This is a genomic window from Algoriphagus boseongensis (genome assembly GCF_004362805.1).
Lineage (GTDB): Bacteria > Bacteroidota > Bacteroidia > Cytophagales > Cyclobacteriaceae > Algoriphagus > Algoriphagus boseongensis.
In genome coordinates this window covers 1,198,688-1,429,373 of the sequence record NZ_SNYF01000005.1, presented here as the reverse complement: position 1 = coordinate 1,429,373, position 230,686 = coordinate 1,198,688, and the positions used below count along the sequence as shown (strand labels likewise).

Below are 230,686 nucleotides of genomic sequence, written 5' to 3'. Positions count from 1 at the left end.
GTACATCCCTGGAAGTTTCAGAATATTCCTGATTTGAGTTGTCAGTCGTGACAAAATCTCTAAATCGGGTCACAATCCCGACATTTTCCCGATTGGAAAAGGTATAGCTTCCGGAGACTTTCATTTTTTCTCCCCAAAGATCAGTATAGTTTAGTCCGAGGATATTGGTAGTCACAATTCCCTCTTGAGGACGCCCATCCGCTTGGGCATTGGCGTCACTTGAATAATTCAATAGGTTAACATTGTTGGCCAAGCCTGTGAAAGTAATTCGCTGATCTTCATCAAAGGCATTGATGCTTGCCCCCACAAGATATCGATCATCCGTACCATATCCCACTGTAGTTTTTCCAAATTCTCCTTTTCTTCGATTGGGTTTGGTGATGATATTGATGGTTTTTAATCGCTCCCCATCATCAAAACCACTGAGTTGGGCTTTTTCGCTTTTTTGATCAAATATCTCGATGCTTTGAATGACCTCTGCAGGAAGATTTTGCAAGGCAGCTCGTACGTCAGTTCCGAAAAATGGCTTGCCGTCCACTAAGATTTGGGCGATATTTTCCCCTTGAGCCTGAAGAATTCCATTTTCTGAGACCACACCGGGCAATTTTTCAATCAATACCTGAGCACTTGCATCTTTCATGGTTTTGAAAGCATCCGCATTGTACATGGTAGTATCACTTCGTTGATTTCCTGTGGATCTTCTCGCAGCAACGACTACCTCATTCAAAGCTGTAGCTTCCTCTCTGAGACTAATTGTCCCTAAATCCAAATTGGAATTCACCCTGAGAAGCCTGAAGTAATTTTGGTAACCCAGGTATTGGATTTTGAAAAGGTAATCCCCGTCTCGAACTCCTGTCAGTTCAAATTCACCATCCAAATCAGAGATAGTGCCGGCTACCTGAGAGGAGTCGGTGACGGCCAGCAAAAGAATATTAGCATAAGGAATAGCGTCCTGTTTTCCATATTCATGAACATTTCCTTTTACGGTATAAGTTTGGGAAAATGCCAGATTAACGCTTCCAAAAAGAAAAAGAATAGGTAGAAAATATTTCATTGGTTTGGTAGATACGCTATGTATTTCTTGTTTTCCCTTGATCGAATACAAGGGCAATACACTTATAAATACAAAATAACCCAGCTTGGGTTTACTTTTTTGGCTAGAATTGGCTGAGCGGTCAATAGAGCAAATGAACAGCAACCTTTCGTGGAAAAAAGCCAGAACTATCATGTAGTGTCCTGAAAAATAGTCATTTACCACTTGAAAATATTTTTTGACAATACTCGTCAGAATAAAATGTTTATTTTTGTGTCAAATAGATGTTTATAAAAGTAACATTTATAACTTAGTGTCCGTAAGGATAAGCAGTTATGGAAACACAAGACAAAATCAGCATCACCACAAAAACTTTAGCGTCGGGTAATTGCCAAGTGAAGTTTTTTATTGAAGATGAGACCAGACCTCAATACGGATATCTTTTGGTGACCGAGCCAAAACCAGTTGGAGAAATTATCGATGAGATTAAAAATCGATTGGAGAGAAGAAAAGAGGAATTGATGAATCTCAATCCATTTTTTCCTTTACCACCAGCGGAAGAAGATCATAAATTTTACCTGTTTTCAGCATGAGTTACTTGGCTTCAAACCTCCGTTTTTTGCGAAAGCAAAAGGGAATTACTCAAAATGATTTGGCAGATCAATTGGACGTGCAGCGCACCATGATCTCTGCCTATGAAGATGGAAGATCTGAGCCCAAGTTGGCTACACTTCAAAAAATTTGTGACTTGCTGGAGGTTGGTATTGAAGAGTTGATCGAGCATGACATCGAAATGAAGGGTAGGAGAGTTCTTCAAAAGCGGGGCATGCAGATTCTTACCATAGCTGCAGATGCTAATGATAAGGAAAATATAACTCTGGTGGCACAAAAAGCCTCGGCTGGATATCTCAATGGATTTGCTGATCCTGAGTTTATGGAGTCATTGCCTCAGTTTCATCTCCCAAATTTATCCAGGCAAGCAACTTACCGAGCCTTCGAACTGGCAGGTGATTCCATGCTTCCCTTGGTTCCGGGAACTATCGTAGTTGGAGCTTATGTGGATCAATTGAAGCAAATCAAAAGTGGTCAAACCTATGTTTTGGTTACTCAAACCGAAGGGGTGGTTTACAAGCGGGTGTTTAACTATTTGGCTGAAAACGGGAAATTGTTCCTGGTTTCCGATAATGATCAATACAAGCCCTATGAGGTGAGAGGGGAAGATGTACTAGAAATCTGGGAGGCAAAAGCTTTTATCAGTACTGATTTTCCTAACCCTGGGGACAAAAAGAAACCCCTAAGCCTGGAAGACCTAGGGGATATGATTCGGGATATCCAATCGGACTTGAGAAGGATTAAAAGTTAATTTCGCGTAAGGGAAATTTGGGTGGAGGCGACTTCAGGAACGATTACTAAGCCTTCCCAACTCGAACCCGAATTGGACGTAGCCATGGATAATTTTCCGCCTATATTAAACATGGTATTGTAATAGTCCGCTGTCCAATTGTTCCCATCGATTACCCCAGATCCTTTTCCAATTTGATTATTTAAAATGTTGTATTCCAAAAACTCAAAAGTATTTCCATTCTGAGTGAAAACTAAAGTGGATTGATTTCCCTCAATATCCTGTAAGACCCATCTTCCGGATAAGTCATGAATAATGGACTTTTGATTTGTGGCTGGAGGATTGTTTTGCTGAGGGTTCCCAGAAATATTGGGATTGCCTGAATTTCCATTTTCAGAGTCTTTTTCATAATCACCCCCAATGACCTCGTCATCAATAGGATAAGTTGTGGGTTCTGTCCCAGCTATACCAATAATAACAAACAAAGCAACCACCCCACCTAGGACCCAGAGGTAGTTTTTAGCTAACCAGCTTTTTGGAGGGGGAGGAGGAATAACTCTTCTGGAAGTAGATCCACTTTCATGGATTGGGTTTGGTTTTCTAGGAACAATTTTCTCTAGGAACTTGATCAATTGCTCAACATCGTAATCCCAGCGCTTAATATTAATCTCCGTGGCTTGTAGTTCGGCCAAAGGTTTTAAATCATCCGGTAGGTCTGAAGCTTTAGGCTCAGAGATATTCTTTAGCAGAATTGGAATTACCCGAGTACCGGGACTTTGAAGTGAAGCGGCTACCTCACGTCTTACCCAGTCATTTTCTTGAAATAGGCGTGGTATACCATTTTCATCTTTAGGACCTTGCCAATCCGGGCCCATCACGACCAACACAACTTTGCTTTGTGCAAGCGTTTTTTCAATTGCCTCGGCAAATTTGATTCCTGGTTCTAAATTCTCGATATCCAGGAAAACGTTTTCTTTTCCAAAATGCTTTTGAAGTTCGCTTTTTAGCGCTCTGCAATCACTTTGCGTATCAGAATGCCTGTGACTGATAAAAATTTTATCTTTTTCCATAAAAAAACTGATTTAACCTTCTCTAAAGTTAATTAAATCAGTCTCTTATATGCAATAGGAGATAATTATTCTCCTAGGAGCTCTTCGAAGCCTTGCTTGATTTTGCCAACAGCATCGAAAGAAGGGTCAATATTGACCACGCCTTTTCCCAACTCATGCCAATACCCATCTCCGCATTCAATGTATTCACCACGTTTTTTACCTGCTTCTTCCTTGGCCAGTTCGTAGTGATAGTCCGGAGTAAAAATCATTTTCATCAGCTGAATGGCATATTCCCAATTCACTGGATTGGACTTTCCATTTTTCTCAAAAATCACTTCCCGGTTTGAAAAATGAACTGTTAAACTGCAATCAATCGTATCCTCCGAGCTGACTTTTCGGTAACTCACCTTGAGAGGAGCTTCTTTTTTGATGGTTTCATAAATCGCCTGGATTAGGTCCTGAGCCATCAATTGCCATTCCTCTTGATTGGAAGGAATTTTTAAGCCAAGGTCTTTTCCTTTTTCAGTTAGCGTAACCGAGATTCCTCCCTCTTCAATGTCCTTATTGGTCCATTTGGTCTTGTCATGCATTTGCTGCAAAGGCTTGATCCAGATGGAGTTTAGCTTTCCTTTATAGCTGAAATCATCCTGAAGCGTGAATCCCTCATCCAGAATTTCTTCCTCACTTAGTTCTTCCCGTTCTGTGTAATGCAAGTCTAATTGCGCTTCCAGATCACCTTTTGACCAGTCCAGGGCTAAGCGAAAAACGTGGCTGTATGGTGGGGGAACAATACCTGAGTCGTATTCCAGGACAAGTCCTGTGTAGTTTATTTTTGAGGAATTCATCTCGAATGCTTTCCGCAAAAGTATGGTTTTTCGCTCAATTAAGTGGTTATTTTGCAGCCCAAAGCCAAATCTATGGAAGAGATACTTGACCGAATTAGTGCTGAAATATATTCCAACTCCTACGTGGTCATTGATGGGTTTATTGAGGAGGAGTTTCGAGTTGCTCTTTTGGAGGAACAGACCAGGTTATTGAATGAGGGGAAATTTCGTCAAGCAGCCGTGGGAACAGGAGACAAAAAGCAGATCCGAACAGAAATCCGGAATGACCAGGTTTTGTGGATGGAAGCTGATCAGTTGACTCCCTTACAGGCCGCTTATTGGGATAAGGTAGATCAGGTCAGAAAAGCGATCAACCAGCGTTGCTTCTTAGGGCTAAAGTCATTCGAAGGGCATTTTGCCAGGTATCCAATTGGTTCTTTTTACATTAGACATTTAGACCAATTTAATCAAGTTCCTCACCGTGTGGTTACCGTGATTTTGTATCTGAATGATTCTTGGAGCCAAGAAGACGAAGGGGCTTTGCGAATGTATTTTCCTCAGGAGGATGGTTCAGAGCGAGTAGAGGATGTTTTGCCAGTGGGAGGCAGATTAGTTGTGTTCCTGAGTGGGGAAATTCCTCATGAAGTTTTGCCTACCAAAAAAGAAAGAATCAGCATCACAGGCTGGCTGAAAGATATCGACTAATGAAGGTTGATAAGAATGGTTTTAGCTTCTTTGGTCAGCTGAAAGGCCACCTTTTCAAAACTTGGAATGCTAAAATAGACCTTCGGATTATTTGAGAATCCAAACTTTTCTGAAGGATATCCCACCGCATTGGTATTTAATTTCCCATTTCCGTCTTCATCATGAATGACTGAAACGGCATATTTACCCTCAGGTAAGTCTTCTACCAGTAATTCTCCTGCTTTGTTTTTTGGTGTGATTGAATAGCTTTTTAGGGCATGCTCAGGTTGATCGGGAAACCCTTTTTCACTTGAAAAAATCAGGATTCGAATTTTCCCCTGATCTGATTTAGTATGATGGATTTGGATCAAAAGTTTGGTGTTGACTTTATCCTGAACCGTGGGATTGCCTAGTTGAAGAAAAAGGGAAAGAATCAAAAAAATCATGGATTTGCGAAAGTTCGTTTGCGATCTATTTTGCCTGTTGGGGTTTCTGCAAATTCTGTTCTTAAATAGATTGCTTTTGGAATTTCATATTTGTTCAAAACATTTTTTAAATCCTCTAGCAAATCAATCGCTGATTTTTGATTTTCCTTTCTTTCGACAAGAAGTACAATTTTTTCTCCCAGCTTTTCATCTGATTCACCAAAAATGAAAAACCTTGAATTGGGAAAATATTTATCGACCAATGGCTCGATTTTTTGCTCTAATTCTTCAGGGAAATGCTTGATTCCACCGGAATTGATCACAAAATCCACTCGTCCTAGCCAATGGAAAGAATTTGGCGAAAAGAGTTCTATGCGGTCATTGGTCTGGATTTTTTCAGGTCCTCCCATTTCAGAAAGTACCCAAAGCGCACCTCGTTCATCTTTCCCAATGATTACACCAGGTAAGGTTTTATACAGCATTTCTCCTGCTTCGATCCTTGCCAAGGCGATATGGGAAACAGTCTCTGTCATCCCATACGTCTGATAAGCTGAAATTTGGGAGGAAATAAGCTTTTGCTTCAATCCAGAGGAAAGCGGTGCACCTCCAATAATCAAGTTTTTGATAGACTTAAGCTTGGCAAGGCTTTCAGGATTGTTGAAAGTCCCTTCAACTTGCAAGGGGACAAATGCTGCCAAATCAAATTCTCCGGAGCAATTTTTTAAAGGGTCAGAATTGGGTTCGACCAAAACCAATTCACAATTCCAAACCATTGCCCGAACCAGCATCATTTTTCCAGCGATATAGGCAGGATTCAAGCAACAAAGTATTCTGGAATTTTCTCCCATTTGGAAAAATTCACCGGTTCCTTTGGCGCTGGCTAAGAATTGGCTTCGAGAGATTCTGATAGTTTTGGGAATACCCGTGGATCCTGAAGTTTGTTGGTTAAACTCAGTTGTTCCATTTAGCCAAAATTTGCAAAAGGAAATAGACTCCTTCGCGAAATCAGGAAGACCTTCAAGATTTTGTTCAAAATCTGAAGTTTTGCTGAATACCTGATTTTCAAAGCGAAGCTGGAACATGAAGAAATGTAAGAAAAGTATGGTCTTGGCCTACTCAACAAATTTCAGACAAGAGGGTTATCTTGCAAAAAAATCGGATTTTTAACCAAAACGAAAACCATGGAGTGGATTACTGCCAAAGAATACGAAGATATAACTTATAAAAAATGCAATGGGGTGGCCCGAATCGCCTTTAATAGGCCTGAAGTAAGAAATGCCTTTAGACCAAAAACCACTGCAGAATTATATGATGCTTTTTATGATGCACAGGAAGATACTTCCATTGGAGTTGTCTTGCTCTCAGGTGAAGGACCTTCCCCGAAAGATGGAGGTTGGGCATTTTGTTCCGGTGGTGACCAAAGGGCCAGAGGACATCAAGGCTATGTTGGGGATGACGGATACCATAGATTAAATATTCTTGAAGTGCAGAGGCTCATCCGTTTTATGCCAAAAGTGGTGATTGCCGTGGTTCCAGGTTGGGCTGTAGGAGGGGGGCATAGTCTCCATGTAGTTTGCGATTTGACTTTGGCGAGTAAGGAACATGCGATATTTAAACAGACAGACGCTGACGTCACCAGTTTCGATGGGGGCTATGGTTCTGCCTATCTTGCAAAAATGGTAGGACAGAAGAAAGCCCGTGAAATCTTTTTTCTGGGTAGAAATTATTCGGCTCAAGAGGCTTACGAGATGGGAATGGTCAATGCAGTAATTCCTCATGCTGAACTTGAATCCACAGCTTATGAATGGGCTCAGGAAATTTTAGCCAAATCTCCAACTTCTATCAAAATGCTGAAATTCGCCATGAACTTGACAGATGATGGCATGGTAGGTCAGCAAGTATTTGCAGGAGAGGCTACCCGACTGGCTTATATGACTGAAGAGGCCAAGGAAGGTAGAAATGCTTTCCTAGAAAAAAGAAAGCCTAACTTTAAGAATATCAAATGGATACCTTAATTTAAGTCTAAAGATACTTCAAGCCTGATTTGATGAAAATCAGGCTTTTTTTATTCAAATATTTTGCGGGCAATGTACTCAACAGTTCTGGCAGCAAGCCTTGCGGTGGCATGGTCTTGATCGTATTTCGGATTCAGTTCTACCACATCCAAGCTGATCAATTTTTTACTGGAGGCAATCAATTCAAAAACCTTGAATGCGATATGCGGATCAAATCCCATGGGAGAAGGAGCCGAAACTCCTGGTGCAAAAGCCGAGGAAAATCCATCCAAATCCACGCTTAAGTAGACCTTATTTACTGAGTCCAAAAACCAAATAATCTGCTCCTCGATATATTCCCAATTGTGCAGTCTAAACTCCTCCATCACAAGGTATTTGGCCTTTACTTTTTGGGCAGTTTCGAAAAGCGATTTAGGATTACCTGCTCTTTGAATCCCCAAAGCGAGGTAATGAAAATCTCCTTTTAGTTCCTCCGCCAATTGAAAAAAAGGTGAACCTGAGTGTCCTTTTCCATTAGCCAAGGGCCTGAGGTCAAAATGTGCATCTAGGTTTATTATTCCGAGTTTCTCTTCCTTTTCCAACACATATTTACTCACTCCTTTGCCATTAGCATATGCAAGATCATGCCCACCACCCAAGAGAATTGGGAAGTGATTTGATTTCAAAAGCTCATAGGAAATTTCTGAAATCGCCTCATGAGAGGCTTCCATATCCCCATCCAGAGTGACAATATCTCCATAGTCCAAAATTGGAACCTGATCAGGAAGATGTAAAGCGGTCGAACCCAAAACTTTTCTGATCGCAGCCGGAGCTTCTTGGGTTCCTAATCTTCCTTGGTTCCGAATGACTCCTTCTTCCCCGGAATAGCCCAGAATTCCTATTTTTTTTCCTGATTGGGTTGAGAAATTTAAACCTGAAACAAGCTGGACAGCCTGATGCCAGTATTCTGTTGAGTCAGATTTTCTTCCATTCCAGTTGGAGGCACTTGGATTTTGATTTAGGTTCATAGGAAATAGGTTTGGGATATATTTAAAGGTAATTGACTTGGGTGAAAAAAAGAAAAGGGCTGTTAATCCAGCCCTTCAAGAATATGATCATCAACCAAGTTTGGAAGTGTTACTTTTAATTTTGGACTTCTATCCATCTCTCGCTGAATAGCTTCCAGAGATCCTGAATTTCTAGCCCAGGCTCTTCTGGCGATCCCGTTATTTACATCATAGAAAAGCATGGATTTCAATTTCCTCTCAGCTTCCTGACTTCCATCCAAAACCAAACCGAAACCTCCATTCACTACTTCTCCCCAGCCAACTCCTCCGCCATTGTGAATTGAGACCCATGTGGCACCTCTAAAGCTATCTCCAATGACATTGTGGATAGCCATATCGGCTGTAAATCGGCTTCCATCGTAAATATTGCTAGTCTCACGGTAAGGGGAATCTGTGCCAGAAACATCGTGATGGTCTCTTCCCAATACTATCGGTGCAGAAATCTCACCTTTGGCAATTGCCAGATTAAAGGCCTCTGCAATCTTTGCCCTACCTTCAGCATCAGCATAGAGAATTCTGGCCTGGGAGCCGACTACAAGTTTGTTTTTCTCAGCTTCCCGAATCCAAGTGATATTGTCCTGCATTTGTTGAGAAATGGAATCTGGAGCTGTGGCCTTGATTTGCTCCAAGATATCACCGGCGATTTGATCGGTTTTTCTAAGGTCTTCAGCTTTCCCTGAGGTACAAACCCATCTAAATGGCCCAAAACCATAATCAAAGCACATTGGTCCTAAAATGTCTTGGACATAGCTTGGGTATTTAAAGTCGATTCCATTTTCTGCCATCACATCTGCTCCAGCTCTAGATGTTTCCAGCAAAAAAGCATTTCCGTAGTCAAAGAAATAGGTTCCTTTTGCCGTATGTCGATTGATGGCGGATGCGTGTCTTCTAAGTGATTCCTGAACTTTTGCTCTGAATTCTTCAGGATTTTCTGCCATCAGTCGATTTGATTCCTCAAAACTTAATCCTGCTGGATAATACCCTCCGGCCCAGGGATTATGAAGGGAAGTTTGGTCTGAGCCAAGTTCCACAAAGATGCTTTCCTCATCAAATCGCTCCCAAACATCTACCACATTACCCAGGAAAGCAATTGAAACTACTTCAAGATTTTCTTTTGACTTTCGGACTCTTATCACCAAGGAATCCAAGTCTTCGATCAATTCATCAACCCATCCTTGTTCATGTCTTTTTTTTGCTGCAGAAGGATTGACTTCTGCGCATACCGTGATACATCCAGCAATATTTCCTGCTTTGGGTTGGGCTCCGCTCATTCCTCCAAGCCCTGCCGTCAAAAAGATTTTTCCTCGGGAAGATTCCCCCGATTGAAGTTTTTTTCGGAAAGCATTCATTACCGTAATGGTCGTTCCATGGACGATTCCTTGTGGGCCAATGTACATGTACGAACCCGCAGTCATTTGTCCATATTGGGTGACTCCCAAGGCATTAAATCGCTCCCAATCGTCTGGTTTGGAGTAATTGGGAATCATCATCCCGTTAGTCACGATCACTCGTGGAGCCTCTGGAGTAGAGGGAAAAAGCCCCATAGGATGACCAGAATAGATGTGTAAGGTTTGCTCATCAGACATTTCTGCCAGATACTTCATGGTCAACAGGTACTGAGCCCAATTTTGAAAAACCGCCCCATTTCCTCCGTAGGTTATAAGTTCCTCAGGATGCTGGGCCACTGCAGGATCCAGGTTGTTTTGGATCATCAGCATGATAGCTGCGGCTTGTTGGCTTTTGGCGGGATAATCCGAAATCGCCCGAGCATGCATGGGGTAATCCGGTATAAACCGATACATATAAATTCTACCGAAATCCTTCAATTCTTGAATGAACTCCTTAGCTAATTCCTCATGCAATTCTTTTGGAAAATACCTCAAAGCATTCCTCAAGGCTAATTTTTTCTCTTCAGGAGAAAGAATATCCTTTCTTTTAGGCGCATGGGAAAGGTTGGGATTTCTTGTTTTTTTCGGAGGAAGGTTGCTTGGAATTCCTTGTAATATCTTTTCTCTAAATGTCATGTCAATTTCAATTTTTGAATTTCTTTACCTGTAGAAATCAATCAGGAAAGCTCTTTCTCAATTCAGGTGATCTTTCCAAAGTTTGGTTATGGAATTTTGATCCCAATTATCATCCGAAGATCAAAGCCCCAGACTTCCAGACTTTTGTTGGTTTTATTTTGCCCTGATGGTAGAGAATTTCCCGATAGTCCGAAGTAGGGAAAGCGACAAAGTCCCCAAGCAACTCAGGGACTATTTTCCCCCGATCGCTTAAGTCCAAAGCGGCGGCTGCTCTAAAAGTGATTCCAGCCCAGACTTCAGCCGAACTCAGCTTTTCAAAAGTTGCCAAAATCGAAGCCTGAGCCAATAGATCACCTATGGGAGCAGAACCCGGATTCCAATCGGAGGCGATTGCTAAAGCACCTCCTTGATCCAAGATTTTTCTTGCTGGTGTAAAATCACATCCTAGACCAATACTTGCCCCAGGCAGAGCAACAGCAATGGTATTGGACTTGGCTAATCTTAAAATTTCTTGATCTCCTGAAGCCTCCAAATGATCTGCTGAGAGTGCTCCGACTTTCACCGCAACTTCGGATCCTCCAGCAGTAAATTGGTCAGCATGGACCGTTAGCTCAAAGCCTAACTCCTTGGCTTTTGAAAAATAGGGGAGTATTTCTTCCGGAGAAAAAGCACTTTGCTCCACAAAAGCATCTATACGATTGCACAAGTTTTCCTTTTTAAGAATTGGAAAAAGAGACTCAGAAATTTCCTCCAAATACTCCGAATTGGAACCTGCAAAATCCTTTGGCCTCATATGAGCTGCTAAACAAGTGGGAACCAAATCAGCTGGAATTTTTGAATTGGCATACTGAATGGCGCGGAGCATTTTAAGTTCTTCCTCCAAAGAAAGCCCATAGCCACTTTTCACTTCAATGGTCGTGACTCCATCGGCTAGATGCCTAGAAGCATTTTGAATGACTCTTTGGGTTAATTCCTCTTGGGTAAGTTTTCTGGTTTGGGTTACTGTATCCCAAATCCCTCCTCCAGCTGCTGCTATTTCCAAATAAGATTTCCCGGCATTCCTCATGGCGAAATCCCTTGCCCGGCTTCCTCCAAAGCAAATATGGGTATGGCAGTCGATCAAGCCAGGAACTGCCACATAATCACCTTTTAATTCCTGAATTTCAGCCTCAGGAAATTCCTTCAAAAGTTTTTCCCAAGCTCCAACTTTCAGGATTTTTTCCCCATTGATCAGAATTCCCGAGTTTTCAAGAATTTCTAATTGCTCGTCCTTCAATGAACCTTTTAAAGGAAGCTTATCTAAAGTGAGAAGTTGGGCAAAAGGGCCGATTAGTTTTAGGTTTTTCATGGTGTTGTATCACAGATTTCTCAGATGTTCACAGATAGATTTTATCTGTGAACATCTGTGTCAGCTGTGAGCTTTTTTAGAATTTAAACAATTTGCTCCACTCGGTTTCAAAAGCTAATCCTTCCTGATCGGCCACAGATTTAGCTAGATTTACCAGTTCACCGCTTTTCACCAAATCGATTGCCGTTTCCATGTCCTCATACATTATTCGATCACTGACCACAGGATCGATTAATTCACGAACCTTTTGATAAATGGCCGTCATAATTTTACCGGACTTTAGCGGAGCATGATAATCCATGGCTTGAGCGGCATAAAACAGCTCGATTCCCAGAATCTTTTCCACGTTTTCAATCACCCGAAGTGCCTTTCTCGCGCCTATACTTCCCATACTTACATGATCTTCCTGTCCAAGTGAGGTAGGAATGGAATCTGCTGAAGCGGGAAAGCAAAGTCCCTTATTTTCGGAAGCCAAGGCAGCAGTGGTATACTGAGGGATCATCAATCCGGAGTTTAAGCCAGTTTCTTTCAAAAGCAATTTTGGGACTCCAGGCGTATCACCTTCAATGGATAAGTAAATCCTACGGTCAGAAATGTTTCCAATTTCCGAGGCCGCCAAAGTCGCATAGTCCAGTGGCAAAGCAATCGGCTGTCCATGAAAATGTCCTCCGGAAATGGTGTGATTTTCATTAAACACCACGGGATTGTCCGTCACTGAATTGATTTCAATCTCCAAAATTTCCTTTACATGCCGAAAAGCATTCCAACTTGCCCCATGCACTTGAGGCATGCAGCGAAGGGAATAAGGATCCTGAACCCGCGCACAATGCAGGTGGGAAGCTACGATTTCTGAATCATGCAAAAGGTTAAGGATGGTTTGTGCCACATGCTGATTTCCGGCATAGGGCCTTAATTGATGTAATTCTGCTGAAAATGGTTTCACAGAACCCATCAGACCTTCAATCATCATCGCTCCAGTAATGCTCGCATGGCTCAAAAGATTATGAAGTCTTTCCACCACTTTAACTCCATGGGCTGCCATAAACTGGGTTCCATTGATCAAAGCCAATCCTTCCTTTGGGCCAAGTTTTAGGGCTTTGATTTTCAGTCTATTAAAAACTTCCGAGGTTTTTTGAATTTCACCTTGGTAATGAATTTTTCCCATTCCGATCAAGGGAAGGAACAAATGGGAAAGGGGAGCCAAGTCCCCTGAAGCGCCTACTGAACCTTGAATTGGAACTACTGGAATAAGGTCGTTTTCCAACATCCAGATAATCCTTTCCAAAGTTTCCAGCCGGATTCCTGAAAATCCCTGAGCCAAAGCATGGGCTTTCAAAACCAGCATTAACCTGGAAATTTCCAGATCTACAGGTTCTCCAACTCCCACGGCATGGCTTTTCAGAAGATTTTCCTGAAGTGTTTGCGTGTCTGAAGCGGAGATTTTACTAGTACAAAGAGGACCAAATCCTGTATTTATCCCATACACTATCCTTTCTCCCTTTGCAATTTTCTCCACTGCTTCTGAGGATGCTTTTACTTTTTCAATGGTTTCAGCGCTTAAAATCCCTTGGATTTCTTTTCGGGCTAACTTTAATGCGATTGAAGCAGTGAGATGATCTTGACCGTATCGAAAGGCGTTCATGTGGGCTTGGGTTTAGATTCTTTTCCAAAATTACTTTCAATTTTTGATGCTTTTTGATACTATTATGATCATATAAAGATAACTATTAGGTATCAATGGAACTTAGGCACTTAAGTTATTTTCAGGCTGTGGCAGAGGAATTAAACTTCCGAAAAGCCGCCGAACGCCTTTTTATTTCCCAACCAGGGTTAAGTCGGCAGATCAGGCAGCTGGAAGAAATTCTGGAAGTCCAGCTTTTTGAACGGGATCAGAAACATGTGGAATTAACCCGAGCCGGAGAGTATCTCAAATCGGAGGTGGATTTTGTCTTGAATCACCTAGATACTACCAGGTTGCAACTGAAGGAAATTGCTTTGGGGAAAGTAGGGGAGCTTAGGATAGGGTTTTTGGGGTCGGCTTCCAATAAGGTCTTGCCTGATTTACTAACTCGCATCAATGCTTCAGAACCTTTGATCACTACCAGTTTGGAGGAATTAAGCAATCAGATGCAGGTAGAAATGATCCAAAAGGATAAGCTTGATTTGGGATTTGTCCGGCTTTCTTCTGTGCCTCAGGATCTGAAAATGAAAGGTGTGTTTCGGGATACTTTTTCTCTGGTTGTTCCTGATAATCATCCAATCGGTGAAAAGGATTTCAAAAGTGTAGGCCAGTTTTCTGAGGAATCCTTTATCCTATTTTCTTCCGATTACTCGAATTTCTACTTTGAGCAAATCATGAGTATTTGCAGGAATTCCGGCTTTTCTCCTAAAATCAAGCACAAATCTGTCCATGCCCTGACCATTTTCAGACTGGTAGAAAATGGCTTGGGAGTGGCAATAGTTCCCAGTTCGCTCAAGGAGGGATATGATTTAAAAGTTAGATTTATGGAAATCCCGGGTATTCCTCAGTTTACAGAGCTTTCAGTGATTTGGAAACCCGAAAACAGGAATCCCGCACTGAATAGGGTTCTATCTTTGATTTTGCCATCTTGATTTGGTTTTTAGGCTTTTCCTTTGAACATTAAAATCCTCTTTAAAGCCTAAAAAACAAATGTCGGGTTAATGTCGGGTTAATTCCGCCCCTTTTTCGCCCTTTGTCCAATTCCAATCCAAGAAATTGCCATGGTTAATTCAAAATCAAAATTCATCATGAAACAACCAGAATTAGGCAAAAAGATCTCTGAATTGAGAAAAGCCAAAGGACTGACGCAGGAAGAACTCGTCGAAAAATGCAATCTGAATGTGCGTACAATCCAGCGAATCGAAGCTGGGGAAGTGATTCCAAGGAGTTACACGGTCAAGGCACTCTTTGAGGCCTTGGATTTTCAATGGGAAGAAGTGAAAAGTAGCTTTAAGGATGAGGAGAGGAAAGTTCCATCCTATCTGTACTTCGCATTCGCGTCGGGCTTACTCTATTTTTTCATTGCTTTTTTTGAGATCGGTTGGGAATATGAATGGATAGAAGATGGTTTTGTATCCAATAAAACAGGCTTTACCGGAGTGAAATTGATCACCTTTTTTAGCTATGTTGGCTTTTTGCTCGGATTGCTGGGATTAGAGCGATTTTATCCAAACAAGTATTTGAAAATTGCCCTGTGGGTTATGATTGGTTTTAATATCCTAATGTATTCAGCGGATATGATTGCACTTCATACTCCTTTGTTCAGTATCGAGGATTATTACTGGATTAAGTTTGAAGCATTTGGCCTGGGCTATGCTTTTCTGGGAGCAAGTTATTTCGGGTATAAAAATCTGAAATTTGGACTAGGGCAGGTAATTGGTGTCTTGGGTTTGATCGCAGGGATTCTGATTTTCTCAGGATTTGGAGTGGTATTCGGACTCGTACCGATGACTTTCTTCGAGATTGGCCAGTTAGGATTGATGATTTACTTCATACAAAAAATCGGGAGAAGCAATTCTCCCGATTTATAATTATTCTTTAGCTTAAAAGCTATTTAAACCTATTATGCTTAGCCTTTTATTGCCTCCTGAATTTTAGATTTAACTTTTTTTAATATCTCGGCATTTTTTGGACTTGAAGTTTCAATTTCAAGAATCTTTGGCTGTAAACTAGGCTGGTAAAAATCTTTTAAGGCGTTTTCTAACTCTTCCTGATTTTTCGCAAAATCATAATGGAATCCAAATTCCTGAGCCAAATGAGAAGCGGTCAGCCTTTGCTTCGTTTCAAAATATTCCTCCAATTCCGGCTGTTTGGCTGGTCCATCAATCAGTCGGAAGATTCCTCCTGCATGATTGTTTAGTATGATAATTCGAAGATTCGGCATGGGATAATTATGCCAGAATGCGTTGCGGTCATAGAAAAAGGCCATATCTCCGGTAATCAAGGTAACCGGTTCTTTGGTGGTGAAAGTGCAGCCAACTGCCGTACTGTTTGAACCATCAATCCCGCTGGTTCCCCGATTGCAAATGATTTCCTGATTCCTTTTTCCAAGGAAATTCACATAGCGAACTGCCATGGAATTGGCTAAATGGAGTTTAGAAAAAGGAGGGATTTTCTTCAGGATCAGATTCAAAGCTGGATACTCACCGAATTCAGACTCGGAAAAAGCGCTTGGTAAAGTTTGAAGCACAGTCTTTTCCAAAGCATGCCATTTTTGAAAATACTCGGAATCCTGAACCTGGAGATTAATTTTCAGCCAATTCAGGAAACCTAAAGGAGAACAAGCTAAGACTCTGGTTAAATGTCGATAGGTATCTTTCGCCTCCCCATTTTCTTGAATATGCCAGTGGGAGCAATTACTCTTTCTCAAAAACTGCTTTAGAGACTTGGAAATAATAGACTTTCCAAAGCTGATCACCAGTTCCGGTTTTAGATCCTCAAAGAGGCTTTCATTCCCCACAAAATGATCATGAAGAGAAACAGAAGACTCACTTTGCAAATTGGAAATGGTATCAGTAATGACGACTACTTCTTTTTCCTTTACCAGTTGATCCAAAACACCTTGCAATTGAGGATTAGGTTTTTGTTGGCCTGGGACAATTACCAATTTCTTGATCTCGGAAAGTCTGTTTTGGATGTGCTTTAGACTTTCCTCACTGAGTTGCTTTTGGCTGGTCAATACCGTGAACTCCCTCGGCGATTCCGGGAATTCATAGGTTTCCTCTGGATCAGGGTAGAAGGGTTCTCGTAAAGGAATATTGATATGAACTGGACCTGCAGGAAACTGCCTGCTCAAATTGATGGCTTCATTGATGATCCGTTCAGCATGCCATTTTTGATCCTTTTGTTCGAAAGAATCTGGAAGTTGAAAACTATTTTTGATATGCTTGCCATACACTTCCTGCTGGTAGATAGTCTGTCCATCCCATTGATCAATCCACTCTGGTGGGCGATCAGCCGTCAGGATTAGTAGGGGGATTTGCTGAAAAAAGGCCTCTGCAATGGCTGGATAATAATTCAAGGCAGCCGAACCTGAGGTGCAAACCAAGGCGACAGGTTGCCCGAGCTGCTGAGCCATTCCCATCGCAATAAAAGCGGCAGAGCGTTCATCAGAAATCGTCCGAGAATGAATATCAGCATGTCTGGCAAAAGCCAAAGTCAAAGGCGCACTTCGAGATCCTGGGGAAAGAATAGCGTTTTCTATCCCTTTTTTGGCACAAATGGCAACTAAATCAAGAATTGGCTGGATAATCAAGCGGATGGATTTTGGATGAACTTGCCTATAATTTCACATTTGAGCTCAGTCTCTTCCCATTCTTTTTCCGGATCGGAATCTTCAGTGACTCCAGCCCCCGCATAAAGAATTGCTTTGTTTTCCTGGATATTAGCCGAGCGAAGATTGACGTAAATGGAGGTTTCTGATTCAATATTCACAGGGCCTAGGAAACCTGCAAAAAAGGATCTGTCAAAGCTTTCATTTTCCTGCAAAAACTCATGGGCTTCCTTTCTTGGCATTCCGCAAACTGCTGAAGTAGGATGCAATAAATCCACCATCACGGAGCCGAGTTGAGGAAAATTGGTGGCCTTCATGTCTACCTTGAAATCAGAGCATAAATGAAGAAGATTTCCCGCCAAAACAGTCTTTGGCCCATGTTCTTCATATTCTCTCAATCTGATTTTTTTGAAGCAATCTACAATGTATCTACTAACCAGGGCCTGTTCCTCAATTTCCTTTTGAGTCCATGCCACGGATTTAAGCGGATTGTCTCCAGTTGCCTGTTGAGTACCGGCAAGGGACATGGTAAAGAAAAAATCTCCTTTGGTCTCAATCAAAACCTCCGGCGATGCCCCAATCCAAGTTCCTACCTGAGGAATATGGAAGAAGTTGACAAAGGAATTGGGGTAGGATTTCAATAAGTTTTGGAAGGTTTTTCCCAAATCGAAGTTTTCTGGTAAAGTCAATGACTTAGTTCGGGCGGGGACAATTTTTTCTAAAGTACCTTCTTCAATGGAACGAATCCCAAGTTCTACCAATTTGATAAAATCCTCTTTTTCTCCGCCTTTTTGGATGTTTCCAGAATTGGAAGTAGTACTTCTTATTAATCTTGAAATTTCTGACTTTCTGAATTCACTGGGTTCACCTAATTTGCTCTGAATCCACTCAGGTAATTTTTCACCTTCAATTTCTTGATTCAATTGAAGTGAAAAATATTGGTTGGCTCGAATAAAAAACGCCTTTTTGTCTTCCTGATCAGCGAAAGGATGAACGATAAAACCTGCTGGCAATTCTTCCAACTCAATCGAAACCCGATCCAAATTAGCACGCTCATCCAAAATGAATTCCAGCTTTTGAGTCCTTGGTTTTTTCCAAATGGCAAAAGAACCTCCGGATTCCAATCCTATTTGGAATAAGGCATCCAAGACCTCCGCTTGACTACTGATATTCAGGACCTGAGTTTGATTCATTTTTTATCCAAAATAGCCATGGTGATTCTGCTGATGCAGCATAGTTTTTCTTCCTCGTTGAAGATTTTGATTTCCCAAACTTGAGTGGTTTTACCTAGGTGAATTGGTTTGGCAACACCTCTGACTTTGCCTTCACGAACAGATTTAAGATGATTGGCATTGATTTCCAGTCCCACACAGATCTGTTTGCTTGTATCAATAGTCAGAGAACAAGCCAAGCTACCCAAAGTTTCTGCCAAGACCACATTTGCTCCACCATGTAACAAGCCGTAGGGCTGTATGGTTCTATGATCTACAGGCATGGTTCCTTCTAAAAAATCATCACCAATTGCTGTGAACTCAATCCCCAAATGATCAATCATGGTTTTTCGACTTGGGGAATTCAGACTTTCTAAGGAAGGTTTGGAAATAAAAGCCATTAAAATATGGGCTAAATGAAGTTTATTTGGGCCTCGGACAAAAATAAAGAAACTTGAATCGAAAAAAAATTTACCTGGTAAGACACGGTCAAACTGATTTTAATTTACAGGGTGTGGTGCAGGGGAGTGGAATTGACGCTCCGATCAATGAAAGGGGAAAAGCTCAGGCCAGAGCCTTCTTTGAAGCGTATAAAGAAGTTCCTTTTGATCAGGTTTATCACACAGCTTTGATCCGTACCAAGCAATCCATCCAAGGTTTTTTGGATTTGGGAATTCCAAGTGAAGCTCTTCCTGAGTTAAATGAAATTTCATGGGGGGATTATGAGGGGACGCCAATGACGCCTGAAGAAGGAGAATATTACAGACATATGCTTCACCAGTGGCAGCAGGGAAATTTGGATTATGCTATTGCTGGGGGAGAAAGCCCGAATCGAGTTGCTGATAGGATGAGAAGAGGTATCTCAAAAATTTTAGAAGGTCCAGGAGAAACCATCTTGGTTTGTATGCATGGAAGAGCCATGCGAATTTTTCTAAGCTTGATGCTCAATTATGACCTGAGATACATGGATCAGTTTGAGCACAATAATCTCTGTCTTTACGTACTTGAACAATTGGAGGATGGGACTTTCGTGGTCAGAAAATTCAATGACCAGGGCCACTTAGAGAAACCGACTGGTGTTTAGTCGTTTTGGCGTCCTTTTTCTTCTTGGCTTGCATATCTTCATACATCGCCAATGATTCTTGGTGAAGCTCTTGATTCGTAGTCAGATCAAAAAGTCTAAATGCAATAGCTTGAAGTTGTTGTTTTTTTCCATTTTCTAAATCCACCAAGAATTCTCCAAGAAAGCATTCATCAAAGTCACAATTAGGAACTTCGATAAATAAGGCCAATTCAGAATTGCCAGAATAGGTTTTGGTCTTAAAAACTGATGAAAACTGGGCTTCAATCTGACGAAGACTGGTTTTCATCTCTTTTAATTCCTTTGCTTTAAATAAAGCCAAAAAAGTTTTTGTCTCAAGACTTTGAGCAAATCCTGAGCTGCAGCAAATCAAAAGAAAAAGAATTAGGGTGAATCTTTTCATTGGCTTCAATATAGCCATATAATTAGCCAGAAGTCAATTTTGTTAGATTAATTCTTTCTTAAAATTCAAAAAGACAAAAAAAATCCCCGAAGTTTTGGCTCCGGGGATTTCAAAGGGCAAAATCAAATTATGCTTTCGCAGTTCTTCTTTTTGCCTTGGTAGTATCTTCTTCGATTTCGTCTTCGACACCTGCAAGGATTCTTCCGCAGTGTTCGCAAACAATCAATTTCTTCTTTTCACGGATATCCGCTTGTCTTTGAGGGGGAACGGTGTTGAAACAACCTCCGCAAGCACCTCTTTTAACCATTACTACAGCCAAACCATTCTTAGCATTAGCTCTGATTTTGTTGTAGGATTTGATCAATCTCTCCTCAACCTTTTTTCCTGCTTTTTCTCTATCAGCCAAAAGTTTGGACTCCTCAGCTTCGCTTTCAGCGATGATGGTGTCCAATTCATTTTTCTTTTGATCAAGATCTTTTTGGCGATCTTTCATCACCAAATCCAAAGCGTCCAAATCGGTCTTTTTCTGCTCGATTTTTACTCCGGCTTCAGCGATCTTTTTCTTAGCAACCTGAATTTCAAGATCTTGAAGTTCGAGCTCCTTGGTGATGGCGTCGTACTCGCGGTTGTTTCGGACGTTCATCTGCTGATCTTGATATTTCTTGATCAACTTTTCAGACTCCTTGATATTTTCTTTATAACGCTTGATGTCTTCTTCGAAGCCAGCAATGTCGTTTTGGAATTTCTCAAGTCTTGTTTCGTAGCCTGCTATCTCATCTTCCAAGTCTTGGACCTCTTCAGGAAGAGCTCCTCGTACTTTCAAAATGGAATCTAGTCTAGAATCTATGAGCTGAAGGTTGTAGATAGCGTCGAGTTTTTGTGCTACTGTACTTTCCATGTACTATCGGTAGGATGTGGGATTAGTAACTACTTTTGTCAAATAGAGTGCAATATTAGGAAAATTTTGTGACAATAGTTCAGCGAGTAAATCTTTTGTAAAAATTTCACTCTCATAATGTCCGATATCGCATAAAATTAATTGCCCTTCTGCGTCAAAAAACTCATGATATTTCACGTCCGAAGTGATGAAAATATCAGCTCCGGCTCTCTTGGCATCATGAAGGAGAAAAATGCCTGCTCCTCCGCATAAAGCCACTTTCTGAATCTTTTTTCCTCTTAAAGAGGTATGCTTCAATACCTTAAGATTCATTTTTTCCTTAAGAAAATCCAGGAATTCTTCCTCAGAAATTGGGCTTTCCAGCCTACCAATCATTCCTGCTCCGACCTCTTGGTTTTCATTCTCCAAAGAAGAAAGGTAATAGGCCACCTCCTCATAGGGGTGGGCCCTTTTTAAAGTATGAATAATTTTATTTTTTAGGTAAGACGGTAAAATAACTTCTATCCGAATTTCTTTTTCGTATTGAGGAATGCCTGGTTGGCCTATATGAGGATTGGCTTTTTCGGAAGGGGTGTAAGTTCCCATTCCTTCGATTTGGAAAGAGCAATCCTTGTATTCTCCGATTTGTCCAGCTCCAGCCTGAAAAACGGCATCCAAAACCTGGTCTTTATCTTTTGGTGGGACGAAGAAGGCAAGCTTGGTTAAAATATCTTTTTTAGGCTGGAGGATTTTGGTGTCTACCAAGCCAAGTCGATCTGCAATTCTTTTATTGACTCCCGTGGACACATGGTCCAAATTGGTGTGTATGGCATAAATTGCTACATCATTTTTGATAGCCTTGAGGACAGTTCTTTCCACATAATTTTTCCCGGTTAGGCTTTTTAAGCCTTTAAAAACGATGGGATGATGAGCCACTATTAAGTTGGCTCCAATAGAAATGGCTTCCTCAACTACGGCTTCAGTACAATCTAAAGTGCAAAGTACTCCCTTGATCTCAGCGTTTCTATCTCCGCATATCAGCGTGGCATTATCATAACTTTCCTGATAAGCCGGAGGAGCGAAAGCCTCTAGAAATGAAATTACATCCTGGATTTGTTGTCCCATATTTTTCTTTTCTTTGGTCAAAAATAACAATTCTCCCCAATGCCTTGGTATGCCATTTTACTTGCTCCCGTTGCACTGATTTTTCGTCTGGTGACGGGAGTCCGTAATTTTTTGTATGACCAAGGACTGCTTAAAAGTCATAAAGGAGAGATCCCAACTTTGGTGGTTGGGAATTTATCAGTTGGGGGAACAGGGAAAACGCCCCATGTGGAATTCCTGATTTCTCAATTTAAAGAAGAGAAAAAAATTGCAAGCCTGAGTCGTGGCTATGGACGAAAAACCAAAGGATTTTTGCAGCTAAGTTTAGCTTCTTTGCCAGAGGAAGTTGGCGATGAACCACTTCAGCTTTTTCAGAAGTTTAAAGGAGAAATCCCCGTTTTTGTAAATGAGGACAGGGTTTTAGGTATCCAAAAGATCAAAAGTCTGATTCCTCAATTAGACTTGGTGATCTTGGACGATGCCTTCCAACATAGAAAATTAAAGGCTGATTTTTACCTTCTGCTTACCCCATATTCCAAACCCTTTTCCAGAGATTTTTTGATGCCCATGGGTCGATTGAGAGAATCCAGAAATGGGGCAAAGAGAGCTGATGCTGTAATTGTAAGCAAGTGTCCGGGCTCTCTTTCTAAGGAAGAAAAGAACCAGTTTAGAAATGAGCTTTTGCCTTATTTAAGTTCTGAGGTTCCTGTTCTTTTTTCATCAATAAAATATGGAAAGCCCTATTCTTTGGGTTCAGAATATGATTTTACCGGCAAAGTGATTTTGATTTCAGGTTTGGCGGATGATAGATTATTTATAGACTATTCTAGGAAAGAGTATCATGTCCTTGAGTCATTTTCATTTCCGGACCATTATTCCTATTCAGAGGACGATTTGGACATCTTTTTGGAGGCTGCACAAATCCATCAAAGCCAAAATCCGGTATTTCTTTGTACTGAGAAAGACGCTGAAAAACTTAAATCTCTGGGTAATGGGGGATTTTTGGGGGATTTTCCGATTTTTGCCCTGCCAATAGAGGTATACTTTGAACCTCAGGATAGAGAAATACTGCTGAACCACATTAGTAAAAAATTAGCCGCCAAGTGATCAAAAATGGTTTTTTCTTCGGAGTAGTTTTTTGCCTGCTTGGAATGCAATTCACTTTTGCGCAAAGACCTGTGCAAACCCAGACTTCAGGACAAACTGCAAGGCAAGGCCGGGTTTTGGCGGAGCCTCAGGAAGGGGATGAGGACACCAGAAAGTCGCTTTTGGATGATAGCACCAGAATGGTGTATGGTCCTAAAACTTCCCTGTTTTTTTATGAAAAAGACATCAAAAGGAATAGCCTAAAATTATTCGAGCAGGACACCCTTCTGACTAACTTCCACAATTATGATCCTGTCGCCAAAAACTCCTGGAAGTATCAAGACCTTGGAAATATAGGAAGTGCTGCCAAGCCGGTTTTTTATCAGGCCCCTGAGCTTATTGGAGCTACCTCTGGATTTCATGCCTATGATCTCTATTTCGTGGACCCAGCTAAAAGACGATTTTTTGATACCAAATCTCCATTTACCGAGATGTCCGCATTTTTTGGTGGGGGAAATAGAAATATGCTGGACATCTATTTCGCAAGAAATATCAATCCCAGATGGAATGTTGGTTTTGATTTTAAAACAGAAAGAATCCGCAAAACCCTAAATCCAAATGGAAGAGATGACCATATGGTAGAGCAAAATGCCTATGGATTTCATACCAACTACCGATCGGAAAATGGACGTTATTGGTTTTTGGGAGCTTTTTCCAGAATGAGGCATTTGGTAAATGAAATCGGTGGGATTATCCCTCCGGAATTGGATGAGACTTCTGTCTATTTCACCTATGAGGATGCAAAAGTTTGGTTGAGGAATTCACAGGCCTCCGATCTTCGTCAGGATTCCCATTTTTATCATGAATACAAATTGGGCAATGGACTCCAGGTCTACCATGTTTTTGATCGTAAAAACCAAAAAATGAGATTCACTGCCAATCTCAATACTTCTGATTCCCTGTTTTTCAATAAAGAGAGATTTAACAATCCTGATACTACCCAAAACCGCAGCTCTTTTTCTGAATGGAGAAATGAGTTTGGGATAAAAGGGACTGTCAAAGGTTTTTATTACAATGCTTTCGCCAAACTCAGAAATGCGAAAATGGAAAGCCCTTTCTTTCCAGAGAAAAAGGAAAACTACAACGAGTTTTACCTTGGAGGAGAATTAATCGGCAAACTATCAGATAAGTGGTCTATTCAGGCTGATGGGGAATATTTGCTTGCTGACGCATTCAAAATCCATGGACTTTTTATTTCACCTTGGTTGGAACTGGAATACACCAAGGCGCTTTATAGGCCCACTTCCATGCAGCAGATTTATTTTGGAAATCATTACCAATGGGAGAATGATTTTTCCAACATAGGAATGGATCAGGTCAAGGGAAGGGTAAAGCTTGATTTTGAAAAATTCAGAATCCGACCTACACTTTCGATTAGCAGGGTTAATAATTATGTCTACTTCGGGGAAGATAAGCAGGTTGCTCAGGCCGAAGGTGAAGCTTTTATGCTGATGCCTGGCATAGAAGGGAGTTTCCAGGTAGGCAAGAAATTCAAATGGGATTTTGAGGTGATCTATACTGAAGTGACTGGAAGTGCTTCTGATAAATTCAGGATTCCTAATCTTTACGCCAATACCCGTTTTTACTTTGATAGCCCTGCATTCAATGAGCATGTATTTGTACAGATGGGGGTAGATATACGGTACAAATCCTCATTTTTTGCAGAGGCTTACAATCCATCCTATCAGCAGTTTTACCTTCAAAATGGCTTTGACGTTTATGCGTATCCAGTGGTCGATGTGTTTTTGGATTTCAGGATAAACCGAACCCGAGTTCTTCTGAAATACAACCATTTGAATGCAGGATTGATGAAAAATGAAGGTTATTTCGTAACCCCAGATTATACCGGATATCGTTCATTCTTGGATTTAGGTATATCTTGGTATCTATTTGATTAATAGAGTAATAAAAATTAATTCTTCACTTCAAATTATGAGCTGGGAAGAAAGTACAAGACAAAAAATGCTGCATCTGAAATTACCTACTGATCCCCGATGGGTAGGAATTGCTGAGATGCAGATTGAGGATATTTTGGTGGATCATGCTTATTGTGAGCAAAAAGCAGCTTCTTCTTGCATCAGCCTAATCGTGCGATTTAATGATTTGGAAGAGCTGGTGGATACCCTGACTCCCTTAGTAGCAGAAGAGTGGGGACACTTTGAAAGAGTCATGGATCAATTGAAAAAGCGTGGGATGAAATTTGGTCGACAAAGAAAGGATGAGTATGTCGCCAAACTAAATGATTTCATTAAAAAGGGAGGAAGCCGCATGCAGCAATTGACGGAATATCTTCTGTTGAATGCACTTATTGAGGCCAGAAGTTGTGAGCGCTTTAAATTGCTCTCACAGCATATTCAGGATGATGAATTGAAAAAGTTTTATTACGAATTGATGATCTCAGAGGCGGGACATTATGTGACTTTTATTGAGCTGGCCAGGAAATACTATGATCCTGAAAAAGTAAATAAACGATGGCAGGAATGGTTGGCTTACGAAGCGGAGGTCTTGAAAAATATGGAGCTAAGAGGTGACCGAATGCATTAAAAATAATCAATTGTCAATAACCAATTCCCAATAACTAAAAGACATAATTACAATCCCTCAACTTACCACTTTCCAACCTTTCGTCTTGCAAATTTTCCAATCTTTCAATCTTCCAATCTTTTAATAAAGAATAAACGTACTTTTGGCAGGGTAAAAGGACTTGCTTATACTTAGTTGATAAATGAGAATTTTTCCTATAAACCTGTTCTAAAACGAACAAAATATGAACTTGATCGAGAATGTCCGCGAAGCCCTTAAATCTGTTAAGGTCAACTTTCTTAGAACTGTTTTGACTGGGGCCATCATAGCAATTGGAATTTCCTCCTTGGTGGGGATGCTAACTGCCATTGATGGGATTAAAGCTCAGATAGCGGAGAGTTTTGCAGGATTGGGGGCGAATTCTTTTGACATTAGAAATAAAGGAGAAAGTGGTGGAAGGGTAGTGCAGGAGGGAAAAACCGAGAAAATCTATCCTAGAATTGATTACCGGGAGGCAAGCCAATTCAAGCAGGAATTTTCAGCAATAGGGATTTCTACGGTTTTCACTTCAGTGACAGGAATTGCTGAGGTAAAAAGAGGATCAAAGAAAACCAACCCAAATACAAGAATTAGAGGAGGGGATGAAAATTACCTTTCTATCAAGGCTATTAAACTGGCAAAAGGAAGAAACTTTAGCCAGATGGATGTGAGGTATGGTAGTGCGGTAGCAATTATCGGAAAAGAAATAGAAGAGACCTTATTCAATGCAGGAGAGGATCCAATCAATGATAAAGTGACTTTTTTGGGCAGATCTTATACCGTTATCGGTGTTTTAGACAAGCAAGGTGGAGTAGGTCAGGACCAAGGTGCAGACCGACAAATATTGATTCCCATCGAAAATGCTTCCAGGTTAGATCTTAGAGGAAGCTTCAATTATAGAATTACCGGAGTAGCTTCTGATCCTGGGAAAATTGACTACGAAATGGGTCAGGCTATCGGAATCATGAGAAAAATCCGTCAGGATAGAGTAGCTCAGGAAGATTCCTTTGAACTTGCAAAAAGTCAGTCAGTTGCTGAAAGTTTGGAGGAAGTCGCAGGATATTTAAGAATAGGTGGTTTCGGAATAGGATTTATTACCCTATTGGGAGCTTCCATTGGTTTGATGAATATTATGCTGGTTTCCGTAACTGAGCGAACTCGGGAAATAGGAATCCGAAAAGCTTTAGGAGCTACACCTTTGAGAATCCGTCAGCAGTTTTTAATTGAGGCGATTGTTATTTGTGTAATAGGTGGAATTTTCGGGATGATGCTGGGAATAGGAATTGGAAATATTATTGCCAATTTCATAGGCCCAGGAGGATTCTTGATTCCTTGGTTATGGATGATAATTTCCTTCATTATATGTATTGCCGTAGGTTTGATTGCAGGGTACATCCCAGCCTTCAAAGCAAGTAAGCTTGACCCTATCGAGTCTTTGAGATACGAGTAAATCTTCATTAGAGTGATGAAATCTCGGTCTGAAAAGAATCTTGTGCATTGTATTTAAAATTTAATCTATTCAGAGTTAAATAGTAAGGAACCTAGGGATTTCTATTTTTAAGCAATGATTTATAAATAATTTCAAAATCAAGTGTTTAGCTTAAATTTCTTTATAGAAGTCCAGAATCTTTCCTATTTGACATCAATTAGGTTTAAAAGAAATGCCTAGGACCCTTCACTGAAAGAAAATGAATTTTTAAAAAATCCCTAAAAATTCATTTCAAATTTGAAGAAATGTCTATTCAATTAGACATTCTTTCCTATGTTTGTCAGGTTTTGATATCGAATTTTAAAAACCTTTATGCTTAAGTATTTAAAAGCAATTGGAATTGTAGGCCTAGCATGGGCAACTTTCTCTTGTGTTTCTAACGAAAAAATCATTTATCTTCAAAATTTGGAGGGAAATCAACCCATATCAGAAGGAGAGTTGATTTCTTACGAGATTCCTGAATATCGTCTTCAGTATAATGACATTCTTGATGTTAATATCCAAACTATTGAGGATATGATAAAGAATGGATTCAGTTTTCAAAATAGGCAGGGTGGGGTGATGGCTCAGGGAGGTTCTGGAGGCGATGTTTATTATTTGACTGGATATAAGATTGACAAGTACGGTAATATCCGTCTTCCGATCGTAGGAGAAGTAAATGTGAAAGAAAAGACTATTGATGAAGCCCGGTTGGAAATTGAAAAAAAGTTGAGAGAATATGTCACATCAGAATTTTATTTGAGTGTGAAGCTTGGGGGTATTCGTTATTCGGCCTTGGGAGAATTCAGACAACCAGGTCAATTTGTCGTCTTGCAGGAGAGGCTAACTATATTTGAGGCTGTAGCTAATGCTGGGGATTTGAGTACGATAGCAAAAAGGAATGAAATTTTGCTAATCCGCCAATATCCTGAAGGAACAAAACTCCACCGTGTCAATCTTAACGACCGACAATTGATTCAGTCTCCCTTTTATTTTATTCAACCTAATGACCAATTGTATGCTGAACCTATGAAGATTCGAGAAATTGGTGCAGGAGAAAGTGGTATACAAAACTTTTTACTACTTTCTTCGGTGTTGACTACTGTTTTTCTGATTGCGAATTTGTTTGTAAACTAATAATGAATCAAATTTCATCCCAAGTAAAGCCTAACTCCAGTGCTCCATTTTTGGTTCTGGCAGATAATGAGATAGATGTTAAGGGAATTTTATTCAATTACCTTAGATATTGGCCCTTTATACTTTTCTTCGTAATTCTTGGATTTGGTTATGGTACTTATTTGAATCGAACATCGACACCTATATACAGGGTCGAATCTAAAGTAATGTTAAAAGAAACTAATTCCTCTCTTGGGACGGATCTTTTTGCTTCTTCAGGTCTTGGTTTTCGCGGGAAAAATAACATCGATAATGAAATAGGAATCCTTAAATCATACGATTTAGCGCATTCTTCACTGAATAAACTGGATTTTAATGTTCAATTTTTTAAGGATGGATGGCCTAGGAAAACTGAAATTTTTGGAAACTCTCCCGTCTTTATTAACGTGGACTGGAAAAGGAAACAAGTAGTTGGAGGTCTTTTCCGTATTGAGATTTTAGATGATGGAGTTTTTTCTTTAACTGTTGAAGATCCCAGTTTTTCGTTATTTAATCCCTTAGACCCTGAGTTTAAAACGGGTGTTAGTAAATTGATTTTGGAAAAAAATGAATTTGGCTTTGGGGAAGTTATAACTAATGATTTTTTTGAATTTACAGTTGAAAAAGCCTCTGGACTGCCAGGGGAGATTATCTATTTCAGATTAGTTGATCCTCATTCTTTAGCTTTGAGTATGTCACAGAGCCTTTCAGTATCTGTTAGCAAACCAAGTTCAATTCTTACCCTTAGTATTCAGACTCCTTTTAGAAAAAAGGGAGTCGAATATCTAAATACCTTGATGGAGACTTATATCCAAAGCGAACTGGATGAAAAGAACCAAACAGCTGAAAATACAATTCAATTTATTGATAATCAGTTGAGTGGTATTACCGATTCTCTTCGTTATTCGGAAGCCCGGTTGGAGCGATACCGTTCTGAAAATCAAGTATTCAACCTGTCTCAAGAAGGTTCTGTGATTTTTCAGAAACTTCAGGAGTTGGAGAAGGAGAAGGGAGTAAATGAAATCAAACTAAAATATTTGCAAACCCTTAATGAGTATCTAAGAAATGGTAAATCAGGAGATTTAATTGCTCCATCAATCGTAGGAACAGCTGATCCTCTCCTAAGTAGTTTGATCCAAAATTTAGCTGATCTTCAGGCAGAACGTCTTCGACTTACTGCCAATTTTTCTGATCAAACTCCACAAGTCCGCGACATTAGTGCTAGGATCCAAAACACGACTAGTGCATTGCAAGAAAACGTCAACTCCTCTATTTCCAATACCCAAAGCCTTCTTAGTAACATTAATAATCAAATTCGGACTGCTGAAAGGGAAATTAATCAACTTCCCGAAACTGAAAGAAAATTGTTAAGCTACACGCGACAGTTCACAATAAATGAAAATATTTATATTTATTTTCTTCAAAAAAAGGCTGAGTCTGAAATAACTAGGGCATCTAATATGCCAAGTAATATGGTTTTGGATTCTGCTAAGGCTGGAAACTATCCAATTTCACCAAATACTAAATCCAATCTAATATTCGGTTTACTTGTAGGGTTTTTGATTCCAATTGGGTTAATCACTTTAAAAAATTATTTAAATTTTAAAATTGAAGATCCTAAATCGCTTGAAAAGCAAATTAAGGTACCGCTAATTGGCTTGATTGGAAGAAATACATCTGTGGATAGCCTTCCGGTGTTGAATAATCCAAGGTCATCAGTGGCAGAGTCCTTTCGTTCGATTAGGGCCGATTTATCGTATTTAAGTCCACAAAAAGATAAAGTGTCTATTCTTTTTACTTCTTCTATTTCTGGGGAAGGAAAGACGTTTGCTTCTGTCAATATGGCCTCAGTGTTTGCTTTGATGGGAAAAAAGACAATCTTATTAGGATTGGATCTTCGAAAGCCAAAAATTGGTGAAGATTTCAATTTAACAAACGATAAAGGATTTAGTACCTGCTTGAGTAGCACCACACCTTGGCAAGAAGTAGTAAAAAACTCAGGTTATCCTAATCTTGATATAATCCTTTCTGGACCGATCCCTCCCAATCCTGCGGAACTACTTCTTCAGGAAAAATTCGGAGAGATAATTGAAGAAATCAAAAGCGTTTATGATGTGGTAGTTTTTGATTGTCCACCAGTAGGTTTAGTATCCGAAACAAAGGAATTGTTTGCTCATGCTGACATTAAATTTTTTGTTTTCAGGCAAGGATATTCCATGAAAGGCAACTCTGAATTACTAAATAATTTAGTTGATAAAGGTGGAGTTACTAAGATTTATGGACTTCTAAATGACGTTAATTTCGATAAGGGATATGGGTACGGATATGGGTATGGATACGGATATGGTTATGGTTATGGATCTAATTCCTATGGTTATTATGAAGAAGAAAAACCATCGTGGTGGAAACAAGCAATTAAGAGGTTTAAATAAGAGATCTAGCCACAAAACAAGGTATACAATACATTTCATTTCAATTTGACAACTATATTTTTTAGGATTGAAAATTGGGCTATCGAAATTAAAGAAAGCTCGATTTTAACTTCTTAAGGTGATTTTTACAATACCATGGAAAAAGAATAAGTCTTTGAATTTATTCTAATTCGGATTTTCTTTCTCATTAAGATATCCTCTTGACTTTTTATATGAGCGTATCAAGAAACAAAGCATCCTAAGATGTTTCTAAAAATAATCTTTGAGAAATTCTTTCTTTGGACTGGTAGGTTGCAAGATTTTGAGAGAACATTAACCAGTTCATTTCCAGATTTTAGTTTGAAAAATGAATCTCTTTAGACGGAGGTCGTTGAATTTTCTATTTTTACCAAGTAGGTCTAAAAACTCGGGAAAAGATTTTCATAAATGGAGTTTTGATTTGAAAATTAAGGAATTCTTTGATATAGGTTATTTGGAAGGAGGAGTATTTCAAGGATTTCTTTCCTCAAAATGATACTTCAAAGATTAAAAATGTATCTGAAAAACATTTTTAATTATTTAAAATTCAAAAACAAATATATTAACTTTGAAGCTCTAGTTGACTCTTTGAATTATTAAGGAAAGAAAAATCTTTTCTAGATATAAATTCAAATTAAGGAGTTGATTCTTTTCTTTTGTATTCTACTAAAGCATTTCGATTTAAGCTTTACCAAACCATAGTCCTTATTTAAGTTCATTAGTTTATGGCCGAAACAATTGTATTAATTTGTTCCGAATAAATCATTGGCTTATAAGAAACACCTTAATTACTTTAATTCCGTATAATCTTTCCAGAGAAATATTCTAAAAATAAATAAGAGTTATGAACGTAAGTTCTAATGATAATAGTGATTATCCTAAAATTCCGGTAGTAATTCAAAAGGAAGAAGATTTTAATTTTAAGGCATTTCTGTCCAAGCTATTTAGTTTTTGGCCTTGGATTTTAATTGGAGGAATTTTAGGATTTAGTGTCTCGTTTACTAAAAATATTTTTGAATCTCCAGTCTATTTAGTTGAAGGGACTCTTGTAATTAAAGACGAAGTTCCGTCGTCTGATTTTTTTACTCCAGGTGGATTTGGATATGGCTATAGTAATATGGATGAAGAATTAGGGATTTTAAAATCTTATTCTTTAGCTGAGCAAACAGTCAAAGAGATGAATTTGAATGTTAGGTACTTTGTAAAAGATCGAGTTAATATTGCGCAGATTTATGGAAATACTCCAATTTTTTTGAATTATAGAAAAGACAAACCTATGCTTGTCGGAGGGATGTTCAAATTAAAGGTTCTTGATTCTAAAAGATTTGAACTTACAGTTATTTCTGAGGGGTTCAGCTTTTATGACCCTAGAAATCCATTAAACTCCCGGAAAATTGACGCAGTCAATCTTCCCAATTCTATTTTTTCTTTCAATGAGCCCATTATTTTATTGGAATTGTTTGAGTTTTCTGTTAGTCAAATATCTTCCATCCCGGGAGATGAAATATTATTCAGTTTTCAGGATAATGCTTCATTAGCTAGAGAAATGAGAGGGAAAATAAATGCTAAGACACAAGAGAAATATTCCTCCATTATCACTTTAAGCATGATAACTCCTCTGCCGAAAATGGGTGAGGATTATATTAATCAGCTTATGAGAACGTATTTGAATAGAGAGCTTCAAGAAAAAAACCTCGCAGTAGAAAACACCATCAAATTCATAACTGATCAGCTTAAAGGAATTTCAGACTCTCTTCAATATTCTGAGAATAGACTTCAACTTTATAGGTCTGAAAACAAAATATTCAACCTTTCCGAAGAAGGTTCAGCTATTTTTGAAAAATTGGAAGATATAGAAAAGCAAAAATCTGAGGCTCAACTGAATCTAAAGTACCTAAATACCTTAAAGACTTATGTAAACAAAAATCAATTGGGTGATTGGTCAGCCCCATCTATGGTTGGAATTTCAGACCCTATACTCATTTCTTTGGTAGAAAACATATCTTCTCTGCGAACGGAGCAGCAGAGGTTGAAAGCAAATTTTTCCGAACAGACACCTGCCGTAAAGGATATCAATTCTAGAATTGAAAATGCTCAAAAAGCCTTGGACGATAACCTAAAATCTGCAATTTTAAGCAATGAAAATATTCTTGCCGAACTGAACAGGAGAATCCTTGAGATTGAATCAGAAATCAGGACCCTACCCGAGACTGAAAGAAATCTCATCGGGATACAAAGGCAGTTTACAATCAATGAAAACATTTATATCTATCTCTTACAGAAAAAAGCAGAGGCAGAAATAACCCTTGCTTCTAATCTTCCTAAAAATGTTATTCTCGACCAAGCACAAACTGTTGGTCAAATAGGTCCCAACAAAAATAAAAATTTATTTTTTGGCTTGGTTTTGGGGTTGTTAATTCCAATCACTTTAATAGCTCTGAAAGAGTATTTAAATAATAAAATCGAAGATCCTAATGAACTGGAAAAATTAATCAAAGTCCCATTAATTGGGATAATAGGAAGAAATACATCCTCTGACAAACTTCCTGTTATTAATAGTCCGAGGTCTCCGATTACTGAGTCTTTTAGGTCTCTGAGAGCCGATTTGGCCTACCTTTCCCCTCACAAAGATAAACTCTGTATTTTGGTTACTTCTCCGATATCCGGAGAAGGAAAGACCTTTTTATCAGTCAATTTAGCATCTGTTTTTTCTCTTATGGGAAAAAAAACCATTCTTTTAGGTTTGGATTTAAGAAAACCAAGAATTGCTCAAGATTTTAATCTTACCAATGATAAAGGAATGAGTACTTGTTTAATTAGTGATATTTCATGGAAGGAAGTAGTCAAATCTAGTGGGCATGAAAATTTAGATATAATCCTATCAGGACCTATTCCCCCAAATCCAGCTGAACTTTTACTTCAAGATAGATTCACTGATATCATAAGTGAAATCAAAGAAAACTATGATATTGTAGTCTTTGATTGCCCTCCGGTTGGTTTAGTGTCAGAAACTAAACAATTATTCGCATTCTCGGATATTAACTTCTTTATTTTCCGTCAGGGCTTCTCCGACAAAGGTAACGTCCAAATATTGAATAATTTGGTGGAAAAAGGTGGGGTTACTAAAATATACGGGATCTTGAATGATGTCCATATGGACAAAGGTTATGGATATGGCTATGCTTATGCGTATGGAAACGGTTATGGATATCATCAAGATAAAAAACTCCCTAGATGGAAACGTTTCTTAAGAATCAAAAATTGAAATTGATTGAAATCAATGAAGGGTTTTTTTGGAATACTTGGTCTTGGAAATACTCCAATTGGAAAAACACAAGAAGTATTTCTTTCAAATTGTCCTGAAATAGGAGATTATCCAAAAATTGATTCCGAAAGAATATTCTTGACTTCTATAAATGATCAATATCCAGTTGACAGTGTTCCGGAATTCATTGAATTGACTTATGCAGGTTGGTCTAGGTTGGATAATTTGCCTGAGCTTAGAGAAAGTTTGGGTTTAGATGAAACTGCTGAAGATCAAGAAGTGATCCTCTATAGTTTCAAAAAATGGGGTTCAAATTGCGTAAAGTATTTTTATGGGGATTTTAGTTTTGCGATTTGGAATCAAAAGAATGAAACTTTATTTCTGGCTAAAGATCAATTAGGAGCCCGGCCACTTTTTTATTTACAAAAAGACGACTTGTTGATATTCGGAACAAGTATTCCTTTGATTAAGAAATCACAAAAAACTAAGCTTCTTTTAAACGAAGTATTCATTGCTAAGGAGCTTAAGTTTTATCCCCAGGATGTAGAGGCCACTTTTTTCCGTGATATCGTCCGCCTAAAACCGGCACATTATATAGACATAAAACCCAATCAAATACTTGTAGAGAAGAGGTATTGGGAACTTTTACCCATTGAGTTGGACCAAAAAAAAACGAATGAAGAGTACTATGACTTGGTAAGAAATCAGATGATAAAAGCTATCCAGGTTCGATTACGAAACATGACGAAAGTTGGGTGTCAGTTAAGTGGTGGGATGGATTCTTCGGCCATAGCTGTTTTACTTTCAAGGCTGATTCCAAAGGAAAATCTGCATACTTATTCTTTTGTCCTAGATGATGAGACAAAAAAATATTCCGAGGCAGGTATAGATGAAAAGGAGACTCAGGAGGAAATAATTAATTATGCAGATTTAAACAGATCAAATCATCATCAGATACATCGTTTCCACTACAGAGATGCTTTCGAAGAGATTAACTCAATTAATGAGATTTTTGGAGGTTCCAGTTATGACTATGGGAACTGGCAGGAAACGATTTTCAGAGATTTCTCCAAAAAATATCTAGGAGAAGTTATGTTTAGTGGTTTTCCCGGTGATGAAGGAATTTCTTCGCCCGCGGGAAGCTACTTCTACGATTATTTAGCAAAAAGGGAGTACCTAGAAATTTTCAAATTTATTTTAGAATTTAGAAGGTGGGGGATTAAGAATATTTTTAAATATTACCGAGATAAGAAATCAGGCACATTTTTTCCTGAATATGCTGCAATTCAAAAAACCAGGGACTTGCTAAATCCTTCATATAAGGTAAATTTTGATTTGAAAGATACTTCCTTCTTATTTTCAAAGAGTTTTAAGTACTACATGAAATCTAGTATCACAGGTGCAGACACATGTATGAGAATGGAGGCTGAGTCTATTTTTGCCAATCACTATGGGATTGACATGGTATTTCCTTTAGCTGATGTTCGTTTGCTAGAGCTCATTTATAGTTTGCCTAGCCATGTTTTCAAACCTAAGCCTAAAGGGCGAGCACTCTTTAGAAATGTTTGTAAGGGTATTTTGCCAGAGAGGGTGCGTCTCCAAAAAAAGCAAAACGGAGCCTTTACTCTTGCTTTTTATGAATATCACACAATCAAAAAATTTGATGATCTAAAGACTTATTCTATTAAAAATCGATTAGTTATGTTTACAAGTGAAAAGAATTTTTTGCACAATGGGATGGAAGATGAATTGGATATCAAGGATAGAATAAATGCGCTCAAACAAATGGATATTTTGATTGAGTTGAATTCCCCTACAAAAGATGAGGTTGAATAAGGCGTTTTTCAAAAATTCAATTTCCATTTATAGTCGTGCGGTAAAAATATTTTGGACTGTTTCTCCAAGTTTATTTTCGACGCAGCTGGTTTTGATTTTTTTCCAATCGATACTCCCTGTTGTGGTATTGATTGTTATTAAAAAGCTTTTTGATATGATATTAGATCAAACAGAATCGTTTGATTCGGTATTAATCTGGTTGGCATTGATGGTATTTTTGCAACTTTTTCAAGTGGGTCTAAGTCAATTTTCATCATACATTTCTAGTATTTATCAAGAAAAATTAGAGGATTCGATAAATGCCTTGATTTTGAAAAAATCAATTTCTATTCCTTATTCGTATTTTGAAGATCCTGAATATTATGATAGCCTTCATTTAGCACAGCAGCAATCGGTTTATAGGATTCCTAGTCTGTTTCAGCAATTCCAAGCAACTTTTAGTAACGGCTTGTCTCTCAGTTTGCTGGTAGGCTACTTCTTTTCTTTAATAAATATTTATGCATGGATAATCTTGCTTATAGCGATACCTCTAGCTCTGGTGAAATGGTACAGTGGTTTTGCTATGAATAGATTGGAAAAGAATGTAGTTTCTAAAGAGCGCGAGTCTGATTATTACCATTATATTCTCACAGGTGATTCATATGCTCAAGAAATCAGAACGCTTAATTTTGGTGAATTACTATTATTTCGATACCGAAAAATCAAGGAATTTATCTTTAATGAAAAGCGTAAGCTTAATAAGAGGCTCTTAGGATATACATTGGTTACTGAGACTGCTGAAGTCACGGTGTTGTTTTTCATATTATTGGACGTTGCTAGGAAAGCCTTCAATAGAAGTTTGGGGATTAGTTTATTGGTTGTTTATATTCAAGGAATTCAGCGAATGCAATCGAATCTGAAAGGCTTTTTGAATTCCTTCGTAGAACTCATCCAGCAGCGCATCTTTTTGAATGACATTTTTAGATTTCTGGATATTGTTGATCATCAAACATCATTTTGCGAGAAAAATAAATTTCCGGAAAATGACTTTTCTATTCAAATTTCGAATTTGAGTTTTTCATATCGGGATAGTGACTCGTTAGCTTTGGAAAATGTGTCAATGAAATTACCAAAAGGAAAAATAATAGGTATCGTGGGCGTGAACGGATCGGGTAAATCTACTTTGGTAAAAATCTTGGCAGGGCTATATTCTGTAGATCCTGGTAAAGTTTTAATTGGTAGTCATTCGATTGAGACCATAGAAAATCGAAGCCTTCGTGAGCGCAGCCTATTTCTTTTTCAAGATTTCCAATATTATTTTTTAACAGTTGAGGAGTTAATCAGCTTGGGAGAAAAACAGAAGTTGGATCATGAGGAGAGAATACTTGAAGCCTTGGAAAAATCTCAAGTAGCCGAAATTATTGCACCCTACAAAGAGGGCATTAAGACCAAAATGGGCAAAATTTTTAAAGATGGGAAAGGATTAAGTGGGGGACAATGGCAAAAATTGGCGATTGCAAGAGCTTTTTATCGAAATCCAAAACTGATGGTTTTGGATGAGCCTACAAGTGCCTTGGATGCGATTTCAGAGAGCTCTATTTTTGAAAGCTTGCTGGAGGGTTCAGAAAATAGAATTACCGTCTTCATCACTCATAGATTATATAATTTGAAGAAAGCAGATTATATCTATGTCTTGGACAAGGGTAAAGTGAAGCAGGAAGGTTTGTTTTCGGATCTTATATCAGAAAAAGGCTTGTTCAAAGAAATGTACCAAAGGCAGAGTTTTGCCGGAAAAGCTGATTATTCAAATGACTAATTTTACAAATACTAAATATAAGTATAAGGCATTTGGTCTCGTTTGCGAATCCGAAATTGAAATTCCTGCTTTTTTAAAAGTAAGCACTAATGCATCTGTACAATTTAAGGTTCAAATTTCTGATGAGCTCCCTGAATTTGAGCGAGATTACGTTTATGAGGAGCCCTATTGCAGACTCAATGAGTCTGAATTTGAATATCAGGTAGAGGGTGTGGCTAATTATTTTGTCAAGAAGGGTGATACCATTTTGATACAGGCATGTTGTGAAGATTGGAATACTATCCTTTTATATTTTTATAGTAATTGTATGGTGGCTTTGCTTTTTCAACGAAATCTCATTCCCTTTCATGTATCAGGTGTAATAGATCCGAAAGGAGGAGTCTGGCTTTTTGCTGCTCCCTCAGGGATAGGTAAATCAACAACTGCTATCAAACTTAAGGAAAAGGGGTACGATTTATTTACTGATGATACAGCCTTAGTTTATTTAATAGGAAGCATATGTGTTGCAGAAGCTTCCTATCCTTTAATAAAGATGTGGAAGGCGACTCTAGAAAATCAGACTACGTATGATACCAGCCAAACATACCAGCTGAGGCCAGACGTAGAGAAATTTGGAGGATTTTTTCATGAAAGTTTTATGGACGAGCCCATGAAGGTGAATGGAATAATCTTTATTGAGGAGGAAGGTGATCAATTTGAGACTAAAAGGTTGAAAGGCATTGAAGGATTTCAACGTCTTCGAAATAATGTCTTTAGAAGTCAGTGGATCAATGGAATGGGTAAAGCAAAGCTTCAGTTTGAACTTTTAAGTGCAATTTCCAAGACCGCTCCATTTTGGTTGGCAAAGCGGCCTGTTGAAACATTGAGCTATGAATTTTTTGCGGAAAGTATTTTGAAAGAAATTATCTGTATTGAAAAAAATGATTGAACTATTTTAATTAGAGATCTTAATGGAAAACAAGTATTTTAAATTAGATGAAAACAGGTTTCTCTTTACAGAGATTGATAATGAGGGGATACTATTTGATGTGGAAACCTATGAATATTTGAATTTGAACTCGACTTTTTGCAGTATTTTCAATCACCTTCGGAATAATTTAGGATTAGTTGAGATCAAAGAAAAGTTAATGCAAGAGTATGAGGTTTCAGACGAGGTGTGTGAAGCCGAGCTTTTGGAAAGTGTAAGGACTTTGCTTGATAAAAAGTTGATGTATGAAAAGTCTGATTCATAGGATAAAAACTTTTTGGAATACGCCCATAAAAAGAAAAGTTTTAGTCCTTAAGGTCATTAGTTTATCTATTTATCGAGGATACTTGGTTTTAATTAAGTCTCCAAATGCATTTTCAGAAAAAATTGTCATCAAAAATTTTTCAACTATTCAACTGTCCCAGCAGCAGTTCGAAGAGTCAAGGGATATAGCATTCGCAGTTCAAACTGCAGCAAAATATATTCCTTGGCCTAATGCTTGTCGACATCAATCCTGGCAAGCCATACAATTGCTTAAGAAGCAAAATATCCCATTCACTTATTTTGTAGGAGTAAAAAAAAATAATCCTGTTGAAGGGCATTCCTGGGTAATAGTTGGGGACAGGTTCATATGCGGATTTTGTGATCTTAAGGAATACCATCAAATCACTTATTAACAATATTCACCAATTTCTTTTCATTTCTGTCAATATTCATCAAACATTAACAGGATCCTATTGTTAAATATTTACAGATTTTTTTGGATTAAGAAAAGAATTCCTACCTTTAGGAAATACAAAAAAATGTATTTGAAACGAGGTTTGTAATGGAGAATAAAAAAAAATGGATGAAGCCTGAAATAAAAAAGGTTTTTGTGGATACAGGAAAAACTTTTTCTAAAAAGGAAAATACTGGGAAAAGTTTAAGCCCTACCCCTATCACCTCTTAATTGGAAAACCAACGTTCCTTTATTTCATCACCGGTAGGTTTATTAAAAAGACATAGCTTAAGCTACTCTCAATTAATTAACCTTGGATTGAATAGTTTTCAAAAAGAAGATGGAGTAGTTGAAAAAATTGAGAGTTTATCCTTCCTCCATAATATTCGAATAACCCTTGATCAGTTAATAGAAACGAAAATTTTCTTTAGCTGTCTTAAGGGTTATTCACTTTCATATCGGTTGTATCAGGACCCTTCCATCCGAAAATCTAAAGACCTTGATATTTTTATTCCTGACCGGGATGATGTTTTGAAACTGAGTCAAATCTTGATTTCCAAAGGTTGGGTATCCCAAGGAGAATGGGTGAATGATGTTCCTCGGAGAAATTGGTTTATGGATCTTAAGCATGAGCTTTCACTTTTTAATCCGGAAACTGGTATTTGGCTTGAAATTCATTGGGAATTAGATGCTCATTTTTTAAAGTTTTCTCAAGCTGAGCGTATTAGGTTTGGCTCAAAGTATGTTGAGAAAATGGAAGTCATGGGAAGAGTAATAAATGTTCTTCGGCCAGATTTTGAGTTAATCTATTTATTGGTGCATGGTGCAAAACATGGGTGGTTTCGATTGAAATGGTTGTTAGATATCCATCACTATCCGTTTCATCTAGTTGATGAAGGACAATTTGAATTGCTAGTCAAAAAATTCCAGGCAGAAATACTTGTAGCACAGGCTAACGAATTGTTGACCAGATATTTTGGAAAGGGGTTCCCTATCACCATGAAAGTGAAGGCTCCTGACTATGTAATCAAATACGCCGGAATGCGAATTGAAGGGAAAATCTGGGACAGTAGACCTAGTTTAAAACAATTTTTTCAAACCTTGCGATATGATTTTCTACTTCAAAAAGAACCTTGGAAGGCATTTAAAAGAGTTTTTTTGAGGTTGGGAATCCGGCCCCAGGATATTACCGAGATCAAATTGAATGCCTTTTGGAAATACTATTTTTATAGGTATTATTCACTTTTAAAAAGAAAAGTATTCTGATAAATTGGTAAGAAATTAAGAATTAAAGGAATTTTGGGAATGGCCAAATTCAGTGCACAGGAGGTATCAACTCAAAAGATTGATCAAGATCATTTAATGGAGTTGCTCAAGGACTTTAGAAAGGATGGCTTTCTTATTCTTGAAAATGCTTTTAAACCAGAATTGATTAAAAATCTCCATAAAAGCTTTCTATCGAATAATGAAAAATACTTTTTTGAAGAAAAGAATGAGGACCGAGTTCATATGGTTGGAGATAAAAGATTTCAAATCACTGTCGAAGTTGAGGGAGTTTTCAATGATCCTAATTTTTTTGCCAACCCTCTAATTTTTCCCATTGTCCAAAACCTTTTGGATGCGGATTTAGTGATTGAAAGTATTACTTGTGTAACATCTCTGCCAGGGGCAAAACCTATGGGAATACATTGTGATGGTACTGTTTTTAATAATGTACCAAAGGCGCTTTTGCCACCTCATGCCGTTGGGCTGTTAATACCTTTAATTCCATTTAATCACCAAAATGGAGTAACTCGTATTTGGCCAGGCTCACATAAAAGAGAACTAGAAGAGGTAAAATTTAGTGACAATAAAGAATTTATAGATCCTGAATTGAATTTAGGCGCATGTATTTTGATGGATTATAGATTGATTCATCAAGGGAATGGAAATAATTCAGATCAATTGAGGCCTTTGCTCTATTGTAACTATTGTGCACCGTGGTATATAGATCAGCCCAATTTTATTGGCAAGACTCATTTGATCCTTAATGACAAAAATTATGAATTAATCTCAGAAGATTTCAGAAGACTGTTCTTGAGAAGAAATTTGAAACTTTCATAACAGGAAGTTTAAAAGAAGAAGTCTATGTTAACCTAATTAGAGCAAGTGATGAATGACGAATTACTAAAAAGGCTTCAAGAACTTAAGGCCGAATTTCCAGAGTTAGGTGATAAGAGAATTGATTTTGAAGGTGAAACTCCCTTCGAGATCATCAAGGAGGAAAAAAGGCTTTGCAACAAGAAAGGTGAGAAAAATTTAGAGGTGATTATGGGTCCTTCTCACAAAATCCAAGTTAGAAGTTCTTCAATCCATGGATATGGAGTATTTGCAAAAGAAACAATTTTATCAGGAGAATTGATTGAAGAAGCCAAAGGGATTCGATTATCAAATCGATCTGCTTATCAGTATGATAAAAATTTGAACGATTACATATTCCGTCATTCTGACTGTAAATGTGAAGAATGTTCAACACATGGGAGCCTTCAGTTTGTAGGCATGGGTTACTCTTCTTTGTATAATCACTCTGAAGAAAGTAATGCGACTTATAAAATTGACTACGAACATGATGTGATTCGAATCACTGCCAAAAAAGATATTAATGAAGGCGAAGAAATTCTGATTGACTATGGAAAAAATTACTGGTTAATGAGAAAGATCTGGGCGGGTTTTATGATGAATGTTTAAGTCCCATAGAATTTTTTGATAAGCATTAAATGCATTTTTTAGTATATGAAATATCCATTAAAAAATAGGATAAAAAATGAGTACAAAAACTACTCAGTTGCTTATCTTTGTTCATGACTTTTTAACAAAAAAGCCTCAAAGAAATCAATTTAGAGCCTTTTGAGGGTTGATAGGTTGTTTTAGAGGTACTTGAAAAATAACTGCTAGGTTCCATCTGAGCTCCAAAAAGTAATTTAGAAAAACGCAAATTTTTCTTCATATTTTTTGTTTAAATGGGACTGAAAGGGCGAAGCTGTATTTTTAGTTAGCAATCAACATTTAACTTTTCCTTCATTTTTGCCAAGTTATATTTCTGAATTTCGAGCATAGAATTTCAACTTATGAAAAAAGCCATCATCGTCTCAGGCTATTTCAATCCCATCCACAAGGGGCATATAGAATACTTCAACAATGCCAAGTCAGTAGGAGATGAATTGATTGTGATTATAAACAGTGATCATCAGCGGGCCTTGAAGGGTTCTAAAGAATTTCAATTGGAGGATGAACGCATGTTCATTGTCTCCAATATCAAAAGTGTGGATAGGGTCTATTTATCTATCGATCAGGATAGAACAGTTTGCGAAACGATCCGAAAAGTTTATCAAGAACTTTCATCTTCTCACCACCTTGCTTTTGCCAATGGAGGTGATCAAAATAATCAATCTATTCCTGAGGTTCCTGTTTGCGAAGAACTAGGTATTGAACTCATAGATGGCTTGGGAGACAAGATTCAGTCCAGTTCTTGGTTGCTTCGCAGTTAAATGTTACAAGTTAAACGTTAAACGTTGAAACTTGAACCAATTAACTCTTAACGTTTAACTCTTAACCTTTTCCAATTAATCTTTGAATCCAAAACTAAACACCCGCATTTACATCGCCGGTCATCGTGGAATGGTAGGATCTGCGATTTGGAGAGCTCTGGAGGCTAAAGGATATTCCAATCTGATCGGAACATCCTCTTCAGAATTAGACCTTCGAAATCAGGCTGCCGTTCATGATTTTTTCACCAATGAAAAACCTGAAGTAGTCATAGATGCAGCGGCAAGGGTAGGAGGGATTTTGGCTAATGCGAGTTTTCCGTATCAGTTTTTGATGGAAAACATGCAGATTCAAAATAACCTGATTGATGAGGCCCTGAAATTGGATGTGCAAAAATTCATTTTTCTGGGATCTTCCTGCATTTATCCTAAGCTGGCGCCTCAGCCACTTAAGGAAGATTATCTGTTGACAGGTCCATTGGAGCCTACCAATGAATGGTATGCAGTAGCAAAAATTACAGGGGTTAAGACCTGTGAAGCCATTAGAAAGCAATTTGGAAAGGACTTTTCTTCCTTGATGCCTACCAATTTATATGGGCCTTTCGACAATTTTGACTTAAATACCTCCCATGTGCTTCCGGCAATGATTCGTAAGTTACATGAGGCCAAACAGTCAACAGTCGACGGTCAACAGTCCACTGTAACTTTGTGGGGGACGGGAAGTCCAATGAGAGAATTTTTATTTGTGGAGGACCTTGCAGAGGCGGTGATTTTTGCTCTGGAAAACAATCTGGGAGATAACCTGTACAATGTCGGAACAGGAGAGGACTTGAGCATTAAAGATTTGGCGCTTTTGATTCAAAAAATTGTGGGACATACCGGAGAAATTATCTGGGATTCGAGTAAGCCGGATGGTACTCCAAGAAAGCTGATGGATGTATCCAAAATGACTCAGGCAGGCTGGAAGGCCAAAACCGGGTTAGAAGAAGGGATTCGAAAGACCTATGCCTGGTTTTTGAAAAATCAGGAAAACTTTAAAGAAGTAAAGATCTAGTTTTTGCCTTGGCAGAAATGAAAATAGCTATTCTTTTAACCTGTTTTAATCGAAAAGCAAAGACTGAAGCCTGTCTAAGTAATTTGTTTGAACAGACTCTGCCAGAAAACGCCAGGCTGCAGGTTTTTATTTGCGATGACAATTCATCAGATGGGACAGGAGAGATGCTTGCCGAGAAATTCCCACATGTCCAAGTGGTTAAAGGAGATGGGAATCAATTCTGGGGAGGAGGAATGCGAATGGCTTGGGAATCCGCCATCAAAACTGAGCAATTTGACTTTTACCTTTGGCTAAATGACGATACCTTTCTTCTGGAGGATGCACTAATTGATTTGGTTGAAAATTATAACGCTATTGGCCTACCAGTCATACTAAGCGCAGCCTGCAAAAGGCCGGGTACCAATGAGTTTTCCTATGGTGGCTTAACCAATGAGGGGATGGTAGTACCCAATGGAAGTCCTCAGAAGGTCACTTATATAAACGGTAACTTGGTTTTAATTCCAAAGGAAATTGTCGGCCGAATTGGAATTGTCTCAAGCAAATTCACTCATTATCTCGGTGATTATGATTATGGGCTTAGAGCTCAAAAAGCAGGTTTTTTCTGCTATACCACCGGCAAGTACTTGGCTGAATGTGAAATCAATACCATTCCATATTGGGGAGATCCAAAGCTGACTTTAAAGGAACGCTGGAAAATGGCCCATCATATCAAAGGTTTAGCCCTTTCGGAATATATTGCCTACAAAAGGCAGCACCATGGGAAATGGGTGGGATTTAAAACTTGGGTGGATTCTTATCTTAAAGTCTTATTTCCGCATCGATACATCAAATTGAGAAATTATCTAAAGCGCTAGGCTGTATACCATTCATAATATTCCTTTTTTACCTAAATCAAAACCACCAATTTTCTCAAACCCACTTTGTAAAAAACAAGCATGAAAACCGCCCTAATCACAGGCATCACCGGTCAAGACGGTTCCTACTTAGCCGAATTACTTTTAGAAAAAGGCTACCAAGTTCATGGGATCAAGCGTAGAGCCTCCTCTTTCAATACTCAGAGAATTGACCATCTGTACCAGGATCTGCACGAGTCTCAGGTGAATTTTACCCTTCATTACGGGGATCTGACTGATTCTACCAATATCATCCGCATCATCCAGGAAGTACAGCCGGATGAAATCTATAACCTTGGGGCGATGTCCCATGTGAAGGTTTCCTTTGATTCCCCGGAGTATGTAGCCAATGTGGATGCAGTAGGAGCTCTCAGAATTTTGGAAGCGGTCAGAATTTTAAAGCTTGAAAAGAAGACCAGAATCTACCAAGCCTCTACCTCCGAACTCTATGGAGGTATGCCCGAGAATAAAAATGAAAAGGGATTCTATGATGAGAACTCTCCCTTCTATCCACGCTCTCCCTACGGCGTTGCCAAGATTTACGGATTCTGGATTACAAAAAACTACCGGGAGGCTTACAAAATGTTTGCCTGCAATGGGATTTTATTCAACCACGAATCCCCAAGAAGAGGGGAGACTTTTGTGACCCGAAAGATCACCATGGCAGCGTCAGCCATAGCTTTAGGGAAGCAGGATTGCCTGTATTTAGGTAACCTTGATGCTAAGCGAGACTGGGGGCATGCCAAGGACTATGTCAAAGCCATGTGGCTGATCTTACAACAGGACCAACCCGAAGACTATGTCATCGCCACAGGCAAAACCACCAAAGTCCGTGACTTCGTCCAAATGGCCTTTAATCATGTGGGCTTTTCCATCCGCTGGGAGGGAGAAGGAGTCAATGAAGTCGGAATCCTGGATTCTATCGATGAGGAGAAATACCAATCTGCAACTAATGTCACCCTGAGCGAAGTCGAAGAGGTAGACCTTCCTCAATTAAACAGCACGATAGTGCGTGTTGATCCAAGGTACTTCCGCCCCACCGAAGTTGACCTCCTGATCGGAGACCCAAGCAAATCCAAAACCAAACTAGGCTGGAAACCGGAATATGACCTAGCTGGATTGGTAGAGGATATGATGGTGTCGGATCTTAGGTTGTTTAAAAAAGGTTAAACACCTGCCCCAACTCGTCTCAAACTCGATTCGAAAGAGATTGGAGTGAAACTCCGAACTTTTTAACTACTTAAAGTTTAACTCTGGAACATCTCCATCTCTTAACATCCCCTTTTTTATAAATAATAGATGAATCACCATAACGACTCAGATGAACACTGGGACTTAATTGTCGAACCCAAAACATCCCTTTTCGACCTTAATCTTCGGGAGGTATGGCGCTACCGTGACCTAATGATGCTTTTTGTTCGACGGGATTTTGTGGCCCAATACAAGCAAACCATTTTAGGGCCACTTTGGCACCTTATCCAACCTGTGCTTACCACCCTGATGTTTCTATTGGTTTTTGGACAGATCGCTAACATCCCTACAGATGGCATCCAGCCGGTGCTGTTCTATATGAGTGGAATAACGCTGTGGAATTATTTCAGTGCGTGTTTGACCAGCACTTCCAATACCTTTGTGGCTAATGCTGGGATTTTCGGGAAGGTTTATTTTCCCAGACTTGTCATTCCTTTATCTGTCGTTATGTCTAATTTAGTCCGACTGTGCATCCAATTTGGATTGTTACTTGCAGTAATGGGGTGGTACGCGATTTTTGAAAGTACACCTTTTCATTTTGGATTTAGCTGGTTTCTATTACCTGTTTTGGTTTTGTTGATGGCAGGTTTAGGTTTGGGCTTGGGTATCATAATTTCTTCACTCACTACCAAATACCGCGATTTTACCGTGCTTATAGGATTTGCGGTCCAACTACTAATGTATGCCACCCCTGTAGCTTATCCACTATCTTTTATTAAAGGGAAAAATTTTGCACCAATTATTGAATGGAATCCTATGAGTACAATTGTAGAAGCCTTTCGTTTTGCGTTATTTGGAACTGGAGGATTCGAACTTGGTTCTTTAGTCTATCCTTTTTGCTTTATGCTGGCGATTCTTTTCCTTGGAATAATGATTTTCACTAAGGTGGAAAGGACCTTTATGGACACGGTGTAAGGGAGTAATTAATTAAGGGTCATTAGTTATTAGTTGTAACCTAACACTTAACCTATATCCGTTAATCGTTAAAAGGTAAAACGTTAAACGAACCCATATCTAACCATTTGTGTGTAATACTTGAACGCTTAACGATCGCCCCTCGCCTTAATAGTTAAAAGATTAGTCGATTCAACATAGTACAAACGAATTAACTCAAAACCCTTCAACAGGATCATGGTAAATTCTGAATTCAGCCTCTAGGTTAGTAAAAAATCGAACTTAAAACATCGATCAAAAAAACGCTTAACCCTTAACGTTTAAGAAGTTAACATTTAACGATTAACTCCCTTCCATGAGTACAGTTATCAAAGTAGAAAACCTTTCTAAGCAATACCGCTTGGGTACAGTTGGTACAGGTACGCTTTCTCACGACATCAACCGTTGGTGGCAACTAGCAAGAGGCAAGGAAGACCCATACCTGAAAATTGGTGAAATCAACGACCGTACCCAAAAAGGCAATAGCGATTATGTATGGGCCCTGCGTGATATTAATTTTGAAGTGCAACATGGCGAGGTTCTTGGCATTATTGGCCGCAACGGTGCCGGTAAAAGTACTTTACTTAAAATATTGAGCCGCACCACTGCACCTTCTACAGGATGTGTTAAAATCAAAGGCCGAGTAGCCAGCCTTCTTGAAGTGGGTACGGGCTTTCATCCAGAACTGAGCGGACGGGATAATATTTTTCTGAATGGTGCCATACTTGGGATGACCCGTAATGAGATCAAAAGCAAGTTTGATGAAATTGTGGATTTTGCCGGAGTGGAACGGTATATCGATACACCAGTGAAACGCTATAGCAGCGGTATGTATGTTCGCCTCGCTTTTGCGGTAGCTGCACACCTAGAGCCAGAAATTTTGATAATAGATGAAGTTCTGGCGGTTGGAGATGCTGAGTTCCAGAAAAAATGTCTTGGAAAAATGAGGGATGTAAGTGAGCGGGAGGGACGAACAGTATTATTCGTTAGCCATAATATGGAGGCTATACAGAATTTGTGTAAGCGTTCTGTTTTGATGGCTAGGGGAGGATTGCTTGCCGATGGCAATACTTCGAAAATTGTCAGCACCTATCTTAAAAGGGAATCTTCAGATGATGAAGTTATTACATCAGAAAACGGCGAATTCAATCTATTAAAGAATAAAAGTAAAATTTACTCTTCAAGGTATGGATTGACTAGAGTTCGGTTGTTTAACAATGAAGTACCCACAATCGCTTTTTTTTCAGGCGCACATTGTAAAATATTGATTGATTTTGAGGAAGAAAGACCCATTTCCGATTTAGTAATTGGAATTGTTATCAAAAATGAAAATAATAAGCCAATAATGGCTTTCAATAACAGGCATTATGCAAAAAAGCTTTTTACAGTGCCAATAACGAAAGGATCTTTCTGTATTGAGATAGCTAAGTTTCCTATTTATGGCGAGGGTAAATATTTCTGTGATCTGTATCTTGGCAATGTTCAATATGATTACGACATAATTTATAATGCGTTTTACTTCGAGCTGAATTCCTCTGATCCGTTATTTTCTGGTTGCAAACTTGACCCTGCCTTAAACCAGTTCTATTTCGAAACAATAAATTTTACAGATCAATAGAATGTATATACACGAAACAGTAGTACACAACACCCGAGCAGCGGAACAAGTAGTTCCGGAAATTTTTAAATATGTTAAACCAACTTCTGTGTTGGACGTAGGGTGTGGCATAGGAACATGGTTGCAAGTCGTTAAAAAGTACGGAGTTGAAAAAATTAAAGGTGTTGATGGAGATTATGTAAACAGGGAACAGTTGTTTGAAAATGTTCTTCCTCAGGAATTTGTAGCTTATGATTTAACAAGGCCGTTCGACTTGCAGGAACAGTTTGATTTAGTTATTTGCCTCGAAGTTGCAGAACATCTTCCTCCTGAATCAGCAGAGGATTTTATAAATAGTTTATGCCGGCATTCTGATATGATAATATTTGGAGCAGCGATTCCAGGGCAAGGCGGCCAGAATCATTTAAATGAACAGTGGAGTGAATACTGGATTAAATTATTCGCTGATAATGGATATGTTGTTTATGATGTAATCCGTCCAATTATCTGGGAGAATCAATCTGTTGAATGGTGGTACAGGCAAAACATGTTTTTGTTTACAAAAAAAACCTTTATTCATAACCAAAATTTACCTGCATATGCTTCTGTTATCCATCCGGAACATTTTAAGCAGAAGTTACAATATATCTATAAGCAATCAGAACTACTTCAAAAGCTAAAAAATGAGCTTGAAAAATGGGAGACAGGGAAAATGGGTGTACGTAAGCATTGGAGTACTTTTATTTCATCAATCATAAGTAAATTCTTTGGAAGCTAGTAACATACTATTCTCAATAATCGTCGGTTATCGCAATAGGGAAATCGAAAGGGTAAAACGTTCATTGGATGCTTTGTCCAATCAAACATTTATCGATTTTGAATTGGTGTTTGTTGATTACGGCAGCGATCTGTCCATAGCCCGGGAAGTTGAAACATTGGTGAATGGTTATTCCTTTGCCAAATACATCTATTCAAATACCGATGGTTGGTTCTGGAACAGGGCTCATGCACTGAATATTGGTGTAAGATATGCATCAGGCGCTCTGCTACTTTTTTTTGATATTGATCTTATTATAGAAAGTAACTTTTTGGCAAAAGTTAACTTATTGGACTTTGAAAATAATTTTTACACCTTCAATTGCTGTTATTTACCGCAAGGCATTTTTGGTGATCCGGAAAAATTAATCAGCCAGGTCAATCAGTTTAGACAATCATATGTAGGCTTGTGTGCTGTAAAAAAGGAATATGTTGAAAATATAAAAGGGTTTGATGAATATTATATGGTATGGGGGGTGGAGGATGACGATTTCTATAAAAGACTTTACTCCTCTGGTATTACGCGTATTCAGTTGGGAGCTCCGCATTACTATGTATTTCACCAATGGCACCCGGTACAGGTAAAAGAACCCACTTCATGGCTTTTAACAATGACAAATCGTTTTTTCAATGGTAAGTTATCCGGTAACAGTAATGATAAATGGGGTAGTATAGTTACTCATGAAGAAAGATTGATTCAATCAAGTAACCTGTCACAGATTATAACCGTCGCATCACCAATTTATTTAAATCAAAGAGATACCATTCGCTTTATTGATTTCTGGACAGTCTTTGATAAGTTAAAAAGTGGTGAAGCTGCTTATTTCAGTTTTACAGATGGATTTATATATACCAATAATTCAAAAATTAAACAAAAGATCAGGTATATGCTATTAAAATATTTTTTCAAAGGATTCAATTTTAATATAAATCAAAGTAATCTTTTTAACGCTGTATCTGATTTCATTGAATTTTTTGTAGGTATTCAAAGAACGGCTTTTGCAGATTACTATATATCTAAAACGGGTAATAGCTTAAGACTGGTTTTTATAAAGACATAAGTAGGGCCCATTCTCCATTATTATACTTCTGTTTTTTTCTTTTATTTCATATCCCATAGTTTGATAATATCACTTTAATGCAGATACTGATAACTGGATCCAGCGGATTTATTGGCTTTCACCTTGCAAAACGCTTGCTGGAAGAAGGGTTTAATGTTACAGGTATAGATAACCATAATGATTATTATGATGTTGGTCTTAAAGATGCACGTTTAGCTCATTTATCTTCCTATTCCGGGTATTCTTTTATTAAAGCAGATATCACAGACCGAAATGCATTGGAGTCTTTTTTTAAAGATTTAAAATATAGCTGTGTATTCCATCTTGCCGCCCAGGCAGGAGTTCGATATAGTCTTCAGCATCCTGAGGCCTATGTTCACAGCAATCTTCGTGGCTTTTTTGAAATTCTTGATTTGTGCCGCCAGTACCAGGTACCACGTTTCTATTTTGCATCATCCAGTTCTGTATATGGAAATTCGAATGAAGTGCCTTACCGTGAGGATGCTGTTGTAGATGAGCCGGTAAGCTTTTACGCTGCTACCAAGCGTTCCAATGAGTTGATGGCGTATAGTTATGCGCAGCTTTATCCTATGCATATCCGCGGCTTCCGTTTCTTTACTGTGTACGGCCCTTATGGGCGACCCGATATGGCTTACTTTTCTTTTACAAGGGCTATTGAAGAAGGTAGTATTATCCAGTTGTTTAATAACGGCAACCTGATGCGGGATTTTACCTACATTGATGATGTGGTGGAGGGGTTGGTGGGAATTTTAAAAAGGGATAGTGCGGAAATACGCACTGGGGGCTCTTATGAAATCTTCAATATTGGAAATCACCGGCCTGTGCCGTTGGGACATTTTGTGTTCGTATTAGAAAAATTGCTGAATAAAAAGGCCTGGGTTGAATATGTTCCCATGCAGGCCGGCGATGTTTATGCCACGTATGCCGACCTTACGCGAATTCATGCAATTACTGGTTTTCAACCAAAAATTAGCATTGAGGAGGGTCTTAGCCGGTTTGTGGAGTGGTACCGCTCTTATTACAAACATTTGCCGATAAATGATTGAGCAACTGTAAGTGGGCAAATTTCTCAAATTAATAAAGGGTGTCCAGTTGCTGTTATCGCTGACTGGAGTTGCTCTTTTACTTTTGATCAGGCCCTGGAAACGAAAAAAGGTTCTGCTACTTGCTCAGCATGTGCATATTGGCGGAACAGCTTCTTATTTCAGAGGTCTTTGTACCTATTTTTATGAAAGGGGTTACGAAATACAGCTGCTCTTACGTAAGAGAGAGTTTACTCCGGAGGTAGCTTCTTTTTTGGAGAGCATGCCATGCAGGTGGCAAATAGTGGACCATGAACTGGACCACCTTGAATATTGGTATGACCGCAAACATGTGCTCCGGTTCTATTTTCTGTATGATTTTCTGCAACAGTCGCTTTATGTGGGCAAGATACTGTTGCGTTCGCGTGCAAGCCTGCTCTTTGTTTCCAATGCCTATCCGGGCGATTTGTTCCCGGTTTTTTTGTTGCCGGTACATACCCGGTTTGTCATTCATTCCATGCCTTGGGGTCGTTTAGACAGAGGCAATAGGTATATTTTGGAAAAAATGATTCGTTTTTTTCCCCAGCGTGTACGTTTAGCAACCGTTTCAGCTTTCGCGAAGAATCGAATTTTGCACCATTGGCAGGTGGAAGGGCTGAACAATCAGTTATCGTTTCTGTACAATTATTCGCCTCTTGCAAACATCAGCCCTTCTTATCCCGAACGCAACCATAAAGATATTACCGTTTTAACTGCAGGCAGTGTAATTGGTACCAAGAATCCTGCATTGTGGATTCGAGTAGCAAAAGCGCTTATTAATTGTTATCCAGGAGTGCAATTCGTATGGGCAGGAGAAGGCACTCTTTTGAATGTATGCAGAAATGAGGCACAAAATTGCCCAAACATAAAATTACCCGGTAAAGTGGCCGATATGGCCGGGCTGTACAGCCGGGCCGATATCTATTTTCAGCCCAGTAAGTGGGAAAGTCAAGGGCTTGCTGTTCTGGAAGCGATGAGTTTCGGTCTTCCTTGTGTCGTGACATCCAACGGGGGAACTGCGGAAATGGTGGTGGATGGAATTACCGGTATGTTGGCAGAGCCTGATGATGAGCAAGCCTTTATTTCGCATCTGGAGCAACTTATTAATGATGCTGCAACCCTGCAGGAAATGGGGAAGCAGGCATTTCATCGCTTTCAAACTGAGTTTTCACGTAACCGATGGTATGCCAGGATAGATGAATTTATTGAAAAATGAATACCGGATCTATGAACCTTTGTATAATTAGTGAGTCGAAAAGTGCCGAAAAACCGGAGTCATTTATAAAGGTGCATAAAGACTTTTTAGAGGGAAATGTACATTTTCTGTATGGCGGCACCTTGCCAAAATATTCCGAAAAGTACGGCCCATTGGAAAAATATCCCACGTTTTGGAAAAGAATTACCGCACGATTGGGAGCTAAGCGGTTGGATACTCCCCTTATTGCCGGCCTCAAGCATTATCTGAAAACGGAAAAAATTGATGTGGTGTTAGCGGAATACGGAACTACCGGTGCGCAGGTGTTTCCGGTATGTCAAGAATTAGGTATTCCTCTGGTGGTGCATTTTCACGGGTATGATATATCAAAAAAGGAAGTACTTGCATATCATAATACCCTTTATTCCAAAATGTTTGCATACGCATCCGCCATTATTGCAGTATCTAATGATATGAAGGAGGATTTGGTGGCAGCAGGTGCTTCGTTAGAAAAAGTGGTAGTTAATCCATATGGACCACAAGAAAAATTTTTTCATTTACATCCGGATTTTGCAAGCAATAGTATTCTGGCGGTGGGCCGGATGATTGATAAAAAGGCTCCTTACTATACAATTTTGGCTTTTCAAAAGTTAATTCATGAGTTTCCTGATCTTAAAATGGTGATGGTAGGTAGTGGGTATCTCGAAAATGCGATGCGTAATTTGGTCTTTGGGATGGGGTTAGAGAAAAATATTAGTATCAAAGGATGGATTCAACACTCGGAGCTGGAGGATTATTTCAAGCGTGCCTTTTGTTTTGTTCAGCATTCTGTAGTTGCCGAAGATGGTGATTCGGAAGGGACCCCTGTCGGTATCCTTGAAGCTGCAGCAGCAGGTTTACCGGTAGTTTCAACAAAGCACAAAGGAATTAAAGATGTGGTAATTGATAGTAAAACCGGCTTCCTGGTTGAAGAACATGATGTTGAAGGTATGTACCAGCAATTGAAAAAGATAGTCGTTGATCGAAAATTGGCCACTCAAATGGGTTCCTCCGGAAGAAATTTTATCAAGACTAATTTTGATCTCAATAAACATATATCAATACTTCAAACGCTACTGTATCAAGCGTGCCTGACAAAAAATATATAAAAATTGATAGCTCGTATAAGTGACTATATGCATCCCAAGGTTTCCGTTTTAATGGCCAATTATAATAACGGGAGATTCATTCGTAATGCTATTCAGAGCGTTCTCAGCCAAACATATTCAAACATCGAACTAATCATTGTGGACGATTGCTCAACTGAAAAAACAGAAGAAATTATTTCGGATCTGTTGGAAAATAATAGAAATATTTATTTTCACAGGAATAGTAAAAACAGCGGTTATGGGGCTACTTTAAAAGAATGTGTCAAACATGCGACTGGAGACTATTTTGCTGTATTAGATCCTGATGATTACATTTCCCCCGAAGCTGTTTCAATTCTTTTGGATCAAATACAATCTAATGAAAATATTAGCTTAATATATTCCACGATGTATATGTGCGATCAGGACTTGAAGGTACTTGGGATCAATGAAAATATTGGTCCAATTCCAGAAGGTCTGACCTACCAAATGGTAAAAACTGAGCAACGTGCACATATTATGCATTTCAGGATATTCCCTCGGAAAAAGTATGTTCAAACCGAAGGCTTTAATCCGGGATTTAAAAAAGCAATTGATAAAGATATTATATACAAGCTGGAAGAGGTGGGAGAATTGAAATATATTGATAAACCTTTGTTTTATTACCGGCAGCATTCGGGTAGCATTTCTTTGTTCAAAAACAAATGGACAGCCCGGCTTTGGGAAATTAAGGCAAAGGAGCTGGCTTATAAAAGAAGAAAAAATACTTTTATACCTTCACTTAGTTGGAATGACATTAAGGAACAGTATATTGAAGTGTATAAGCAACTTTGTTTTGAGGCCCTGAATAATAAGGACTATTTAAAGTATTCTAAATTACTTTTTTTGCTATTTCAGAAAAGTATGTCGCTAAATGCAACAATGAAATTTATGTATTACAGTATAAAAAAGGTGAAATATCCCGCGTTGTTTCAATAAGTAATTTTTAAAAGCAATTGATTCAAATGGTATTTCTTTAGTGAAGCTCATCTTAAAAGTATTTTAGTTTGTTACCCAGTAATCCTCTCGTCTCTGTTATCATACCCTGCTACAACCATGGTCAATATGTCATGGAGGCTATTGCCTCCGTACAGGCACAAACCTATACAAATTGGGAAATCATTGTTGTGAATGACGGTTCCACCGAAGAATTAACAAATGAAATACTTTCCAATCTTAATATGACAGGTGTGCAGGTAATCCATACCAGGAACCAGGGATTGCCGGCAGCCCGTAACAATGGGATTGCCCGGGCCACAGGTGAATATGTGTTGCCGTTGGATGCGGATGACAGGATAGCAGCCACCTATGTTGAAAAGGCAATGGATGAATTTAAAAGAAATCAGGAAGTAAAATTGGTTTACTGCAGGGGAAGATATTTTGGAGCCAGAACCGATGCGGTTCCTTTTAATGGAAATCCTTTTTCCCTGAAAGATTTGTTGCTGTATAATTTTATCTTTTGCTCGGCTTTTTTCAGAAGAAATGATTTTAAAGCAGTGGGCGGATATTCGGTTTCAATGAAGGGCGGATGGGAGGATTGGGACTTTTGGATCCGCCTGCTCAAGGATGGAGGCAATGTTTTTCAATTACCCGAGGAGTTGTTCTTTTACCGGGCGAAGCACTCTTCGATGATTGAGGATGTAAAGCAAAATGTAATGCTTCAACAACGTCTGGGCGAGCAATTGTTCAGTAATAACAGGGAGGTATACTTTTCCGTTTTTGGTTCACCCCTGGAGGTATACAGGCAGTGGCAACAGTTAAAACAGGAAAATGATACCGTTGAGGCAGCAAGGCAATCTGTTTACGCTACTGCCAGTTACAGGTTGGGACATATTTTGTTGTATCCCTTAAAGCGTTTGAAAGATTTTCTGAAAAAATGAGCACTTCCGTTCAGGTCATCATTCCCAATTATAATCATGCTTCCTACCTGGCGGAGCGTTTAAAAAGCATTGCCCTGCAAACGTATGGCACATTTCAGGCTGTAGTTTTGGATGATTTTTCTGCAGACACAAGCCGGGATATTATTGATGCTTTTGTGATAACGGACCCAAGATTTAGTAAGTATTATAATACGGTTAACAGCGGCTCCACTTTTGTGCAATGGAATAAAGGGGTTGCTATGGCCAGGAGTGAATATATCTGGATTGCAGAGTCGGATGATTCGGCCGATCCTCTTTTATTGCAAACACTTATTGCCAAACTGGGTGCTGATCCGGAAATAGTATTGGCTTATTGTCAAAGCAACCGCATGAATGCAGAGGGTGAAGTAACCGGCTCTTGGCTGGATTTTACAGCCGATCTGGACCCCGAGGGGTTATTTACTACTGATTTTATAATGGACGGAAAAGAATACATCCAGCGCTTTCTCATTCATCGTAATACTATACCCAATGCCAGCGCCGTATTGTTTCGAAAATCTGTTTTTGAAAAAGTGGGCGGTGCACTGGTGAATCTGAAAACCAACGGCGATTGGTTAACATGGCTAAAGATGCTTTGTTTCGGTAAAGTAGCCTTTGTAGCTGCGTCCTACAATTACTTCAGGTATCATAATAAAAGTGTGATAGCTAAGGCGCATCAAACCGAGCATAAGAATACCTATCGGGAACAATACGACACGGTGATGCGAAGGGAATTCGTTTCTTTTTTGAAACAGCATGCTATTGGCCTTTCACCGAAACTGCTGCAAACCAATCAGTACTACATTTCGTTGGACCTTGGCCATAAGGGACTCTACGAATTAAAATCGGGTCAATTTTTTATGGGTTGGAAGCATGTGCTAATTGCATCCTTCTATCCAAAAATGCAATCGGGTTTTATTAAAAAAGCGCTTGGTTTGTTATGATTACTGTGATCATTTGTTCGGTAAACCCCGATTACCTGGCAGCTGTTACGCAAAATATTGCCAATACTATTGGAGTGCCTTATGAACTCATTACTGTAGATAACCTGGATAGTGGTAGAGGAATTTGTAGCGTGTATAATGAGGCGGCAGCAATAGCGAAGTACGACTTCCTGTGCTTTCTTCATGAAGATGTGTTGTTTCATACCCAACAATGGGGTCATATAATCTGCAAACTACTTTCTGATAGCACCATAGCCCTTGTGGGTGTATCAGGCGCTGTGTATAAATCGGCCTTACCGGGCAGTTGGGTGGATTGTGACAAAAAGCATTACCGTGCCAATACCTGGCAACACCAGCCCGCCACTAATATTGCCGAAAGGGTGCAATTGAATCCGAAACAGGAACTGTTTTCTGAAGTGGCGCTGATAGATGGCGTGTGTATGGCCACCCGGAAAACGGTATGGCAGGAGCATCGTTTTGATGACGTGTTGTTAAAAGGATTTCATGGATATGATTTTGACTTTTCATTGAGTGCCGGTACAGCGGGGAAAGTAGTGGTTACCCATGAAATTTTACTGGAGCATTTTTCTTCCGGCTCCTTTTCATACGGCTGGTTGAAAGACACTCTTTTATTGCACCGCAAGTGGCAGCACGCATTGCCACGCACTGTTGCAGTGCCTAGAGTAAGCGACCCTTATTCCGATTATGTTGCTGCTGTTTCATTGCTTTCGCATTTATTAAGACATAAGGGTTTTAAAAAATCAGTAATTCATTATTACCGTATGTTACTGTTAAAGTACTTCCATCACAACCGTTTTCGTTTTACCAAGACCGTGATGAAGTATTTATTTTTTCATCAAACCATTCAATAATTCAGGTGAAGCATATACTTGTACTGGGTTCCGAGGGCTTTATTGGCAGGCATGTAGTTACAGCAGCCATACAGCAAGGCCATCATGTTTATGGTGTTGACATAGCGGATAAAATGCCTGCTGCATATAACTATGAAAAACTTTCATTGTTAAGTGCAGACATTGATTTGTTTTTATCGGCCCATCCATTTGATATCATTATCAACTGTGCCGGAAGTGGCAATGTGGGTTTTTCGGTGCAGCATCCGCTCACTGATTTTGATTTGAACACTCGTTCTGTGGTTTTTATTCTGGAGGCTGTGAGGAAGCATCAGCCTGCTGCTACCTATGTACATGTTTCCAGTGCTGCAGTTTATGGTAATCCGCACACCTTGCCGGTAACGGAGACAGCACAGTTACAACCCGTCTCTCCTTACGGTTATCATAAATGGATGTCTGAAATGGTGTGCAGGGAGTATGCAGCGTTGTATGGTCTGCGTTCAGCCATTGCAAGGCCTTTTTCGGTATACGGGCCCGGTTTGCAAAAGCAATTGCTTTGGGATCTGTTTCAGAAAGCAAGCCGGCAACAGGAGATTGTATTGTGGGGTACCGGGGAAGAAACACGTGATTTTATTTTTGTGGAAGATGCTGCTAACGCATTACTCAGGATGGGAACACTTGAAACGGGTACATCAACTGTTTATAATCTGGCATATGGTCAACCGGTAACTGTTCGCCACGCAGCCGGGTTGCTGATGGAATCGTTGGGTTGGAACAGAACCATACATTTTAATGGAGAAGTAAAGGAGGGTGACCCCCGGTTTTGGCAGGCCGATATTTCGGCCATAAGGGCCATCGGTTTTGAACCATCTGTTTCCCTTGTTGAAGGCTTCAAGCTAACAGCTGCCTGGTTATTATCACTCAAAGAAAGTCAATGAATGTAGCACATGTAATTGTTAATAATCTAGGGGGCATCACTTCATTGGTGCAAAACCTGGTTTTATACAAAGGGAAAAAAGCCCTGCCGCAGGAACTGGTGGTACTGGATATAAAAAATAATCCCAATCAAAAAGCGCTGCTCGATACCGAAGTGGAAAAGATAACCCGTTATTTTCCACTGAATCCACTGGATAACTGGTATTACACTTATGGCAAACTGGCAAAAATGCTGAGTGAAGGTGAAGGTATATTGGTTTCAAACGATCAGTACGACCTTATTATGCTGCAGGCATTCAACATCCCACGCAAGGTAGTGCAACTGGTACATGATCCTTACAATGTGGAACTCTCTTTAAAATTTCATGATGTAATAGATCATTTTATTACACATAGCTGTTATATCTATGACATACTAAAGGCACAGTTACCGCACCGTGCAACGGATCTGACCTATGTGCCTTATGGCATTCCGCTGCACCCTCCTGTGATGCGGGAACTCCGGCTGGAAAAGTCATTAAAAACGGTGTTCCTTGGCAGGCACGATAAAGCAAAAGGGGTCTATGATCTATACGAAATCGACAGGATATTGAAGGAATGGAATGTACAAGTTGACTGGTTGATTTTAGGAAAAGGCCCCGAAACAGGGGGGCTGCATCAGCAATGGAACGGCCAGCCCCATGTAGTGTTTGAAACACCGGCTACTTATACAGATCTGATGACAGCGCTGGGCAGTGCTGATGTAATGGTGTTTCCCACAAAGTTTGAAGGGTTCCCGGTGGCTTTGCTTGAATGCATGAGCCGGGGTTGTGTACCGGTAGTTACCGACCTGCCCGGGGGAATAAGAGAATTGGTGGAAGATGGAATAACCGGCTTTAAATGCCCTATCAACAGTAATGAAGAATTTGCGGCAGCTGTTGAAAAGCTTCACCACAACAGAGCATTGTTATTGCAAATGCAAAACAATGCTTCCCATATTGTTTTTGAGCTGTATAATGCCGTTCATCAATCGCCCAGCTATCAGCAAGTGTTTCATACGGTTGCTGTAGCCGATTCGGTTCCCAGGCATCATACTGTAAACCGAAAGATCGGATCAAGGTTGGATCAGCCGTTTTTTCCTAATATAATTACGTCTCTTATTCGAAGAATGATTTAAAAGGCACATGTATATATAAGAAAATATGAAATCCAATTTTTGAATATTACTAAATTATGAGTCAACAAATACGATTATGCTTTTCTGATTTCTGGGGTTTGTTTGATTATAATGACAATTATTTTTTTCGGATTCTTAAGCAAAGATTCAATGTCGTAATAGATGAAGAAAATCCGGAATATGTTATTTACAGCACATTTGGTACCAACTTTCTGAAATATAAAAATGCAGTTCGAATACTTTACATAGCAGAAAATGTAAGGCCCAACTATATGGAATGTGATTTTTCAATCGGGTTTGATTATGCTGCATACGGAGGAAAAAATCTGCGGTATCCATTATATGTAATGTATGGATTTACTCCCCAATTGTTGGAGAAAAAAGATCCTCAATTGATTTTGCAAAGCAAACCCCTTTTCTGCAATATGGTGGTTTCTAATGCTTTTTCAAAAAAGCGTATTGAATTTTTTCATTTATTAAATAAACATAAAAAAGTAGATTCAGGCGGTAGGGTATTAAATAATATCGGTGGTCCGGTAGCAAATAAAATGGATTTTATTAAGCAATACCGGTTTACCATGGCTTTTGAAAACTCCTCTTATCCGGGTTACACAACGGAAAAAATATTTGAACCTATGAAAGTAAACAGTATTCCTATTTACTGGGGGAGTGAACGAATTGGTAACGAGTTTAATGAAAAAAGTTTCATTAACGTACATGCATTCGGAAGTTTAAAAGAGGCGGTATCAGCTGTTCTTGAATTGGAACATAATCCCGAAAAACTATCCGATATGCTGGCCGAACCTTGGTTTATTGACAACAAACTTCCGGAGTATTTTGATAATGATCGTTTCTGTAATTTTTTTGAACAAATCGTTTTTGTGAAGAAACATCCTATGACCGCAACAGAGGTTATTAAGCGGCAAGCATTAGCATATGTAAATATTTACAGAAAAAAGTTAAAAGCAAAGATCCTGCGCAAGTATTACTGCCAGGTCAGTTAATTATGAAAGTGCAATCTCCATTAGTAAGCGTTTTAATGACGGCCTATAACCGCGAAAAATACATAGCGGAAGCCATTGAAAGTGTGCTTGCACAAACGTATACAAATTGGGAATTAATTATTGTAGATGATTGCTCTACTGATAATACTGTGGCTATAGCTCAGTCTTATGCAGCAAATGATAGCCGTATAAAGGTATATGTTAATGAAAAAAACCTGGGAGATTATCACAACAGGAATAGGGCTGCCTTTTATGCAACTGGAGAGTTTATAAAATATTTGGATGCTGATGATATGATGTATCCGCATACAATTTCTGCAATGGTAAATGCAATGGAATATTTTCCTGATGCAGCCTATGGTTTTAGTTATTTTGGCCCACAAGATGATACTATTAAGTATCCGCTTTTGTATTCACCCATCGAAGCATATAGAAAGCATTTTTTAGGTGGTGGTTTTTTTTATGCAGGGCCGGGGGGGGCAATAGTCCGCAAAAAATATTTTGATGATGTAAAAGGATTCAGCGGAGCAAGGTATATAGGTGATACCGAACTTTGGTTTAAATTGGCTGCCAATTACAACTCTGTTCTTTTTTGGCCTACATTAATATGGTGGAGATCTCACGAGGATCAGGAAAGCAAATACGAAAGTAAAGATTATCAGGCACAGGTAGAAAGATATAAACTTGTTAAGAAAGTTTTAAATGAAAAAAATCCATTATCTAAAGATGAAATAGCAATAGCCGATAAAAATTTCACAAGAATATATTGTCGCAATATTTTAAGATATTTTTTTAAAGGGAATTTTAAAGGTGCAAATTATTTAAAAAAGCATGGAAAAGTTTCATTGATTGAAGTGCTTTTATCCGTAATTCCTGTTAATAAGCTTAAAAAAATCATGTAAGCTGAAATTAATTTAATTTAAGTTTTAGTGAATTTTATCGATCTATGTTAAGACTAATGTTTCGTATTTTCCGAAAAATAAAATTCATTTTGGGATCAATTAAATTGAACTTAAAAATTATTGAATGGAGAGTTTTGTTTGGCCCAAGATTTTCAGTTGGTGATCAATTTAGTGTTGGACGTTTTTTTTCTTTAGCTTTTGATGCTTCAAATTCAAAAGTTTCAATTGGTATTGATGTTCAATTTCGTGATTATTGCCAAGTGCGGTCGGGCATGAATGGTATTTTGTCAATAGGTAATCATGTATTCTTTAACAATTTCTGTAGTATAAATTGTTTTCATAAAATAGTTATAGGTAACGATTGCCAGTTTGGTGAAGGAGTAAAGTTTTATGATCATAATCATCAATATAAAACATCTAATAAACTTATCAGTGAACAGGGTTATTCCACAGGCAGTATTCGGATAGGCGATAACTGTTGGTTCGGTTCTGATGTAATTGTATTGAAAGATGTAGAAATCGGAGATAATGTTATTGTTGGTGCAGGTTGTATCATTCATAAATCTATTCCTTCCAATACTATTGTTATTAACAAACAGGAACAAGTCTTAAAATCGTATTAAACTGTATCCTTGAAAGTCCTCCAAGTCCTAAATCATTTTCTTCCCTTTCAAACCGCAGGTACCGAAGTGTATACCTGGGCATTGAGCAAACAGTTGCAAAAACTTGGGGTAGAAGTGAAAGTAATAATACCCAATAAGGGAACAAAGGAGGCAGGAGATTATGTCTATGATGGGATAGTGGTACATCAATTTGCTGAACCGTCGCTGGTGGATCGTTCGCTGATTATGGGTTTTCGTGCACCAGAAGGGTTGAAACATTTTGTTGCGTATTTAAAAAGGGAGCAACCTGATCTTGTTCACTTTCATGAACTGGCGGGGAGTAATGGCATCACATTGAAACATGTACTAGCTGCAAAGGAAACAGGAGCTAAAGTGATGATGACCTTTCATTTAGCCGGCTACTCCTGTAAAACAGGTACGCTTGTTTATAAAGGCGAAATGTTGTGTGATGGGGTGATCGATCTTCAGAAATGCAGTACCTGTTATTTGCATACACGGGGCTTTTCAAAAGCCGCACCGTATTTAGTTCGTACTTCCAATGTATTGCATCAGCTTTCCATTGATGCATCGCAATGGAACAATAAGGTTGGAACAGCATTAGGAACGGTCCACCTTCTTGCCAAACTTAAAACCGATCTTCATACGTTGGTTGATGCCTGCGATCGTGTGGTATCCATCACTCACTGGTACCAACAGGTGCTGTTGGCAAACGGGATTGATAGACGGAAAATTAGTTTTATTCCTCAGGGCCTTCCGCAATCAAGAACTGCATTGCGGGTAGAAAATAAAGCAACCCAGCGGCCTCTGCGACTTCTTTTTTTAGGCCGAATTAATCCGTTTAAAGGCCTACATCTTCTGTTGGAAGCTCTGAAGGAGATTGATTCTGGAATGGTAACACTTTCAGTCTATGGCAATTCAGATGATGCCGAATACCAATCCGAACTTCGTGCTAGTACTTCCAACCGAATAAATATTTATTGGAAAGGAAATTTGCAGCAGAAGGAGGTGGTGGAGACAATGCAGGCACATGATGTGTTGTGTTTGTGTTCGACGTTTTCGGAGATGAGTCCACTTGTAATACAAGAGGCTTTCGCTGCCGGAATTCCGGTGATTGCAAGTCATGTGTATGGCAATGCGGAGCAAATCCGTCATGGAGAAAATGGGCTGTTATTTAAATTCAAGGATGTGGAAAGTTTACGGGAGCAAATACAGGCATGCATTGATGACCCCACACTGGTGAATCGTCTGAGTAAAAATATTCAGCCCCCCCTTGATTTTTCAGTAGTGGCAAAAGCCTATTATCAACTCTATCAAAAATTGAAATTTCCTTCATGAAAATACTCCTAGTCATGGATCCGGGTATCCTTGTGCCGCCTAAAGGCTACGGCGGTCATGAGCGCTTGGTCTATATGTTTGCCCAGGAATATGCCCGTTTGGGACATGAGGTACATTTGTTAGTGACCACCGGTTCCGAAGTAGAAGGTTGTACCGTACATTCATTTGGTAAAGAAGGATTCCCTCCTAAAAAATGGGATGCAAGGATGGCCATACCTACTGCCTGGCGTTTTTTGTGGAAGCATCGAAATAAGTTTGATCTTATTCACAATTTTGGGCGATTGGCTTATCTGTTGCCGATCCTTAATGATCCGATCAAAAAGATCATGACTTATGGTCGTGAAATCAGCAGTAGGAACATTCAATTAATAAATAAGTTGCCAAACCGAAATCTGGTGTTTACAGGATGCAGTAAAGATCTTATTAGTAGAGTTGATGCCGGAGGGCGATGGGAGGCTGTTTACAATGCCATTCCTTTTCATAAGTACACCTTAAAGGCAGTGGTTGCTGAAGATGCACCCCTGATGTTTTTGGGCAGAATTGAAAAAATAAAGGGTGCCCACACAGCCATTTCTGTTGCCAAAGCAACGGGGCATCGACTAATTCTTGCCGGTAATATATCGCCGCTGACTGAGGAGCGGGCCTATTTTGAGCAGGAGATTAAACCCCACATCGATGGAAAGCAAATTGAGTATGTGGGGGCATTGAATGATGAACAGAAGAATCATTATCTCGGACAGGCGAAATCATTATTGTTTCCCATTGAATGGAATGAGCCGTTTGGTATGGTTATGACAGAGGCGATGGCATGTGGTACACCGGTGATCGGTTTTGGTAGTGGATCGGTACCGGAGGTGGTTAAAGAGGGCGTTACAGGGATTGTTGTAAAGGATGCAGTCGAAATGATTGCAGCGGTTGAAAAAGTTTCTTCCATTAACCGACAAAAATGCAGGGTAGTTGCCGAAGCACAATTTGATGTACCAGTGGTTGCCGCACATTATTTAAATCTTTTTAAATACTAGTATGCCCAATGTTGATTTTTTGTCAAACCTGAAAAACTTAATGCAACTATTATGAAGCCAAGAGCTCTTTTTTTATCGAATGAAATTTATTTTGATGCTTCCAAAAAGGAAGGAGGAGTTAGGGTGTGTACCGAAGAATATCTGGCTTTGATCGAGAAACTATTTGATGTAGAAGTTTTTAAAGTGTCTTATCATATTTCTTTTACTTACCGTCTTCGGGTGAAGCTTGGGTTAAATATATATAATGATTATCAACCCGAACAATATGCCAAGGAGCTAGAAGATGTGATCCGGACCAAGAAAATTGAATTGGTGTTTTTAAACCTAAGCAATACGGCTCCTTTTGCAGCAATTATTAAAGCAATTTTTGGTAATCAAGTTAAAGTGATCTTGTGTTCGCATGGTAATGAATCAGGTGACTATCTGCATGAAGCTACCCGTTTTCAGAAAAAGAACTCATTCTTCCGTGGTTGGTTTTCGTCTTATGCACTTGGCCATATGCTAAAGAAAGAAGCTGAATTTCGTCAGAAAGGCCTCGACGCTGTGTTAACTGTTTCTCCTGTTGAAGAAGCATTGGAAAACTGGTTAGGTGCCAAACAGGTGCTGATGGTGCCTAGAACTGTAACAACACAATTTTTAACGCGTAATCCTGTTGCGGGCCGTGTTGGGTTTATTGGTGATCTGAGTCATGCGCCAAATTTTTTTGGTATTGATGAAGTGTGTAAAGCCATTGAATTACTTCCTTCATATGAAGGAGTCAATCTGCGATTGGTGGGTGCTCCCGAAGCTGTAGGAGAGCGGCTTGCTGCAAAGTATCCATTTGTCAATTATCTGGGTTATATGGATAATGATTCCTTGCAGCAGGAAGTTAGCAGCTGGACCTATTTCTTAAACCCTGTTTTTTATTATTCACGGGGTGTCAGTACCAAACTTGCGAAAGCGTTTGGCTGGGGTATACCAGTTATAACCACAAAAATTGGTTGCAGAGGTTATATCTGGAGAAATTGCGATCCGGTTATGGTAGATACTCCTGGCACAATGGCTAAAGCGATACAAGAGCTTTCAAATCAATCAGAAAGTTTTGAAATTGAGAGCGAACAGATTCGGACGCTTGTGACCTCCATTCCTGATATGGAAGAAAATTCAAAACAGTTGGCTCTTTTTCTGAAACAACTTTAGTGAAAACTCTCCTAATCATTTATCCCCATTGGGTTCCGGCCAATCTTGCCGGTGTACAACGCCCGAGATTGATCGGGAATTACTTGATGGATTTGGGTTGGAAACCGCTTCTGATTTCGGTGGATTCCCAATACTATGAAGAACCTCTCGATCCCTTGATGGAAAAAACCGTATCTCCGGATATCGAATTGATTTACACTAAAGCCTATCCAGTCACCAAACCAAGAGTAATAGGAGATATTGGCTTGCGGGCCTTTTCTTTTCTTAAGAAAGCAGCCCTACAAATTTGCCGAGAACGTACTATAGATTTTATCTGGATTCCCATTCCATCCTTTTACACCGCTTTGTTGGGCAGGCAGCTTCATGATCTAACAAACATTCCTTATGGGATTGATTATATCGATCCTTGGGTGCATGATCTTACCAATCAAAGCAATCTAAGGGCAAAACTCAGTCAGTTTGTTGCTAGGGTTTTGGAACCCTATGCTGTAAAAAAAGCATCCCTGATTTCCGGGGTTTCCACCGCGTATTATTGGCCGGTTATTCAGCGGAATTTTAAAACTCCTCCTGTGCATGTAGGAATGCCTTATGGCTTTGACCCAAAAGATCATGAAATTGATTTGAAGGATATAAGTTATCCTTGGAATGAGAATCCAGACTGCAAGCCTTGGATCTATGCGGGGGCATTTTTACCCAATTCACATTTGTTTGTTCAAACTTTTTTTCAAACCATAGCCAATTTGCGTAAGGCAGGAAACTGGGATGAGCGAATCAGATTGTATTTTGTAGGAACGGGGCCATATCCTGCGAAGCGGATTACGGCATATGCCAAAGATTTTGGTCTGGAAGATATCGTGAGGGAACATCGTGAGCGCTTTCCTTTTTTAAAGATTCTTAATTTCCTAGCCAAAGCAGATCGGGTGTTGTTAATCGGAAGTACAGAGCAGCACTATACTGCTTCCAAGACCTTTCAGTGCCTGCTCAGTAAGCGTCCTGTATTTGCGATGTTGCATGAGAAAAGTTCTGCTGTGGAAGTGATCCGGCAAACGGGTGCGGATGAATTTTTACTGTCCTATCAAGACGGTGAAGTGGCTGCGGATTTGGTTGAAAAACTTACGCCTTTGTTAATGATATTTCAGAAGGAGGTCGATTGGAAAATTGACCTGAGCCCTCTTGATAATTATACTGCAAGGGCATCAGCAAGGGCATTGGTGAACGCTATGGATGAGGTGCTGTCCAAAGAACAGGTAAAAAACCTTAGGTTATAGGTTTTTCAAAGTTAAACTCAATAAATGAAGGTTTCTTATTTCAGGGAATTAGACGGCGTTAGAGCATTTGCGGCTCTAATGGTGATGTTTTTTCATTTTTTTCAAACGGCTGATGACGGTTCAGCTGTCGTAAATTTTTTATCGAAAATCGCTGTGTTTGGTCAAACCGGTGTTTCGTTATTTTTTGTGTTATCTGGCTTTTTAATTACCCGCATTTTAATAGCAACGAGGGATTCTAAAAACTTTTTTTCCGCCTTTTATCTTCGCCGCATTTTACGGATTTTCCCTCTTTACTATTTGTATCTAATTCTATATTATTTTGTTCTACCTTTTGTTACCCAGTCAGATTTTGCAGATTGGGGTCAACAATTCTGGTATTGGTTTTATTTGCAGGGATTTCCTATGACTTTTAATTGGCCTCATGCTGGGCCGGATCATTTCTGGTCCCTAGCCGTTGAGGAACATTTTTATTTATTCTGGCCTATTCTGCTTTTTTACATTCATCCCAGTCATATATCCCGAATTATTGCTGTTATAATTGCAATTGCTATTTGTCTTCGGTTGTTTTTTGTGTATCAGTCGTATGAGACATTTTATTTTACTTTTACGCGAATGGATGAATTGGCAATGGGCGCACTGATAGCTGTTCTTGAGTTAAAGAACAAACTGTCCACATCATATTTTAACCGTTATTTAGCCAGCTTTCTATTGCTTGCTTTGCCATTGATAGGTCTATGGGTCTGGACCAGTGGGTCTGGAATTTTGGTAATTCAAGTAGTTAAATACAACTTTATTTCAATTTCCTTTTTTTGTATTTTATGCATTATTTTATCCTCAAAATCCGACTCATTTTTAAATCGATTTCTACGAAACAGGGTTTTGTTTTTTTTAGGTAAGGTGAGTTATGGCCTTTATGTATACCATCCTTTTGTTTATTTGTTGTATGCCACTTACACACCGATATCGAATGTTTTTTTAAACTTTGCAGGATCTTTTTTACTTACGGTGGTAATAGCAACTATGAGTTATTACTCTTTTGAAACACCCTTTTTAAAAATGAAAAAGTACTTTACTTATTCGGTTTCAAAAAGAAGTATGAGATCAGAATTAATCAGGTAGTTTTTGGTATGAAAAAGCTGGCCATCATCACCACTCATCCGATTCAATACAATGCTCCTTGGTTTGCCCTTTTGGCTTCAAGAAGAGAAATTGATCTAAAGGTGTTTTATACTTGGTCGCAGTCAAGGGAAAAGGTAAAGGACAAAACCTTTGGAAGGGAAATCCAATGGGACATTCCGCTTTTGGAGGGGTATTCCTTTGAATTTGTTGAAAATGTTTCCAAAAAGCCAGGCTCACATAACTTTTTCGGGATAGATAATCCAAGCTTGATATGGCGAATAAATGCTTTTAATCCAGATGCCATTTTGGTATTTGGCTGGAATTTTAAGAGCCATTTAAAAGTGTTACGATATTTTAAAGGGAAGGTACCTGTTTGGTTTCGCGGAGATTCTACTTTATTGGATGAGAATCCTGGGGTTAAAACCTGGTTAAGAAGGCAGATTTTGCGTTGGGTGTATCAACATGTAGAAAAAGCCTTTTACGTAGGTTTAGCTAATAAGAGTTATTTTTTGAAGCACGGCTTATTGGAATCCCAACTGGTCAACGCACCACATGCTATAGATATTGACCGCTTTTCTGATAATATCGAAAAAAAATATGAAGAAAAGGCGAAGACTTGGCGACAAGAATTGGGCTTTTCATCAGAGGATTTGGTGATTTTATTTGCAGGAAAAATGGAAACTAAAAAACAACCTGATTTCCTGATGGAAGCAGTGATCAAAGTCAATGAAAAGCAATTAAATCCCATAAAATTAATTTTGGTGGGAAATGGACCATTGGAGGCTGGATTAAAAGAGCGAGCGAAGTCATATAATTTTATCACTTTTATACCCTTCCAAAATCAAACCATGATGCCAGTGGTATATCGACTAGGGGATGTGTTTTGCCTTCCCTCCAAAGGACCTGGTGAAACCTGGGGCTTGGCGGTGAATGAAGCGATGGCAAGTGGCCGAGCGGTTATTGTAAGCGATAGGGTTGGTTGTGCTGAGGATTTGGTTTCCAAAAGTGTGGGTTGGATATTGCCGACTGGTGAATTGATTATTTGGCTTAATTTGCTACTAAAGCTAGAATCTAAGCAATTGAGAGAAATGGGTAATTCAGCGATGGAACAAATTCAAGCTTGGTCATTTGAACGAATGGTAAAAGCGATTGAGAGTGAAATTTAGAATTTATGAAACTAGAATTGAATGAGTAATTGGGGGCTACTTGGACTAATAACAGTCTTCTACGTAGGTTATCGATTTATTAGAGAATTAGGTAAGAGTTTGCCAATTCTCGAATTGATGCTTTTGGTAGCTGGTTTACAATGGATCGTAGGCCCTTTAATCGAATACTCTTTCCCAACCTTACATTACAAATATTACATGTATGTGGAGGAGCCTGTTTATATGGGGTATGTAGCTCCTGCATATTTTGTTTTTTCGGCTGTTTTGCTAATTGGTTTAAGGAAAAAATGGAAATATTTTATCCCCCTGGAAGATTTAGGTTTTTATTCCCGGTATGGGATTTTTTTGTTTTTAGTAGGTTTAGGCTATGACTTGCTATCCGGATATCTTGGGTTCTTAGGGTTTCTGGGCTATATCATCTCTAATTTAAAGTTTGTAGGTGCTATAATTTTGTTTTTTTCACCTAAACTAAGCTTAAGAAGGATTTTTTACCTAATGATCCTATTTTTATTTTACCGATCGCTGACTACAGCTTTATTTCATGAGTTTATCCTTTGGTCTGCTTTCTTTTTTATTTTTTGGGCCTATCAATACAAGCCTTCCATTAAAATCATTCTAACCACTTTTTTATTGGCGGGATTTTTCTTATTAACCTTACAAAGTGTAAAAGCCGCTTATCGCTCACAAGTTTGGTCTGGCTATGCAGGAAATAAAGTCGAACTATTTTTTACTTTGTTTTTGGAATCTCTTGTCTCTGAACCAATTGAAAATGAGGACTTAGATACTGAAGTCAGCAACAATGTACGGTTAAATCAGGGTTGGATAATCAGTGCTATTATGTACCATGTGCCTAATGAACAGGAGTTTTTTGAAGGCGAAACAATAATTGATGCCATAAGATCCTCTTTTGTTCCAAGATTTTTGGATCCTAACAAAACCCTTGCGGGGGGCAGGGAAAACTTTTTAAGGTTTACCGGTCTTGACTTAGGAGAAGGTACTTCTATGGGTATCAGTATTGTGGGAGAGGGGTATGGTAATTTTGGAGTAGAAGGAGGAATCTTATTTATGTTTGCTTGGGCACTTTTTCTGTTATGGGTTTGGAAATTCATTTTGAGAAAAGTTTACCATAACGTATTGTTGACAGCATTTATTCCCTTGATTTTCTTTCAGGTGGTAAAAGCTGAAACCGAATTGGTGGTGGTCCTAAATCACTTGGTAAAGACCCTGATTTTTGTGTTGGTATTTATTTACATGACTAGAAAATTTTGGGCATTTAAACTGATATATGCCGATTGAGGTTTTATTCCTATTCAGGAAACCTTCTCCGAGATATCATAGTATCGAAAGTCTTTTTGAGACAATCGAGGATGGAGTATCCAAACATTTTTCCACTGGTAGGCTAAGTTTAAAACATGCTGGAGGCAGCCCTATTTCTCTTTTTTTAAATATTCTATTTTACAAAAAAAGCAATGGAAATAAGCCTGGGTTAATCCATATTACTGGAGATGTCCAATATATGGGAATTGTTACTGGGGAAAGGTCAATATTGACCATTCATGATATCCAATCTGCTTTGAAAGGGAGTTTTCTCAAGCAATTATATATCAAGATGTTTTGGTTTTGGCTGCCAGCCTGGAGAGTTCGCTATATCACTGTAATTTCAGATTTCACTAGAAAAGAGCTAACCCAACTCATTCCTTTTGCTAAAAACAAAATCAAGGTAATTCCAAATCCGGTCAACGAATCTTTTAAATATCATCCCGCTAAAGATTTTAATGAAAAATCTCCTTTGATTTTATGCATGGGCACCAAAGAAAACAAAAATCTGGAGCGAATAGTGGAGGCCATTTCTTATTTATCTTGTCGATTACATATTATCGGTCCCTTGTCTGGCGATCAAAAAAAAGTTTTGAGGAAGTTTGAAATAATGTTTCGAAATAGTGTAAATCTGTCTCATGAGGAAATTGTCCAAGCTTACCAAGAATGTGATATGCTTTGTTTCCCTTCCACTTACGAGGGATTCGGTATGCCCATTATCGAAGCTCAGGCAGTAGGACGGCCAGTGATTACTTCTGATTTGGGTGCCATGAAGGAAGTGGCAGGAGATTCGGCCTGCTTGGTAGATCCCTTTGATGTTTTTTCCATTCGAACTGGAATAAATCGAGTCATTCAGGATCAAGGCTATCGGGAAAATTTGATCCGTAAAGGATTGGAAAATGTAAAACGATTTGATGCAGAAGTGATTTCTAGATCTTATTTGAACTTGTACCAAGAAATATTGGAATCCTGATCTGGTCGAGTGATGAGAGAAATTGTTCCATGAAACGCATTTTTATCTTTTATGAGTATTTTCCTCCCGCCTTTAAAAGCGGTGGGATTACACGTTCTATCTCGAATCTAAGCCAGTTTTTAAGCAATTATTTGGAAGTATACGTGTTTACTGGAAGCAGAGATCTACATTGCGAAGACATACTTCCAGTCAAAACCGATACTTGGCTTAAGATTCAGGATAGGGTGTTTGTATACTATGCGAAAGAAAAACTCAGAAGAAAACACCTAAAGGAGGAGCTGAATAGAATTCAACCTCAGGTAATTTATATTAATGGCCTTTTTACCCCCCGTTTCAGTTTTTTTCCGTTGCTTTTAAAAGATCAGCTTTCCTTTCCTGTCAAATGGGTTATAGCTCCAAGAGGTATGCTTCAAGAGGGAGCCTTGGCCATTAAACCTTTGAAGAAGAGAATTTTCTTAAACTTGATGAAAGTTTTGAATCTTTTTGAGAATATATCTTGGCACGCCACAGAAAATCAGGAAAAAGAAGATATAGCTCGGTTTGGACTTGAGGATCAAACTATTCGAATAGCTTCCAATATTCCCGCGATTACGGATCCTCCATGTTTGGACCTGCCTAAAAAGAGAATGGAAATCCGGCTGGTTTTCCTGGCCCTGATTTCTCCGGTGAAAAATCTGGATACCTTATTGAAAATCTTGGCAGAGGTACCAAAAGGTTATTTGGTCTGTTTGGATATATTTGGTCCTATCAAAGATTCCCAATATTGGGAACAATGTAATTTAGAGATACAAAAATTACCGGAATTTGTTCAGGTTAATTACAAAGGAGAAATCAAGCCAGAAGAAAGTCATGAAGTTTTGGGATCTTATCATGCGATGTCCCTGCTGACCAAAGGGGAAAACTTTGGTCATGCGATATTTGAATCTTTATATGTGGGAACTCCCGTGTTGATTTCAGATAAGACTCCTTGGAGAAAGCTCCCAGAGTCTCAGGCAGGATGGGATATGGACTTGAGTCGGCCTATGGACATCAAAGATAAGATTCTGGAAATTGCGTCTTGGGATAAATCCGAATACCTTTCTTGGAGAAAAGGAGCAAGAGGTTTTGCGGAAAAATTTCTGAAGGAAACTGATTTTGAAAAACAGTATCGCGAATTATTCGAATTCTAAATCCTTGATTTGAAAAAGACAGATTTAAATAAGTTCCAAAACGATTGGTACAACCCGGGTTCCAAAATAAAAATTGGAATTTGGTATTGGGTTAATTTGCTCTTTTTCAAAAACCCATGGAACCCATTTTCCAAGTTAAAAGTACTGTTATTAAGGATATTCGGTGCCAAAATTGGCAAAAAGGTGGTAATCAAACCATCAGTAAATATCAAGTATCCCTGGTTTTTGGAAGTGGGGGATCAGGTTTGGATAGGTGAGGAGGTTTGGATTGATAACCTTGCTAAGGTAAAAATTGAGGCTAATGTCTGCATTTCCCAAGGAGCAATGCTTCTGACAGGAAATCATAATTATAAAAAATCCAGCTTCGACTTGATGGTAGGAGAAATTAAGCTAGAAGAGGGGGTTTGGATAGGGGCAAAGGCAGTAGTGTGCCCTGGAGTGACTTGCCATTCACATTCGGTTTTGGCTGTTGGTTCTGTTGCTACCTATGACCTAGAATCATATACCATATATCAGGGAAATCCTGCCAAACTCATCCGAAGCCGTATTATTTCGGAATCACTTTTAGAAAATTTTCTATAATTATTCATTAATTCTTTTACTCATTTGAAAGTTTCCATAATCACAGTTACCTACAATTCTGCAGCCACTCTACAAGACACAATTGATAGTGTTGAGAAGCTGGATTATCCGGAGATTGAATATATTATTGTTGACGGTGGATCAAATGATGGCACAATTGATTTGATTAAAAGAAATGAGGGTAAAATTACCAAATGGATTTCCGAACCTGATAAGGGACTTTATGATGCCATGAATAAGGGGATCCGAATGGCGACCGGTGATGTGGTAGGTATTCTTAACTCTGATGATTTTTACCATAGGACAGATGCAATTTCCCAGATAGTCAATACTTTTCAGGAATTCGGTACTCAATGTGTTTACGCTGATGTTCGTTTTGTGAGACCGGAGAACCTAGAAAGAACAGTTCGTTATTACTCTTCTAAGCGTTTTAATTTAGGTGCTTTTACTTGGGGGTTTATGCCTGCGCACCCTACTTTTTTTACTTATCGGGAAAATTTTGAAAAATTTGGATATTATAAATTAGATTATCGAATTGCAGCCGATTTTGAGCTTTTGGTTCGCTTTTTTTACAAGTACAAATTGTCACACCACTATTTGGAAATTGATTTATTGAAGATGAGATTGGGGGGAGTTAGTACTGCTTCGATAAAGAGTACATTGATTATTAATCAGGAGGATTTAAGAGCCTGTAGAGAAAATGGTTTGAAAACTAATTATGTTAGGTTGTATTCCCGTTATTTTAGAAAAATTTTAGAATTTACACCAAAGCTGTTTTGATTTGAGAAGAGTATTAGTTTTCATTTTTGCCCTCGTTTTTTGTCAAGCAAATTCGCAGGTGATTCCAGCTGGGTTTCCAATTTTGGAAGAACTTCAGAGGAGAAATCAACTTTTATCCCCTGATTCTTTACCCTATTCCTTTCTCCTTAGGCCCATTTCATCAAATTCAAATTATTATCAAGAAACGGAAACGCTTGAACTTCCTATTGAATCTGTCAAGGGAATTTCAATCGGAGTCCTTCCTTTTGTAAATACGTCACGTGTCCTTACCGGGCGTCAATACGGTTGGGCAGATTATGGACTAATTCCTAATCCTGGATTTCAAACCTATTTATCTGGGGGAATGCAGTCCAGATTCAAGTTTATTAACCTGACTTTCCGGCCTGAAATAGTTTTAGCTCAAAACGCCGGGTTTAATACTGGAATACGAGAGCTTACTAATTCTCAACTAAGCAGAAGGTTTTTATTATGGAATGTAAGTGATTTCCCTGAAAAGTATGGGGAGGGTCTATATTTCCGACCATGGTGGGGACAATCCAAATTGACTTTTCAATATGGTGCTTTTGAAATTGGAGGAAGTACTGAAAATATTTGGTGGGGTCCGGGTCAATTCAATTCATTAACATTTTCAAATAATGCCCAAGGATTTCCACATTTGACAATTAATACTACCAAGCCTGCCAAAACCTTTTTGGGAAATATTGAGATCCAAATGGTAATGGGTAAACTCCAAAATTCTGGACTTGCTCCCTCACAAGATCAAGAATTAAACGATCGTTTTTTTATCCCTTTTACAGGAGATTCACGGTATCTAAATGCAATAACTTTTACCTATAATCCAAAATGGATAAAAGGATTTTATTTTGGATTTTCCAGGACATTTCATCAATACAATGCTAATAGAGGAAATACTTTTTATGACTGGTTTCCAATATTTGAAGGCTTCCAGAAGAAAAACTTTTTCAATAATGGGAATTCTGTGGATTTCGACTCGAATGGTAGAGATCAAACCATTACTTTGTTTGGCCGCTTGGTTGTTCCGAAAACCAAATCTGAATTATATTTTGAATTTGGCAGGAGGGATCATGCTTTTACTTGGAGAGAATATATCCTAAACCCAGAGCATGCAAGAGCATTTATCTTTGGTTTTAACCAATTATTTGAGGTTCCAGATTGGGGAAAAACTCTTCAAATCCGAGCCGAAGCTACACACCAACAAGAATCAGTAAATTACAATCTGAGATATGGGCCAACTCAAGGGATAACTTGGCATACTAATATAACAGCTAGAGGTTTTGTTAATTATGGACAACCATTAGGTGTTGGAATTGGAACTGGATCAAACCTGCAGACTATTGAATTTTCCCTAGTGGAAGGAGTAGAAAAGATGGGTGTTTTGTTTGAGCGACTCGCAAATAATCAGGATTTTTACAACAAAGCATTATTACAATCTACTCAGCGAAAGCCTTGGATAGACCTTTCCATAGGCTTCCTATATGATAAGAAATTTGATAATCTCTTGCTAAGTTCAAAGCTTCAGTTGATCCATGCTAAGAATTATCAATGGCAGTTGGACCCTGAAAGCACCCCTGAGTTTCCTAAAGGGAAGAATTTGACATCGGTGATGGCTCAGGCGAGCTTGATTTACTTTTGGAATAAGAAGTGACGTCATTGCGATCCCCGTCATTGCGAGGGAAGAAAAAAAGACCTAATTCTTTTCCCTTTTATTCCTTCCCGAAGCAATCTTTTTTCTTACTTTCTACAATAGATCGCTTCGNNNNATCCCCGTCATTGCGAGGGAAGAAAAAAAGACCTAATTCTTTTCCCTTTTATTCCTTCCCGAAGCAATCTTTTTTCTTACTTTCTACAATAGATCGCTTCGAAGCAGTAAATTTTCTTAGAATAATCAAGCTATCGAGTTGCTTCTCGCGATGACGCACTAGCCTCGCGCGATGACGGCAGTACGTCATTGCGAGGGAAGAAAAAAAGACCTAATTCTTTTACTTTTCATTCCTACCCGAACCAATCTTTTTCTTTCTTACTATAAAAGATCGCTTCTTCGTGCCTCCTCGCGATGACGTAAAGGCCGAAGCAATCTTTTCTAATAATATGTATCGCTTCGAAGCAGTAAATTTTCTTAGAATAATCAAGCTATCGAGTTGCTTCTCGCGATGACGCACTAGCCTCGCGCGATGACGGCAGTACGTCATTGCGAGAGAAGAAAAAAAGACCTAATTCTTTTACTTTTCATTCCTTCCCGAAGCAATCTTTTTTCTTACTTTCTACAATAGATCGCTTCGTCGTACCTCCTAGCGATGACGTATAAACCAAAGCAATCTTTTCCAATAACATAGATCGCTTCGAAGCAGTAAATTTTCTTAGAATAATCTAGCTATGGATTTGCTTCTCGCGATGACGCACTAGCCTCGCGCGATGACGGCAGTACGTCATTGCGAGAGAAGAAAAAAAGACCTAATTCTTTTACTTTTCATTCCTTCCCGAAGCAATCTTTTCTATCACCTAACATAAAAGATCGCTTCGTCGTACCTCCTCGAGATGACGTATAATCCAAAGCAATCTATTTCTTACTTTTAATAAAAGATCGCTTCGAAGCAGTAAATTTTCTTAGTATAATCTAGCTTTCGATTTGCTTCTCGCGATGACGTACTAGCCTCGCGCGATGACGACAGTACGTCATTGCGCCTGCCCGCAGTGGCGGGAGGGTAGGGTAGAGATTATTTGTTTGACGTTCACATTACCTACTCGAAGCAATCTTTTTCTTTCTTACTATAAAAGATAGCTTCGTCGTACCTCCTAGCGATGACGTATAAACCAAAGCAATCTTTTCCAATAACATAGATCGCTTCGAAGCAGTAAATTTTCTTATAATAATCTAGCTATGGATTTGCTTCTCGCGATGACGTACTAGCCTTTCTCGATGATGTGTTTCCCAAAGCGAGTTTTTTAAATGGAAAAAGGTGGAGCAATTTACATTATGACCAATTTTAAGAACACAGTTCTCTATACTGGAGTTACGAATGATTTAATTCGAAGAGTATTCGAACACAAAAACGGTTTAAATCCCAATTCCTTTTCATTCAAATACAAATTAACTAAGCTAGTTTTCTTTGAATCCTTCCATTCGATCGAGGAGGCAATAGCCAGAGAAAAACAAATTAAAGGGGGGAGTAGAAGTAAAAAAGAAAAGTTAATCAATTCGATTAATCCTGAATGGAAAGATTTATGGGAAGAAATCCAGAGCTTTTAAGCCAATAGGCAAAATAAAAATTGAGCCTAAAAATATTTCGAAGCTTAGATTTAATATTAAGATCATTCAAACTAGCTTATTCAAGCCTAATCTCACTTCAGAAAGGGAAAAGTCATTCTTCCTTTACACCAAAGCCATACTAAAGCCTAGGATAAGCCTATATTCGTTCGACTTTCTTAGGAAGAGCTTTCCGAATTCTTACCGGGTTCTTACTTCTAGCCCTCGGAGAAACCTCGGAAGAACCTCGAAGAAAACTCCTATAAACATTGGCTTATCTACGGATTATCTAAGCTTTTGAATCGCACAAGAAGCCAAGAGTCGTTTGCTTATAATTAATTGTACCCCATAGAAAAAATCTTTGACCTACTCAGAAATGCATTTGATTATCCAGTTCCGACTTTTTGTTGCTACTAATTTGAATTTTGAATTTTCATAAAAAATCTTCTGAAAATTAATTATTTACCAATTTCTAGGCATAAAAATTGATTATTCTTAAATTAGGCTTATTGTTTAGCTTTTTTAAAACCAACCTATTATGAACTTTCTTTTTGCTCTTCTCACATCTTTTTCAGTGGGATTCCTTTTGACTCCTATTGTGATTTCTGTCCTTAGAAAGGCGAAAATCGGAGATGAACCCGGTGGACGTAAAATCCATAAAAAATTCACTCCTTCTATGGGAGGGATTTCTATTGTACTCTCAGCTTATGTAGCTTTGGCTATTTGGGGTTGGCAATATCCTTTACCTGATATCAGGTATTTGCTGGGAGCGATTGCTTTGATGTTTTTCGTTGGATTGAGGGATGATATGGTCGAACTCAGTGCCAAGCAAAAATTATTAGGGCAATTGGTAGCTGTACTCTTAGTGGTGGTTGCTGGGGATATCCGAATTAAAGATTTTCATGGCTTTATGGGTATTGAAGAACTACCCATATGGTTTAGCTATGGATTTTCATCCTTTGTATTATTAGCCTTGACTAATGGTTTCAACCTGATTGATGGATTGGACGGCCTAGCAGGAACAGTTGCCAGCATCTCTTTAATTCTTTTAGGAACGTGGTTCCAAATTCAAGGTTTGGAAAGTCTTGCAGTCCTAAGTTTTACATTGCTTGGAGGAATCCTAGCCTTTATGGCTTTCAACTGGCATCCCGCAAAAATATTTATGGGGGATACAGGTTCCCTGACTCTAGGGTTTGCGCTCGGTAGCTTAGTGATTGCATTTATGGAGTATAATTTTTCCTTACCCGAAGGAGCCCTACTGAAATTTAAGCCTTCTTTTACTACCGGCATTGCGTTAATGATCTATCCTCTCTATGATATGGCTAGAGTGTTTACCAGAAGGATTTCCAAAGGCCAGCACCCTATGACTGCTGATAAAACCCACATTCACCATTTTTTGGTGAGGATGGGCTTCAAGCATAATCAAGTAGCCTTGATTTTGGGTTTTGTCCAGTTAGGTCTTATTCTTTTGGTGTTAGGTTTAGGTGATTTATCAGATAACCTAGTCCTACCAATTCTATCCGCTGTAGTTTTGATTTCAGGGTATTGGTTGGATCGTGTCACGGTGAAAAAGGTGAAAAAGAAAGTAATGAACTCTCCCAAAATTTTGGAAATTAGACCCTTGTCAACGGAGAAAGTTTCTCAGTTTAGAATGGAGAAACAGGAAGTTGATCCTAAAAAATTACACCTGAATTAATTCTTTTCAATTAAAGAAAAAATAATAAGACCCCTTGAGGGTCTTTTTTATTTTCGGTGGTAATTTAATGTTGGTTGGGTTTTTGTAGTTTATTTGGTAAGTTTCAACTTGATTAGCTTTGCACCCTAATGGCTTACCAAATACCTCTTTCATTTCCGGTCTTCGAAGGTAATGAAAGTTTGTATGTACAAGAAGTTATGAGTTCCGGACATCTGGCAACTAATGGGGCTTTTATAAATAAATTCGAAACAAAACTCAATCGGAGACTTAAAACTCATCAGGTTATTGCCTTGAATTCGGGTACTTCGGCACTTCATTTAGCCTTGGTACTGATGGGAATAGGACAAGGTGATGAAGTGATTTGCCAGTCATTTACTTTTTGTGCATCCGCCAATCCTGTGATGTATCTGGGTGCGACCCCGATTTTTGTGGATAGTGAAACTGATACCTGGAATATTTCTCCTGAAATCCTAGAGGATACCATTCTGAGTAGGATTTCCTTAGGTAAAAAACCTAAGGCAATTATTGTAGTGCATCTTTTTGGCATGCCAGCCAAGATGAAGGAAATCATGGAGATTTCCGAGAAATATGGAATACCTGTAGTCGAGGATGCAGCAGAGGCTGTTGGTAGTAGGGTTAATGGTGCTTTTTGTGGAACCCACGGGAAAATTGGTATCTATTCCTTCAATGGGAATAAAATTATAACTAGTGGTGGAGGAGGAGCTTTGATCTCCAAAGAAGGTGCATTAATAGAACGAGGTAAATATCTGGCATCTCAAGCAAGGGAAGATTTGCCCTATTATCAGCACTTGGAAATTGGTTACAACTATAGAATGAACAATCTCGCTGCTGCAGTTGGAGTTGGTCAATTGGAACAGTTGGATGTGATGGTTTCTAAAAGAAGAAAGATCAATTCAAATTATAAGGCCCTTCTTGATGGGTATCCTGGGATAAAGTTTCAAGAGGAAAGCGAAAATTCGGAGTCTAACTATTGGTTGACTGCGATTTTGATTGATGAAAGGAAGACAGGATTTTCCAATGATAAGTTGAGGGTTTTATTGTTGAAAAATGGGATTGAAACCAGATTCTTATGGAAACCCTTACATATGCAGCCTGTCTTTAAGAGAATTCCTTTTTATGGAGGAAGAGTATCTGAGAATCTTTTTCTTCAAGGTTTATGCCTTCCAAGCTCCTCAAATTTAACTCAGGAACAGCAGGAGTATATTGTCAAGCTTATCGAAGAGGAATACAAAAAAGTATCTTGAGGTGATTTACAGGAAGTATGGGAAAAGGGTTTTAGACCTAATTCTTTCATTTTTAATGTTCTTAATACTTTTTCCAATTTTCCTTTTCCTCATTCTTATTCTTTCAATACATTTTAAAGGTTCTCCATTTTTTTTCCAGAAGAGACCCGGGAAATCCAATGTTGTTTTTGACATAATGAAATTTAAAACAATGAAGGATTCGATTGATGAGCAGGGTATTACTCATTCTGATGAGCATAGAATTACTTGGTTGGGTAGTTTGGTTAGGAAAACATCCCTGGATGAAATTCCTCAATTGATTAATGTGCTGAAAGGGGACATGAGTTTGGTAGGTCCCAGGCCTCTTCTCCCGGAATATTTACCTCTTTATTCTAGTGAACAAATAAAAAGGCATTCTGTAAAACCTGGAGTAACAGGTTGGGCCCAGATTAATGGTCGCAATGCAATTTCCTGGAGCAAAAAGTTTGAGTATGATATTTGGTACGCCCAAAACCTATCACTTTCCCTGGATTTAAAAATCCTTTTTGCCACACTTTGGAATGTGGTAAGGGGAAAAGGAGTGAGCCAAAAGGGTCATGTGACTGTAGGAAGATTTACAGGGGGAAATTAAATTGATTAAATCTCTTTTTTTGAAACCGGATTTATTGATTTCAAAATATAATATTTGGCTTTCAAGTAATATGTTTTGAAGTAAGCCTATAAAAAGCTGATTTTTTATAATAATATTTCAAATTTTTCCATAATAATTGAAAATAACGTAGAAATCTGCTTACTTTGTATCCTATTAAAATCAAGTGTAGGTAGTACATATTTTAACCTATTTGATAAAATTTTACTATGAATTTTTTATCCCGGCTTAAAATTCTCCCCAGGTGGATCATTGCCTTATTCGACTCTTTAATTCTATTTTATTGCGCATTATTCGGGTATTTGGTTCGATTTAATTTCGAATTACACCTTATAGAGGAGTACGACGCATTTGCTGGAAGTTTCACCTTTATGATCGGTGGCCTCTTGGTAATGCAAAATACCCGAAGCTACGAGGGTATTGTGAGACATACAGGATTTCGAGACGGATCAAACATCTTTAAAACCGTAATGATTACCTTTATCCTTTTCTTATTCCTTAATTTCTTCCACGGGAATTTCCTAAATGACCGTTTCCTTCTACCAACTTCAGTTTTGATTATCGCCAGCCTTTCAGCGCTTTTTATGCTGATTTTCTACAGACTTCTGGTAAAAGAATTGTTCGTATATGTGAAAAATGGAATTTCAGAGAAGCATTTGAAACATGGAGTAATATTTGGTGCTGGAGAAGCTGGGATTATTGCTCAGGAGGCTATTAAAAGAGATAGCAAAAGCCAATTGAATATTGTTGCTTTTTTAGATGATGACGATAAAAAAGACGGAAAAAATATCGACGGTAAGAGAATTTATAGGGGTATTGGAGATCTTGAGAAATTAGTCAATCAGTTCCATATCACTGAATTGATCATTGCGGTCAGGGATCTTTCTGTAAAGCGAAAAAGCCAGATTATTGATGAATGCCTTCGATTGAATGTTTCCGTGTCTATCGTCCCCCCAGTTGACCAATGGATCAATGGTGGCTTGACTGCAGGTGCGATTCGAGAAGTAAAGATTGAAGACTTGCTGAGCAGGGATCAGATTGTTTTGGACAACCCAAGAATTGAGGAAGATCTTAGCGGCAAAATAGTAATGGTGACCGGAGCAGCTGGTTCTATCGGATCAGAATTATGCCGACAGATTTGCCATTATCATCCAAAGCTCATTATCATGCTAGATATCGCGGAATCACCTTTGTATGATATCGAGCAGGAATTCAAGGAACTTCATCCGGGATGTAGCATTAAGATTATTTTGGGCGACGTCCGGAATAAGAAGAAAATGAAAGAGGTTTTCAGAGAATTCAAACCTCAAGTTGTTTTCCACGCTGCTGCCTACAAGCATGTTCCGATGATGGAAAATTATCCTGAGGAGGCCATTCATGCTAATGTAATCGGTACAAAAGTTCTGGCTGATTTGGCGGTTTTAGCCCAGGTTGAAAAATTCGTTTTTGTCTCTACCGACAAAGCTGTAAACCCGACCAACGTGATGGGGGCCAGCAAAAGAGCTGCAGAAATGTACGTTCAAGCTCTTAATCAGTATTTGGATTCTAATCACAAGAAATTCCATACCAAGTTTATTACGACTCGTTTTGGAAACGTATTAGGTTCCAATGGATCCGTAATTCCATTGTTCAAAAAACAAATCATGAATGGTGGACCGATCACCGTTACCCATCCAGAAATCACCCGTTACTTTATGACCATTCCTGAGGCTTGCCAGTTGGTTTTGGAAGCTGGAGTAATGGGAGAAGGAGGAGAGATTTATGTCTTTGACATGGGTGAGCCGGTTAAGATTTTGGATTTGGCTAAAAAGATGATTCAACTTTCTGGAAAGAAAGTGGATCAGGATATCAAAATTGTATTCAGTGGTTTGAGAGAAGGAGAGAAGTTATACGAGGAACTATTGAATGACTTTGAAACGGTGAAAATTACTCACCATCCTAAAATCAAAATCGCTCAGGTATTGCCATCATCTTACCATAGAATTGATGGTCAGATCGAGCTTTTCCAAGAATTGGTGAATAAAAACAATGAAACCGATCTGGTTAGACACCTGAAATCTTTGGTTCCTGAATATATTTCAAACTCTTCCAGATTTGAGGTATTGGATAGAATGAATTAAAATAGAATCAAATCTTAAAAATTTAAAATCGGCTAGGCCGATTTTTTTTTGCCCAAAAGCTAGCTTCAAAAGGTGGATTGAGGCTTACCTTTGTCCTGATTTAAGGATAAATACCTTACCATGAAAAAGAATCTTACCCTGCAATTAAGCCCAGAAGAGGCTTATGATCCGGAAGTGTTTAAAAACACGGTTTTGAAAAAGTCCGGGCTTTCTCCCGAAACTCCCCATTCATTCGCAAGACAAATACGGAGATCAATAGATGCCAGAGGGAGGAAAGTGATCGTCAACGTTGAGGCTGAACTTTTTCTCAATGAAAATCCCGGATCACTTTTGGATCATTTTCCGGAATATCAGGATGTCCATCATTCCGAACCTATTATCATTATTGGAGCAGGTCCGGCGGGTTTATTTGCTGCGCTTCGCGCTATTGAGTTGGGAGTGAAGCCAATTGTTATCGAAAGGGGAAAAGACGTCAGAGCTCGAAGAAGAGATTTGGCGGCAATCAATAAAGAAGGAATTGTCAATCCAGACTCCAATTATTGTTTTGGAGAAGGAGGAGCAGGTACTTATTCCGATGGAAAACTCTATACCCGATCCAAAAAGCGTGGGGATATCCGAAGAATCATGGAGATTTTGGTTGCTCATGGGGCAACCGAAGAAATTCTGGTAGACGCTCATCCTCATATCGGGACTAATAAATTGCCGATTTTGGTAGCAAAACTTCGAGAATCCATTTTAGAGGCAGGGGGAGAAATTCTTTTTGAAACCAGAGTGGAAGATTTCCTGATCGAAAATGAGGAAATTAAAGGCGTAAAAACCCAAGATGGGGAAACGATAAAAGGCCTTGGGGTTATTTTGGCAACGGGGCATTCCGCAAGGGATATTTTTATGCTTTTGGATGCCAAGAAAGTCTATATAGAAGCCAAGCCTTTTGCATTGGGTGTTCGGATAGAACATTCCCAAAACCTGATTGATAAAATCCAATACCATTGTGAGATTGACAGGGGGCCTTATCTACCTGCTGCGGCCTATTCCCTAGTTCAGCAAACTGAGTACCAAGGTAAGCAAAGGGGAGTTTTTAGCTTTTGCATGTGCCCGGGTGGGTTTATTGTTCCTGCAGCGACTTCTCCCGGAGAATTAGTCGTCAATGGCATGAGCCCGAGTAGGAGGGATTCCAAGTTCGCCAATTCAGGAATGGTTGTTTCTGTGGAATTGGAAGATTTACCTCAATATCAAAAATACGGTGCCTTGAGCGCCATGCATTTTCAGGCTGAGGTGGAGCAAAGGGCTTGGGAAATAGGAGGGAAGAACCAAACTGCTCCTGCGCAGCGCATGGTTGATTTTGTAAATCGAAAAGTGAGTAGTTCTCTTTTGGATACTTCTTACCAACCCGGATTGAACTCGGTGGAAATGAGGGAAGTTTTACCTGATTTTATCAGTGCTCGTATGGCTATGGCTTTCAAAGCGTTTGGACAAAAGATGAAAGGATATTTCACCAATGATGCACAGCTCATCGGAGTGGAAAGTCGGACCTCCTCACCTGTTCGAATTCCCAGAGACCGAGAATCTTTCGAACACCCACAAATCAAACGTCTTTACCCATGCGGTGAGGGTGCAGGATATGCTGGTGGAATTGTTTCTGCTGCAATGGATGGAGAAAGATGTGCTGAGAAGCTTATCGCGGCTTATGTGAAGAAATAGGGGTTTTATTCTTCGATTTTGTAGACTTTCAAGTCAATTCCTGTCTTTGCCACCAATCTCTTTTCTTAAAAGATTACCTTTAAAGAATGGAATTCGCGATTGTGGATATTGAGACAACGGGTGGTTCTCCTGCTGGAGGAGGAATCACTGAGATTGCCGTCTTGATACACAATGGACAGGAAATCACAGATGAATACCAAACCCTGATCAATCCCGGTCATTCAGTTCCGCCTTATATTACTGGCTTAACTGGAATTGATAATTCAATGGTGGCCAATGCGCCTACTTTTGAGGAGATCGCTGATGAACTTTGGGAACTTCTGGACGGGCGGGTTTTTGTCGCTCATCAGGTGAATTTTGATTTCAGTTTTATCCGGGAAGCATTCGCAATACAGGGGAGAAACCTGAATTCATCCAGAATTTGTACAGTTCGCTTGGCTAGAAAAGTATTTCCGGGTTTGGGATCCTACAGTTTGGGAAGACTTTGCGAAAGCCAAAAGATCCCCATTTTGGCCAGACACAGAGCCATGGGAGATGCCAGAGCCACTGCAATTCTCTTTGACCGGATGTATAAATTAAAGGAAGAGACCATTCTTTCGTCCCTGAAAAGAAATGCCGGGGAATCCTTTCTTCCCCCTAATTTTTCTCTTTCCAAGTTTAAAGAAATCCCGGAATTCTGCGGGGTGTATTACATGCTTAATGATAAGGGGAAGGTGATTTATGTGGGTAAGGCCTTAAATATCCGGGAAAGATTCAAAGGACATTTTTCGGGCAAAGTTTTGCCTCATCTCAAGCAGCAGCTTAAGGCTGAAATCACTTCTCTGGAGTGGAAACTCACAGGTTCGGAAATGATGGCTTTGCTTCTGGAAACCTTGGAAATCAAGCGGCTCTGGCCGAAATACAATTCCGCTCTAAAGCTTCCCAAGACACTTTGGGGTTTGTTCGAATATCAGGATAGCTCTGGATATTACCGATTTCAGATTGCCAAAGTCACCCGAAATCTCCGACCACTGGAAACCTTCTTCAGCTCCGAGGAAGCCCAGCAGTTTTTAAAGTCAGGAATTGAGTCTTTTCAGCTTTGTCAAAAGCTTTGTGGATTACGAAAAGTGACTTGCCAGACGATTCAGGATCAAAACTGCAAGGGTGCCTGCCAATCTGGGGAAACTCCAAAGAAATACAATTCCCGTGCTTCGGAGTTTATTTCACTAATCAGGAAAAGCAAAAAGGACCTTCTTTTAACATTACCTGGAAGAAATTCTGGAGAAAAAGCCCTTTGTCAATTTGAAGGAGGAATGCTTAGTCGCTTCGGATTTGTCAAGGAAGAGGAGGAAAGTCTGGAATCCTTGGAGGTAGTTCCCAGGATCCCAGAGACTTTTTATGTGTTGCGGCAGTTTCTGCCCACTTTGGACTTGGAGACCATCAAAATTTTGGATCCAAGTCCCTCGACCACTCCCTCACTTTTCTAGGAAATCAATTGGCCTTTCCTTCCAGCATAAGCAGAAAGGTGTACTCTAAAGCCAACTCTTTCAAGGCATTGAATCGACCCGAGGCTCCACCATGTCCTGCTTCCATATTGGTATGAAGGAGTAGAAGGTTAGTATCGGTTTTGAGTTCCCTCAGTTTGGCTACCCATTTGGTAGGTTCCCAATATTGCACCTGAGAATCATGCAGACCTGAAGTGACTAACATATTGGGATAGTCCTTGGCTTCCACATTGTCATAAGGGGAATAGGAGAGCATATACTCGTAGTACTCCTTATTCTTTGGATTTCCCCATTCCTGAAATTCACCTGTGGTAAGGGGGATACTTTCATCCAACATGGTCGTAACCACGTCTACAAATGGAACATTGGCGATGATTCCATGGAAAAGTTCTGGCTTGAGATTGATGACAGCTCCCATCAATAATCCCCCTGCACTTCCTCCCATCGCATAGAGATGTTGGCTGGAGCTGAATTTTTCTGAGATCAAATGCTCTCCACAAGCGATAAAGTCAGTGAAGGTGTTTTTCTTTTTGAGCATTTTTCCATCCTCATACCAATGCCTTCCCAGATCTTCCCCTCCCCGAATATGGGCTATCGCAAAGACAAAGCCTCTATCCAACAAGCTTAGTCTGGTGCTGGAAAAATATGCATCCATGCTGTAGCCATAGGATCCATAGGCATAAAGAACCAAAGGATTTCCCCCATTTTTTTGGAAAAGGGATTTCTTGTAGACCAGGGAAATGGGAACTTTTACTCCGTCTTTGGCTGTCGCCCAAACTCTCTCAGAATGATATTGCTCGGGGTTATGACCACCTACCACTTCCTGACGCTTGAGGAGCAGTTTTTCCCGAGTTTCCATATGATAATCATAGGTAGTGGAAGGAACGACCAGAGAATTATAGCCAAACCTTAGCATCTCAGTTTCAAATTCCGGATTGATACTGATCCAAGCGGTGTAGGTCTCATCATCAAATTCTAAGGAATGTCCTTCTCCTTCCCAAGGTTTGATTTTGATCTGCGTGAGTCCATTGCTCCTTTCCTGAGTGACCAAATACTTGGAGAAAAGATTAAAATCCTCAAATAGAACTTCTGGTCTGTGTGGGATCACATCTATCCAGTTTTCCTTAGAGGGTGCTGAAATGGGAGCTTTAACCAATTTGAAGTTTTGGGCATTTTCATTGGTTCGGATCCAAAAGTATTCCCCATAATGATCCGCTGCATATTCCAAATGCGGGATTCTTTTCTGAAGCATTTGAAATTCCCCCTCTGGATTTTCAGCCTCCAGGAATCTCATTTCCGAGGAAATGGTGCTTTCAGAATGGATAAAAAGGAATTTCTCGGACTTGGACTTGTGGACTACACAGGAAAACTCCTCGTCTTTTTCTTCAAAGATCAAAATGTCTGATTGAGGATCAGTGCCCAAAATATGCTTGTAAACCTGGAAAGATCGGAGCGTCTCTGGATCTTGTTTGGAATAAAATAGGGTTTGGTTATCCGCTGCCCAAACAAGATTCCCGGTGACATTCGGAATGCTTTCTCCCAAAATTTCACCTGTTTCAAGGTTTTTGAAAAAGATAGTATAGATTCTTCTTCCGACCTCATCTGCCGCAAAGGCTAAAAGTTTTTGATTAGGAGTAGTCACTGTTGCTCCAACTTGAAAATAGGCCTTGCCTTCCGCCAGTTTATTCACGTCCAGAATGATTTCCTCTGGGCTTTCCAAACTCCCGGATTTACGGCAGAAAATCGGATATTCTGCCCCTTGAGTGTAGCGGACATACCAATAATACCCAGATTTAAAATAGGGGACGCTTTGGTCATCTTCCTTGATTCTGCCTTTCATTTCCTTGAAAAGTTGATTCTTAAACTTTTCAAATGGCTTCATGGTATGCTCTAAAAATGAATTTTCAGCTTCCAGATAAGCAATCACTTCAGGGTTTTCCCGCTCATTCATCCAGTAATAATTGTCAACTCGCTGATGACCATGGATTTCTAACAATTTTGGCTTTTTTATAGCTCCAGGTGGGTTCATATCAAAGATTTTGTCTGCAAGGTTAAAGAAAATTCAGGCTTTTTGGTTCAGAAAAATATTTTGAATCAAGTAATTTGACCTATCTTTTTTGCTCTTAGTATTGGTAAAACCTATTATTTTCAGAATATTTATAAAACTAACTATCAACCTTACACTTTATGGGAATGCTTAAAGAATTTAAAGAGTTTGCCGTCAAGGGCAACGTCATCGACTTGGCAGTCGGTGTAATCATCGGTGGAGCTTTCGGAAAGATTGTTTCCTCCTTTGTAAATGATGTGGTCATGCCTCCAATCGGCCTTTTGGTCGGAGGGGTGGATTTCAAGGATCTGAATCTTGTTTTGAAAGAAGCTTCCTTAAATGAAGCAGGTGAGGAGATCGCTGCGGTTACCTTGAATTACGGGATGTTCATTCAAAATGTGGTGGATTTCGTGATCATCGCATTTGTGATATTCTTGGCAATCAAAGGAATCAATAGTATGAACCGTAAAAAAGAGGAGGCACCAGCTCCTCCACCTGCGCCACCAGCACCAACTCCAAGCGAAAAGCTTTTGGAAGAAATCAGAGATTTACTCAAAAAATAAAAGCAAAATGCCTCGGAATATTTCGGGGCATTTTTATTTAGTTTCCTCCTCCTCTTTGCCTTTGGTAAAGTTGCCGGGTGAAGTCCCTTGCGATATTGTTGAGCATGAGGATTTGTTTGGATGTTAGAACTTTGGAAGCTTCGGCTACAAAAGCCCGCTCGTCTTTGATCATTTTTTCTTCCAATTGGAATCTTTGCTGAATTCTGGATTTGGCTTCTTCTTCACTTACTTCATTTGCTCCTCTGCCCAGATTGGCGATTTGGCGCATGGTAGCCTCTTTTTGCTCAGTGAACTGATTGAAAATCGGCCAAAACTTCTCGGCCTGTTCCGGGGTAAGGTCTATTCTGGTAGTGATAAAGGCAATTCTAGCTGCCTGAAGCCGCTCAGGGTCAATTTGCTGCCCAGGAGGTCTCTGTCCATATGCATCACCTGCATGGAAGATCAGAAAGGACAAAAGGAAGATATAGAATAGATTTTTCATAGCTAATTAAAACCAGTCATCTTCTGGCCATTCAGAGTTGATTTGAGATAATTCTTCTTCTAAGATTTGGTCAAGGATAGCGTTGGGATCGTCAGAAAGACTTAAGACATCCTCAGCTGTCCATTGGTTGCTTTCGATATATAGCATCGCTTGATCGTCTATTGAAACCGGGCTCGTGGTAGACTTATTTCCTCCATATTGCCATATTCCAAGGGATAGAACCAAAACAGCTGCTGCAGCATATTTCCAATAAACCTGCTGATTCTTTTTTCTTGCCCGCTGAAGAATGCTGTCCTGAAGACCGTCAAAATAGCCATCTGGAGCATTGAATTCTTTGATTTTGGGTAATTTTTCCATCGTTTGTTAGACCTGATTGATCCGGTAAGGTTTATTCGGCTAGTACAAATTGTTCAATTTTTTTCACAGCGTGGTGATAGCTGGCTTTGAGGGCTCCCACGCTGGTGCCTGTAATTTCAGCCATTTCCTCATAACTCAATTCCTCCTGGTACTTCAAATGAAACACCAACCTTTGCTTTTCCGGTAATTTCAAAAGAGCTTTTTGGAGTTTCAGCTGAATTTCATCTCCACTTAAATTTCCGGGCTGATCCAAATAGGACTCCAGTTTTTCCTGATGATCATCCACTGAAAAGAAGAATCTTTTTTTCTTTTTTTCAAGAAAACTCAGGGTTTCATTGGTAGCTATTCTGTAAATCCAGGTAAAAAGGGAAGAGTTCCCTTCAAACTTTTCCAGATTCCGAATTGCTTTGATAAAGGTGTTTTGAGTAAGGTCGTCCGCATCTTCATGGATCAAAACCATTCTTCTCACCACCTGATAGACCTTTTTCTGATAAGTTTCGATCAAAAGCCTATAGCCCAGTTCACGGGAAAAAGGGCTTTGGATTTTCTCCAGGATTTGCTGATCGATTTCTTTCATTGTTGCCTTGTTAGACAAAGCTGAAAAATTAAGGTTTAATCAAAAAAAGAAATGAGCCGGATTTTCGACTCATTTCTTTTGATTTCAGTTTAGATTTCAAGGATATAATCCAAAATCCCGGCATTTTTTCCTTTGGGCCTTGTGACTAAAAGTGGTAGGCTGTCATTGTATTGGATCAATCGTTCTGCCATACTTCCTATAAAAAGGGCCGTAGCGGCAGTTCTTCCTTTGGCACCGATAATAATTCCATCAGCTCCGATTTCTAGAGCTTTGGAGACAATTTCCTGAACTGGATCATCATCATCGTCCTTGGTGTAAATAGGGGTGATGTTAATCCCTTTAGTGTCAATTTTTCGAATGAATTTCTTGTAATTGATTTCTGCATGCATTCGCATCACTTCGGTAAATTCTTCATAGGTTTTTCCGGTGAAATGATAGCCAGATGGAACGTTGAACACGTTTTGACAGACTATTTCTACTTTTCCTCCGTGCTTTTCAGCGATCATAATGGCTTCTTCTAGAGCATCTTTGGAATATTCCGAAAAGTCACTGGGTACAAGCAGTTTGTTCAATTTTGGCCTAGAGCCTTCAGGTACAATTAAAAGTGAACAACTAGCCCTTCTTGCCAATCGTTGCGAAGCTACACCAGTGCCAGGGAGATCAACCTTTCTTCCTATGATGACCATGTCCGCAGATTTCTCTTCGGCTAGTTTCAGGATCTTTTTGGAAAGGTTACCTTCTTTGACAACATAGCTGATGGTCAATCCTTTTATTTCAGGGAAATGTTGTTTGACCACTTTTTCCATCGCTTCTTTCCTTTCATTGATCATGTTTTCGATCAAATTCGGAAACTCCTCCAAGACTTCTTTCGGGATAGAAAGGTTCTTGATCACATTGGCGAAGTAGATCTTTCGAGTCTGATTTACTTTGGCAATGAAGGCAGCATGTTCGATCAGGGTCTGGTCTATTGGAGTTTGGTCCAGACAAACGATCAATTTTTTAATCAGATACATGGCTACTGAGGTTTTGCACTGCAAATTTAAATTTAGTCTAGTAATCTATTCAGAAAATCGCAAAATATAATTTTGATTTTTATCAGGTAAATCCCTTTTCCTTGGATTTCAATCAGTTCTGGGTTCTCTTCTGTAAAATATAATTTGGAAGGTTTTTTTTGTCTGAAAACCCGGGGCCTGATTTCGGCCTTATTTTATCAGGAATACCCAACTCCTCTCTATCAAAGTCGTATATTTGCATGGTCCGGGCCGTCGACATGTTCAAACTTCACAATTTAAAAACAATTACGAGTGAAGCCCTCTCCAAAAACAGGCCTCACCTCGATACCCTTCGAGGCCTCGCACAAAACGCAGGATAACAGTGGAAGTTTGCGGTTTCAAGGCAGCTCAAATCTTGTCTATACGGAGGTTTGTAACACTCTAAGGCTCGGACTTTTTTAATCTCTTTTTGATAAATTTCCATTCCTCATTTCCCACATTCAATACTTTGGAGAGCAAAATATAAACGCCCAAAACCAAAGTCGATTTGATCAATATGATTAAAAAAGGGATCAACTGAAGTTCTGGTAGAATTCCAATTGCCAAGCAAATGAATCCGATAAAAAGGATTTTTGCTGTATCCCAGCTGAATGGTTCCAGATTTAATTTTGCCTTGAGATAGGCGTATTTCACCAAATTGAAGAGGAGCATAACCAAAGCTGAACCCATAGCAGCGCCTTCAATACCATAGATTGGAATCAGCCAGTAATTAACCAGAATGATCAAGGCACTCATGGCAATGGTCAAAATCAGGTTGAATCGGTAATACTTTGAAAACACCAAAATCTCGCTGTTTACAGAAAAGGCCACATCAAAGATTTTCCCAATTCCGATATAGAAAACCACCCATTTACCTGCCTGATAGATTTCCCGATTTGGTACAAAATGGTAGATCTGGTCAATACTGTTCCAGATCAAGGCAAAAAGGAAAAGGCATATATACAGTTGACGATTGGATATTTGCCGATAGAGACGATTGATTTCAGGGATTTGATTTTTTGCAAAATGATCAGCGATAACGGGCATACTTACCTGAGAAATTGCCCGCCTTGGTAATTCGATTACCAAAGCCATGTAAAAAGCAATCGAATAGATGGCATTTGCCTCCAGACTTACCATGGAGCTCACCATGATGGAATCAATCTTCATGATCAGAGTAGAAGCCGCCGTCGCTAAAAAAGTGATCAAACTAAATCGGAGAAAGGAGCTCCTGAATCCCTTTGGGAAATTAGTCCAAGTGAAATCTAATTTGAGCACTCCGAGCCAAATCAAATAGATCAACACTCCAACCAATGCAATTCCATAAACCAACACCAGTCCTTGCATGACTTGCTCAAAACTGATCCATTTGAGCAGGTAAATTCCGACTAAAATGGAGGTCAATAACCTCAAAAACACTTCCCTAAAAAAGGTGGGGATAGCTACTTTTAAATAAGACCTCGCAAATGCATCTAAAACACTGCTCAAAAGCGAAAAGAGTGTGATCAATAATACTATTCCCAAAAAGTCTACGACTTCTGGAGAGTTGGTAGCAAAGAGTGAAATGATGGGTTCCTTAAAACCAAAAAACAGCAAGCTAACCAAAGCAAAGCCTAAAAGTGAAAATAGCAGGCTATAGCTGAGAAAAGCAGATTGGTTTTTTTCGAGTTGGGGAAAAAATCTAGTGATTCCATGTCCAACTCCCAATTGAGCAAAAGGAACAAATAGTAATCCTAAATCCTGGATTGTCCGGAAAGTTCCTAATTGAGTAGCATCAAGAGAATAGGGATAAAGCCAAAGTACATTGATGTAACCCAAAACTACACCGAGGTAGGAAAAAATAGCGGTTTGTATGCTCTGGCTGGCGATTTTGCCCATGTGCCAAATGTATCAAAAAATCATTAGGGGAGAAAGGCGCCTTTTCAGGGTTTGGCGCATTTATCGCAGCCTGGCTGAGTTTTCGGCTGAAGGAAAAACTTCCTTGTCAGATAGAAAACTGCTCCCAGCACAATAAGTCCAACTAGTATTTCCTGCCACATATTAAGAGAAAATTTGGAAGGTTATAAAGGCCATGACATAAGCCAGAATGCTCATGTAGGCTGTTTGGATTAACGGCCATTTCCAAGATTTAGTTTCCCTTTTGACTACTGCCAAGGTACTCATGCATTGCATTGCAAAAACATAGAATACCATCAAGGAGAATGAGGTAGGGACATCAAAAGTCGGTTTTCCGGTATTGGAATTGATTTGCTGGCTAAGTTTTTCCCGGATGGTTAATTCATCTTCCACATCTCCACCTATACTATAAATGGTCGCGATGGTAGAAATAAATACCTCTCTGGCGGCAAATGAAGTGATCAAGGCGATTCCGATTTTCCAATCATAACCCAAGGGCTTGATTACCGGCTCAATGGCTCTTCCCATGATTCCAATGAAAGAGTTTTCCAAAAGCAGGGAGCTGGTTTCAGCTTCAATGGCAGCTATTTCGGACTCATCGGTAACATTTTCCAATCTTGCTTCACCTTGCAATCTTACCTCTTCCATTCGGGAAGGAGGACCATAGGTTGCCAAAACCCAAAGAATAATCGAGATAGCTAAAATTACCTTTCCAGCTTCGAAAACAAAGGTTTTCGCCTTTTCAAACATGGTAATTCCTACATCTCCCCATCGAGGTAAACGGTAGGGTGGAAGCTCAGTCATCAAGAAGCTGTTTTCTTTGGTCTTCAGGATAAACTTCATGACCAAGGAAGTAAATAGAACACCTAAAACACCTAATAAATACAAACCAAGCAGAGCCAAGGCTTGCATATTGATAAATCCAAAAATCAACTCATCTGGTACAGTCAGACCGATCAGAATGATGTAAACCGGAAGTCTAGCAGAGCAACTCATCAATGGGGTGACCATGATGGTGATCATTTTTTCTTTCCAGTTGGAAATATTTCTAGCGGCCATTACTCCAGGAATCGCGCAGGCAATTCCGGAAACTAGAGGAACTATACTTTTTCCATGCAAGCCAAATGGTCGCATCCATCGATCCATCAAAAAGACAACTCGGGACATATACCCCGTATCTTCCAAAATCGCCAAAAATCCAAAGAGCAGGGCGATTTGGGGAATGAAAATTACCACTCCACCAATTCCTGGGATTACACCTTCAGAAATTAAGCTTGTCAATGGACCAGCTGGAAGAAGGTCATTTATATAACCTGTCAATTCAGCAAACAAGCCATCAATCAAATCCATGGGATAGGAAGCCCAGGTAAAGATAGTCTGGAAAATCACCAATAAAATCCCCGCAAAAATCAGATACCCCCAAAATGGATGAAGCACCACCGAGTCTATGGATGATTTAGGTTTGGCAGCTTCTTTCTTGGTAACTGCCTGGGTTACGATATCTGTGATTTTTTTATAGCGGAGTTTGGTCTCCTCTAGCTGTGCCTCTTCCAAACTGAAGTTCATGGTTTGGAACAATTGCCCTAGCCAAAGCCGGTCTTCCTCAGGCATGGCCACGTCTTTTGCTCCAAAACGGATCATCTGATAGGCTTGATAGGCGTTCTCCAGCTCAAATTTAGCTTTTACCTTTTCAAGGATTTCAACCGGAATAACCTGCTTGATATCTACCGTCTGGCTTCCTTTGGAGAAATTCTTTTCACTGATCAGAGATTTGACCTGGTCCAGTCCTTTTTGGTTTCTGGCGTCTGTGGAAAGGATTGGAACTCCCAAAGCCTTGAAAAGCTCATAGGATTTGATCTCAATTTTCCGCTTTTCAGCCAAATCCGACATGTTCAGGATAATGGCCAGATTCACGCCCAAATCAATCAATTGGGTAGCTAAAAAAAGTCCTCTTGAAAGCTGGGAAGAATCAATTACCATCAGCACATAGTCTGGACGGGCTTCGATTTTGGTATGATTGAGGACTCGGTGAGCAATGATCTCATCCTCTGAATTTGGGAATAGGCTATAAGTACCGGGAAGATCAAGAATCTCGAAATTTTCTCCTTTCAGGTTGATCAGGCCTGTTTTTTTATCCACGGTCACTCCCGGATAATTTCCGATTTTCTGGTTTAACCCAGTCAAATAATTGAAAATCGTCGACTTCCCTACATTGGGATTACCGATGATTGCCACACGACTGGACTGGATTTGCTTGGAAAGGAGGGTTTCAGACATGGATATTAAATCAATTCCACCCGGATTAGTTCTGCCTCTGATTTTCTTAAGGCGAGGAGGGTTTCTTCCATTTGAAAAGCCATAGGCCCTCCAGAGGGAGCTTGGTGATGAAGGGTAATGTATTTTCCGGGTAGGAAGCCTAATTCCATCAAATTGATTTTCAGGGGTGAAGGAAGAATCTCAAGGATTTTTCCGGATCTATTCAAAGGAAGGGCTGCTGCAGTCATTGGGTTTACATTCACCTTTGCGGCAAAGGTAGCAGTATTTGGAATGAATCTAAAGAAAAATAAAGAAGATTTTTGTCAGTTTTTCGGGCCTATTTTCAAGACTTCTTTTGGAATTAGGAATTCCTTTCCTTTTTCCAGTTTCAAAATAAAGTCTAATTCCAAGTCAATATTTTTTCCGGGATCCATCATAAATCCTGTTGTAATAAATTCACCCAAATACAGGAATTGGGGCTCTTTTAAGAATTCTGAAAGACTGATTAATTGGCTTTGGAAAAAGTTTTTGAAGCCAAAAAGCTCAGTAATGTCTTGTCCAGCCTGTAAAGTTGTTCCATCTCCCAATTGAACTTCCTTGGTATTGATTACCTGTAGGTCGATCAGCTTTTCTTTGGAACTAAGTGGGGCAGGACTACAGGCAAGTGCTGTTCCTAATCCCCAATGAAAACCAAGTTCACCGGGTAATTCACTAACTAGGTTAAATTCATTGATCCGAAATGCTTTGACAACCTGATCAAAAGGTTTGGTCTCGGATGGATTTACTTCCTTATTATCAGAGGAAAGAGTTAGGACTTCAAAAGATCTGATTTCCACACTTTTCGGAGGAGTCGTTGGTCCACAGCCACAGGAATCGGTGCAAAATATTTCGCAACCCGGAATAATGGCTAAAAAACCAAAAAGTAAACCGGAAGTAAATGTGTTTCTAAGCCAGCTTTTCATAGAGGATTCTCTTGATTTTAACCCTATTAAAATCAAAAGGTTACCTGAATGAAATAAAAAAGGCTTAGAAACTAGCTTTTAGAGAAAGGGTGAAATTTCTTCCCGGAGCAACGATTCCTGAGCTGTAAGGGCGATACCTTTGGTCGCCTATGTTTTCAAGTCCAGCTGAAATGAAGAAGTAATTGCCAAGCTGGAAGCTGGAATTTAGGTTAACTACTAACCAAGAAGGAGAATAAGGATTTCCATTTTCGTCAGTGGCATAAATGAAGGTTTTGGATTTTTCTTCATTCGGCATTTCTTCAAATGAGCGTTCGGCGCTGTATTGGGCTGAAAAATCAATCTTCAATCGTCCAGTTTGATAGCTGAGTCGGCTAAGGCCAAAAGCCGGAGCAGCATGTCTGGAAGGGCTTTGGCTTTGGTCATCCAATTCTTCGGTTCCTTTTTGCCAATTGTATCTAGTAAGGAAAACCCAGTTATTACTGATTACCCATTCCAATCCTGCTTGGATTCCATACACCTTGGCAAATGCAGCATTCTGAATGGCTAAAACCTTGCTTTCCTCTCCATCATAGATGATTTCTGACTTTCCATCTAGAGTATATGGTCTTCTTACCATGGCATTGTCCAGGAAGGTATAAAAGCCCGTAAGGTCAAGTTTTAACCGGTTTTCAAAATGCTTATTCAGGTTGATTTCAGCATTGTAGGCGTACTCTGGCTTTAGGTCTGGGTTTGGTACAATGACCGCACCTGGCTCAGAGTCAAAGATTTTTCCGATATCATCCACATTTGGAGCTCTAAATCCGGTAGAGATTAGAGGAGAAATGGAAAAGGAAGGTTCAGGTGAATAAATCAATCCCAAATTTCCGGTCAAGGAATGATGCTTGTCTTTGGACTCTGTAAATGGGAGAGGGAAAAAGTCTGCATTGTTGGTGAAATCTGCCGAGATCTCTGTGAAGTTGTATCTCAACGCGGATTGGAATTTCCATTTCTCTGAGAGGTGACGATGGTAACTTCCATAAACAGCCACGGAATTCCAGTTAGAATTCGGATATCTGGAAGATGCGGGTTTTTCGATTGAAGTTTCAATTGCTCGCTGAATTCCTGTGGATTCAACCTGATTAGTTACCCATTCAGCACCATAGCTTAGGTGAGACTCATCATTCAGGTATTTTAAAAAGTCAGCATTGAGCGAATAGGCATTTACTTTTTCTTTTCTATCAAATTCAGAACCTGCTCCTAGTCTTCGGTCTATTCTGCTTTCTTCGAAATATTGCTGCGCAAATATGATTTTAACTTGATCAAACCAATCCGTTTTCTTCCTCAAAGTCCATTTGAGGTTATTCATCATCCAGATTTGTGGTCCATAATCCCATCTTGAGAATCGAAGCTGTCCGTTTCGTTTTTCAATCAAACGGTCATATCTGGGAATATCTGAAGAGGCGGAATAATGGAAACCATAATCCAGTGTGGAGTTTTCTCCTGATTTCCATAAGACTTTTTGCATCAGATTGAGCTGGGAATAGGCACTACCAACCTGCTTCAATGGATCTGGATTTACCTTGACTACATCGGTATCATTTTCTCTTACTACAAAATCCGGCCTCAAATAGGAATCCTGTCCTCCATTTTTACCCATTTTCAAATCCCCATAATCAAAATAGCTAGCGCTGGTGATGAATTTCAATTTGTCACTTCCATAGCTTAAATCCCCATGGAAAGACTTTTCAGCATAGGCAGAAGAAAATCTGGAAATGAAATTTCCAGAAAGTCCTGAGCTTTCCAATTTGCGACTAAGAGTTTCAAAAACCATCACCCCACCAATGGCATCAGAGCCATACATTACCGATCCCGGTCCAAATTGGATTTCTGTGTTTTCAATGGCAAATGGGTCTAGAGAAATGACGTTTTGAAGATTCCCGCTTCTAAAAATCGCGGTGTTCATACGTACTCCATCAATAGAATAGAGCAATCGGTTAGCTGAAAAACCTCGGATCATTGGGCTTCCACCACCCAATTGGCTTTTCTGAATAAATACCTCACCGGAAGATCCCAGCCAGTCTGCGGTGTTGGAAGGATTTCGTAATAAGAGTTTGGATTGGTCAAGCCTTCTGACCTTTTCAGGAATATCCGTTTGGTTTTGCCTCCATCTGCTGGATGAAATCACCGCAGCATCAAGAGTCAAATAGTCAGCTTGAAGGAGAACTTGAAAGTTATTTTGAGCCAATTCTTGCCATGAAGTGCTTACTAAACTGTATCCGAAAAGTTGGAAGTAGAGCTTTGGCTCATTTTGAAATATGCCGATGTCTACTTTTCCATCTTGGTTGGTTAGTTTGATTACCCCTCCTTCAGTTTTATAAATCATAACACCGGATAAGGGAGTCTTAGAATTTGATTCTATAACGCTTACCTCCTGGCAAAAAACGCTGCAAAAAGGCAAACAAATAATAAGTAGGAAAATGGGTAGTGCTTTCATGGGAACCGATGAGCAAATAAAAATAAAAATTAGATGTCTCAGGAAAGAAAAATAGATAGGCGGTATTGGGGAGATTTTGAGTTGCTTTGGATATTTCCAATTTTGAGATTGGATTATCTTTAGGATTTATATAAATGCTTGAAAATTAACTCGTTTTAATTTGTTTTGCTTGGGATTTTTTATGTAGCTTATCTTACTATTTTTCAGATTAGACGGGTAATTTCTATTAATTTTTACGGAGTGATTTCCTGAATTTCCTGAAGGTAGGATTCTTTTTAATCAAAATTTTTACCTATGGAAAAAGACCCAATACAATCCTTATTGGCCCAAATAATGGGGCAATTAGATGCCCAAACCTCAAAGGATGAAAAAGTCCTCAATGAAGGCTTGTTAGAGTTAGCAAAGGCAATTCCCAGTCAGGAAAGGTCATCGATTTTTCCAGAAAAGCTCTCGGTTCAATCCTCTGATTTATTTTACCGAAGCGCGCTGACTTCCAAGGAAGAAAAGAAGCTGGATAAGCTAATTAAAGAAGCAAAGGCGGAGACGACCGTTGCTGATTCAAGGATTTTCGTGAGGGAAACTCCAGTACGATCCTCTCAGATTCCAGGATCTGTACCCAACTGGGCTCAGGGCGCCAAAGTTGAAAAAACCATTGGGCCAATTACCAGAATAGATGGTCGACAGGTCTTTGTGGATGTATATCGGGTAGAAAAGTTAATTGCCCTTAGAAAAAATGGTACGAATGAGCCCTTACTGTATTTCAAAGCTGAGTTTTCTGAATCAAAACTCAAAAAGCTTAATTCCCCACCGGTAGAGGTTACTGATACTTACAAAATTGTCCCAGGAAGTATTTGGATTAAGGCCAATTTACTTGCGGCTGGAGCTCCAAATGATCGATTTGTGGGACTTCAGGTGAAATCTGGTCATATTAAACTTTCTGCCAATCCCAATCTCAGTGGAGAAAACTTGGTATTGACAGCCCTGTGTACCGTCCAAGTTAATCTGCAATTGGAGTCCTCCAGTCCTTTTGTAAATGGAAACAAAAAACATGGTAAGGATGCTGCTCAGGCAGAGCTCAAGACACCAGAGACTTTTTCATTCACCTTTGGAGGTCCATTAGTCCCAAAAATCACTGGGCTAGGACCAAGTAGTTTGAAAGCTTATAAAGAGGTTTGGAGTTTCTCTTTCCAAGCCAATAAAGCCCCTTCTTACTCCACACAATTGAATAGGGTATTGATCCCTTTGATTTCGTCTAATTCCAAATTTTCTCCCCAAAAACAGGTAAGTCCTCTTTTGGAAATGGAGGGAGAGGCCTCTTTGAGCCAAAGTTGGTGGGGAATTCCTGCTGCTGTTTTGGATCTTAATGCACCCTTGCAGGCAGCAGGAGCGGGAGGAATAATACTAGATGTCAAGGAAGGTATTCAAGCCAAATGGAAAGGCTTAGATGGAAATTCCATTAAGCTTGGCTCTATTCAAGTCCTAGCTGATCCCGGAAGAATTGGAATCACAGCATTGGCTGGATCGGCTCAGGACAGTTTTCAGAAATTTTCCCATTGGAAAGACAAGCTCAATCCTCATGGAACAGAGCTTCTGATCAGGATTCCAGAAAATCCTTATTTAATCTTTAATTCTCTTGCCGAAGGGGTAGAACTTATCCTGACCAAATGCCATGCACAGGCCAAGGTGGATAGGCCAAAATTGGTCAATGGCCACGCTGTGGAAGTGAAAACCAAGGATTCCTTGCTGATTTTGGCAGGTAGTGACCAGGCGAATCTACTTTATCTGATTGATGATAATATTTTGTGGGACAATAAAACCCCATTTCAAAAAGTTCCAACTTTTAAAAACCTAGCTTTAGCATTGGAAAATGCCCTGTTTACAGTTTCTCCTGTAAATGGGCTTTTGATTTTTGGGACCTGCGATTCGACTTGGACCAAAATCACTGACTCGGTCACCTTTTTGAATTTTGGACTGGTCAGTTATCTGCCTACGCTTCCAGATCCATATTTGGCAAATTTTGGAATTTTGGGACGTTTGTCTGGAAAAGGGGGGGCTCTTAATCAAATTGTCAGTTGGCTGTTTTGCAGAATAGTCCAAAAATCGGTTCCTGAAAAAGAAGATGAAGTGATTGTAAGTTTCCATTTTGGCAATCAACAAAGTGCTCAGCAAACTTCTCCTTCGGGTACTATCAGCCCTCAACATGTTGACGTGAAATCCCTTCACATGGCGGATAGCGCAGTCCCTGATTCAGTACTAGGGGTTTTGAAAAACTCAAACAGTGTAAAGCAGAAAAAGGATATACCAAACTATGAGGAGGGCTATAAACAGAAGACTGCAATTTTAGAGACTGATTATTTTGCCCTTTTGGACGTAAGCTCCAATGCCAATCAGGTAGGTGTCAGCTATGGAATGAATCCTCAAACGATCAGTAGGAGAAGAGAGACTGTAGGAGTGGCAAGAAGTACAGGTGAAAATGAGGCGACTATTGACGGTACCTCATCAGAGATGATTACGGTAGAAGGAATGCAGGTAAAAGTTCCTGGACATTTTGCACGAATCTTTCTTTTGCCTCAAGTCGCATGGGAGCCCACCATTAACACCTTCGAACCAGTTCAGCCAATGGATCCTCCGGCAGGCTTTAATTATTATCCAAACGATGGGGGCCCCACTCGCTTACTCAATACAAGTACTCAAAACGTAACTTTGGCTCCGATCCCTTTGACTGACTTTTTGATCCAGAATTTCAAAGATAAAAAAGCAGACATCTTAGCCCAGTTTACCCTTCCTTTTGGACTAAAGGCCTTGGCTAGGCTGGATCATAGTCCAGATTACAATGGGAAAAACCCTAAAGTGGAAATGAACAGACCCTCTTTCAAAGATAGATTGTTTGGAGGGATTCAAATCAGAGCTATTGGAGGAGATGCTGGGGCAATTTGGCCTCAGGAGCCCCATTTAAATGACTCCCCCATGTTTGAGGGAAATACTACCCAATTGAATAATATTCTAGACCTATTTGGAAACCCAACTGGAGCCAGTACACTGGGAGATTCTGTAACTGTAATTTTCAATGGGGAATTTGGTATCAATGCTGCACAATCCAAAGGGGTCCCTGTTTCCACGATTGATTTTACAGGCTATGGAGCCAGCACGTTTTCGAATTGGCTAAGTCCAAGCGCGGCAATAGCCCAGACCAGTCAGGCAAGATTTGATGTGATGCTTGGACGAACTTCACACGAGATTATTCAGGTGAAAAGTTTGGTTTACCCATGGGGGATCAGGGTGGTTCGTACAATTACACTATTCCGAACTAGCTCAGGATTTATTTATCGATTAGATAGCGGATGGCAACCAGAAACCGATGGGCTTTTTGATTTTAGGTATAAATTCAAAATAAATGGACAGACCCAGGAGGTAGAGCCTTACCGAATCCATCCTGGTACTATACGAGGACTTTTCAATATCAAAAATATCAGAGAGGACGCTGGTATGGCTGATTTTGAAAGAGCTGACCTTAGAAAAACAGGGGATACATACATAGATCCAGATGGAAATCAACAGACATGGAATAAGCCAAACGAAAATATTCCTGTTTTCTGTAGACCTGTTTGGTTCGATGCTGATGTAGAGCTTGAAAATCTTGTTCAAGGTCACAGCCAAAATAGAACACCTGCCAAGAAAATACTTGGGTACGTACAGCTTGCTCCTTCTGGTGTCCCTTTATCTCCTTCGAGATTTAGGGAATTACTTGATATGCAGGGAGGTTTGATTGGGGGAGACATTGATTGTATCATGGATTTGAACAAGTCAGGTCAGCAGATGAGGATTACCCGATTCGATTTTTCCCATGCTAAAGATCCCTCAAAAGCAGATCCTGTATTTGTGGCATCTGCCCGAGGAAGTGTCATTTTACCAAAGACCGGAAGTTGGAGTATTGTTCAGCATAATGTGGGTACAGGAGAAGTGACACCACTTCCACAGCATGTACCAGTTCCGATTATCAGAGTAGGAGAGTGGACCAAAAATTTTGTCAAGACCCCACTGGATCTGCCCAAAGTTTTGTTGAGGATGGCTTCGCCTTCAGAACTATTAAGAAATCCTGTTCCAGAGACCCTGAATTTTGGAATCTTACAGACGACGTCCACCCAAAAGGCTTTGATTTTGGCTCCTTCTTTTGAAAAAGGCAGGGCCAAGCTTATGAGCAAAATTCCACCGCTATATGCAGATGCCTATAGCCTGATGGCTGGAAATGGAATTTTTCCCAATTCAGGCAACGCTATTAACGAGTTTGGAAAAGCATTCCCTATCCTGACAGGTACTGGTAGTGGTCTAAATGCAGTCAAAGTCTTTGTCGAGCGCGCAGATATTCAGGATGGGACTTCTAATGTGTTTGAATTGCTGGCAATCGAAGCCAAGAAACAAGGGGAGTCCATTGTAGATCAGGGTTTTAAATTATTGGCTGGAAAAGCTAATGAAGGATTGAATAAAGCCTTGGCATTTGATATCCCTCCTTTTGAGACTGATTTGGTGAATATGGAGGGGTTGAGAATCTATATTCAATATGCCACTACTGAGAAAAGAACAGGGCAACCTGATAAATATGTAGACTCCAAACTCAATTTTGACATTGATTCCTTTGCAGCCGATGCGGCGAAAACCTGGAAAAGCAGATTGAATAATCTGGCCATGGTGGTCGATCTGGGTGATTTTGAGGGGCTGATGAAGATCAAAGGGAATTTCGATTCTAAAAAAGGGTCTGAATCAGGTTATAAAGGAGAAAAAGACAGCGATTTCCCAAGTCTTGGCTATCCCACTCCTGATGTGGAATTTCATAAAGACCTCCAACCGGTAATTGATTTACTGCAAGTTTTGGCCTCCTTGAGTGAGGGGGATTATGGTGCAGTGATGAAAAAGGGATTGGAAATAGCCATGAGTAATGCCGGAGAGATCTGGGAATACAAGTTTGAGGCTAAGAAGGAGATTCCTTTAGTCCGATTCCCTCCAGAAGAAAACCTTTACAACTCTCCAACCACACCACTCAAACTAGAGGCAGGTTTGGAGTTGGGAGTATATTTCAATGCTGCGCTTAAAGTAACCTCAGATCCTAAGCAACTCCTTCCGACAGCCGGTGCATACATAGGCTTTAGAGGTGGGCTTCAGGTTCTTTGCGCTTCTGTAGGAGTAGGCTCCATTTTCGCCGTAGGAGAAGTAGCCCTTCAAATCGCCTGCGATACCAAAATTGGCCCAAGCCTGACCATGAAATTTGGTTTTGGGGTATCCATTGCGGTTGGACTTCCGGTTGTAGGCACTGTCTCGGTGACCTATATAGTCGGATGTGAATTGTACGCCACCATGTCTCTATTTAAGGTGACAGCTTATATGCTGTTTAGAGGACATGCAAGTTTGGTGGGTGGATTGGTAAGTGTGACGATTTACATCGAAGCAAGTGGCGCCATAACCCGCCAGAATGGTGTCACTGATTGTACCGCCTCAGTGACTTTTGGTTTGGATATCAGTATCTGCTTTATCATTGATATCAGCTTTGAAGAAACATGGCAAGAATCCCGTCAGATAGCTTAATACAATTTTTATAAAATATTATGGAACCGAATAGACTTTTGACCCTTATGGCTCTTCCTCAGCATTTTGATGGGGAGAATTTACACTTGAATCTGGTACTTATCCCAAGAAACAAGAATCCGGAGAAAATCTGGAATGTTTCTGCCAATATGCAGCAGATACCTGTGCCAGGGTTTTCCAATTTTCAACCTCAATTTTCAATTTCTATAGTTAAAGGAACTGTTGAATTACCCATTGAGGCTCCAGGAAATCCTGCATTTACTCCTATTGAAATTCCTGTATCTGTAGATGAAGCCTTACAAAAGGCGGATTTAATTGAAAAGATTGCCAAGTCCTTTAAAATGGATATTGGTGACGATGCTGAAGTCCTTCCTCCTCCAAAACCTGAATCAAAAACAGTCAGAAAATACCTCCCGGTAAGCTATCGAGAGAGCTTTAATTTTACCCAACCCAGACACCCTAATGCCGTCACCGACGACAGCTATGCCTGTGCTATTCGCGATCAAAAACCTTCAGGTCTGATTGCTCCCAAAACAAGTCTGAGCTGGGGAAAAGTATTTGCACATATAATTAGGCAGCCATTATTGGCTAAGGCTTGTGGGATGATCTATTCGGTAAGTGTCAAAGTAGACAAAGAATGGTTTGAGAAAGGGGGATACATCTACGCCAATATCATCAATGAACCTTATTTGACTGCTCAAAAGAAAACTTTGGAATCTAACCAATCCAACCTAAATGGGCCATTGGTTAAGCGATACGCAGCAAGAATTCCAAAATTGAAAATTGGAGAAACCCGGCCAGTATTTTCTGCATTAACTTTTCCTGTAACCTACAAAAAGGCATCTGATCCGCAGGCGCCTGTTCCTATAGCCCCTTGGGATGAATTGTTTTTGGAATCACGCTCCTATGATGATGGCTTTGCCAAGGTTGTCCATGCAAATCAACCCATCAGTGGTAACATGCTAGAAGAGAAGCCGGATGGATTTGCTCCGCAATCTGAAACTGGAATTCGTTTAGGCTGGGATGATGAGCAGATTTTGGTATGGTACATTCGGCAACTTGCAGAAAATCCTCAAGAAGCTGGAAAGCGGATAGATGCTCCTCTTTGTGTCAACGGCTATAAAATTGATGTCAGGGAGCCAGGGAAAAAATGGGAAAGTCTTAATTCTATAGAATTGGATCAAAATCATCCTCTGGTTAAAATTCTTGCTACCAACAAGACTGAAATACCCTATCAGGTTTATCCTAACAAAATCTCAGGTCCCAATGATGATTTTTTTTGGATGCCTATGTATTATGCCTCTTGGCTAGGAAAAAGTATGGTTGCTGAGGACAAGGATGCCATTAAGCTTTTCAAAACCGACCAGAACTATTCCGAATATGCCAAGGGAAATCCAGGTAAACCAGGGGTTGATCCCAATAAAACCCTAAATCCAATTCCCTTAAATACAGATTTGAGGTATGGCGGCACTTATGAATTTAGAGTAAGACTAGCAGATATCAGTGGAGGAGGTCCAAAAGTGGAGGATTCTCCTTTGAATGATGCAGCCAGCCCTTTGACGACTGTTTCTTTTAGACGTTACATCAACCCTGACTTATTGAGGATAGAAAAACCACTTCATCTTCTAAATCAGACTGCTACTATTTTTAATGCAGGTGACGATGATGAGACTTCCTTTGATGATAATACGGTACTGCATGTGAAGAGACCTATGCTAGAATATCCAGCAGTAATTTTCACAAAGAAATACCCGAATGCGCTTGATTTACTTCGAAATCAGACTTTTCCAGATAAAAATATAAAGCCGGCTCTTGCAGATCCTGATGTTACAAAAGTATATATCAGGGTAGAAGTGAAATCATTGAGGATGGACAATGCATGGAGTCAAAATGGGAAGGATGATTACATCACACTTTACCAAACTCATCGGTTTTTTCCATCTGATTTTGAGCAAACCCTCGATATACCAATTCAATTTATTGACGTTCCAGTCTTGAATTTGGGCAATGAAGCCAATCCTTTTTTAAGAGATGACTTGAAAAGCAGCAACCTTAATGGTATGAATGAATTGGTTCTCCCTACAGGCCGACAAATTCGGGTTACTATGAGAGCCGTAGCTGAAGTAGGGGGGAATTCAGAGGAATATTTTGGGGTAATTGATCCAGATCAGGAATTGGATTCCCGATACGGGAAAAAGACCCAATTGAGTTTTTATAGACCACCTTTTGATGAAAATGAACCCCTGTTGGGTGTCTATGGAAATGTGCCCGAAATCCAGGGAATTTATCTGAGACCAGATGAGGTGCCTACATTGAAAAAAAATCAATTCTCTGCTCTGATTCAGAGAATTAGTGAAAGCAATCAATCCGAGGCAGTAAAAAGACTGGCTGACGCCCTTGGATGTGAATCAAAAGGGATGACTTTGGTAGCTCCAAAGGGGCAACGAATAGCCTTCGGTTGCAGCAATAGAATAAGGCATTCTCTAGCTCCTGATGGGAGTAGCATTACTTTCGCTTCCAATGCTGAATTGCAAAACCATTGGATTGGAGCACTTAGTTACCAGCTTGACAGGGATTGGGCTTGGGATGCCTTACAAAACGATGCTTTTTCAATTTTCAAAACCCATAAATTCCGAAATGACAGGGACCAAGAATGGAGGAAAAAAGTATTGGTGGGAGAGATAGAGCTAAAGCATACTGTTTCCTTCGAGGCTATTCAGGATGACCGTTATGGACAGGTGAATAGGTCTTTCACCAGGATTATATTTTTGGATGCTTTGGAGCCTAAAAATGACCTAAAACACGGGGTATTAAACCAACCTCGTTTTCCGGATGAAATCTGGGCTAATTATGAGATTGAGGCCAATTTCAAATCCCAGCATCCGGGTGTTGAAACCAAAAAAACTCCTTGGCTCGCTCTACCGACTGTTTTGCCGCCAAGTCAGATACCAAAAATTAAAAGCGTTGGCATTGCCTTTTCCCCATACGATAGGGCGGATGATTACAGCTCTACAGAGGCCAGAAGAAGACATTTGTGGGTAGAGTTTGAAGAACCGATTCATAATCCAGATGACCAGTATTTCTGTAGAGTTTTGGCAAATTCTCCAGATCAACTAATTTCCAACAACTCTCCAGAGCAGTTTCTAGCTCCTGAGGAGAGTCCAATAAATTTGGATCCAGAATGGATTCGGGTAATCACCCCGGGACAGAGTAACGATTTGTCAGGCCTAAATGCCATGCAACAAATGGTTCCCTCTACAGATTCTGATAGACATTTTATTCTCCCTTTACCTCCAGGAATGTATTCCGAAAGCCCCGAGATGTTTGGGTTCTTTACCTATGAGTTTCGTGTTGGGCATGGGCATTTTGTGGAGCGTGAAGAGGTTGATAAAGAGTTTAACCTGGATTTTTTGAGTGTAAATGAACTTCCTGCTGTGAGTCAAAATGCCCCAAAAGGGAACCTTTGGTCAACTGCTCAGGGAAGATTTGGCAGACCGCTTCGAGTTACTGGAGTTCAGCATCCTGCTCCAAATTTGCTTTGTACCCTAAATAGAGATGACTTGAGGATGTTTGTTTCTGCTCCTTTTGCCAAGGCGGTTTATAATGGCAAAAATGTCACTTCCAAACCACCTCGAACAAGTCTTTGGGCAGTACTTTATGCTCAGGTTTATCAGGCGGATGGATTAGATTTTAGGAATATTCTCCTCGGTGAAAAAGAGATGAAAATTGGCGTAAAAATCAATCCTAAGAAAGGAGAAAAAGATCAATTTCAGGAATTATTGGCTCAAAGCTACCAAGTAAACAAAGTCCCTGATCTAATTCAGGCGAGTTTAAAATTAGATGTAAAGGTCCAGGTAAAAGGTAATGTTCTTGCCCAGTTGAAGGACAAACATCCAGTTGGAACAGCAATTTTCACTTCAGAAGAAATAGCCCAGAGACTTTCCCTTTTTGGATTGCCTGAGGATAGTCCGCTGAGTGTTTTGGTGGTGGAAGTTTTTGGGAATATTACCAACCTATTTGATCACATGGATGTGATGGACCTGTATAGGCAAAGAATAAATCCAGAATTTGAAAGGATGGCAAGAAGCGCGGAAACCGGGAAAAGACCAGAAACTATTGCTAATGCTGAAATAAGACCATTAAGCAGAGGTTTGGGGCATTTTAGGATTCTTCGAACCTCGCCGCTTACCAAGGTGCCTTTTGTATGTTGTCCTACCTGTGAATAACTTAAAAACCCCGACTTTTATAAGTCGGGGTTTATTTCTGATAAAGCTTATTAAGCTTTTCCTCTCAGCATCAAGTTCCAATACATAAATGGAAGCCCGTATTTTTTGAGTAACCACATGCTGTATTGCTCTTTGGTCGTATCCACAAATTTTGAAATGAGTGGATCGCTATCCTGAATGTTATCGTATTTAAACTCGCAGAGCAACATCTTGCCATAACCGGTCACAATAGGACAGGAAGAATAGCCTTCATAGGTTTTTTGTCCCACTTTGCCTGTCTTAATTAAATTCATTAGGTTTTCTACCAGGACAGGAGCTTGCTTTCTAATGGCAGCACCAGTTTTAGCAGTAGGTAAATTAGCGACGTCACCAATAGAGAAAATATTTGGGAAGCGTTTGTGCTGCATGGTATGGATATCCACGTCAATCCAACCTTTTCCTGGTCCCTCCTGAATTGACACCTTGGATTCTTGGATAAATTTTGGTGCGGCTTGAGGAGGTGCCAAATGAAGCATATCAAAATGAATTTTGATTTCTGTCGCACCAGTCAATTCCTCACCCAAAGGATTGCCTTCCATGATGGTGCAATTGCTTTCTCCTGGTTTGGAGTACTGGAAGTAAATTTCCTGTTTCTCAGCATCAATTCTGACTGGAGCATAAAAGGGTTTGAATATGATGTCCCTGTCGTGAATTATTTTATTTAGAGTTTTTGCAAAGGAAGGAACCCCGAAAATTACGGTACCAGGCGTAGCAAAAAGCACGTTGGTCTTGTCACGGATTCCCTTTTTGCGGAAATAATCCTCTGCCATATACATGATTTTTTGAGGAGCGCCACCGCATTTTATTGGGGTAGTAGGTTGGGTGAAGACCGCATTGCCACCTTTGAAATTTTGTAGAACCTCCCAAGTGTGCTTTGGATCGGTATAGTTAGAGCAAACCACTCCCTTATCCATAGCTTCTTTAAGGCCTGGAATCATTTCAGGAACCATAACTAGTCCTGGAACCGGGATGAGGTAATCGTAAGTGAAAGTTCCAGAAGAAGCAGTTTTCACTTCATTAGTATCCGGATCTATTCCGGTCGCTTTGTCCTTTATCCAATCCACTCCTTTGGGAATATAATCTGCCTCATCTCTCTCAGTATCTTCAAAATCAAAAGTCCCTGCTCCCACCAAAGTCCAAGCTGGTTGGTAATAATGCTTCGCAGAAGGCTCAATTATGGCTATTTGAAGGCTATGATCCTTTCTTTTCAGTTGGGCGGCAATGGTAATTCCTGCTGTGCCACCCCCAATGATTAATATCTGATAATGTTTCATAACGAGGGTTAATTTTATACCTCAATGTAAATTTTCTTCTCCGAACATTAGGTGATATATGTCACCTTAAAGGGTGATTTCTGATTAAAGTCATCTTTGATTCTCTCAACTTTCCCCTTTGTGAGAATTATCACTAACTTAGTTTTACTTCAGATTCATTTTTGTGGTTTAGTAAAGCATATGACACTAGAAAAACTCAAGCAGGCACTACCAAATCTTACCGATCCCAAATTGCTCAATTTGATTTTAGAAAAAGGGCAAGAAATGCATTTAGATCCCGGTAAAGTATTGATGGAACCCGGTCAATTTATTAAAGCTGTTCCTTTGGTCATCGATGGTTCAATCAAAATAATGCGAATGGATGAGGAGGGTAAAGAATTGTTTCTTTATTACCTGGAACCTGGAGAAACCTGTGCTTTATCCTTAACCTGTTGTTCAGCTGCTCGGCCAAGTGAAATCAAAGCAGTGGTGGAGGAGCAGGCTATTTTAATGTTTATTCCTATCCAATACCATGAGCAGTGGATGGATGAGTTCAAGCAATGGAAGGATTTTGTCTCTAGCACCTATCAGCAGAGATTTCATGAAATGCTAATTGCTTTAGATGCTGTTGCTTTTAAGCGTATGGATGAGCGTCTGATGAGATACATCGTTACCAAAATGAAGCAACTCAAAGCCAATGAGCTTCATACAACCCATCAGGAAATTGCAAATGAACTCGGGACTTCCCGAGAGGTGATTTCGAGATTGCTCAAGCAGCTTGAGAAAAAAAGATGGATTGAGTTGGGAAGAAACGTGATTTATATCCGTGATGATTTTGAAGAGTTGATTAGCAAATAATCAATTCATGATCAGCAGGGGAATGTGTGTGTGGTATGCCATTTCTATGGATTGGCTTTTGTGCAAAACCTGATTCCATAGATTTTTGTGCTCGTGACACATGACTAAAATAGTTTCTTCGGCTTCATCCAGATAGGCATTCAATCCTTCAAATGCACTCGAAGCAAAGAACGTGTGAATTTTTACCGGAAGTCCAGGATGTTTTTCTTCAAGAAATGACTCCAGACCTTTTAGGCAAAGCTTATCCTTGAAGCTTGTTTCAGTTTGTACGTGAAGGAATTCCAATCCCAATTCCCATCGTTGGCTGAGTCCAATAATCCAATCGATGAATTTTTCCTCGTGATCGGCAAATTCTAAGGCTAGCGTTATTTTCTTGATTCCCGATACTTTTGCCTGGTTCGGAACTACTAAAACCGGACAGGAAGCTTCACGAATGGTATTTACAGCGGTGGAACCCATTAAGGTTTTTTTCAGTCCACTTATGCCCTGAGTTCCCATGACGATTAGATCTGCTTGCTCTTCTTCAGCCAAGTTTGCCGTGGTTATGGAGGCAGTTCCTTCAATCAGTTTATAGGAGATCTTTACTTTGGAGGATTTATAAGTAGAAATCAATTTTTTGAATGCTCCCTCACTGTCCTTGTACATGGAATCCAAGGCAATGGCAGCTTGGGATGCGAAGTCATAGACTATTTCAATGACATGAACTAGAATAATTTCCCCATCTTTTTTTTCTGCAAGGGTAAAAGCAAAATCCAGAGCTTTGATGGAGTTTTCTGAAAAATCAATCGGGACAATAATCTTCATGGCGGGGATATTTTATAACCTTAATTTAATTCTTATCCCAAGTTTTTTAGCTGATAAGCCTAATTTTATCCAAAAAATAAATTCATCTTATCCTTTAAATACTGCGATTTCTGGACATGTAACATTTGTCACCGCTTTCCACTTAGGGCGTGATCTACTTTTGTGACAGGAATTAAACAAGAAATAAAATGGATGTAATTGTCCTTATTGGATTTGCAGCAGCAATATTGATTGGCGTAAGTTTAGGATTGATTGGGGGAGGAGGATCTATCCTTACCGTTCCTGTCTTAGTGTACATTTTGGATGTTGACCCGGTTTTGGCGACGGCCTATTCACTCTTTGTGGTGGGTAGTACCTCATTAGTGGGAGCAGGTACTTACATGAAAAAAGGTTTGGTTGATTACAAAACAGCAGTAGTCTTTGCCATACCTTCTTTTATCGCAGTATTTCTTACCAGAAAATACTTGGTTCCAGCTTTACCAGATCCTCTTTTTTCACTGGGTGAAACTGCCATTACCAAGAACATCGGTATTATGGTGTTTTTCGCTCTAATCATGTTGGCAGCTTCCTATTCCATGATTAAAAGCAAAAAGGAAGAAGCTTCTGACGAGGATGAGAAAGTGAAATTCAACTTTCCTTTGATTGCGGTGGAAGGCTCAATTGTTGGCGTAATTACAGGAATTGTGGGAGCAGGAGGAGGATTTTTGATTATTCCTGCTTTGGTTCTTTTGGCCAGACTTCCTATGAAGATGGCTGTAGGAACTTCCCTCTTGATAATTGCAGCAAAATCCTTGATTGGATTTTTGGGTGACTTATCTACCCAAACTATTGACTGGAACATGTTGTTAGTCTTTACCGGACTTTCCATTGTTGGGATCTTTATTGGAAGTGCTCTTTCTAAGAAAATCAATGAAAAAGTACTCAAGAAAGGATTCGGATGGTTTGTCTTGATAATGGGTGTTTATATTATCGGAAAAGAATTAATGAAACTCTAATCCATGCTAAAAGAGTATTTTAAGATCTTTATTGATGGCTATTACGGGTATTGGAATTACCTGACTTCTGAAATTTTCTATCCTTCCTGGCACAATTACTTTTGGTGGTTGGTTGGCATTTCGGTGGTCGTTTGGGGAATAGAATTGCTTTTCCCCTGGAGAAAAAATCAAGCTGCGATTAGAGAGGATTTCTGGTTGGACGGGTTTTACATGTTCTTCAACTTCTTCTTATTCTCCCTGATTGTGTACAATTCAGTTTCTAATGTAGCAGTCGAAGCCTTCAATGATTTTCTTGCTCTTTTCGGAATTCAAAACCTGGTAGCAATTCAGGTAGGAACCTGGCCTGCATGGGCTCAATTTCTATTGATGTTTGTAGTTGCGGATTTTATCCAATGGAATGTTCATCGATGGTTGCATAAAAGTCCTTGGTTATGGGAATTTCATAAAGTACACCATTCGGTGGAGCAGATGGGTTTTGCCGCTCATTTGAGATATCACTGGATGGAGACAATAGTCTATAAATCAGTACAGTATATTCCATTGGCTATGATAGGTTTTGGACTGGATGATTTCTTTGTCCTTCATATCGTGACCATCATTATAGGTCATTTGAATCATGCAAATGTCAAGATTACCTATGGCCCTTTGAAATACATTTTGAACAATCCTGTCATGCATCTTTGGCATCATGCCAAACACCTTCCGGAAGGAAGCAATGGTGTGAATTATGGGATATCGCTCAGTCTTTGGGATTACATTTTTGGCACTGCCTATATCCCAAATGAAAATGAAAATGAGCCTTTAGGGTTTGACCATGTGGAGGAATTCCCGAAAACCTTTTGGCAACAAATCACCTATCCATGGAACAGAAGCAAGCAAAAAGCTTAAATCCCATTAACAATTGGGGCACGGTACTTATTTTCTGTGCCACGCTAGGACTAGCACCATTCCTTCCTGAACCGCATATCTGGGGGAAATTACGTTGGATTGCCGGTGGGGCTGTCGGAATGAAGTTGGTCGATTGGGGTGATTTCGCCATGCATGGTTTGCCTTGGGTATTTTTGATCAGATTGATCGTGTTAGAGGTTAAGAAAAGATTTAGGCCAGTTCAAGGCTAACAAGCTCAGGTGACTTTTATTACTGACCTGAAAACAACTTGCATGGTAAATTTGTAATCAAAATACGAAACAACCATGTTCAACTTCTTTAGCACAAAACCAAAAAACTACGAAGACATTCCAGCTGGTCCATTTCACGACCTAAGTCTTCAGAAAGACACAGTAATTCTGGACGTTAGAACTCCAGGAGAATTCGCCGGAGGCAAAATCAGAGGGGCAAGAAATATCGACATCATGTCGGCAAACTTTGTCAATCAAGTAAAGAATCTCCCAAAAGACAAAACCTATTTGGTTTATTGTCGAAGTGGAAACCGAAGCGGTCAAGCTTGTGAGATTATGGCTGATTTGGGATTCGAAAATCTAAAAAATTTAGCAGGTGGCATCATGAGATGGCCATTTGAAACAGTATAAGTTATTTAAATAGGTTTGGGTTAATAAAAATGCCGGGTTCTTAAGAATCCGGCTTTTTTCATATCAATTCAACTAACCTTATTTTCTTTTTGAGATTTTATTCAGGGCAATGGGCTTTTGCATTCTGGATTTGAAAGCAAATTCGTCCATTGGACTTTTTTTGAGATGCTTGGTAGCGCGTCCCTGCACCCGAGCTCTCCACATTTTGAAAGAACTCCGCTTCATGTTTTTTCTCATGAGCTCAATGGTTTCACTTTCAGAGATTCCAAATTGACTCAGGATGGCATCAAAAGGTGTCCGATCTTCCCAAGCCATTTCAATGATTCGGTCGATATCGGCTTCGCTCAGGATAATTTTTTTCTTCATTCAAATCAAAACCTTGAAGAGGTAGAATGGTTTTTTTCTTGTGAAGAAAATTTCTGTGGTTTGGTTGAAGCGAGATCTCCGCTTAAGGGATCATGAGCCCTTGGCTGAAGCTATTCAAAGCGGTTTGACAGTTCTTTTGGTCTATATTTTTGAGCCCTCGCTTATTTCAGCCCCCCAATACGATACTAGACATTGGAGGTTTATTTGGGAGAGTTTGCAGGATATACAGATCGAATTGAAGAAAAAGGGAGCTGAAATTGCCTTTCTGCATGGGGAAGTGGAGGAGGTTTTTACCCAATTGCTTGCTCAATATGAAATAGAAACAGTTTATTCCCATTTGGAAACTGGGATTCAGCTTACTTATCAGCGGGATTTAAGAATCCAGAAGTTTTTTGAGGAAAGAAATATCGCCTGGAAAGAATATCAGCAACATGGGGTAAAAAGAGGGAGGAAAAACCGATCTAATTGGACTCAAGAGTGGTATGGGTTTATGAATACTCCGCTTAAAAACCCTAAACTTGAAAATACCCAATGGGAAGTTTTGAAGGATAAAATTTCGAATTTTCATATTCCTCAGGAATGGATGACTCCAAACCCTTTGATGCAGCCGGGAGGAGAAAGCAAGGGGCAAAAATACCTTCAGTCTTTTCTTCAAGAAAGGGTGAAAGATTACAGTAGAAATATCAGTAAACCAGAATTTAGTAGAAAAAGCTGCAGCAGACTTTCTCCTTATTTGGCTTGGGGATGTTTATCGCTAAGAGAGGTTTACCAAAGGTCACAAATTAGGGTCAAGGAAGGATTTCAAAAAAGGAATTTTACCAATTTTCAATCCCGACTTCGCTGGCATTGCCATTTTATCCAAAAGTTTGAAATGGAGTCCAGAATGGAGTTTGAACCGATCAATAGGGGATTTGTCAAGTTTCCTTTCGAAGACAGGCCAGATTGGATTCAGGCCTGGGAGGAGGGCAGAACTGGTTTTGCTTTGGTCGATGCCTGTATGAGATGCTTGAGAGAAACCGGTTACCTGAATTTTAGAATGAGGGCCATGGTCGTTTCTTTTTTGACCCATACTCTGGGACAAAACTGGAAGTTAGGAGCGGATTTTCTTGCCCGTCAGTTTTTAGATTTTGAGCCGGGGATCCATTATCCGCAATTGCAAATGCAGGCAGGAATGACCGGAATCAATACCATCAGAATCTATAATCCTGTCAAGCAGTCTCAGGATCATGATCCTGAAGGATCCTTTATAAAAAAGTGGGTTCCTGAGCTTTCGTCAATTCCCTCAACTTTTATTCATACTCCTTGGGATTTAAGTCCTTTGGAGCAGCAGGAATATGGAGTTGAGTTGGGCAAAGACTACCCGCATCCATTGGTCAATCTAGAAAAGGCCGCATCCATCGCGAGAGATAAAATCTGGGGGGCTCAAAAAGATCCAGACGTAGTGAAAGATGCCAGTAGAATATTGAAAAAACATACCTTACCCAACCGGATGAGTTGATATGAAAAAAGAGAATTTACCTACCAAGCTTTGTCCAGTTTGCCAAAGACCATTCACCTGGAGGAAGAAATGGGAGAAGAATTGGGATGAGGTCAAATATTGCTCCGAAAGATGCCGAAGAGATTCAAAAAAAGAATCCTAAATCCTAGCGATAAGCGCCGATAAAGAAGGCCAGCCAAATGAAAAGAGGCAGAAAATAAGCGATTAGAACCACTATTGTACTTTCCTGAAAACTTCTTCTGCTGATCATGTGGAATCCATAAACCCATACGATTCCATAGATGATTTCGAAAATATTCAATACAGAAAGGGGATAATGGTACTTTTCATCGACTGAGTCCGGTCCTACAATCCATAAGGCAGAGAGCGGTTCGAAGTTTTGAATTTCCAGGTAGGTGACATTTCCTGAAGGGTTCATATAAACCAAAAGCCTCAGCAATTCTGGAAAAATGAAGACAACTTCCGCTACCAATGCGAACTTCCATAACTCCTTAAAATCAGCTTTATAGCCCACCATCAAGCCTATTGACCAAAACAAAAAAGCAATCACAGTGAACTTCCAAAGTAGAGCGAATGGAGTCCAGAGATAATTAAGGGTATTGAAAATATGGAAAAACATCAAATCCCCTTGGGCATCCAATCGTTCAAACTCTGGGATGGATTCCAGAATCAAAATATCTGTGAAGTACCTGATCAAAAGGAAAATCAGAACCAGAACGAAAAAAAAGATTCTTTTATCGAAATCAATCAGTTCGCTTAAACGTTGTGCTTGAGGTGAAGCGAATTTCGCCATAGGAAAATTCTTAATTGAGGTAAATCTAAGCGATTGTTTACAATTCGCTTTAGTTTTGCGGTGTTAATAGAAAGTAAACAATGAAAAAAAGGTGTGGTGTCGGGTTAATTCTTGCGTTTTGGATGCTAATTCCTTTTTTGGGAATTGCTCAGGCCAGTAGCCCTGTTGTGTTGCCTCCTTCCAATTCTGAATATTTATTGCTGGACAAGGGTCTTCAGTATAGAATTACCAAGGCCATCAACAGCATGTATAACTTCGATTTCCCAACTGCAGAGCGAGATTTTGCGGTGATCATGTATCAATATCCGGAGCATCCATTACCGGATTTTTTGATGGCTTTAGGCTATTGGTGGAGGATAGAAGTGGATGTGACCAATACCAGATATGACAATATCTTTCTGCAGTATTTAGATAGAGCGAATGAAAAAGCCGAAAGGATTTTTGATGAGAATCCAAAAAATAAAGAAGCAGCTTTCTTTTTAGCTGCTGGGTATGGATTTCAGGGAAGATTATATAGCGAAAGAAAGAGTTGGACCAAGGCGACTTTTGCGGGAAAGAATGCTTTGAAATACATGGAATTGAGCCGAGGAGAGGAGGAATTCAACCCAGAACTTCTGCTTGGAGATGCCTTGTTTAATTATTTTTCAGTTTGGATTCCTGAGGAATATCCGCTTTTAAGACCTGTAATGGCTTTGTTTCCGAAGGGAAATAAGCAATTGGGATTGCAACAATTGGAGACTGTAGCTTCCAATGCCTTCTATACTCGGGTGGAGGCGCAATATTTCCTGTTTAGACTGTATGCCTCTATGGAAAATAGGCCATACGATGCTTTGAGGATTTCTGAGTATCTCCATGGGAAATTTCCTAATAATCCATATTTCCATCGTTCCTATGCCAGGCATTTGTATACAGTGGGTAGATGGACTGAATCAGTCCGGCAATCACAGGAGATTTTGGATAGGATAGATGCAAAGCAGACCGGATATGAATCCAACAGCGGTAGATATGCCGCGTTCTATATCGCAGAATATAATTATCGGGTAGGGAATAAGGCTGAGGCTAAAAAATATTACCTAAAAACTGTAGCATATGGGGAGGAATCAGAGTCTCAGGAAAGTGGTTATTATTTGCATTCTCTGATTCAATTAGGCAAAATAGAAACCGAAGCCAAAAACAAAGCTCAGGCTAGGAAATACTTTGATCGGGTAAAAAAATATGCGAAGCGAAAACACCCCGCTCATAAAGAAGCCAGAGATTTTATCAAAAAGAATAAACTTTAAGCGGATTTCTTCCGTTAGTCAAAGACAAACTCAGGAGATAATTTGAATTTTTTCTTGGTATTCAACTGTTTATAGGGGAATCTTCTTCGAAAAGCAGGTAATACTTAAGAAAATTTTGATTTCCGTTTATCAAAAAGAGTTAATTCGATTTAAAACTTTCCTTAATTATATTAATTTTGCGCAGCAGAAAATTTTGTAAAAGCGAAATATCATGGACAATAGCGTAAGAATCAAATTTGATAAAATAGACAGAAGGATTCTGGAAATCCTTCAGGCGAATGCCAAAATCACCAATGCTCAATTGTCCAAGGACATAGGATTATCTCCTGCGCCTACTTTGGAGCGAGTGAAAAAGCTTGAACAGTCTGGAATCATCAAGAGCTACCATGCAAAGCTTGATCCTGAAAAAATCGGATTGGGTGTAAGTACTTTTGTTTTGGTAAGCTTGATCGGACACAACAAAGGCAATATTGATGCTTTCATGAAAGAAATCAACGGTATTCCTGAGGTGATCGAATGTCACCACATCACAGGTACCGGTGACTTTATTTTGAAAATCATCGCTAAGGACATTACCGCTTATCAAAAATTGATGTTGGAGAAAGTTTCTGAAATCAAGGAAGTGGATTCCATGCAGTCAATGGTAATTCTGTCTACCTTTAAGGACTCTAAAGTGTTGCCTATTCCTGCCTAAGAATAAAATTAGTCAAATCTAAGGGTGGCAATTGTCACCCTTTTTTTTTGAAGCTTGTATGACTGAGAATCCCTGGAAAACTAAAGCCATTCAAAAGATTTATGAAAATCCATGGATTACTGTGGAGAATCACGACATTATTAATCCAGCTGGGAAAGATGGGATTTATGGTAAGGTTCATTTTAAGAATCGGGCCATGGCGATTATCCCAATCGATGAGGAAGGTTACACTTGGTTGATAGGGCAGTTTCGCTATACTTTGGATGAGTACTCTTGGGAAATCCCTATGGGTGGAGGGCCAATTGAGCTGGATATGCTGGAGTCTGCCAAGCGGGAGCTTAAGGAAGAAACTGGTCTGACCGCCCAGAAATGGACCGAAATTCTTAAAATTCATACATCAAACTCGGTAACGGACGAGGTGGGCTATGTGTATTTGGCACAAGATCTCAAACAAGGAGAAACCGAATTCGAGGAAACCGAAATCTTACAAATCAAAAAACTTCACTTTTCAGAAGCCTTGGAAATGGTAATGAATGGGGAGATAACTGATTCAATTAGTGTTGCTGGGATTCTAAAGGCAGCAAGAATTTTTGGCTTTTAGCATGACAATAAAAGATCATTTTAAGACCACTTTACTTTTAGCCTATCCTGTTATGCTTAGCCAATTAGGTCAGGTAGCAGTTGGCGTAGCAGATAGCATGATGGTTGGAAGGCTTGGTGCCGTGCCCTTGGCAGCAGCTTCTCTTGCAAACAGTATATTTTTTGTGATCATGATGTTTGGAATTGGGATTTCCATGGGCATCACTCCTTTGGTGTCAATAGCAGATGGAAAAGGTAAGAATAAGCGTATCTCTAGACTTTTTGGACATGGACTATGGATCAATTTGGTGACAAGTTTGCTTTTGATTGGAGTGATTTTTGGACTTTCCCAAGGATTACACTTTTTGAACCAACCAGAGGAAGTGGTAATTCTAGCTGTTCCTTATCTCTTTATTATCACGGCCTCGCTTTTACCGATGATGGTTTTCCAGACGTTCAAGCAATTGGCGGAAGGACTTTCTCAGACCAAGCAGGCCATGTATATCACTGTATTTGCCAATTTGGTCAACGTGTTTTTAAACTGGGTTTTGATTTGGGGAAAATTAGGATTTCCGGAAATGGGCCTTAATGGAGCCGGATTGGCTACTTTAATCTCCAGAATTTTGATGATGGTCTTGATGGGAGGGTATGTCTTGAGTTCACAGAGATATAAGAAATACCATTTCAAGCTCAAGAATCCCAATGCAAGTCTGATGATGATCTCAAGGATTTTGAAAATCGGAATACCTACAGGCTTCCAGTTTATTTTTGAGGTTTCAGCCTTTGGGACTGCGGCGATTATGATGGGATGGATCGGGGTAAATGCCTTGGCAGGGCATCAAATAGCCTTGAATTTAGCATCGATCAGTTACATGCTTGCCACAGGGCTTGCCACCGCAGGTATGATCCGAGTGAGTAATCAAATTGGAAAAGGAAACATCAAGGCGATGCGAGAAGCCGGGATGGTCGTTTTTGGCTTGGTGATTGGGTTTATGTTTCTCTGTGGGGTTCTCTTTTTCAGTTTTAGATTTTTCCTCCCGACCCTTTATATCGATGATCCTGAAGTAATTTCCCTTTCGGCCTCTTTGCTGATTATTGCTGGATTGTTCCAGATTTCAGATGGAGTTCAGGTGGTTGCACTTGGAGTTTTAAGGGGAATGGAGGATGTGAAAGTACCTACCATCGTGACGCTTTTGGCGTATTGGGTTTTGGGGCTTCCCTTGGGTTATCTTTTGGCTTTTGAATTTGGTTATGCCGAAAAAGGAATCTGGTATGGATTGTTAATTGGATTGAGCATTACAGCGGTATTACTTTTCTATAGATTCCATTCCTTGAGTAAAAAGAGGCTTCAAAATATCGCCCAAACAGATAAACTTTCTCCGGTTTCGTAATTCTTGCTTTCTATTTCTGGCTAATGATTTATCTTGAAATCAAAATCAAGATTTATCCCAAAATGCAAGGGATACTTTAAAGTTTATTAGCACATGAAACGACTCTTTGTATTGCTTGGTCTATTCTTGGCCACTTTTCCTGTTTTTTCACAACATCCGGCTGTTTTGTCCCAAAGGGAGCAGGCTGCGGTCATTGATTCCTGGCTAGAGGAGAGGATTCAAGGACTTTTACCGAGTTTGATGACTGAGACTGGGATTGACATGTGGATTGTGATGTCAAGGGAATACAATGAAGATCCAGTGATACGAACCCTTTTGCCTGCAACCTGGCATGCTGCAAGAAGGAGAACCATTTTGGTCATGTATCAGCCTGCTCCTAACCAGCCAGTAGAAACCTATGCCGTTGCAAGATATGATGTGGGTAAATCCTTTAAAAGAGCCTGGAATCCTGAAGAACAACCTGACCAATGGGAGGCTTTGGTGAAGATCATCCAGGATAAAAATCCCAAGAAAATCGGCTTGAATTTCGCCAAAGATTATGGACATGCTGATGGATTGACTCATTTTGATTACGAGGAATTCATGCGAAAACTCCCAGCAAATCAGGCCTCGAAGGTTGTTTCTGCTCAAACTTTAGCGGTGAGATGGCTGGAAACAAGAACCGCTTCCGAAATGGCAACTTATAAGCATATCCAAGAGATTGCTCATCATATTGTACAGGAAGGCCTTTCGAATATGGTAATTACCCCGGGAGTGACCACTACGGATGATGTGGTTTGGTTTTACAGGGAGAGAATTAAGGAATTGAAATTGGATACCTGGTTTCACCCTTCCGTAGATATCCAGCGTCCTGATCCAAACTCCAATGAGGCAAACAGATCATTTGCTGTAAGGCCGGATAATCAGGTTATTCTTCCAGGGGACTTATTACATATTGATTTTGGGATTACTTATCTCAGACTGAATACAGATACCCAGGAGATGGCCTACGTGCTTAAAGCCGGAGAAACTGAAGTGCCAAAGTATTTGCAAGATGCTTTTGCTGTCGGAAATAGGCTTCAGGATATTTTGACTTCCAATTATTTAGAGGGGAAAACAGGTAATGAAATCCTCCGGGCTTCACGAATCCAGATGGAAAAGGAGGGAATCAAAGGAAGTATCTATACGCATCCTTTAGGTTTTTATGGGCATTCAGCTGGCCCGACCATTGGAATGTGGGACAATCAGGGTGATACTCCTGGAGCTGGGGATTTTCCTCTTCATGCAAATACAGGCTATGCTATCGAGCTCAACGCCGTGGTTTTTGTGAAAGAATGGAACAAGGAAGTTCGCATCATGCTGGAAGAAGGGGCGTTTTTTGATGGGAAAAAAGTGACTTACTACAATGGACGTCAAAAATCCATTTTGGCAATTCCTAGAGTAAGCAATTACTTGGGTTATTAAGAAAGCAAGTGGTTTTTATGATCTCTCTTGATGAAAAAGAGAATCAAGAAGGCTAAAAAAGCTACTCCTCCGCTGGATAAGAATACCAAGCGGAAGTTTTCTGGATTATTTGCATAAAGCCATCCTGAAACTAGGGCTCCAACCCCGATTCCGCTTTCCAGAAAAATATACATTGTGGCTAAGGCTCTCCCTCGGAATTTATCCAGGGAGAGGTCTACCACCCAGGCAGTTGTGGTAGGACTGTACATTCCTACAGCCGAGCCAAACAAAACCCCTGAAGCAAGGAGCACTGCTTTACTTTCTGCAAAAGCAACCGAAACCATAGCTAATATCATGGTAACTACCGCTGCTCGCAGCACGACCACCCGACCATATTTATCGGATGTTCTCCCTGCAATCAAACGGATTCCCAAAGAGGAAAGAGTAAATACAGCAAAGAATAGCCCTTTGTTTTTTATCCCAAGATGGCTGGAGAAATCTGGGATAATGGTAAGTACCACTCCAAAAGAAAACACAGATAGAAATAGGATAATTGAGGGAAGAAGAACACGTTTTTCTATGATTTCATCTTTCTTCAAGCGAAACATTTGTAAACTCAAGGGTTCCTTTTCTGTAAGGGTTTCTTTAAGCCTCATTAGAATTAAAATCGAGAAAATAGCTGTAAAGGCAGCGCAGTAGAATAAGGTTTCGATAGGCCAAAAGCTGGCTATCCATCCTCCAATTGCCGGGCCTGCGGCCATTCCTAAGGATCCAAAAAGGGATTGAATTCCCATGGCTTCTCCACGTTTCTGAAAAGGGACAATGTCAGCTACATACGCCGATGCGCCAGTAGGAGTGAATCCAGCCGAAAACCCATGAGCAAATCGCAAAAACAGGAATCCTGAAACAAAACTTAGGATGGGGTAGAGGAGACCGACTACAAAACAAACTGCAGCTCCAACCATCATCACTGGGATACGCCCAATCTTGTCCGCCAATTTTCCGCTAAAGGGTCTGGATAATCCCGCAGAAAGCGTAAATAAGGCTATGATCAGCCCCTTGTAATCTTCTCCACCCAAAGAACTCAGATAAGCTGGAAGCTCTGGGATGATCATGTTAAAGCTGGAGAAAAAAAGGAAGCTGCTCATGCAAAGCAGAAAAAAGTCCAACGTAAAAAAGGAGGGGAGCAGGCGCATGGAATAGGTAAAGTTCAATACAAAAGGCCGGAATTTCATCCGGCCTCTGAGTTAATTTTGATCCTTATTGGCTTCTTCTTCGCTTTGGGCCAGAAGGAAGGCTTTCATGAATTCATTCAAACCTCCGTCCAATACACTTTGAGCGTCTGAAGTCTCATAACCGGTTCGGTTGTCTTTCACCAACTTGTAGGGATGAAGGACATAGTTTCGGATCTGAGAACCGAAATCTACCCGAAGTTTCGAGGATTCAATTTTGGCGATTTCCGCATTTCTTTTTTCCAACTCCATCTGATAGAGTCGGGATTTTAGCATCTGCATGGCTTTCTCCCGGTTGGCTAGCTGAGAACGCTCAACCTGACAAACCACCACGATACCGGTTGGCTTGTGGGTCAGCTGAACTTTGGTTTCCACCTTGTTTACGTTCTGACCTCCGGCACCTCCTGAACGGGAAGTATGCAGTTCCACATCGGCCGGATTGATTTCGATCTCAATCGAGTCGTCCACTTCCGGGTATGCATATACCGAAGCAAAGGACGTATGTCTTCTTCCTCCTGAGTCAAAGGGTGAAATTCTTACCAAGCGGTGAACTCCTGTTTCGGATTTCAAGAAACCGTAGGCCAAAGGTCCTTCAAACTCCAAAGTAGCTGATTTGATACCCGCAACTTCCCCAGGCTGAACGTCTACTTCTCTTACTTTGTAGCCGTTTTTTTCTCCCCACATGATATACATACGCATGAGGATTGAGGCCCAGTCGTTACTTTCTGTACCACCTGCACCTGGATTGATTTCCAAAACCGCATTGAGTTGATCTTCCTCTGCGGAAAGCATTTTCTTTAATTCCAATGCTTCCACGGTATTTTTTGCCTTCAGGTATTCAGCCTTGATTTCCTCTTCGGTCACTTCTTCTATGCTGTAGAAGTCGTACAATACCTCAAGGTCCTGAATAATTTTATCCAGGTTTTCAAAATCACTGGTCCAAGTCTTTCGAGCTTGGATTTGCTTCATGGTTTTTTCTGCCTCTTCTGGGTTATTCCAGAAGTCTGGCTGGGCCGAAACGGCCTCTAGATCTTGGATTTCTAATTTCTTCCGATCGTAGTCAAAGATACCTCCTCAAAGCCGAAGTACGGGCTTTCAAGTCTTTCAGTTGTTCTGAAGTCATCTGTCTAGTTGAAAATTTAGGTTGCAAAAGTCCGAAAAAAAATGCGCTTTTACCAGCTTTCCTCAATTAATCCAAGCGCATCAGAATGATTTGCGCACGGTTTCCATTCCCCTGTTTGAATGTCTTGTATCGAAGCGGAAGCATAGCCAATCCAGTGCCGACTAAAATGCCCGAAACTGTGGCTACGCCTCCATCTATTTGAAATTTTTCGTCTTGGTAAATACTGTTGATTGTTTCTACTCCGATCAGTAATATCCCTGAGCCCAAAAATAAAGACGACAAATTCCTCAGAGTGCGATTTCTGGGATCTTTGTTCCGGATATCAATTTCCACAAGGTCATCGGGGCTTAGAATATTTTCAGTCAAATAGATGAAGTCTTTGTCGAATTCGACAATTCTATCTGTCACAAAATAGTCAAGCTTTTTGCTTTTATAAGTCAGGTCTTCCCCGACATAATAGCGGATTTGGGTTTTCTGATTTCCTCCTCTTTTAAGCAATAAAAAGTCCTTGGATTGAGCCAAGGAAATGGTTGAGGTGAGAAAAAATAGAAAGCAAAGTGCTTGAATCGTTTTTGCCATAGCCTAAATAAAAGAAAAACGGGAAGTTTCCTTCCCGCTTATTCAATTAAATTTTTACGATCCAATGGTGAGGATCTTCAATTTCTCCGTATTTGATGCCATCCAATTCTGCCAAGACCTTGTGGGAGAAAGCTTCTGGGCCTTTTGAAGGCATGGTGTAGTCTTTTCCTTCAATATTGATTTTAGCAATATGGGCGATTGTAGCTGCAGTTCCAGTACCAAAAGCTTCTTTCAAAGTTCCATTTTCAATGGCCTCAACCAGTTCAGAGACGGTCAAAAATCTTTCTTCAACTGGCTTTCCCCAATCTTTTGCCAATTGTAAAACTGAATCTCGGGTGATCCCTTTAAGGATAGTTCCAGTATGAGTAGGTGCAGTAACCAAGGTTCCGTTGATGTCAAACATCACATTCATGGTCCCGCTTTCTTCGATTTTACTGTGAGACTTTCCGTCTGTCCAAAGTAATTGATCGTATCCCGCCTTTTGCGCCTGCAAGGCAGGATAAAGAGAAGCGGCATAATTACCTGCAGTTTTTGCAGCTCCTGTTCCTCCTTCCGTTGCTCTTGTCCACTTGGTTTCAACTTTCACATTGACTGGCTTACTGTAATAGGCACCAACTGGGCAGGTGAAAATGATGAATTTGTAAGTATCAGATGGTTTTACCCCAATGTAGTTGTCCATAGCAAACATGAATGGACGGATGTATAAGCTTGAACCTTTTCCGGTAGGAACCCAATTTCTATCCAAATCCACCAATTGAAGGAGTCCTTCCATAAAGATCTCTTCAGGAATTTCAGGCATGCACATTCTGGCAGCTGATTCATTCATTCTTCTGGCATTGGCATCCCCTCTGAAAATCAAAATTTCACCCTTTTCATTTTTGTAGGCTTTCATTCCTTCAAAAATGGATTGTCCATAATGAAGTGCCGCGTTTGCAGGATCAAGCTGGAGAGAGGCATAAGGTTCGATACGTAAATCGGTCCATTCCCCATTGACGTAATCGGCAACAAACATGTGATCAGAAATCACTTTGCCAAAGGCTAAATTTGAAAAATTGATTTCCGGGAGCTTTGATTTTGCGATCTTTTTAACCGGAATAGCTAATGAAGTTTTCATTTTCTTGGTATCTGAGGCACTGTAGCCGGTAAAGGGAATTATTTTAGGATATTGAGCGGGATTAAAGTCTTGGCTTCCAGGTGACCTCTTCCACATTGAGTTCTTGAGCCATTTTTCGACCCAAGACAAAAAGGTAATCGGAAAGTCTATTTAAATATTGGATGATTAAATCGTTCACAGGTTCATAAGAAGCAAGTTCAACCACGATCCTTTCTGCTCTTCTGCAGACTGTTCTGGCTAAATGAGCGAAAGACACTGACTGATGTCCACCAGGAAGAATAAATGCCTGCAATGCGGGTAATTGTGCATCCATGATGTCCATTTCCTGTTCTAAAACTTCTACATCTTCCGTATGAAGGTCTGGCTTTTTGACTTTGTCTTTACCCGGAACTGTAGCTAATTCTGCTCCAATTGTGAATAGGCGATCCTGAATTTCCTTCAGAAAATCTGCTCTTTTTTCATTTACCTCCTGATCTCTCAAGAGTCCCATGTAGGAATTTAACTCGTCGATCGTTCCGTAAGCATCAATTCTTAAGTCTGATTTAGGAACACGGGTACCTCCCAAAAGTGAAGTGATTCCCTGATCTCCGGTTTTAGTATAGATTTTCATTTCTTCCTCGAGTCAATCTCAAGCAAAAATAAGAATCTATTTTGATAAAAAGGGGATAAAATCAAACGTGAGCAGCTACTCCGCGGGTTGGATTCGGATTTAATTTGTCTGTCTCCACCAAACCATCCCGGAGTCTGACGATTCTATGTGCATAATGTGCAATGTCGTCTTCGTGAGTTACCATGATGATGGTATTGCCTTTGGAATGCAGTTCATGAAAAAGCTCCATGATATCGTGAGAAGTTTTGGAATCCAAGTTACCAGTAGGTTCATCCGCAAGGATGATACTTGGGTCATTTACCAAAGCTCTGGCAATGGCCACTCTTTGTCTTTGACCACCGGAAAGTTCATTAGGTCTGTGCTTAGTTCGATCACCAAGACCGACGTTTTCCAAAGCCTTAAAAGCCATTTCCTCTCGCTCTGCTCTGCTGTATCCAGCATAAACTAGAGGTAAGGCGACATTTTCCAGGCAAGTTGCTCTGGGTAAAAGGTTGAAAGTCTGGAATACGAATCCGATTTCCTTGTTTCTGATTTCAGCCAACTCATTTTCACTCATATCGCTGACGTCTTTTCCTGCAAGGATATAAGTTCCTGAGGTAGGGGAGTCCAAACATCCGATGATATTCATCAGGGTTGATTTTCCGGAACCTGAAGGTCCCATAAAAGCTACATATTCTCCACGGTCCACATTGATACTTACTGATTTCAGGGCTTGGATAATTTCAGAGCCCATTTTGTAGGTTTTGTTGATTTCGTGGGTTTCAATTACTCTGCTCATAGAAAGAGGAGGCTAGGTTAGTGGTTTAGTTTTTCGAAAGTCTAATGTGGAAAAATACGAGGAAATCTCCTAATAGTTCTCCATTTGGAGTTTTTCAATTTCATCCCAAGTCATCCAAGTGCTCATTTCTTGGATGGCTGCAGCGGCATAATTGTCCAATCCAATCCGCTTGGCTGCCTGAACTTTTCTGATCCAAAGCAAAGGGTCTCGGTTGAAATCACTCGCTGCGTTGATGGTTTCATATTGGCCAAGTGGATCGCTGACCCGATCAGCTGCACTCAGAACCAAAGGGGTGAAATACGGATTTGCAGTCAATTCCTCACTTACCCCTAGGAATTTTGTGAATGCCAACAAGGATTCCTTATTGGCCCAATCCGGATTGGAAAGAAATTCTTGAAGCTCGATATCCCGATCTGTCTTACCTTTTAGAATTGCCCCAATTTCCTGAAGCTGGGAACGCGTCAATCCATGAGCTTTTTGGGCCAAAAGTTGAAAAGCCAATTCGGGTTTTATAGGTTCAGAAGCAATGGATTTCCAATTCTCAAATGCTTTTTCTGGAAGAAGTTTGTTGAAATCTTTTAAAATCAGAGAATCAGAAACTGAGATTGGAATTCTTGCTATGTTGAATTTGTCTTTGATTCGATTTGCATCTTCTTCAAATCCTCCCAATTCCAGAATAGAAAGCAAACTTGGATTAAAAGCTTGGAATCCCTTCTGCTCAGCCACAATCAAATCCTTTCCAGCTTTTTCAAAATCAAGGTTTTGTGCTTGAATTTTAGCAGTAAGCTGAAGGTAATAGGCGGCATCTCCTGGATTTCTAAAGGCCAAACCATTTAGGTTCTTCACTGCTTCCATCACTCGGCCGGCACCCAGACTTCTTAAGGATGCAGATTCCTGAAGCTGCATGGTGTAATCCAACATTTCGGGCATCCTAGCCAAAGAATCCAAATTCTTTAAATCCTGAGTAGGATCTTCATTATTCCTTTCAGTGATCAGGTTTCTCCAAGCCGCATTAATCAGCATGGGAGAAGTGGCCTTGTTTACTTGAGCTTTTAAGGATTCGGTAAGGCTTGATTCAGGGGTTTTACCGCTTTTTCGAATGGCCGCCAATTGGTTGATTTGTGAAATGAAATCACTTTCAGATTCTGAAAGATTCACTTCCAAACCAAGTTTGGATTGAAGCGCAATCCAATTTGAACCTGCAACAGGATCTGAGCTAGCCTTACTTTCCAGGATTGATTTTGCCTCGTCAAACTTCTGAGTCAAGGTGTAGAAGAGTGCGAGATTATTACTTAGGTAGGGGTTTTCAGGGAAAAACTTAAGACCCCTTTCTAGGTAATAAATCACCTCAAAGGGTTTATTCTCCCTGTTTAATCGATCACAAAGCAAAAGGATATTGTCCACTTGTGGAGCCTCAGAGAAGCTTTGCTCTAAATGCTCCTTGGCTAGAGTAGGTTGATTAAGTTCGAAAAGAAGTTGTGCAGTCAGGAACTTTGCCTTGGGATTGTAGCGGTATTGATCCCAACTGTTTTCATATAGAATACTCGCTTCTAGCTTTTTACCAGTTTGGTAATAGTAGTCGCCTAGCGTATTGGTAGTGAGTGAGTTAAATTGCGCAGCAATAATGGCCTCCAAATAGATAGTAATCACCAAGGTTCCGATTATTCCTCCGATTCTCAAGTGATAATAGGGTAGAGAATAAGGCTTAAAAAGAATCCGATGAACAGCTTTACCAGTATTCATCACATTCAAAAAATTACTTATTAAGTAGATGAAGAAAAATAAGGAAAACGCCATTTGAGAATAAACCAAAAGGTGTTTGACCATTTCTTTGGCTGGCTGATTTGCTGAGATTTGAATTTTGCCTAAAAGCCAAAGCAAAACAGCGAATCCCAGAATATAGAGAAGCCGGATTTTTGAAGGGCTAGCAGCTAAATTGGGCTCTTGAAGAATCTTTTGATTGGTAGAAAACCAGCCTAAAACTCCTATCGGGATGACCAGGAAGAGAGGGGAAAAGATCGGAAAGGGGATATTGACTTCGCCTTTTAAATCCAAAAGCAATCCAATCAACAATAGGAAATAAATCACTCCTAAAATGGTGATCTGAATCGAGATTTTGGTGCTTAGGTTTTGGTTTGCTTTGGCGAGAAGCACATAAATACCGGATAGAATGGCATGTCCTTGCCAAAATATCCAGGCCAAGGCAAAACCCAAGGCGGGGACAATTGCTTGTTCTGCCAGATAAAGCCCTGGATTTTCTACCGGGCTTAATTTGATTAAGGCCAAAATGGAGCCCAAAAAGGGCAATAGAATGCTAAGCCATCTCACAAAAAAGCGTGCCTGAGTTTTCCAAACATGAAAATAGATCACAGGAATAAGAGATCCCGAAATCAAAATCAGTAAAGGGTAATTGGAACTTGGGCCTCCGATGTTTAATCCATTTACATTGGAAAGAGTCAGTAAAACAATCCATCCTAGTCCAGTGCCTAGAAATGGGAATTTCTGGAAATAGGAAAATGAAGTCAGCGCAGTGACAGCAACCAAGAAAAAAGCGATCCCAAATAGGTAGGATTCGAGAATGGTAAAGGCAGGCGCGATTGCTTTGAATTCCTGAAAAACAATGAAATTGTCCAATTCAATTGGGATAGAAAGATTCCCCAAAGAGACTTCAGTAAATGGCACTGCTACTGTATCCAAAAAAGTAGCGGTGGTGAAGCTGGGGTAGGAATTTGGGTGAAGCCAAAAAGAATAGGCGGCAAAAAGCCCTCCCGTCACTAAGAGCAAGAGGGCTATTCCAAATCCTAAAGAACTGGTAAAAACAGATTTTTGACTCATTATTATTCCAATACCTTTGGCACTCTGAAATAGTCAGAATCTCTCTTTGGAGCGTTTTTAAGCGCTTCATCATGGCTCATATGCGTTCCAACTTTGTCTTCTCGCATGTCATTTACCTCGGAAGACATGGTCGTTAAGGGTTCCACATTGGAGGTATCCACTTCATTGAGCTGCTCCACCCAATCGAGAATTTTGGACATGTCTTTTGACATTTTCTCAGCGGAATTTTCGTCAAATTCCAGCCTTGCCAAATGCGCAATTTTTTTAATTGATTCTTTATCGATTTTCACTGTTCGACAGTTTTTTGAAAAGTATTTTCTTTTAAGCCGTTATCCAGAAGAAGTTGATTTTGAATTACTTCAAAACACTGATTACTCAGCTCCTCTTCCGAACCAAAATCTTTTGGGAATATCGGCTCATGAATGACCATTTTGGCCGCTTTACGATGGAGAAGTAATTTCCCATCGTCGGGTAAAATTAGATAATTATAGGACAAGGTGACCGGAATTATTGGGATTTGTTTCTCAATAGCCAATCGAAAAGCCCCTAATTTAAAAGGAACCATGAACGGAGGGTTTTTGGTGTAGATACCTCCTTCGGGGAAAAGAACAATCCCACTTCCGTTTTCCAGAGCTTCTCCAGCCCGCCGAACGGTTTCAGCTCTGCTTTTTACCCGATCTCTGTCTACGGCTATGTGCAGTTTTTTGAAATAGTAGCCAAAAAGTGGAGCCTTTCTGATGGAAGCTTTACCGACGAAAAGCACGTCTCCAGGAACAAATCCCATCATAGCTACATCCAAATAGCTAAAGTGATTGGCAAGAAAAATATAGGGTTTGCCTTTTTCCAATTTGGCTCGGATATCCATTTTAACAGGTAAAAAAATCAGGTTGAAATAGGTTTTGGCCCAATATCGGTTGATTTTTCTGCCAAATTTTTTCCAGCCAGGCACCCAAATGCAGACTAGAAAAAAGGGAAAAATCACCAGAAAACTCAAGGCGAATAAAACTCCAGAATAAGAGGTGTAGATTTTCTTTCTCATCTTATTCCTGATTGATCATATGGTTAGCCACTTTGATGAAATAGCCCATCATCAATTCCTTTACATTGGGATCTAGATTCAAATTATCCAAAGCAGAAAACATGGAATTAAGCCAATGATCTCGAAGATCCGGATCGATCGCCCATTGCATATGTCTGAGTCTAAGTCTAGGATGGCCCCGTTCTTCTGAATAAGTCTGAGGTCCGCCAAAAACCTGAAGCAGGAACAAAAAAAGCCTTCTTTCCGCTGGTTTGAGGTCTTTTTCGGGGTAGAGTTTTCTCAAGGCCTCGTTCTTTTCCACTTCTTGATAAAAGTGGAAGGTGAGTTGCTGAATTTTCTCCTCACCAATCAGCTCATAGACGGACTGAAATGGGTTCATGCTGCAAACTTATCAAAAACAAGAATTCAGCCTTCCCATTTTTTCACTTTCAGAGATGTCCCTTCTGTGGAAATCACCACAATTTCTTCTCCTTGGTCTAGAAATTCCCCACGGGAATACGCATCGTAGATTTCTCCGTCAATTTCGATTTTACCGCTTGGTCTGAGTCTGGAATGAACCTTTCCTGTTTTTCCTAGAAGATCATCCGAATAAAAACTCGACGTATAGCCTTCTGATCGATTTTGAGTGGTCGCTAAAGTTACCGCTCGAAAAGCTCCCCATTGGTTTACTTTTGGTGTCAACCAGAAAACTAATCCAACTGATGCTAAGGCGGCCAAAATTACCGTAAGCAGGGCAGCAAAAAGTTGGGAAGCAGGAACGAAATCAAAGTTGAAATCCTGATTGGGAAGCATTCCCAAAACCAATCCGGCCAAGATGCATACAATCCCCAAAACCCCGAATATCCCAAATCCCGGAATGACAAATAGCTCCAAGGCAAGCAGAATTATCCCTGCTCCGAAGACGATGATTTCCCAGTTTTCGGCTAATCCATTTAGATAATAAGGTATGAAATAGAGCAGGGTTGCAATGATTGCAGCTAAAAGAGGAAATCCAACTCCGGGAGTTTGAAGCTCAAAATAGATTCCTCCGATGATGATTAGGATCAAAACTCCGCTTATCGCTGGACTTAGGAAAAAGGAGATAATGTTTTCAATCATTCCTTCTTGGTAAGCCAATACCTCAGCTTCTTCGAAGCCTTTAGCTTCCAAAATCGATTCAATGGAGTCAAATTCTCCATCACAAAAACCAAATTTAATGGCCTCCGAAACAGAAAAAGTAATGACGGAACCAGCCTCGGTTACTCCTTCGATTTCAATTTTTTCATCCACCATGGCCTCTGCGATTTTGGGATCTCGACCTTTGGCTTCAGCTGTACTTCGCATCATGGACCGCATATAGGATTGATACTTGTCAGGCGCAGCGGCTCCATCTGTTCCATTTACAACCGTGGCTGCTCCAATGCTGGCTCCTGGAGCCATATAAATGCTGTCACAGGCAATTGAAATCAATGCGCCTGCTGAAGCGGCGTCTTTATTGATGAAAACATAAACTGGAATTTCTGATTCCAAGAGGGCTGTACGGATTTCATCTGCATCCGTGACAATTCCCCCATAGGTATCCATCTCGATGATGATCAAGTCTGCCTCAGCCTGTTTTGCTTCATCCAAAGCCATTTTTACCCTACGGTTCATGGCAGGATCGATGTCTTTGTCAATCTTAAAAGTGAATACCTTTTCTACTTTTTCCTGAGAAAAAACAGGAAAGGAATTGAGAAAAAGCAAAAGTAAAATCAGGGGTTTGATAACTCTCATAATGTCGTAATTCATCGAAAAGATAAGCAGGAGGGAGTCAAATCGCTAATTTCAGTTGGGATTTCCTATTTGCGAAAGCTAGGTTCTGGTTTTATATGCCCCTGAAAATTTTAGCATAATTCTTGCCTTTGAGAGATTGCAAAAAGATTTGCTTGAGTTTAAAATTTTCTAAGCCTATGAATAATCGAATTACCTCATTTTGTTCAGTTTGTTGTTTCTTCCTGTTTATCAGTTTATTCAATGGGAATTTGGCGAAGGCGGAAGAGTTGATTTTGGGAGATTCCATCGGAGTGGAAAAAGTAGGAAACAAAACTTTTATCCTTCACCAGGTCACTCAGGGAGAAACTCTTTTTTCAATCTCCAGACGATACAGCGCATCTGTAGGGGAAATTCAAAGTGCGAATGAAAGCTTAAAGCAAGGCCTGAAAACTGGGCAGACGATCCGGATTCCTTACGTCACTTCTGCTCAAGCTCCAGAAGGAGGTTCAATTCATAAGGTTTCCCCCGGAGAAACTCTTTTCTCTATTTCTAAAAAATATGGAGTAACAGTAGATTCCCTGAAGCAATGGAATAAGCTCATGGGTAATGATTTGAGTGTGGGACAGACTTTGGTGGTCAAAGAAACTGCTCCTGAACCAACTCAAACTGTGGCCGCTCCAGTGACTGTAGCATCAGTTTCCACAGTTTCTTCCACTCCTCAAGAAAAGCCCAAAACTACACCAGAAGTAAAAAAAGAGGAGAAGAAACCTGAACCTAAACCTGAGCCTGAAAAACCAAGACCAACTCCAGTAAAAGAAACAGTACAAGAAAAACCGGTGACCAAATCCGCTCCAATAGTTCCTGGAGAGTGGATTTCTCATACCGTCAAACAAGGCGAAACCCTTTTCTCCATTTCTAACCAATACAACTCTAGCGTCGAAGACCTGATCAAATGGAATGCCTTAAGCTCCAATAATTTAAGATCAGGTCAAGTAATCAAAGTTGGACGGGCTCCAGAAGGTCCGTCCACAGTACCGGTAATCGGAGAGCCAAAAGTTGCGGCTTCTACTGCAGAAATGAACGTGGAGCCAACCATTGAAAACACCTCCGGTGGATTTAAAAACATCAAAGAAAACGGACAGGCAGAAGTAATCGAAGGAACAGGAGGACATAAAAAGTACTTGGTTCTTCATAGATCGGCTCCGGTTGGCAGCATCATCCGAGTAAAAAATGAGGAAAATGACATGACGATATTTGCAAGGGTAGTAGGTACCCTGCCTGAGACCGGGGATAATTCCAAATTGGTGATCAAACTTTCCCAGGCTGCTTATGATCAGCTTCGTGCCGTAAATGCAAGATTCCCTGTGGAGGTTTTGTATTAAAAATGAAAAATCTAATTCTTAGCCCTTGGTGACAAGGGCTATTTTTTTGTCCCGACTTTTCAGATTTGATGATTAAAATCAAGGTCTGGGTTAATTTTTTGCCATTCTTAATCTCTAAGGGTACCTTTGTCCAGAGAAATTTCCTCATGAATAAAGTCCAGCTCTTCTTCCACTACCTTTTCAGATTTATCTGGAATGCGATTTTTATAATTTCTTATCCAATCTTGGCGAGTTTTGGATTGATTTTTATCGGGTTGACCTTTCTCTTTTCGAAAATTTCCCAACTCCTTACCCGTCTAAAGCCTGAAGGAAAAAAAGTAATCCTTAAAGAAAGCGAATGGGAGGTACTTCCTTTTTCCAATGAACTTCTTGAAGCCAAGTTGGTCAAACAAATCATGTTTGGCCCCTCTGGTTTTGCTTTGAGAAGAAAAGATGGTGTTCCTTCTGTTTTGGGTGACTTTGTATTTGGAAAGAAAATCAGAGTCATCGAAGAAGGGTTGATTTTGGAAAAATGGAATACCCTGGAATCTAAGGAAATGCCTGATTTCGACATTTGTTTGTACAACCCCGATGAAGATTCTCTTCGCTCCTTGACTCAGATTCGATCTTTTGATTGGCATGTATCCGAAAAAGTGGAAAATGAACTTTCCTTCAAATGGTTTGATGGAACTCAAGGAGGAGAAGTAAAAGTGGCGCTTTGATCCGATGGAGGATTTGAAGGAGTTTCTGGATTTTAAAGTCAATCAGTACAATCAACCGGGATTTATCCCCAATGATCCTATCAGTATTCCTCATCGTTTTTCGAAAAAGGAAGACATTGAGATTTCGGGCTTTTTTGCTGCCATTTTAGCTTGGGGCCAAAGAATAACCATCATCAATAAGTGCCTTGAATTGTTTGAATTGATGGAGAATGCTCCACATGATTTTTTGGTGAATCATCAGGAAAAAGACTTGATTCGATTTCTAGAATTCAAACACAGAACATTCAATTCTACCGATACCCTTTATTTCATCCATTTTCTTTCTTGGTTTTACAGGAATCATCAAAGTCTGGAAGAAGCTTTTCTAATCGGGCAAACAGGGGATGTAAATGCTATGGAATCCATCTTGACAAAATTCCATGAAAAGTTTTTTAGTCTGCCAGATGCGCCATCAAGAACCAAAAAACACATTGCCACACCAGCCAGAAAAGCCGCCTGCAAGCGGATCAATATGTTTTTGAGATGGATGGTGAGGTCTGACGAAAATGGGGTGGATTTTGGGATTTGGAATCGGATCAGTCCCTCGCAACTCATTTGCCCCTGCGATCTGCATGTAGACCGGGTAGGAAGAAAATTGGGACTAATTACCCGAAAACAAACGGATTGGCTGACAGCTTTGGAATTGACCGAAAAGCTAAGAGAATTGGATCCAGTAGATCCTGTGAAATATGACTTTGCGCTTTTTGGTTTGGGGATAGAGGAGAAATTTTAGGCTATTCCTCTTTTTTGAATCCCATGCTCACGGAATTGATGCAATAACGGATTCCGCCTTGATCTTTGGGTCCGTCAGGAAATCTATGTCCTAAATGCCCTCCACATTTTCCACAAAGAATCTCTTCCCGGATCATGAAATGGCTGTAGTCCATCTGTACATCTATGGCCTCAGGTCTGATGGGTTCTGTGAAACTTGGCCATCCACAACCGCTATCATACTTTTTGGAGGAGTGGAAGATTTCATTTCCGCACCCTTTGCATTCGTAAATTCCAGTATCCTTATTGAGGTAATATTGTCCTGTAAAAGGTCTTTCGGTCCCTTTTTCTCTCAAGACATGATAGGAAGTGGGATCAAGAATTTCTTCCCATTCCTGTTCAGACTTTTGTACCTCGTAATTTTTGGATTCTTTCTTTTTCATAGATGAATTGAAAACCCATTTTTGGACTAGAAAGTTTACTTTGATTTAAATAGTATACCTGATTAATTTTGGCTTAAAGTATTATTCCACTATCTCTGTATTCCCTGAAATAAGCCATTGATTTCAAAGTTTTTAATGGAAGTTCAAAAATTTGTTTCCCTCAAATACTGAATAAATATGTACAAATTAAGTCACTTGGAAAAGTTGCCCGATTTTTAAAGTAAATTGAGTGTCTGTTATGGCTAATTTTTTATAAATTCAAAACTGATTAATTAAGATTTTATGTTTTTTGCGAAATTCCGTAAACCACTAATAGATAGCCATTTTGTTGTTAAAGAGGACTTGATCATGAAGCTTTCGGATATTGAAAAAACGAAAGTATTACTGGTTAATGCTCCAGCTGGATATGGGAAAAGCTCATTTGTAAGTTATTGGTTAGATCGTCAAAACCAACCCTATTCCTGGATTTCAATTGAAAAAAAAGACGATCATTTTAGGGTTTTTTTGGAATATTTTGTCAAATCACTTGACCAAAACGTCCCTGGATTATTTAAAAAAGTTGAGGAAATATTTCAATCTACTAACCTTCCCCAATTAGAGGTAATTTGTCAAGAACTGTTGAATCATCTTGAAATTAATTCTTATCGATTTAATTTAATTTTAGATGATTTTCATTTGATTAAAAATAAGGATATACATGAATTGATTTCATGTTTTATTAAGTATAAACCTGATAATATTCGATTAGTACTAATTAGTAGGGAACTCCCAGAGTTAAATCTAAGCGAATTTTTTCTTAAGGGGGAGTTAGTCCAAATAACTCAAAAAGACCTAGGATTCAACATAGAAAACATTAACTCACTTCTTAAAAAAAATGAATTAACCGGCTGGTCAAACAGTGAAGTAGAAAAATTACATATTCTTTCAGAGGGTTGGATTTTAGGCATCAATTTGATTTTGAAAGGAAAGAAGTCTAATTCGGAAAATCAAAATTTGAAATATTTTTTAGATTCAAATCTGGATTTTTTTAACGAAAATTTTTTAACTGAGCAATTGAAAGGAATCGATGCTAGATTGTTGGAATTTCTTCTTGTTTGTTCCATTCCAGAGCAATTTGATTTTGAGTTGGCTAATAAAATTGGCAAGGAAATACTCAATTTAACTGAAACAGAAACTAATCTGTTTTTCAGTGAACTCAAGCAATTCAATCTTTTTTTCATTGGCTTAGATGGAGAATCAAATCTGGTAAAAATCCATCACCTGTTTAAAAACTATTTTTATAATAAACTTAGAAAGCAATTCGAAAAAGAAAAGGTCAGGAAGGTATATCAGGTAATCTGTGAATGGTATATTGATAATAATGCTGTAGAAGATTCCATTCATTATGCATTGGAAGGGGAGTTGTATGAATATGCTGCACGTTTGATAATTCAAAATAGATTTTTTGAAATCAATGAAAATAGACTTTGGAAATTGGATTCTTGGGTAAAGGCACTACCTGAAGGACTCAGAATTTCAAGGCCCGAACTAATTCTCTCCCAGCTACCGACTTTAATTGAAGAGTTTAAAATCCAAGAAGTTGTCTATTCAATTAATCTTTGTGAAAGATTGCTAGAAGGGCAGGAGGGGACTGAGCTTTTCGCAGAATTAGCAATTTATAAATCGTTTTTATCTACTTGGATTTTTACTGATCCCCAAAAAGCGCTAAAGGAGTTTGAAATTGCAAAAAAGATTTATCTTAAAAATGATGTTTTTCTTGCCCGATACTGTTTTTATAGATCCGTATCTCTTTTTTTTCTAGGGAAAAAAGAGGAAGCAATAAGAGAACTGGAGGAAGAGATTCTTAAATGCAGCTGGAATATGAAGGGGCAATTGCAGAAAATTAGAATATATCTTGAACTATTGGACGCAAAATTCCTGGAAGCTAAATCACTTGCTTTTGAAAAGAACCAAACCTTTGGAAAAAGTGAAGGTCCTTATCAGAAAGGATGGACCAATTACACCTTAGGAAATATACTTTTGCAAATTGGAGATGTTGAAAAATCTATTCAATTCTTTTCTGAATTGCTGGAAAATAAATGGCAAATCTTGCAACGCTTAGTTGTAGACACCTTTAGCGGGTTAGCAATTTCTTATTCACTTAAAGGAGATAATCAAATTGCCCAAAAGTATTTAGATGATTTAAAAGTGTATTTAAGTGAAAATGACCTAAATCATTTTTTTCATTTTCATGAATCAACAGAGGCTAGGATCTGCCTTTACAATAGGGAAAATAGTGTTTTGAATTGGTCAGAAAACTTCAATGCTCCAATTCATCTTGGGGAGTTTCACTTTTTGATTGAATCCCCATTTCTAACATGCCAAAGAGTCAAAATATGTTTGGGTTCTCAAAATCAGGTTTTGGATGGAATAAAGAACCTTAATGTTCTAAAAACGGAATTGTCAAAATTCAATATAAACTATCATGAGCTAGATATATTGCTTCTTTTAGCAATAGGGTATTCGAAAATAGGTGAGCCAAACGAAAGTGAAAATTTTATCAAATTAGCACTGGAAGAAGTCCGGATTTCGAATCAGATGCGTGCATTTTTTGAATTGAGAAAGGAATTAGTTCAAGTGAAGGATTTTTTTACCAAATCTGAATTTGGGAATGAAATTTTTTCAAAAATCAATAGTTTTAAGTTAAATCAAACTCAAGAAACTCTCGCTTACAGTATAAACCACACTCATAGTATTTCAAAAAAAGCGGGAATTATTTTTAGTATCACTGAACGGGAAATGGAAATAATTAATGCCGCAGCAAAAGGATTGCGAAATAAGGAAATAGCTGAACTTTTAAATGTCAGTCCCGAAACAGTAAAATCACATTTGAAAAATATCTTCAAGAAACTTGGCACCAATAACAGAACAGAATTATTGAATTTTGTTCATGAAAGCAGTTTAAACAATTAAACAAAATTATTTTTCCGGCTAAAAAAAGCCGATAGGCGGCAATAAAATCCCCCATTTGGGGGATTCTTTTTTTGATAGGCTGTCTTTAATTTCAACATAAATGTATTTCCTCCTATGAAGAGATGATCAAAATTCTATTCCAGATTGAAAGTTTTTAGAGTTTTTGAAAATTCATTTTTGAGATTTTATCTATAGTAGAGGTAAGGTCAGGTAGTCGGAAATTACAATTTTAAGATTTTGGATATGAAAAACCTGACTGCTCAAAAGTTCCTTGCCTTGCTTATCTGTATGATTTTTAATTCCTATGCTTTTTGCCAAGTACAGGATTCAGTTTCAAGGGATTCTATCAATCTACAGCAAAGAATTATTCCTGCAGGAGATATCAGAGAAGCTTCACCTTTATTAACGGGATATGATTTAGTTAACGATGCCTTCCCTGGGTCTTGGCCAATGTTTGGGACAAATTTACGAATGAAAGTTGGGGGGTATTTTAAGGCTGATTTTATAGGAGATCTTGATGGGACCTTAGATAAAACACAATTTTTAATGTCCACGATTCCAGTAGAAGGGACTCCTGAATTCGGTAATAATGGATATATCCATTTCATGTCTCAAGAAACTCGTTTCAATATCGATGTTCGAAGAACAGATGGGAAAGTTCCACTTAAACTATTTATTGAAGGAGATTTTTTTAGTTCTACCAATCAATTTCGTTTGAGGCATGCCTACCTAGTGGCAGGAGATTTCATTATCGGACAAACATGGACCACGCTTTCTTTTCTAGAGTCATTGCCCTTTATGATCGATTTCGCCGCAGGGGATGCATTATTTGGAGGAAGAACTACCCAGATTCGTTACCAAAAGACTATAAACAGCAACTTAAAAATCTCAGCTGCTTTAGAAATGCTACCCTTCTTAGGGATAGAAAATCCAGATCAACTTCCCGGAAAAGCAACCTTGCAGGCTCCTCTTTTTGCTATCCGATCCGACTACAGTTGGCAAACGGGACTTCTCCTTATGGGGACAAGTATCGCACAGCTTCATTGGGACGGAGGAGATAGCGGTCCATCCGACAGTGATGTGCAATTTGATGTGATCGTTGCTGGTCGTCAATATTTAGGGAAAAACAACTATTTCACTTGGAATGTGACCTATGGAAATGGATCAGGTGAAAATATTATGGCTTTTGCAGGAAGTAATGCAAATGCTGTCCTTAGATCGGATGGTAAACTTGAAACGATGCCTGCATTTGCTTTTGTAGGAGGATATATGCATAAGTGGTCTGAAAAACTTTCCTCGAACCTTGCTTACGCTTATGGTTGGCTCGACCCACCACCATCTCGAGATCCTTATTCTCTAAAAAAGGGAGGAGTGGGCCACGTGAATTTAATATGGCATCCTATTACTCATCTTTCTAGTGGAATTGAATACATGTGGGGTGCCCAAAGAACAACGAATGATGCACTTGGTAAAGCTGGTAGAATTCAAGCGATGGTAAAGTTTGATTTCTAATCAGGTTTTAAGAATTAGTAAAAGATCAGTTATATGAAATTATTAAAATGGAGTCTTATCATGACATACTTTTTGGTTTTAGGAACGCAGATAAAAGCTCAGCAATTTAATTCTGATAATTATCTAACCATGCCACATGGTACTGGAACTTTTATCCTGACATACGGGGAGAGAAACGCTACCATGTATTCTGTTTTTGCTTTGAAGCCCAGATTTGAATTAAATGTTCAAGCCAATCTTTTTTGGGAAAATAAGGACCAACCTACCAATCGATTTACCTCAAATATTTATGGTAAGTATATGTTTTGGGTTAATAAAAAAAATAACGGAGGAGGAGCTGTTTTTTTGGGTATAGGGCAGTCGAGAGGGTATTATTCAGAAAGCACTTACTCTGCGATGCATAAAAATTATTGGACTGCAGTCCCCATTACATTCCCCTTATTTCATGACAATGTTTTTTTGGATTTAATGCCCGGAGGACTAATTGATTTCGATTATGGGAACTCAAAAAAAACAGCCCTAGGATTTACTTATAGTTCCAGATTGGCTATTTATAAAATCATTCCACGCTCAGCAATTGTAGGAGAGGTTTATGGTACAGCCGGTAAGGCTAATTCTCCAGCTGAATATAAGGCAGGTATTCGCTTTGAACCCAATGACTTTGTGGTAGTAGCTGCTACATATGGTGGACGAATCGATGGAAATAAAGCTTCAGGATTTGAACTAGGCCTGATGATTTTTACCCCTCAGTTTCTCAAAAAAGACTTTATAAAAAACAACGACATAAAATATGATTGATTATGGGAAAAGCATCAAGCTTTCCCAACTCCAATTTCAAAAACATCTAGAAATATAAATATATGAGAACCACATTTTTCAAAACAACTGGAATGTTTGCAGTCCTAGTTTTCGGGCTGGCATCATGCAGTGAAAAACCAAAAGAAGCCATGAAAACTACTAAAAGCTCAGGCGTAAAATATGCGCCAGAAGAAAACATCTCATCGACTCGTCCAATAAAGGAAATCCGTGATATTTTTTCTTTTTTTCATACACCGGCAAACATCGTCCAAATACAGGTTGCCAGTGAAAAGACCGAATATGCCTGGCAGAATATTTCTGCGTTCCAATACACCATGCAAATTCATAGAGATGGTCCAATAAGCGAATTGCCTGAAATGATCGATCCAAGTATAGGTGATATCACTTTTACTCGGCCAGGAATGGAGCAAGAAACTGTGGAGCAGCATTTTAATTCGAGTACGATGGATGCATTTATGGTTCTTCACAAGGGCAATATTGTGTATGAGCAATACAAAACAATGCGGCCTTTTGACCAACACCAGTGGTTTTCATGTAGCAAAGTTATACCCGGTACTATGGTGGCATTATTGGCTCAGGAAGGGAAAGTTGATATTAAGAAGCCGGTTTCCGATTATGTTTCAGAATTAAAAGGCTCTGATTGGGATCAAGTAACGGTGGAGGAGACATTGGATATGGCTACAGGCCTGAATTCAACCGAACATGAGGAGCCAAACGATGACGCCCGCGTCAATCCAGAAAGAGGCTGGTACAAATGGGCAGTAAGTATTGGCTTATTTGAAGATAAGGCTAACCTCAACCAATCTCCTTTTGATGTGCTCAGAAGCATGAAAAAGGTGAAGCCTGGCCACTCAGCATTTGAGTATAACTCCATCAACACGTTTGTGCTTGAGTTGATTGTAAATGAAGTATCTGGCAAAATGCTTAATGAATTTTTTGGCGAAAGAGTGTGGCGCAAAATAGGTGCTCAGAATGATGCACTTGTTGGAGTGACGAAATATGGTCTCGGAAACGGATGGGGTTTTGTAAATACCACACTTCGTGATATGGGTCGATTTGCAATGCTTTTTACTCCTAGTTGGAATAAGATCAGTAAGGAACAAGTCATCCCTGACGCACTTCTTCAAACTATTCAGCAAGGTGGATATCCTGACATTTACCTCAACGGCTTTGTAGGAAAAGAAATGCAAGAGTCATTCCCGGAAATCAAGGGTCTGAAAAATCACTACCAATGGGATATTGTCTTTCCGGATGGTGACATTTTTAAAGCAGGTGTAGGTGGTCAAGGTATGTACATCTCGCCTTCAGCTGATGTAGTTGTGGTGTTTTTTAGCACTGGAAAACAACAGGAAGAAATTATGGCCAGGGCCATTGTGAAAAGTTTATCCAAGAAATAATACAATCATTCTTCAATTACAAGCTTATGAAATTTCTGAATTTAATAATTCTATCTCTCTTTTTGAATGCTTCATTAAGCAAGGCCCAAAATAGTGGTCTCTCAAAAGAATTGGCAAATAAAATCACCAGTTCAGTTGATAATGATACTGAGCGTTTAATCACCGTTTTTAAAGACTTACATCAAAATCCTGAATTAGGTTTTGGCGAAACTCGAACTGCCGGAATTGTAGCCAAAGAACTTCAGTCCCTTGGCTATGAGGTTAAAACTGGTATTGGCAAGACTGGAGTAGTGGGCATAATGAAAAACGGAGAGGGCCCTGTTGTGTTGTATCGTGCCGATATGGATGCGCTCAATGTTGACGAAAAAAACGGACTTAATTATGCAAGCAAGGTAAAAGTAAAGATGGAGGATGGCTCTGAAGCACCTGTAATGCATGCGTGCGGACATGATGCACATACGGTTTGGCTACTATCGCTGGCTAAGACTATGGCTGCTTTCAAGGACAGTTGGAGCGGAACCCTAGTTCTTCTTGCCCAACCAGCAGAGGAACTTGCCGCCGGGGCAACAGCAATGGTAGAAGATGGTCTTTACACCAAGTACAATGTGCCCAAACCTGACTATGCACTTGGATTACATACCATGCCCTTTGCTACAGGTACGGTAGTGGGTAGTGGTGGAGTCCTTGAAGCAGGGACAGAACTTCTTGATGTTACCTTTTATGGTGTTGGAGGACATGGTTCATCCCCACAATGGACCAAAGACCCCATTCTTATGGCGGCCTATGCCATCACACAGTATCAAGCTGTCATCGCACGGGCAATGGATCCCAGGGATATGGGGGTAATAACTGTAGGCGCATTCCATGCGGGTATCAACAATAACGTAATTCCGGAAGAAGCAACATTGAAACTAAACTTCCGCTTTTTCAGTGAGGCGGTACACGAGCAACTGTTCAATGGAGTAAAAAATATAAGCGAAGGCATCGCACGAACCTATGGCATGCCTGAAGACAAGATGCCGAAAATTGTTCGAAAAGGGCATACCCCTCCGCTCATCAACGATGTAGAAACCATGAATCGAGTGAACGCTTCATTGAAGTCTTCTGGGGTAGTGAATGAAAAAACACTTGTGGAGAAATTCCCGGCAATTACAGGATCAGAGGATTTTCCATCCCTTTATGAAGGAATGGAGGGAGTGAAAGCAGTCTATAATTTTATTGGAGTGGCAGATCCGGATGTATTTGCAAAGGCCAGGGCTGAGGGAAAGGATCTTCCTTATGCAAATCATCAACCAGGTTTTGTCGTGGATCTCAAGGCGATTCCAGTGGGAGCAAAAGTGGCAAGCGTGATGGCAATGGAATTATTGAGAAAAGTCAACTAAAAAAAATGAAAAAGAACTCAATTTTATTAACCGCATTATTTCTAATTGGCATAACAGGTTGCGCCAATAAAACGGAGGAAGTTCAACAGAAAGAAAACACTTCCGATGCAGGCATCATCTATGCAAATCCTGATGATATATCCAGCAATATTCCTTTAGAAAAAGTTCTAGCCGTCAGCGAATTTTATCAAAACCCGGAAAATATGGTGAAAATCCAGTTTCCTACAGCTGAGTCGAAATTTGCCTGGGTGCACATGGACAAATATTACCACACCGCACAGGTAATGCGGAAGGGTTCGGTAAGTAGTTTTCCTTACAATATTGACCAAGAGATAGGAGCAATAAAGTACAAGAACAAAGATGGAAATATGCTTAGCGTCAATGAGCACTTTGATACGAAACCCATCGACGGGATGGTTGTCGTAAAGAATGGAGTGATCGTCTATGAACGTTATAAAACGATGCGACCCAATGACAAGCACATCTGGTACTCAGTTTCAAAAGTTGTCCCTGCTACCATGTTGGCGTTCCTTGAACAAGAAGGAAAAGTAGACGTCAAGAAACCCGTTAGCGATTACCTTGAGGAACTGAAAGGATCAGTTTGGGAAACTGTTACTGTAGAGGAAACCCTTGACATGGCTACTGGGCTCAACGGAACCGAGCACGATGAAGCAGAACAGAATTCCCGAACAGACCCGGACCAGGTTTGGTATCGCTGGGCTGCTACTGAAGATGTGGGTGTTGTTGCTGACGTGAGGAAAAGGGGTGAATCATGGGCGGATGTGCTGCGGGCAATGGTACGCAAGACTCCTGGTCATGTGAAATTTGAGTACAACTCGATCAATACTTTTGTAGTCGGTCTGATTGCGGAGCGAATTGCCGATAAGCCCCTCTATGAACAGTTCAGCGAGCGGATCTGGAGTAAGGCCGGTATGGAACATGACGCTTACTATTTGGTTAGCTCATCCGGTAATACGTTGAGCTTTATGGGGGTCAACTCTACACTTCGTGACCTCGCCCGCTTTGGCATGGTGTACACACCAAGCAGCCAGAAAATTGCTGGAGAACTACTTATTCCAGATGCAATCATGAAAAAAATAAACGATCACACCTATGTTGACATGTACGACAAGGGCTGGGTCGGCAAGAAAAATACCCAATCCTTTTACGATGATGCAGGCAAGATTGCCAACCGATACCAATGGGATGCGGTGATGTCAGACGGTGATATGTATAAGGCAGGTGTCGGTGGTCAGGGAGTCTATATTTCTCCTGCTAATGACATGGTTGTAGCATGGTTTTGCACTGGTGACGGCAACGATCAGGAAGAAGCAATGGCTAGGGCAATTGTAAAAAGTTTGACTAATAAATAGTTAAAAAAATGGAAAACATTGATCCAATGGATGTGCCGGGAGCGAAAGTAACGCTTCCCATATCCACAGCAAAAAAACCTTTTGATCGCAAATTTATAGCAGACGCCAAAAAATACTGGAGTAATATGCACATGCAGGTAGGTGGGGATCATGCCATGTATTACACCGGGCATTTAAGTGAGTTTTTACCTACAGCCGTTGCTCCGGCATCTGGTAAGGTCAGTGTATTGGAGCGCAACCTGCTAAAAAGCGTTGGAGAAACAACATTCGTACGTGGTGATGGTTCCACTTCCCTTCCGCTTGATGAATATGTGAACAATGGCAAACAGCGGCTTCAGGGAATTATGATTCTTCAGCATGGCAAAGTGGTATATGAAGCATACCCGGGTATGCAACCCGAACAGCCACACTTTTGGGCTTCGACTTCAAAACCAACTGTGGGTACGCTTATCACCATGCTCGAAGCTGATGGTTTGATTGATGTAAATAAACCCATCACTACCTATGCCAAACAATTGGCAGGTACTGAGTGGGACAAAGTTTCATTACTAAATGGATTGAACATGTCATCGGCGCTTGACATTGCAGAAACAGGTGAGGCTCAGATGAACCCGGCTTCCGTTTTTCAGCGATTCCTTGCAGCGGACTTTGGTGTTCCCAACTACAATGGAGTCATCGAAAACACCGTAGATGTATTGCGCGACGCAAAACCCTTGCCTGGTGAAGTTCCGGGGGAATATGCCCGCTACAGTTCACTCATTACAAAAGTCCTGGTTTGGGTAATTGAAGAGGCTACTGGTCACTCTTTCATAGATAACTTTAATGAACGCATTTGGTCCAAAATCGGGGTACGCAATTCATTTATAGTCCCTATGGGAAGCGATGGTTCTGCCGGTGCCTATGGCCTAAATATTTCCCTATTGGAGGATTTAGCACGTTTCTCATTAATATTCACACCAAGCTGGAAAGTAGTTTCAGAATCTCAGGTCATTTCTCCACAGGTTTTGAAAACCATGCAGACCTCTGGTAGCAAAGAAGCCTACCTCAAAGGAGATTTTACCGAACACAACTGGGTGAAAGCATCATTTGCCAAACAAGGGATGCCTGATCGGAATTCACGGCAATGGGATGCAGTTTGGGATGATGGCGCTATGTTTAAACACGGCAACCTGTTCCAGGGCCTTTATGTAGATCCTTCACGGGATGTTACTGCTGCTTATTTCTCAACCTGCCCTGTAAATCTTGATCCCGATATTTTAATGGGTTACATCCGCCAGGTGGCCATGAACCTTCAGGGAGAATAAAATCCAATGAAAATGAAAACGCTACTCGCAATTATTTCTGTGATACTGACCATTACCGGATGTGCCCATACTCCAGGTATTCAGGCAGATGCCATTTATTTCGGGGGCGATATTCTTACTATGGAAGGCGATTCGGCACAGTATGCTGAGGCGCTTGCAGTTAAAGATGGAAAGATCTTATTCGTAGGAGCAAAGGCCGATGCCGAAAAATGGAAGGGCGATTCCACTGTGATGACGGACCTGCAAGGGAAAACATTACTGCCTGGCTTTATCGATGGTCATAGCCATGTTTTTTTGGGTATGTCCATTATTGATATGGCGGATCTAAATTCTCCTCCCGTTGGAAAAATTAATAATATCGGAGACATTATTTCAGCGATGCAGGAGCAGAAAAAGAAACTGAATCTCTCCGATACTGACTGGATAATAGGAACGGGTTACGACCCCGACTTGCTGGAAGAAAAACGGCATCCTACCCTTGCCGACCTGGACGCGGCATTCCCAACCAACCCGGTGCTTGTCTGGCATATTTCAGGGCACATGATTGTTTTGAATTCAGCGGCATTGAAGATAAAAGGAATCGATGCAAAAACTCCGGATCCTGCCGGTGGAACCATTGTGCACAAACCCGGAACAAATGAACCTAATGGACTGCTTCAGGAAAATGCAGTTTATTTGGTGGTTGATATCCTGACCAGAACCGGAACAGCAGAAGAAACCGATGCAAAAGTGAAGCGCGTTTTCGATTACTATACCAGTTGTGGTATAACGACTGCACAGGACGGTTTAACCATGATGGACCAAATGCAAATTGCACAGCGTTTGGCTGATAAAAAGGAAATTCCCATTGATTTAGTTTTACTTCCAAAGTACTATTACCTGGACACATTGATTTCTATGGGAACTACATTCGGTGAATACCACAATCGCCTCAAGTACGGTGGGATGAAGGTGACACTGGATGGTTCACCACAAGGGAAAACAGCATTTCTGAGCCAACCTTATTTAACTCCTGTTCCAGGATGTCCGCACGACTGCAGGGGAATCGCCAGCATCGAACAGGACGAACTGAATCAGTTATTCTACAAGGGTTATAAAAACAAGATTCAGCTTTATGCGCACTGCAACGGGGATGCATCCATTGACATGATGATCAAGGGACATCAATATGCCATACGTCAACTGGGCGACAGCACAGCCGACCACAGGACAGTTATTGTGCACTCGCAGGTAATGCGTCCCGATCAGCTTGATGCGTATAAAGCCTACAACTTGTTTCCTTCCTATTTCACGAACCATACCTTTTTCTGGGGTGATGTACACCTTGCTAATCTTGGTGAAGAACGGGCATCATTTATCAGCCCTTTGAATTCGTCTATTAAAAAGGAAATAAAATTTACAAACCATACCGACTATACGGTTACCCCGATGAACCAGCTATTTACAGTATGGACAGCGGTGAACCGCATAACACGCAGTGGAAAAATTCTTGGTCCAGACGAAAGAGTTCCAGCATACGAAGCACTTAAAGCAATTACCATTAACGGTGCTTACATGTATTTCGAGGAAAATAGCAAGGGTTCATTAAAGGAAGGTAAACTGGCCGACCTGGTTATTCTGGATCAGAATCCGGTTAAAGTGGACCCAATGAAAATAAAAGACATTCAAGTGATGCAAACCATTAAAGAAGGAACGACCGTTTTCAAAAAGAAAAATTAAACTATTCGTTTAACCAAATAAATATTTTTTACAAACAATTTAAAAAAATAAAAAAATGTCAATAAGTAATTTAAATCTGCTGAAAGAAGCCAAAGGTGGCAAGCTTTACGAAGCAAATGGATTTTTAATTCCTGTTCTGAAAGGAACACCACAGGAAATGGGTGAACAGTATGGTCTCCTCATGGTCGATGAAATGCAAAAAACCTTTGACATACTCATCGCGCCCGGTCGTGCAAAAGGCGGAATAACGGATGCCGATGCCAGGGAATGGACCGATCGTGTTTATTCTTCAGGTTCTATGCGGTGCCGTATGTTTTATGATGGAGTTGCAAAAGGGACGGGTTGGCCGCTTGATAAGGTTGGCATGTTGGATAACATTATGGAGTATGGCATTTACCAATCATCGACCTTCAGCTCTTTTGCCGGTTGCTCATCCATTCTATCCTGGGGCAGCCATTCTGCCGACGGTGGAATGTATGTCGGTCGGAACGAAGATTGGAGCGAGACTTTTATAGAATTTCCACAAGTGTTAACCGTTCGCATACCAACCGATGGTTCTTACAAGTATGCTACGATGGGTTGGCCAGGTTTCTTGTTTCCGCTAACAGCGGTAAACGAACACGGAGCCTACATGGATTTACATGATGGTAGCAGTATGGGCAGTTCGATTGTTTGCAAGGAACGTATCCCTTGTACCAATATATTGGCTGACTTAATGGCTGAATCTCCTTCATTAACAGCCATGGTTCATCGCCTCAATACCTACAACATGAGTACGGCCATGATTCTTACCCTTGCTGATGAAAATTCAGGAGCGGCCATGGAATGCACTTCACTGGGCGGTAGCCGGGTGCGTACTCCTGACAAAGGCAGTAATTCGATGGTGGTTACCAATACGTTTATGTGCGACAACTGGGGCATAGGTAAACGTGATTCAATGACTAAATCTTTATCAGGGCGTTTCCCAAACATGACCAACCGGCTTGCCGAAAATGCAGGAAAGGTGGATGCTGAACTCACGCGTAAACTGATGGATTTGAAATTGTATGATACCAACGGTAAAGTTGATCCGAATGGTGGTTGTACAAAGCCCATCAATCAGGATGAAGACATCACCGTTCACCAAGTGGTAACCGATGTGAAAAATCGCAAAATGTGGCTGAAGAGACCTTCTCCAAAGGCTTATGCAGACTGGACTCTTGTCGATTTGAAGGAGTTGTGGGGATAGTTTTAGAGCAATTGACTAATAAAAATTTGATAAGATGAACTTCACAAAAAAATTAATCAAAGTAGAAACTCCGGCATGGATGCTTGATTTATTCAAAGCACTCGACGCATTGGATACAAGTGATAATTCAGGATTCAAAATTTTTGATGAAAACATAACCATGCAATTTGGTGCCAACACGGTACAGGGTCTCGACAATGTCAAGCAGTTTTTTATCAAATTGGATACACCCTTAATTACGAAGCATTTTGTTGCAGAAGTCTTCAAGTGTGATCAGGTCTACCTGATGAATGGAGGTGCTGAAATTTCAAAAAAAGGTGGTAATCCCGATGAAAAAATACAAGCAGCTCCGGTTTTTAACCTATTCTGGTTTAACAAAGAAGGAAAAGTAATCAAATACGTAACGGACGCTCCACCGGAAGCAATGGATCGGGCAAATTAATAATTGATAGTGAAAAAGCTGGACGTGGATTATAGAAACGAAAGCAAGAAATCCTTGTGGATTGATTAAAAAAGAAAAAAATGAGCGATCAAAAAGTCAAAGTTCCATTTAATAGAGCATGTGATTTTGTAATACAATTGGGAGAAGCCGCGCATGGATATGGCTCCTCCTCAGCTCGTTTGGAAGCATTTCTTTCTTCCTTGATGGCCTCTTTTGGTTATTTGGGAACAGTTCTTTCTACGCCCAATGGAATTGTTTTTGGGTTTCAGGAGTCAGAATCCCAGCCTCAGCGCTTTCACTTAATCACCTCTCTCACTACAGGTTTAGATCTTAACAAATTGGCCTTGGTGGGTGATTTAGTAACAGATGTTATAAATGGTGAGACCAATATTGAGGAAGCCGTCCTGAAATTAAGGGAAATTAAAAAGACTTCTGCACCCTGGGGAAAGATGGCTAGTGCTATTTCATTTATGGCTACAGGAGCCGGTATAGCAGGGGTATTAATGGGAAGTTGGTATGATATTGCAGTTGCCGTTCCCTTGAGTTTTTTGGTATATATAATGGTAATCATTTCTTCCGGCTTCAAAACTACAGGAGCGGACTGGTTACCTCTCATAGCTTCTTTTATAATAGGAATTTTAACTGCTTTCACCAAAGTGGTCATCCCTGAATTAAATATTGTACTAGTTGGAGTATCAGCAATCGCTATTCTTTTACCCGGCTTTACAATAAGTACAGGGGCAATGGAGCTAGTGGGTGGAAACGTGGTCTCTGGTATTATCAATCTTGTAAGTGGCCTGGTTTATTTACTGAAGCTAGTTATCGGAGGGTGGGTAGGAGCTAAGTTGGTTATTTCATTGCTAAGCCTAAGCGCTCAAACAGGTACAGCACCTGATATAGCTTGGCAATGGCTTTTTGTTCCAGTCTTCGCAATCGGTTTATGTCTATCCCTTCAAACTTCAACCAGAGACTTTCCGTGGGCCTTAGCGGCCTGTTTGATCGCTTACCTAGGTTCATTTTTAGGCAGTAAGGTTTTTGAATCATCTGTAGGGACTTTGTTAGGAACTGTTATACTGGTTGTTTTTTCAAATAAATGGACTACCAAAACAGGACGCCCAACTTCTATATTGTTGGTTCCCGGTATCCTTATGCTAGTCAGTGGCTTTGCAGGTTTCCAAGGCTTCCTCTCCTTAGCAGAAGGACAAATTCAACAAGGTGAAAACCAAATTCAACATATGTTTTTAGTAGCAATCACAATCGGGGCTGGATTGGTCGTCGGGAATACCGTCAGCAGACCTAAGGTCACTCTTTAAATAAAAAAATATGAAAACTTTAATTTATTCACTTAGCCTTATTTTCCTTCCCACATTTTTGGTAAATGCACAAGGAACAAAACCCCCTACTAAGGTAGAACTAGTCAATGTTCAGGTAGATGCTGATGCCGCAGCAAAACGTCTCTCGGAAGGTATCAAATTCAAGACAATCTCTAATCAGGATCGGACCGATTTTGATGAAAATGCCTTTAAGGAATGGCATGCATTTCTGGAAAAAACCTATCCACTTACACACCAGACCTTGAAAAAGGAGATCCTTGGCGATCCAAGAAAATTCAGTCTGCTATACACTTGGGAGGGTGCCAATAAAGCATTGGCACCAGTAGTATTAATGGGTCATCAGGATGTGGTACCAGTTGTACCTGGGACTGAAAGTCAATGGGAACATGACGCCTATTCCGGAGACATCGCGGATGGCTACATCTGGGGCCGTGGTTCTTTAGATGACAAAGTGATGATCATGGCCATTCTGGAGTCCATTGAAATGCATCTTAAAAAAGGATTAAAGCCCGAGCGCACCATCTATTTGGTTTTTGGCCAGGATGAGGAAGTAATGGGTCCAGAAGGTGTAAGTCAGGTGGTAAAAGAGTTAGAGTCTCGAGGCATTAAGGAAATCGCAATGGTACTTGATGAAGGACTTCCGCTTGCTCCCGGACAATTCCCCGGAATAAAAGCACCTACAGCTTTGATAGGCACGGCAGAAAAAGGATACCTCACCCTCGAATTAAAAGTATCCGGTCCTGGCGGACATTCCGGGATGCCGCCTAAGAATTCCAACATCGGCATTTTAGCATTGGCTATTACAAAACTGGAAGCAAACCCTTTCCCTAATCGGATCACAGATGTAGTGCGGGATCAGTACAAAACTATGGGGCCGTTCTTATCTGAAGAGCAACAAAAATTAATAGCCAAGGACGACACGTTTATCGAATTTATGCTGACTCAGCCAATGACCACGGCCATGATCCATACCACCACAGCTGTAACCATGGTCAACGGTGGCATCAAAGAAAATGTATTGCCTCCATTCGCATCTGCGCTGGTGAATTTTAGAATCCTTCAGGGGGAAACTGTTGCTTCGGTAGTTGAACACGTGAATAAAGTGATAGATGATAAAAGGGTAACAGTTACCGAACTGCCTGCATCCATCGACCCGTCTCCCATCTCCAGCTCAACCGGACCCGAGTTTCAGCTTATTGAAAAAACAATCCGCCAAACCTGGGGAACCCCCGACCTGATTGTAGTACCATACCTTGTAATTGGTGGGGCAGACGCCAAGTATTTTGCAGCTTCACCGATGACTAAGAATGTCTATCGCTTTACTGCACTTAGAGTAGAATCAGCTGCAGATACACAACGCTGGCATGGTGTGAATGAACGGGTTCTGATTACTGAATATGCAAAGTCTATTGGCTTCTTCTATCAGTTTATTGGGAATTTGAAGGAATTGAAATAGGAATGTTGTGATGAAAAATAAAATCAATTAATCGAGACAAAGTCTTCAGTTGAGATTGATCAACCCTTAAAAAAAGCATTATGAAAAAGCTATTAAATGCTATTATCCTACTTTTTGTTTTAACAGCTGTAGGTCAGGCTCAAACTACTGAAAGCAATGTGATCCTCATCACAAACGCCAATGTATTTGATGGTAAAAGTGATCAGCTGGCCAATGGAATGAGTGTGCTGATCGAAGGCAATAAGATCTCAAAAATTGCCAAGTCCATTACGGCTCCCAAAGGAGCGACTATAATTGATGCAGGTGGCCGGACCCTGTCACCTGGTTTTATTGCCTGCCATGAACATCTTGTTGGGCAAATGCCATTTGGAGATATTTTCACAACAGATACCCGATATGCTGGATATGTTGCTACGCAAACTACTCGAAACTATCTCATGAATGGTTTTACAGCAGTTCGAGACGCTTCCGGCAATACATTTTCCCTTAAGAAAGCCATCGATCGCGGATATGTTGTCGGACCCCGTATTTACCCTTCCGGACCAATGATATCCCAAACTTCTGGGCATGCTGACCATAGACATGATTCTGAAGAATCCGATCTTATCGGAGGGGCTTGGGATCCCATGGTTCTCAACGGGGACATGGTTGTAGTAGATGGTGTACCTGAGGTGCTTAAAGCCACAAGAGAAAACCTTCGCCGCATGGCCTCTCAAATCAAAATTGCAGTAGGCGGTGGTACAGGTTCGTTTTCCGACCCTTTGGATGTAGTAGAGTTCACTCCGGAGGAGATTCAAGCTGCCACCCAGGCTGCTTCGGATTTTGGAACCTATGTAATGGCACATGTTTACAATACGGAGGGAATAAGAAGGGCTGTAGATAACGGTGTGAAATCAATTGAACATGCAAATCTTATTGATGAAGAAACACTTCGCTATATGATGGAGAAGAATGTATGGTTATCACCTCAAGTAATCGTCTACACATTTATTCCTAAAGGATATACAGAGGATCAGGCCAACAAGCACCGACAGGCCTATTCCGGCATCGATAGCATGTTCACCATAGCCAAAAAAATTGGTTTTAAGAATATCGCTTTTGGTACTGATATCATAACAGATCCTGAAACTATTAAGCGGATGAATGAAGAATTTGTGTTCCGCACAAAATGGTTTAGTAATGCTGAGGTTTTACAACAGGCAACATCGAAATCAGCGGCATTGCTTGCTATGTCTGGTAAACGAAATCCTTACCCAGACAAATTGGGTGTAATCGAAGAAGGAGCCTATGCCGACATCTTGTTAATTAACGGCGACCCATTAAAAGACATTTCCATCCTGACAAAACCGGAAGAGAACCTAGCCCTGATCATGAAAGATGGGAAGATTTATAAGAATACGATTAAGTAATCAGTATCCATCTTAAAAAAAGATTAATATGAAAAAGCATATTTTAAATTATTTCTTAGCCTTCCTTTTTGTTGCCTTTACTGGCTCATTGAAGGCTCAGGAGACTTCAAAACAAGAAGTAATCCTAATTACAAACGCCAATGTATTCGACGGTAAAAGTGATCAATTATCCACTGGGATGAGTGTGCTGATCGAAGGCAATAAGATCTCAAAAATTGCCAAGTCCATTACAGCTCCCAAAGGAGCGACTGTTATTGATGCCAAAGGAAATACATTGTCTCCAGGCCTGATGGATGTCCATACGCATCTTACTTGGAATTTAGGCCCGTCAGGTATGTTTAACGCACAATCGGACTATTTGGCTGCATTGTCTCTGGTCGAAGCAAAAGCCACATTGATGCGCGGTTTTACTAGTGTTCGAGATGTTTCCGGCGAAGTCTCCGGTATAAGATCGGCAATAGATCAAGGTTTATTTGTAGGGCCAAGAATTTGGACAAGTGGGGCAGGCATAAGTATGACAGGAGGCCATGGAGATATGCGAACTCCAAGCACGTTGCCTCGTCAAATGGGTGGACCTGACATGACCGAAGTTGAGCACATGGGGTTGAGTATTTTTGCCGATGGCGAGACCGAAGTATTAAATGCCGCAAGAATTCAGTTTCGTAATGGGGCCAACTTATTAAAGATGTACGTCGGCGGTGCAGTAAGCGGTGTGTATGACCCCTTGGATATTGTAGAATATTCTTTTGAAGAAATTAATGCTGCAGCATCAGAGGCTAAACGTTGGGGTACTTATCTGGCAGTTCATGCCTATACCGACCAGGCTATACAGCAAGCTTTGGAGGCTGGAGCAATGTCTATTGAACATGCGACGCTTATTACCGAATCGACAGCAAAAATGATATCCGAAAAAGGAGCTTTTTTAAGCACTCAAACTGGAGTTTATCTAGGTGAAGCACCTGATGATTGGAGTGAAGACCAAAAAGCAAAGCAACTGGCTGCAAAAAATGGACTAACCAGCATGTTTGAATTGGCGAAAAAGTATAATCTGAAGATTGCCTTAGGAACAGATCTAGTCGGTAGCCCTGTACTAAAGGATGCACAAAAATTTGAATTAACAAACCGTTTAAAATGGTTTACTCCGGTAGAAATTCTGAAGCAGGCCACTGTAAACAATGGTGAGGTTTTAGCCATGAGTGGCCCTCGTAATCCTTATCCAGGTAAGCTAGGTGTAATTGAAGAAGGAGCTTTGGCCGATATTTTACTTGTCAAAGGAAATCTCCTAGAAGACCTAACACTTCTTAATAACCCAGAAGTGAATCTTTTACTAATTATAAAGGATGGAGAGATTTATAAAAATATAATTAACTAGGTGATTTTTTTATATATTAAATTTTAAAACAAATCATATGATAATGAAATACGCTATTAAAAATTTTCATTATATATATTAAATATTAAAATATATTTTATCACTTAAACCAAACAATCATGAAAAATGTGTCTAATCCTTGGTGGATGATTTTAATAAAAGGAATCATTTTAATAGCCCTGGCTATTGCGATTTTTAATCATCCTCTTGAAACCTTAGTAGGATTCTCTGTTTATATGGGAATTGGCCTACTCTTTACAGGCGTATTATTGATAATAACCGCCTTTACAATTCGAAAAATAGAACCTCAGTGGGGCTGGAAGTTGGCGGAAGGAGTTTTAGATGTTGTTTTCGCTTTTATCCTTCTTTCAAATCCAGCAATAACGGCAGTCGTCTTTCCTTTTGTTATTGGATTCTGGGTTATTACATATGGAATTATGAAGTTTGCTGATTCTTTTTCACAAAAAAAAGAAGGAGATTCTGGTTGGGGGATAAATCTATTGGGAGCTATTGTCACAATTGTATTAGGCTATATCGTTATGACAGATTTTGTTGCTGGGACTGTTGCAATAACCACATGGATAGGCGCAGGTTTGTTTCTTTTAGGTATACTGAATGTGACCATTGCCTTTCAGGTTAAGAAACTGTCCTAAGAAGAAAATAAATTTTTATCGAATACTTATTTAAGTTACACAATTATAATTCAACAAATGTCATGAAGAAATTATTAAAAAACCTTGTATGGATGTATTATCTGATAATACCATCAATTATTTTATTGTATTCCTGTAATCCTAAAACAACCTCTGAAGAAGAGATTGTTCTGGAAGAAGATACTATTGAAGTGGATGAAGATTTATGGGTCGTTGAAGAATTTGAAATTAATGACCTCCCAGTAACTAGCCAGTCTCCAAAAGCTGCAGAAAAACCACTTCCAAAGAGCAATGCTGCTCCAGCTGTGACTCCTTCTCCCCAAGCCAATGCAGCAGAAGTAGATGATGAAGATTATGACATCGCTACCCTTGATTACCTGACCGACCTTGTAGCAGAGCAAGAATATGAGGCAGAGACGACAATGGATGTAACAACTGCAATTGTTCCTCTGGAAGAAACACAGACCCTGGTTTCATTTAACAAGAAAGGAAAAAATGCAAAGGCTTTTCAGGTAGTCAGTGATGGCTCAACAGGGGAAATCGAACAGATAATTTTCACTGACAAAAAGCATACGGATGAATATGATGTGACCACAGGAATGAAGGGATCAGATGTGAAAAAACTCAGAAGAGAGTTAAAGCATATGACTCACAAAGGAAAAGTTTATTTGTACAACGACGATTCAAATGTAATGTATCTGATGGATGCAGAAAACATGGCTGGCGAAGAGGTTACAGCTGCTGATGTTGAAAACATGAACGTTTCTGCAATTATCTGGAAAGATAAAAAGCACCATAAACATAAATAATCTCAATAGTTTTCTTTTCGATAGGAGTATTTAGTAAACCGAAAGCTAATGAAAACTCTTCCCATCGGGGTATAACCAATATGTTGTGGTTAATTAGAAAGCCAAAGAGTGAAAAATAAAAATGTCCTGACTGGTAAAGCGATCTTTACCTTTCAGGAGAAAATAAGGCTTCGATTTTTTTATCGGAGACAATAGAAATATTTTGAAATCAATATCTAAAGAGCAAACCTAAACAAGTAACAATATGAAAAACTATTTAAACTTAATTCGTTGCCTTGCTAGCATTTTATTTGTTTTTGTTTGCATAGCTGTAAAAGCCCAGGATAAATCCATTGAAAAGGATGATAAAGAAGGGGATGATGCACAGCAAGTCTTGGATAAATTAGCCAATCCTGCCGCTGCAATTGGGGCAATGATCAGCCTGGTAGATTTCCAGTTCTATTCCGGAAGTTTAATGAATTCTACTCAGAGTGGAATTAGATATACATTTCAACCTAGCTTGCCTGTTCCGCTAAAAAACGGCGTGAATATGTTTATAAGGCCATTAATCCCAATTAATATTAAACAGCCAGTGTATGATGAGTCTGGGTTTTCTAATGCTGGTTTTGACCTTGGAGACATTTCAATTGATTTAGCTTTTGGAAAAACATTCAATAATAAATGGGTGACAGTAGGGGGTATATTTGCTTCCCTACCAACAGCAACGGATGATCGTATTGGATTGCATCAAGTTTTGCTTGGGCCAGAAGCTGCTTATGGACGATTGGGAAAATGGGGTTCTGCCACTCTCTTGCTCACCTATGGATGGAGCATTACCAATAATGAAGAGAGAGGGAATACTTCAGTGATGGGTGGGCAATATATGTACAATATAAACATAGGTAATGCATGGCAAATTTCAGGGTATCCCACATTTTCATACATTCCTAAAGCTAGCTCTGGGAATAAATTGGCCTTTCCATTAGGAACTGGTGTAAAGAAAGTTGTGGTAGTTGGACAAACTGCTGTAGCATTAGGCATGCAGTATCATTATTATATCGTAAGGCCTGATGCTTTTGCATTGGCGCATCAAATACGAATCCTAATTTCACCAATAGTTGAATTGCCTTGGTAAAGAGTTTTTTTATAATTCTTTCAAATCGGTTTAAATAAATGAATCATTCATAATTTTTTCAATTAAAAACAGGTAAATTATAGGGATAAAACAATAAAATATTACTCATTAAGATGCCAATGGAATGATTTTTTGAACTATAAGCGAATCATGGATCAAATCTTTTATAAAAATAAAAATTCAATTCTTAACTAGGATAAATATGAAAACAAGGTTAACAATAAAGACCACCTTATTTATTGGAATTTTACTTTTTTCCTTTTCTGGCCTTGCACAAAAAACTGCATCGTCAAATACATATGATCTTGTCATCTTAAATGGTAGGGTAATGGATCCTGAAACCATGTATGACAAAATTGCGAATGTGGGTATTCAAGATGGTCATATTGCTATTATTACTACAGAGAAAATCGAAGGTAAGCGGACCATAAATGCTTCCGGGCTTGTGGTTGCACCAGGATTTATCGATACACATCTTCATGCCAATGACCCCTTCGGATCAAAAATGGCATTGCGGGATGGAACAACTACAGGTATCGATATGGAGGCTGGAGCGTACGATGTTGCTGGCTGGTATGATGAAAAAGCAAAAACGGGTTGGCCACTTAACTATGGAGCTACTTCAAGCCTGCTCTTCAACCGATTAAAGATTCACGACCCGGAAGTTGATATGACGAAACCAGCTGATTTTGTTCGTTCTCCCGAATTGGCTGCTGAGGCTGCAAAAGATGGCGTGGCAGGCTGGGCTACGCAACGAAGTTCTCTTGAACAAATGAACCAAGTTATGCGCCAAATTGATGAGGATCTTCGGCAGGGGGCATTGGGTGTTGGAGCTTCACTTGCTTATCAGGCCATTGGCGCTGAATCATACGAAGTTTATGAAGCCCAGCGTACTGCTGCCCGATATGGTCGCGTCACCTCAGTCCATACACGTTACCATATGCAAAGCCAAACGCCTGAAGAGGCCACCATTTCGCTTGACGAAATGCTTGTCAACGCCATGTTGCTGGATGCCCCATTGTTGCTGTCACATGACAACGATTATGGATGGTGGGAAAATGAAGATAAACTTAAGCGGGCAAGGGACAAGGGCTATAATGTATGGGCAGAATACTACCCTTACGACATCGCTTCTACCGTGGTAAGTGCATCATTCCTTCAACCGGATCAATGGGAAACTGTACAAGGCTATAAGTACGAAGAAACTATTTATGATCCTTTAGCAGACAAGTGGTTGGACAAAGCTGCTTTTCTTGACTTGGTAAAAAAAGCTCCTGGACAATCGGTTATTATAAAAATGCCCTATCGCACTCCATGGATGAAATATTGGTTAACCATCCCCCATATGACGGTTGCCACGGACGGTATGCCTGGTGTTGGTATGGATGGAAAATTGCTTCCATGGGATGCAGACTTTTCAGAATATTCTGGACACCCGAGAGTCGCGGGCGGAATGGCGAAAGTACTGCGAATGGGCAGGGAAAATGATGTCCCCTTAATGTTCACTTTGTCTCAACTTAGCTATTGGTCAGCAAAGCATCTAGGAGATGCAGGTTTGCAGGCCATGAAAGATCGTGGTCGCGTGCAGGTTGGCAAGGTGGCAGACCTTACTTTGTTTGATCCTATTACTGTTACGGATAATGCCACCAGCAAGGTGAAAGAGAATGGGCTGCCGTCAACAGGAATTCCTTATGTCATTGTTAATGGTACCGTAGTGGTGGACAACAATGTGGTACTACCAGTAAAACCAGGACAAGCTATTCGATATCCAATTGAAGCAAAGGGGAGGTTTGAACCGATAGAAAAAGAGAAGAGGATTGGAGAATTTAGCATTAATGTGGGAAGAATACCCGTTGATGATACAGGAGCCAGTGCCTTGAAGGCACCTCCTTCCGAGGTGAAGAAGTCAGCAGATAAAAACAACACTAACAACAAATAGGAAGAAATTAATCAAAAAATCAGATGAAAAATTTAATTAAAATTCGCCTCGCATTATTCTTTAGTCTAACACTTTTGAACGTGCCGGGGATAGCTCAAAACAAAAAAGTAGCCGAACCTCAATATGATTTGGTTATTCTAAATGGTCGTGTAATCGATCCCGAAACCAAACTCGATGCAATTAGGAATATTGGGATTTCGGGCGGTATTATTCAGGAAATATCTGAAAATAAGATAACCGGAAAAGAAACTATTGAGGCCAAGGGTCTAGTGGTTTCACCTGGATTTATTGATACGCACTGGCATGGAGTCGATGAATACGGTGTGAAAATTGGATTGCGAGATGGGGTAACAAGCCCACTTGAATTAGAAATGGGTGTATATCCTGTTGACGGTTTTTATAAAGAGAGAGAAGGAAAGTCTCAGGCAAATTATGGGGCATCAGTCAGTCACATGGCTGCACGTATAGCAATTCTTGATAAAATTGATCCTAAAGGATCTCCTCTTTATGGATCTTCTATCAATGAATCATTTAATGATGGTGCTAAATGGAATACAAACCCTTATAGTCCAGAAGAGACCAATTTGGTAGTGAAGGGTATGGAAAAAGAACTTCGACAGGGAGGCTTAGGAATTGGATTTGCCATTGGATATTTTGTGAAAGTGGGTAGCCCTGAAGTAATGGCGATTGCCAATTTAGCAAATAGGTATAAGAGCTATATAACTACACACGTACGTTACTTATCCCAAATTCCTCCGAGTGGTTATCTTGGGTTGGAGGAGATGGTTGCAGTGGCCAAATTAAATAATGTGCCCTTATTGGTTCATCATGTGCCGAGTAATTGCCTAGGATTAACAGAAAATTGCCTTGACCTGATTGATGAGGCAAGGAGTCAGGGGTATAAAATCGCAGGGGAGTTTTATCCTTACAATTTTGCTTCCTCTGGTTTTGCTGCTGACTATTTGAAACCAGGATTCCAAGAAAGGATAGGAATGGAATATTCGGATATCGTTTATGTAAAAACTGGTGAGAAAATGACAGAAGAACTTTTTAATAAATACCTCAAGGAAGATCCAAGCGGAACAGTGATTTTTTATAGTATGAAAGAGAAAGACATGATGGCTGCATTGAAGAGACCAGGAGTATTTGTTGGCTCTGATGCGATGCCTTTGGTAGCAAGCGATGGCAAACCTTTAACTTGGGATTCGCCCTATGGAGATGGAAAAGGCCACCCTAGAGCAGCAGGAACCCACGCACGTTTATTAAAAATGGTTCGTGAACAAAATGCCATTCCACTAATGGAAGCCATTGCTAAACTTTCATTTTATCAGGCACAATTTCTTGAGGATGTGGTTCCGGACATGAAGAAACGAGGCAGGTTACAGCCTGGGGCTATTGCTGATATCACCATTTTTGATTTCAACACGGTGCAAGATAATGCAGACTGGAAAGAGGGGATGAATTCCTTACCATCCACAGGAATACCTTATGTAGTGGTGAATGGTACTATTGTGGTGAAGGATTCTGAGGTATTGAAAGGAGTATATCCAGGCCAGCCTATCCGGAATAAAATCCTGGATTAACTTAAAATTGAGATGGACATATTCAATTTTAAGGGTGTTGTTTTAGCCCTTGTTATTTCTCTCCAATTCATCGGGGGGACTGTTTTAGGACAAAATGGCCCTCCTCCTTTAATTAAATCTGACACTACACTTAACATAGTTCAGGTTGATACCATACCTACAGGAGTTCAGGGATCTATAAATCCTCTAAGAGATAACAAGCCTGTGCTAACCGGGATCGAGTTATTGGATTCAAGTTTTCCTAATTCTCTTCCAATTTTCGGGTCCGAAATCCGCTTGAGTATAGGAGGTTATGTGAAAGCTGATTTTATAAGGGATTTTAACTTTGTAGGCGATCCCTATGAATTTGAACTAGGATCAATAGCAGTTGATGGGTCACCAAATAGAGATTTGGGAGGAACTACCACCTTCCATGGTAAAGAAAGCAGAGTCAATTTTGATTTACGTTCTAAAGCAAAATGGAAAAATGGCAAAGAGTTTCCCATGCAGGTTTTTATTGAATTTGATTGGTTCTTTGACTCTCCCAATATGGCTCTCAATACTCGGTTGCGCCATGCCTATGGAGTAATAGGTAGGGTTTTAGTGGGAAGAACTTGGACCACCTCAGGTGATTTATCTGCCTTGGCAGGTACTATTGATTTCTCTGGTGGAGATGCTTTATATGGAGGTAGAGTCTCTCAAATTAGATGGCAAGATAAGTTGGGTAAAAGATTTCACTATGCCTTGGCAATAGAGGAAACATCAGCCCAAATCGATAATCCTGACAATTTGGAGGGTACATTCAGACCTTTAAGACCCAATTTTGCCGGAATGATAAAATGGAGCTCTGCAAAGGGATCCAGTATTCAACTTGGAGCAGATGTATTTCCCGTTAGCTGGGTAGGTCCATCTACAGTTCCTAATATCAGTAAGTCTGGTTATGCCATCACAGTCATGAGCAGAATCTTAGTATCTGTTACAGAATATACTGATGCTTTTGTCTGGGGCACCGGATTTGGAAATGGTCAAGCACATAAAATAATAGCGCTTTCTTGGGATGGCAAGGCTTCTGGAGTAATTAACCAAAATGGGTTAGATCTTGCTCAGTCTTGGTTTGCCTATGCTGGGTATAATCATTATTGGTCTAAAAAGTTGAATTCAACAATTTCCACCCATTGGGCAGGGACTGAACTATCTCCAATCCAGGCAAACAATGTCATTCAGAAAGCAGGTTCTTTTCACGCCAACTTGATCTGGTTCCCTTATAAACTGGTTTCTACTGGAGTCGAATATATGTGGGGAATGCGTGAAAATCATGATGGAGTAACCGGAGAAGCGAATAGACTTCAGTTCATGGTAAAGTTTAAATTTAATTAAATTGAAAAGTAATAATCTAAGCAAAAAATGGTCAGTATTAGTAGTATTAATGCTGACCATTTATAATTTTTCTTTTGCCCAAAACGAAAATACTGTACTTGAAGACAGTATTCTCCAAGCAGATGATTCAGAAAAATTTGTTTGGGACATGTCGCTTGGTTTTAAAACTATGAATGTTTTTAGAGGACTTCTTCCCTCTAAGGCACCTACAATTTCAACACAGGCTGGATTCAAATATGGGGATTTCATTTTAGGGTTTTATGGAGGAAGTTCATTCAATGGAGGATATACTGAAACAGACCTAATTTTGGTTTATTATAAACCAAAAGTCAATGTACATCTGGAATGGTATTATAATTTTACAGAAGGAATAACCAATATTCCGACTCCTTCTGGATTCTTTGATTTCAATCCTGAAACAACTCGTGGTTTGTTGGATTTGATTCTCAATTATCAAATTTCCCCACACGTCAAGCTTTCTTCCTCAACATTTCTTTTTGGAAGAGATAGGCCTTCTTTACCCGAGGATGATGCTGAGGGCATTTTATTGCGAAGAGGAGAGCAACGCTACACCCAATACTTAAAAGCCGCTTACAATTGGTATTGGGGCACATCCAAGTTAGAAGCACATGTGGCCGGGTCCTTTAGCTGGAATGATTTTTCAGGTCCTACATTTTATGGTAACAAGCCCGGCTTCAACGACATTGGTATTTCCATTTCAAGGAAATTAATCAATTCCAATTCTTTGAGTATCCCAGTTAAAGCCTCTGCATATATAAATACTGTAACGAACAATATTTATTTAGTAGCCACCATTCAGCTTATTGAAATCTCTAAATTAACTCAATAATCAACCTGAGAAATTCTAATTATTTGCAATGAATTCCTTGGTCATCACATGCTAAACTGACTCGAAAAAAAAATCATTCTGTAATTTTAAAAGCCAGACTAAATAATAAAAATGAGTAATTATTAAATTTTATTCTTACCAAGACAGTTTTAAATCATCTATAAATAGTCTGGAATATGTTTCATAAGCGAGTTAAGATTTTAAGAAAAAATTTTAACCTAGACAAAAGGGATGCAATTTCGTTTTTGATTTGTATCCTACTTCTTCAAAGCTCATACTTTTGTTTTGGTCAGGATATAATTCAACAAAAAACCATAATAGGGACTAGCTCTGCTGATACCGTTCGAAGAGATTCAACCAGGATTCAAGAAGCAGCTCCTTTGGATATTGCAGATGATCGAGGATTATATATTAGGACTACAGATGGTAAAATTCAATTAAGGATATTAGGATCAGTAAGATATCTTGTAGTTTTTGATGGGCTTAATTTATCTTCAAAAAATTCATTTAGAACTGATGAAATTCCAACAGGTGCATTAAATAAGGCATTTCCAAATTATTACAATGGATTAGATCAAACCCGTTTGGGGTTTGAGGTTACAAGAAAAACAGATAAAGGAGATGTTTTTATCCGATTGGAGACTGATTTTGCTGGTGACAATGGATTTCGGATAAGGCACTCTTATGGTCAGTTTGATCAATTTTTATTTGGGCAAACGTGGAGTTTGTTTTCTCATGTAAATGCCTTGCCGGCAATGGTAGATTTTTCGGGACCAACAGGATCAATTATAGCTCGTACTCCTCAATTGAGATATTCAGTACCTAAGACCTTTTTTGGAGCAAATGTCGCTGTTGGTTTAGAATACATCATTCCAAATCTAACCGTTCCCGATTCAATTGCTGGACAGACTTTTCAACTCTTCCCAGATATTACGATGAGACTGGATAAGGTGTATCCTTGGGGTTCAGTACAATTATCGGGAATAATACCTATGCTATCTGGTAGGAGCTTTGAAGATCAATTAATCTTAAAGCCAGGCTGGGGGATTTCAGGTTCCACAGTTGTGAATTCTTGGAAAAATGGTAAATGGTATTTGCAAGGTGTAATAGGACAGGCCATCACAAGGTATTTCAATGATCTTAGTGGAATAGGTTCTGATGTTGTAATTGATCCAGATGGGGAAATTAAGTCGCCTTTATCCGTTGGGTTATATGGGACTTATGAGCATAGTTGGAGGCAAAATATTTATTCAAATTTCACAGCTGGCTGGTTGCATCTTCAAACCTATGGGTTCACTGAAGATTTTGCTTACAAAAAAGGATATTCCTTTCGGGTGAATACTTTTTGGGATCTCACTGAAGGAGCAAAAATTGGGGGAGAAGCCATTTGGGGAAATCGTGTCGATAATGACCGCCAAAAAGGAAATGCATTGCGATTAAATATTTTGTTTTACTATGATTTTTAAATCACAATTAAGAATTCGTCAAATAAGATATTTAGCAGGAAGGATTTTAATAAAATTTTTGATTCCAAGTTTGATTAAAGTTTACTTTAATTCAATGACCTATCGGAAAGTTTATTTTTCTCCAGCTCTAAAAACCCACGAGGGAGCCTGATTAATTTTTTGACGGAGTAGTAAATTTAATTGGGCGGCATGATGCTGGACATGCCTTAGGTTGTAAAGGAGAATTTCGAAAATTGAAAAATTCATGGTCTTGGATTCGTTAATCCATCTTTTTTCAGCCTGGACTTCATCTAAATTCAAAATTAAATCTGAGGCTTTTTGTCGGCATTGCTGTAGATATCCCAAAATCTCATTTCTGTCGAAAATTGAGGGGGGAGGAAAATCCTCAAACTCCGAATAGCCGAAAATTTCTGGAGGCTTAAATCCAACCGGATTCAAAGAAAGGTAATAGTCTAAAAAAAATAGGGTATGGAATGCTTGATGGGAGATATCTGCTGATGAATTCCAAACCTCGTCTTCAGCAATTAGGATGGAGTTCTCCAGCATATCGATTGCAGCTCCAAACTGAGCCCATAATTCTACCCTTAGGTTTTGAATCATGTTCATGGTTTTGGAAGAAGAGTAATTTTCCCTTTTGCCTTCTCTTTGATCTCTTGTTCATTCATCAATTGAGACCGATATTTTCCTTTGGTAAAGAGCTCTTTTTGATCCGCATAGTGTTTGCTGAATCTATTGCCGCTATTGCCTGTAGGTAGCACAGAAATAGACTCCTCTACATTCCCGAAATCCAATAAAATCCGCATAGCCGGACCTGAAGTCACCTTGTAAATACCCTCTCCATTTAGGTCAAAAGCAAGTTTATTCACCGCTTCTTCATTGGCTTCTACAGGGTCGGATTTCACATTGAAGATTTTGTCCAAAGGCTTTTGACTTCCCAGTGGATGGGGATGCTCAAATACCACTGCTTTTTTCCATTCCCATTCTTCATAGTTCTTTCCAAACTGACTAGAAAGCTCCTCCAGAGTGATTTTTAAGGCTTCATTAATGATGTCGGCTCTGGATTCAATGGCATCTGTTCCTTTCTTATCCCACCAAGGATTATTTTCAAAAGTGATGAAGTGGGAATTGCTTCTAACCATCATGAAAGTCTCCAAATAAGCTTTGAAGGCATCTTTTCCCAGTTCATCTTCCATTGACAAGCGAAGGGTATGGTATAGCCATTTGTAGAAAATGGTGGGAGATCTCATATTTAATTGATGTTCTCCCGTCCATTTGGTAAGCATTTCAAGCGCCGAATTCCAATCCTGAAAATCATCCCTTCTTACCTCTTCCAAAAGGAACTGAATAAGCTTGGGATAAGTCTCATTGATGGATTCAAGTTGTAGCGATCGGATGTTTTCCGTGTCCCAGTCTTCTTTTGAAGTAATGGTTTTTGAAATTCTATTCCATCGCTCACCGGGATAATAATACCCGGGAAAGAAATGACCATTTCGGGAAGAATCGGGTTGATTATTGGCAGATGCAACAAAGCCGCTCGAAGGATTGATGCTTTGTGGGTTTTCGGTGAAAGGGTACCATCCTTTGGGTTGGGACTCAGGATCAGATCCATCCACAAAGATCTTAGAGTGAACTTTATCGCTGCGAATAGGAAGTTTTGCAGCAGCCCACCAAGCGATATTTCCTTCTGCATCTCCATACATGATGTTCAACCCAGGAGCATGAATCAAGGAAGCTGCATCTGCGATTTCCTGCAGGGACTGGGCGTGATTCATGCGGTAAATGGCTTCCAAAGCTTTGGAAGGTTCCTGAGTGAAAACCCACCAAGATGAAACCGGATTGTTGGTTAAGGCACTGATTTCTTTGGAAACAGGATTCATGATCGGTCCATGCACGGTTTCCCGCACTTCAAACTCGATACTTGCTTGACCTTTTACCTGAATAATTTCTTTTCTACTGGTAATCGGGAAGATAGAATCACCAATTACAATCTCATTTGGGTTAGCTGGATTGAGTTTCTCTTGGAAAAAGTCCTGATCGTCATTTTCAAACATGGTCAAACCCACGCTGTGTCTTCTGGAATGTCCCACCAAACCAAAGGGAACTCCTGCCAGATGATTTCCATAAAAGCTAAAGCCAGGATATTCCAAATGCGCTTCAAACCATACAGAAGGGGCGGCAAAACCAATGTGAGTGTCATTTGCAAAAAGGACTTTTCCCGATTTGGTTCTGCTACCAGAAATCACCCAACTATTTGAGCCCTGCAAAATAGGAGCCGGAAGCTTTTCCAATAATTCGCTCAATTGTGAACTTACCAGAAGATTCTCCTTGAGTAAGGAGTCAGGATAATTTACAGGAATGAAATGATGCTCAGGTAGAGTTTGCACAGAAAGTGCTTTTAAATACTCCGAGCCCAATTCTCTGGCCATTTTTGTCACTAGAGGATCTGTTTTCAAGGCCATGGCAAAAGTAAAGGACATGTATCCGATAATAGAATGCATGTCTTCAACGGTATAAGGTCTAGGTTTTTCGCCCAGAAGGAGATATTCAACTGGAAGTTGATCCTCTAGGATAAAAGCATTGACTCCAGCGATGTAAGAATCCGCGGCCTTTTTCCAGGAAGTTTCCCCCTGATTTACAAAAGCTGCCGCGCTTTCCTTGGCATGTTTAGGAATACCCAGGGTATGAAAAAACTTGTCAATATCCACTAGATCTGGCCCCAAAAATTCAGCTAGAGTTCCCGAACCGACCCTTCTCATCATCTCTAATTGAAAGAGTCTTTCTCGTGCATGGATGTATCCTAAGGCTCTATAAGCGTCATCTTCAGACTGAGCATAAATGTGTGGAATCCCATATTTATCAAAATGAATATCAGCGGGTTGAGATAATCCTTCTAAAGTAATCTCTCCCTGATATTTTGGGCTTTGCCAAAAAACAAATCCCAACAATCCTAGAATCAAAAGGAAAATCAGGATTCCTAAAAAGCTGAGTAATTTTTTCATGGGTGGTGATTTTTTGAAACTATAAGGGAAAGATAGTTAGGAAATAGCTGGATAAAAGGGTTTAAGCTTCCTCCATAGCTCTTAGAATGATTTGGCAGGCTTCCCGGATTTCTTCCTCAGAAATAACCAAAGGAGGTGCGATTCTCATGGAATCATCGCAGAACAAGAACCAATCAGTAATTACCCCCAATTCAATTGCCCGGTCTATGATCTTCTTAAGCATTTCAAAAGACTCAAACTGAACAGCCATCATGAGACCTTTATTTCTGATCTCCATGATTTTGGGATGAATCAAAAGGCTTTTGAACAGGTTTGCCTTGGCTTCTACCTGCTCGATTAATTTTTCTTCTTTAAGCGCATTAATGGTAGCCAAGGAAGCTGCCGCACTTACGGGATGTCCCCCAAAAGTGGTGATATGGCCGAGTAGGGGGTTGTTTTTAAAAACTCCCATGACCTCTTTATTTGCAATGAAGGCTCCAATTGGCATTCCTCCACCCATTCCTTTGGCACAAACCAAAATATCCGGAACTATCCCAAAGTGCTCAAAAGCCCAAAATTTGCCTGTTCGTCCGAATCCAGCCTGTATTTCATCCAGAATTAAAAGGGTGCCGGTTTCGTCACATTTTTTTCTCAGGGCTTGGAAATATTCTTTGCATGCCACCCGTATCCCAGCTTCTCCTTGGATGGTTTCAATTATTATCGCAGCGGTGTTCTCTGTAATTTGAGCTAGGTCAGAATAGCTTCCGTAGACGATATTTTTTATACCAGGTAAGAGAGGTCGATATGCTCTTTTGAAGATTTCATTTCCTCCCACACTCAAAGAACCATGACTGCTCCCATGGTAAGCATTGACGCAGGAGAGGATTTCCCTTCTATTGGTAAATCTTTTGGCAAGTTTCAAGGCTCCTTCAACAGCCTCAGAACCACTGTTGACTAGGTAAACATTATTTAGATGGGAGGGAAGAGTATCCGTCAGAGCTTTAGCCAAAAGAACCTGTGGAGACTGCACATATTCTCCATAAACCATCAAGTGCAGATACTTTTCGAGTTGGTTTTGGATGGCTTCCAAAACCTTGGGATGCCGATGCCCCACATTACTTACTCCAATCCCGGATATGAGGTCCATGTATTTTTCTCCTTTTGGTCCAAAGAGAAAAATTCCTTCCGCCTTTTCCACCTCAATCATCAGAGGAAAATCGGTGGTTTGGGCTAAATGGGAAAGGAAAAGTTGACGATTATTCATGATTTTGGTTTCGGGTCAAAAACTTGAAAATCTGAAGAAAATGCCCAATGGGAGCTTTTTACCTTGTTTTTCCTGAAGATAGAGTTCCCCATGTTCTGCATTTTTTACTTCCCCGAAATTGGATTGGATCAGATTGGCTGCGATAATGGAGGAGAAACTCAATGAATACATATTCAGGATCAGGAAATGATTTTTCGGATCGAGAATCTCCTTACAGGTTTTGAGCATTTCGTTGATTTGCTCTTCCAAAATCCACTTTTCTCCATCTGGTCCCCGTCCATAGGCTGGAGGATCTAGGATAATCCCTTGGTATATATTTCCTCTTCGAGCTTCACGTTTGATGAATTTCATGGCATCATCCACGATCCAGCGAATTCCGTCCAGTCCTGAAGATTCCATGTTGTGTTTGGTCCAGGTAACTACCTGCTTTACTGAGTCCAAATGGGAAACTTCAGCACCTGCTGCTCTAGCCGCTACGCTTGCTGCGCCGGTGTATCCAAACAAGTTTAAAATCTTGGGCTTTGAACCGGGAAAGGCTTTTACTTTCTCAAAAATGTAATCCCAATTCACGGCCTGCTCGGGAAAAAGTCCGATATGCTTGAAGGAAGTTTGGGCAAGATTTAGGGTGATTTTTAAGCCATCCTTATTTTCATAGCCAATTTGCCAATTGTGAGGCATGGATTTCAGCTGCTGCCATTGACCTTTTTCAGGGTTGTTTTTTTCCTTCGCAAAATGCGCATGCGCTAGTTTTCTCCAATCATCCTCAGAAAGGCTTTTGTCCCAGATTGCCTGAGGTTCTGGGCGACTTAGAATATATTTACCGAAGCGCTCAAGCTTTTCAAATCCTCCTGTGTCGATCAGTTCATAATCTTTCCAAGGACCTGGACAAAGTGATAAAATGGTTTCTTTCATTGGGACAAAAATAGGGAATATCAAATTGCTTCTGGTAAATGCAGGAATCAAATGACGCTAAGCTTTCAAATGGATTCAATCTCTGATACTTTAAGATAAAATCCATTTTATTGGTTTTCAGAGAAATGGGTTTTTCCAATTGCCCTGTTTCTTGCTTGGGGCTATTTTTTATTACTTTTGACTAAATCGGTTCTCAATTTTCCCGATTCCCAACCCCCAAAATCACTTATTGGAGTCAATGTCCAAAAAATTTATTGACATAGAAAAAGCCATTAGTTCAAAGAATCCAAGCCTCTTAAAGTGGATGCCTGGGTTTGTGTTGAATTACATCAAGCGGGTGACGCATGAGGAGTGGCTGAATTCCGTGTTAAAAAAGCATTTGGATAAAAAGGGGCTTGATTTTGCCGCTGCCTTAATTGAGGAATTTGAGATTCATATAGTTTTATATGGTGCAGAAAATCTTCCAAAAGAAGGAGGCTTGATTTTGGCTTCAAATCATCCCTTGGGTGGAATGGATGGAATTGCTTTAATCCATGCTGTGGGGAAATATAGACCAGATATTCGCTTTTTGGTCAACGACCTCCTGATGACTTTTGACAATTTTGAACCGATTTTTGTCCCGGTCAATAAGCATGGGAAAAACTCCAAAGAAGCCAATCAGAAAATAGAAGAGGCCTATGCCAATGGACATGCGGTCTTGATTTTTCCGGCAGGATTGGTTTCCAGAAAGCAAAATGGAGTGATTAAAGATTTGGAATGGAAGAAGAGTTTTGTCACCAAGGCCAGAAAATATCAATTGGATATACTGCCATGCCACATCGGAGGAAGGAATTCTGAGTTTTTTTACAATCTTGCTAATTGGAGGAAGAAGTTTGGCCTAAAAGCCAATTTAGAGATGTTTTGGCTGGTGGATGAAATGTACCACCAGAGGAAGAAAAAAATTGAAATTCGAATAGGAAAGCCCATTTCCTATGAGCAATTTGATCAACCTAAAAAAGATGCCCAGTGGGCGGAGAAAATAAAGGAAGAGGTTTACAAACTTGAAAAGTCGCATGCATAAGGAGGTTCCTATCATTCCCCCTATATCCCGAGAGCTACTCAAAGCAGAGTTGACTCCCGAGCGCTTTTTGCGATATACCAATAATGGGAACAATCTGGTTTACTTGGTGAATCACCACAATGCACCCAATGTAGTTCGCGAGATTGGAAGACTTCGGGAGCTGACTTTTAGAAGTGCTGGAGGTGGAACAGGTCAGGAGCTTGATTTAGATGAAAACGATACCTGCGAAAAATGTTACGATCAGCTGATTACTTGGAATGAGGAGGACGAAGAAATCGTCGCCGGATATCGGGTAATCATGTGCAAAAATGCGGTGTTAGAAGATGGAGTTTTGAACCTTTCCACGACGCATTTATTTGATTTTTCTAAAAAATTCATCGAGGAATACATCCCTTATACCTTGGAATTGGGGAGGTCATTTGTTCAACCACAATACCAACCCAGCTTAGATAATCGAAAAGGCTTATTCAGTTTGGATAATCTTTGGGATGGTCTCGGGGCAGTGGTATTGCTCAATCCGGATGTAAAATATTTGTTTGGAAAAGTGACCATGTACCCGCATTACAACCGGGAAGGAAGGGATTTATTGTTACTTTTCATGAATCATTATTTTCCTGATCATGAAGCACTTGTAGAGCCTAAGCCAAATTTACGATTGAGCTATGATACGGATGTTTTATCCCAGCCCAATCCATTTCAGGATTTAGATTACAAAGAAGGGTATAAGCTTTTGAACAGTAGAATTAGAGTCTTGGGAGAAAATATTCCTCCTTTGATCAATACCTACATGAACCTTTCACCAACTATGCGGACTTTTGGAACGGCTTTGAATGATGAGTTTGGGGAAGTGGAGGAAACAGGGATCATGATCACTCTGGCTGACATTTACGAGAGTAAGAAACATAGGCATATGGATACCTTTGAAAGAGATCGGGTCTATGGCAGCCGTTGATACCAAAAACTTCAAAACACTTCTTGTCGGGGCGACTACCAATCCTTCTCGGTATGCCTATTTGGCGGCCAAGATGTTTTCTGATCGAAAAATTGATTTTATCCCCATTGGAATTAAGAAGGGTGAGGTCTTCGGTAAAGAAATCCTTGATTTAAGAAAAAAGCCTCATTTAGAGGGTATTCATACCATTACCTTGTATATCGGTCCCGACCACCAGACTGAATGGATTGATTATTTGATTGGTTTGAATCCCAATCGAATTATTTTTAATCCCGGAGCCGAAAATCCTGATTTTTTTAAGAGAGCTCAAGCTGCTGGGATTGAGGTACTTCCTGCCTGCAATTTGGTTATGCTGAGCACAGGTCAGTATTAATCTGAAAAACCCTTAAAAACCCTCAATTCAGCTTGGAATAAAGCTGTGTTAACTCACTTTTTTTACCTATCTTGCAGCTTGTAAAATTTAAGATAAAATCACCTTTTTAGCCCGCATTTGAGGCTTTTTTCCAAAAAATATGAGTGAAGAAAAACCGAAGAATCCAGCTGAATATGGAGCTGGGAATATCCAGGTATTAGAAGGCCTGGAGGCCGTTAGAAAGCGTCCAGCAATGTATATCGGAGATGTGGGGATCAAAGGACTGCATCACCTAATTTGGGAAGTAGTGGATAACTCAGTGGATGAGGCCTTGGCCGGACATTGTGATACTATCCATGTTTCCGTTCATGAAGACAATTCCATTACAGTCGAAGACAACGGTCGGGGTATTCCTACCGACATGCACCCGAAGGAGAAAAAATCAGCTTTGGAGGTTGTGCTTACTGTACTTCACGCTGGAGGAAAGTTTGATAAAGATACCTACAAGGTTTCCGGTGGTCTTCACGGAGTAGGGGTTTCCTGTGTGAATGCCCTTTCTACCGATTTGAAGGCAACTGTCCATAGAAATGGAGTAATTTTCGAGCAGGAATTCAAGATTGGGGTTCCTCAATATCCTGCTAGACAAGTTGGAACAACTGATAAGCGTGGTACAATTATTCACTTTAAGCCAGACGCTTCAATTTTCACTGTTACTGAATTCAGGTATGAGACCATAGCCAATAGACTTCGGGAAATGGCTTATTTGAACGCTGGAATTAGAATTTACCTAAAAGACTACCGAGAGCTGGAGGAAGATGGAAGTCCGAAATCCGACGAGTTTTTCTCTGAAGGTGGTTTAGTGGAGTTCGTTCAGTATTTGGATGAAACTCGGGATAAAATTATCGAAGAGCCAATCTATATCGAGTCACTTGACCAGGACGTTCCTGTTCAGGTAGCGATGAATTACAATAGTTCTTATTCTGAAAATGTGGTTTCCTATGTGAATACCATCAATACCTACGAGGGTGGAACGCACGTGACGGGTTTCAGAAGAGCTTTGACTCGAACCCTGAAAAACTATGCGGATAAGTCAGGGATGCTCGATAAGCTAAAAATCGAGGTTTCTGGTGATGACTTCCGTGAAGGGCTTACTGCTGTAATTTCTGTAAAAGTTGCAGAACCACAGTTTGAGGGCCAGACCAAGACTAAATTGGGTAATTCCGATGTGGTTGGATTTGTGGATTCAGCAGTTTCTGAAGTTTTGCAGATTTGGTTAGAGGAGCATCCGAGAGAGGCCAAAATTATTGTTGGAAAAGTAATTCTCGCTGCCCAAGCACGACATGCTGCTAGAAAGGCGAGAGAAATGGTTCAGCGGAAAAACGTTCTTGGTGGAGGAGGTCTTCCTGGAAAGCTTGCCGATTGTGCTAACTCTGACCCAACAGTTTGTGAATTGTACCTTGTGGAAGGGGACTCAGCAGGTGGATCTGCCAAGCAAGGAAGAGATCGTGATTTCCAGGCTATTCTTCCTCTGAAAGGTAAAATTCTAAACGTAGAGAAAGCTCATGAGCACAAAATCTACGACAATGAGGAAATCAAGAATATCCTTACTGCCCTTGGAGTTAAGTTTGGAACAGCACATGATGATAAAGAGCTTGACCTTTCCGGTTTGAGATATCACAAAATCATCATCATGACGGATGCTGATATTGACGGTTCGCATATCCGAACCTTGATCCTTACTCTTTTCTTCCGTTACATGAGAGCCTTGATCGAAAGAGGCTACGTCTATATTGCTTTGCCACCGCTTTATCTTCTTAAGAGAGGAAAAGATGAGCGCTATTGCTGGACAGAAGAGGAGCGAAAGCGCCTGACTGCCGAAATGGCCAAAGATGGTAAAGAAGATAGCGTGGGAGTTCAGCGGTATAAGGGTCTTGGAGAAATGAACCCAGAGCAGCTTTGGACTACTACCATGGATCCAAATGTCCGTACTATCAAGCAAGTGACTATTGATTCAGCTGCAGAAGCGGATCACTTATTCAGCATGTTGATGGGGGATGAGGTGGCTCCTAGACGAGAGTTTATCGAGCGAAATGCGAAATACGCCAAAATAGATACCTAATCAAAAAGGGGCTTCTTGCCCCTTTTTTTAAATAATTTATCGGTTCTGGTCATCCTAGAGCCTATTTGCTTTTGATTTGAATAACAAGTGATATGAAACTTGCAGTCGGAGATAAATACGAGGCAATCATTCAAAAAAGTGATCTGGTTAGCCGGGATTTAAGTTGGGTAAAATTCAATGATCGGGTTTTGGATCAATCCAAAAAAGCCCATCGAACCATTTTTGAGAAGCTTAAATTTCTAGCCATTACCGCTTCCAACTTGGATGAATTTTTCATGATCCGAGTGGGCTCGCTTTACAATTATCTGGACTACGATAAGGAGCGGGTGGATTATTCAGGCTTGAGAGAGGATCCTTTTAAGGAAAAGTTGATGAAGGATTGTCAGCGATTTCATTTGGATCAGCATGAGCATTTTACCAAAGTTATTCTTCCTGAACTTCATCAAGAGGGGATTTCTGTAGTCAATGTCTCCAAGCTTATCGCCGAGGAGCAGGATAAGGTCAAGGATTATTTCATGAAGGCCATTTACCCCATGCTTACTCCTATGGTTTATGACGGGTATAGAACCTTCCCGATTTTGATGAATAAACTCTTGGTATTTGGCGTGGTAACTACCAGTCCAGGAGAAAAAAAGGATATGCGCAAAATGAGTTTTGTGCAGATTCCGGCTAATATTCCCAGATTTTTTGAGATCGAAAGAGAAAACTCTTTGACCTTAATCCCGATCGAAGAGGTGATTCGAGAAAATTTGATTTCTCTTTTCCGAAATGTGGAAATTGAATCAGTCAGTCTTTTCCGAATCACCAGAAATGGAGACTTCACTTTGGAAGAAAGTGAGGATATGGATGCCAATTTCCTGGAAGAGGTGAAAAGGAAATTAATGGAGAGAAAGACCGGTCGTGTAGTTCGAATTGAGATTGAAGAAGGCTATTCCAAATGGATGCTCAATTCTCTTTTAGAGCGATGGAATTTGCGACCTGACTCTGTTTTTATGGTGAAAAGAATCAGTATGATCGATTTCACTGGTCTTTGGCAAATTGTTGGAAATAAGCGATTTAGGGATCGGTTGCCACAGGTTCCTGACCCTGTAAAACCCCTTTCCTATCAAGAAGAGGGTAGAGCGGATATTTTCGACATTCTCAAGGAGAAAGATATTTTACTTCATCATCCTTACAATAACATTGATTCCATCTTGGACTTGATAGAAAAGGCTGCTGAAGATCCGGATGTGATGGCGATCAAAATGACCATTTACAGATTGGCGAAAGAGAGCAGGATTACCAGAGCGCTCCTTCGTGCAGCTGAAAATGGAAAACACGTATCGGTTCTTTTTGAGGTGAAGGCGAGATTTGATGAGGAGAACAATATCAGGGAAGCCAAAAAGCTTCAAAAGGCTGGTTGCTTTGTGATTTATGGGATTTCAAACCTGAAAACCCATACCAAACTTCTTCTGATTGTTAAAAAAGATGCTTCTGAAATTACCCGATATGTTCATTTAGGCTCAGGTAATTACAATGAGGATACGGCAAGGCTTTATACTGATATTGGGCTTTTGACGACCAATGAAACCTTAGCGAATGATGTGTCGGAATTTTTCAACGTAATCACAGGACATTCCCTGCCAAGTGATTACCGAAATCTGATTACTGCTCCAAGAGATATGAGGAGACAGTTAATTGAATTCATAGAACAGGAAGCAGACAACGCCAGAAATGGTCTTCCAAGTGGAATTTTCATCAAGGTAAACTCATTGGAGGATTCAGAAATTATCTATGCTTTGTATAGGGCTTCCCAATCCGGAGTAACCATCAAATTGATCGTAAGGGGGATTTGTTGTTTGAGACCTGGTAGACCTGGGTTGAGTGAGAATATTGAGGTGATCTCAATTGTTGGTGACTTCTTGGAGCACAGCAGAATTTATCATTTCCATAATAATGGAAATACCAGAACCTATTCAGGAAGTGCGGACATGATGGTGAGAAGTTTTGATAAAAGACTGGAATCACTGTTCAAGGTTGAGTCACCACTTCTTGAAAGGCAATTGATGAATATCCTTTCTTATAATCTCAGAGATAATGTCAATGCCTATGTGATGCAAGAAGATGGAACTTACCTTACCAAACATCCTTCAGAGCAGGAAGGGGAATTCAATGTTCACAAGGAGTTTTTCAGAGTTCAGGCCGACGAAGTAATGCAAGTTCGATTGGTTGGAAATTAATCCAAATGATCTTTAAAATACAAAACTCCCAAAGGCATCAGTCTTTGGGAGTTTTTTTATTTCTTTTTTCCGAATAAGACCAAAAATACACCAGCTACAGCTACGACTCCTCCCGCATAGGAAGGCCATGCGATGTTATTTTGCTTATCAGCCGAAATTTGAATTGGACCGGCATCAATGACTTTTTCTTTGGTGGTGAAGCTAATTCCAGAAGAAAAGAACATGGCAATACCAATGACGATTAAAATTACTCCTAGGATTCTCATAGTCTAATATTTTAAAAAATAGAAGCATCTATCGGGCCAATCTTAAAAGAGCTTCAAATTTGAAGCTAAATTACAACTGCCCAATTTACATTTTCAAGTAATTTCCTTTTCTAAGCTTTCTTTTTACGCGGATAAAGTTGAAGATTCCCAGAATTAAAAAAGCTACACTCAGTCCAAAAGCGAGGTAACCAAATCCTCTGATATGCGCTAAATTTTTCACCTCAAAAAGCGCTGTTCCCGAAACCAAAAAATAGAGCGATGTTCGAATATAGGAGAGTAAAGTACGCTCATTTGCCAGCGTAGTCCTTTGCCTTGCCAGATAGTCCCGGACAATAAGTTCATCTTCAGGGTTTTTTTCCATATTTCTTTACTTATTTTTGATTAGATCTTGATAAAACTAATGCTTATGAAAAAGTTATTTACAATTTTTCTTTTTATAGTAACAATTGGAATTGCATCTGCCCAGGATGGGACGGAGGAAGTGAAGAAGGATACAACTTATTGGCTGAAGGAAATTGCCGGTGGATTGAATATAAATCAAGCCTCATTCAGTGGAAACTGGACAGGAGGGGGAGTTAATTCCATGGCTTTCAGTGCCTATTTGGCTGGAAGAGCAAATTATGCAAAGGATAAGTGGTCTTGGGATAATACTTTGGATTTGATTTACGGAGTTGTCAAAAACCAAGGTGAGGATGGTAGAAAGTCGAATGACAGGATTTATTTGGATTCAAAGTTGGGTCATAAGATATCCCCAAAATGGAATATTTATTTTGGTGTCAATTTCCTTTCTCAGTTTGCTCCCGGTTATGATTTTGACACCGAACCCAAGTCATTGATTTCTAAATGGGCAAATCCAGCTTACCTAACCACAGGTATAGGGTTCGAATACAAACCGAACGATGAGTTTCTTTTGCGTCTTTCTCCGTTTGCTCCAAGGTTTACTTTTGTTACCGATACAGAATTGTATAAAACAGTACCAGAAAATTATGGTGTAGAAATCGGTAAGACAGTAAGACAAGAATGGTTGGCATTTAACCTGCTTGCTGAATGGAAAAAAGAGGTTTCTGATAGGTTTGGAATTTTGATGAGATATCAGATGTATGCAAATCTTGAAACACTCGCGTTCAATTCTATTGACCATAGATTAGATGTGGGATTTGTTGCCAAAATCACTGAAGCGATCAATGTTTCCTTGACAACACTAACCATATATGATTTGGATCAAGATGAAAAAGTCCAATTTAGCCAAGGTTTGGCGATTGGTTTAGCCTTCAAAAGGGGGAATTTTCCAGAGAAAAAATAATAATTAACAATTTTTTATTTGGGATTTTGATTTAATCATAATTGTATTATTTTTGAATTCATTGTGGTAGTTAAATAATAGTTGGTTTAGTTTTCAAATAAAGGGCAGGGGATTTTCTCCTGCTTTTTTATTTTACAGAAGATAGAAATATAATTATTTCAAGATTTTTTGAACCAAAAATTAGAAAATGACTTTCTTATAGTTCAATCATGAATAGAGATTTTTTCCTTACATGGAAGGCTCAATTATTTAAAAGATTCGTCTTCAGAGGCTTCTTTCATCATTTGTTCAGCTAGCTCCCTACCAAGGTATCGGTCAATCATTCCATGGCCTAAATAAAGAAGAGGCGTTAAAAGAATGGCTACTGAAAACTTGTAAACATAATTGATAAGCCCAACCGCGATGATTTGGCTTAATGACCAATTGCCAAATACATAGAAAGCGATCCCCAAAACCACAAAAGAATCGATAAACTGGGAAACCAAGGTCGATCCGGTAGCCCGAAGCCAAATCATCTTTGCACCTGTGATGGCTCTAAGTTTTTGGAACACAAAAACGTCAATCAATTGACCAAGCAAAAATGCAGTTAGAGAACCGAGTATTATCCCCAACCCCTGTCTGAAGATGGAATTGAAAGCATAATTGATATCAAAGGTGTTTCCTGTTGGAGTTTGAGCATTCACCTCAATCCAAAAGTCAGCAGGAACAAGAACTGTCACAATGCTGATTATGATAAATATATAAGCTATTAGTCCGGCTGTCAGGAAACTGATTTTCCGAACTCCCTTTTTGCCAAAATACTCGTTGATGATGTCAGTTGTGATAAATACAATCGGCCAAATAACTGCGCCTGCAGTCAGGTTGAAATCCAGGATATATTCATCAAAAAAACTCCAGTTAACCGGATCAAAGCCTAAGGTCTTTTCTGCCGAAAAGATTTTTACCCCAATTATCTCCGCCAGAATCGCATTGGTCAGGAAAATACTGCCCAGAATTAAAAAAAGGTTGGTCCGGCGGGAATAGTTTTGATTATTCATTTGGTGGCAAGATGGGATAGGTGATTCCTTCTACACTTAATTCAGAATTTGAAAATACGGTTTTTGCCTCACTTAGCATGGCGTCTAGGTCTTTGTATCTGGAAGAAAAATGACCCAAAAGAAGTTGTTTCGACTTTGTCAAGCTCGCTATTTTCCCTGCCTGTTTTGCAGTGCTGTGATAAGTATCTGCAGCCCGCTGAAGATCTTCCTCCAAAAATGTACTCTCGTGATAAAGCAAGGTTACTCCTGAGATATAATTGGTCAGGGCAGGTTCAAATCTTGTATCAGAACAAAAAGCATAACTTCTCAAAGGGGGAAGTGGATGGCAATAGTCTTTGACCTGATAAGTAATTCCATCTGAATCTGTGAAATCCCTTCCCAGTCTTAGATTATGAATTGCCTCCAAAGGGATTTTTTTCTCTTGAAGTTTTTCTTTGATCAGACTTCGCAATCCTTCTTTTTCCTTAATCAGGAATCCTGTAGTTGGAAGCCTGTGAACTAAGGGAAAGCTAAAAACCTCAAATCTGGGATGATCCAAAAGAAGATTCAATCCATTTGGGTTTGTTTCCACAAAATGCAAGGGGTAGTTGAGATGCATATTACTCCAGCGGAAGTGTGTGGTAAGAATCTCATCCAATCCCTTTGGTCCAAAGAGGGTAATAGGACTTTCTCTTTTTGCCAAATTGTAGCTGGAGAGCAATCCTACCAATCCCAGGTAATGATCTCCGTGAAGGTGGGAAATAAAAATATTGGAAATTTTGGAGGCTTTTATTTTGAATTTCCTCAATTGGATCTGAGTTCCTTCTCCACAGTCTACCAATAAAAACTCCTGCCCAAATCGTACGACTTGGGCAGTGTGATTTCTTCCATGTACAGGAATGGAAGAGGTATTTCCTAAAATGGTGACTTCAAAATCAGGGATCAATCTTCCTCCTCGTCTTCGCCTCCGTCGATTTCATGCATGAAGATCGCTTCACCAGCTTCCTCAAGCGTGTTGACCAAGTTTAATTTTTTGTCAAGCATAGAGATTTTCAAAAGCTTCATCACATGCTCCTGGATTCCAGAAATGACGAAGATTCCACCATTTCTTCCAAACTCTCGGTCACCGACCAAAAGTGCACTCAATCCACTTGAATCCACATATTTTACTTGGCTTAGGTCCAAAACTACATTGCCAAATCCTTCGGCATGGATGGTCAAAAGTTCAGATTTTAGTACAGGAGCTAGGAGAGAATCCAATTTCTCTTCCATTGGGGTGAATACGACGTATTGCTCTTTTTTATCTATGGTATATTTCATACAAGTTGGTTATTTATTGGCCAAATAGGCCTGAATTGCTTTTTCTATTCTTGATTCGATTTGGGTAATTTCGGCTTTGATGAATTTTTCGCCGGTTATTTTTTCAAACAGCTCAATATAGCGATCGGAAATACTTTCTACAATTTCATCAGTCATTTCAGGTACGCTTTGTCCTTCTTTTCCCTGAAATCCATTTGCAATCAACCATTGTCTGACAAATTCCTTTGAAAGCTGCTTCTGAGGAAGCCCTTGCTTTTGGTTTTCCTCATAACCATCGGCATAGAAATATCTGGAAGAATCCGGCGTATGGATTTCGTCAATCAGGAGAATCTGATCTCCAAACTTTCCGAATTCATACTTAGTGTCCACCAGAATCAATCCCATTTCATTAGCCATTTCCTGACCTCTTTGAAACAGGGCTCTTGTGTACTTTTCCAAAACCAAATAGTCGGCCTCACTTACAATTCCCTTTGCCAGAATATCTTCTCTTGATATATCCTCATCATGACCTTCGGATGCTTTGGTTGTAGGAGTGATGATAGGCTCAGGAAAAGCATCATTTTCCTTCATGCCTTCAGGCATTGGAACACCGCAGATCATTCTTTTTCCAGCCTTATATTCTCTGGCCGCATGACCTGAAAGATATCCGCGGATTACCATTTCCACCTTGAATGGTTCGCATCGCTTACCAATCGTAACATTGGGATCTGGAATGGCGGTCACCCAGTTTGGAACGATGTCAGAAGTTGCTTTTAAAAACCCAGCAGCGATCTGGTTCAAAACCTGGCCCTTGAAAGGGATAGGTCTTGGCAATACCACGTCAAAGGCAGAAATTCGATCAGATGCTACTACGACCAGCTCCTGGTCAAAAATATAGACGTCTCTTACTTTTCCTTTGTAAAAACCCACCTGTCCTGGAAATTTGAAATGGGTTTCTTTGATCGCATTGCTCATTTGAAAATCGTTTGGACAAAAATAGAAAAAGCCTCTTCCAATGCCTTAGCTTTTGGGCTTATTTATTGACAATTCTTCCGTTTTCGTAAAATTCACTTTTGGTCAGGTTTCCATTCTCATCATACCATTCTTGAAGTCCATCCAATCTCCCGTTTTTATAGGTTCTGATTTCTTTTGGATTTCCGTTTTCGTAGAGGATTTTCACTTGCCCATTTTCTGCCCCATTTTGAAAAGGAACTACTGAATAGGGTTTACCGCTGGGATAAAAGTTTTCTTCTCGGAGTTTTCTGCCTGAATTATCATAGGAAATTCGTTGCCTTACCTCTCCATTTTCATGGTAAAAAAGGATGGGCTGGGTAGGGGAGCCTTTGGAATAAATGGCCTTCATTTTCGGCTTCCCGTCAGGATAATATTCTAACATTTCACCCTCTGGCAATCCTTTTTTATAAAATGCTTTTCGCTCAATTTTTCCATCCGAAGAGTAAAGCAAGTATTCCCCGTCCAATTCTCCGTTAAGAAATTTTCGCTGGGATTTTACTTTTCCATTTGGGTAATAATATGTTTCTGGACCATTTAAAACTCCTTTGGAATAAGAGGTGCTTGAAATCATGTTCCCTTCTTCATCAAACTCTTCAAGTAATCCATTGTACTGTCCTGAAGAGAAGGAAATCCTGGATTTGACTTGCCCATTTGGGTAGAAAATCTGGGAAATCCCATCCGGCTTATTGCCTTTGAAATTCGTCTGATCGCTGATTTTTCCATCCTCAAAATAGGAAGTGACTAAGCCTTCCAGTTGGTTGTTTTCAAAATAGGATTCCTGGCTAATTTGGCCTCCGGGATAAAAACTTTGAGATTTTCCTTGTCTCAGGTTGTCCCTGAATTGAATGATTCTCAAGGTATCCCCACTATCAGGATCCAAATCATAAAAAGCTCCATTTCTCTTATCATCCTTTAGATTTCCAATCAAAATAAGCTTTCCATTCAAATCAAAAAGTTTGACTTCTCCTTGAGCCTTTCCATTGATTTTGGTTAGGATTTCTTTTACATGAAGCGAATCCTCGTCGTAATAAGTCCTGATTGTGTCTTGAGCAAAAAGGGAGTTGAAACAGGTAAAAGCAAGTAGAAGAAGTCCTGCTGCAGGTAATTTTTTGAATAATCGGGTGGGTGAATTCAGATCAAGAGAATGGAAGGACATTCTGGAAGTAGGGTTTGGAAGTTTCTGGAAAAATAACGCCCAAGGAGTTCATTTTGACTATTTTTGACCAAAATTTATGAAGCTTAACATTTTGCGAAGCTTAATTCTAGTTGAATTTACCATGCATTTTCCTCGACTTATCCTCGTATTGCTTGTTTTTGGACTGTATTCCTGTGCTGAAAAGGAAAAGGAGTACCGAACTTATCAAGGTGAAATTTTCGGGACCTATTACAGAATTCAAGTCAACGAACTCGAGAGAGATTTTCAGCCTGCCTTTGATTCCGTTTTTTCTTTGATCAATCAAGCTTCCAATTCTTATATCCAGGAATCTGAAGTTTCAGATTTTAACAATTCGGGTTCCATCCAGAATCCATCTTTTACTTTCAGGAATATGCTGGATTCCTGCAGAAAGTATCATCGCCTCAGTGAGGGTTTTTTCGAGCCCACTTTGTTTCCTTTGATTAAGGCTTGGGGTTTTTCTTTTGAGGAAAAAGAAAAAATGGACTCTTCGAAAGTGATTGAGCTCATGCCTCTAATAGGTTTTGAAAGTAAAATCATGGCGAGCGATTCTGGGTTTTTCGCTGCTCAAGAGGGAGTGAAGTTGGATATTACGGGATTGGGTGAGGGGTACGCTTTGGATAAGTTGGCCGAAGTTCTGAATGCGGCTGGCGTTTCCGATTATATGGTTGAAATAGGAGGGGAAATGAAAGCTAAAGGGAAAAATTCCCGAGGTGCGATTTGGTCGATCGGGATTGAAGATCCTCAGCAAGTTGAATTGGGTAATACCAATGTTCTTTTGGCTAAAGTAGAGCTGGACAATAAAGCAATAAGCAGTTCAGGGAATTACAGGAAGTTTTATCTGGACGAAAATGGAATACGGAGACCTCATATTCTCAATCCACTGACTGGTTTTCCAGTAAGCCATTCCATGGTTTCCGTTTCTGTTTTGGCAAACTCGGCAACTGAAGCAGATGCTCTTGCTACAGCATTTATGTCCATGGGTCCAGAAAAAGCAAGAGTTTTAGCGGAGAGTATTCCTGGAGTGGAAGCTATGTTTATTATCGGAGGAAAGGATAAACTTGAAATAGAATATACCTCTGGCTTTCCTAAACCTGAGGAGAAAAAGTAACAGTTGTTAAAAAGAAAAAAGCAGGCTTTCGGCCTGCTTTTTATTTTGAGGATAATTAATCCTTACATTTTTTCAATCACCATGGCAGAGGCGCCACCGCCTCCATTACAAATACCTGCTACGCCAATTTGTCCAGCTTTTTGATGCAAGACAGAATTCAAGGTAGTGATGATTCTAGCACCGGATGCTCCTAGTGGGTGTCCCAAAGAAACTGCTCCACCGAAGACATTCAATTTGTCATTATCCAGATTCAATTCCTTTTGATTAGCCAAAGCGACTGCTGAAAAAGCCTCATTGATTTCATAGTATGAAACCTCTTCTGGGCTTATTCCTGCATGTTTTAAGGCTTTTGGAATAGCCAAAGCAGGTGCTGTGGTAAACCACAAAGGATCGGTCGCGGCATCTGCAAATCCTAGGATCTTAGCAACTGGTTTTAAGCCTAATTCTTCTGCTTTTTCCTTGCTAACCAAAATCAAAGCCGAAGCTCCGTCATTCATGGTTGAAGCATTGGCAGCAGTGACAGTTCCGTTTTTATCAAATACCGGCTTTAGGGAAGGGATCTTATCAAAAATCACATTCTTGAATTCCTCATCCTCATCGATCAAAATCGTTTCTCCTTTTCTGCCAATCATCTCCACAGGAACGATTTCGTCTTTGAACATTCCCTTTTCCCAAGCTTCTGCTGATCTCTTGTAAGACTGAATCGCATAGGCATCTTGTTCCTCACGGGAAATGTTCATTTCCTTGGCTGTGTTTTCAGCACAATTGCCCATTGGGAATTTGTAATAGACTTCGAAAAGTCCATCCTTCACCAATCCATCAACCAATTCTGCATTTCCGTACTTGTACCCGAATCTTGCCTTTGGAACATAAAATGGCACATTGGACATGCTTTCCATTCCTCCAGCGACTACTACGTCATTTATACCCAGCATAATGGTTTGTGCTGCAAGCATGACGGCTTTCATCCCTGAAGCGCATACTTTATTGACTGTAGTACATGGAACATTGTAACCTATTCCAGCACCGATTGCAGCTTGTCTAGCCGGTGCCTGACCCAGATTCGCGGAAATCACATTGCCCATAAATACTTCATTCACGGCTTCTGATGCAACTCCGGCTTTAGCCAAAGCTCCTTTTATGGCAATGCTTCCTAATTCGATAGCAGTAAATCCAGAGAGTTTTCCGCCAAAACTTCCGATAGGCGTACGGACAGCGGAAACGATATATACTTCTTTGCTCATATTAATTTGGGTTTAGTCTGAAAATCAAAAGAATTAAAGGATTGAAGGAAATAGATTTTACCAATCCGGCAAACCTCTTTTTGGTCTTTGGGTAGGTGTCTTTTTATTCTGCTGAATGTATCTCAATTCGGCTGCATTTAAGGATTCAAGAATTTGCTGTGCCTGCTCAGGGGTGATATTCATCGCCTTAAGCTTCTCCCGCATTTCTTCCAGTTTCTTTTGCCTGTCTGCTAGATTGGCATCCATTTGATCATTGGCATTTTCTCCTGCTTCTTCACTTTGCTGAGAAGGGTTTTCGCCTTTTTGACCTTCTTTGGCCTTGTCTTCATTGGTTTGTTCCCCGTCTTTTTGCTCAGATTTGGAATCACCTTGTTCACCTTCGCTTTGCTGGCTCTGGTTCTGCTGGTTTTGTTGTTGCTGATCTTGGGGATTTTGCTGTTGTTCCTCCTGCTGTTCTTTTTCCAGCTTTTCTTTCAAAGCCTTCAGCTTGGCATCATTTGGATATTTGCTCAGCCCATCGTTCACCGTTTGAAGCGCCTGATCGGTTTCTGTTTTCACATAGGATCTTGCAGCCCGGTTGAAAAAATCCCCAGCGGACTGAGCCATATTTTCTCCGGAAAAGAAGAAAAAGGCTAAAATCAGAAGTCCAAGTTTATTTCTCATTGATCTCAACAACATCCTTAAGTGTGGTCATAAAATCTTGGTAGGCAGCGACTGTCTCATCTTGAGCCAATGCATCTTCCATAACTTTTAAAGCGTCTGCGAAGCGGAATTGTTCCACAAATCGATCAGCTTCTGCCTTTTTTCTTTTGGCAAATTCCGAAGGTTCTGGCTTGTTTTGTTCCTGTTGCTTGCGCTCCTCGTCTCTTTTCAGCCAGCGAGCCAAAAGCTCATAATTGTATCTGGCTTCTTCATTTAGCGGATTTTTGATTAGGGCAGATTGGAATTTGCTCAGAGCCGCTTCGTATTCCTTTTTGTTTCCCAACAAAATCCCGCCTTGATTGAAGGCAAAAGAAGCCAAAGCCATATCAGTGCTTTGGGTAGCCATATCATAGTATCCTGCAGCTTCCTCAGTTTTTTGGGCGTAATGATGACTTAATCCCAGATCAAAATCCAAAGAAGAAGACCTCATTTCAAACTCATTAACCAAAACAAGGTGATTTTGAATTGATTCCTCGTACTTGGTTTCGGCATAACTTTTTTCTGCAGCTTCAATGGCAGTATTCAGCCTGCTTACCCGAGTCCAAGAGGCAGGAATAATCAGAAAAACACTAAGTATCCACTTGCTCCAGTTCATCAGAGTTTGATCGTTTTAACTGGTAAAATCATATCCATCATTGCGAGGCCAAGAGCCGCTAACAAGAAATAGAAGTATTTATTTGAGCTGGCTTCCACGGTTCTGGTGTTAGCTACTCCGCCCTCCAGGCTTTCCAAAGAAGAAATCAAACTTCCCATTTCCTGAGCTTCATCAGAAATCTCGAAATATTCTCCACCAGTTTGGGAAGCTATATATTGTAAAGGAGCCTTATCCAATTTGGTTAAAGCCGGTTGGCCGGTTTGAGGATCAATTACTACACCATTTCCTCTAGGCATTTGACCTCCTGATTCAGTTCCAATTCCTAGTGAGAAAACTTTTACGCCATTCTCTTCTAATCTTTCCGTGATTTCATCCAAATCATCTCCGAAATGCTCTCCATCTGAAATCAGGATAATTGCCTTGGACTTTACCTCCTGGCTTTCATCTTTTTCAAATTTGTCCAAGGCGAGGCGAAGCGGAGTATTTAAATCAGTTCCCAAGTTCGGGACTAGGCCAATATTAAGTCCGTCAATGTATAAGTTAATTACCGCTTGGTCATAAGTCAAAGGCAACTGCATGAATGCTTCCGTACTGAAAATGATCAAACCAATTCGGTCAGATGGAAAAGATTTAAGGAGTTCTTTCAATTCAAATTGAATTCTCGCCAATCTATTTGGTCCGATATCAGTGGCAATCATGGATTGTGAAAGGTCGACAGCAATGAAAATGTCTTTTCCCTCTTCTTGAATTTCTTTGAAGGAATTACCAATTGATGGCCCAGCGAGTGCGATTAAAAATAAAATGAAATACAAAGTTCTCAAGATCAGCTTGGTGAATAAGCGTTGCTTTTCGACCTTCAATTTTCGATTGATGATCAAAAATCTTGAGATGTAAAATATATAGAGGAGAATAAATGCTCCTCCTAATAGAATAATCAGCCTGATGTCAGGGTATGCCCAAATCATGGCCTGAAATTAGGAAATAAACCTAATTTTGAAAGCTGAGATTTGGTGAAGGGTATTTGCTTCAGCTAATCTTTTGAAAGAATTAACAAACATTAATTTCATTTGGCCGTTGGGCTTTTGAAATAAACTACCACTATTACCTTATGTCCTTTTTTAGGTTTTTGCTATTCCTTTTTGTTTTTGGAATTGTAGGTTTTGCAAATGCTCAAAATCTAGGTAAAGTCCGCGGGCAGGTTTTTGATGTCAATAACTCCCAGCCCTTGATCGGAGCAAATGTCTACTGGGAAGGAAATACGGCAAGTGGGGTAGTGACAGATTTAGATGGGAATTTTGAATTGGTTAATCCGACCTTTCCGGCCAAGCTGATTATTTCCTATGTGGGTTATGAAAAATCGATCCGGATTATCAATGCTAAAGACGCAGAAAAGCCTCTTCGGTTTTTTCTAAAACCTGAAGAACTCTCTTTGGAAGAAATCATCATTCAAGAGCGTAGACCTGACGAGCAAATCAAAAACCTGGAAATGGGAAAGGCCAGCGTGCCTATTGAAACCATAAAAAATATCCCTGCACTTTTTGGAGAAGTAGATTTATTCAGAAGTCTTCAACTACTCCCTGGTGTCCAGACAGCAGGAGAGGGGACTACCGGATTATTTGTCAGGGGGGGATCAGCAGACCAAAATCTTGTTCAGCTGGATGGAGCCCCAGTCTACAATGCTTCCCATTTCTTTGGAATTTTCTCCGTCTTTAATCCAGATGCCTTAAAAAGTGTGGATTTGTACAAAGGGAATATGCCTTCATCTTTTGGTGGTAGGGCTTCTGCCTTGATCGATGTGGGTTTATTGGAAGGGAATAATGAACAGATAAAAGGGAATGGAGGAATTGGAAGTATTTCTTCAAGATTGACCTTGGAAGGGCCTTTGTTTGGGAAAAACTCCACCTTCATTGTTTCAGGAAGAAGGACGTATGCAGACTTGTTTTTGAAACTTTCAAGCGATGAAAACCTGAGAAACAATAAGCTCAATTTCCATGATCTAAGTGGAAAGGTTTCTTTTCTGCTTGGTGACAGGGACAAGATTTCGGTAAGCTCCTACGAGGGGACGGATTTTTTAGGCTTGGATGATCAGTTTGGCTTGGGCTGGACCAATTGGGTGAGCTCAGTGAATTGGAACCGGGTGAATTCAGAAAATTCTTTTTTTGACTTACAAGGCTACCATTCTCGGTATAGCTACAAGGTGGAAATCAATGATCCAGATAATGGATTTGAATGGACAAATCGTCTAAATGAGACAGGAATCAAGGCAATTTGGACTCGAGTTTTGGATACTAAAACAACAGTGAACTGGGGAATCCATAGCCAGTACTATCACTTTTCTCCAGTAGATCTTTCTCCTGATCCTGGAAGTGGTATTCAGTCCATTGCTACCAATCCTAAGAATGGATGGCTGAATAATTTATTTATCGGAGTAGCCCATGAGATATCTCCCAAGCTAAGCACAGAAGCAGGATTGCGTTGGGGTATTTATAATCAGGTGGGAAAAGGAGTTGAATATTTCTATCCTAATGATCAACCTGAACGCGATAAGCAAATTGATTCAGTGGCTTTTTCCACTTTAGAACCCATGGAGTTTTATCAGGGATTGGAGCCAAGGTTGGCTTTTCGCTATTTGATCAATGAACAGTTTTCCATCAAGGCAGCCTACAACAGGAATTTCCAATACGTGCAGATAGCTACGAATAGCTCAGCAGGACTTCCAATAGATCGATGGGTTTTAGCAGATCGGTATACTCAGCCTATTCGAAGTGATCAGGTTTCCTTGGGCTTATTTAAAAACTTTGATAAAAACCGCTGGGAGTTTTCTGTTGAGGGATATTACAAGGACCTCAGAAATGTCATTGACTTGAGAAATGGGGCTCAGGTGCTGTTTACTGATCAGGTCGAAACAGAAATCCTGTCAGGAAAAGGCTGGGCTTATGGAGTGGAAACTTTGCTCCGTAAAAACACCGGGAAAACGACAGGCTGGCTAGCTTATACTTGGTCAAGAGCCTGGAGAAAGATTGAAGGGGTGAGCGAAAATCAGGCTTACAATCCCCGATTTGACCGCCCGCATGATGTGACTTTGGTACTCAACCATGAATTTACTCCCTCTTGGTCGGCAGGTTTGACCTTTGTGTACACCACAGGTCAGGCAGTTTCTTTTCCTGTTGGGAGCTATGTGGTCGATAATCAAAACGTTCCATTGTATTCCAATTTCAGAAATCAGGATAGGTTCCCGGATTATCACAGAATGGATGCCTCAGTCACTTGGAGAAATGCTGACAAAGGAAGGAAATGGAGAGGTAGCTGGAATTTCAGCATTTATAATCTCTATGGAAGGAAAAATCCTTTTGCCTACGAATTCAGGGAGATTTACAATGATGACTTCAGATTTGAACCCTCGGATGGAGAAATCATTTCTGCAAGACCCGGAATCGTGATGACTTACCTTTTTACCATTCTCCCATCTATCACTTATAATTTTCAATTCTGATGAAAAGGATTTGGCTTTGGATACTCCCGATTTTGTTTTCTGCCTGTCAGGAGGAAGTCTTTCTTCCTTTGGGACAAAAAGATGAATTGGTGCCGACAATTGAAGGGATTTGGACAGATAATGGAATATACAATGAGGTGAAAATTTCTCTTTCTAAGGATTATTACGATTCCCTGGATGTGGAAATAATTGATAATGCTGAGGTGGTTATCACCATTCCGGGAACCGAAAAGGTCATCCCATTTAGATATATCAATGGCACCAGAAGCTACAGACCAATAAATCCATTGGAAAAAGCCGTAGTGGGAGAGACCTACAAACTCAATGTCAAGTGGGGTGAAAATATTTACATATCTGAAGGCGTGATGCTAGAAGCACCTACTGTAGATAGCGTTACCTGGAAATTTGAAGAGGAAAGGCTATTCCGTGAAGAAGGATACTACATCAAGGTATATGGAAAAGTGCCTTTCAAAGAGGATAATAATTACCGAATCCGGGTGATTGAAAATGATACTTTGAAGAATCAACGGGATGATTATTTGCTCTTTGATGATACGTTTGGCCTTCAATTTTTTGAACAAGGTTTGGAGCTTGGATATGCTTTTGAAGAAAATGATCGGGTTCGATTGGAGCTTTTTAGGCTAAATAGAGATGCCTACGATTACCTCAATCAATTGGTCAATTTGCTCTTCAGCGATGGGGGCTTATTCAGTCCTCCTCCTCAAAATCCTGAGACTAATATCCGAGTGGTTCAGGGAGATTCTGAGGTCCTGGGCTATTTTATGGTTTCCCCAGTACTGGCTAGGACTGTGGTGATTCAGGCTAAGTATGATTGATTTAAATTCTTGACAAACTCTATAAGGAAATCCAGATATGGCTTTCCTTTTTTTTTGAAAAAAAGTTAGAGATTCTTTTTCGGTTTAAATAATAATCGTAGTATTACGAAAAGTTCGTAATTAAAAAACCAAAAAAACCACCAATCATGGAAGAATTAAATCAACACGAAGAGGAAATAATGGGGCTTTTCTGGAGTCAGGGAGAATTACTTATCCGGGATATTTTGGAGCAGCTTTCTGATCCTAAGCCACCTTATACCACTTTGGCTTCTACTATTCGAAATATTGAGCGAAAAGGGTATTTGAGTCACCGAATGTATGGGACAGTAAACATTTACAAAGCAATTGTCAAAAAAGAAGACTACAGCAAAAAGTCTTTCAATCGCTATGTGAATAACTTCTTTGGGGGTTCCGTTGGGAATTTTCTCTCCTTTATGGTGAAAGAAAAGAACATTTCTGAAAAAGAAATTGAAGAGCTACAGCAGTTAATTGACAAAATGGATGACTCAAAGAAATCATGAACGCGATTTTTACCTATCTACTTGAGGCAAGCATTTGTCTGGCAATTTCTCTGGGTTTGTACAGAGTATTGTTCAGTGGCTTGACTTTTTTCTCTTGGAACAGAACAGTTCTATTGGTGATTTTGGGTCTGTCCTTCTGCATTCCTTTGCTGAGTTTTGAAGGATTTGTGATTCAATCCACTGCAGTTCGGGAATTCACTTTGCCGACTTTTCAAGTAGGAGAAGGAGTCTCTGCTGAATCAAGCACTTGGACATGGACTCAGGTTCTATTCGGGATCTATTTGTTGGGTGCTACCTTCGTTGCTGCCCGATTGATTTTTGGGTTTATGATTTCCCAAAGGCTGATAGGAAAGGCAAAATTAACTCGCTTTGAAACCCACTGGGTGGCAGTTCATCCTGAGTTTATTCCGGCTTCATTTTTTGACTATATCCTGATGCCGGAGTTCGATCCCCAGGATCCCAAACAAAAACAAATCCTCGCTCATGAATCCGTACATGTGCGATTGAAGCATAGCTGGGATTTGCTTTTGGTCAATTTTGCTAAGGTGGTTTTTTGGTTCAACCCCTTGGTTTATCTCTTCGAAAAATGCTTACGTGAAGTGCATGAGTATCAAGCCGATCAGGGAGTGACATCTCAAGTATCGCCTAAAGAATATGCTACGCTTTTATTGCAGCTTATTTCCGCAAAACCAGGCTGGCAGTTTATGAACAACTTTAACCAGTTTCAAACCAAAAAACGTATCCTTATGCTAACTAAAACCAACTCCAGACCACAGCAAAAAGCCCGATTCTTGGCACTGATTCCGGCTATTGCACTCTTAGTATTTGTTTTCTCCTGTGAGATTACGCCAGAACAGGAAATCGAAGGACCTACTCAAGAAGCAAAAGGTCCGAGTTTAGGCCCCAGTGATTTGTCTGCTAGAATTTCCGCTGAGGCCGATGAAGTTTTCGATATTACAGAGGTGATGCCTGAGCCTCCAGGAGGTATGTCGGGCTGGAATAATTATTTGGCCAAAAATCTGAACTATCCAAAACAAGCTCGTGAATTGGGTATTGAAGGAACAGTGATTGTGGTCTTTGTAATCAATCAAGACGGTTCTATCCGCGATGCCGAAATTTTAAGAGGAATCGGTGGAGGAGCTGATGAAGAAGCCATGCGAGTGGTTATGGAATCCCCAAAATGGACTCCTGCATTCCAAAGAGGTAGGGCAGTGGCTAGCCGAATGAGGTTGCCTGTTAGTTTTAAGTTGGCAGGAAGTGAAAATACAGCTTCTGTTCCTGAATTATCTTCGAATGAAAAAGCCATCCCTGAAACTAATGGACCAACGGTAGTTGCACATGGATACCCATTAAAAACTAAAACAAACTAATAAACTGATGAATATGTATTTAAAGAAAATTTTAATGGGATTAATCCTTGGACTGGGAATTAGCCTAATTGCTAATCAAGCAAAAGCCCAAGAAACAGTCCAAAAACAAGTTGAGGAAATGCCTGTTCCTCCCGGAGGAATGGAAGGGTTTACCAAATACATGATTGAAAACCTGAAATATCCAGCTGCTGCAAAGGAAGCCAATATTCAAGGAATGGTCATGGTGACTTTCGTCGTAAGAGCTGATGGGTCAGTTGATACCATTGAAGTACTTAGAGGAATTGGGGGAGGATGCGATGAAGAAGCAGTTCGAGTGGTTGCAGAATCCGGGAAGTGGACTCCAGGGAAAAATGGAGGAAAAGCAGTAGCCACGCAGATGACTTTGCCTATTCAATTTAAAATTTAATCTAAACCAACTTACACCAAAAAGCCGCTGAATGATTTGTTCAGCGGCTTTTTTTCAATTATCAAATCCCAAATATCAAATCTCAAATTCCCTAATCCATATTATCCCCGTGGAAAAGGGCATTCAGGAATAGCTTGTTGGTGCCAAACCAAGTTCCTCGGAAGTTTGGACTATCGAAGAAATGAACGACTCTTCCTTGACCCACAGAGGAAATCACTACGCCGGAACTTTTCTTTAGCTTTTCCAAATTGGTAGAATTGATATATCCACCCAAGTGTGGATTAGCGGTGTATTTGACTGGAGTCAGATATTTATCCGAGCTAGGTTGGATGAAGATATCCGTGTTTCGATATACAGGAAGGGTTTTTCTATGGTACCCGTAGGCGATAGGATGCGTCAAATCCAGCTCTGCGAGATAAATACTTCCCCCAACTTCCTTGGCTCCTTCGAAGTCATTTCTTGAGCTAAATGGTAGAGATTTGGGTTCTTTTTCCTCTTCCAATTTGACTGCTTCCTCTTTGGTAATTCCCTTCTGATTCAGCCAAAGAGATGCGTTTTTCATGGAAATAACAGTGCCTCCTCTGGAAATCCAATCTTTCAAATGATTGACCTGTCCTTCGGAAAGGGAGTTGTAATTGCCTGATGGAAGAATCAGCGTATTGTATTGATGCAAATTAACCCGGCCAATTTGCTCCATATTGACTTTGGTGATTGGCATTCCAAATTGCTGGTCCAACAAATTCCAGATTTCTCCTGCTTCATAAGAATTGATCCCCGTCCCGACCAGCATAATCACCTTGGGTTCCTGAACCGCGGAAACCAGATTTGAGCCCAAATCTATCCCGCTAAGGTTGATTCCAGTTTGAACTGCATACACTTGTTGATGGGTTTGGGCGGCGATTTCTTTGATCTTGGCACTGACTTCTTCTGGTTTTAGCTTTTGAAATCCCATGGGGATCATCAAGGCTCCCGGGCCAAAATCTACCTTTCCTTCCTGAGTTTGGGAGGAGAAAGCTCGGTGTACGGACTCTACATGAATCCCTGCTTTTTGGAGTTCAAAAAGCATTTTTGGCGCATAATAATCAGACCAATCGATCAGGTAAGCATAGGCTTTTCCTTCGGGGAAAGTGAAGTTTGGATTTTGGATTTCAGTAACCTGATTTCCAGATTTTGCAGCTGGAGCAGGGGAGAATGGCATCCCATAAGCAGCTGCCATGGTCCAAGCTGAGGCATCGTAGAATACCGAATCTGCAAACTCCTTTTCGTATTCAAACATAGTCCGAACCATGCGGTATTGAGGCTGGTTAGTCGGAACAATCCAGGATTTTCCTTTTTTGAACGCTTGACCTCCCAGAGTCAAATAGGCTGAATTTTCAAAAACTTTAATTTTGTGATCCAATAGGAACTGGACAAAGAGGCGGTTTCTGCTATCGTCGAATTCATCTCCAAAAACATAATTTTTCGCAGGATCTTTAGCTCCTTCAGCCACAGCAGATTCAAAGAATTCTCTTAAATAATCATGCATGTAAACCCGGTTATCCAAGGTCGCCTCCATAGTGGCTAAAGAGTTGACCACATGGTTTCGTATGGTGAAGGCGAAAGTGATTTCTCCACGCTGACTGTTTTGGACATGACCTCTGGAGCTTGCCGTTTCGAAGACTAGACCTAATCCTCCATGAATATCCGGATAGGTAGATCCATAGCCTGGGTAGCTATTGTCAAAAACCTCTTTGGTCCAATACAGACTTCCGATCGCATCCATGTTTCGAGCAAAGTATTTTGCAAATCTTGGATTGATGTCGTCGTAATTTTTTCTTGGAACCACTGGATTTTCGGATCCATAGGGCTTGGTAGGCTCGAAGAAATAGGTGCTATTGGTTCCCATTTCATGAAAATCTGTGGTCACATTCGGATACCACTGATGATACCAAGCTACTTTTACCTGGGATTCTGGTTGAGCTAAGGGTAACCAGTCTCGATTGAGATCAAACCAATAATGATTGGTACGTCCACCCGGCCAAGCTTCATTATGCTCTCGATCTAAAGGGTCAGCGACAGGAGGAAATCCTTTGTTGGAATTTGCCCACAAGCTATGTCGATCTCGTCCGTCTGGGTTCAGGGTAGGATCAATATGGATGACCGCATTTTCTCGGACATTTTTAGCCAAGTCAGATTGAGCTGCTAAAATCCAATAAGCCGTCAACATGGCTGCCTCGGCAGAAGAAGGTTCGTTTCCATGAACTCCATAGCCCAAATGAATGATGGATGGCATGCTGCTGACATCAGGTTTAGGCTGAGAAGGGTCGGCTAGCTGAATTTGCTTTTGGCGAATCAGTTCCAAACTCCCCATGTTTTGAGATGAGGCAATGGTTAGGATGACTTTTGGCCTATGCTCATGGGTATAGCCAATGGTTTCCAGTTTGGCTAGCTCGCTGATTTGATCGAGTTTTTCGAAGTATTTGACAATCAAATCGTAGCGCGTGTGCCAGTCGCCGATTGGATATCCCAGAAACTTGGAGGGAGAAGGAATGGAAGGATCAAATTTTTCTCCAGGGAAATAGTATTCCTCTTGAGCATGGGCCATTTGACCAAAGAAAAAAGCCAAAAGAATCCCAAATACAGTCTTTTTCATAAGGGTAATTTTTTTCCAAAGTAGAAAAGGAAAGCCTGAATTCCATTAAAAATCCATCAGCGGCTTTCGGATTCACCACAATTTTCCAGTAATTTATCGGAGTTAGTCTTAACCCTAAATAATCTAGTAGATGAAAAAATACCTTTTAACCTTGTCACTTTGTGCTATGGGATTGAGCTTGAATAGTTTGGCACAGACCCAACAGCAAACTCCACCTCCAATTCCGCCTCAGGCTACGGAATTTTACACTCCAGTTCCTCCTAAAATCACTCCAGGAGCACAAAACAATCTTCCTCCTTCTGATGCCATTGTTTTATTCGACGGCTCTAGCCTAAATAATTTTGTTTCCGCGAAAGATGGATCATCTCCAGCAGAATGGAAAATAGAAAATGGTGAATTGGTAGTGGTTCGAGGAAAAGGAGACATTCAATCCAAATTGCCTTTTGGGGATGCTCAATACCATGTAGAATGGTCTGCGCCTACAGAAATTGTCGGTGAAGGTCAGGGTAGGGGGAATTCTGGTTTCTTCCTGATGGGCATGTATGAGGTTCAGATTTTGGATTCTTATGAAAGTAAAACCTACACCAATGGACAAGCTGGATCCATTTACAAGCAATATCCGCCTTTGGTTAATCCTTTGAGAGGTCCAGGAGAATGGAATTATTACGATATCATCTTCAAAGCTCCAAGATTTGATAAGAATGGGGTTTTGACTTCCCCTGCGACAGTTACCGTTTTGATCAATGGGGTTTTGGTACAGAATCATGTGATCCTCCGAGGACCAACTGAGTACATCGGAATTCCGAATTACAAGGCCCATGCTGAGGAGCTTCCGATCAAATTGCAGGATCACGGAAACCCGGTAAGATTTAGAAATATCTGGGTGCGGCCTTTGTGATTTACGATTTACGAATGACGATTTACGACGTCCCTTGATGGTGTTGAACCAAGTTTTGATTTCAACCAATCCTTTCTATAGGAAGAGATAAATCGAGAAAAAAGAGATTGTAGGTATCCACCACCTCGTAAATCATAATTCTAAAATTCCATAAACCATTAACTCTATAAACCACATCAACAATGTCTTCAAGAAGAAAATTTATACAAAATACTATGCTGCTGGGAGCGGGACTCAGCATGCCCAATATCCTGACTGCGGCTGATTTCGGGCGTTTTACCCGCTCGATTGGCCCAAATGATCAAATCAATTATGGCTTGATTGGCTGCAAAGGAATGGGCTGGTCCAATATGAATGCCCACCTGAAAATCCCCAATGTGAATTGTGTTGCTTTAGCTGATATTGATCAATCGGTTTTAGACCAAAGAACCGAGGATGTTTTCAAACTCCGTGGCACTAGACCCAAGCAATACAAGGATTACAGGAAGCTTTTAGAAGACAAAGATATCGATGTGGTAATTATTGGGACTCCAGATCATTGGCATTGCCTGAATATGGTGGATGCAGTTTCTGCCGGAAAGCATGTCTATGTAGAAAAGCCCATTGCCAATACCATTGAAGAATGTCAGATTATGGTGAAAGCCCAAGAGCGGTACGGAAAGGTGGTTCAGGTAGGACAATGGCAGCGTTCGGGTTCCCAATACGATGAAGCGATTCAATATGTGAAATCCGGAAAACTTGGCCAGATCAGACTCGTGAAGTGTTGGGCTTATCAGGGTTGGATGAAGCCAGTTCCGGTTGTTCCGGATGGTCCTGCTCCAGCTGGTGTGGACTACGACATGTGGTTGGGTCCAGCGCCCAAGAGACCGTTCAATGCCAATCGATTCCATTTCAATTTCCGTTGGTTTTGGGATTATGCGGGAGGCTTGATGACGGATTGGGGCGTGCATGAAATAGATATCGCCTTGTACGCCATGGGAGTAAGTGCACCAAAGTCAGTGATGGCCTCCGGAGGTAAATTCGCCTATCCGGATGATGCTTCCGAAACTCCAGATACCTTGCAGACGGTGTATGAATATGAGGGATTCAATATGCTTTGGGAACATGCCACTGGAATCGATGGAGGAAATTACGGAACCACAGAAGGGATTGCCTTTATTGGAAACAACGCCACCTTAGTAGTGAATCGAGGAGGCTGGAAGGTAATTCCAGAAACAGAAACTGTAGACGGACAGCGTAAAAACAAAGTGGAGGAAGTGCCTCATACCCGACCTCAGGGGTCGGCTTTAGATCTTCATGCAGTCAACTTTGTAGAATCCGTAATGGCCAATGATCCCAGCAAATTGAAATGTGCCATTCAAACTGGATCGGTTGCTGCGATCAATGCCCAAATGGGAAATATCGCCTACAAAACAGGAAAGAAAGTGTACTGGGATGCTGGGAAAAATATGTTTACAGACTCCGAAGCCAACCAGTTGATGAAGGCGCATTACCACAATGGCTGGCAAGTGCCGAAGGTCTAAAAATTTGCGATTTTAGATTTACGAATTACGAACCCTCCGGAGAGATTCTGGAGGTTTTTTTATAGGTTTAAATGATGAGCGAAGTAAAATTTCCACTTTTTATAAAGAACCAAAAGAATCGATTAAGTAGGAGTTTTTGGATTTTTTCCCTTTGCTTGGGAAGCCTCTTAATTTTGTGGTTGAATCAAGAATTTTTAAATCTCGAGTTAGTCGAATTCATTTTTTACCCTATTGTTTGGATAGGTTGGTTGTCCTATATTTTCTTTCTTTTTTATTCAATGAATGAAAAAGAAAAGCTGAACGGAAACTTTGTTGGATATCTGATTTTTGATCTAGAAAAAGTAATTGCAGGTGAAAAAGAATTCAGACTAAGCGAAATCCAAAAATTGGAATTCACTTTTTCGGATTTTGACGGGATGAAATGGACAAACCTAAGATCTCCTGAACCCAAAGTATCCAATGGAGTAAATAATAGAGCAACAGTTAAATTTAAAAATGGGACTTATTCAGATTTTTACTTTTATCAAGATTATGAAGATGAATTTGAGATGAAAATGAGAGACCTTTTGATCTCTTTTCATCTTCAGGACAAAATCTCCTTTCTGGCTTTAATTCAATACATCGGGATTTCAGATGACTATGAACGAATTCAGGAATTCAAAAAAGAATTACAAATAATGAAGGATTCGGAAAAAGAAAACTAGCCAAACGTTTTGTAATCAATTCTAAGTTTATCTACTAATTTTCTGGATGGAATCTCTTAAACCTACCTACTTTCTTTTTCTCCTTATCACCTTTTCTGCTTGCAAATCCACCGCCCAATGGGAGGGACAAGGGCCGATTCAAGTGGTAGAAACCAAGGATCAAACCATTTCTTATCAAACCAAACAGACTTGGGATGCAGGAAATGGAGTTTTCTTTTCCAATCAATTGGAAGGGGCAAGGCTCAACGGAGTTCAGCGAATCAATGATACGCTGGTTCAGGTGACCATCCTTCCCGAAAACGAACCCATCAATCCCAGTCCATGGTATGCTTTTAAACTTTGGTCAGGAAATACCCAGGAATTTTGGATTGAGTTTTCTTATGCAGGGAAAGGCTTTCATCGGTATTTTCCAAAACTCAGTTCCGATGGAAAAACATTCTCTAATGCCGATTCCAGCAACTTTTTTCAACCTAAAGACGAAAAGGGAAGGCCTGAAAAGGCCTTCTTAAAAGTGAACGCTTCTGCAGATACCCTTTGGGTTGCCGCTCAGGATAAAATCGGAACCGCACATGTGCAAGAGTGGAAGGAAATGCTTCTTCAAAAAGATTTTGTGGAGGTGATTTCCATCGGAAAAAGCAAAGAGGGAAGGCCATTAGAAATCTTGAAAATAGGGGAAGCTAATGATCAGGAAATGCTGATGGTGATTTCTATGCAGCATCCCCCAGAACTGACTGGTTTTTTGGCCATGCAGGCATTTGTGGAGGAAATCATCAAGGACACCCCGCAAGCCAAAAAATTTCGCAGCAAGTATAATTTATACCTCATGCCTCAGATGAATCCCGACGGGGTAGCCAAGGGACATTGGAGGCATAATGTAGGAGGGATTGATCTGAATAGGGATTGGGTGAATTTCAATCAGCCAGAGACCAAGACTTTGGCTTATTTTATGACAAACAAGATGAAAGAAAGCGGAGGGAAGTTTGTCTTTGCTGCGGATTTTCATTCCACTTGGGAGGATATTTTCTATACCAATAATGAAGAATTGGACGGGAATTTTCCCGGATTAATCCCGAAAGTGATCAAGAAATCTTCCAAAAGGATTCCGGGTTATGTGCCCAATATTCGTCCCAATGAGGGTAAGGAGCGCGGAGTTACCTCAAATTCCTATTTCTTTTTCGTTCACCAAGCCGAATCGATGACTTTTGAAGTTGGAGATAATACTCCAAGGGATATCATAAAAATGAAAGGATCGTATTTAGGACAGGAATTGATGAAGATTTTGAATAAGAAGAAGTGTAAATAAATAAAAGAGGCCGCGCCCAATTAAGAGCGCGGCCTTTCCTATGGTTTTTAAGGATATTATTTAAGTTTAATTCAATCCTACTGCTTTGGCTGCATTCACATAACCAAAACCATAATATTCATCTTTACCAGGCTTACCTAGATCAGTGGCAGAATTAGCTAGTCTTGTTTTCACCAATCCTGGTTGCATATATCCACCGCTGGCTTCCATCATCAAAGCTACAACTCCCGCTACAGCAGGAGCAGCCATGGAAGTTCCCTGAGACCAGGTATAAGAACCATTGCTAGTTCCTCTCTGGCAGCTAAATACCATGTCGAAAGCGTAACAAGGATTGGTAATGGCTCTATAAGTGCCAACAACTCTGCAAGAAGAAGTTACACCGTTTACTACAAAAAGTCCTGCAGTTCCGCCTGGGGCAGCAAAGTCTACCAAGGATTTACCATAGTCTGTGTAATATGCGGGGTTAGAAAAATTTGTTGCACCTCTAGCCCAATCAATTGGTCCCGTAGAACTGATTGAAATAACATGTTGATTTTGAGCAGGAAGTTTGAAGAATTCTCTTTCTACATCATAATTGGATGAACCATTACCTGCTGATACCACTACGGTAACTCCATTTTGGAATGCAAATCTGGTTGCTCGGTCATAGATTTTTTGCAATTCACGGAATGCATCACGGAATTCTTTGTCATTCCAATTGTTGCGGTAATCGATTTCTGCCCCAAGGCTCATATTGATGATGTTAGCTCCAGCGCCACCTTGAGACTGGGGTGTTGCGGCATAGAGCAAACCTTCCAAAATCCACTCAAATGCACCAGAGCCATTATGGAGTGATTTTACCCCAACTATTGTTGCTTTTGGAGCTATTCCAACAATCCCTGAACCTGCTGCTGCTGCGATTCCCGCCACATGTGTACCATGCCAAAAAGTTCCAGCATCCTGATTAAAATTAAAGCCTGGAACAGTTGATTTTGAGCTAGCTACATCCAGGTTAGGTCTGATATCATTATGAAGTGAATGGATTCCTCCATCTATAATAGCAATTCGAACCCCTTGACCGGTGTATCCATTTTCCCAAGCTTTTGGAGCGTCTATTGAACCTGGGGCCCACTGAAAACCATCAAAAACTGCAGATTGATAATTAAAAGGAGTGGCCATTTCAGAAACATCTCCAGAGGAATTGCTGGATTCCATCACGATTTCTTCGCCGAGTACTTCTGGGTCCTTGGTGTATTGAAGGATAAAATCAGGAGTTACAGACTCTACTGATGAAATTTTTCGTGCATCATCCAAGAAAGAGGAAGACCTAGATACTGCCACTAAAACTCCTACTTCTGGGAAGGATTTTACTACCTCACCTCCGGCTTTTTCGACCTGTAAAGCTATTGATTTGTCAAGATTTTGACTCTTGCTAAGAATCAAATATCGTCCGGTGAAGTTTCCTTCTCTCAGATTGGAAAAATCTGTAACTTCAGGTAACAAATTCAAATTGAAGCGACTAGTTTGTAATTCTTGTTCCATTGCCATTTCAACAGCAGAGTCGTCAATGACCATAGAGCTTTCACAACCTGCGAAAAGAATGGTTGTAGATAGTAGTAGATAAAAGGGTTTTAATTTTGGTTTAAACATGCTTTTGTTTTTTGATTGTTAGAATTGAACAAGATTTTAACCCCAGCTTTTCCTCTGGAACTAAAAGTGCCTGAAAATACTAAAAAGGAAAAAAGTTTTAACCTCAGATAAAAAATTTAGATTATTTGTAATAAATGATGATTTTTTATGAATTTAATACGGATTTTATTCATGAAAATTTATCAAAGTATTAAAAAAATAAAGGATTTATTCTTTAGTCGATTTTTTTAATTTTTAGAGTTTTTTTGCAAACGAATAAAAAGAAACATAAAAAACTCGTTGGCAATAAAATCCACGGTAAAATTCCCATTACCCGGGCAATTCTGTTAATTTTGTCACCCGATAAAAAGGGCCTTTTTAGGCTTGAATTAAAGAAAATCAAATTTCCTGCACGACATCCCTTCCATGGAAGCTAAAAAAATCCGGAGTACGTTCATCGAGTTTTTCCAATCCAAACAGCATCATTACGTTCCTTCATCCCCAATTGTGGTCAAGAATGACCCGACTTTGATGTTTACCAACGCCGGGATGAACCAGTTTAAGGACGCATTTCTAGGTAATGAAATCGCCAAATATCCCAGAGTGGCCAATTCTCAAAAGTGCCTTCGGGTAAGTGGGAAACATAATGACTTGGAAGAAGTAGGGGTAGATACGTACCACCATACGATGTTTGAGATGTTGGGCAACTGGTCCTTTGGTGATTATTTCAAGAAGGAAGCTATCGAATGGGCTTGGGAGCTTTTGACGGAAGTTTATAAACTCCCAAAAGACAGGTTATATGTTTCAGTTTTTCAGGGAGATGCAGGAGATAATTTAGCCAAGGATCAGGAAGCATTTGACCTTTGGAAGGCGATTGTCCCGGAAGATAGAATCATCATGGGTTCCAAGAAAGATAATTTCTGGGAAATGGGAGACACAGGACCTTGTGGACCTTGTTCAGAAATTCATATCGACTTGAGAACTGAGAAGGAAAGAGCCGAAGTTCCCGGTAAAGACTTGGTTAACAACGACCATCCTCAGGTGATTGAGATTTGGAATTTGGTGTTCATGCAGTTCAACCGTCTGGCAGATGGAAGTCTGAAAGAACTACCTGCTAAGCACGTGGATACCGGGATGGGATTTGAGCGCTTGGTGAGAGCGATTCAAATGAAATCCTCCAACTACGATACCGATTTGTTTGGGCCTTTTATTCAGGCTTTAGAGAAGAAATCCGGAAAGTCCTACGGGAAAGACGAGCAAACTGACATTGCCTTCCGGGTAATCGTGGATCATATCCGTGCAATCTCTTTCACCATTGCTGATGGACAAATTCCTTCTAACAATAAAGCTGGCTATGTAATTCGTAGAATCCTCAGAAGAGCCGTTCGTTACGGATATACTTTCCTCGGCTTTCAGCAGCCATTTTTGTACGAACTGACTCCATTGATCGCAGAATATTTCGGAGACATTTTCCCAGAAGTAAGAGCACAGCAGGAGTTTATCGCAAGAGTAATTCAGGAGGAAGAAACGTCCTTCCTGAGAACCTTGGATCATGGATTAAAGATGCTTGAGGGTATCAAGGCAGAATTGAATGAAAAAGGAGAAAAGGTAATTGCCGGAAAAACCGCATTTGAGCTTTACGATACTTATGGTTTCCCTTTGGATCTGACTTCCCTGATTGCAAGAGAAAATGGGTTTTCAGTAGATGAGAAGGGGTTTGCGGAGGAAATGGAAAAGCAAAAGACCCGTTCTCGTGCTGCTTCGGAATCTGAAACTGGAGATTGGGTTTTTGTTCATGAAGATACTGGTGTGGAATTCATCGGGTATGATTTCACGGAGACCTATTCTCACATTCTCAAGTATAGAACGATCACTGACAAAAAGGGGGATCGCTACCAATTGGTTTTGGATAAAACACCTTTTTATGCTGAAAGTGGTGGTCAGGTTGGCGACACAGGTTGGTTGATTTCTGATTCTGAGAAAGTCAGAGTGATCGACACCAAGAAGGAAAATGATCTGATCGTTCACTTTGTAGAAAAGCTTCCAGTTAATCCGGAGAAGAGATTTTCTGCAGAAGTTGACAAGGAAAAGAGAACCTTGACCATGAATAATCACTCGGCTACGCATTTGCTCCAGTCTGCCTTGCGTCAGGTTTTGGGCGATCATATTCAGCAAAGAGGTTCCTTGGTAAATGATAACCTGCTTCGTTTTGACTTTTCTCACTTTGGAAAAATGAGCGATTCTGAAATCACTCAGGTGGAGGAAATCGTCAATGCCAAGATTCGAAAAAATATTCCTTTGCTAGAGCAAAGAAATGTGCCGATTGAAGAAGCCAAGAAGATGGGAGCGACAGCACTTTTTGGAGAAAAATACGGAGACTTTGTGCGCGTAATCACATTTGACCAAGACTTTTCAGTTGAACTTTGTGGAGGTACTCACGTTCCTTCAACTGCACAAATTGGCCTTTTCAAGATCACTTCCGAGGGTTCAATTTCTGCTGGAGTGAGAAGAGTTGAAGCAATCACATCCAAGGCTGCTGAGGCCTACTTGCGAGAGCAAGAAGCTTTGGTCAAGGAAATTCAGGATTTGCTGAAAAATCCAAAGGATGTCAAAAAGGCGATTGAATCTTTGATTCAGGAAAGAAACGAACTGAAGAAAGAAATCGAAAATCTCTACTTAGAAAAAGCTTCTGGAGTGAAATTGGAGCTATTAAAGCAATTTGTGGAGAAGGATGGTGTAAATACTTTGGTAGCACAAGTAGAATTGCCAAATGCAGATTCTCTGAAGAAATTGGCCTATGAGCTGAAGAATGAAGTAGAAAATGCCCTCGTGATTCTTGCAGCCAAAATTGAAGATAAGCCTCAGATTGCAGTGATTTTGGATGAAAATTTAATAGCAAGTAAAGGCTTGAACGCAGGCCAAATTGTCCGAGATCTGGCTAAAGAAATCCAAGGTGGAGGAGGAGGACAACCTTTCTTTGCCACTGCGGGAGGAAAAGACCTTTCTGGCTTGCCGAAAGTCGTGGCAAAAGCCAAGGAAATGTTTTTATAAGCTTTGAATAAAGAGCCAATGCTAAGCGAAGAAGTCAAAAATAAATATCAGTTGGTAGTAGGGCTGGAGGTCCATGCCCAACTGTTGACTAAGAGTAAAATTTTTGCCTCAGATTCCACAGAATTTGGAAATCGTCCCAATACCCAGGTTTCGGTAATTACCTTGGGACACCCTGGGACTTTGCCCAAAATCAATAAAAAAGTCTTGGAATACGCGATCAAAATGGGTTTGGCTTGTAATTCAGAGATTACTCGATACAACATTTTTTCCAGAAAGAATTATTTCTACCCGGACCTTCCCAAGGGCTATCAAATCACTCAGGACAAAGGACCGATTTGTGTGGGCGGAGTGGTGCCTATTATTCTTTCAGATGGTACTGAAAAAGAGATTCGACTGAATCGAATCCATATGGAGGAAGATGCAGGAAAATCCATCCACCTCGCCGGTGAACCAGATACTTTGGTTGATTTTAACCGGGCTGGCACTCCTTTGGTGGAAATTGTATCCGAGCCTGATATCCGTACTTCTGAGGAGGCTTATGCATTTTTGGCCGAGATCAAGAAGTTGGTGAAATACTTGGAGATATGCGATGGCAACATGGAAGAAGGCTCACTTCGATGTGATGCCAATGTCTCTATCATGCTAAAAGGTGCCAAAGAGTACGGTAAGAAAGTGGAAGTAAAGAACATGAATTCTTTCCGAAATGTGGCTCGTGCGATTGACCATGAGTTTGAAAGACAAGTGGAATTAGTCGAGCGGGGAGAGGAGATTATTTCTGAAACCAGGACTTTTGATGCGAATACCTGCACTACTGCTAGTATGCGTACCAAAGAAGATTTGAACGATTACCGATACTTTCCTGAACCAGACTTGAGTCCGGTAGTTATTTCAGAAGAGTGGCTTAATTCTGTCAAATCAAAGATGCCGGCCCTTCCCAAGGAATTGTACCATAAGTTTATGGATCAATATGGTCTTCCATCTTATGATGCAGGTGTATTGACCGAGCAAAAAGAAATGGCCCTTTGGTTTGAAGAAATTTGCCAGCATACCCAAAATTTCAAAGCTGCATCCAATTGGATGATGGGACCTGTAAAGTCTTTCTTAAACGAATCAAATCTTAACATTTCTGAGTTTCCTATCCAAGCGGGAACTTTAGCAGAGTTGGTTTTTTTGGTAGATGAGGGAAAAGTTTCTCATACCATGGCTTCCCAGAAGATTTATCCTGAATTGCTGAAAGGAAATTCTGAATCTCCTTTGCAGGTAGCTCACAGGTTGAATTTGATTCAGGAAAGCGATGAAGAATCGCTCAAGCCAATCGTTGAAAATGTATTGGCAGAAAATTCATCCAAAGTGGCCGAATACAAATCCGGCAAGAAAGGGTTGATGGGGATGTTTATGGGTGAAGTAATGAAACAATCTAAAGGAAAAGCAGATCCTAAAGTAGCATCAAAATTATTGTCAGAATTATTGGAAAATTAATCATATGAAGAAAATTATGTTGGGATTATGGAGTTTGGCATTGGCCCTTGTTTTTTCCTGTGGAGGAAATGATTCGGCCGTAGAGGGCAAAGTTCAGATTACCGGAAAAATTGGAAATGCCCCTGAGGGGATGGTCATTCTTTCCCAATTTACGGATAGTAGACCTAAAGTTCTGGATACCCTCGAAGTCAACGGAAAAGGAGAGTTTTCTTACGAATTGGAGGTTAATACCCCAACTTTCTATGAGCTTAATCTTTATGGGCAAAGAATGGTAAGGTTGGCCCTATTGGATGAAGATGTCGCTGTAAGCTACAATTTTAATGAGCCTTCCAGTTTGGTGATCGAAGGATCAAAAGATTCCCAGGAGATGCTAAAGCTGGAAACTTTGATGGAGTCTTACCAACTTGAAGTCAATAGCTTAAATGAGCAGTATTATGAGGCGATGAGTAATAATGATGCTCAGGCTATTAAGAATATTCAACTGGAAGCCATGAACTTGGAGGCAAGGCAGGCTGAAAAAGTAAAAGAGACGATCACCAGCATGGGAGATTCCTTTGCTTCCTTGGCTGCTGTTGGACTTTTAAATCCCAAGAATGATTTTCCTTTCATTGATGAATTGATAGGCAGATTGAATGAAGTTTACCCGGGTACCATTTCAATCCTTCAGATGAAGCAGCAATTGGATGAAATGAGAGCTTTGTCTGTTGGACAAGTTGCTCCTGAAATAGAGCTTCCAAATCCTGACGGGAAAATGGTCAAATTATCAGATTTGAGAGGAAAGTATGTAATGATTGACTTTTGGGCAGCATGGTGCAAGCCTTGTCGTGAGGAAAACCCAAATGTGGTAAGGCTTTACAATCAATATAAGTCCAAAGGATTTGAGGTTTATGGGGTGTCTTTAGACCGAACAAAGGAGGATTGGCTAAAAGCAATCGCTGATGACGGTTTGACCTGGACGCATGTATCAGACTTGAAGTATTTCAATTCGGCAGCTGCAGAGACCTATCAAATTCAAGCTATCCCTGCTACCTATTTAATCGATCCAGACGGAAAAATTATTGCTAAGGATTTGAGAGGTCCAAGCCTTGAAAATAAGCTTATAGAGTTATTTGATTAATTCAAAAATTTCCAAAAAAGAAGCCTCCGAAAAATCGGAGGCTTTTTTTATGAGCAGAAGCTTAATTCAAATAAAAAAAGGAAGGAGGAAAAAATTACCAAACAGTCCTTCCTTTAAAAGTCGTTTCTCTAAAAAAGGAATAGCAAAAGTTGTTTATCACCCGAGACAAATCTAATAAAAAGATTTAAAAGAAAAACAATTCAATTTTTATCGAAAATCATAAAAATTATATTTATCATTTTAATAATTGTATTTTAATAAGAATTAAAAATCACAAAGCTTTCCAATTTTTGATCTGAGCGGGTTGGGACCATTGAAAAAAAGTCCAATAAAAAATTCAAAAAAAAACCGGAAATCTTTGATTCCCGGTTCCATTGGTCTTTTCTAGCCTATTTTTCTATCTTTTCATAGCTGGCAATTACTCCTCGAACCATAGCCGAGCTAAAGCCTTGATGTTCCATTTCATTCAATCCAACTATTGTACATCCTTTCGGAGTAGTCACTTTATCAATGGCAGCCTCGGGATGTATATTTTTTTGAATCATGAGTTCAGCAGCTCCCTTAACAGTTTGGTTTACAATTTTACTGGCTGTTACCGCATCAAAGCCGATTTGGATTCCTCCTTGAATCATTGCACGCATGAATCGTAAAACATAAGCGATTCCACATGCTCCTAACACAGTAGCTGCTTCCATCAGACTTTCATCAATCGTAATAGTAATACCTATTGCATCAAATAATTCCTTTACTACTTCAATCTGAGTAGGAGAGGCTTGTTTTTGGCAGATGCAAGTGATCGATTCCTGAATATCGGCAGCGATATTAGGCATAGCTCTAAAAGTGACTGTAGCCGGGTCAATAACAGTAAACATTTCTTCCAGGGTAATTCCTGTGGCAAGCGATATGATAATTTGCTTCTTAGGGTCTAAAACTGGTTTGATTTCCTTAAGAATAGTAGAGACGTTGTAGGGTTTTACGCCCAAAAGAATCAGGTCAGCATACTTTGCTGCTATTACATTATCGGAATGGACATGAACTCCCTTTGCCTCGAATTCGGATAAACTCTCCGTATTTCTTTTGGTCAGGGAAAGGTTTTTAGGGTCAAAATTGTCCAAAGCCAATAATCCATTGGCTATTGATGTGCCCAGATTTCCGCAACCTATGATTGCAATTTTTACATTAGAAATCATTGAATTTTCAATTTTTTGCTGGATTGATTGACTAAAGGTAAATAAAAGCCGCTTCCTATTGATAAAAATGAAAATTCTTTTCAAGGTTTTACTCTGGATTATTCTACCTAATAAAATTTTTTTGGAAAAATATTTTGACAAAAAGTAAAACAAACTTTACATTTGGTAAAAAATATTTGACCACTATGAAAGAGAAATCCATTTTGAATGTCCCCCTTCTTCCTCCAAGCTGGAAAAAGCTGGGATACGTATTTATTCCATTGCCAGTGTTTCTGGTTATAGGATTGGCTTTTGTAAATCCCCAAATGGATCCCAATGAAGCTTCCCAAATCATTTATGGTTTCTGGGCTATTGGATTTGGGATTTTGAATTTGACTCGAGAAAAAGTCGAGGATGAGATGATCAAGTCTTTTCGTCAGCAAGCTTTCCAGACAGGATTTTATTGGTTAATTCTTGGTCTAGCTACCTTGATGTTGATCAATTACGTGCGGTTTGACCGGTTTACTTCGGAGATTTTTACAGCCTATCTGGTGCTATTTCTCCTAAATGCCTATATCTATGGGGCCTTCCAGTATCAAAAATACCTTTCCTCTAAATCTGAAAATTAACTCACTTAGCCATGTTGTCTAAATTGCTTCTACCACATTACCTCCAGAAAATTGGTTGGTTAATCCTAGTCCCATTTTCTCTGCTCTTATTTTCCAATAACTATTTTGACTTCAATTTCAGTTTTCTGGAATTTGAGGTTCGAGAGGGTGGGCTGTTTGAGGACGCCAAAGAGAATTTCACCAATGAATTGGCCCTGATCGGTGTTTTTGTCTCTTTATTTTTGATTGCTTTTTCCCGAGAAAAGGAAGAAGATGAATACATCCAAAAGCTTAGACTAGACTCCCTTTTGCTGGCATTTTATGCAAATACCTTTATCCTGATCATTGGAACGCTCGTTTTTTATGGATTTGGCTATTTGGAATTTATGGGATACAATATGTTTACGATCCAATTGATTTTTATTCTCCGATTCAGATGGGTTTTGTTTCAGCAAAAGAAATATGTTTTAGCCCTCTGATCTATGAAAAATACGATTAAAGTAGAGCGGGCTAAAAAAGACATGACCCAGCAAGATCTTGCGGAGAAGGTTCAGGTTTCCAGGCAAACAATTAATAGTATTGAAGCAGGTAAGTATGTGCCTTCTACGGTTTTAGCATTGAAAATCTCAAAGGTCTTTGGAGTGGCTTTGGAGGAGATTTTTGAACTCGAAGAGAATGATTAAGCTACCTTCAACCCATTTATTTCAATTTTGATTTCGAGAATAATCCTAAGTTTAATTACACATAAACCTGAATTTTTATCAAAAGCCCTCATATTTTCTGAGGGCTTAACTCGTTAAAATTGTACCTTTGTCCTTGCTGAACCTGTTTTTTTGATGCCCAAACTGATACGAATAACTACTGTCCCGCTTTCCCTGAAACTTTTATTAGCCGGTCAGATGAAATTCATGAAGGAAAAAGGTTGGGAGGTAGTTGCTGTCAGTTCAGATGGCAGGGAAGTGTCTCAAGTAGTCCGAAATGAAGGTGTAAGACATGAGGTGATCCCATTTTCCAGAAAAATCACTCCATTCCATGATTTGATTTGTATTTGGAAACTGATCCAATTGTTTCGTCGAGAAAAACCAGATATCGTTCATACTCATACCCCAAAAGCCGGTCTACTGGGTATGATTGCGGCTAATCTTTCAGGGGTAAAAATTAGAATTCACACCTTGGCCGGTATTCCTGCAATGGCCGCTGAGGGGAAGAAAAAGAGCCTGCTTGAAAGTGCTGAAAAGTGGACCTACTCCAATGCAACAGAGGTTTGGCCAAATTCCCAAGGTCTTTATAAGCACATTTTGAAGGAAGGTTTAACCACCGAAAGTAAACTGAAAATAATGGGAAAAGGATCTTCCAATGGGGTGGATCTAAAGCATTACAACAGGAAATCCCTAAAGGAAAATCATCTTGTGGCAGCAACTATGCGGATCATGCCGGGAGAAGATGATTTTATCATCCTAGCAGTTGGTAGGTTGGTGAAAGATAAAGGAATTGAAGAGTTGGTTTCTGCTTTTTTGGATTCGAAAATAGTTGGAATGTCCAAATTGGTCCTTCTTGGTTCATTTGAGCAAGATTTGGATCCGCTCAATCCTGAAGTGATCAAAACGATTCAAGATCACCCAAGAATAGTTCAGATTGATTGGTCTGATCATGTAGCCCATTATTTGGCTTTAGCAGATGTGTTGGTTCATCCTTCTCATAGAGAAGGCTTTCCCAATGTTTTATTGGAGGCAGGGGCCATGCAGGTTCCGGTAATCTGCTCTGATATTATAGGAAATAGAGACTTGGTAACCCAACAAAAGACAGGGTTAATCTTTCCTGTAAAAGATGCTTCTGTCCTAAAGGAAGCGCTTGAGTTTGCATTTGTCAAACGAGAAAAAATGGCTCAGCTTGCAGAAAACCTTCACCTGGAAGTAATCAATAATTATAGGAGGGAATTTATCCATGAACAGATTTACTTGAATTACCAGCGGCTGTTAAAGGGCCTCGAATCCGCGGAATAGTTTATATTTGAAACCAGAAAACTTACATTACTTTTCTTTATGAAATACCTCGTGACCGGCACAGCCGGATTTATAGGTTTCCATGTTGCACAAAAATTGGTTGAACGCGGGGATGAGGTAGTTGGTCTGGATGTGATCAATGATTATTACGATATCCAACTGAAATTTGCTCGATTGGAATCAGAGGGCATTTCGAAAGAAAAAATCGAAGTAGGCAAACCAGTTCAATCTTCCTCGCATCCGAATTATCGATTTATCCAATTGGATCTTTCTGATAAGGATTCTTTGATGAAGCTGTTCGAAAAGGAAAAGTTTGATGTGGTAATTCATTTAGCGGCTCAGGCTGGAGTAAGATACTCGCTTACGCATCCTGAAGTCTATATTCAAAGTAATATTATAGCCTTTTTGAATATTCTGGAATGCTGTCGCTTTCATCCGGTTAAGCATTTGGTTTATGCCTCATCCAGTTCGGTCTACGGTTCCAACGAAAAGCTACCTTTTTCTACTTCTGACTCGGTAGATCATCCCATTTCCCTTTACGCAGCTTCTAAAAAGTCCAATGAGTTGATGGCTCATACCTATAGTCATCTCTTTGGGATTCCGACGACAGGGCTTCGCTTCTTTACTGTTTATGGACCTTGGGGAAGACCGGATATGGCCTTATTTCTTTTTACTGAGGCAATTTTGAAGGGAAAACCCATCCAAGTTTTCAATCATGGAAAGATGAGGAGGGATTTTACATATATCGATGATATAGTAGAAGGAGTGATAAAAGTAGCTGATCGCCCAGCTCAGCCTAATCCAAATTTTGATCCTCAAAATCCGGATCCAGGAAGTGGAAAAGTCCCTTATAAAGTCTATAATATTGGAAACTCTTCTCCAATTCTTTTGATGGATTATATCCAGGCCATTGAAAAGGCTTTGGGAAAGGATGCTATTATGGAATTCCTTCCGCTTCAGCCTGGGGACGTTCCTGCTTCTCATGCCGACGTTTCCGACCTGATTAGGGATACAGGTTATAAACCCGAAACTTCCATAGAGTTTGGGGTAAAGTCCTTTGTCGATTGGTATTTAGATTATTACAAAAAATAAATTCATGTCAAAATCCATTTTAATCACAGGAGGAGCCGGGTTTATCGGAAGCCATGTGGTTCGTCTTTTTGTAGAGAAATATCCTGAATATAAGATTGTCAATCTTGATGCGTTGACCTATGCGGGTAATTTGGAGAATTTGAGGGAGGTTGAAGGAGCTTCAAATTATAGTTTTGAGAAAGCTGATATTCAGGATGCGGAGACTCTTGATAGCATTTTTTCCAAGCATGGAATTACGGATGTGATTCATCTTGCTGCAGAATCACACGTAGATCGGTCGATTTCAGATCCCTTGGCGTTTGTGAAAACAAATGTTTTTGGAACAGTGAATTTGCTCAATTCTGCTAAAAAAGCTTGGGCAGGGCACTTGGATAAGCATTTGTTTTATCATGTCTCTACTGATGAAGTGTATGGTTCATTGGATCATGGAGGATTCTTTTTAGAAACCACTCCTTATGATCCCCAATCTCCGTATTCCGCATCTAAAGCCTCTTCGGATCATTTTGTGAGGGCCTATGCTAATACCTACAAAATGAAAACCGTGGTGTCCAATTGCTCAAACAATTATGGGCCCAACCATTTTCCGGAAAAGTTAATCCCGCTTTGCATCCATAATATCAAAAACATGAAGCCTCTTCCAGTTTATGGTAAAGGTGAAAATGTTAGAGATTGGCTTTTTGTGAAAGATCATGCTCGTGCCATTGATACTGTTTTTCACAAAGGAAAACCTGGAGAGACCTACAATATTGGTGGATTCAATGAATGGAAGAACATTGATATTGTCCGTTTGCTTTGCAAAAAGATGGATGAAAAGCTTGGCCGCGAGTCAGGTACTTCTGAGAAATTGATCACTTTCGTCCAAGATAGGGCTGGTCACGATTTACGATATGCCATTGATGCCACCAAAATTCAAAGAGAACTAGGATGGGAGCCAAGCTTGCAGTTTGACGAAGGAATAGATATCACGATCGATTGGTACCTCGCCAATCAGGATTGGTTAGACCATGTGACTTCCGGTGCTTATCAGGACTATTACAAAGAGCACTATAATTCTTAGTCTTTAGGGTCAGTTTCTGCTGACCCTATTTTTTTGAATTGTTTTGTTGGTATTCTGCAGGGGTTACTCCGTAGGTTTCCTTAAAACTTTTGATAAAATAGGAGGGAGAGGAAAATCCCACTGCATAGGCAATTTCAGAAATTGTCTCGTCCGTTTTTTCCAATCGCTGAACAGCCATTCGTAATCGTTGGTCTTTCATGTAAGCGGTAGTAGATAGGCCAGTCAATGCGGTAAGCTTTCGATGCAGCTGCATTCGGCTCATTCCCATTTTTTTACTGAACTCATCCACAGAGAAATTACTATCCGAAAGTTCATTATCCACGATTTCCTGTAATTTTTCGAGGAAGCGTTCATCCAAATTGGTAACTGCTATTTCTTTTGGTGAAATGGGATTCTTTCCGGAAAAGCGGATTTGAAGTTGGGTTCGGAGCTCAATCAATTTTTCTATTCGGAGTAGCAATTGATTGGTTTTGAATGGTTTGAGGATGAAGTCGTCCGCTCCAGCCTGAATTCCTTCCATCTGACTTTGCTCATCTGCTTTGGCTGTTAAAAGAATAACCGGAATATGTGAAGTCAGCTCTTCATTTTTGATTTTTCTGCAAAGCTCAAACCCATCCATTTCGGGCATCATCACATCCGATATGATCAGATCCGGAACTTTTTTCAAGGCAACAAAAAGACCTTTCTTTCCATTTTCCGCCTCAATTGTCTGAAAATACGGGTCCAATTCCCTTACCAAAAACTCCCGAACTTTGGTATTGTCTTCCACAATGAGCACCAGCGGTTGTTTGTTTTTTTCCTCTTCATTGAGAACAGGCAATTTAGGGAGTTCAAAGGTATCCGCCTCTTCATCAATCACTTCCTCAGGATGGAAAGCATATTTGTCTACCGGCAAAACTATAGCCACCTCAAACCACTTGGAATCTTTGTAATCAATCTTAAACTCGCCATGATATAAGTGGGTCATCTCCTGAACTAGAGAAAGCCCCAAACCAAAATCCTTTTTATTGCCTTTTCCTAGGTGATACCTGAGAAATAGCTTGCTTAAATCTTCTTTTTTATATTCCTCCAGGCTCTCATTTTTAATTTTCAAATTCAGATTTCCATCATTGATGAAGCTTTCCAATTTCACCTCCGTATTCTCTTTGCTGTATTTGATCGCATTCTGAATCAGGGTTTTGACGATTTTTTCCACTTTATCGGAGTCAAACCAAACTTCGGTCATCAAGGGGATGCTGGCTGATAGGCGGACTCCCTTTTCAGAGGCCTGATAGAAGTAATTAGCTACAATAGACTGAAGTAAAAGTCCAAAGTTCCCTTTGCGGATGGTCAGCTTGTTTTTCCCTGTTTTGATCTTGCTGATTTCCAAAAGTTGATCAACTAAGGTTAGTAGGCGTTGGGAGTTGGTTTTGACTAGATTCAGTTGGGACTTTACAACCGGGCTATCGGTTTGACTCATCAATCGGTCTATGGGACCGGAAATCAAAGTCAGTGGGGTTCGAAACTCATGGGAAATATTTGTGAAAAGCTGAGTTTTAAACTCGTCGATTTCTTTCAGAGTCTGGGTTTCCCGGTCTTTCATTTTCAGAGAAAACTGAATTTGCCATTTCCATTTCAGGTATTGATAAATCCATAAGATGATAATGGCGAGCAATAGCACATAAACCACTTTTGCCAGGTTGCCAAAATACCAAGGAGGTGAAATGCTAAATTCAAAGGCCACGGGCTCTTCGGACCAGACCCCATCATAATTGCTTCCCCGGACTAGAAATCTGTAAGTCCCGGGTGCCAAATTAGTGTACCGGGCTTGGTGATTGTATCCATTGGAGACCCAATTTGCGTCGTGGTTTTCAAGCATGTACTCAAACTGATTTTTTCCTGGTGAGGAAAAGACCAAGCTAGCCATACTGAAGCTAAGGGTATTCTGATTGTGCTTTAGCTTTAGACCTTCCTTCAGGTCAATTTTTTGGTCAAAGGCCGAAAGTTCGGTGATTGCAATTTTTGGAGGTATTTCGTTGAGGAAAATATCCTCGGGATTAAACCAGTAGAACCCATCCAAGCTCCCAAAATAGAGTGTCCCGTCTTCATTCTTAAAATAAGCTCCGGTGTTGAACTCCGTGGCTAATCCGTCATAGTTGGAGTAATTGGTAATCTGAAATGGGTCGGAAGGATCATTGGTCAGGTGTACTTTGGTGATTCCTTTATTGGAACTGAGCCAAAGGTTCTTGTTTTGATCTTCCAGAATTGCGTATATGACATTGTTTGGCAGACCGGTATCCACATTCAGGGTGGTGATTTTTTCGGTTTTCAAATCCATTTGGCTGAGCCCTCCTCCGTTGGTTCCTACCCAAAGTTTATTTCCTTCCAGATGAAGGGATTTGATGCTGTTGCTGCTGATGGAATTCGCGTTTCCAGCCTGATGGGTATACCTTTCAAATGTTTCATTCCCCAGATTTAGCTTGGCAATTCCATGATTTTCTGTTCCAATCCAAAAATCACCTGAAGGGGCTTCCAGCATAGTTCTGATATTGTTGTCCGGTATGCTTTCCGGCCTATTCGGCTGATGGACAAATTGCTTTTGGACGCCTTTTACAGGGTCAAACCAAATTAAACCGTCATTTCTGCTGCAAAGCCAAAACCGGTTTTTACTATCTCTGTATATTTTCCATATCGTGGATCCAGGCTGAGGAATAGTACTTTCGGTGTGGAAATGTTGAAAGCGCTCCGAACTCAGGTCAAATAAGCTCAAGCCTTCGTCCTGATATCCTATCCATAATTTTCCTTTGCCATCTCCCAAGAGACTCATGACCCGATTGCTGGAAAGGCTTTGTTCATTTTCAGGGTCATGGACAAAGGTCTTCCAAGTGTTGGTTTTGGGATTATAGCGTGTCAGTCCTTTGCCTGAAGTGCCTAGCCATACATTTTCAAATTCGTCCACGTAGATGGACCTGACTACGTCGATATTGATGTTTTCGGGTACTTCCTGATTGTGAAAAAAGTTGAATTTTTCCAGATATGAATCATAAAAGCTCAACCCTGCTCCATCAGACCCAAACCAAAGTGTGCCCGTGTAATCTTCAAAAATACTCAGGATATCGTTGTAGTGAATTGACCTTGGATTCTGTTTGGAATAGGAGTATTCGGACAGGGTTTTTCTTTCTAAATTGATCTTTTGAACTCCTCGGCCATAGGTCGCCACCCAGAGTCTTTTTTTGGTATCCAGAAGTAGGTCCAAGATCATTTCCTCAGGATTTACTTTTTGGTTCAGATATTCGTCCGAAGCCACGGCTTCATCTCCAGCTTTTTTGGTCCAAAGCCCCCTGTTTAAGGTCCCAAACCAAAAACGGCCGGTATGATCAAGAATTGAAACTGATAGGATAGTCTCCGGGTAAGGCTTCCAGACAGAGGTATGTGTTCCGGAGCTTTTGTTCCAAAGGATTACTTCGTCCCGCAAAGTCAACAGAAGATGGGCTTCATCATACCTGTTCAAATTCACGATCTCTTTTTCCGGATCGGACCAGATCATTTCGGCCTTTTTCAGCGCTTCATTCCAGGAGTAAAGCTGACCGGAGAGCGTACCAAACCAGATTGTCCCATCCACATCTTCCAAAATGCTGTTGGCAGAAGAAATGCCTTCAATCGGCCTGAATTCCATCTTTTCCCGATCCAGAAGCTCAGGAATGGAACTTTCAGGAATAATCCAAACCCTGTTCCTCCGGTCTGCAAATACTTTTCCGAGCATGAGACGGGTAGATTCGGTGATATCAAGAAACTTCTTTTCGAAAATCAAAAAATTACGGCCATCGTATCGATTGAGTCCTTCTTGGGTGGCTATCCAAAGAAATCCGTCCACGTCTTGGGCAATGGATATCGCGCTGTTTTGGGAAAGTCCATCATTCACAGAAAGCTGCCGGAAAGAGAGGTTTTCCTGGGCGAAGGATGACCTGAATAGAAAAATCAATATAGTGGCACATAAAAAATTGCGGGAAATGAATCGGGCTTTTGCCAATTGATCTGAAAAAGAAGAATAAGTCATAGCTCAATAAATCGAAAAATAGTCTTCCATTTTCTCATGGTACAGAATAGTTCATAACTGGTACATTTTGATTGGATTTTTTAGTAGTATTAAAAATTAAAACTTGAAAAAGATCAATTATTTGTTAGAAAATTTGGATTTTGAGCTGAATATTTAAGATGTATCTCCCTGATGAGATTTTTAGAAGCGATTTTTAACCAATTCAAATTTTGAAATAAGATGATTCGTGTGGCATTGGTTGATGATGAGCCTAAGTCCATTCTTTCTCTAGAGTGGGAAATACAACGCACAGTAAAAGAGGTGGAAATCGTGGGAAAGTTTAGAGAAGCAGAAGAGGCTATCAATAAGCTTCCCGAACTGAGTGTGGATTGCGTTTTTTTGGATATTTCCATGCCGAAAATGGACGGGTTCCGATTTCTGGAATATTTTCCAAACAGGGATTTTGAAGTGGTCTTTGTGACAGCATATGCAGAGCATGCGATACAGGCGATTCGGGAAAGGGCTTTCGATTACCTGCTCAAGCCGGTGGAAAATGCATATTTGGAAAGGGTTTTGGAGAGAATCTTGATGAAAAAAAATCAAAAAGAATCCCGTAAAATCTCCATCAATCGAGACGACCAATTAATCCTGATTGATCCGGAGGAGGTGTTGTATTGCGAAAGCGAGGGGAGCTATTCGCAGGTAACTACCCTCAAGGATGGGAAAATTCTGGTATCCAAACGATTAAAGCTATTGGAGGATGTATTTTCCGGGCTGGCCTTTTTCCGGATTCACCATTCTTTCTTGATTAACCTGAAATGGGTCAAATCTTATGAAAAATCTACGGGCAAAGTGGTGCTGGAAGGCGGCATCAAACTTCCTGTGTCCAGATTGAAGCGAGCAGGTTTTATAGAAGCCCTGAAGTAATTGATCATGGATTTTTTAAAAGGATATTCACTGACCGAACTGCTGGAGCAAAGCAACTTTAACGGACTGGGCTGGGCTGTCACAAGCATTCTGTTTTACCTATCCGTCTATCACTTTGTCCTTTTTGTCAAAAGCAGGGAGAAGTTTTACCTTCTCTACAGTGTGTATGCTTTTATCAATGCGGTCAATCTGATCAAAAGGGTCAAGGGAGTATTTGTAGAGCATATTTATATGGAGTACGCTGATTTTTTCATCCATATCAATTTTCCCATTCAGTTTGCCAGCTACTTGGTTTTTTCCTTTTTCCTGATCGAAATTCTGAACTTTAGAAAGCACTTCCCAAAGTTTACCCGCTTCTTTACGATCTATGCTTTGGTAACCAGTTCGATTTTTGCCGTACTCGTTTTAGGCAGATACTTATGGGATGGATATGATTACATGAGAGGGTATTACATCCTGATTTTCATGCCTTGCACTTTGATTTTTCTGATTTATGGAATCTACCTAACTATCAAAACTGGGGAGGCGGTGCGGTATGTAATTTTGGCAGGATACCTGATTTTGGGTATCAGTTCTTTTATTCTCGCATTTTTGACTTTCGGAAGAGACCTCTCCTTCACCAACAAATACTACTATGTGTATTATTTGGCAGTATTGGCAGAGAACTTTCTCTATACCTATGCCTTGGCTATCAAGCAGCGAGAGGTCTATGAGCAAAAATTTGAAGTTCAGACCCTTTTATTGGAACAGCTCAAGGAAAACGAAAAATTACGAGACCAATTGAATCAAAGTCTTCAGAAGGAAATCCAAGAAAAAGAAAATAAGATATCCTTTTTGGAAGCGGATGCAGAAGAGCAGCGTGTGGCCAAACTCCGGTCGGAATACGAGCAAAAAATCACACAGCTTCATCTTCAATCTCTGAGAAGTCAGATGAATCCCCATTTTATTTTCAATGCGCTGAATTCAATCAAAGTCTTTTTGATTGAGAGTGACAAGGAAAATGCGGTTTTGTATCTGAATCGCTTTGCGAAGCTGATCCGAATGATTTTAGAAAGCTCCCGAGAGTTTAAGATATCGCTTGGGGAGGAATTGGATATTGCCAAATTATACCTCAGCCTGGAGTCCATCCGTTTTGAAGATGGGATTCAGGTACAGCTGGAAGTGGGAAGGGACGTCAATCTCAAAGGAGTAAAGGTACCTCCTTTGGTATTTCAACCTTTCTTGGAGAATGCTGTCTGGCATGGATTGATGTCAAAGAAAGGGCCTAAAACGATCTGGATCAATGTATTCAGAGAAAATGAAGACGTGATTGTTTCTCTCATAGACAACGGGATCGGTAGGGAGGAGTCTTCGAAAATGAAGTCTACTCAAACCATTTCCAAGCAGTCTATAGGGATTTCTCTGTCTGCAGACCGGTTGAAATTTTTTAATCAAAGTGAAAATTTGGACTATCGTTTTGAAATCCGGGATCATCAGAGCCTTCCGGAAGAATCAGGAACTGAAGTGATTTTTTACCTGCGGGGTGTCGCAAAATAGCTTCAAAGTAAAGGGGAAAGGTTACAGGATTGCTATCATTTGATACATACCTGTGACCCTTCCTTTTCAGTATTGGGTATTTTTGAGAGTTATAGTGCTCTAACCGGTTTGGTACTATTGATTGGTTTTTCAAGGCTTTTTGTTCTAAAAAATCTATTCCCCAACTACACAAACCATTCCTCATTACAGGTCCAGATGAATAAGAATCCATTTTTGCTGATTTTGATTTTCCTGTCATTTTCCTGTCAAAAAACAGAAGAATCAAACTCAAAAACTCCGTCACACTCCGGAGAGGGGATGACCTTGACCGAGTTTTTGGATTCCTTCGATCACTACTCAGCCGTCAATCCAGAAACATTGGAAGAGCAAGTGCCTTTGAGCAACGATCAGCTCAAAGACCTGATTCCTCAAAAGGTGGGAAAAATGGAAATGAAAAAGATCATACTTGGACATAAGCAAGCCATGGGAATCAGCGGGGTGATTTCCACCTATCAGGAAGAAGGTGGAAATGAAAGACAAATCTCCATGGAATTATTGGATGGGGCAGGGGTTACCGGAAATGTCCTGGTCAAGGCTACTGAGCAAAAATTGATGCCTGACTATGAGGAAAAAAGTGAAGATGGCTATTCACGGATCTATGAGCATCAAGGGATTCGGGTTTTGGAAAGGCTCAATTTCAAAAGTCAGTCTTCTGAAATAGAATTTGTCTGTGCCGGTAGGTTCCAGGTTACTTTCAAAGGTCACAAGGTTCCCATGAATGAGCTTTGGGCTTTTGTGAATGATGTGAGAAGAAAAAAAAAATAAATCTGACTTTTACTATGGATAAAATGCAAGTGATTGTGGCTGTTTCTTTACTCTTGGGAATATCCAAGGTAAACGCTCAACAGCTCACGGGGGTGATAGAAAATCATCCGAGATCAAAAATGGAGCTGGTTTTGATGCCTTTTGGGATGGATTACCCAATTGTTGCCGGTACAGTGGATCAAAGGGGTCAGTTTGCTGTAAATCTTGATGGATTGGATTTAAAAAATGTACCGAATGAAGTTCAGTCCATGTTTGAGGGGGAATTAGGCTATAGTTTTTTCTTTGGATGTAATGATAGAGAGGAGTTCGGATTAGGTTTTGAAGTGCCTGCCTATCGGGTTGATTACATCCGCATGAATCAAGGAGATCAATGGGCGGGGACTGCTTTTTTGGTTTCAGATGAGAAGCTTAGACCCTGGCTGGAGGACTCTGGCTACAACAATGCCATTCCAGGATCTTTTTTTGAAGTAATCTATGTGGCCGAGGAGGTCTCTATTCATACCGCCTGCAGCGAACAGATTTATGTGTCGGATGAGGAATCAGTGGAGGTGGAGTATGATTTTCAGTTGGAATTGAAAAAGGGTTTTAATTGGGTGGAATATGAGATAGAGGAAGTATTTGAAACCAATCCCGAAATCCGGGCCTCTTTTCCATCCAAGGTGAAAATCAAAAATCCGCAGGACCTATCTGCCATAAAATGGGTAGGGACTTACTATTGAGTTTACTTTATTTTTAAAACTTAACACATGTATTTTTTGCCTGCTCTTCCATAGTGTAGGTTTTTTTAGGTACCCGGATTGGTAAAAAGACCCAAATAGGAAAAGGGATGGATTGGAAGAGGATTTTTCATCAGAAAAGGGAGCTGTTACACCAGTACTATCATTTGATACAAGAGTGATATCCTTAGCGGCTTGGGTTTTGGATTTTTAGAAGTGGTTTTAGGGCTTTCCTTCACCAGTCGATTAAATCCAAAACATTATGGAATCAATTTTACAACTTCGATTTATTAGCAAAGTCCATCAATTACTTTTATTTCTAGGACTTTCTCTTTTTCTGTTTTCCGGTCAAACATTCGCTCAGCAGCTTTCGGGGACTTACTCCATAGGAGCATCAGGAGACTATCCTTCCTTCTCGGGTGCTATTTCGTCCTTGACAACCAACGGGATTTCTGGTCCGGTTACCTTTGAAGTTCAGACTGGAACCTATTCGGAACAGGTCCTTCTAGGTGCTATTTCGGGGGCATCGGAGACTAATACAATTACTTTTCAAAGCCAATCCGGGAATCCGGAGGACGTTGTCATTCAATATTCAGCTATTGGAACAGCGGATAATTTCGTTATTCGGTTTGACGGTGGTAGTCATTACGTTTTGAAAAACATAAAAGTCCTTGCATTGGGAACTACTTATGCTAGGACTCTTCATGCGCAAGGTGATGTTCAAAATATAACGATTGAGCAATGTATGCTGGAATCCCCTGATACAAGTACTGCGAATTTTGAAAGAGGAAATGTCGTTTTACAACCTACTACTTCATCTTCGATTCGGTTTTTTGGAAATACAATTGTAGGAGGGTCAAATGGAATTTATTATCGGGGAGGTACCTCGAGTAGTTTTAGAGGATCAGGGGTAGAAATAATCAATAACACAATTTTAGAGGTTTTTTCTTACGGCATTTACGTGGACAGGTTGACCGCTGCGGTGATTGAAGACAACCGAGTGACGATGCGCTCTACGAGTTGGAGTTCTTCCTACGCTTTGGAGCTGAATGAGGTGGAAGGGGCAACGAGGGTTGTTGGGAACCGTCTTTTCGGTGGTCGTCAGTATGGATTGAACATGCAGTTTTGCAATGCGGTGGACGGATCTCCGGCCTTGGTAGCCAACAACATGATCGGGAGCAGCAGCAGCGGTCAAACGGTATTTTTGTACTACAACACCTATGTAAATTTTTACCACAACTCGGTGCTGAACACCAATACGGGAGAAGCGATCCAATACAACGGGCTGGCATCGGCTGGCAACAGGTTGAAGAACAACATTTTCAGGGCCAATACGGGTCAGGCGGTTTTTGTGAGCAACAGCACGGGTCTGGTGGAGATGGATTACAATGACCTGTTTACCTCGGGGACATATTTGGGAAGATGGGGTAATTCTTACGCATCTGATCTTTCCTCTTGGAAATCTCTTTCTTCCCGAGATGCAAATTCCTTAAATGAAGATCCTTTATTTGTTTCTGACACGGATTTAACTCCGCAAAATCCTGTTCTTACTGAGGCCGGAACTGATTTGACAGACTTTGTTTCTACTGATATTGATGGAAATCCAAGGACTGTTCCGGTAAGTATCGGGGCAGTGGAATTTGCCCAAGCGGGGGAACCTTTGATCGGCGAATATACCATTGATCCAGCCGGTTCTGGAGAGCGGAATTTTATGTCTTTTGCAGCTGCCTCTGAGGCTTTGCGACTGAATGGAGTGGCAGGGAAAGTTGACTTTTTGGTGGCCGATGGTACCTATGAAGAGCAGTTGAATTTCGGTATAGTACCCGGTGCGTCTTCTGACTTTTCTGTGAATTTCAAATCAGCAAGTAATGATCCTTTGGCAGTGGTTATTGTCCACATGGATACTTACACCATGAAGTTGGATAATGCAGAACATTACAGTTTTTCCGAATTGACTTTCAGAACCTTGGGCACAGCTCAGGTGATTCAAGTTAGAAACCGAGCAGTCAATTTACTTTTTGAAAGTAATATCATTGAAAGTCCTTCTACCACCAATACTTCTGAAGTCAGAGGAGGGATAGATGTTTCAGGAACCTTCACGGAAAATATCAGAATTCTCACTAACAAAATCTCAGGAGGTGCCTATGGCATTTATGTAAAAGGGGCCAGCTCTTCTTCCAGGGCAGGTCAGGTGATCATTTCTGAAAATGAGTTGAATGATGTCTATTTTAGGTCTATTTACCTGAATTACACCGATGCTCCTCTGGTGATTGGAAATACTGTCAGGACTACCTCCACGGCGGATCAAATAGCTATTTTACTCGAAAATTCTTCAGCTGGATCTTTGGTAAAAAACAACCGAGTAAGCAGTAAGTCAGGAAATGCACTCCGAATTGTCAATGCATCAGGAAGCTCTTCTCTTCCAAATTTGATTTACAATAATTTCCTTCAGGGCGAGGGAAATAACCGAACTGTGTACTTCTCAAATACCGATTACCTTCAATTCTATCATAATTCTGTCTGGAATCATGCTAATGGGGCAGCTTTAGAATATGCTTCGAGCGGCGAGAATAATGAGTTAGTTAATTCAATTTTCCAAGCCACTAATGGTTATGCATTGCGAATAGGTGCAACGGGAGCATTTGCCCAGATAAACAATAATAATTTATTCACCACAGGTGTCAATCTTGGAAGATGGGGAAACACGGATGCACCTGATCTAAATGCGTGGAAAGCTACATCAGGATTTGATTCCAATTCATTGACTGTCAATTCTCAATTTATTTCAGCTGAAGATCTTACTCCCCAAGAAGAAGCTTTGGCTGTGAATGGTGCAGATTTGACAACCGTAGTGTCGGAGGATATTAATGGAGTCCCTCGTTTTGTTCCTGTAAGTATCGGTGCAGTCCAGTTCTTCTCCGAGAGCGGAAGAGATTTAGCTTTGGTTGAAATTTCGACACCTAATTCTGCCTGCTTGCTGACTGATCAAGAACAAGTGACAGTCAGGATCACAAACGTGGGAAGTTCATTTGCTGGAAATATCTCTCTTTCTTATCAAATCAACGGAGGATCGGTGGTGACAGAGGCTTTGCCAGCATCTGTAGTATTGGCACCCGGTCAATCATACAATTATACTTTTGAGTCCAAAGCGGACCTTAGTGTGAAAGGAGAGTACTCAGTATTAGTCAGTATAGTAGAAGAAGATGAAAACCTGACCAATAATTTATTAGAGAAAAGTTTGACTCATTTCCCTGAACCAATCGTCACACTTACTCCGGATACAGTAATTTGTAAGGGTAGTGGAGTATTACTTTCAGCAACTGGTGGAGTTTCTTATTTCTGGAATAATGGAGTTAATTCTTCGGCACAGTTTGTTTATCCTGAAGTAACTACAACCTACACGGTGTTTATCACTGATGAAAACGGCTGTACCGTAGAGCGTTCAGTAACAGTTACCGTAGAATCTGTTCCGGAAATTCTTGTCGTAGGAAGTGGAGATTACACAAATCGCTTTGTTTCCCCAGAAGTAGGAACTAGCGCTACTGAATTTGTTTTTAGGTTTAAGTATGTGGAAAAATCCGGCTATTTACCTGAGTCCGGTTTCCCTAAACTCACCTTGAGAAGTTTCTTAGAGACTCGAGAGCTGATCATGGAAGAAGAAGATCCTGCTGACCAAGATGTTACGGATGGGAAAATATATAGAATAAGTGCTAATAATCTCACTGAAGATGCAGATTGGGAAAGCGAGATAAGAGTAAAGCACAGCGAAGGCTGTGAGGTATCAAGTGGATTTCTATCCCTGCCGCTGGTTTCAAGCGACTTGTTGGATGTAGCCATTTTTGCTGATGATATTTTATTCAGTGATAATGCACCAGCAATAGGTGAGGAGTTTACTCTTACAGCTAGGGTCAGAAATACGTCTGATTTCCCTGCTGAAAACTTTATTGTATCCCTCTACGATGATGAAGTGTTTATCGATTCAAGAACGATCCAATTTTTGGGAGCGCAGTCAATCACAGAAATAAGTTTTGATTATAGTTTTTCTACCCCAGGATATCATGAGGTCAAAATTGTCCTAGACAATACGAATGTTCTAGATGAGAAAAATGAGCTGAATAATTTTGCCATTCGATTCTATGCCTTGCCTGAAGGTATCAATGTCACAGGAGGCTTAAACAATTCTGTTATTTATCCCGGAGGTTCGATCACTCTCTCAGGAGTGGCAAATTATTTTGGGCTGGATCCATCTGTCACCCCGAAAGTCTCTGGAGCAGCTGTAAGGATTTCCATTAGTGATGGTAGATTTTTCACCATTTCGAGCAATACTGCTGGTGGTTTCAATAGGTCCTTTACTGGTCCATTGGATTTGGGCGTATATACTGTAACCGGAGAAGTAGATGACGGAAGATTTATTCAGCCATTTGGCCCATATGTTTTTGAAGTGGTTGTAGATGATCGTGAAGTAACTCCAAGACCTGATTTAGTAGCTTCAATCATTGTTAATAAAAAGGAAGGAAGAAATCATTTGCTCAGAACTGAAGCCATAACAGGAATTGCAAAAGTCACTAATAATGGGAGTGCCCCGGCAGAGAATTTTGTATTCCGATATACTTCCTGTCAGGGTGTGATCGGCGAGGTGTTTATCCCTATTCTTCAACCTGGAGAATTTATCGAGTACCCATTTGTCACCTCTATTCTAGATGATGACTTATTGAATACCTGTAATAGTAGTATTGATTATTGTTCATTCGGAGCCATTGCAGATCCTTTGAATGTTGTGGCAGAAATATCTAAGGTAAATAATTCGGCTACTCAGAAGTATAAAATCTATCCTGAAAAGCCTGATTTAGTACCTAGTTACTCTGCTGCAAACAGGATTGGTCAGGATCTATACACCTTTAATCTGGAGGATGATTACCCAATATGGATTAATGCTCGAAATATTGGAGGGCTTCCCGTAGAAATACCGTTTACTATAAATGTTTATATAAATGATAATTTGGTAGATTCCAGATTAATCTCGGATCCTATTGCAGTTTGTGGAAATCTGGGGTCATATAAGGTGACTTTTAATTTTGAAACTACCGAAGATAAGATCGTTAGGATTGTTGTAGATGACCCGTTTGGAAGCGGGGTCATCGATGAATACGATGAGACTAATAATGTCACCAATGAATTCACTCTTAAGTATGAACCAAAGAAGCCAAATTTAGTAACTCGGGATTCTTGGTTCCTTGTAGAACCAGCAAGCCCTAAGCCTGGCGAACAGTTTAAAATCAAGACCTTTTATAATAATTATGGGCAAATAGATGTCATTCCTCCCTTCTATAATTCATTTATAAAAAATGAAAATGGTGTTGAGACAGTTTTTGAACGTCAAGTTACAGACACCCTAAAAATTCGAGAATTAAAAGCGGATAGTGTTTTTACCAGTATCTCAGCTTATGGGAATCATTTAATAACCTATCGAACCGATTCAAGATCAGAGGTAAATGAAACATTTGAATTTGATAATGTAGCATCTGCTAAGTTATGTACTGAATTGTACCCAGAAGTCAATTTTAATTCATTTTCTTGGAGAGGTGGTTTTCAGGTGTTTACCGAGCAATTCTTAACAGTAAATGTTAGAAATGAAGGTCTTTTCGAAGGCGAAAACGTTTCAGTAAAATTCTATCTGGATGATGTTTTAATCGGCTCTACTGTGTTGGATAAATTGCCAAAAGGTGGAAAATGGGTTGCGCTCCCTTATATATTTACCGAGGCAGGTACATTTACGCTTAAGGTTATTCTGGATGAGGAAAATACCATCATCGAATGCGATGAAGGCAATAATGAGTATAGAAGACAGATCTCGATTACTACTCCGGGGCCTGATTTAAAAGTTGAGACTCAGTTTATTTCTCCGTCCAAACTTAATCCGGATTTAAATGAGGAAGTGAATTTATTTGTTTCCTATGAAAATATCGGTGTAGTCCCAGCTGGGGCATTTAAGGTCAGGTTATTAGTGGATGGAATCCAATTGGGTGAAGATGTAGAGGTAAGTGGATTGGCGGCTGGTGAAGATGGAACAGTGGCTATGACTACATCTTATTCCTCCGCGATTGGCGGCTTGAAACCCGTGGAAGCTATTGTCGATGTGTTGGAAGAGCAAGCTGACCCGAATAGAAGAAACAACACAGCTATAAGAAATATTTTTGTGGGAGATGCTCCTAATCTTCGATTTGCTGGCTTGTTATTCAGTAATGACTGCCCGGAATCTGGTGAGGAAATGACCGTAACCGCTAAGGTTGTCAATGAAGGTGATGTGGGAACGAATTCTACCCTAAAACTTTATTATAAATCAGGAGAAGCACTTGACTTCATTTCGGAAGAATCTATTTCTGTAGATCCAAGAGATACAATTGAAGTGAGTGTTCCTATAATTTTGCTTAGCAATACTTTTAGTATTTATGCCGAGCTTTCTGGTGCCAATCCAATCGAATACAATGATTTGGACAACACTATTGAGCAATCATTCTGTCAAGAAACAGTCCAATATGCTTTAAATACCAGTGTAATTGGTCAGGGTATTATTCAAAGAGAACCAAATCTTAACCTTTATAATGAAGGTTCAGATTTGACGCTCACTGCAATACCTGCAGAAGGTTGGAGTTTTGCTCAATGGTCAGGAAATATTTCGGGAAATCAAAACCCTTACCTTTTTACGATTAACCAAGAATCTAATGTAGTAGCAGAGTTTACAGAAAACTATCGCATCAGGCTAAAAGTCACCAATGAATCCTGTTTTGAAGCTGCAGATGGGCGTCTTGAAGTGGACATATTTGCCGGATTAGCTCCTTACACTGTAGAATGGTATAAAAACGGCGAGCTTTTGCCTGATTCAGGTACAATCATCAGTAGCCTTTCTGCAGGGTTGTATGAGGTTCGAGTCACTGATTCTAATTCGGTTACTTTGACAGAGCAGGAAGAAATCATTGTGGGTGACTTCCAATACCCAATCGTGGTAATTCCTACAAATGTTTCTGTCTTCTTGGATCAAAACGGTCTAGGTTCCCTTTCAATTGAAGAAATAAATGATGAGTCCTTTGATAACTGTGGAATCAAATCCAAATTTTTTAATGACGGTTTACCAACACTCGATTTCAATTGTACAGATGTAGGACAGACTATTTCGGTTGATTTCAAGGTTGAGGATACTAATGGAAATGTTTCTGCAAAATCATTTAATGTGGTGGTTTTGGATGAGGTGAAACCGGTAATCACGAATGTTCCGGCCAACATCTCGGTGAACAACGATGCGGGAGTCTGCGGGGCTGTGGTGATTTGGATTGAACCGATTGCTTCAGACAACTGTGAAATCGATAGTTTCACTGCTGACAATGCTTCAGGAGATCTTTTCCTTGTTGGAGAAACTACGGTTACTTATACCGCTACCGATATCCACGGCAATTCCGAGACGGTGAGCTTCACGGTGATTGTGAACGATACCGAGAAACCAGTGATCACAAATGTTCCAGCCAACATCACGGTGAACAACGATCCAGGAGTCTGCGGAGCGGTGGTAACCTGGACTGAACCGATTGCTTCGGACAACTGTGAAATCAATAGTTTCACTGCTGACTATGCTTCAGGAGATCTGTTCCCTGTTGGAGAAACAACGGTTACTTATACCGCTACCGATATCCACGGCAATTCCGAGACGGTGAGCTTCACGGTGATGGTGAACGATACCGAGAAACCAGTGATCACAAATGTTCCATCGGATATCATTATTGACAATGATCTGAATACTTGCGGAGCGGTGGTAAGCTGGGCAGAGCCGCAAGCAGCGGACAACTGTGGCATAGAAAGTTTCACTGCTGACTATGCTTCAGGAGATCTGTTCCCTGTTGGAGAAACTACGGTTACTTATACCGCTACTGATACCCATGGCAATACCGAGACAGCGAGCTTCACGGTCACGGTGAATGATACCGAGAAACCGGTAATCGAGGGCATGCCAGAAAACATCGAAATCAGTAATGATGCAGGTCTTTGCGGAGCGGTGGCATCTTGGACGGCACCAAATGCAGCCGACAACTGTGAAATCGCCACCTTCACTTCTGATCACACTTCAGGCGATGAGTTCCCGGTAGGCGAAACATTGGTAACCTATACGGCTACCGATATCCACGGCAATACCGAGACGACGAGCTTCACGGTGACGGTGAATGACACCGAGAAGCCAGTGATCACGAATGTTCCATCGGATATCATTATTGACAATGATCTGAATACTTGCGGAGCAGTGGTAAGCTGGACCGAGCCGCAAGCAGCGGACAACTGCGGAATAGAAAGCTTCTCTTCTGACCAGGTGAACGGATCAACCTATCCGGTAGGCACCACGACGGTCACCTACACGGCTACGGACATCCATGGCAACATT

At 40.1% G+C, this 230,686-nt stretch carries 191 protein-coding genes and 2 pseudogenes (1 of these 193 only partly in view); 132 read left to right on the top strand and 61 right to left on the bottom strand.

From position 1 onward, the window contains the following. Positions 1-1,054 carry the 5' end (the start) of a TonB-dependent receptor gene (locus tag DFQ04_RS06155; protein ID WP_133553721.1) on the bottom strand. 1,703 nt of this gene lie to the left of the window's left edge, so the window shows 1,054 of its 2,757 coding nt (coding positions 1-1,054); the start codon lies at positions 1,052-1,054; the stop codon falls past the left edge of the window. A gap of 314 nt (positions 1,055-1,368) precedes the next feature. Here DFQ04_RS06155 and DFQ04_RS06150 point away from each other — a divergent pair, with 314 nt between their 5' ends. Next, positions 1,369-1,626: a hypothetical protein gene (locus DFQ04_RS06150; RefSeq protein ID WP_133553719.1), complete on the top strand. Its 258-nt coding sequence runs from the start codon at positions 1,369-1,371 to the stop codon at positions 1,624-1,626. Beyond that, on the top strand, positions 1,623-2,396 hold the full coding sequence (locus tag DFQ04_RS06145; protein ID WP_133553717.1) for a LexA family transcriptional regulator: 774 nt from the start codon (positions 1,623-1,625) through the stop codon (positions 2,394-2,396). The genes DFQ04_RS06150 and DFQ04_RS06145 overlap by 4 nt, the downstream gene beginning before the upstream one ends. Here the strand turns inward: DFQ04_RS06145 and DFQ04_RS06140 are convergent. Then, positions 2,393-3,445, bottom strand: coding sequence for a toll/interleukin-1 receptor domain-containing protein (locus DFQ04_RS06140; protein WP_133553715.1), 1,053 nt, complete (start codon positions 3,443-3,445; stop codon positions 2,393-2,395). The two genes, DFQ04_RS06145 and DFQ04_RS06140, sit on opposite strands and share 4 nt — an antisense overlap. A gap of 65 nt (positions 3,446-3,510) precedes the next feature. Then, the gene (locus tag DFQ04_RS06135; RefSeq protein ID WP_133554380.1) at positions 3,511-4,272 is read right to left on the bottom strand and encodes a hypothetical protein; all 762 of its coding nucleotides are present in this window, start codon (positions 4,270-4,272) and stop codon (positions 3,511-3,513) included. A gap of 72 nt (positions 4,273-4,344) precedes the next feature. Here DFQ04_RS06135 and DFQ04_RS06130 point away from each other — a divergent pair, with 72 nt between their 5' ends. Further along, positions 4,345-4,956: a 2OG-Fe(II) oxygenase gene (locus DFQ04_RS06130; RefSeq protein ID WP_133553713.1), complete on the top strand. Its 612-nt coding sequence runs from the start codon at positions 4,345-4,347 to the stop codon at positions 4,954-4,956. Here DFQ04_RS06130 and DFQ04_RS06125 read toward each other — a convergent pair. Then, complete coding sequence (locus tag DFQ04_RS06125; RefSeq protein WP_133553711.1) at positions 4,953-5,381, bottom strand: DUF2141 domain-containing protein; 429 nt, start codon at positions 5,379-5,381, stop codon at positions 4,953-4,955. The genes DFQ04_RS06130 and DFQ04_RS06125 overlap by 4 nt on opposite strands. Beyond that, positions 5,378-6,442, bottom strand: a complete 1,065-nt coding sequence (locus DFQ04_RS06120; protein WP_133553709.1) for an AMP-binding protein — start codon at positions 6,440-6,442, stop codon at positions 5,378-5,380. The genes DFQ04_RS06125 and DFQ04_RS06120 overlap by 4 nt, the downstream gene beginning before the upstream one ends. Before the next feature lie 99 nt (positions 6,443-6,541). Between DFQ04_RS06120 and DFQ04_RS06115 the strand changes: the two genes are divergently transcribed. Then, positions 6,542-7,375 carry a 1,4-dihydroxy-2-naphthoyl-CoA synthase gene (locus DFQ04_RS06115; protein ID WP_133553707.1) on the top strand — a complete coding sequence of 278 codons (834 nt, stop codon included), beginning with the start codon at positions 6,542-6,544 and terminating at the stop codon, positions 7,373-7,375. A gap of 50 nt (positions 7,376-7,425) precedes the next feature. Here DFQ04_RS06115 and hutG read toward each other — a convergent pair whose 3' ends face one another. The 4 genes from hutG to hutH form a co-directional block, all read right to left on the bottom strand. Beyond that, the gene (gene hutG, locus DFQ04_RS06110; RefSeq protein WP_133553705.1) at positions 7,426-8,382 is read right to left on the bottom strand and encodes a formimidoylglutamase; all 957 of its coding nucleotides are present in this window, start codon (positions 8,380-8,382) and stop codon (positions 7,426-7,428) included. Between the two features lie 62 nt (positions 8,383-8,444). Then, the gene (locus DFQ04_RS06105; RefSeq protein WP_133553703.1) at positions 8,445-10,445 is read right to left on the bottom strand and encodes a urocanate hydratase; all 2,001 of its coding nucleotides are present in this window, start codon (positions 10,443-10,445) and stop codon (positions 8,445-8,447) included. A gap of 109 nt (positions 10,446-10,554) precedes the next feature. After that, positions 10,555-11,793 carry an imidazolonepropionase gene (gene hutI / locus DFQ04_RS06100; protein WP_133553700.1) on the bottom strand — a complete coding sequence of 413 codons (1,239 nt, stop codon included), beginning with the start codon at positions 11,791-11,793 and terminating at the stop codon, positions 10,555-10,557. A gap of 76 nt (positions 11,794-11,869) precedes the next feature. After that, positions 11,870-13,435, bottom strand: coding sequence for a histidine ammonia-lyase (hutH, locus tag DFQ04_RS06095; protein ID WP_133553698.1), 1,566 nt, complete (start codon positions 13,433-13,435; stop codon positions 11,870-11,872). Positions 13,436-13,530: 95 nt separating this feature from the next. Here hutH and DFQ04_RS06090 point away from each other — a divergent pair, with 95 nt between their 5' ends. Together DFQ04_RS06090 and DFQ04_RS06085 are read left to right on the top strand one after the other, a co-directional pair. Continuing rightward, positions 13,531-14,406: a LysR family transcriptional regulator gene (locus tag DFQ04_RS06090; RefSeq protein ID WP_133553696.1), complete on the top strand. Its 876-nt coding sequence runs from the start codon at positions 13,531-13,533 to the stop codon at positions 14,404-14,406. 156 nt (positions 14,407-14,562) lie between these two features. Then, positions 14,563-15,345: a helix-turn-helix transcriptional regulator gene (locus tag DFQ04_RS06085; RefSeq protein WP_243739638.1), complete on the top strand. Its 783-nt coding sequence runs from the start codon at positions 14,563-14,565 to the stop codon at positions 15,343-15,345. A 38-nt stretch (positions 15,346-15,383) separates the two neighbouring features. Here the strand turns inward: DFQ04_RS06085 and menD are convergent, their stop codons facing one another. Genes menD through DFQ04_RS06070 form a run of 3 tightly spaced genes read right to left on the bottom strand, consistent with a single transcriptional unit; the run spans position 15,384 to position 18,642 of the window. Further along, positions 15,384-17,069, bottom strand: coding sequence for a 2-succinyl-5-enolpyruvyl-6-hydroxy-3-cyclohexene-1-carboxylic-acid synthase (gene menD, locus DFQ04_RS06080; RefSeq protein WP_133553693.1), 1,686 nt, complete (start codon positions 17,067-17,069; stop codon positions 15,384-15,386). Beyond that, on the bottom strand, positions 17,066-18,280 hold the full coding sequence (locus DFQ04_RS06075; RefSeq protein WP_133553691.1) for a chorismate-binding protein: 1,215 nt from the start codon (positions 18,278-18,280) through the stop codon (positions 17,066-17,068). Before DFQ04_RS06075 ends, menD begins: the two co-directional genes overlap by 4 nt. Continuing rightward, positions 18,277-18,642: a hotdog fold thioesterase gene (locus DFQ04_RS06070; RefSeq protein WP_243739637.1), complete on the bottom strand. Its 366-nt coding sequence runs from the start codon at positions 18,640-18,642 to the stop codon at positions 18,277-18,279. The genes DFQ04_RS06075 and DFQ04_RS06070 overlap by 4 nt, the downstream gene beginning before the upstream one ends. Before the next feature lie 110 nt (positions 18,643-18,752). Here DFQ04_RS06070 and DFQ04_RS06065 point away from each other — a divergent pair, with 110 nt between their 5' ends. Next, a complete protein-coding gene (locus tag DFQ04_RS06065; RefSeq protein ID WP_133553686.1) occupies positions 18,753-19,382 on the top strand; it encodes a histidine phosphatase family protein in 630 nt (209 codons plus the stop codon). Here the strand turns inward: DFQ04_RS06065 and DFQ04_RS06060 are convergent. From DFQ04_RS06060 to DFQ04_RS06050, 3 genes are all read right to left on the bottom strand, one after another. Beyond that, a complete protein-coding gene (locus tag DFQ04_RS06060; RefSeq protein WP_133553684.1) occupies positions 19,342-19,782 on the bottom strand; it encodes a hypothetical protein in 441 nt (146 codons plus the stop codon). The genes DFQ04_RS06065 and DFQ04_RS06060 overlap by 41 nt on opposite strands. Before the next feature lie 127 nt (positions 19,783-19,909). Beyond that, positions 19,910-20,680 (bottom strand): zinc ribbon domain-containing protein, encoded by a 771-nt coding sequence (locus DFQ04_RS06055; protein WP_133553682.1) that lies wholly within the window; start codon positions 20,678-20,680, stop codon positions 19,910-19,912. A 3-nt stretch (positions 20,681-20,683) separates the two neighbouring features. Further along, on the bottom strand, positions 20,684-21,784 hold the full coding sequence (locus DFQ04_RS06050) for a Nif3-like dinuclear metal center hexameric protein (protein WP_133553680.1): 1,101 nt from the start codon (positions 21,782-21,784) through the stop codon (positions 20,684-20,686). A 39-nt stretch (positions 21,785-21,823) separates the two neighbouring features. On the opposite strand from DFQ04_RS06050, the gene lpxK reads away from it, so the two are divergent. The 54 genes from lpxK (at position 21,824) to DFQ04_RS05780 (ending at position 86,062) form a co-directional block, all read left to right on the top strand. Next, positions 21,824-22,870 carry a tetraacyldisaccharide 4'-kinase gene (gene lpxK, locus DFQ04_RS06045; RefSeq protein ID WP_133553678.1) on the top strand — a complete coding sequence of 349 codons (1,047 nt, stop codon included), beginning with the start codon at positions 21,824-21,826 and terminating at the stop codon, positions 22,868-22,870. A gap of 44 nt (positions 22,871-22,914) precedes the next feature. Continuing rightward, positions 22,915-24,807, top strand: a complete 1,893-nt coding sequence (locus tag DFQ04_RS06040; protein WP_133553675.1) for a putative porin — start codon at positions 22,915-22,917, stop codon at positions 24,805-24,807. A gap of 34 nt (positions 24,808-24,841) precedes the next feature. Next, positions 24,842-25,453, top strand: a complete 612-nt coding sequence (gene miaE, locus DFQ04_RS06035; RefSeq protein ID WP_208110503.1) for a tRNA-(ms[2]io[6]A)-hydroxylase — start codon at positions 24,842-24,844, stop codon at positions 25,451-25,453. Between the two features lie 223 nt (positions 25,454-25,676). Then, positions 25,677-26,921, top strand: a complete 1,245-nt coding sequence (locus tag DFQ04_RS06030) for an ABC transporter permease (protein ID WP_133553673.1) — start codon at positions 25,677-25,679, stop codon at positions 26,919-26,921. 351 nt (positions 26,922-27,272) lie between these two features. Continuing rightward, positions 27,273-28,076 (top strand): polysaccharide biosynthesis/export family protein, encoded by an 804-nt coding sequence (locus DFQ04_RS06025; protein ID WP_133553671.1) that lies wholly within the window; start codon positions 27,273-27,275, stop codon positions 28,074-28,076. A gap of 2 nt (positions 28,077-28,078) precedes the next feature. Next, positions 28,079-30,526 carry a GumC family protein gene (locus DFQ04_RS06020; protein ID WP_133553669.1) on the top strand — a complete coding sequence of 816 codons (2,448 nt, stop codon included), beginning with the start codon at positions 28,079-28,081 and terminating at the stop codon, positions 30,524-30,526. An 862-nt stretch (positions 30,527-31,388) separates the two neighbouring features. Then, positions 31,389-33,809, top strand: a complete 2,421-nt coding sequence (locus DFQ04_RS06015) for a GumC family protein (RefSeq protein WP_133553667.1) — start codon at positions 31,389-31,391, stop codon at positions 33,807-33,809. 15 nt (positions 33,810-33,824) lie between these two features. Further along, positions 33,825-35,645, top strand: coding sequence for an asparagine synthetase B family protein (locus DFQ04_RS06010; protein WP_243739649.1), 1,821 nt, complete (start codon positions 33,825-33,827; stop codon positions 35,643-35,645). After that, positions 35,632-37,440 carry an ABC transporter ATP-binding protein gene (locus DFQ04_RS06005; RefSeq protein WP_133553663.1) on the top strand — a complete coding sequence of 603 codons (1,809 nt, stop codon included), beginning with the start codon at positions 35,632-35,634 and terminating at the stop codon, positions 37,438-37,440. The genes DFQ04_RS06010 and DFQ04_RS06005 overlap by 14 nt, the downstream gene beginning before the upstream one ends. Beyond that, entirely contained in the window at positions 37,433-38,368 is a 936-nt protein-coding gene (locus tag DFQ04_RS06000; protein WP_133553661.1) for a hypothetical protein, read from the top strand. The genes DFQ04_RS06005 and DFQ04_RS06000 overlap by 8 nt, the downstream gene beginning before the upstream one ends. Positions 38,369-38,390: 22 nt before the next feature. Then, positions 38,391-38,672 carry a PqqD family protein gene (locus DFQ04_RS05995; RefSeq protein ID WP_133553659.1) on the top strand — a complete coding sequence of 94 codons (282 nt, stop codon included), beginning with the start codon at positions 38,391-38,393 and terminating at the stop codon, positions 38,670-38,672. Beyond that, complete coding sequence (locus tag DFQ04_RS05990) at positions 38,653-39,084, top strand: lasso peptide biosynthesis B2 protein (RefSeq protein WP_133553657.1); 432 nt, start codon at positions 38,653-38,655, stop codon at positions 39,082-39,084. Before DFQ04_RS05995 ends, DFQ04_RS05990 begins: the two co-directional genes overlap by 20 nt. 272 nt (positions 39,085-39,356) lie before the next feature. Then, positions 39,357-40,391 carry a nucleotidyltransferase family protein gene (locus tag DFQ04_RS05985; protein WP_133553655.1) on the top strand — a complete coding sequence of 345 codons (1,035 nt, stop codon included), beginning with the start codon at positions 39,357-39,359 and terminating at the stop codon, positions 40,389-40,391. Between the two features lie 39 nt (positions 40,392-40,430). Beyond that, positions 40,431-41,228 (top strand): phytanoyl-CoA dioxygenase family protein, encoded by a 798-nt coding sequence (locus tag DFQ04_RS05980; protein ID WP_133553653.1) that lies wholly within the window; start codon positions 40,431-40,433, stop codon positions 41,226-41,228. A gap of 48 nt (positions 41,229-41,276) precedes the next feature. Beyond that, positions 41,277-41,852, top strand: coding sequence for an SET domain-containing protein-lysine N-methyltransferase (locus tag DFQ04_RS05975; protein WP_133553651.1), 576 nt, complete (start codon positions 41,277-41,279; stop codon positions 41,850-41,852). Positions 41,853-42,232: 380 nt separating this feature from the next. Further along, the gene (locus DFQ04_RS05970; protein WP_133553649.1) at positions 42,233-42,652 is read left to right on the top strand and encodes an adenylyltransferase/cytidyltransferase family protein; all 420 of its coding nucleotides are present in this window, start codon (positions 42,233-42,235) and stop codon (positions 42,650-42,652) included. Between the two features lie 82 nt (positions 42,653-42,734). Next, a complete protein-coding gene (locus DFQ04_RS05965; RefSeq protein WP_262709430.1) occupies positions 42,735-43,703 on the top strand; it encodes a GDP-L-fucose synthase family protein in 969 nt (322 codons plus the stop codon). A 17-nt stretch (positions 43,704-43,720) separates the two neighbouring features. Beyond that, on the top strand, positions 43,721-44,557 hold the full coding sequence (locus DFQ04_RS05960; RefSeq protein ID WP_133553647.1) for a glycosyltransferase family 2 protein: 837 nt from the start codon (positions 43,721-43,723) through the stop codon (positions 44,555-44,557). Between the two features lie 81 nt (positions 44,558-44,638). Beyond that, positions 44,639-45,766, top strand: coding sequence for a GDP-mannose 4,6-dehydratase (gene gmd / locus DFQ04_RS05955; protein WP_133553645.1), 1,128 nt, complete (start codon positions 44,639-44,641; stop codon positions 45,764-45,766). A gap of 129 nt (positions 45,767-45,895) precedes the next feature. Next, the gene (locus tag DFQ04_RS05950; RefSeq protein WP_133553643.1) at positions 45,896-46,762 is read left to right on the top strand and encodes an ABC transporter permease; all 867 of its coding nucleotides are present in this window, start codon (positions 45,896-45,898) and stop codon (positions 46,760-46,762) included. Between the two features lie 334 nt (positions 46,763-47,096). Continuing rightward, positions 47,097-48,398 carry an ABC transporter ATP-binding protein gene (locus tag DFQ04_RS05945; protein WP_133553641.1) on the top strand — a complete coding sequence of 434 codons (1,302 nt, stop codon included), beginning with the start codon at positions 47,097-47,099 and terminating at the stop codon, positions 48,396-48,398. Between the two features lies 1 nt (position 48,399). Continuing rightward, positions 48,400-49,155 (top strand): class I SAM-dependent methyltransferase, encoded by a 756-nt coding sequence (locus DFQ04_RS05940; RefSeq protein ID WP_133553639.1) that lies wholly within the window; start codon positions 48,400-48,402, stop codon positions 49,153-49,155. Then, positions 49,145-50,254: a glycosyltransferase family 2 protein gene (locus tag DFQ04_RS05935; protein ID WP_133553637.1), complete on the top strand. Its 1,110-nt coding sequence runs from the start codon at positions 49,145-49,147 to the stop codon at positions 50,252-50,254. The genes DFQ04_RS05940 and DFQ04_RS05935 overlap by 11 nt, the downstream gene beginning before the upstream one ends. 77 nt (positions 50,255-50,331) lie before the next feature. Beyond that, positions 50,332-51,321 (top strand): SDR family NAD(P)-dependent oxidoreductase, encoded by a 990-nt coding sequence (locus DFQ04_RS05930; protein WP_133553635.1) that lies wholly within the window; start codon positions 50,332-50,334, stop codon positions 51,319-51,321. A 10-nt stretch (positions 51,322-51,331) separates the two neighbouring features. Further along, the gene (locus DFQ04_RS05925; protein ID WP_133553633.1) at positions 51,332-52,552 is read left to right on the top strand and encodes a glycosyltransferase family 4 protein; all 1,221 of its coding nucleotides are present in this window, start codon (positions 51,332-51,334) and stop codon (positions 52,550-52,552) included. After that, positions 52,549-53,679 (top strand): glycosyltransferase, encoded by a 1,131-nt coding sequence (locus DFQ04_RS05920; RefSeq protein WP_133553631.1) that lies wholly within the window; start codon positions 52,549-52,551, stop codon positions 53,677-53,679. Before DFQ04_RS05925 ends, DFQ04_RS05920 begins: the two co-directional genes overlap by 4 nt. Positions 53,680-53,706: 27 nt before the next feature. Continuing rightward, the gene (locus DFQ04_RS05915) at positions 53,707-54,636 is read left to right on the top strand and encodes a glycosyltransferase family 2 protein (protein ID WP_133553629.1); all 930 of its coding nucleotides are present in this window, start codon (positions 53,707-53,709) and stop codon (positions 54,634-54,636) included. A 68-nt stretch (positions 54,637-54,704) separates the two neighbouring features. Next, the gene (locus tag DFQ04_RS05910) at positions 54,705-55,577 is read left to right on the top strand and encodes a glycosyltransferase family 2 protein (RefSeq protein ID WP_262709428.1); all 873 of its coding nucleotides are present in this window, start codon (positions 54,705-54,707) and stop codon (positions 55,575-55,577) included. Further along, on the top strand, positions 55,574-56,539 hold the full coding sequence (locus DFQ04_RS05905; RefSeq protein ID WP_133553625.1) for a glycosyltransferase family 2 protein: 966 nt from the start codon (positions 55,574-55,576) through the stop codon (positions 56,537-56,539). Before DFQ04_RS05910 ends, DFQ04_RS05905 begins: the two co-directional genes overlap by 4 nt. After that, a complete protein-coding gene (locus DFQ04_RS05900; protein WP_133553623.1) occupies positions 56,536-57,411 on the top strand; it encodes a glycosyltransferase in 876 nt (291 codons plus the stop codon). The genes DFQ04_RS05905 and DFQ04_RS05900 overlap by 4 nt, the downstream gene beginning before the upstream one ends. A 5-nt stretch (positions 57,412-57,416) precedes the next feature. Continuing rightward, positions 57,417-58,328: an NAD-dependent epimerase/dehydratase family protein gene (locus DFQ04_RS05895; RefSeq protein WP_166637264.1), complete on the top strand. Its 912-nt coding sequence runs from the start codon at positions 57,417-57,419 to the stop codon at positions 58,326-58,328. Continuing rightward, a complete protein-coding gene (locus DFQ04_RS05890; RefSeq protein WP_133553619.1) occupies positions 58,325-59,482 on the top strand; it encodes a glycosyltransferase family 4 protein in 1,158 nt (385 codons plus the stop codon). Before DFQ04_RS05895 ends, DFQ04_RS05890 begins: the two co-directional genes overlap by 4 nt. 56 nt (positions 59,483-59,538) lie before the next feature. After that, positions 59,539-60,486 (top strand): glycosyltransferase family 10 domain-containing protein, encoded by a 948-nt coding sequence (locus tag DFQ04_RS05885; RefSeq protein WP_133553617.1) that lies wholly within the window; start codon positions 59,539-59,541, stop codon positions 60,484-60,486. A 2-nt stretch (positions 60,487-60,488) separates the two neighbouring features. Continuing rightward, a complete protein-coding gene (locus DFQ04_RS05880) occupies positions 60,489-61,388 on the top strand; it encodes a glycosyltransferase family 2 protein (RefSeq protein ID WP_133553615.1) in 900 nt (299 codons plus the stop codon). An 89-nt stretch (positions 61,389-61,477) separates the two neighbouring features. Then, positions 61,478-62,011 (top strand): acyltransferase, encoded by a 534-nt coding sequence (locus DFQ04_RS05875; protein ID WP_208110502.1) that lies wholly within the window; start codon positions 61,478-61,480, stop codon positions 62,009-62,011. 9 nt (positions 62,012-62,020) lie between these two features. Then, entirely contained in the window at positions 62,021-63,346 is a 1,326-nt protein-coding gene (locus tag DFQ04_RS05870) for a glycosyltransferase (RefSeq protein ID WP_133553613.1), read from the top strand. Further along, positions 63,343-64,368 (top strand): glycosyltransferase, encoded by a 1,026-nt coding sequence (locus DFQ04_RS05865; protein WP_133553611.1) that lies wholly within the window; start codon positions 63,343-63,345, stop codon positions 64,366-64,368. Before DFQ04_RS05870 ends, DFQ04_RS05865 begins: the two co-directional genes overlap by 4 nt. A gap of 51 nt (positions 64,369-64,419) precedes the next feature. Further along, entirely contained in the window at positions 64,420-65,547 is a 1,128-nt protein-coding gene (locus tag DFQ04_RS05860) for a glycosyltransferase (protein ID WP_133553609.1), read from the top strand. After that, positions 65,547-66,815, top strand: a complete 1,269-nt coding sequence (locus DFQ04_RS05855) for a glycosyltransferase family protein (RefSeq protein WP_133553606.1) — start codon at positions 65,547-65,549, stop codon at positions 66,813-66,815. Before DFQ04_RS05860 ends, DFQ04_RS05855 begins: the two co-directional genes overlap by 1 nt. Before the next feature lie 24 nt (positions 66,816-66,839). After that, positions 66,840-67,934: an acyltransferase family protein gene (locus DFQ04_RS05850; protein WP_133553604.1), complete on the top strand. Its 1,095-nt coding sequence runs from the start codon at positions 66,840-66,842 to the stop codon at positions 67,932-67,934. An 8-nt stretch (positions 67,935-67,942) separates the two neighbouring features. Next, positions 67,943-69,100 carry a glycosyltransferase family 4 protein gene (locus DFQ04_RS05845; protein ID WP_133553602.1) on the top strand — a complete coding sequence of 386 codons (1,158 nt, stop codon included), beginning with the start codon at positions 67,943-67,945 and terminating at the stop codon, positions 69,098-69,100. Positions 69,101-69,121: 21 nt separating this feature from the next. Then, the gene (locus tag DFQ04_RS05840; RefSeq protein ID WP_133553600.1) at positions 69,122-70,396 is read left to right on the top strand and encodes a hypothetical protein; all 1,275 of its coding nucleotides are present in this window, start codon (positions 69,122-69,124) and stop codon (positions 70,394-70,396) included. After that, positions 70,386-71,390, top strand: a complete 1,005-nt coding sequence (locus tag DFQ04_RS05835; RefSeq protein ID WP_133553598.1) for a glycosyltransferase family 4 protein — start codon at positions 70,386-70,388, stop codon at positions 71,388-71,390. Before DFQ04_RS05840 ends, DFQ04_RS05835 begins: the two co-directional genes overlap by 11 nt. A gap of 29 nt (positions 71,391-71,419) precedes the next feature. After that, the gene (locus DFQ04_RS05830; RefSeq protein WP_133553596.1) at positions 71,420-72,559 is read left to right on the top strand and encodes a glycosyltransferase; all 1,140 of its coding nucleotides are present in this window, start codon (positions 71,420-71,422) and stop codon (positions 72,557-72,559) included. Between the two features lie 9 nt (positions 72,560-72,568). Next, complete coding sequence (locus tag DFQ04_RS05825) at positions 72,569-73,141, top strand: WcaF family extracellular polysaccharide biosynthesis acetyltransferase (RefSeq protein ID WP_133553594.1); 573 nt, start codon at positions 72,569-72,571, stop codon at positions 73,139-73,141. Between the two features lie 24 nt (positions 73,142-73,165). Beyond that, positions 73,166-73,921: a glycosyltransferase family 2 protein gene (locus tag DFQ04_RS05820; RefSeq protein ID WP_133553592.1), complete on the top strand. Its 756-nt coding sequence runs from the start codon at positions 73,166-73,168 to the stop codon at positions 73,919-73,921. 1 nt (position 73,922) lies between these two features. Continuing rightward, complete coding sequence (locus tag DFQ04_RS05815; RefSeq protein WP_133553590.1) at positions 73,923-75,587, top strand: capsule assembly Wzi family protein; 1,665 nt, start codon at positions 73,923-73,925, stop codon at positions 75,585-75,587. A 1,302-nt stretch (positions 75,588-76,889) separates the two neighbouring features. After that, positions 76,890-77,189, top strand: coding sequence for a GIY-YIG nuclease family protein (locus DFQ04_RS05810; protein WP_133553588.1), 300 nt, complete (start codon positions 76,890-76,892; stop codon positions 77,187-77,189). Between the two features lie 535 nt (positions 77,190-77,724). Next, a complete protein-coding gene (locus tag DFQ04_RS05805; protein ID WP_133553586.1) occupies positions 77,725-78,882 on the top strand; it encodes a glycosyltransferase family 4 protein in 1,158 nt (385 codons plus the stop codon). 128 nt (positions 78,883-79,010) lie between these two features. Next, positions 79,011-80,147, top strand: a complete 1,137-nt coding sequence (locus DFQ04_RS05800; RefSeq protein ID WP_133553584.1) for a DegT/DnrJ/EryC1/StrS family aminotransferase — start codon at positions 79,011-79,013, stop codon at positions 80,145-80,147. A gap of 1 nt (position 80,148) precedes the next feature. After that, a complete protein-coding gene (locus DFQ04_RS05795; protein WP_317129591.1) occupies positions 80,149-80,757 on the top strand; it encodes a sugar transferase in 609 nt (202 codons plus the stop codon). Positions 80,758-80,984: 227 nt separating this feature from the next. Further along, positions 80,985-82,895: a polysaccharide biosynthesis protein gene (locus tag DFQ04_RS05790; RefSeq protein WP_133553582.1), complete on the top strand. Its 1,911-nt coding sequence runs from the start codon at positions 80,985-80,987 to the stop codon at positions 82,893-82,895. A gap of 120 nt (positions 82,896-83,015) precedes the next feature. Next, the gene (locus DFQ04_RS05785; protein ID WP_133553580.1) at positions 83,016-84,596 is read left to right on the top strand and encodes an NAD(P)/FAD-dependent oxidoreductase; all 1,581 of its coding nucleotides are present in this window, start codon (positions 83,016-83,018) and stop codon (positions 84,594-84,596) included. 86 nt (positions 84,597-84,682) lie between these two features. Beyond that, positions 84,683-86,062 (top strand): exonuclease domain-containing protein, encoded by a 1,380-nt coding sequence (locus DFQ04_RS05780; protein ID WP_133553578.1) that lies wholly within the window; start codon positions 84,683-84,685, stop codon positions 86,060-86,062. A gap of 4 nt (positions 86,063-86,066) precedes the next feature. Here the strand turns inward: DFQ04_RS05780 and DFQ04_RS05775 are convergent, their stop codons facing one another. After that, positions 86,067-88,109, bottom strand: a complete 2,043-nt coding sequence (locus tag DFQ04_RS05775; protein ID WP_133553576.1) for a S9 family peptidase — start codon at positions 88,107-88,109, stop codon at positions 86,067-86,069. Between the two features lie 158 nt (positions 88,110-88,267). On the opposite strand from DFQ04_RS05775, the gene mscL reads away from it, so the two are divergent. Continuing rightward, complete coding sequence (gene mscL / locus DFQ04_RS05770) at positions 88,268-88,690, top strand: large-conductance mechanosensitive channel protein MscL (protein WP_133553574.1); 423 nt, start codon at positions 88,268-88,270, stop codon at positions 88,688-88,690. Positions 88,691-88,727: 37 nt separating this feature from the next. On the opposite strand, the gene DFQ04_RS05765 is transcribed toward mscL, so the two are convergent. From DFQ04_RS05765 to DFQ04_RS05720, 10 genes are all read right to left on the bottom strand, one after another. Further along, the gene (locus DFQ04_RS05765; protein WP_133553572.1) at positions 88,728-89,171 is read right to left on the bottom strand and encodes a hypothetical protein; all 444 of its coding nucleotides are present in this window, start codon (positions 89,169-89,171) and stop codon (positions 88,728-88,730) included. A gap of 6 nt (positions 89,172-89,177) precedes the next feature. After that, complete coding sequence (locus DFQ04_RS05760; protein ID WP_133553570.1) at positions 89,178-89,528, bottom strand: hypothetical protein; 351 nt, start codon at positions 89,526-89,528, stop codon at positions 89,178-89,180. A gap of 31 nt (positions 89,529-89,559) precedes the next feature. Beyond that, positions 89,560-90,105: an RNA polymerase sigma factor gene (locus DFQ04_RS05755; protein WP_133553568.1), complete on the bottom strand. Its 546-nt coding sequence runs from the start codon at positions 90,103-90,105 to the stop codon at positions 89,560-89,562. A gap of 89 nt (positions 90,106-90,194) precedes the next feature. Then, the gene (locus DFQ04_RS05750) at positions 90,195-91,118 is read right to left on the bottom strand and encodes a universal stress protein (RefSeq protein ID WP_133553567.1); all 924 of its coding nucleotides are present in this window, start codon (positions 91,116-91,118) and stop codon (positions 90,195-90,197) included. 420 nt (positions 91,119-91,538) lie between these two features. Further along, positions 91,539-93,014, bottom strand: a complete 1,476-nt coding sequence (locus DFQ04_RS05745) for a lipopolysaccharide biosynthesis protein (RefSeq protein ID WP_133553566.1) — start codon at positions 93,012-93,014, stop codon at positions 91,539-91,541. Positions 93,015-93,058: 44 nt separating this feature from the next. Then, positions 93,059-93,175 (bottom strand): FeoB-associated Cys-rich membrane protein, encoded by a 117-nt coding sequence (locus DFQ04_RS18490; RefSeq protein WP_133553565.1) that lies wholly within the window; start codon positions 93,173-93,175, stop codon positions 93,059-93,061. A gap of 1 nt (position 93,176) precedes the next feature. After that, positions 93,177-95,309: a ferrous iron transport protein B gene (gene feoB / locus DFQ04_RS05735; protein WP_133553563.1), complete on the bottom strand. Its 2,133-nt coding sequence runs from the start codon at positions 95,307-95,309 to the stop codon at positions 93,177-93,179. 5 nt (positions 95,310-95,314) lie between these two features. Beyond that, positions 95,315-95,536, bottom strand: a complete 222-nt coding sequence (locus DFQ04_RS05730; RefSeq protein ID WP_133553561.1) for a FeoA family protein — start codon at positions 95,534-95,536, stop codon at positions 95,315-95,317. Positions 95,537-95,611: 75 nt separating this feature from the next. Then, the gene (locus tag DFQ04_RS05725) at positions 95,612-96,250 is read right to left on the bottom strand and encodes a hypothetical protein (protein ID WP_133553559.1); all 639 of its coding nucleotides are present in this window, start codon (positions 96,248-96,250) and stop codon (positions 95,612-95,614) included. 64 nt (positions 96,251-96,314) lie between these two features. Beyond that, positions 96,315-98,612, bottom strand: coding sequence for a TonB-dependent receptor plug domain-containing protein (locus DFQ04_RS05720; RefSeq protein ID WP_166637263.1), 2,298 nt, complete (start codon positions 98,610-98,612; stop codon positions 96,315-96,317). Between the two features lie 405 nt (positions 98,613-99,017). On the opposite strand from DFQ04_RS05720, the gene DFQ04_RS05715 reads away from it, so the two are divergent. Next, on the top strand, positions 99,018-104,300 hold the full coding sequence (locus DFQ04_RS05715) for a hypothetical protein (protein WP_133553555.1): 5,283 nt from the start codon (positions 99,018-99,020) through the stop codon (positions 104,298-104,300). A gap of 20 nt (positions 104,301-104,320) precedes the next feature. Further along, positions 104,321-108,526 carry a hypothetical protein gene (locus tag DFQ04_RS05710; protein WP_133553552.1) on the top strand — a complete coding sequence of 1,402 codons (4,206 nt, stop codon included), beginning with the start codon at positions 104,321-104,323 and terminating at the stop codon, positions 108,524-108,526. A 50-nt stretch (positions 108,527-108,576) separates the two neighbouring features. On the opposite strand, the gene DFQ04_RS05705 is transcribed toward DFQ04_RS05710, so the two are convergent. After that, positions 108,577-109,839 carry an NAD(P)/FAD-dependent oxidoreductase gene (locus DFQ04_RS05705; protein WP_133553550.1) on the bottom strand — a complete coding sequence of 421 codons (1,263 nt, stop codon included), beginning with the start codon at positions 109,837-109,839 and terminating at the stop codon, positions 108,577-108,579. A gap of 180 nt (positions 109,840-110,019) precedes the next feature. On the opposite strand from DFQ04_RS05705, the gene DFQ04_RS05700 reads away from it, so the two are divergent. Continuing rightward, positions 110,020-110,676, top strand: coding sequence for a Crp/Fnr family transcriptional regulator (locus DFQ04_RS05700; RefSeq protein ID WP_133553548.1), 657 nt, complete (start codon positions 110,020-110,022; stop codon positions 110,674-110,676). Here DFQ04_RS05700 and DFQ04_RS05695 read toward each other — a convergent pair whose 3' ends face one another. Continuing rightward, entirely contained in the window at positions 110,677-111,480 is an 804-nt protein-coding gene (locus DFQ04_RS05695) for a universal stress protein (RefSeq protein WP_133553546.1), read from the bottom strand. It lies immediately after the preceding gene. Between the two features lie 188 nt (positions 111,481-111,668). Here DFQ04_RS05695 and DFQ04_RS05690 point away from each other — a divergent pair, with 188 nt between their 5' ends. The 4 genes from DFQ04_RS05690 (at position 111,669) to DFQ04_RS05675 (ending at position 114,004) form a co-directional block, all read left to right on the top strand. Beyond that, complete coding sequence (locus DFQ04_RS05690; protein ID WP_133553544.1) at positions 111,669-112,475, top strand: sulfite exporter TauE/SafE family protein; 807 nt, start codon at positions 111,669-111,671, stop codon at positions 112,473-112,475. Positions 112,476-112,478: 3 nt separating this feature from the next. Further along, positions 112,479-113,363, top strand: a complete 885-nt coding sequence (locus tag DFQ04_RS05685; RefSeq protein WP_133553542.1) for a sterol desaturase family protein — start codon at positions 112,479-112,481, stop codon at positions 113,361-113,363. Then, positions 113,336-113,593, top strand: a complete 258-nt coding sequence (locus tag DFQ04_RS05680; protein WP_133553540.1) for a hypothetical protein — start codon at positions 113,336-113,338, stop codon at positions 113,591-113,593. Before DFQ04_RS05685 ends, DFQ04_RS05680 begins: the two co-directional genes overlap by 28 nt. A gap of 75 nt (positions 113,594-113,668) precedes the next feature. Further along, positions 113,669-114,004, top strand: a complete 336-nt coding sequence (locus DFQ04_RS05675; RefSeq protein ID WP_133553538.1) for a rhodanese-like domain-containing protein — start codon at positions 113,669-113,671, stop codon at positions 114,002-114,004. Between the two features lie 78 nt (positions 114,005-114,082). Here DFQ04_RS05675 and DFQ04_RS05670 read toward each other — a convergent pair whose 3' ends face one another. Continuing rightward, positions 114,083-114,370, bottom strand: a complete 288-nt coding sequence (locus DFQ04_RS05670) for a TIGR03643 family protein (RefSeq protein ID WP_133553536.1) — start codon at positions 114,368-114,370, stop codon at positions 114,083-114,085. A 40-nt stretch (positions 114,371-114,410) separates the two neighbouring features. Here DFQ04_RS05670 and DFQ04_RS05665 point away from each other — a divergent pair, with 40 nt between their 5' ends. Together DFQ04_RS05665 and DFQ04_RS05660 are read left to right on the top strand one after the other, a co-directional pair. After that, positions 114,411-115,868: an FAD-binding domain-containing protein gene (locus DFQ04_RS05665; RefSeq protein WP_133553534.1), complete on the top strand. Its 1,458-nt coding sequence runs from the start codon at positions 114,411-114,413 to the stop codon at positions 115,866-115,868. Position 115,869: 1 nt separating this feature from the next. Beyond that, positions 115,870-116,010, top strand: coding sequence for a DUF2256 domain-containing protein (locus DFQ04_RS05660; protein ID WP_133553532.1), 141 nt, complete (start codon positions 115,870-115,872; stop codon positions 116,008-116,010). A 3-nt stretch (positions 116,011-116,013) separates the two neighbouring features. Here DFQ04_RS05660 and DFQ04_RS05655 read toward each other — a convergent pair whose 3' ends face one another. After that, entirely contained in the window at positions 116,014-116,661 is a 648-nt protein-coding gene (locus tag DFQ04_RS05655; protein WP_133553530.1) for a sulfate ABC transporter permease, read from the bottom strand. 80 nt (positions 116,662-116,741) lie between these two features. On the opposite strand from DFQ04_RS05655, the gene DFQ04_RS05650 reads away from it, so the two are divergent. From DFQ04_RS05650 to DFQ04_RS05630, 5 genes are all read left to right on the top strand, one after another. Then, the gene (locus DFQ04_RS05650) at positions 116,742-117,941 is read left to right on the top strand and encodes a tetratricopeptide repeat protein (RefSeq protein WP_133553528.1); all 1,200 of its coding nucleotides are present in this window, start codon (positions 116,742-116,744) and stop codon (positions 117,939-117,941) included. A gap of 211 nt (positions 117,942-118,152) precedes the next feature. After that, entirely contained in the window at positions 118,153-118,635 is a 483-nt protein-coding gene (locus DFQ04_RS05645; RefSeq protein ID WP_133553526.1) for an Lrp/AsnC family transcriptional regulator, read from the top strand. Positions 118,636-118,693: 58 nt separating this feature from the next. Then, on the top strand, positions 118,694-119,236 hold the full coding sequence (locus DFQ04_RS05640; protein ID WP_133553524.1) for an NUDIX domain-containing protein: 543 nt from the start codon (positions 118,694-118,696) through the stop codon (positions 119,234-119,236). A gap of 1 nt (position 119,237) precedes the next feature. After that, positions 119,238-120,605, top strand: coding sequence for an MATE family efflux transporter (locus DFQ04_RS05635; protein WP_133553522.1), 1,368 nt, complete (start codon positions 119,238-119,240; stop codon positions 120,603-120,605). A 93-nt stretch (positions 120,606-120,698) separates the two neighbouring features. Further along, complete coding sequence (locus tag DFQ04_RS05630) at positions 120,699-122,048, top strand: M24 family metallopeptidase (RefSeq protein ID WP_133553520.1); 1,350 nt, start codon at positions 120,699-120,701, stop codon at positions 122,046-122,048. Here the strand turns inward: DFQ04_RS05630 and DFQ04_RS05625 are convergent. The 11 genes from DFQ04_RS05625 to DFQ04_RS05575 all read right to left on the bottom strand — a co-directional run bounded on the left by DFQ04_RS05625 (position 122,045) and on the right by DFQ04_RS05575 (position 133,089). Further along, positions 122,045-123,262, bottom strand: a complete 1,218-nt coding sequence (locus tag DFQ04_RS05625; RefSeq protein ID WP_243739635.1) for an MFS transporter — start codon at positions 123,260-123,262, stop codon at positions 122,045-122,047. The genes DFQ04_RS05630 and DFQ04_RS05625 overlap by 4 nt on opposite strands. A 12-nt stretch (positions 123,263-123,274) precedes the next feature. Then, positions 123,275-124,382, bottom strand: a protein-coding gene (gene prfB / locus DFQ04_RS05620; protein ID WP_133553518.1) for a peptide chain release factor 2 whose coding sequence is annotated in 2 segments (ribosomal slippage) — positions 123,275-124,321 and positions 124,323-124,382 — 1,107 coding nt in all. Because the reading frame shifts where the segments join, the coding sequence is not laid out codon by codon here. Positions 124,383-124,448: 66 nt separating this feature from the next. Continuing rightward, a complete protein-coding gene (locus DFQ04_RS05615) occupies positions 124,449-124,961 on the bottom strand; it encodes a hypothetical protein (RefSeq protein WP_133553516.1) in 513 nt (170 codons plus the stop codon). A 46-nt stretch (positions 124,962-125,007) separates the two neighbouring features. Beyond that, positions 125,008-126,075 carry a branched-chain amino acid aminotransferase gene (locus tag DFQ04_RS05610; RefSeq protein WP_133553514.1) on the bottom strand — a complete coding sequence of 356 codons (1,068 nt, stop codon included), beginning with the start codon at positions 126,073-126,075 and terminating at the stop codon, positions 125,008-125,010. A 61-nt stretch (positions 126,076-126,136) separates the two neighbouring features. Continuing rightward, on the bottom strand, positions 126,137-126,685 hold the full coding sequence (locus tag DFQ04_RS05605; RefSeq protein ID WP_133553512.1) for a cob(I)yrinic acid a,c-diamide adenosyltransferase: 549 nt from the start codon (positions 126,683-126,685) through the stop codon (positions 126,137-126,139). Between the two features lie 61 nt (positions 126,686-126,746). Next, positions 126,747-127,463, bottom strand: a complete 717-nt coding sequence (locus DFQ04_RS05600) for an ABC transporter ATP-binding protein (protein WP_133553510.1) — start codon at positions 127,461-127,463, stop codon at positions 126,747-126,749. A gap of 69 nt (positions 127,464-127,532) precedes the next feature. Beyond that, positions 127,533-130,298, bottom strand: a complete 2,766-nt coding sequence (locus tag DFQ04_RS05595) for a tetratricopeptide repeat protein (RefSeq protein ID WP_133553508.1) — start codon at positions 130,296-130,298, stop codon at positions 127,533-127,535. Positions 130,299-130,300: 2 nt separating this feature from the next. Continuing rightward, positions 130,301-130,588, bottom strand: a complete 288-nt coding sequence (gene gatC, locus DFQ04_RS05590) for an Asp-tRNA(Asn)/Glu-tRNA(Gln) amidotransferase subunit GatC (protein ID WP_133553506.1) — start codon at positions 130,586-130,588, stop codon at positions 130,301-130,303. Continuing rightward, positions 130,585-131,337, bottom strand: a complete 753-nt coding sequence (locus tag DFQ04_RS05585; RefSeq protein WP_133553504.1) for a lysophospholipid acyltransferase family protein — start codon at positions 131,335-131,337, stop codon at positions 130,585-130,587. Before DFQ04_RS05585 ends, gatC begins: the two co-directional genes overlap by 4 nt. 1 nt (position 131,338) lies before the next feature. Continuing rightward, positions 131,339-131,716, bottom strand: coding sequence for a globin domain-containing protein (locus DFQ04_RS05580; RefSeq protein WP_133553502.1), 378 nt, complete (start codon positions 131,714-131,716; stop codon positions 131,339-131,341). 26 nt (positions 131,717-131,742) lie between these two features. Continuing rightward, entirely contained in the window at positions 131,743-133,089 is a 1,347-nt protein-coding gene (locus tag DFQ04_RS05575; protein WP_133554368.1) for an NfeD family protein, read from the bottom strand. 176 nt (positions 133,090-133,265) lie between these two features. Between DFQ04_RS05575 and DFQ04_RS05570 the strand changes: the two genes are divergently transcribed. The 3 genes from DFQ04_RS05570 to DFQ04_RS05560 all read left to right on the top strand — a co-directional run bounded on the left by DFQ04_RS05570 (position 133,266) and on the right by DFQ04_RS05560 (position 135,923). After that, positions 133,266-134,450 carry a LysM peptidoglycan-binding domain-containing protein gene (locus tag DFQ04_RS05570; protein WP_133553500.1) on the top strand — a complete coding sequence of 395 codons (1,185 nt, stop codon included), beginning with the start codon at positions 133,266-133,268 and terminating at the stop codon, positions 134,448-134,450. Positions 134,451-134,596: 146 nt separating this feature from the next. Then, a complete protein-coding gene (locus tag DFQ04_RS05565; protein ID WP_133553498.1) occupies positions 134,597-135,151 on the top strand; it encodes a hypothetical protein in 555 nt (184 codons plus the stop codon). A gap of 4 nt (positions 135,152-135,155) precedes the next feature. Next, positions 135,156-135,923 carry a TIGR02757 family protein gene (locus DFQ04_RS05560; protein WP_133553496.1) on the top strand — a complete coding sequence of 256 codons (768 nt, stop codon included), beginning with the start codon at positions 135,156-135,158 and terminating at the stop codon, positions 135,921-135,923. A 1-nt stretch (position 135,924) separates the two neighbouring features. On the opposite strand, the gene msrB is transcribed toward DFQ04_RS05560, so the two are convergent. Next, positions 135,925-136,344 (bottom strand): peptide-methionine (R)-S-oxide reductase MsrB, encoded by a 420-nt coding sequence (gene msrB, locus DFQ04_RS05555; protein WP_133553494.1) that lies wholly within the window; start codon positions 136,342-136,344, stop codon positions 135,925-135,927. 282 nt (positions 136,345-136,626) lie between these two features. Between msrB and DFQ04_RS05550 the strand changes: the two genes are divergently transcribed. The 22 genes from DFQ04_RS05550 to DFQ04_RS05445 all read left to right on the top strand — a co-directional run bounded on the left by DFQ04_RS05550 (position 136,627) and on the right by DFQ04_RS05445 (position 165,813). Beyond that, complete coding sequence (locus DFQ04_RS05550; RefSeq protein ID WP_133553492.1) at positions 136,627-139,296, top strand: LuxR C-terminal-related transcriptional regulator; 2,670 nt, start codon at positions 136,627-136,629, stop codon at positions 139,294-139,296. A 243-nt stretch (positions 139,297-139,539) separates the two neighbouring features. Then, the gene (locus DFQ04_RS05545) at positions 139,540-140,808 is read left to right on the top strand and encodes a DcaP family trimeric outer membrane transporter (RefSeq protein WP_133553490.1); all 1,269 of its coding nucleotides are present in this window, start codon (positions 139,540-139,542) and stop codon (positions 140,806-140,808) included. A gap of 33 nt (positions 140,809-140,841) precedes the next feature. Continuing rightward, entirely contained in the window at positions 140,842-141,606 is a 765-nt protein-coding gene (locus DFQ04_RS05540) for a hypothetical protein (RefSeq protein ID WP_133553488.1), read from the top strand. 62 nt (positions 141,607-141,668) lie between these two features. Next, positions 141,669-143,024 (top strand): serine hydrolase domain-containing protein, encoded by a 1,356-nt coding sequence (locus DFQ04_RS05535; protein ID WP_133553486.1) that lies wholly within the window; start codon positions 141,669-141,671, stop codon positions 143,022-143,024. Between the two features lie 26 nt (positions 143,025-143,050). After that, entirely contained in the window at positions 143,051-144,406 is a 1,356-nt protein-coding gene (locus tag DFQ04_RS05530) for an amidohydrolase (protein ID WP_133553484.1), read from the top strand. 5 nt (positions 144,407-144,411) lie between these two features. After that, positions 144,412-145,779 carry a serine hydrolase domain-containing protein gene (locus tag DFQ04_RS05525; RefSeq protein WP_133553482.1) on the top strand — a complete coding sequence of 456 codons (1,368 nt, stop codon included), beginning with the start codon at positions 144,412-144,414 and terminating at the stop codon, positions 145,777-145,779. A gap of 8 nt (positions 145,780-145,787) precedes the next feature. Then, positions 145,788-147,083 carry a serine hydrolase domain-containing protein gene (locus DFQ04_RS05520; protein ID WP_133553480.1) on the top strand — a complete coding sequence of 432 codons (1,296 nt, stop codon included), beginning with the start codon at positions 145,788-145,790 and terminating at the stop codon, positions 147,081-147,083. A gap of 12 nt (positions 147,084-147,095) precedes the next feature. Next, on the top strand, positions 147,096-148,802 hold the full coding sequence (locus tag DFQ04_RS05515) for an amidohydrolase (RefSeq protein ID WP_166637260.1): 1,707 nt from the start codon (positions 147,096-147,098) through the stop codon (positions 148,800-148,802). Positions 148,803-148,857: 55 nt separating this feature from the next. Then, entirely contained in the window at positions 148,858-150,030 is a 1,173-nt protein-coding gene (locus DFQ04_RS05510; RefSeq protein ID WP_133553476.1) for a C45 family autoproteolytic acyltransferase/hydolase, read from the top strand. 34 nt (positions 150,031-150,064) lie between these two features. Continuing rightward, positions 150,065-150,472, top strand: a complete 408-nt coding sequence (locus DFQ04_RS05505) for a hypothetical protein (RefSeq protein ID WP_133553474.1) — start codon at positions 150,065-150,067, stop codon at positions 150,470-150,472. Positions 150,473-150,552: 80 nt separating this feature from the next. Beyond that, complete coding sequence (locus tag DFQ04_RS05500; RefSeq protein ID WP_133553472.1) at positions 150,553-151,785, top strand: threonine/serine exporter family protein; 1,233 nt, start codon at positions 150,553-150,555, stop codon at positions 151,783-151,785. A gap of 10 nt (positions 151,786-151,795) precedes the next feature. Beyond that, entirely contained in the window at positions 151,796-153,262 is a 1,467-nt protein-coding gene (locus DFQ04_RS05495) for a M20 family peptidase (protein ID WP_133553470.1), read from the top strand. A gap of 80 nt (positions 153,263-153,342) precedes the next feature. Further along, positions 153,343-154,671, top strand: coding sequence for a metal-dependent hydrolase family protein (locus tag DFQ04_RS05490; protein ID WP_133553468.1), 1,329 nt, complete (start codon positions 153,343-153,345; stop codon positions 154,669-154,671). 28 nt (positions 154,672-154,699) lie between these two features. Further along, a complete protein-coding gene (locus tag DFQ04_RS05485; RefSeq protein ID WP_133553466.1) occupies positions 154,700-156,043 on the top strand; it encodes a metal-dependent hydrolase family protein in 1,344 nt (447 codons plus the stop codon). A gap of 119 nt (positions 156,044-156,162) precedes the next feature. After that, complete coding sequence (locus tag DFQ04_RS05480; protein WP_133553464.1) at positions 156,163-156,696, top strand: HdeD family acid-resistance protein; 534 nt, start codon at positions 156,163-156,165, stop codon at positions 156,694-156,696. A gap of 62 nt (positions 156,697-156,758) precedes the next feature. Beyond that, positions 156,759-157,505: a hypothetical protein gene (locus tag DFQ04_RS05475; RefSeq protein WP_166637259.1), complete on the top strand. Its 747-nt coding sequence runs from the start codon at positions 156,759-156,761 to the stop codon at positions 157,503-157,505. Positions 157,506-157,749: 244 nt separating this feature from the next. After that, positions 157,750-158,619 carry a hypothetical protein gene (locus DFQ04_RS05470; protein ID WP_133553460.1) on the top strand — a complete coding sequence of 290 codons (870 nt, stop codon included), beginning with the start codon at positions 157,750-157,752 and terminating at the stop codon, positions 158,617-158,619. 202 nt (positions 158,620-158,821) lie between these two features. Then, positions 158,822-160,558, top strand: coding sequence for an amidohydrolase family protein (locus tag DFQ04_RS05465; RefSeq protein ID WP_133553458.1), 1,737 nt, complete (start codon positions 158,822-158,824; stop codon positions 160,556-160,558). A 23-nt stretch (positions 160,559-160,581) separates the two neighbouring features. Further along, the gene (locus DFQ04_RS05460; protein ID WP_133553456.1) at positions 160,582-162,141 is read left to right on the top strand and encodes an amidohydrolase family protein; all 1,560 of its coding nucleotides are present in this window, start codon (positions 160,582-160,584) and stop codon (positions 162,139-162,141) included. A gap of 12 nt (positions 162,142-162,153) precedes the next feature. Next, positions 162,154-163,497 (top strand): hypothetical protein, encoded by a 1,344-nt coding sequence (locus DFQ04_RS05455; protein ID WP_133553454.1) that lies wholly within the window; start codon positions 162,154-162,156, stop codon positions 163,495-163,497. Position 163,498: 1 nt separating this feature from the next. Next, entirely contained in the window at positions 163,499-164,347 is an 849-nt protein-coding gene (locus DFQ04_RS05450) for a hypothetical protein (RefSeq protein WP_133553452.1), read from the top strand. A 176-nt stretch (positions 164,348-164,523) separates the two neighbouring features. Then, positions 164,524-165,813, top strand: a complete 1,290-nt coding sequence (locus DFQ04_RS05445; protein WP_133553449.1) for a DcaP family trimeric outer membrane transporter — start codon at positions 164,524-164,526, stop codon at positions 165,811-165,813. A 111-nt stretch (positions 165,814-165,924) separates the two neighbouring features. On the opposite strand, the gene DFQ04_RS05440 is transcribed toward DFQ04_RS05445, so the two are convergent. From DFQ04_RS05440 to DFQ04_RS05425, 4 genes are all read right to left on the bottom strand, one after another. Continuing rightward, the gene (locus tag DFQ04_RS05440; RefSeq protein WP_166637258.1) at positions 165,925-166,413 is read right to left on the bottom strand and encodes a DinB family protein; all 489 of its coding nucleotides are present in this window, start codon (positions 166,411-166,413) and stop codon (positions 165,925-165,927) included. A gap of 2 nt (positions 166,414-166,415) precedes the next feature. Beyond that, a complete protein-coding gene (locus DFQ04_RS05435; protein WP_133553445.1) occupies positions 166,416-168,812 on the bottom strand; it encodes a penicillin acylase family protein in 2,397 nt (798 codons plus the stop codon). A gap of 61 nt (positions 168,813-168,873) precedes the next feature. Then, the gene (locus DFQ04_RS05430) at positions 168,874-170,055 is read right to left on the bottom strand and encodes an aspartate aminotransferase family protein (RefSeq protein WP_133553443.1); all 1,182 of its coding nucleotides are present in this window, start codon (positions 170,053-170,055) and stop codon (positions 168,874-168,876) included. A 15-nt stretch (positions 170,056-170,070) separates the two neighbouring features. Beyond that, positions 170,071-170,967, bottom strand: coding sequence for a class I SAM-dependent methyltransferase (locus DFQ04_RS05425; RefSeq protein ID WP_133553441.1), 897 nt, complete (start codon positions 170,965-170,967; stop codon positions 170,071-170,073). Positions 170,968-171,205: 238 nt separating this feature from the next. On the opposite strand from DFQ04_RS05425, the gene DFQ04_RS05420 reads away from it, so the two are divergent. The 5 genes from DFQ04_RS05420 (at position 171,206) to ppk1 (ending at position 177,669) form a co-directional block, all read left to right on the top strand. Then, a complete protein-coding gene (locus tag DFQ04_RS05420) occupies positions 171,206-172,027 on the top strand; it encodes a 1-acyl-sn-glycerol-3-phosphate acyltransferase (RefSeq protein WP_133553439.1) in 822 nt (273 codons plus the stop codon). Next, complete coding sequence (locus tag DFQ04_RS05415; RefSeq protein WP_133553437.1) at positions 172,020-172,979, top strand: GNAT family N-acetyltransferase; 960 nt, start codon at positions 172,020-172,022, stop codon at positions 172,977-172,979. Before DFQ04_RS05420 ends, DFQ04_RS05415 begins: the two co-directional genes overlap by 8 nt. Beyond that, positions 172,966-173,352, top strand: coding sequence for a CoA-binding protein (locus DFQ04_RS05410; RefSeq protein WP_133553435.1), 387 nt, complete (start codon positions 172,966-172,968; stop codon positions 173,350-173,352). Before DFQ04_RS05415 ends, DFQ04_RS05410 begins: the two co-directional genes overlap by 14 nt. Positions 173,353-173,491: 139 nt before the next feature. Next, entirely contained in the window at positions 173,492-175,450 is a 1,959-nt protein-coding gene (gene gyrB / locus DFQ04_RS05405) for a DNA topoisomerase (ATP-hydrolyzing) subunit B (RefSeq protein WP_133553433.1), read from the top strand. 92 nt (positions 175,451-175,542) lie between these two features. Then, positions 175,543-177,669 (top strand): polyphosphate kinase 1, encoded by a 2,127-nt coding sequence (gene ppk1 / locus DFQ04_RS05400; protein ID WP_133553431.1) that lies wholly within the window; start codon positions 175,543-175,545, stop codon positions 177,667-177,669. Positions 177,670-177,725: 56 nt separating this feature from the next. Here the strand turns inward: ppk1 and DFQ04_RS05395 are convergent, their stop codons facing one another. Continuing rightward, the gene (locus DFQ04_RS05395; RefSeq protein ID WP_133553429.1) at positions 177,726-177,935 is read right to left on the bottom strand and encodes a hypothetical protein; all 210 of its coding nucleotides are present in this window, start codon (positions 177,933-177,935) and stop codon (positions 177,726-177,728) included. A gap of 85 nt (positions 177,936-178,020) precedes the next feature. Then, a complete protein-coding gene (locus tag DFQ04_RS05390; protein WP_133553427.1) occupies positions 178,021-178,296 on the bottom strand; it encodes a YidH family protein in 276 nt (91 codons plus the stop codon). Positions 178,297-178,341: 45 nt separating this feature from the next. On the opposite strand from DFQ04_RS05390, the gene DFQ04_RS05385 reads away from it, so the two are divergent. After that, entirely contained in the window at positions 178,342-179,238 is an 897-nt protein-coding gene (locus DFQ04_RS05385) for a DUF3078 domain-containing protein (protein WP_133553425.1), read from the top strand. Positions 179,239-179,483: 245 nt separating this feature from the next. Here DFQ04_RS05385 and DFQ04_RS05380 read toward each other — a convergent pair whose 3' ends face one another. Genes DFQ04_RS05380 through DFQ04_RS05360 form a run of 5 tightly spaced genes read right to left on the bottom strand, consistent with a single transcriptional unit; the run spans position 179,484 to position 183,723 of the window. Continuing rightward, on the bottom strand, positions 179,484-180,275 hold the full coding sequence (locus DFQ04_RS05380; RefSeq protein WP_133553423.1) for a queuosine precursor transporter: 792 nt from the start codon (positions 180,273-180,275) through the stop codon (positions 179,484-179,486). Next, on the bottom strand, positions 180,268-181,200 hold the full coding sequence (locus tag DFQ04_RS05375) for a ribonuclease Z (protein ID WP_133553421.1): 933 nt from the start codon (positions 181,198-181,200) through the stop codon (positions 180,268-180,270). Before DFQ04_RS05375 ends, DFQ04_RS05380 begins: the two co-directional genes overlap by 8 nt. Beyond that, on the bottom strand, positions 181,197-181,574 hold the full coding sequence (locus DFQ04_RS05370) for an STAS domain-containing protein (protein WP_133553419.1): 378 nt from the start codon (positions 181,572-181,574) through the stop codon (positions 181,197-181,199). The genes DFQ04_RS05375 and DFQ04_RS05370 overlap by 4 nt, the downstream gene beginning before the upstream one ends. 9 nt (positions 181,575-181,583) lie before the next feature. Next, the gene (locus DFQ04_RS05365; RefSeq protein ID WP_133553417.1) at positions 181,584-182,528 is read right to left on the bottom strand and encodes a phosphoribosylaminoimidazolesuccinocarboxamide synthase; all 945 of its coding nucleotides are present in this window, start codon (positions 182,526-182,528) and stop codon (positions 181,584-181,586) included. A 58-nt stretch (positions 182,529-182,586) separates the two neighbouring features. Further along, positions 182,587-183,723 (bottom strand): toxin-antitoxin system YwqK family antitoxin, encoded by a 1,137-nt coding sequence (locus DFQ04_RS05360; protein ID WP_133553415.1) that lies wholly within the window; start codon positions 183,721-183,723, stop codon positions 182,587-182,589. 76 nt (positions 183,724-183,799) lie between these two features. On the opposite strand from DFQ04_RS05360, the gene DFQ04_RS05355 reads away from it, so the two are divergent. Then, positions 183,800-184,852, top strand: a complete 1,053-nt coding sequence (locus tag DFQ04_RS05355; protein ID WP_133553413.1) for an FAD:protein FMN transferase — start codon at positions 183,800-183,802, stop codon at positions 184,850-184,852. Between the two features lie 62 nt (positions 184,853-184,914). Here the strand turns inward: DFQ04_RS05355 and DFQ04_RS05350 are convergent, their stop codons facing one another. From DFQ04_RS05350 to DFQ04_RS05330, 4 genes are read right to left on the bottom strand one after another with little or no spacing between them, the layout of a single operon-like run. Further along, the gene (locus DFQ04_RS05350; RefSeq protein ID WP_133553411.1) at positions 184,915-186,096 is read right to left on the bottom strand and encodes an acetyl-CoA C-acyltransferase; all 1,182 of its coding nucleotides are present in this window, start codon (positions 186,094-186,096) and stop codon (positions 184,915-184,917) included. Between the two features lie 57 nt (positions 186,097-186,153). Then, entirely contained in the window at positions 186,154-186,759 is a 606-nt protein-coding gene (locus tag DFQ04_RS18315) for a DUF4175 domain-containing protein (RefSeq protein ID WP_166637257.1), read from the bottom strand. Next, positions 186,749-187,393, bottom strand: a complete 645-nt coding sequence (locus tag DFQ04_RS05335; protein ID WP_133553405.1) for a hypothetical protein — start codon at positions 187,391-187,393, stop codon at positions 186,749-186,751. Before DFQ04_RS05335 ends, DFQ04_RS18315 begins: the two co-directional genes overlap by 11 nt. Then, entirely contained in the window at positions 187,393-188,358 is a 966-nt protein-coding gene (locus tag DFQ04_RS05330; RefSeq protein WP_133553403.1) for a VWA domain-containing protein, read from the bottom strand. The genes DFQ04_RS05335 and DFQ04_RS05330 overlap by 1 nt, the downstream gene beginning before the upstream one ends. Before the next feature lie 143 nt (positions 188,359-188,501). On the opposite strand from DFQ04_RS05330, the gene DFQ04_RS05325 reads away from it, so the two are divergent. The 6 genes and pseudogenes from DFQ04_RS05325 (at position 188,502) to DFQ04_RS05305 (ending at position 194,019) form a co-directional block, all read left to right on the top strand. Beyond that, the gene (locus DFQ04_RS05325) at positions 188,502-190,886 is read left to right on the top strand and encodes a TonB-dependent receptor (protein WP_133553401.1); all 2,385 of its coding nucleotides are present in this window, start codon (positions 188,502-188,504) and stop codon (positions 190,884-190,886) included. Then, positions 190,886-191,722: a DUF4249 family protein gene (locus DFQ04_RS05320; RefSeq protein ID WP_133553399.1), complete on the top strand. Its 837-nt coding sequence runs from the start codon at positions 190,886-190,888 to the stop codon at positions 191,720-191,722. The genes DFQ04_RS05325 and DFQ04_RS05320 overlap by 1 nt, the downstream gene beginning before the upstream one ends. Before the next feature lie 146 nt (positions 191,723-191,868). After that, on the top strand, positions 191,869-192,243 hold the full coding sequence (locus DFQ04_RS05315; RefSeq protein WP_133553397.1) for a BlaI/MecI/CopY family transcriptional regulator: 375 nt from the start codon (positions 191,869-191,871) through the stop codon (positions 192,241-192,243). Continuing rightward, positions 192,240-192,983: pseudogene (locus tag DFQ04_RS18480) on the top strand (M56 family metallopeptidase); the annotation flags it as partial. The gene DFQ04_RS05315 and the pseudogene DFQ04_RS18480, both read left to right, overlap by 4 nt. 192 nt (positions 192,984-193,175) lie before the next feature. Beyond that, positions 193,176-193,493, top strand: a pseudogene (locus tag DFQ04_RS18415) (energy transducer TonB); the annotation flags it as partial. Positions 193,494-193,626: 133 nt separating this feature from the next. Further along, positions 193,627-194,019, top strand: a complete 393-nt coding sequence (locus DFQ04_RS05305) for an energy transducer TonB (RefSeq protein ID WP_243739634.1) — start codon at positions 193,627-193,629, stop codon at positions 194,017-194,019. 91 nt (positions 194,020-194,110) lie between these two features. Here the strand turns inward: DFQ04_RS05305 and DFQ04_RS05300 are convergent, their stop codons facing one another. Beyond that, a complete protein-coding gene (locus DFQ04_RS05300) occupies positions 194,111-196,651 on the bottom strand; it encodes a M14 metallopeptidase family protein (protein WP_133553393.1) in 2,541 nt (846 codons plus the stop codon). Positions 196,652-196,781: 130 nt separating this feature from the next. Here DFQ04_RS05300 and DFQ04_RS05295 point away from each other — a divergent pair, with 130 nt between their 5' ends. The 4 genes from DFQ04_RS05295 (at position 196,782) to DFQ04_RS05280 (ending at position 201,079) form a co-directional block, all read left to right on the top strand. Continuing rightward, positions 196,782-197,549, top strand: coding sequence for a 3-keto-disaccharide hydrolase (locus DFQ04_RS05295; protein ID WP_133553391.1), 768 nt, complete (start codon positions 196,782-196,784; stop codon positions 197,547-197,549). 182 nt (positions 197,550-197,731) lie between these two features. Next, the gene (locus DFQ04_RS05290; RefSeq protein ID WP_133553389.1) at positions 197,732-199,072 is read left to right on the top strand and encodes a Gfo/Idh/MocA family protein; all 1,341 of its coding nucleotides are present in this window, start codon (positions 197,732-197,734) and stop codon (positions 199,070-199,072) included. A 278-nt stretch (positions 199,073-199,350) separates the two neighbouring features. After that, positions 199,351-199,776 (top strand): hypothetical protein, encoded by a 426-nt coding sequence (locus DFQ04_RS05285; RefSeq protein ID WP_133553387.1) that lies wholly within the window; start codon positions 199,351-199,353, stop codon positions 199,774-199,776. A gap of 46 nt (positions 199,777-199,822) precedes the next feature. Beyond that, entirely contained in the window at positions 199,823-201,079 is a 1,257-nt protein-coding gene (locus tag DFQ04_RS05280; RefSeq protein ID WP_133553385.1) for a M14 family metallopeptidase, read from the top strand. A gap of 66 nt (positions 201,080-201,145) precedes the next feature. On the opposite strand, the gene DFQ04_RS05275 is transcribed toward DFQ04_RS05280, so the two are convergent. Continuing rightward, positions 201,146-202,708: a S8 family peptidase gene (locus tag DFQ04_RS05275; protein ID WP_133553383.1), complete on the bottom strand. Its 1,563-nt coding sequence runs from the start codon at positions 202,706-202,708 to the stop codon at positions 201,146-201,148. A 405-nt stretch (positions 202,709-203,113) separates the two neighbouring features. Here DFQ04_RS05275 and alaS point away from each other — a divergent pair, with 405 nt between their 5' ends. Genes alaS through DFQ04_RS05260 form a run of 3 tightly spaced genes read left to right on the top strand, consistent with a single transcriptional unit; the run spans position 203,114 to position 208,334 of the window. Then, positions 203,114-205,738: an alanine--tRNA ligase gene (gene alaS / locus DFQ04_RS05270; RefSeq protein ID WP_133553381.1), complete on the top strand. Its 2,625-nt coding sequence runs from the start codon at positions 203,114-203,116 to the stop codon at positions 205,736-205,738. Positions 205,739-205,756: 18 nt separating this feature from the next. After that, positions 205,757-207,217, top strand: a complete 1,461-nt coding sequence (gatB, locus tag DFQ04_RS05265) for an Asp-tRNA(Asn)/Glu-tRNA(Gln) amidotransferase subunit GatB (protein WP_133554364.1) — start codon at positions 205,757-205,759, stop codon at positions 207,215-207,217. A gap of 4 nt (positions 207,218-207,221) precedes the next feature. Further along, positions 207,222-208,334: a TlpA disulfide reductase family protein gene (locus DFQ04_RS05260; protein ID WP_133553379.1), complete on the top strand. Its 1,113-nt coding sequence runs from the start codon at positions 207,222-207,224 to the stop codon at positions 208,332-208,334. A 389-nt stretch (positions 208,335-208,723) separates the two neighbouring features. Here the strand turns inward: DFQ04_RS05260 and proC are convergent, their stop codons facing one another. Next, complete coding sequence (gene proC, locus DFQ04_RS05255) at positions 208,724-209,524, bottom strand: pyrroline-5-carboxylate reductase (RefSeq protein ID WP_133553377.1); 801 nt, start codon at positions 209,522-209,524, stop codon at positions 208,724-208,726. A 185-nt stretch (positions 209,525-209,709) separates the two neighbouring features. Between proC and DFQ04_RS05250 the strand changes: the two genes are divergently transcribed. The 6 genes from DFQ04_RS05250 to rfbB all read left to right on the top strand — a co-directional run bounded on the left by DFQ04_RS05250 (position 209,710) and on the right by rfbB (position 214,263). Then, positions 209,710-210,132, top strand: coding sequence for a hypothetical protein (locus DFQ04_RS05250; protein ID WP_133553375.1), 423 nt, complete (start codon positions 209,710-209,712; stop codon positions 210,130-210,132). An 11-nt stretch (positions 210,133-210,143) separates the two neighbouring features. After that, a complete protein-coding gene (locus DFQ04_RS05245; protein ID WP_133553374.1) occupies positions 210,144-210,590 on the top strand; it encodes a hypothetical protein in 447 nt (148 codons plus the stop codon). A gap of 3 nt (positions 210,591-210,593) precedes the next feature. Beyond that, positions 210,594-210,794 (top strand): helix-turn-helix transcriptional regulator, encoded by a 201-nt coding sequence (locus DFQ04_RS05240; protein ID WP_133553371.1) that lies wholly within the window; start codon positions 210,594-210,596, stop codon positions 210,792-210,794. A gap of 153 nt (positions 210,795-210,947) precedes the next feature. Next, positions 210,948-212,114, top strand: a complete 1,167-nt coding sequence (locus DFQ04_RS05235; RefSeq protein ID WP_133553369.1) for a glycosyltransferase family 4 protein — start codon at positions 210,948-210,950, stop codon at positions 212,112-212,114. Positions 212,115-212,153: 39 nt separating this feature from the next. Next, the gene (locus tag DFQ04_RS05230; RefSeq protein ID WP_133553367.1) at positions 212,154-213,206 is read left to right on the top strand and encodes an NAD-dependent epimerase; all 1,053 of its coding nucleotides are present in this window, start codon (positions 212,154-212,156) and stop codon (positions 213,204-213,206) included. Positions 213,207-213,210: 4 nt separating this feature from the next. Next, positions 213,211-214,263 (top strand): dTDP-glucose 4,6-dehydratase, encoded by a 1,053-nt coding sequence (gene rfbB / locus DFQ04_RS05225; protein WP_133553365.1) that lies wholly within the window; start codon positions 213,211-213,213, stop codon positions 214,261-214,263. Positions 214,264-214,288: 25 nt separating this feature from the next. Here rfbB and DFQ04_RS05220 read toward each other — a convergent pair whose 3' ends face one another. Beyond that, positions 214,289-218,299, bottom strand: coding sequence for a hybrid sensor histidine kinase/response regulator transcription factor (locus DFQ04_RS05220; protein ID WP_133553363.1), 4,011 nt, complete (start codon positions 218,297-218,299; stop codon positions 214,289-214,291). 219 nt (positions 218,300-218,518) lie between these two features. On the opposite strand from DFQ04_RS05220, the gene DFQ04_RS05215 reads away from it, so the two are divergent. The 5 genes from DFQ04_RS05215 to DFQ04_RS05195 form a co-directional block, all read left to right on the top strand. Further along, a complete protein-coding gene (locus DFQ04_RS05215; protein WP_133553361.1) occupies positions 218,519-219,205 on the top strand; it encodes a LytR/AlgR family response regulator transcription factor in 687 nt (228 codons plus the stop codon). 6 nt (positions 219,206-219,211) lie between these two features. After that, a complete protein-coding gene (locus tag DFQ04_RS05210; protein ID WP_133553359.1) occupies positions 219,212-220,741 on the top strand; it encodes a histidine kinase in 1,530 nt (509 codons plus the stop codon). 195 nt (positions 220,742-220,936) lie between these two features. Further along, on the top strand, positions 220,937-221,545 hold the full coding sequence (locus tag DFQ04_RS05205; protein WP_133553357.1) for a hypothetical protein: 609 nt from the start codon (positions 220,937-220,939) through the stop codon (positions 221,543-221,545). A gap of 14 nt (positions 221,546-221,559) precedes the next feature. Then, positions 221,560-222,264 carry a hypothetical protein gene (locus DFQ04_RS05200; RefSeq protein ID WP_026952401.1) on the top strand — a complete coding sequence of 235 codons (705 nt, stop codon included), beginning with the start codon at positions 221,560-221,562 and terminating at the stop codon, positions 222,262-222,264. A gap of 259 nt (positions 222,265-222,523) precedes the next feature. Beyond that, the coding region (locus DFQ04_RS05195; protein ID WP_166637256.1) for an HYR domain-containing protein at positions 222,524-230,686 on the top strand (8,163 nt) is incomplete at its 3' end.

What these genes read in the sequence shown, in the direction of transcription:
- DFQ04_RS05655 (WP_133553530.1), bottom strand. Translation starts at nt 116,661, where the DNA reads ATGGCGAAATTCGCTTCACCTCAAGCACAACGTTTAAGCGAACTGATT.
- DFQ04_RS05750 (WP_133553567.1), bottom strand. Translation starts at nt 91,118, where the DNA reads ATGTATCTGATTAAAAAATTGATCGTTTGTCTGGACCAAACTCCAATA.
- DFQ04_RS05210 (WP_133553359.1), top strand. Translation starts at nt 219,212, where the DNA reads ATGGATTTTTTAAAAGGATATTCACTGACCGAACTGCTGGAGCAAAGC.
- DFQ04_RS06150 (WP_133553719.1), top strand. Translation starts at nt 1,369, where the DNA reads ATGGAAACACAAGACAAAATCAGCATCACCACAAAAACTTTAGCGTCG.
- DFQ04_RS05675 (WP_133553538.1), top strand. Translation starts at nt 113,669, where the DNA reads ATGTTCAACTTCTTTAGCACAAAACCAAAAAACTACGAAGACATTCCA.
- DFQ04_RS05765 (WP_133553572.1), bottom strand. Translation starts at nt 89,171, where the DNA reads ATGAAAAATCTATTCTATATCTTCCTTTTGTCCTTTCTGATCTTCCAT.
- DFQ04_RS05975 (WP_133553651.1), top strand. Translation starts at nt 41,277, where the DNA reads ATGAATGACGAATTACTAAAAAGGCTTCAAGAACTTAAGGCCGAATTT.
- DFQ04_RS05835 (WP_133553598.1), top strand. Translation starts at nt 70,386, where the DNA reads ATGCCGATTGAGGTTTTATTCCTATTCAGGAAACCTTCTCCGAGATAT.
- DFQ04_RS05290 (WP_133553389.1), top strand. Translation starts at nt 197,732, where the DNA reads ATGTCTTCAAGAAGAAAATTTATACAAAATACTATGCTGCTGGGAGCG.
- DFQ04_RS05470 (WP_133553460.1), top strand. Translation starts at nt 157,750, where the DNA reads ATGAAAAACTATTTAAACTTAATTCGTTGCCTTGCTAGCATTTTATTT.
- DFQ04_RS05275 (WP_133553383.1), bottom strand. Translation starts at nt 202,708, where the DNA reads ATGTTTAAACCAAAATTAAAACCCTTTTATCTACTACTATCTACAACC.
- mscL (WP_133553574.1), top strand. Translation starts at nt 88,268, where the DNA reads ATGGGAATGCTTAAAGAATTTAAAGAGTTTGCCGTCAAGGGCAACGTC.
- DFQ04_RS05525 (WP_133553482.1), top strand. Translation starts at nt 144,412, where the DNA reads ATGAAAAAGAACTCAATTTTATTAACCGCATTATTTCTAATTGGCATA.
- DFQ04_RS06125 (WP_133553711.1), bottom strand. Translation starts at nt 5,381, where the DNA reads ATGATTTTTTTGATTCTTTCCCTTTTTCTTCAACTAGGCAATCCCACG.
- DFQ04_RS05370 (WP_133553419.1), bottom strand. Translation starts at nt 181,574, where the DNA reads ATGAAATATACCATAGATAAAAAAGAGCAATACGTCGTATTCACCCCA.
- DFQ04_RS06135 (WP_133554380.1), bottom strand. Translation starts at nt 4,272, where the DNA reads ATGAATTCCTCAAAAATAAACTACACAGGACTTGTCCTGGAATACGAC.
- DFQ04_RS05355 (WP_133553413.1), top strand. Translation starts at nt 183,800, where the DNA reads ATGAAGCTTAACATTTTGCGAAGCTTAATTCTAGTTGAATTTACCATG.
- DFQ04_RS05435 (WP_133553445.1), bottom strand. Translation starts at nt 168,812, where the DNA reads ATGAAAAAATTACTCAGCTTTTTAGGAATCCTGATTTTCCTTTTGATT.
- DFQ04_RS05475 (WP_166637259.1), top strand. Translation starts at nt 156,759, where the DNA reads ATGAAGAAATTATTAAAAAACCTTGTATGGATGTATTATCTGATAATA.
- DFQ04_RS05465 (WP_133553458.1), top strand. Translation starts at nt 158,822, where the DNA reads ATGAAAACAAGGTTAACAATAAAGACCACCTTATTTATTGGAATTTTA.
- DFQ04_RS05415 (WP_133553437.1), top strand. Translation starts at nt 172,020, where the DNA reads ATGCATAAGGAGGTTCCTATCATTCCCCCTATATCCCGAGAGCTACTC.
- DFQ04_RS05245 (WP_133553374.1), top strand. Translation starts at nt 210,144, where the DNA reads ATGTTGTCTAAATTGCTTCTACCACATTACCTCCAGAAAATTGGTTGG.
- DFQ04_RS05280 (WP_133553385.1), top strand. Translation starts at nt 199,823, where the DNA reads ATGGAATCTCTTAAACCTACCTACTTTCTTTTTCTCCTTATCACCTTT.
- DFQ04_RS05670 (WP_133553536.1), bottom strand. Translation starts at nt 114,370, where the DNA reads ATGAAGAAAAAAATTATCCTGAGCGAAGCCGATATCGACCGAATCATT.
- DFQ04_RS05335 (WP_133553405.1), bottom strand. Translation starts at nt 187,393, where the DNA reads ATGAACTGGAGCAAGTGGATACTTAGTGTTTTTCTGATTATTCCTGCC.
- DFQ04_RS05380 (WP_133553423.1), bottom strand. Translation starts at nt 180,275, where the DNA reads ATGAATAATCAAAACTATTCCCGCCGGACCAACCTTTTTTTAATTCTG.
- DFQ04_RS05235 (WP_133553369.1), top strand. Translation starts at nt 210,948, where the DNA reads ATGCCCAAACTGATACGAATAACTACTGTCCCGCTTTCCCTGAAACTT.
- DFQ04_RS05960 (WP_133553647.1), top strand. Translation starts at nt 43,721, where the DNA reads ATGAAAATAGCTATTCTTTTAACCTGTTTTAATCGAAAAGCAAAGACT.
- DFQ04_RS05715 (WP_133553555.1), top strand. Translation starts at nt 99,018, where the DNA reads ATGGAAAAAGACCCAATACAATCCTTATTGGCCCAAATAATGGGGCAA.
- DFQ04_RS05495 (WP_133553470.1), top strand. Translation starts at nt 151,796, where the DNA reads ATGAAAACTTTAATTTATTCACTTAGCCTTATTTTCCTTCCCACATTT.
- DFQ04_RS05565 (WP_133553498.1), top strand. Translation starts at nt 134,597, where the DNA reads ATGAATAAAGTCCAGCTCTTCTTCCACTACCTTTTCAGATTTATCTGG.
- DFQ04_RS05600 (WP_133553510.1), bottom strand. Translation starts at nt 127,463, where the DNA reads ATGAGCAGAGTAATTGAAACCCACGAAATCAACAAAACCTACAAAATG.
- ppk1 (WP_133553431.1), top strand. Translation starts at nt 175,543, where the DNA reads ATGAAACTTGCAGTCGGAGATAAATACGAGGCAATCATTCAAAAAAGT.
- DFQ04_RS05890 (WP_133553619.1), top strand. Translation starts at nt 58,325, where the DNA reads ATGAATGTAGCACATGTAATTGTTAATAATCTAGGGGGCATCACTTCA.
- DFQ04_RS05385 (WP_133553425.1), top strand. Translation starts at nt 178,342, where the DNA reads ATGAAAAAGTTATTTACAATTTTTCTTTTTATAGTAACAATTGGAATT.
- DFQ04_RS06085 (WP_243739638.1), top strand. Translation starts at nt 14,563, where the DNA reads ATGAAACAACCAGAATTAGGCAAAAAGATCTCTGAATTGAGAAAAGCC.
- DFQ04_RS05680 (WP_133553540.1), top strand. Translation starts at nt 113,336, where the DNA reads ATGGAACAGAAGCAAGCAAAAAGCTTAAATCCCATTAACAATTGGGGC.
- DFQ04_RS06130 (WP_133553713.1), top strand. Translation starts at nt 4,345, where the DNA reads ATGGAAGAGATACTTGACCGAATTAGTGCTGAAATATATTCCAACTCC.
- DFQ04_RS06005 (WP_133553663.1), top strand. Translation starts at nt 35,632, where the DNA reads ATGAGGTTGAATAAGGCGTTTTTCAAAAATTCAATTTCCATTTATAGT.
- DFQ04_RS05560 (WP_133553496.1), top strand. Translation starts at nt 135,156, where the DNA reads ATGGAGGATTTGAAGGAGTTTCTGGATTTTAAAGTCAATCAGTACAAT.
- DFQ04_RS05885 (WP_133553617.1), top strand. Translation starts at nt 59,539, where the DNA reads ATGAGTCAACAAATACGATTATGCTTTTCTGATTTCTGGGGTTTGTTT.
- DFQ04_RS06115 (WP_133553707.1), top strand. Translation starts at nt 6,542, where the DNA reads ATGGAGTGGATTACTGCCAAAGAATACGAAGATATAACTTATAAAAAA.
- DFQ04_RS05430 (WP_133553443.1), bottom strand. Translation starts at nt 170,055, where the DNA reads ATGAATAATCGTCAACTTTTCCTTTCCCATTTAGCCCAAACCACCGAT.
- hutG (WP_133553705.1), bottom strand. Translation starts at nt 8,382, where the DNA reads ATGAACCTAAATCAAAATCCAAGTGCCTCCAACTGGAATGGAAGAAAA.
- DFQ04_RS06105 (WP_133553703.1), bottom strand. Translation starts at nt 10,445, where the DNA reads ATGACATTTAGAGAAAAGATATTACAAGGAATTCCAAGCAACCTTCCT.
- DFQ04_RS06145 (WP_133553717.1), top strand. Translation starts at nt 1,623, where the DNA reads ATGAGTTACTTGGCTTCAAACCTCCGTTTTTTGCGAAAGCAAAAGGGA.
- DFQ04_RS05530 (WP_133553484.1), top strand. Translation starts at nt 143,051, where the DNA reads ATGAAATTTCTGAATTTAATAATTCTATCTCTCTTTTTGAATGCTTCA.
- DFQ04_RS05615 (WP_133553516.1), bottom strand. Translation starts at nt 124,961, where the DNA reads ATGGCAAAAACGATTCAAGCACTTTGCTTTCTATTTTTTCTCACCTCA.
- DFQ04_RS05945 (WP_133553641.1), top strand. Translation starts at nt 47,097, where the DNA reads ATGAGTACAGTTATCAAAGTAGAAAACCTTTCTAAGCAATACCGCTTG.
- DFQ04_RS05685 (WP_133553542.1), top strand. Translation starts at nt 112,479, where the DNA reads ATGCTAAAAGAGTATTTTAAGATCTTTATTGATGGCTATTACGGGTAT.
- DFQ04_RS05710 (WP_133553552.1), top strand. Translation starts at nt 104,321, where the DNA reads ATGGAACCGAATAGACTTTTGACCCTTATGGCTCTTCCTCAGCATTTT.
- DFQ04_RS05250 (WP_133553375.1), top strand. Translation starts at nt 209,710, where the DNA reads ATGAAAGAGAAATCCATTTTGAATGTCCCCCTTCTTCCTCCAAGCTGG.
- DFQ04_RS05950 (WP_133553643.1), top strand. Translation starts at nt 45,896, where the DNA reads ATGAATCACCATAACGACTCAGATGAACACTGGGACTTAATTGTCGAA.
- DFQ04_RS05970 (WP_133553649.1), top strand. Translation starts at nt 42,233, where the DNA reads ATGAAAAAAGCCATCATCGTCTCAGGCTATTTCAATCCCATCCACAAG.
- DFQ04_RS05725 (WP_133553559.1), bottom strand. Translation starts at nt 96,250, where the DNA reads ATGAAAAGCTGGCTTAGAAACACATTTACTTCCGGTTTACTTTTTGGT.
- DFQ04_RS05650 (WP_133553528.1), top strand. Translation starts at nt 116,742, where the DNA reads ATGAAAAAAAGGTGTGGTGTCGGGTTAATTCTTGCGTTTTGGATGCTA.
- DFQ04_RS05900 (WP_133553623.1), top strand. Translation starts at nt 56,536, where the DNA reads ATGATTACTGTGATCATTTGTTCGGTAAACCCCGATTACCTGGCAGCT.
- miaE (WP_208110503.1), top strand. Translation starts at nt 24,842, where the DNA reads ATGAGCTGGGAAGAAAGTACAAGACAAAAAATGCTGCATCTGAAATTA.
- DFQ04_RS06060 (WP_133553684.1), bottom strand. Translation starts at nt 19,782, where the DNA reads ATGAAAAGATTCACCCTAATTCTTTTTCTTTTGATTTGCTGCAGCTCA.
- DFQ04_RS05720 (WP_166637263.1), bottom strand. Translation starts at nt 98,612, where the DNA reads ATGATTTATAAAACTGAAGGAGGGGTAATCAAACTAACCAACCAAGAT.
- DFQ04_RS05330 (WP_133553403.1), bottom strand. Translation starts at nt 188,358, where the DNA reads ATGATTTGGGCATACCCTGACATCAGGCTGATTATTCTATTAGGAGGA.
- DFQ04_RS05215 (WP_133553361.1), top strand. Translation starts at nt 218,519, where the DNA reads ATGATTCGTGTGGCATTGGTTGATGATGAGCCTAAGTCCATTCTTTCT.
- DFQ04_RS05625 (WP_243739635.1), bottom strand. Translation starts at nt 123,262, where the DNA reads ATGAAATTCCGGCCTTTTGTATTGAACTTTACCTATTCCATGCGCCTG.
- DFQ04_RS05490 (WP_133553468.1), top strand. Translation starts at nt 153,343, where the DNA reads ATGAAAAAGCTATTAAATGCTATTATCCTACTTTTTGTTTTAACAGCT.
- DFQ04_RS05705 (WP_133553550.1), bottom strand. Translation starts at nt 109,839, where the DNA reads ATGAAACATTATCAGATATTAATCATTGGGGGTGGCACAGCAGGAATT.
- DFQ04_RS06020 (WP_133553669.1), top strand. Translation starts at nt 28,079, where the DNA reads ATGAATCAAATTTCATCCCAAGTAAAGCCTAACTCCAGTGCTCCATTT.
- DFQ04_RS05510 (WP_133553476.1), top strand. Translation starts at nt 148,858, where the DNA reads ATGTCAATAAGTAATTTAAATCTGCTGAAAGAAGCCAAAGGTGGCAAG.
- hutH (WP_133553698.1), bottom strand. Translation starts at nt 13,435, where the DNA reads ATGAACGCCTTTCGATACGGTCAAGATCATCTCACTGCTTCAATCGCA.
- DFQ04_RS05800 (WP_133553584.1), top strand. Translation starts at nt 79,011, where the DNA reads ATGGCTTACCAAATACCTCTTTCATTTCCGGTCTTCGAAGGTAATGAA.
- DFQ04_RS06010 (WP_243739649.1), top strand. Translation starts at nt 33,825, where the DNA reads ATGAAGGGTTTTTTTGGAATACTTGGTCTTGGAAATACTCCAATTGGA.
- hutI (WP_133553700.1), bottom strand. Translation starts at nt 11,793, where the DNA reads ATGAAAAACCTAAAACTAATCGGCCCTTTTGCCCAACTTCTCACTTTA.
- gmd (WP_133553645.1), top strand. Translation starts at nt 44,639, where the DNA reads ATGAAAACCGCCCTAATCACAGGCATCACCGGTCAAGACGGTTCCTAC.
- DFQ04_RS05300 (WP_133553393.1), bottom strand. Translation starts at nt 196,651, where the DNA reads ATGAAAAAGACTGTATTTGGGATTCTTTTGGCTTTTTTCTTTGGTCAA.
- DFQ04_RS05305 (WP_243739634.1), top strand. Translation starts at nt 193,627, where the DNA reads ATGTATTTAAAGAAAATTTTAATGGGATTAATCCTTGGACTGGGAATT.
- DFQ04_RS06055 (WP_133553682.1), bottom strand. Translation starts at nt 20,680, where the DNA reads ATGGAAAGTACAGTAGCACAAAAACTCGACGCTATCTACAACCTTCAG.
- DFQ04_RS05840 (WP_133553600.1), top strand. Translation starts at nt 69,122, where the DNA reads ATGAGTAATTGGGGGCTACTTGGACTAATAACAGTCTTCTACGTAGGT.
- DFQ04_RS05390 (WP_133553427.1), bottom strand. Translation starts at nt 178,296, where the DNA reads ATGGAAAAAAACCCTGAAGATGAACTTATTGTCCGGGACTATCTGGCA.
- DFQ04_RS05830 (WP_133553596.1), top strand. Translation starts at nt 71,420, where the DNA reads ATGAAACGCATTTTTATCTTTTATGAGTATTTTCCTCCCGCCTTTAAA.
- DFQ04_RS05535 (WP_133553486.1), top strand. Translation starts at nt 141,669, where the DNA reads ATGAGAACCACATTTTTCAAAACAACTGGAATGTTTGCAGTCCTAGTT.
- DFQ04_RS06075 (WP_133553691.1), bottom strand. Translation starts at nt 18,280, where the DNA reads ATGAATCAAACTCAGGTCCTGAATATCAGTAGTCAAGCGGAGGTCTTG.
- DFQ04_RS06000 (WP_133553661.1), top strand. Translation starts at nt 37,433, where the DNA reads ATGACTAATTTTACAAATACTAAATATAAGTATAAGGCATTTGGTCTC.
- DFQ04_RS05395 (WP_133553429.1), bottom strand. Translation starts at nt 177,935, where the DNA reads ATGAGAATCCTAGGAGTAATTTTAATCGTCATTGGTATTGCCATGTTC.
- DFQ04_RS05645 (WP_133553526.1), top strand. Translation starts at nt 118,153, where the DNA reads ATGGACAATAGCGTAAGAATCAAATTTGATAAAATAGACAGAAGGATT.
- lpxK (WP_133553678.1), top strand. Translation starts at nt 21,824, where the DNA reads ATGCCTTGGTATGCCATTTTACTTGCTCCCGTTGCACTGATTTTTCGT.
- DFQ04_RS05240 (WP_133553371.1), top strand. Translation starts at nt 210,594, where the DNA reads ATGAAAAATACGATTAAAGTAGAGCGGGCTAAAAAAGACATGACCCAG.
- DFQ04_RS05775 (WP_133553576.1), bottom strand. Translation starts at nt 88,109, where the DNA reads ATGAACCCACCTGGAGCTATAAAAAAGCCAAAATTGTTAGAAATCCAT.
- gyrB (WP_133553433.1), top strand. Translation starts at nt 173,492, where the DNA reads ATGAGTGAAGAAAAACCGAAGAATCCAGCTGAATATGGAGCTGGGAAT.
- DFQ04_RS05205 (WP_133553357.1), top strand. Translation starts at nt 220,937, where the DNA reads ATGAATAAGAATCCATTTTTGCTGATTTTGATTTTCCTGTCATTTTCC.
- rfbB (WP_133553365.1), top strand. Translation starts at nt 213,211, where the DNA reads ATGTCAAAATCCATTTTAATCACAGGAGGAGCCGGGTTTATCGGAAGC.
- DFQ04_RS05995 (WP_133553659.1), top strand. Translation starts at nt 38,391, where the DNA reads ATGGAAAACAAGTATTTTAAATTAGATGAAAACAGGTTTCTCTTTACA.
- DFQ04_RS05315 (WP_133553397.1), top strand. Translation starts at nt 191,869, where the DNA reads ATGGAAGAATTAAATCAACACGAAGAGGAAATAATGGGGCTTTTCTGG.
- DFQ04_RS05905 (WP_133553625.1), top strand. Translation starts at nt 55,574, where the DNA reads ATGAGCACTTCCGTTCAGGTCATCATTCCCAATTATAATCATGCTTCC.
- DFQ04_RS05360 (WP_133553415.1), bottom strand. Translation starts at nt 183,723, where the DNA reads ATGTCCTTCCATTCTCTTGATCTGAATTCACCCACCCGATTATTCAAA.
- DFQ04_RS05440 (WP_166637258.1), bottom strand. Translation starts at nt 166,413, where the DNA reads ATGATTCAAAACCTAAGGGTAGAATTATGGGCTCAGTTTGGAGCTGCA.
- DFQ04_RS05445 (WP_133553449.1), top strand. Translation starts at nt 164,524, where the DNA reads ATGTTTCATAAGCGAGTTAAGATTTTAAGAAAAAATTTTAACCTAGAC.
- DFQ04_RS06030 (WP_133553673.1), top strand. Translation starts at nt 25,677, where the DNA reads ATGAACTTGATCGAGAATGTCCGCGAAGCCCTTAAATCTGTTAAGGTC.
- DFQ04_RS05915 (WP_133553629.1), top strand. Translation starts at nt 53,707, where the DNA reads ATGCATCCCAAGGTTTCCGTTTTAATGGCCAATTATAATAACGGGAGA.
- DFQ04_RS05350 (WP_133553411.1), bottom strand. Translation starts at nt 186,096, where the DNA reads ATGAGCAAAGAAGTATATATCGTTTCCGCTGTCCGTACGCCTATCGGA.
- gatB (WP_133554364.1), top strand. Translation starts at nt 205,757, where the DNA reads ATGCTAAGCGAAGAAGTCAAAAATAAATATCAGTTGGTAGTAGGGCTG.
- DFQ04_RS05260 (WP_133553379.1), top strand. Translation starts at nt 207,222, where the DNA reads ATGAAGAAAATTATGTTGGGATTATGGAGTTTGGCATTGGCCCTTGTT.
- DFQ04_RS05860 (WP_133553609.1), top strand. Translation starts at nt 64,420, where the DNA reads ATGAAGCCAAGAGCTCTTTTTTTATCGAATGAAATTTATTTTGATGCT.
- DFQ04_RS05500 (WP_133553472.1), top strand. Translation starts at nt 150,553, where the DNA reads ATGAGCGATCAAAAAGTCAAAGTTCCATTTAATAGAGCATGTGATTTT.
- DFQ04_RS05630 (WP_133553520.1), top strand. Translation starts at nt 120,699, where the DNA reads ATGAAACGACTCTTTGTATTGCTTGGTCTATTCTTGGCCACTTTTCCT.
- DFQ04_RS05540 (WP_133553488.1), top strand. Translation starts at nt 140,842, where the DNA reads ATGAAATTATTAAAATGGAGTCTTATCATGACATACTTTTTGGTTTTA.
- DFQ04_RS05980 (WP_133553653.1), top strand. Translation starts at nt 40,431, where the DNA reads ATGGCCAAATTCAGTGCACAGGAGGTATCAACTCAAAAGATTGATCAA.
- DFQ04_RS05760 (WP_133553570.1), bottom strand. Translation starts at nt 89,528, where the DNA reads ATGGAAAAATTACCCAAAATCAAAGAATTCAATGCTCCAGATGGCTAT.
- DFQ04_RS05420 (WP_133553439.1), top strand. Translation starts at nt 171,206, where the DNA reads ATGTCCAAAAAATTTATTGACATAGAAAAAGCCATTAGTTCAAAGAAT.
- DFQ04_RS05780 (WP_133553578.1), top strand. Translation starts at nt 84,683, where the DNA reads ATGGAATTCGCGATTGTGGATATTGAGACAACGGGTGGTTCTCCTGCT.
- DFQ04_RS05930 (WP_133553635.1), top strand. Translation starts at nt 50,332, where the DNA reads ATGCAGATACTGATAACTGGATCCAGCGGATTTATTGGCTTTCACCTT.
- DFQ04_RS05595 (WP_133553508.1), bottom strand. Translation starts at nt 130,298, where the DNA reads ATGAGTCAAAAATCTGTTTTTACCAGTTCTTTAGGATTTGGAATAGCC.
- DFQ04_RS05575 (WP_133554368.1), bottom strand. Translation starts at nt 133,089, where the DNA reads ATGAGAGTTATCAAACCCCTGATTTTACTTTTGCTTTTTCTCAATTCC.
- DFQ04_RS05520 (WP_133553480.1), top strand. Translation starts at nt 145,788, where the DNA reads ATGGAAAACATTGATCCAATGGATGTGCCGGGAGCGAAAGTAACGCTT.
- DFQ04_RS05640 (WP_133553524.1), top strand. Translation starts at nt 118,694, where the DNA reads ATGACTGAGAATCCCTGGAAAACTAAAGCCATTCAAAAGATTTATGAA.
- DFQ04_RS05580 (WP_133553502.1), bottom strand. Translation starts at nt 131,716, where the DNA reads ATGAACCCATTTCAGTCCGTCTATGAGCTGATTGGTGAGGAGAAAATT.
- DFQ04_RS05585 (WP_133553504.1), bottom strand. Translation starts at nt 131,337, where the DNA reads ATGAGAAAGAAAATCTACACCTCTTATTCTGGAGTTTTATTCGCCTTG.
- alaS (WP_133553381.1), top strand. Translation starts at nt 203,114, where the DNA reads ATGGAAGCTAAAAAAATCCGGAGTACGTTCATCGAGTTTTTCCAATCC.
- feoB (WP_133553563.1), bottom strand. Translation starts at nt 95,309, where the DNA reads ATGTCTGAAACCCTCCTTTCCAAGCAAATCCAGTCCAGTCGTGTGGCA.
- DFQ04_RS05940 (WP_133553639.1), top strand. Translation starts at nt 48,400, where the DNA reads ATGTATATACACGAAACAGTAGTACACAACACCCGAGCAGCGGAACAA.
- DFQ04_RS05745 (WP_133553566.1), bottom strand. Translation starts at nt 93,014, where the DNA reads ATGGGCAAAATCGCCAGCCAGAGCATACAAACCGCTATTTTTTCCTAC.
- DFQ04_RS05810 (WP_133553588.1), top strand. Translation starts at nt 76,890, where the DNA reads ATGGAAAAAGGTGGAGCAATTTACATTATGACCAATTTTAAGAACACA.
- DFQ04_RS06015 (WP_133553667.1), top strand. Translation starts at nt 31,389, where the DNA reads ATGAACGTAAGTTCTAATGATAATAGTGATTATCCTAAAATTCCGGTA.
- DFQ04_RS05610 (WP_133553514.1), bottom strand. Translation starts at nt 126,075, where the DNA reads ATGAAAACTTCATTAGCTATTCCGGTTAAAAAGATCGCAAAATCAAAG.
- DFQ04_RS05365 (WP_133553417.1), bottom strand. Translation starts at nt 182,528, where the DNA reads ATGAGCAATGCGATCAAAGAAACCCATTTCAAATTTCCAGGACAGGTG.
- DFQ04_RS05480 (WP_133553464.1), top strand. Translation starts at nt 156,163, where the DNA reads ATGAAAAATGTGTCTAATCCTTGGTGGATGATTTTAATAAAAGGAATC.
- DFQ04_RS05550 (WP_133553492.1), top strand. Translation starts at nt 136,627, where the DNA reads ATGTTTTTTGCGAAATTCCGTAAACCACTAATAGATAGCCATTTTGTT.
- DFQ04_RS05880 (WP_133553615.1), top strand. Translation starts at nt 60,489, where the DNA reads ATGAAAGTGCAATCTCCATTAGTAAGCGTTTTAATGACGGCCTATAAC.
- DFQ04_RS18315 (WP_166637257.1), bottom strand. Translation starts at nt 186,759, where the DNA reads ATGAGAAATAAACTTGGACTTCTGATTTTAGCCTTTTTCTTCTTTTCC.
- DFQ04_RS05200 (WP_026952401.1), top strand. Translation starts at nt 221,560, where the DNA reads ATGGATAAAATGCAAGTGATTGTGGCTGTTTCTTTACTCTTGGGAATA.
- msrB (WP_133553494.1), bottom strand. Translation starts at nt 136,344, where the DNA reads ATGAAAAAGAAAGAATCCAAAAATTACGAGGTACAAAAGTCTGAACAG.
- DFQ04_RS05220 (WP_133553363.1), bottom strand. Translation starts at nt 218,299, where the DNA reads ATGACTTATTCTTCTTTTTCAGATCAATTGGCAAAAGCCCGATTCATT.
- DFQ04_RS06040 (WP_133553675.1), top strand. Translation starts at nt 22,915, where the DNA reads ATGCAATTCACTTTTGCGCAAAGACCTGTGCAAACCCAGACTTCAGGA.
- DFQ04_RS05805 (WP_133553586.1), top strand. Translation starts at nt 77,725, where the DNA reads ATGAACTTTCTTTTTGCTCTTCTCACATCTTTTTCAGTGGGATTCCTT.
- DFQ04_RS05785 (WP_133553580.1), top strand. Translation starts at nt 83,016, where the DNA reads ATGAAAAAGAATCTTACCCTGCAATTAAGCCCAGAAGAGGCTTATGAT.
- DFQ04_RS05230 (WP_133553367.1), top strand. Translation starts at nt 212,154, where the DNA reads ATGAAATACCTCGTGACCGGCACAGCCGGATTTATAGGTTTCCATGTT.
- DFQ04_RS05700 (WP_133553548.1), top strand. Translation starts at nt 110,020, where the DNA reads ATGACACTAGAAAAACTCAAGCAGGCACTACCAAATCTTACCGATCCC.
- DFQ04_RS05755 (WP_133553568.1), bottom strand. Translation starts at nt 90,105, where the DNA reads ATGAAAGAAATCGATCAGCAAATCCTGGAGAAAATCCAAAGCCCTTTT.
- DFQ04_RS05990 (WP_133553657.1), top strand. Translation starts at nt 38,653, where the DNA reads ATGAAAAGTCTGATTCATAGGATAAAAACTTTTTGGAATACGCCCATA.
- DFQ04_RS05425 (WP_133553441.1), bottom strand. Translation starts at nt 170,967, where the DNA reads ATGAAAGAAACCATTTTATCACTTTGTCCAGGTCCTTGGAAAGATTAT.
- DFQ04_RS05455 (WP_133553454.1), top strand. Translation starts at nt 162,154, where the DNA reads ATGGACATATTCAATTTTAAGGGTGTTGTTTTAGCCCTTGTTATTTCT.
- DFQ04_RS05485 (WP_133553466.1), top strand. Translation starts at nt 154,700, where the DNA reads ATGAAAAAGCATATTTTAAATTATTTCTTAGCCTTCCTTTTTGTTGCC.
- DFQ04_RS06025 (WP_133553671.1), top strand. Translation starts at nt 27,273, where the DNA reads ATGCTTAAGTATTTAAAAGCAATTGGAATTGTAGGCCTAGCATGGGCA.
- proC (WP_133553377.1), bottom strand. Translation starts at nt 209,524, where the DNA reads ATGATTTCTAATGTAAAAATTGCAATCATAGGTTGCGGAAATCTGGGC.
- DFQ04_RS05460 (WP_133553456.1), top strand. Translation starts at nt 160,582, where the DNA reads ATGAAAAATTTAATTAAAATTCGCCTCGCATTATTCTTTAGTCTAACA.
- DFQ04_RS05790 (WP_133553582.1), top strand. Translation starts at nt 80,985, where the DNA reads ATGAATTTTTTATCCCGGCTTAAAATTCTCCCCAGGTGGATCATTGCC.
- DFQ04_RS06050 (WP_133553680.1), bottom strand. Translation starts at nt 21,784, where the DNA reads ATGGGACAACAAATCCAGGATGTAATTTCATTTCTAGAGGCTTTCGCT.
- DFQ04_RS05845 (WP_133553602.1), top strand. Translation starts at nt 67,943, where the DNA reads ATGAAAAAGCTGGCCATCATCACCACTCATCCGATTCAATACAATGCT.
- DFQ04_RS05295 (WP_133553391.1), top strand. Translation starts at nt 196,782, where the DNA reads ATGAAAAAATACCTTTTAACCTTGTCACTTTGTGCTATGGGATTGAGC.
- DFQ04_RS05325 (WP_133553401.1), top strand. Translation starts at nt 188,502, where the DNA reads ATGTCCTTTTTTAGGTTTTTGCTATTCCTTTTTGTTTTTGGAATTGTA.
- DFQ04_RS05920 (WP_133553631.1), top strand. Translation starts at nt 52,549, where the DNA reads ATGAATACCGGATCTATGAACCTTTGTATAATTAGTGAGTCGAAAAGT.
- DFQ04_RS05515 (WP_166637260.1), top strand. Translation starts at nt 147,096, where the DNA reads ATGAAAACGCTACTCGCAATTATTTCTGTGATACTGACCATTACCGGA.
- DFQ04_RS05730 (WP_133553561.1), bottom strand. Translation starts at nt 95,536, where the DNA reads ATGACTGCAGCAGCCCTTCCTTTGAATAGATCCGGAAAAATCCTTGAG.
- DFQ04_RS05695 (WP_133553546.1), bottom strand. Translation starts at nt 111,480, where the DNA reads ATGAAGATTATTGTCCCGATTGATTTTTCAGAAAACTCCATCAAAGCT.
- DFQ04_RS05850 (WP_133553604.1), top strand. Translation starts at nt 66,840, where the DNA reads ATGAAGGTTTCTTATTTCAGGGAATTAGACGGCGTTAGAGCATTTGCG.
- DFQ04_RS06120 (WP_133553709.1), bottom strand. Translation starts at nt 6,442, where the DNA reads ATGTTCCAGCTTCGCTTTGAAAATCAGGTATTCAGCAAAACTTCAGAT.
- DFQ04_RS05690 (WP_133553544.1), top strand. Translation starts at nt 111,669, where the DNA reads ATGGATGTAATTGTCCTTATTGGATTTGCAGCAGCAATATTGATTGGC.
- DFQ04_RS06070 (WP_243739637.1), bottom strand. Translation starts at nt 18,642, where the DNA reads ATGATTGATCATTTGGGGATTGAGTTCACAGCAATTGGTGATGATTTT.
- DFQ04_RS05545 (WP_133553490.1), top strand. Translation starts at nt 139,540, where the DNA reads ATGAAAAACCTGACTGCTCAAAAGTTCCTTGCCTTGCTTATCTGTATG.
- DFQ04_RS06140 (WP_133553715.1), bottom strand. Translation starts at nt 3,445, where the DNA reads ATGGAAAAAGATAAAATTTTTATCAGTCACAGGCATTCTGATACGCAA.
- DFQ04_RS05320 (WP_133553399.1), top strand. Translation starts at nt 190,886, where the DNA reads ATGAAAAGGATTTGGCTTTGGATACTCCCGATTTTGTTTTCTGCCTGT.
- DFQ04_RS05285 (WP_133553387.1), top strand. Translation starts at nt 199,351, where the DNA reads ATGAATGAAAAAGAAAAGCTGAACGGAAACTTTGTTGGATATCTGATT.
- DFQ04_RS05570 (WP_133553500.1), top strand. Translation starts at nt 133,266, where the DNA reads ATGAATAATCGAATTACCTCATTTTGTTCAGTTTGTTGTTTCTTCCTG.
- DFQ04_RS18490 (WP_133553565.1), bottom strand. Translation starts at nt 93,175, where the DNA reads ATGTGGCAGGAAATACTAGTTGGACTTATTGTGCTGGGAGCAGTTTTC.
- DFQ04_RS05660 (WP_133553532.1), top strand. Translation starts at nt 115,870, where the DNA reads ATGAAAAAAGAGAATTTACCTACCAAGCTTTGTCCAGTTTGCCAAAGA.
- DFQ04_RS05605 (WP_133553512.1), bottom strand. Translation starts at nt 126,685, where the DNA reads ATGAAAATCTATACTAAAACCGGAGATCAGGGAATCACTTCACTTTTG.
- DFQ04_RS06090 (WP_133553696.1), top strand. Translation starts at nt 13,531, where the DNA reads ATGGAACTTAGGCACTTAAGTTATTTTCAGGCTGTGGCAGAGGAATTA.
- DFQ04_RS05635 (WP_133553522.1), top strand. Translation starts at nt 119,238, where the DNA reads ATGACAATAAAAGATCATTTTAAGACCACTTTACTTTTAGCCTATCCT.
- DFQ04_RS05410 (WP_133553435.1), top strand. Translation starts at nt 172,966, where the DNA reads ATGGCAGCCGTTGATACCAAAAACTTCAAAACACTTCTTGTCGGGGCG.
- DFQ04_RS05865 (WP_133553611.1), top strand. Translation starts at nt 63,343, where the DNA reads ATGAAAATACTCCTAGTCATGGATCCGGGTATCCTTGTGCCGCCTAAA.
- DFQ04_RS05505 (WP_133553474.1), top strand. Translation starts at nt 150,065, where the DNA reads ATGAACTTCACAAAAAAATTAATCAAAGTAGAAACTCCGGCATGGATG.